Annotated in this window: 166 protein-coding genes (2 of these 166 running past the window's edge); 75 read left to right on the forward strand and 91 right to left on the reverse strand. The window is 71.9% G+C overall.

Translation table 11 applies throughout. The features are described from left to right. A protein-coding gene (locus ACIA6B_RS14175; RefSeq protein ID WP_396773388.1) for a cellulose binding domain-containing protein crosses the window boundary here: on the reverse strand, positions 1-806 show its 5' portion. Its footprint begins 298 nt before the window's first position; 806 of the gene's 1,104 nt are visible here — the first part of the coding sequence; its start codon is at positions 804-806; its stop codon lies off the left edge, out of view. A 123-nt stretch (positions 807-929) separates the two neighbouring features. Here ACIA6B_RS14175 and ACIA6B_RS14180 point away from each other — a divergent pair, with 123 nt between their 5' ends. Both ACIA6B_RS14180 and ACIA6B_RS14185 read left to right on the forward strand, forming a co-directional pair. Next, a complete protein-coding gene (locus ACIA6B_RS14180; protein ID WP_396773390.1) occupies positions 930-1,916 on the forward strand; it encodes a TIGR01777 family oxidoreductase in 987 nt (328 codons plus the stop codon). Positions 1,917-1,972: 56 nt separating this feature from the next. After that, entirely contained in the window at positions 1,973-3,484 is a 1,512-nt protein-coding gene (locus ACIA6B_RS14185; protein WP_396773392.1) for a cellulose binding domain-containing protein, read from the forward strand. A gap of 198 nt (positions 3,485-3,682) precedes the next feature. On the opposite strand, the gene ACIA6B_RS14190 is transcribed toward ACIA6B_RS14185, so the two are convergent. Then, the gene (locus ACIA6B_RS14190) at positions 3,683-6,112 is read right to left on the reverse strand and encodes an ATP-binding protein (protein WP_396773394.1); all 2,430 of its coding nucleotides are present in this window, start codon (positions 6,110-6,112) and stop codon (positions 3,683-3,685) included. 252 nt (positions 6,113-6,364) lie between these two features. Here ACIA6B_RS14190 and ACIA6B_RS14195 point away from each other — a divergent pair, with 252 nt between their 5' ends. Together ACIA6B_RS14195 and ACIA6B_RS14200 are read left to right on the forward strand one after the other, a co-directional pair. Next, entirely contained in the window at positions 6,365-9,121 is a 2,757-nt protein-coding gene (locus tag ACIA6B_RS14195) for a glycosyltransferase (protein ID WP_396773396.1), read from the forward strand. Further along, the gene (locus ACIA6B_RS14200) at positions 9,121-10,575 is read left to right on the forward strand and encodes a radical SAM protein (RefSeq protein ID WP_396773397.1); all 1,455 of its coding nucleotides are present in this window, start codon (positions 9,121-9,123) and stop codon (positions 10,573-10,575) included. The genes ACIA6B_RS14195 and ACIA6B_RS14200 overlap by 1 nt, the downstream gene beginning before the upstream one ends. 4 nt (positions 10,576-10,579) lie before the next feature. Here the strand turns inward: ACIA6B_RS14200 and ACIA6B_RS14205 are convergent, their stop codons facing one another. The 10 genes from ACIA6B_RS14205 to ACIA6B_RS14250 are packed head-to-tail and all read right to left on the reverse strand — an operon-like array spanning position 10,580 to position 21,984. Further along, positions 10,580-11,821: an MFS transporter gene (locus ACIA6B_RS14205; protein ID WP_396773399.1), complete on the reverse strand. Its 1,242-nt coding sequence runs from the start codon at positions 11,819-11,821 to the stop codon at positions 10,580-10,582. Then, positions 11,818-13,581 (reverse strand): carbamoyltransferase, encoded by a 1,764-nt coding sequence (locus ACIA6B_RS14210; RefSeq protein ID WP_396773400.1) that lies wholly within the window; start codon positions 13,579-13,581, stop codon positions 11,818-11,820. The genes ACIA6B_RS14205 and ACIA6B_RS14210 overlap by 4 nt, the downstream gene beginning before the upstream one ends. 37 nt (positions 13,582-13,618) lie before the next feature. Beyond that, positions 13,619-14,977, reverse strand: a complete 1,359-nt coding sequence (locus tag ACIA6B_RS14215) for an acetyl-CoA carboxylase biotin carboxylase subunit family protein (protein WP_396773402.1) — start codon at positions 14,975-14,977, stop codon at positions 13,619-13,621. Beyond that, positions 14,965-15,210: a hypothetical protein gene (locus ACIA6B_RS14220; protein ID WP_396773404.1), complete on the reverse strand. Its 246-nt coding sequence runs from the start codon at positions 15,208-15,210 to the stop codon at positions 14,965-14,967. The genes ACIA6B_RS14215 and ACIA6B_RS14220 overlap by 13 nt, the downstream gene beginning before the upstream one ends. Positions 15,211-15,221: 11 nt before the next feature. After that, positions 15,222-16,148, reverse strand: a complete 927-nt coding sequence (locus ACIA6B_RS14225) for an ornithine carbamoyltransferase (RefSeq protein ID WP_396773406.1) — start codon at positions 16,146-16,148, stop codon at positions 15,222-15,224. Then, positions 16,145-17,203, reverse strand: coding sequence for a hypothetical protein (locus tag ACIA6B_RS14230; RefSeq protein WP_396773408.1), 1,059 nt, complete (start codon positions 17,201-17,203; stop codon positions 16,145-16,147). The genes ACIA6B_RS14225 and ACIA6B_RS14230 overlap by 4 nt, the downstream gene beginning before the upstream one ends. Then, positions 17,200-18,120 carry a diiron oxygenase gene (locus tag ACIA6B_RS14235; protein ID WP_396773410.1) on the reverse strand — a complete coding sequence of 307 codons (921 nt, stop codon included), beginning with the start codon at positions 18,118-18,120 and terminating at the stop codon, positions 17,200-17,202. The genes ACIA6B_RS14230 and ACIA6B_RS14235 overlap by 4 nt, the downstream gene beginning before the upstream one ends. Next, positions 18,117-19,127: a pyridoxal-phosphate dependent enzyme gene (locus ACIA6B_RS14240; RefSeq protein WP_396773411.1), complete on the reverse strand. Its 1,011-nt coding sequence runs from the start codon at positions 19,125-19,127 to the stop codon at positions 18,117-18,119. Before ACIA6B_RS14240 ends, ACIA6B_RS14235 begins: the two co-directional genes overlap by 4 nt. A gap of 4 nt (positions 19,128-19,131) precedes the next feature. Next, the gene (locus ACIA6B_RS14245) at positions 19,132-20,535 is read right to left on the reverse strand and encodes an amino acid permease (protein ID WP_396773413.1); all 1,404 of its coding nucleotides are present in this window, start codon (positions 20,533-20,535) and stop codon (positions 19,132-19,134) included. 3 nt (positions 20,536-20,538) lie between these two features. Further along, positions 20,539-21,984, reverse strand: a complete 1,446-nt coding sequence (locus tag ACIA6B_RS14250; protein WP_396773415.1) for a coproporphyrinogen-III oxidase family protein — start codon at positions 21,982-21,984, stop codon at positions 20,539-20,541. A gap of 473 nt (positions 21,985-22,457) precedes the next feature. On the opposite strand from ACIA6B_RS14250, the gene ACIA6B_RS14255 reads away from it, so the two are divergent. Next, a complete protein-coding gene (locus tag ACIA6B_RS14255; RefSeq protein ID WP_281942434.1) occupies positions 22,458-22,949 on the forward strand; it encodes a YbaK/EbsC family protein in 492 nt (163 codons plus the stop codon). Positions 22,950-22,952: 3 nt separating this feature from the next. Here ACIA6B_RS14255 and ACIA6B_RS14260 read toward each other — a convergent pair whose 3' ends face one another. Then, a complete protein-coding gene (locus tag ACIA6B_RS14260; RefSeq protein WP_396773416.1) occupies positions 22,953-24,167 on the reverse strand; it encodes an MFS transporter in 1,215 nt (404 codons plus the stop codon). Next, positions 24,164-25,120 (reverse strand): GNAT family N-acetyltransferase, encoded by a 957-nt coding sequence (locus tag ACIA6B_RS14265; RefSeq protein ID WP_396773418.1) that lies wholly within the window; start codon positions 25,118-25,120, stop codon positions 24,164-24,166. The genes ACIA6B_RS14260 and ACIA6B_RS14265 overlap by 4 nt, the downstream gene beginning before the upstream one ends. Before the next feature lie 608 nt (positions 25,121-25,728). On the opposite strand from ACIA6B_RS14265, the gene ACIA6B_RS14270 reads away from it, so the two are divergent. Genes ACIA6B_RS14270 through ACIA6B_RS14300 form a run of 7 tightly spaced genes read left to right on the forward strand, consistent with a single transcriptional unit; the run spans position 25,729 to position 34,857 of the window. Next, positions 25,729-26,640: a hypothetical protein gene (locus ACIA6B_RS14270; protein ID WP_396773420.1), complete on the forward strand. Its 912-nt coding sequence runs from the start codon at positions 25,729-25,731 to the stop codon at positions 26,638-26,640. Then, the gene (locus tag ACIA6B_RS14275; RefSeq protein WP_396773422.1) at positions 26,637-27,245 is read left to right on the forward strand and encodes an anthranilate synthase component II; all 609 of its coding nucleotides are present in this window, start codon (positions 26,637-26,639) and stop codon (positions 27,243-27,245) included. The genes ACIA6B_RS14270 and ACIA6B_RS14275 overlap by 4 nt, the downstream gene beginning before the upstream one ends. Next, complete coding sequence (locus ACIA6B_RS14280; RefSeq protein ID WP_396773424.1) at positions 27,238-28,644, forward strand: coproporphyrinogen-III oxidase family protein; 1,407 nt, start codon at positions 27,238-27,240, stop codon at positions 28,642-28,644. The genes ACIA6B_RS14275 and ACIA6B_RS14280 overlap by 8 nt, the downstream gene beginning before the upstream one ends. 7 nt (positions 28,645-28,651) lie before the next feature. Continuing rightward, a complete protein-coding gene (locus ACIA6B_RS14285; RefSeq protein ID WP_396773426.1) occupies positions 28,652-29,974 on the forward strand; it encodes a chorismate-binding protein in 1,323 nt (440 codons plus the stop codon). Between the two features lie 14 nt (positions 29,975-29,988). Further along, on the forward strand, positions 29,989-31,785 hold the full coding sequence (locus ACIA6B_RS14290; RefSeq protein WP_396773427.1) for a carbamoyltransferase: 1,797 nt from the start codon (positions 29,989-29,991) through the stop codon (positions 31,783-31,785). Continuing rightward, positions 31,775-33,574, forward strand: a complete 1,800-nt coding sequence (locus tag ACIA6B_RS14295; protein ID WP_396773429.1) for an anthranilate synthase family protein — start codon at positions 31,775-31,777, stop codon at positions 33,572-33,574. Before ACIA6B_RS14290 ends, ACIA6B_RS14295 begins: the two co-directional genes overlap by 11 nt. After that, a complete protein-coding gene (locus tag ACIA6B_RS14300; protein ID WP_396773430.1) occupies positions 33,559-34,857 on the forward strand; it encodes a hypothetical protein in 1,299 nt (432 codons plus the stop codon). The genes ACIA6B_RS14295 and ACIA6B_RS14300 overlap by 16 nt, the downstream gene beginning before the upstream one ends. On the opposite strand, the gene ACIA6B_RS14305 is transcribed toward ACIA6B_RS14300, so the two are convergent. Genes ACIA6B_RS14305 through ACIA6B_RS14320 form a run of 4 tightly spaced genes read right to left on the reverse strand, consistent with a single transcriptional unit; the run spans position 34,819 to position 43,530 of the window. After that, a complete protein-coding gene (locus tag ACIA6B_RS14305; RefSeq protein ID WP_396773432.1) occupies positions 34,819-36,369 on the reverse strand; it encodes an amino acid adenylation domain-containing protein in 1,551 nt (516 codons plus the stop codon). The genes ACIA6B_RS14300 and ACIA6B_RS14305 overlap by 39 nt on opposite strands. After that, positions 36,366-37,127, reverse strand: a complete 762-nt coding sequence (locus ACIA6B_RS14310) for a hypothetical protein (protein WP_396773433.1) — start codon at positions 37,125-37,127, stop codon at positions 36,366-36,368. The genes ACIA6B_RS14305 and ACIA6B_RS14310 overlap by 4 nt, the downstream gene beginning before the upstream one ends. Before the next feature lie 14 nt (positions 37,128-37,141). Beyond that, the gene (locus ACIA6B_RS14315; RefSeq protein WP_396773435.1) at positions 37,142-40,078 is read right to left on the reverse strand and encodes a type I polyketide synthase; all 2,937 of its coding nucleotides are present in this window, start codon (positions 40,076-40,078) and stop codon (positions 37,142-37,144) included. Beyond that, positions 40,075-43,530, reverse strand: a complete 3,456-nt coding sequence (locus tag ACIA6B_RS14320; protein WP_396773437.1) for an amino acid adenylation domain-containing protein — start codon at positions 43,528-43,530, stop codon at positions 40,075-40,077. The genes ACIA6B_RS14315 and ACIA6B_RS14320 overlap by 4 nt, the downstream gene beginning before the upstream one ends. Positions 43,531-43,826: 296 nt before the next feature. On the opposite strand from ACIA6B_RS14320, the gene ACIA6B_RS14325 reads away from it, so the two are divergent. Beyond that, a complete protein-coding gene (locus tag ACIA6B_RS14325) occupies positions 43,827-45,023 on the forward strand; it encodes an MFS transporter (protein ID WP_396773439.1) in 1,197 nt (398 codons plus the stop codon). 88 nt (positions 45,024-45,111) lie between these two features. After that, a complete protein-coding gene (locus ACIA6B_RS14330) occupies positions 45,112-46,167 on the forward strand; it encodes an alpha/beta fold hydrolase (RefSeq protein WP_396773441.1) in 1,056 nt (351 codons plus the stop codon). 47 nt (positions 46,168-46,214) lie between these two features. Here the strand turns inward: ACIA6B_RS14330 and ACIA6B_RS14335 are convergent, their stop codons facing one another. Continuing rightward, complete coding sequence (locus ACIA6B_RS14335; protein WP_396773443.1) at positions 46,215-46,754, reverse strand: copper resistance protein CopC; 540 nt, start codon at positions 46,752-46,754, stop codon at positions 46,215-46,217. Next, positions 46,751-47,224: a hypothetical protein gene (locus tag ACIA6B_RS14340; protein WP_396773445.1), complete on the reverse strand. Its 474-nt coding sequence runs from the start codon at positions 47,222-47,224 to the stop codon at positions 46,751-46,753. The genes ACIA6B_RS14335 and ACIA6B_RS14340 overlap by 4 nt, the downstream gene beginning before the upstream one ends. 253 nt (positions 47,225-47,477) lie before the next feature. Between ACIA6B_RS14340 and ACIA6B_RS14345 the strand changes: the two genes are divergently transcribed. Next, positions 47,478-48,830, forward strand: coding sequence for an FAD-dependent oxidoreductase (locus ACIA6B_RS14345; protein WP_396773446.1), 1,353 nt, complete (start codon positions 47,478-47,480; stop codon positions 48,828-48,830). A gap of 73 nt (positions 48,831-48,903) precedes the next feature. Here ACIA6B_RS14345 and ACIA6B_RS14350 read toward each other — a convergent pair whose 3' ends face one another. From ACIA6B_RS14350 to ACIA6B_RS14385, 8 genes are all read right to left on the reverse strand, one after another. Further along, complete coding sequence (locus ACIA6B_RS14350; RefSeq protein WP_396773448.1) at positions 48,904-49,752, reverse strand: maleylpyruvate isomerase N-terminal domain-containing protein; 849 nt, start codon at positions 49,750-49,752, stop codon at positions 48,904-48,906. A gap of 220 nt (positions 49,753-49,972) precedes the next feature. After that, a complete protein-coding gene (locus ACIA6B_RS14355) occupies positions 49,973-51,028 on the reverse strand; it encodes an enediyne biosynthesis protein (protein ID WP_396773450.1) in 1,056 nt (351 codons plus the stop codon). Next, positions 51,025-52,995: a CRTAC1 family protein gene (locus ACIA6B_RS14360; RefSeq protein ID WP_396773451.1), complete on the reverse strand. Its 1,971-nt coding sequence runs from the start codon at positions 52,993-52,995 to the stop codon at positions 51,025-51,027. The genes ACIA6B_RS14355 and ACIA6B_RS14360 overlap by 4 nt, the downstream gene beginning before the upstream one ends. Positions 52,996-53,081: 86 nt before the next feature. Next, on the reverse strand, positions 53,082-54,377 hold the full coding sequence (locus ACIA6B_RS14365) for a cytochrome P450 (protein ID WP_396773668.1): 1,296 nt from the start codon (positions 54,375-54,377) through the stop codon (positions 53,082-53,084). A 62-nt stretch (positions 54,378-54,439) separates the two neighbouring features. Further along, the gene (locus ACIA6B_RS14370) at positions 54,440-54,973 is read right to left on the reverse strand and encodes a flavin reductase family protein (RefSeq protein ID WP_396773452.1); all 534 of its coding nucleotides are present in this window, start codon (positions 54,971-54,973) and stop codon (positions 54,440-54,442) included. Continuing rightward, positions 54,970-55,410 (reverse strand): thioesterase family protein, encoded by a 441-nt coding sequence (locus ACIA6B_RS14375; RefSeq protein ID WP_281942478.1) that lies wholly within the window; start codon positions 55,408-55,410, stop codon positions 54,970-54,972. Before ACIA6B_RS14375 ends, ACIA6B_RS14370 begins: the two co-directional genes overlap by 4 nt. 2 nt (positions 55,411-55,412) lie before the next feature. Beyond that, entirely contained in the window at positions 55,413-61,199 is a 5,787-nt protein-coding gene (locus ACIA6B_RS14380; RefSeq protein WP_396773454.1) for an SDR family NAD(P)-dependent oxidoreductase, read from the reverse strand. Then, on the reverse strand, positions 61,196-62,191 hold the full coding sequence (locus ACIA6B_RS14385) for a DUF1702 family protein (RefSeq protein ID WP_396773456.1): 996 nt from the start codon (positions 62,189-62,191) through the stop codon (positions 61,196-61,198). The genes ACIA6B_RS14380 and ACIA6B_RS14385 overlap by 4 nt, the downstream gene beginning before the upstream one ends. Positions 62,192-63,139: 948 nt before the next feature. On the opposite strand from ACIA6B_RS14385, the gene ACIA6B_RS14390 reads away from it, so the two are divergent. From ACIA6B_RS14390 to ACIA6B_RS14405, 4 genes are all read left to right on the forward strand, one after another. Beyond that, positions 63,140-63,967, forward strand: a complete 828-nt coding sequence (locus ACIA6B_RS14390) for a helix-turn-helix domain-containing protein (RefSeq protein WP_396773670.1) — start codon at positions 63,140-63,142, stop codon at positions 63,965-63,967. 966 nt (positions 63,968-64,933) lie between these two features. Next, positions 64,934-66,478, forward strand: a complete 1,545-nt coding sequence (locus ACIA6B_RS14395) for an MFS transporter (protein ID WP_396773458.1) — start codon at positions 64,934-64,936, stop codon at positions 66,476-66,478. Next, entirely contained in the window at positions 66,456-67,106 is a 651-nt protein-coding gene (locus ACIA6B_RS14400) for a MerR family transcriptional regulator (protein WP_396773460.1), read from the forward strand. Before ACIA6B_RS14395 ends, ACIA6B_RS14400 begins: the two co-directional genes overlap by 23 nt. Positions 67,107-67,236: 130 nt before the next feature. Next, positions 67,237-68,112 carry a S41 family peptidase gene (locus ACIA6B_RS14405; RefSeq protein WP_396773462.1) on the forward strand — a complete coding sequence of 292 codons (876 nt, stop codon included), beginning with the start codon at positions 67,237-67,239 and terminating at the stop codon, positions 68,110-68,112. A gap of 239 nt (positions 68,113-68,351) precedes the next feature. On the opposite strand, the gene ACIA6B_RS14410 is transcribed toward ACIA6B_RS14405, so the two are convergent. The 6 genes from ACIA6B_RS14410 to ACIA6B_RS14435 all read right to left on the reverse strand — a co-directional run bounded on the left by ACIA6B_RS14410 (position 68,352) and on the right by ACIA6B_RS14435 (position 76,505). Then, positions 68,352-69,947 (reverse strand): alpha/beta hydrolase, encoded by a 1,596-nt coding sequence (locus ACIA6B_RS14410; RefSeq protein ID WP_396773463.1) that lies wholly within the window; start codon positions 69,945-69,947, stop codon positions 68,352-68,354. 193 nt (positions 69,948-70,140) lie between these two features. After that, entirely contained in the window at positions 70,141-70,857 is a 717-nt protein-coding gene (gene dpgB, locus ACIA6B_RS14415) for an enoyl-CoA-hydratase DpgB (RefSeq protein WP_396773465.1), read from the reverse strand. Then, positions 70,854-72,020, reverse strand: coding sequence for a 3,5-dihydroxyphenylacetyl-CoA synthase DpgA (gene dpgA, locus ACIA6B_RS14420; RefSeq protein ID WP_396773467.1), 1,167 nt, complete (start codon positions 72,018-72,020; stop codon positions 70,854-70,856). Before dpgA ends, dpgB begins: the two co-directional genes overlap by 4 nt. 498 nt (positions 72,021-72,518) lie before the next feature. After that, positions 72,519-73,679, reverse strand: a complete 1,161-nt coding sequence (locus tag ACIA6B_RS14425) for an epoxide hydrolase family protein (RefSeq protein ID WP_396773469.1) — start codon at positions 73,677-73,679, stop codon at positions 72,519-72,521. A 124-nt stretch (positions 73,680-73,803) separates the two neighbouring features. Further along, a complete protein-coding gene (locus ACIA6B_RS14430) occupies positions 73,804-74,985 on the reverse strand; it encodes an acyl-CoA dehydrogenase family protein (protein ID WP_396773470.1) in 1,182 nt (393 codons plus the stop codon). 137 nt (positions 74,986-75,122) lie between these two features. Further along, positions 75,123-76,505 carry an FAD-dependent oxidoreductase gene (locus ACIA6B_RS14435; protein ID WP_396773671.1) on the reverse strand — a complete coding sequence of 461 codons (1,383 nt, stop codon included), beginning with the start codon at positions 76,503-76,505 and terminating at the stop codon, positions 75,123-75,125. Positions 76,506-76,874: 369 nt separating this feature from the next. On the opposite strand from ACIA6B_RS14435, the gene ACIA6B_RS14440 reads away from it, so the two are divergent. Then, the gene (locus ACIA6B_RS14440) at positions 76,875-78,545 is read left to right on the forward strand and encodes a B12-binding domain-containing radical SAM protein (RefSeq protein ID WP_396773472.1); all 1,671 of its coding nucleotides are present in this window, start codon (positions 76,875-76,877) and stop codon (positions 78,543-78,545) included. 534 nt (positions 78,546-79,079) lie between these two features. Beyond that, entirely contained in the window at positions 79,080-80,201 is a 1,122-nt protein-coding gene (locus ACIA6B_RS14445) for a pyridoxal phosphate-dependent aminotransferase (RefSeq protein WP_396773473.1), read from the forward strand. A gap of 74 nt (positions 80,202-80,275) precedes the next feature. Here ACIA6B_RS14445 and ACIA6B_RS14450 read toward each other — a convergent pair whose 3' ends face one another. Continuing rightward, positions 80,276-85,270, reverse strand: coding sequence for an amino acid adenylation domain-containing protein (locus tag ACIA6B_RS14450; RefSeq protein ID WP_396773475.1), 4,995 nt, complete (start codon positions 85,268-85,270; stop codon positions 80,276-80,278). 773 nt (positions 85,271-86,043) lie between these two features. Between ACIA6B_RS14450 and ACIA6B_RS14455 the strand changes: the two genes are divergently transcribed. Then, a complete protein-coding gene (locus ACIA6B_RS14455; RefSeq protein ID WP_396773477.1) occupies positions 86,044-87,765 on the forward strand; it encodes a hypothetical protein in 1,722 nt (573 codons plus the stop codon). Between the two features lie 122 nt (positions 87,766-87,887). On the opposite strand, the gene ACIA6B_RS14460 is transcribed toward ACIA6B_RS14455, so the two are convergent. After that, the gene (locus tag ACIA6B_RS14460; protein ID WP_396773479.1) at positions 87,888-89,642 is read right to left on the reverse strand and encodes a hypothetical protein; all 1,755 of its coding nucleotides are present in this window, start codon (positions 89,640-89,642) and stop codon (positions 87,888-87,890) included. Between the two features lie 685 nt (positions 89,643-90,327). Here ACIA6B_RS14460 and ACIA6B_RS14465 point away from each other — a divergent pair. Beyond that, on the forward strand, positions 90,328-91,863 hold the full coding sequence (locus tag ACIA6B_RS14465; protein ID WP_396773481.1) for an FAD-dependent oxidoreductase: 1,536 nt from the start codon (positions 90,328-90,330) through the stop codon (positions 91,861-91,863). A 129-nt stretch (positions 91,864-91,992) separates the two neighbouring features. Beyond that, positions 91,993-92,790, forward strand: a complete 798-nt coding sequence (locus ACIA6B_RS14470; RefSeq protein WP_396773483.1) for a hypothetical protein — start codon at positions 91,993-91,995, stop codon at positions 92,788-92,790. A 332-nt stretch (positions 92,791-93,122) separates the two neighbouring features. On the opposite strand, the gene ACIA6B_RS14475 is transcribed toward ACIA6B_RS14470, so the two are convergent. Both ACIA6B_RS14475 and ACIA6B_RS14480 read right to left on the reverse strand, forming a co-directional pair. After that, positions 93,123-94,118: a DUF1702 family protein gene (locus tag ACIA6B_RS14475; protein WP_396773485.1), complete on the reverse strand. Its 996-nt coding sequence runs from the start codon at positions 94,116-94,118 to the stop codon at positions 93,123-93,125. A 57-nt stretch (positions 94,119-94,175) separates the two neighbouring features. Then, on the reverse strand, positions 94,176-95,255 hold the full coding sequence (locus ACIA6B_RS14480) for a carboxymuconolactone decarboxylase family protein (protein WP_396773487.1): 1,080 nt from the start codon (positions 95,253-95,255) through the stop codon (positions 94,176-94,178). A gap of 311 nt (positions 95,256-95,566) precedes the next feature. On the opposite strand from ACIA6B_RS14480, the gene ACIA6B_RS14485 reads away from it, so the two are divergent. Then, entirely contained in the window at positions 95,567-96,379 is an 813-nt protein-coding gene (locus ACIA6B_RS14485) for a TIGR03084 family metal-binding protein (protein WP_396773488.1), read from the forward strand. A 353-nt stretch (positions 96,380-96,732) separates the two neighbouring features. Then, positions 96,733-97,629 carry a helix-turn-helix domain-containing protein gene (locus ACIA6B_RS14490; protein ID WP_396773490.1) on the forward strand — a complete coding sequence of 299 codons (897 nt, stop codon included), beginning with the start codon at positions 96,733-96,735 and terminating at the stop codon, positions 97,627-97,629. A 71-nt stretch (positions 97,630-97,700) separates the two neighbouring features. On the opposite strand, the gene ACIA6B_RS14495 is transcribed toward ACIA6B_RS14490, so the two are convergent. Continuing rightward, positions 97,701-98,150, reverse strand: coding sequence for an SCP2 sterol-binding domain-containing protein (locus tag ACIA6B_RS14495; RefSeq protein ID WP_396773491.1), 450 nt, complete (start codon positions 98,148-98,150; stop codon positions 97,701-97,703). Between the two features lie 299 nt (positions 98,151-98,449). Between ACIA6B_RS14495 and ACIA6B_RS14500 the strand changes: the two genes are divergently transcribed. The 7 genes from ACIA6B_RS14500 (at position 98,450) to acs (ending at position 107,651) form a co-directional block, all read left to right on the forward strand. Continuing rightward, a complete protein-coding gene (locus tag ACIA6B_RS14500) occupies positions 98,450-98,980 on the forward strand; it encodes a DUF5987 family protein (protein ID WP_281942715.1) in 531 nt (176 codons plus the stop codon). Continuing rightward, positions 98,977-100,614: an FAD-dependent oxidoreductase gene (locus ACIA6B_RS14505; RefSeq protein ID WP_396773493.1), complete on the forward strand. Its 1,638-nt coding sequence runs from the start codon at positions 98,977-98,979 to the stop codon at positions 100,612-100,614. The genes ACIA6B_RS14500 and ACIA6B_RS14505 overlap by 4 nt, the downstream gene beginning before the upstream one ends. A 70-nt stretch (positions 100,615-100,684) precedes the next feature. After that, positions 100,685-101,773, forward strand: a complete 1,089-nt coding sequence (locus ACIA6B_RS14510; protein ID WP_396773494.1) for a carboxymuconolactone decarboxylase family protein — start codon at positions 100,685-100,687, stop codon at positions 101,771-101,773. 511 nt (positions 101,774-102,284) lie between these two features. Next, positions 102,285-102,722, forward strand: a complete 438-nt coding sequence (locus ACIA6B_RS14515) for an SgcJ/EcaC family oxidoreductase (RefSeq protein ID WP_281942716.1) — start codon at positions 102,285-102,287, stop codon at positions 102,720-102,722. Positions 102,723-102,914: 192 nt separating this feature from the next. Further along, positions 102,915-104,255, forward strand: a complete 1,341-nt coding sequence (locus ACIA6B_RS14520) for an extracellular solute-binding protein (RefSeq protein ID WP_396773496.1) — start codon at positions 102,915-102,917, stop codon at positions 104,253-104,255. A gap of 455 nt (positions 104,256-104,710) precedes the next feature. Continuing rightward, entirely contained in the window at positions 104,711-105,529 is an 819-nt protein-coding gene (locus ACIA6B_RS14525) for a methyltransferase domain-containing protein (protein WP_396773498.1), read from the forward strand. A gap of 142 nt (positions 105,530-105,671) precedes the next feature. Beyond that, positions 105,672-107,651, forward strand: a complete 1,980-nt coding sequence (acs, locus tag ACIA6B_RS14530) for an acetate--CoA ligase (RefSeq protein ID WP_396773499.1) — start codon at positions 105,672-105,674, stop codon at positions 107,649-107,651. A gap of 212 nt (positions 107,652-107,863) precedes the next feature. Here the strand turns inward: acs and dpgD are convergent, their stop codons facing one another. Then, a complete protein-coding gene (gene dpgD / locus ACIA6B_RS14535) occupies positions 107,864-108,655 on the reverse strand; it encodes an enoyl-CoA-hydratase DpgD (RefSeq protein WP_396773501.1) in 792 nt (263 codons plus the stop codon). Continuing rightward, entirely contained in the window at positions 108,652-110,124 is a 1,473-nt protein-coding gene (locus ACIA6B_RS14540; RefSeq protein ID WP_396773503.1) for an FAD-binding oxidoreductase, read from the reverse strand. The genes dpgD and ACIA6B_RS14540 overlap by 4 nt, the downstream gene beginning before the upstream one ends. A gap of 479 nt (positions 110,125-110,603) precedes the next feature. Between ACIA6B_RS14540 and ACIA6B_RS14545 the strand changes: the two genes are divergently transcribed. Beyond that, positions 110,604-112,214: a condensation domain-containing protein gene (locus tag ACIA6B_RS14545; RefSeq protein WP_396773504.1), complete on the forward strand. Its 1,611-nt coding sequence runs from the start codon at positions 110,604-110,606 to the stop codon at positions 112,212-112,214. 258 nt (positions 112,215-112,472) lie between these two features. Here ACIA6B_RS14545 and ACIA6B_RS14550 read toward each other — a convergent pair whose 3' ends face one another. From ACIA6B_RS14550 to ACIA6B_RS14560, 3 genes are all read right to left on the reverse strand, one after another. After that, positions 112,473-113,462, reverse strand: coding sequence for an LLM class F420-dependent oxidoreductase (locus ACIA6B_RS14550; RefSeq protein WP_396773506.1), 990 nt, complete (start codon positions 113,460-113,462; stop codon positions 112,473-112,475). An 84-nt stretch (positions 113,463-113,546) separates the two neighbouring features. Then, positions 113,547-115,097 (reverse strand): 4-hydroxyphenylacetate 3-hydroxylase family protein, encoded by a 1,551-nt coding sequence (locus ACIA6B_RS14555; protein ID WP_396773508.1) that lies wholly within the window; start codon positions 115,095-115,097, stop codon positions 113,547-113,549. 718 nt (positions 115,098-115,815) lie between these two features. Beyond that, positions 115,816-117,108: an MFS transporter gene (locus ACIA6B_RS14560; RefSeq protein WP_396773509.1), complete on the reverse strand. Its 1,293-nt coding sequence runs from the start codon at positions 117,106-117,108 to the stop codon at positions 115,816-115,818. A gap of 584 nt (positions 117,109-117,692) precedes the next feature. Between ACIA6B_RS14560 and ACIA6B_RS14565 the strand changes: the two genes are divergently transcribed. After that, positions 117,693-118,280: a dihydrofolate reductase family protein gene (locus ACIA6B_RS14565; protein ID WP_396773511.1), complete on the forward strand. Its 588-nt coding sequence runs from the start codon at positions 117,693-117,695 to the stop codon at positions 118,278-118,280. 120 nt (positions 118,281-118,400) lie between these two features. Here the strand turns inward: ACIA6B_RS14565 and ACIA6B_RS14570 are convergent, their stop codons facing one another. Then, positions 118,401-119,522 carry an acyltransferase family protein gene (locus tag ACIA6B_RS14570; protein WP_396773512.1) on the reverse strand — a complete coding sequence of 374 codons (1,122 nt, stop codon included), beginning with the start codon at positions 119,520-119,522 and terminating at the stop codon, positions 118,401-118,403. 286 nt (positions 119,523-119,808) lie between these two features. Further along, positions 119,809-121,044 carry an acyl-CoA dehydrogenase family protein gene (locus ACIA6B_RS14575; RefSeq protein WP_396773514.1) on the reverse strand — a complete coding sequence of 412 codons (1,236 nt, stop codon included), beginning with the start codon at positions 121,042-121,044 and terminating at the stop codon, positions 119,809-119,811. 284 nt (positions 121,045-121,328) lie between these two features. Between ACIA6B_RS14575 and ACIA6B_RS14580 the strand changes: the two genes are divergently transcribed. The 15 genes from ACIA6B_RS14580 (at position 121,329) to ACIA6B_RS14650 (ending at position 137,850) form a co-directional block, all read left to right on the forward strand. Further along, entirely contained in the window at positions 121,329-123,107 is a 1,779-nt protein-coding gene (locus tag ACIA6B_RS14580; protein WP_396773515.1) for a non-ribosomal peptide synthetase, read from the forward strand. Further along, positions 123,094-124,464 (forward strand): condensation domain-containing protein, encoded by a 1,371-nt coding sequence (locus ACIA6B_RS14585; protein ID WP_396773517.1) that lies wholly within the window; start codon positions 123,094-123,096, stop codon positions 124,462-124,464. Before ACIA6B_RS14580 ends, ACIA6B_RS14585 begins: the two co-directional genes overlap by 14 nt. 50 nt (positions 124,465-124,514) lie before the next feature. Continuing rightward, the gene (locus ACIA6B_RS14590) at positions 124,515-124,745 is read left to right on the forward strand and encodes an MbtH family protein (RefSeq protein WP_396773519.1); all 231 of its coding nucleotides are present in this window, start codon (positions 124,515-124,517) and stop codon (positions 124,743-124,745) included. 636 nt (positions 124,746-125,381) lie between these two features. Further along, on the forward strand, positions 125,382-128,111 hold the full coding sequence (locus ACIA6B_RS14595; RefSeq protein WP_396773521.1) for a PEP/pyruvate-binding domain-containing protein: 2,730 nt from the start codon (positions 125,382-125,384) through the stop codon (positions 128,109-128,111). After that, positions 128,108-129,010, forward strand: coding sequence for a hypothetical protein (locus ACIA6B_RS14600; protein ID WP_396773523.1), 903 nt, complete (start codon positions 128,108-128,110; stop codon positions 129,008-129,010). Before ACIA6B_RS14595 ends, ACIA6B_RS14600 begins: the two co-directional genes overlap by 4 nt. Then, entirely contained in the window at positions 129,007-129,690 is a 684-nt protein-coding gene (locus tag ACIA6B_RS14605; RefSeq protein WP_396773525.1) for a dTMP kinase, read from the forward strand. Before ACIA6B_RS14600 ends, ACIA6B_RS14605 begins: the two co-directional genes overlap by 4 nt. Then, complete coding sequence (locus tag ACIA6B_RS14610; protein WP_396773526.1) at positions 129,687-130,406, forward strand: DUF6182 family protein; 720 nt, start codon at positions 129,687-129,689, stop codon at positions 130,404-130,406. Before ACIA6B_RS14605 ends, ACIA6B_RS14610 begins: the two co-directional genes overlap by 4 nt. A 28-nt stretch (positions 130,407-130,434) precedes the next feature. Then, positions 130,435-131,298, forward strand: a complete 864-nt coding sequence (locus tag ACIA6B_RS14615; RefSeq protein WP_396773528.1) for an HIT family protein — start codon at positions 130,435-130,437, stop codon at positions 131,296-131,298. Then, positions 131,295-132,473: a hypothetical protein gene (locus ACIA6B_RS14620; protein WP_396773530.1), complete on the forward strand. Its 1,179-nt coding sequence runs from the start codon at positions 131,295-131,297 to the stop codon at positions 132,471-132,473. Before ACIA6B_RS14615 ends, ACIA6B_RS14620 begins: the two co-directional genes overlap by 4 nt. Continuing rightward, a complete protein-coding gene (locus ACIA6B_RS14625; RefSeq protein WP_396773531.1) occupies positions 132,470-133,561 on the forward strand; it encodes an AfsA-related hotdog domain-containing protein in 1,092 nt (363 codons plus the stop codon). The genes ACIA6B_RS14620 and ACIA6B_RS14625 overlap by 4 nt, the downstream gene beginning before the upstream one ends. Then, positions 133,561-134,586, forward strand: a complete 1,026-nt coding sequence (locus ACIA6B_RS14630; RefSeq protein ID WP_396773533.1) for a beta-ketoacyl-ACP synthase III — start codon at positions 133,561-133,563, stop codon at positions 134,584-134,586. Before ACIA6B_RS14625 ends, ACIA6B_RS14630 begins: the two co-directional genes overlap by 1 nt. Before the next feature lie 13 nt (positions 134,587-134,599). After that, positions 134,600-134,839, forward strand: a complete 240-nt coding sequence (locus ACIA6B_RS14635; RefSeq protein WP_396773534.1) for an acyl carrier protein — start codon at positions 134,600-134,602, stop codon at positions 134,837-134,839. Then, positions 134,839-136,074 carry a beta-ketoacyl-[acyl-carrier-protein] synthase family protein gene (locus ACIA6B_RS14640; protein WP_396773536.1) on the forward strand — a complete coding sequence of 412 codons (1,236 nt, stop codon included), beginning with the start codon at positions 134,839-134,841 and terminating at the stop codon, positions 136,072-136,074. Before ACIA6B_RS14635 ends, ACIA6B_RS14640 begins: the two co-directional genes overlap by 1 nt. 53 nt (positions 136,075-136,127) lie before the next feature. Further along, a complete protein-coding gene (locus ACIA6B_RS14645) occupies positions 136,128-136,832 on the forward strand; it encodes an HAD family hydrolase (protein WP_396773537.1) in 705 nt (234 codons plus the stop codon). A 4-nt stretch (positions 136,833-136,836) separates the two neighbouring features. After that, positions 136,837-137,850, forward strand: coding sequence for an aldo/keto reductase (locus ACIA6B_RS14650; protein ID WP_396773539.1), 1,014 nt, complete (start codon positions 136,837-136,839; stop codon positions 137,848-137,850). Between the two features lie 154 nt (positions 137,851-138,004). Here the strand turns inward: ACIA6B_RS14650 and ACIA6B_RS14655 are convergent, their stop codons facing one another. Then, positions 138,005-138,586: a CGNR zinc finger domain-containing protein gene (locus ACIA6B_RS14655; protein ID WP_396773541.1), complete on the reverse strand. Its 582-nt coding sequence runs from the start codon at positions 138,584-138,586 to the stop codon at positions 138,005-138,007. A 136-nt stretch (positions 138,587-138,722) separates the two neighbouring features. On the opposite strand from ACIA6B_RS14655, the gene ACIA6B_RS14660 reads away from it, so the two are divergent. After that, entirely contained in the window at positions 138,723-139,736 is a 1,014-nt protein-coding gene (locus tag ACIA6B_RS14660) for a LacI family DNA-binding transcriptional regulator (protein ID WP_396773543.1), read from the forward strand. Between the two features lie 201 nt (positions 139,737-139,937). Here ACIA6B_RS14660 and ACIA6B_RS14665 read toward each other — a convergent pair whose 3' ends face one another. Continuing rightward, complete coding sequence (locus tag ACIA6B_RS14665) at positions 139,938-141,980, reverse strand: glycosyltransferase family 2 protein (protein ID WP_396773544.1); 2,043 nt, start codon at positions 141,978-141,980, stop codon at positions 139,938-139,940. A 769-nt stretch (positions 141,981-142,749) separates the two neighbouring features. On the opposite strand from ACIA6B_RS14665, the gene ACIA6B_RS14670 reads away from it, so the two are divergent. Further along, positions 142,750-143,403 carry a LuxR C-terminal-related transcriptional regulator gene (locus tag ACIA6B_RS14670; RefSeq protein ID WP_396773546.1) on the forward strand — a complete coding sequence of 218 codons (654 nt, stop codon included), beginning with the start codon at positions 142,750-142,752 and terminating at the stop codon, positions 143,401-143,403. On the opposite strand, the gene ACIA6B_RS14675 is transcribed toward ACIA6B_RS14670, so the two are convergent. Genes ACIA6B_RS14675 through glf form a run of 3 tightly spaced genes read right to left on the reverse strand, consistent with a single transcriptional unit; the run spans position 143,346 to position 146,792 of the window. Continuing rightward, entirely contained in the window at positions 143,346-144,668 is a 1,323-nt protein-coding gene (locus tag ACIA6B_RS14675; RefSeq protein ID WP_396773548.1) for an MFS transporter, read from the reverse strand. The genes ACIA6B_RS14670 and ACIA6B_RS14675 overlap by 58 nt on opposite strands. Next, positions 144,665-145,579, reverse strand: a complete 915-nt coding sequence (locus ACIA6B_RS14680) for a glycosyltransferase family 2 protein (RefSeq protein WP_396773550.1) — start codon at positions 145,577-145,579, stop codon at positions 144,665-144,667. Before ACIA6B_RS14680 ends, ACIA6B_RS14675 begins: the two co-directional genes overlap by 4 nt. Positions 145,580-145,625: 46 nt before the next feature. Continuing rightward, positions 145,626-146,792, reverse strand: a complete 1,167-nt coding sequence (gene glf / locus ACIA6B_RS14685) for a UDP-galactopyranose mutase (RefSeq protein ID WP_396773552.1) — start codon at positions 146,790-146,792, stop codon at positions 145,626-145,628. A 438-nt stretch (positions 146,793-147,230) separates the two neighbouring features. Between glf and ACIA6B_RS14690 the strand changes: the two genes are divergently transcribed. Next, positions 147,231-148,433 carry a GNAT family N-acetyltransferase gene (locus ACIA6B_RS14690; protein WP_396773554.1) on the forward strand — a complete coding sequence of 401 codons (1,203 nt, stop codon included), beginning with the start codon at positions 147,231-147,233 and terminating at the stop codon, positions 148,431-148,433. 154 nt (positions 148,434-148,587) lie between these two features. After that, entirely contained in the window at positions 148,588-148,854 is a 267-nt protein-coding gene (locus ACIA6B_RS14695) for a hypothetical protein (protein ID WP_396773556.1), read from the forward strand. Between the two features lie 88 nt (positions 148,855-148,942). Here the strand turns inward: ACIA6B_RS14695 and ACIA6B_RS14700 are convergent, their stop codons facing one another. The 11 genes from ACIA6B_RS14700 to ACIA6B_RS14750 all read right to left on the reverse strand — a co-directional run bounded on the left by ACIA6B_RS14700 (position 148,943) and on the right by ACIA6B_RS14750 (position 159,855). Beyond that, the gene (locus tag ACIA6B_RS14700; protein ID WP_396773558.1) at positions 148,943-150,424 is read right to left on the reverse strand and encodes a pyridoxal phosphate-dependent decarboxylase family protein; all 1,482 of its coding nucleotides are present in this window, start codon (positions 150,422-150,424) and stop codon (positions 148,943-148,945) included. Positions 150,425-150,532: 108 nt separating this feature from the next. Next, positions 150,533-152,077: an alpha-N-arabinofuranosidase gene (locus ACIA6B_RS14705; protein ID WP_396773560.1), complete on the reverse strand. Its 1,545-nt coding sequence runs from the start codon at positions 152,075-152,077 to the stop codon at positions 150,533-150,535. 174 nt (positions 152,078-152,251) lie between these two features. After that, the gene (locus ACIA6B_RS14710) at positions 152,252-152,977 is read right to left on the reverse strand and encodes a hypothetical protein (RefSeq protein WP_396773561.1); all 726 of its coding nucleotides are present in this window, start codon (positions 152,975-152,977) and stop codon (positions 152,252-152,254) included. After that, positions 152,974-153,855, reverse strand: a complete 882-nt coding sequence (lysX, locus tag ACIA6B_RS14715; RefSeq protein ID WP_396773562.1) for a lysine biosynthesis protein LysX — start codon at positions 153,853-153,855, stop codon at positions 152,974-152,976. Before lysX ends, ACIA6B_RS14710 begins: the two co-directional genes overlap by 4 nt. Before the next feature lie 50 nt (positions 153,856-153,905). Continuing rightward, a complete protein-coding gene (locus ACIA6B_RS14720) occupies positions 153,906-154,922 on the reverse strand; it encodes a BtrH N-terminal domain-containing protein (RefSeq protein ID WP_396773564.1) in 1,017 nt (338 codons plus the stop codon). After that, the gene (locus ACIA6B_RS14725; RefSeq protein WP_396773566.1) at positions 154,919-155,581 is read right to left on the reverse strand and encodes a hypothetical protein; all 663 of its coding nucleotides are present in this window, start codon (positions 155,579-155,581) and stop codon (positions 154,919-154,921) included. Before ACIA6B_RS14725 ends, ACIA6B_RS14720 begins: the two co-directional genes overlap by 4 nt. Before the next feature lie 11 nt (positions 155,582-155,592). Beyond that, positions 155,593-156,432 carry a 2OG-Fe dioxygenase family protein gene (locus tag ACIA6B_RS14730; RefSeq protein ID WP_396773568.1) on the reverse strand — a complete coding sequence of 280 codons (840 nt, stop codon included), beginning with the start codon at positions 156,430-156,432 and terminating at the stop codon, positions 155,593-155,595. Positions 156,433-156,456: 24 nt separating this feature from the next. Then, a complete protein-coding gene (locus ACIA6B_RS14735; protein ID WP_396773570.1) occupies positions 156,457-157,716 on the reverse strand; it encodes a M20/M25/M40 family metallo-hydrolase in 1,260 nt (419 codons plus the stop codon). After that, on the reverse strand, positions 157,713-158,573 hold the full coding sequence (locus ACIA6B_RS14740; protein ID WP_396773571.1) for an acetylglutamate kinase: 861 nt from the start codon (positions 158,571-158,573) through the stop codon (positions 157,713-157,715). Before ACIA6B_RS14740 ends, ACIA6B_RS14735 begins: the two co-directional genes overlap by 4 nt. Before the next feature lie 57 nt (positions 158,574-158,630). After that, complete coding sequence (gene argC, locus ACIA6B_RS14745) at positions 158,631-159,611, reverse strand: N-acetyl-gamma-glutamyl-phosphate reductase (protein ID WP_396773573.1); 981 nt, start codon at positions 159,609-159,611, stop codon at positions 158,631-158,633. Between the two features lie 64 nt (positions 159,612-159,675). Then, a complete protein-coding gene (locus tag ACIA6B_RS14750; protein WP_396773575.1) occupies positions 159,676-159,855 on the reverse strand; it encodes a lysine biosynthesis protein LysW in 180 nt (59 codons plus the stop codon). 96 nt (positions 159,856-159,951) lie between these two features. Between ACIA6B_RS14750 and ACIA6B_RS14755 the strand changes: the two genes are divergently transcribed. From ACIA6B_RS14755 to ACIA6B_RS14765, 3 genes are all read left to right on the forward strand, one after another. Beyond that, positions 159,952-161,463, forward strand: a complete 1,512-nt coding sequence (locus ACIA6B_RS14755) for a DegT/DnrJ/EryC1/StrS family aminotransferase (protein ID WP_396773672.1) — start codon at positions 159,952-159,954, stop codon at positions 161,461-161,463. A 162-nt stretch (positions 161,464-161,625) separates the two neighbouring features. Continuing rightward, entirely contained in the window at positions 161,626-162,396 is a 771-nt protein-coding gene (locus ACIA6B_RS14760; protein WP_396773576.1) for a transketolase, read from the forward strand. Further along, positions 162,393-163,448: a transketolase family protein gene (locus tag ACIA6B_RS14765; RefSeq protein ID WP_396773578.1), complete on the forward strand. Its 1,056-nt coding sequence runs from the start codon at positions 162,393-162,395 to the stop codon at positions 163,446-163,448. The genes ACIA6B_RS14760 and ACIA6B_RS14765 overlap by 4 nt, the downstream gene beginning before the upstream one ends. 55 nt (positions 163,449-163,503) lie before the next feature. On the opposite strand, the gene ACIA6B_RS14770 is transcribed toward ACIA6B_RS14765, so the two are convergent. From ACIA6B_RS14770 to ACIA6B_RS14830, 13 genes are all read right to left on the reverse strand, one after another. Continuing rightward, the gene (locus ACIA6B_RS14770; protein ID WP_396773579.1) at positions 163,504-163,962 is read right to left on the reverse strand and encodes a hypothetical protein; all 459 of its coding nucleotides are present in this window, start codon (positions 163,960-163,962) and stop codon (positions 163,504-163,506) included. A 668-nt stretch (positions 163,963-164,630) separates the two neighbouring features. Further along, the gene (locus tag ACIA6B_RS14775) at positions 164,631-165,713 is read right to left on the reverse strand and encodes a glycosyltransferase family 2 protein (RefSeq protein WP_396773580.1); all 1,083 of its coding nucleotides are present in this window, start codon (positions 165,711-165,713) and stop codon (positions 164,631-164,633) included. A 33-nt stretch (positions 165,714-165,746) separates the two neighbouring features. Continuing rightward, the gene (locus ACIA6B_RS14780; RefSeq protein ID WP_396773581.1) at positions 165,747-166,877 is read right to left on the reverse strand and encodes a hypothetical protein; all 1,131 of its coding nucleotides are present in this window, start codon (positions 166,875-166,877) and stop codon (positions 165,747-165,749) included. Next, positions 166,874-168,856, reverse strand: a complete 1,983-nt coding sequence (locus tag ACIA6B_RS14785) for a glycosyltransferase family 2 protein (RefSeq protein WP_396773583.1) — start codon at positions 168,854-168,856, stop codon at positions 166,874-166,876. The genes ACIA6B_RS14780 and ACIA6B_RS14785 overlap by 4 nt, the downstream gene beginning before the upstream one ends. Continuing rightward, positions 168,846-170,480 (reverse strand): carbamoyltransferase C-terminal domain-containing protein, encoded by a 1,635-nt coding sequence (locus tag ACIA6B_RS14790; protein WP_396773584.1) that lies wholly within the window; start codon positions 170,478-170,480, stop codon positions 168,846-168,848. Before ACIA6B_RS14790 ends, ACIA6B_RS14785 begins: the two co-directional genes overlap by 11 nt. A gap of 12 nt (positions 170,481-170,492) precedes the next feature. Beyond that, positions 170,493-171,272, reverse strand: a complete 780-nt coding sequence (locus ACIA6B_RS14795) for an ABC transporter permease (protein ID WP_396773586.1) — start codon at positions 171,270-171,272, stop codon at positions 170,493-170,495. Between the two features lie 12 nt (positions 171,273-171,284). Continuing rightward, the gene (locus tag ACIA6B_RS14800; RefSeq protein WP_396773588.1) at positions 171,285-172,100 is read right to left on the reverse strand and encodes an ABC transporter permease; all 816 of its coding nucleotides are present in this window, start codon (positions 172,098-172,100) and stop codon (positions 171,285-171,287) included. After that, positions 172,100-173,083 carry an ABC transporter ATP-binding protein gene (locus ACIA6B_RS14805; RefSeq protein ID WP_396773589.1) on the reverse strand — a complete coding sequence of 328 codons (984 nt, stop codon included), beginning with the start codon at positions 173,081-173,083 and terminating at the stop codon, positions 172,100-172,102. Before ACIA6B_RS14805 ends, ACIA6B_RS14800 begins: the two co-directional genes overlap by 1 nt. Next, complete coding sequence (locus ACIA6B_RS14810; RefSeq protein ID WP_396773591.1) at positions 173,070-173,858, reverse strand: aminoglycoside phosphotransferase family protein; 789 nt, start codon at positions 173,856-173,858, stop codon at positions 173,070-173,072. The genes ACIA6B_RS14805 and ACIA6B_RS14810 overlap by 14 nt, the downstream gene beginning before the upstream one ends. Then, positions 173,855-174,856, reverse strand: coding sequence for a Gfo/Idh/MocA family protein (locus ACIA6B_RS14815; protein ID WP_396773593.1), 1,002 nt, complete (start codon positions 174,854-174,856; stop codon positions 173,855-173,857). Before ACIA6B_RS14815 ends, ACIA6B_RS14810 begins: the two co-directional genes overlap by 4 nt. After that, positions 174,853-175,848 carry a Gfo/Idh/MocA family protein gene (locus ACIA6B_RS14820; RefSeq protein WP_396773595.1) on the reverse strand — a complete coding sequence of 332 codons (996 nt, stop codon included), beginning with the start codon at positions 175,846-175,848 and terminating at the stop codon, positions 174,853-174,855. Before ACIA6B_RS14820 ends, ACIA6B_RS14815 begins: the two co-directional genes overlap by 4 nt. Then, positions 175,845-176,630: a sugar phosphate isomerase/epimerase family protein gene (locus tag ACIA6B_RS14825; RefSeq protein WP_396773597.1), complete on the reverse strand. Its 786-nt coding sequence runs from the start codon at positions 176,628-176,630 to the stop codon at positions 175,845-175,847. The genes ACIA6B_RS14820 and ACIA6B_RS14825 overlap by 4 nt, the downstream gene beginning before the upstream one ends. A 20-nt stretch (positions 176,631-176,650) precedes the next feature. Further along, a complete protein-coding gene (locus ACIA6B_RS14830; RefSeq protein ID WP_396773598.1) occupies positions 176,651-177,826 on the reverse strand; it encodes an SPASM domain-containing protein in 1,176 nt (391 codons plus the stop codon). Between the two features lie 415 nt (positions 177,827-178,241). On the opposite strand from ACIA6B_RS14830, the gene ACIA6B_RS14835 reads away from it, so the two are divergent. Further along, positions 178,242-178,544 carry a hypothetical protein gene (locus tag ACIA6B_RS14835; protein WP_396773600.1) on the forward strand — a complete coding sequence of 101 codons (303 nt, stop codon included), beginning with the start codon at positions 178,242-178,244 and terminating at the stop codon, positions 178,542-178,544. Between the two features lie 253 nt (positions 178,545-178,797). On the opposite strand, the gene ACIA6B_RS14840 is transcribed toward ACIA6B_RS14835, so the two are convergent. After that, positions 178,798-180,018: a cytochrome P450 gene (locus tag ACIA6B_RS14840; RefSeq protein ID WP_396773602.1), complete on the reverse strand. Its 1,221-nt coding sequence runs from the start codon at positions 180,016-180,018 to the stop codon at positions 178,798-178,800. A gap of 291 nt (positions 180,019-180,309) precedes the next feature. On the opposite strand from ACIA6B_RS14840, the gene ACIA6B_RS14845 reads away from it, so the two are divergent. From ACIA6B_RS14845 to ACIA6B_RS14860, 4 genes are all read left to right on the forward strand, one after another. Then, positions 180,310-180,888, forward strand: coding sequence for a carboxymuconolactone decarboxylase family protein (locus ACIA6B_RS14845; protein WP_396773603.1), 579 nt, complete (start codon positions 180,310-180,312; stop codon positions 180,886-180,888). Positions 180,889-180,982: 94 nt separating this feature from the next. Next, the gene (locus tag ACIA6B_RS14850) at positions 180,983-182,146 is read left to right on the forward strand and encodes a M20 family metallopeptidase (RefSeq protein WP_396773605.1); all 1,164 of its coding nucleotides are present in this window, start codon (positions 180,983-180,985) and stop codon (positions 182,144-182,146) included. Positions 182,147-182,190: 44 nt separating this feature from the next. Next, the gene (locus ACIA6B_RS14855) at positions 182,191-183,336 is read left to right on the forward strand and encodes a glutamate--cysteine ligase (RefSeq protein WP_396773607.1); all 1,146 of its coding nucleotides are present in this window, start codon (positions 182,191-182,193) and stop codon (positions 183,334-183,336) included. A 119-nt stretch (positions 183,337-183,455) separates the two neighbouring features. Continuing rightward, a complete protein-coding gene (locus ACIA6B_RS14860; protein WP_396773673.1) occupies positions 183,456-184,055 on the forward strand; it encodes a nitroreductase family protein in 600 nt (199 codons plus the stop codon). Here ACIA6B_RS14860 and ACIA6B_RS14865 read toward each other — a convergent pair. The 3 genes from ACIA6B_RS14865 to mtnA form a co-directional block, all read right to left on the reverse strand. Beyond that, entirely contained in the window at positions 184,039-185,583 is a 1,545-nt protein-coding gene (locus ACIA6B_RS14865) for an NAD(P)-binding domain-containing protein (protein WP_396773609.1), read from the reverse strand. The genes ACIA6B_RS14860 and ACIA6B_RS14865 overlap by 17 nt on opposite strands. Before the next feature lie 94 nt (positions 185,584-185,677). Continuing rightward, positions 185,678-187,636: a bifunctional aldolase/short-chain dehydrogenase gene (locus ACIA6B_RS14870; RefSeq protein WP_396773611.1), complete on the reverse strand. Its 1,959-nt coding sequence runs from the start codon at positions 187,634-187,636 to the stop codon at positions 185,678-185,680. A 28-nt stretch (positions 187,637-187,664) separates the two neighbouring features. Next, positions 187,665-188,675, reverse strand: coding sequence for an S-methyl-5-thioribose-1-phosphate isomerase (gene mtnA / locus ACIA6B_RS14875; RefSeq protein ID WP_396773613.1), 1,011 nt, complete (start codon positions 188,673-188,675; stop codon positions 187,665-187,667). Positions 188,676-189,232: 557 nt separating this feature from the next. Here mtnA and ACIA6B_RS14880 point away from each other — a divergent pair. Beyond that, entirely contained in the window at positions 189,233-192,157 is a 2,925-nt protein-coding gene (locus ACIA6B_RS14880) for an ATP-binding protein (protein WP_396773615.1), read from the forward strand. On the opposite strand, the gene ACIA6B_RS14885 is transcribed toward ACIA6B_RS14880, so the two are convergent. From ACIA6B_RS14885 to ACIA6B_RS14895, 3 genes are all read right to left on the reverse strand, one after another. Beyond that, entirely contained in the window at positions 192,144-192,713 is a 570-nt protein-coding gene (locus ACIA6B_RS14885; protein WP_396773616.1) for a flavin reductase family protein, read from the reverse strand. The genes ACIA6B_RS14880 and ACIA6B_RS14885 overlap by 14 nt on opposite strands. Before the next feature lie 128 nt (positions 192,714-192,841). Further along, entirely contained in the window at positions 192,842-194,962 is a 2,121-nt protein-coding gene (locus ACIA6B_RS14890; RefSeq protein WP_396773618.1) for a tetratricopeptide repeat protein, read from the reverse strand. 73 nt (positions 194,963-195,035) lie between these two features. Then, complete coding sequence (locus ACIA6B_RS14895) at positions 195,036-196,226, reverse strand: hypothetical protein (protein ID WP_396773619.1); 1,191 nt, start codon at positions 196,224-196,226, stop codon at positions 195,036-195,038. Positions 196,227-196,556: 330 nt separating this feature from the next. Here ACIA6B_RS14895 and ACIA6B_RS14900 point away from each other — a divergent pair, with 330 nt between their 5' ends. After that, positions 196,557-197,156 carry a flavoprotein gene (locus ACIA6B_RS14900; RefSeq protein ID WP_396773621.1) on the forward strand — a complete coding sequence of 200 codons (600 nt, stop codon included), beginning with the start codon at positions 196,557-196,559 and terminating at the stop codon, positions 197,154-197,156. Between the two features lie 164 nt (positions 197,157-197,320). On the opposite strand, the gene ACIA6B_RS14905 is transcribed toward ACIA6B_RS14900, so the two are convergent. Next, positions 197,321-198,553, reverse strand: a complete 1,233-nt coding sequence (locus ACIA6B_RS14905; RefSeq protein ID WP_396773622.1) for a glycoside hydrolase family protein — start codon at positions 198,551-198,553, stop codon at positions 197,321-197,323. Between the two features lie 619 nt (positions 198,554-199,172). Between ACIA6B_RS14905 and ACIA6B_RS14910 the strand changes: the two genes are divergently transcribed. Beyond that, positions 199,173-201,869 (forward strand): sugar-binding protein, encoded by a 2,697-nt coding sequence (locus ACIA6B_RS14910; RefSeq protein WP_396773626.1) that lies wholly within the window; start codon positions 199,173-199,175, stop codon positions 201,867-201,869. 116 nt (positions 201,870-201,985) lie between these two features. Here the strand turns inward: ACIA6B_RS14910 and ACIA6B_RS14915 are convergent, their stop codons facing one another. Further along, positions 201,986-202,642 carry a response regulator gene (locus ACIA6B_RS14915; RefSeq protein ID WP_396773627.1) on the reverse strand — a complete coding sequence of 219 codons (657 nt, stop codon included), beginning with the start codon at positions 202,640-202,642 and terminating at the stop codon, positions 201,986-201,988. Next, positions 202,639-203,772, reverse strand: a complete 1,134-nt coding sequence (locus ACIA6B_RS14920) for a sensor histidine kinase (protein WP_396773629.1) — start codon at positions 203,770-203,772, stop codon at positions 202,639-202,641. The genes ACIA6B_RS14915 and ACIA6B_RS14920 overlap by 4 nt, the downstream gene beginning before the upstream one ends. Positions 203,773-203,958: 186 nt before the next feature. On the opposite strand from ACIA6B_RS14920, the gene ACIA6B_RS14925 reads away from it, so the two are divergent. Then, a complete protein-coding gene (locus ACIA6B_RS14925) occupies positions 203,959-204,435 on the forward strand; it encodes a DUF6326 family protein (protein ID WP_396773631.1) in 477 nt (158 codons plus the stop codon). Positions 204,436-204,489: 54 nt separating this feature from the next. On the opposite strand, the gene ACIA6B_RS14930 is transcribed toward ACIA6B_RS14925, so the two are convergent. Further along, complete coding sequence (locus ACIA6B_RS14930; protein ID WP_396773632.1) at positions 204,490-204,864, reverse strand: hypothetical protein; 375 nt, start codon at positions 204,862-204,864, stop codon at positions 204,490-204,492. Between the two features lie 334 nt (positions 204,865-205,198). On the opposite strand from ACIA6B_RS14930, the gene ACIA6B_RS14935 reads away from it, so the two are divergent. The 9 genes from ACIA6B_RS14935 (at position 205,199) to ACIA6B_RS14975 (ending at position 220,818) form a co-directional block, all read left to right on the forward strand. Then, entirely contained in the window at positions 205,199-205,711 is a 513-nt protein-coding gene (locus ACIA6B_RS14935) for a hypothetical protein (RefSeq protein ID WP_396773634.1), read from the forward strand. A 264-nt stretch (positions 205,712-205,975) separates the two neighbouring features. Further along, complete coding sequence (locus ACIA6B_RS14940; RefSeq protein ID WP_396773674.1) at positions 205,976-206,518, forward strand: CDP-alcohol phosphatidyltransferase family protein; 543 nt, start codon at positions 205,976-205,978, stop codon at positions 206,516-206,518. Continuing rightward, the gene (locus tag ACIA6B_RS14945; protein ID WP_396773675.1) at positions 206,437-206,811 is read left to right on the forward strand and encodes a CDP-alcohol phosphatidyltransferase family protein; all 375 of its coding nucleotides are present in this window, start codon (positions 206,437-206,439) and stop codon (positions 206,809-206,811) included. The genes ACIA6B_RS14940 and ACIA6B_RS14945 overlap by 82 nt, the downstream gene beginning before the upstream one ends. Before the next feature lie 1,044 nt (positions 206,812-207,855). Continuing rightward, entirely contained in the window at positions 207,856-208,611 is a 756-nt protein-coding gene (locus ACIA6B_RS14950; protein ID WP_396773635.1) for a BTAD domain-containing putative transcriptional regulator, read from the forward strand. A gap of 72 nt (positions 208,612-208,683) precedes the next feature. Continuing rightward, the gene (locus ACIA6B_RS14955) at positions 208,684-209,625 is read left to right on the forward strand and encodes a TauD/TfdA family dioxygenase (protein WP_396773637.1); all 942 of its coding nucleotides are present in this window, start codon (positions 208,684-208,686) and stop codon (positions 209,623-209,625) included. A 13-nt stretch (positions 209,626-209,638) separates the two neighbouring features. Then, positions 209,639-210,154, forward strand: a complete 516-nt coding sequence (locus ACIA6B_RS14960; protein ID WP_396773639.1) for a flavin reductase family protein — start codon at positions 209,639-209,641, stop codon at positions 210,152-210,154. Beyond that, positions 210,147-214,577 (forward strand): amino acid adenylation domain-containing protein, encoded by a 4,431-nt coding sequence (locus ACIA6B_RS14965; RefSeq protein WP_396773640.1) that lies wholly within the window; start codon positions 210,147-210,149, stop codon positions 214,575-214,577. Before ACIA6B_RS14960 ends, ACIA6B_RS14965 begins: the two co-directional genes overlap by 8 nt. 33 nt (positions 214,578-214,610) lie before the next feature. Beyond that, a complete protein-coding gene (locus ACIA6B_RS14970; RefSeq protein WP_396773641.1) occupies positions 214,611-215,660 on the forward strand; it encodes a ketoacyl-ACP synthase III family protein in 1,050 nt (349 codons plus the stop codon). A gap of 10 nt (positions 215,661-215,670) precedes the next feature. After that, the gene (locus ACIA6B_RS14975) at positions 215,671-220,818 is read left to right on the forward strand and encodes a type I polyketide synthase (RefSeq protein ID WP_396773642.1); all 5,148 of its coding nucleotides are present in this window, start codon (positions 215,671-215,673) and stop codon (positions 220,816-220,818) included. Positions 220,819-220,884: 66 nt separating this feature from the next. Here ACIA6B_RS14975 and ACIA6B_RS14980 read toward each other — a convergent pair whose 3' ends face one another. The 5 genes from ACIA6B_RS14980 to ACIA6B_RS15000 form a co-directional block, all read right to left on the reverse strand. Beyond that, on the reverse strand, positions 220,885-222,228 hold the full coding sequence (locus ACIA6B_RS14980) for an NAD(P)/FAD-dependent oxidoreductase (protein WP_396773643.1): 1,344 nt from the start codon (positions 222,226-222,228) through the stop codon (positions 220,885-220,887). Then, positions 222,225-222,503, reverse strand: a complete 279-nt coding sequence (locus ACIA6B_RS14985) for an acyl carrier protein (protein WP_396773644.1) — start codon at positions 222,501-222,503, stop codon at positions 222,225-222,227. The genes ACIA6B_RS14980 and ACIA6B_RS14985 overlap by 4 nt, the downstream gene beginning before the upstream one ends. A gap of 33 nt (positions 222,504-222,536) precedes the next feature. Next, on the reverse strand, positions 222,537-227,474 hold the full coding sequence (locus ACIA6B_RS14990) for an amino acid adenylation domain-containing protein (RefSeq protein ID WP_396773645.1): 4,938 nt from the start codon (positions 227,472-227,474) through the stop codon (positions 222,537-222,539). Between the two features lie 24 nt (positions 227,475-227,498). Then, positions 227,499-228,722, reverse strand: a complete 1,224-nt coding sequence (locus ACIA6B_RS14995) for a cytochrome P450 (protein WP_396773646.1) — start codon at positions 228,720-228,722, stop codon at positions 227,499-227,501. A gap of 100 nt (positions 228,723-228,822) precedes the next feature. Continuing rightward, positions 228,823-230,686, reverse strand: the 3' portion of a protein-coding gene (locus ACIA6B_RS15000) for an MMPL family transporter (RefSeq protein ID WP_396773647.1). It continues 302 nt past the right edge of the window; 1,864 of the gene's 2,166 nt are visible here — the last part of the coding sequence; the start codon falls outside the window, past its right edge; it ends in the stop codon at positions 228,823-228,825.

Here is a 230,686-nt window from a genome sequence, read left to right on the forward strand (position 1 = left end):
TTGCGGTAGCTCACCCGACAGGTCGACGGCGGCGGGGTGGGCGGGGTGTCCGCCGTGGGCAGGGCGACCGAGTTGGACGCGATCGACACGTTGCCCACCGCGTCCCGGGCCCGCACGTAGTACAGGTTGCGCAGCGGCGTCGACGGGGGCAGCGCCGCCGTGTAGGTCGTGCCCGTCACGGTGGCGACGCGCGTCGAGGTGAACCAGCCGTCGAAGCGGTAGACGTCGTATCCGAGCACGCCGACGTCGTCGGTCGACGGTGACCAGGACAGCGCGGCGGTCGTGCCGGTCACCTCGCCGACGGTCAGGTTCCGGGGGGCGCTCGGCGGCGTGGTGTCCGGGCCGGTGTCCGTCACCGGGGTGACCACGGTCACCGTGTCCGACGAGCCGGAGCGGTGTCCGAGGCTGTCCCGGGCGGCCACCCGGAACGAGTACTGGCGGCCCGGCTGGACGTAGCCGGTGATCGTGGTGGTGGTGACGTCCCCGACGCTGGCGCTGTAGAGGACGTCGTCGAACGGCTGGTAGTACGTGATGTCGTAGCCGGCGACGAGGCAGCAGCCGGGCGTGGCGGCGGTCCAGGTGAGGGTGACCGAGCGGGTCGTCACCTCGCTGGCGGTCAGGTTCGTGGGCGGGCTCGGCGGGAAGGGTGTGGTGCTCGGCGTGCTGGGCGCCGCGCCCGGCCGCGCGGACCCGATCGCCGGTGTGGTGCCCACCGTGGCGCCGAGCACCGCGACCACAAGCGCGAGGACGGCCAGCAGAACGGACCGTGGACGGCGGAACGGCGAGGACGAGCAGACGCCTGTCATACCTCGACGGTGCCCGAAGACATCGATGATCGCCAACATGTCCCATACCTCGGTCGATCTTGACCACCCGACCGCCCGGGGATAAGTTGAACACGTTCAAATCAGCTCGGGCGAGGAGGGACCATGAAGGTCGTCATCCCTGGCGGCACCGGGCAGATCGGCGCCGTCCTGGGTCGGGCGCTGACCGCCGACGGCCACGACGTGGTGCTGCTGACCCGCTTGCCGGCGGGCCCGCGTCAGGTCCGGTGGGACGGCGCCACGCTCGGCGACTGGGCCGAGCGGATCGACGGCAGCGACGTGGTCGTCAACCTGGCGGGGCGCAGCGTGAGCTGCCGGTACACCGCCGCGAACCTCGACGCCATGATGAGATCCCGGGTGGAGTCCACGCGGGTGGTCGGCGAGGCCATCGGCCGGGCGGCCCGACCGCCCCGGGTGTGGTTGCAGATGAGCACCGCGACGATCTACGCGCACCGCTTCGACGCCGCCAACGACGAACACGCCGGGCTGATCGGCGGCGACGAACACGACGTGCCCGGATACTGGGCGTACAGCGTCCAGATCGCCCGGAACTGGGAGGCCGCGCAGGAACAGGCGGCGACCCCCCACACGCGCAAGGTCGCCCTGCGGTCGGCCATGGTGATGAGCCCCGACCGTGGTGGCGTGTTCGACGTGCTGAGCTGGCTGGCGCGACTCGGCCTCGGCGGACCGGTCGCCGGCGGCCGGCAGTACGTCTCCTGGATCCACGACCTGGACTTCGTCCGCGCCGTCCGATTCCTGATCGCCCGCGAGGACCTCGCCGGGGCGGTGAACCTGGCCGCGCCGCACCCGTTGCCGCAGCGGGAGTTCATGCGCGCGCTCCGGTCGGCCTGGCGGATGCCCGTCGGCCTGCCCGCCGCCGGATGGATGGCCGAACTCGGCGCGTTCGCGCTGCGGTCGGACACCGAACTGCTGCTGAAGAGCCGGCGGGTCACGCCGGGACGACTCACCGACGCCGGGTTCACGTTCACCCACCCCCACTGGCCGGCCGCCGCCGGGGAGCTGGCACGACGGCGTCGCCGGGGGCAGGTCGAGGCGCCGGCCGACGCCACCGGCCGGTCCCCGGCAGGTTGACTCCTGCCGGGCGTCCTGCCTGTCCCCCCACATCGGACGTTGCTTGACTCGGCGTCATGACACACATTCGGAAAGCGATCACCCGTACGGTGCTCGCCGGAGCGGTGATCGGCGCGACCACGCTCACCGGGCCCCTGGCCGGGCACGCGGCGGCCGGGCCGGGGGCGACCGGGACCCCCAGGACCATCCTCGACGTCATCCCGACGCAGACCGTGGACCGGATGGTCGCCCAGGCCCCGCTCGTCGACGCCGCCAACGTCATCCGCACCGCGGTGGAGCGCACGCCGGCCCGCGGCTACGCCGGCATCGGCCTGGTCGACGACCACGTCACCCTCTGGTGGAAGGGCACGCCACCCGCCGACGTCACGGCAGCCGTCACCGCCGCCCGCCGCACCGCGCCGGTCCAGGTGGCCCGCGCCACCTGGTCCCGCGCCGACCTGCGCGAGGCCGCCGCCCGACTCACCCCGGTGGTGGAGGCCGGCCCGGCGGGCGCCGGCCGCTCGGTGCGACTGCGCACCGACGGCAGCGGCATCGAGATCGCCGTCGACCGCACCCCGGGCGCCGCGCTGCCGAAGCTGCCGGCCACCGGCGTCCGGACCAGCGTGGTCACCCGCGACCGGATGGTGCCCCGGTCGCGGGCCAACGACGCCGCGCCGTTCGACGGCGGCGCGGGCATCGGGTTCACCACCCCCGGGTGCACCGCCGGCTTCGGCGTCCGCAACGCGGACACCAACGCCGGCTACGTCCTCACCGCCGAGCACTGCGGCGCCGTCGGCTCGCCCTGGCACGTCGGCTGGAACACGTCCACCGGCACCGGCACGCTCGTCGGCTACGCGGTCGACAGCAACGACGACCACGACACGATGATCATTTCGACGTCCGCCCCCGGCGACCACATCTACGTCGGCGGCCAGCACGACGAGGTCCGGGCCCGGGTGGCCGGCTGGACCGAGGTCTTCCCCGGCCAACTGCTGTGCCAGTCCGGGTACACCTCCGCCGGCGAACTCGGCGGCCCGGTCTGCAACCTGCGGGTCGAGTTCCACTACGACGACATCGAGGACCTCGTCGAGGCCACCCAGCTCGACGGCGACGAGGCCGCCCGGGGCGGCGACAGCGGCGGTCCGGTCTACGCCGTCAACGCCGACGGCACCGTGCTCGCCGCCGGCACCACCACCCGGTCGGCGGGCCCGGGCTTCGGCTTCCAGGACTTCGCCACCGCCCGCGACGACTACGGCAACCTCGTGCCGGCGACGGCGAGCGCCAGCACCTGCCGGGTCTCCTTCGTCGTCACCAACTCGTGGGGCACCGGATACGCCGCCAGCGTCACCGTCTACAACGACGGCCCGGCCGTCAACGGCTGGTCGCTGGGCTGGACCTTCCCCGGCGGCCAGGTCGTCCAGGGCCACTGGAACGGCGTCTTCCAGCAGACCGGCGCGGCGGTGACCGTCACCAACGAGGGGCACAACGCCGCCATCCCGACCGGGGGCGCCGTGAACGTCGGCTTCACCGCCGACGGCTCCCCCGCCGTGCCGGCACCGTTCACGCTCAACGGCACCACCTGCAACTGACCTCGTCCACCGACCCGGGCCCCGCCGCACCGTCGGCGGGGCCCGGGTGTCGTGCCGGCCCGGCCGTCGTTTCCGGCCCGACCGTCGTTTCCGGCCCGGCCGTCGTTTCCGGCCCGGCCGTCGTTTCCGGCCCGGCCGTCGTTTCCGGCCCGGCCGTCGTTTCCGGCCCGGCCGTCGTGCCGGGCCGGGCCGGTCCGCTCAGGTCGGTCGATTCCGCCGCACCAGGCCCTGGACCAGTTCCCGGCGCAGCGTGGCGCGCAGCGTCCGCACCTCGGGGGCGTCCAGTTCGCCGCACCTGTCGAGCGCCCGCCGACGCAGCCGGCCGGCGTCGTCGCCCAGCTCCGGGTTCGCGTCGGCCAGGGCAGCGAGCGCGTGCAGCGTCTGCGCCTCCCACCACGGGCAGGACAGCGCGGCGTACAGGGCCAACGCCGTCCGCAGCGCGTCGGCCGCCGCCTCCGCCCCGCCCAGCGCCTGAAGCGCGAGTCCGTACCGGTGCACGGCGTTGGCCTCGCTGAACGTCGCGCCGCACCGCCGGAACACCCGGCGGGCACGGTCGTACTGGTCGGCGGCCTCCCGCCACCGACCCATCCCGGCCAGGTCCGCCCCCAGGCTCATCATCGCGCCGGCCCGGGCCACCGCCGCGCCGGTACGGCTGAGACCGTTGCCCCGCCCGTAGCACGCCAGCACCTCGCGATGCACCTCGGCCGCCTCGGCGAACCGGCCGAGCGCGGCCAGCGCGGCGCCCTGCACGCTCGCCGCGCTGTACTCGCCGAGCGCGTACCCGATCTCGCGGAAAAGGCCGACGGCCCGGTGGCTGTGGTCGATGGCCGACCCGCCGTGCCCGGTCCGGACCTGGATCGCCGCGATGTAGGTCAGCGCCCACGCCTCCTCGCGGCGGTCCCCGATCCGGCGGGCCAGATCCAGCGCCGCGCCGAAGGCGGCCAGCCCGTCGGTGTTGCGGTCGCGGCAGAAGTACCGGGCCCACCCCAGGAAGTTCAGGAGCACGGCCTCGTCGTGCGGGCGGCCGGCGGCCTGGGCCGCGGCCAGGCCCAGCGAGAAGATCTCGTCCCAGGAGTGCCGGTGGCTGTTGGCGTCGGAATACCAGTGCAGCGCCCGGGCGACCGCGACCACGTCGGCGTGCCGACCGCGCCGGGACGCGTCGCGCAGCGCCGCCAGCCAGTTGCCGGACTCCCGGTCCAGCCAGTACGCCGCCGCCCGGTCGTCGGCGAACTCCGAGTCGGTCCGGCAGGCGACCGGTTCGAACATCGCACCGGCCTGCCGGGTACGCCACAGCAGCCAGTCGACCATCCGCTCGTGCGCCCTGGTCCGGGAGCCCCGGTGCTCCTCGGCGTCGAGGCGCTCGGAGGCGTAGAGCCGGACCAGGTCATGGAACTGGTAGCGATCCCCCACGGTCAGGAGCACCCCGGCCTCGACCAGCTCCTCCAACGCCGCCGACGCGGTCTCCTCGTCGGTGCCGGCCACGGCGGCGACAAGCGCGGCGGCGAAGTCGGCGCCGGGAATCAGCGAGGCACGTCGGAACACCCGTGCGGTCATCGGGTCCAGTTGCCGGTAGGAGACTTCGAACGCGGACCGGACGTCCAGGTCACCGGCGGTCAGCACGGTCAGCCGCCGACGCTGGTCGTGGAGCAGGTCGACGAGCCGGCCGACCGTCCACTCCGGCCGGCTGGCGAGGCGGTTGCCGGCGATCCGGAGGGCCAGCGGCAGCCGGCCGCAGAGCTTGACGAGTTGATCCACGGCGGCCGGCTCGGCGGCGATCCGGTCGGCGCCGACGATCGCCGTGAGCAGCAGTCGACCGGCCGCCGGGGAGAGCAGGTCGAGCGGCTGCCGGACCGCGCCGGCCAGACCGGTCAGCGGACGCCGGCAGGTGACCAGCACGAGACACCGGTGCCCGGCCGGCAGCAACGGACGCACCTGCGCCTCGTCCGCGGCGTCGTCCAGGACCAGCAGCAGCGGCCGGTCCCGCGAGAGGGTGCGGAACAGTCCACCCCGTTCGGCCGGTGACACCGGTATCCGGCTGTCCGGCACCCCGAGCGACCGCAGCAACCCGGCCAGCGCCTCGGCCGGGTCGACCGGTCCGGCCGGTGGGCCACCCCGCAGGTCGACGAAGAGTTGCCCGCCGGCGAAGGCCGGACCGAGTCGTTGACCGGCCGCGACGGCGAGGCTGGTCTTGCCGATCCCCGGCGGGCCGTGCAGCACCACCACCGACGCGGTGTCCGGTCGCCCGGCGGCGACGTCGGCGGCCCGCGTCGCGAGCCGGTCCAGGATCTCCGCGCGGCCGGCCAGGTCCGGCAGGGGCGCCGGAAGTTCCCCGGGCACGGCCACCGCCGGGTGCTCGTCCGGCCCGACCGGACGATCGGCCGGCTGCCGCTCGGCCCGGGCCAGGGCGACGAAGCGGTCGCGGTCCGCCCCGGCCAGCCGCAGCGCGTCGGCGAGCAGCACCACCGTGCGCCGTTGCGGGTTGCGGACCCGGCCGCGTTCCATCTCACGGATGCCGCGGACGCTGGAGCCGGCCGCCTCGGCCAGCTCCTCCTGGGTCAGCCCCCGCTCCCGACGGAACGCCCTGAGCACCGCCCCGAACCGGTCACGCTGCACCTGACTTGTCGGCACGTTCCCCCCACCACCCGACGCCCCACAGTGACGTAACGCGGATCGATGGTCCCACGACGGTGACCCTCCGCAGGGCACTGTGGACGGACTGTGATCATTGCCATGTCGGGCAGCTCACCATCCGTAGTGCGTCCTAGGAACCTGGTTCACCTGCTGGCAGGGCATCTGTCGGCGGGCCGTCGTAGGCTCGACGGATCGCCACCGCTGCGAGGCGTGATCGCCGTCCGTGCCCTTCGGACCAGGGAGATCCGGATGCACCTGCCCCTCGACACACCACTGTCGAGCGCGCCGAAGACCGCCGTGCTCTGGGGTGTCTCCTTCGACGGCACGCCGATGTCCGGGGTCGTGGTCGAGTTCATCAAGCTCGCCGACGTGTTCCGCCGACGCGGCCACCGCGTGCTGCTGGACGTCGGGTACGACATCAAGGAGGACAAGAACCGCTTCTTCGATCCCTACACCGACGAGACCCGGTGCCTGCCGTCCTGGATCGAGCTGACCCGGGTGGACGGGCTCGCCGACGTCGCCGGCTACGGCCCGGCGTTCGTCCGCGCCACGCTGCACGCGGTACGCCACGGCGAGCCCCTGCCGTCCCGGACCGACGCGGTCAGCGACGCGATCGCCGACCGGATCCTCGCCACCTGGCGTCGCCACGCGGTGACGGCCGTGCTGGTGGAGAACGGCACGCTGCCGGAGAACGTCGCGTACACCCGGGCGCTCTACCGCGCCATCGAACGGTACGGCCGGGAGACCGGCCTGGGCACCTACGTGCTGTGGCGTGACCACGACCTGATGTGGACCAGTGAGCCGGCCACCGGCAAGTACGGCGTTCCGCCCTACCCGCACGCGGTGCGCCCGGTCGACTCGCCGCACATCCGCTACCTCGCCCTGCACGAGCAGGCCCGCCGACGCACCCTGGACTGGTCCCCCGGGCTGCGGGACATCCGCGTGCTGCACAACTCGTTCCGGTTCGGGCCGGCGGAGCCGGCCCCGGTCGACGGCCGGTTCCGGGCGCACCACGGGATCCCCGACGACGCGGCCCTCATCGCGCGCTTCACCCGGCTGGTGCCGCAGAAGCGGATCGACCGCGACATCGACCTGCTCGCCCGGCTGATCCGGTGGTTCGCCGACCGGGGGGTCGAACGGCCGGTCTACCTGTTCGTCGCCGGCGATCCCACCGAACACCCGGCCACCGCCGCGGCGCTGCGGGCGTACGCCGAACACCGGCAGGTCGCCCACCGGGTGGTCTTCGGTGGCCGGCTGGCGCCCCGGGACGTGCCCCCCGGCCCGGACCGCGGCCACACGGTGGCGGACCTGCTCGCGGAGGCCGACCTGACGTCGTTCCTGACCTCGTACGACTACGAGAGCTACGGGAACCCGATCGGTGAGTCGATCGCCTCCGGGGTGCCCTACCTGACCACCCGCTACCAGATGTACGACGCCGTGTACGGCAGCAAGGGGCTGCACGCCCCGGTGCTCGACGTGACAGCCGCCGATGAGGCGCCGATCACCGACGCCTTCGTCGCCGAGGTCGCCGAGCTGCTCACCAATCCGGTCCTGCACCGCCGGGTGGCGGCGTTCAACCACACCCGCGGCAGGCGCTACTTCGCCGCCAACCGGGCCACGGAGCTGGTGGACGAGCTGCTCGGCGCCGCGCCGGCGCCCGCCCGGCGGCCCGGACCGGCGGCCCCCGAGGTGTACGGCCGGGCCGGGCGGGCCGCCGTGCCCGCCCTGACGGCGGAGACCCGGATGACGGTCGTCCTGCCGGTGCTCAACGAGGCGGCCAACCTCGCCGCGGTGCTCGGATCGCTGGCCGGCCAACGCGGGCCCGACGGCCCCCTCGACCGGGCGCTGTTCGACGTGCTGCTGGTCGACAACAACTCGACCGACGACACCGTGGCCCGGGCCCGCCGGCTGGCCGCCGCCCATCCGGGGTTGCGCGTGCACGTCATCGGGGAGTCCGCGCAGGGCGTGTCGTGCGCCCGCAAGGCCGGCATGGACCTCGCCGCCGAGCGGGCCCGCCGACGCGACGCCGCCGACACCGGCCTGCCCCCGTTCTACCTCGTCTCGGCGGACGCCGACTGCCGCGTCGACAGCTACTGGTTGTCGGCGCTGCTGACCGCGATGGACGGCGGCAAGGCCGCGATCGGGGTCTGCGACTACCACTACGACCCGGCGCACTTCACCGACCGGCCGTTGCTCTGGGACGCGATCGACCGGACGCTGCGCTGCCGGGCGGTGACGTTCGGCCTGTTCGGCGGCTTCCCCGACGGCAAGGGATTCGCGGTGGAGCGGCAGGCCTACCAGCGGGTGGGCGGCATCGAGCTGTCCTACCAGGTCAAGGACGGCCGGTTCGTCAACCACCTCTCCGACGACTGGGACTTCGGCATCCTGGTCCGGGCCAGCGGCGACGACATCACGTACGTGCCCCGGTCCCGGGTGGAGATCAACCCTCGCCGGGTCGACCACGCGATCGACGAGGTGATCGCCGGGCGGGCGTACGGCGCCGGCGGCATCATCACCATGCGCGACATCCGCCCGGACGCCGACCACTCCCCGGTCGTCGACCTCACCGAGGACGAGGCGGTCCAGGCGTGGGAGTTCTCGATCAAGGACTTCGTGCCGAAGAACATGATCCTGCCGGTGCTGCTGACCCCGGCCCTGCTCCACGAGCGCGCGGTGATCGAGTTCTTCACGCCCACGCTGGCGGACCGGCTGGCGCGACGCATCGCCGAGATCAAAGCCGAGAGCCGGCTGATCGACTTCGTCCCCATCCACTCCTACAAGTCGCCCAGCTTCCGGCTCTACTTCGAGTTCGCGGCGGAGTTGTTCGCCCGGCTCCGCGCCACGGTCGGGCCGGACATCGGCTATCCGCCGCCGCTGCCGGACTGCCTCCAGGAGATCCGGGAGGAGGGCGATCCCGGGCGGTTCCGTGACTTCGTCCGCCACTACTGCGAGGACCGCGAATCCGGCGCGGCACACGACTACTTCGGCAACGGAGGGGTGTTCTGATGAGCGACGCCTACCAGGACGCGCTGGCCTCGCTGTCCCACCTCGACCCCGACCATCCGCGGCCCGCCGTCGTGGACGTGCTCGCCGCGCCGGAGAACCGCCGGCTGCTCGAGTACGTCGCCCTCGATCCGTTCGGGTCGCACGTCTTCCCCGGCGACATCCCGGACGCCTCCGTGGACTCCTTCCTCGACGACCTGAACGCGCAACTGGCGAGCACCCGGCCCATCCACCTGTGGTCCTACATCCCGACGTGCAGCTACCGGTGCCGGTTCTGCCAGTACCCGGTGGTGCTGGTGAAGGGCGACCCGACGGTCACCCGGGCCAAGGTGGACCGGTGGGTCGACCTCAACATCCGGGAGGCCCAGCTCTGGCTCGACCGGGTGCCGAACCTGCGCGACGCGCCGATCGGCGAGTTCAACGTCTTCGGCGGCACCCCGTCCCTGATGTCGCTCGACGCGGTGGCCCGACTGCTCGACTTCTACCGCGCCAACTTCGCCTTCGCCCCGGACACCGCCATCCGGTTCGAGGGCGACCCGACCACCTTCACCGAGCCACTGTTGGAGTTCCTGCTGGAGCAGGGCTGCCGCAAGCTGTCCTGCGGGGTGCAGTCGTTCGACGACCCGGTGCTGCGGCTGTCCGGGCGCGAGCACGAGGCCGTCGAGTGCCGCGCCTTCCTGGCGAACACCCGCCGGCTCGGCTTCGACTGGGTGACCGTGGACCTGATGTACGGGCTGCTCGACCAGACCGTCGACAGCGTGCGGCGTGACCTCGACACCGTCCGGGAGTACGAGGTCCCCGGCCTGGTCTGCACCAAGCTGCACCTGCGTTCGTACGCCGACACCCGCACCGGGGTCGCCGGTGATCGGCCCGCCGCCTGGCAGTTCGCCGGCTACCGGGACCGGCTCGCCGCCGCCGGCCACCACTGGCCCACGCTCGGCGAGCAGTACCAGATGCGCGACGTGCTGGCCGGCGGGTTGACCGCGGCGGGCTACCGGGAGCACCCGACCATGTACTTCCACCGGGCCGGGCACGCCCCGGAGATGTGGAAGGCCATCATGGTGGACCAGGACCGGCAGGACGCCGAGGTCGCCATCGGCCTGGGCGGCAGCTCCAGTTGCCGACGCTCGGAGGCGATGACCGAGGTCAACGAGCGGCGCTACGTCGAGGCGGTGGAGGCCGGTGTGCTGCCGCTGGCCTCGGTCACCCGGTTCGGCCCACTGGCCACCGAGTCCCGGTCGATCAAGATGGCCCTGTCGACGCTGCAACCGCTGCGGGACGACCTGCACCGGGAACGGTTCGCGGGCCGGTCCCTGTTCGACGAGCCGTGGGGCGGCGCCTTCGCCGCCCTGGAGCGCCGCGGCCTGCTCACCACGGACCGCGACGCCGGCTCCGTCACGCTGACGTCCACCGGCGAGGTCCTGGTGGAAGCCATCATGCACACCGAGTTCGGGTAGCGCCTCACCGGTCCGCGCCTCGACGGCGGAGCCCGACGTGCGACTGGACCAGGTACGTCACGCCGGCCAGGAGGGAGAGCACGCCGGAGAGGACGACGGCCCCCCGGTAGCGGCCGGCGGACATCAGGCTCCCGTACGCGAGGGACGCCGCGGCGCTGCCGGCGAAGATGCCCATCCGCTGGACCCCGTTGACGAACGCGCGGGTGCCCTGCGCGGCCCGGCTGTTGGCGAGGTTGTCGAGGACCGGCATCTGGGCGTAGTGCGCCCCCTGGCGCAGCAGGTACCAGAGCACGAAGAGGCCGGCCGTGCCGGCGGTGGCGCTCAGGATCTGCAGGAACAGCGCCGCGATCATGGCGAAGCCGGCCACCCGGAGGGCGCCGCCACGCTTCATCAGGGGAAACAGCACGAAGATGCCCAGGACGCTGGCCAGGCGGTCCGCGACCAGGAGCCAGCCCAGCGACTCGGTGGCCAGGTGCAGGTAGTTGACGGCCACCAGGTTGATGAAGCGGATGGCGAGGACACCGGCGCCGCCGACGAGGACGGCGAGGACGAACAGCCCGGCGAGGTGACCGGCGTTGGCGCGCAGGGCCGGCAGCACCGGGGGGCGGGGCTCGCCGGGTGCGACGGCCGGCGCGGCGTCGCGGCGCCACATCGCGATGCGGGCCACGCCGATCAGCACCGCCAGAACGGCGGAACACAGCAGGTCGAAGCGGTACCAGCCGGCGGTCTCCGCGCCGACGCGGGCGAGCAGCACGCCGGCCACGTTGCCGACCGCGGAGGCGGTCAGGAAGGCCACGAAGCCGGTACGGAACAGCGCGAAGCGTTCCTGCTCGTCGTGGATGGCCGAGGCGAGCACGGCATTGACGCTGACCAGCATCAGGGCGGAGCAGACGCTGTTGAGACCGAACAGCAGCAGGTGGGCGGAGAGGCTGTCGACGAACGGGATCGCCAGCATCGTGCCGGCGAAACCGAAGCTGCTGAGCAGCATCATCGGTTCCAGGCCGAGCCGGTCGGTGAAGGCGCTCAGCGGCAGCACGATCACCGCCATCACGGTGAAGCCGACCGAGAAGACCTGCCCCGCGCCGGCCGGCGGGATGCCCACCTGCCCCAGGAACAGGGCGTAGTACATGTCGAACAGACTGGTCGCCAGGCCGAAGAAGACCTGGCTGAGCACGAAGCCGGTGCGGACCCGCCGCAGGTGGTGCTCGCGGCGGGTCACGGAACCGGTGTCCGGAAGCAGGGTCACCGAGCAGAGTCTCCCGTCAGCGGGGTGCGCGCCGGGTGCGACGCGCCGAGCTCCCGCCCGGCCTTGGACACCAGGATGCCGTCGAGGTAGAGGTGGTCGAGTTCGGTGCGGACGAAGGTGCAGAGCGCGTGCAGCGGTGTCTCGACGATCGGCTCCCCGGCGTCGTTGTACGACGTGTTCAGCACGATCGGCACCCCGGTCAGCTCGTGGAACGCGGAGATCACCGCGTGGTAGGCCGGGTTGTCGTGCGCCGAGACCGTCTGCAGGCGGGCGGTGCCGTCGACGTGCGTGATGCTGGGGACGCTCTCCCGGCGGGCCGCGACGACCTGCGGGACGAGCAGCATGAAGTTGCTGTCGCCGGTGAAGTCGAACCACTCCCCCGCGTGCTCGGCGAGCGCGGACGGGGCGTACGGGCGGAACGGCTCCCGGTGCTTGACCACGTTGTTCAGGTAGTCGCGCATCGCGGGGTGCCGGGGGTCCGCCAGCATGCTGCGGTTGCCCAGCGCGCGCGGGCCGATCTCGGAACCGCCGTTGAACCACCCCACGACCCGGTGCGCGGCGAGCAGCTCGGCGACGTCACGGGGGCCGGCCTCCCGGGAGGTCAGCTCGACCCCGGTGTGGTCGGCGACCCGGCGCACCGCGTCCAGCACCTCGTCCCGGGAGTACGTCCGGCCGAACGACGCCGTCCGCATCACCGAGGGACGCCGGTTGCCGAGCAGCTCGACGCTGCCGTAGAGGGCCGCGCCGATGGCGACGCCCGAGTCGCCGGCCGCCGGGGGGATGAAGAGGTCACGGAACGGCGACTCGGTGCGTACCCGCTCGTTGGCGACCGAGTTGAGCATGACGCCGCCGGCCATGCAGAGATTGTCCGAGCCGGTCAGCTCGTGCGCCACGCCGGCCAGGTGCAGCATCGCGCGCTCCAGCTCGGCCTGCACGTGGAAGGCGACGTCCTCCGCGAACGGCGACTGCCAGCGCAGCGGGTCGGCCGGGTCGTAGTCGGCGCCCTCCTCGGCGAGCAGCCGCTGCCAGATGTCCTCGAGATCCTTCTGGGCGGAGCGGATGTCGAACCCGTCCAACGTCAGCCATTGCCCCCAGTCGGGACGCGGCCGACCGTAGGGCGCCAGCCCCATGGTCTTGCCCGCCTCGGGGTAGCCTCCGCAGTCGAACACACCGAAGTCGGGGGTGCCGTACCGGGTGACGAAGCCCAGCCGGGCGGTGAAGAAGTCGTAGAACAGGCCGAGGCTCAGGTCGGAGTAGTCGGCCGGGTAGCGGCAGGCGGTCACCGGCGTCAACCGGTCGCCGTCGCCCCGGAAGAGGGTGTGCTTCTCGATGGTGCCGTCCGGGAACCGGGCGCCGGCCTGGTCCACGACGAGCACGGCCGCCTCGTCGTACCCGGACGGGTGGTAGGCGACGGCGGCGTGGGCGCGGTGGTGCCCGGGCAGCGGCAGCGCGCGGACCTTGCTCTTGTCCTTGATGGGCAGCTCGCGCAGGATGCGGTGGACGGCGCCGTCGCCGAGGGGTCGGTTACCGACCACGAGGTCCACGTCGTCGATCCCGGCGCCGACCGCGTCGAGGCAGTAGGCGATCGCCTTCATCGGCAGGGTCTTGGTGATGCGTTCGAAGTGGCCCTGCACGAGGAAGCCCTCGGAGTGCTTGATGCGGTCCAGGCGCTCCTCCTCGACGGCGACGGCGATCTCGCCGTCGCGAACCAGGCAGGCGGAGCGGTCGTGGCTGAGGTTCAGACCGAGCACGAGAGACATCGGACTCCATTTCCAGTGTCGGAGCGGTGCGGGCTGGTCAGGGCGTCGGGCGACAGCGGTCCATCGCTTCGGCGAGGCCGTCGAGGATGCGGACCGCGTCGTCGCGCAGCGTCAGCGGGTCGGTGGTCCGCAGGAAGAGCAGGCCGGCATAGCCCAGCACGCCGGTGTTCGGGTGGTACCGGGGCATCGGGCTGCCCGGCTCCTGGGACTGGCCGCGCACCAACTCGACGCTGGTGGCGGGCGACACGAGCGACGACCAGTCGACCCGGTCGGGGTCGAACGGCGGCAGGACGGGCCAGGGCTTGCCCGCCGAGTCGGACGCGATGACCGAGAGGGACGCGGCGGCGCAGGTCGCGTCCGAGGGCAGGAGCAGCCGCCCCGGCAGCTCGGGCCGGTCGCCGAGCGCGGCGGCGTGCTGGAGCGCGACGAGGTCGACGCCGTAGACCTCGAGCAGCTCCCGGGTGACCGCCGCGCCGCCGGCGCGGGCCGCCGACTCCAGCAGCCGCACCGTGCCGTCGGCCATCAGTTTGAACTCGGTGTGGGTGGCGCAGGTGTCCAGGTCCAGCGCGTCGACGGCGCGGCGGGCGACGTCCGCGATGCGTTGTTGCAGCTCCGGCGCCAGCACGCACGGCGCCTGGTTGCTCAGCTCCACGTACACCGGGATCGTGGGCAGCCGCGCGGTGATCGCCAGTGGGTGGTAGGTGCCGCCGGTCACCAGCCCCTCGACGCTGAGGTAGTCGCCGAAGCCGGGCTCGGTGTACCAGCCGTCCGTGCTCGACTCGATGACCTCCTCGGCCAGGAACCGGGGTCCGCTGGAGCTGCCGTGCTCGTACATGCCCGATCTCCGCGCGGCGTCGACGGCCGCCGCGAGCTCCCGCCACACCGGTTCGACGTCGTCGCCCGGTTGGATCGTGGCCTGCCCGATCGAGCCGGCGCCGAGCACCGACTTGACGATCACCGGGCCGGCCAGCTCGGCGCAGGCCGCGGCCAGGTCGTCGAGCGAGTCGACCGGGCGGAACGCCGGGTTCGGCACCCCGGCCGCCGCCCAGGCGCGGCGCATGAGCAGCTTGTTGCGGGAGGTCGCCGCGCCCGGACCGGGCCCGGGCAGGCCGAGCCGCCGGCAGGCCGCCGCGGTGGGCACCACGCAGTACTCGGAGAAGGTGAGCACGGCGTCGGCGCGTACGGCCGTGGCGTGCGCGACGATCTCGTCGGCCAGCGGGGCGTCCGGCCGGGCGTGGTGGAGCCGGCGGCACAGCCGGAACAGGAGTTCGCGTTGCCAGGGCTGGGGCTCGCCGACCAGCAGCACGTCGACGATGGCCCGGCTGGTCAGCCTCGGCAGCAGGTACTCCAGCGCCGGGCCGCCCTTGCCGTACACCAGCAGGGTCACTGGTTGCATGCGTCATCGCTCCTGTTCGCGGGGGCCGACCGGGAGAAGCCGGTCGGCGTCTGCCAGAGATGGGTACGCAGGGACGTCCGCATGGCCCGCAGTTGTCCGTCGATGGTGTGCAGGTCCTCGCGGCTGGGGCGGCGCGGCGCCGGCCCGAGCAGGGGCAGCAGCACCTCCACCGCTTCCAGCAGGCACAGCACCGCGTCCCGCTCGGCGGAGACCGGCCCGGCGTGCACCGCCACCGTGAGGCGGCTCAGGTGCCCCAGCAGGTCTGGAGGACCGCCGTCGCGCTGTCCAGTTTCATCCGGGCCTGCTGCCACACCAGGCTCCGCGGCGACTCGAGGACGGCCGCGGCCACCTCCTCCCCTCGGTGCGCCGGCAGGTCGTGCAGGAACACCGCCTGCGGCCAGCGGCTCAGGAAGGCCTCGTCGATGTGGAAGGGCCGGAAGGTCTGGCGCCACAGCGGGTCCTCCTTGACGGTTCCGGTGGTCTGCCACCGCGTGGTGTACACGCAGTCGGCGGCGTCCGGCAGGTCGTCTCGTTCGTGGGTCTGGCGCACGCGGGCGCCGGCCACGGCGTCCTCCGCCGCCGCGGCCAGGGTCGCGGCGTCGAGGCCGTAGCCCGGCGGGGTGTAGAGGGTCAGCTCGGCGCCCGGAATCCGGGCCAGCGCGTACGCCAGCGCGGAGGCGGTGTTGTTGCCCTCGCCGACGTACACCACCCGGACGCCGTCCAGCGGGCCGAGGTGCCGGCGCAGCGTGGCCAGGTCGCACACCGCCTGGGTGGGGTGCTCCTCCCGGGCCATCGCGTTGATCAGCGGCAGGTTCCCGGCGTCGCGCATCCGGGCCAGCTCGACGACGCTGCGGGTGCTGCGGATCACCACCCCGTCGAGCATCAGCCCGAGGATCCGCGCGGTGTCCTCGGCGGACTCGCCGGTGTTGGTCTGGAGGCTCTCCGGCCCGTAGGGCAGCACCTGCGCGCCGAGTCGGAGCGCCGCCACGCTGAACGCGGTGCGGGTCCGGGTCGAGGTGCGTTCGAAGAGCGTCGCCACCACCGCGCCGGTCAGGCTCGGCGGCACCGCGGCCGGGTCGTCGGCGACCCGGACGGCGGCGTCGACCAGGTCGGTGAGCTGCGCGGCGGTGAGGTCACGCAGGGAGATCAGGCTGCCCCGACGGCCGGTCATCCGAGGTCCACCGTCGACCCGAGACCGGCACCGACGGCGTGGCGACGCACGGCTTCGATCAGGGCGACGTCGAGCACGCCCATCCCGAAGGGGTTCACCACGGTGAAGGAATCCGTGCGGACGAGCCGGTGCCGGCCGGTGACCAGGCCGCCGATCGTGCCGTCGATCGCCCGGCCGGTGGCCGAACCGGGGCGGGTGACCCGGCCCTGCGCCATCAGCGCGCCGAGCGGGCGCCGGGGATTCTCCGCGACCAGGTCGACGTCGTCGACGTAGAGGGCGCCGGCGGCGAGCAGCGCCTCGACGGTCAGGTCGGCCAGCGACACGTTGACCACCAGTGCGCCGGCGGGTATCCACGCCGGCGGCAGGTAGCCCGCGTCGGCGGTGGTCGTGGCGATCGTCACCTGGCTGGCCGCGACGGCGGAGGCCGCCTCGGCGGCGACGCGTACGTCCAACTCGGGGCGCAGCCGGCGCAGGCGTTCCGCGAGGCCGTGGGCCGCGGCGCCGACGCGGTCGTGGAGGGTGACCCGGGACAGTCGCGGGAGGGTCTCCAGGAGCAGGGCCGCGTGGGTGCCGCCCTGCGCGCCGCAGCCGAGCACGGTCAGGCTCTCCGCGTCCGCGTGCCCGGTGAGGTCCACGGCGAGGGCGGAGACGGCAGCGGTGCGTACGGCGCTGACGATCCCGACCTCCACGACGGCCATTATCCGGGCGGTCTCCGGGTCGAAGCAGAGTCCCACGCCGCCGGCGCGTTCCAGTCCGGCCTCCGGATTGGAGACGCTGGCGTTGATGATCTTCATGCCGTAGGCGCCCGGCACCGCGCCCGGCATCCCGATGGACCGGGTGTACGCGCCGCGGCTGTTGTCCCAGCGCAGGTACGCCTCGCCGGGCAGCACGCACCGTCCCGCGTCGTGGTCGGCGAGGGTACGCCGGACCAGCGCCACCACGTCCAGCGCGTCGAGGCAGCGCAGGACGTCCGCGCGGGACAGCACCGCGACACTGCCCGGCCCGCGGAGCCCGGGCAGCCCGGCCGTGAACCATCGGTCGACGGAGGTGGTCACAGGAGTCCCTCCTCGTGGAAGGCGTCGAGCCCCTCGGGCAGGTCGAGGACCCCGCAGGAGCGAAACAGTCGGACGGACTGGACGGCCTGGTCGCGCGTGGTCCGACGCACCGACTCCGGTGGGTAGACGTCGCGGACCACGTCCTCGACCTGCGTGGGGGTGAGCCCGGCCGCGGCGAGGTTGGCCCGGGCGGGCCGCAGGTCCGGCCGCAGGCTGTGGCCGATCAGCCGGGGCAGACAGCGGGCGGTCTCCCGGCGGGCGGCCGGGTCGAGCCCGGACCACACCTCGCGGAACAGGTGCGAGAAGAAGACGTGGTGCCGCCCCTCGTCCCGGGCGTGGTCGCGGACCGTCTCGCGGACCAGCCCGACCACGTCCGGGTCGTTCGGCAGCTCCGCCAGCAGCGTCGTCACCAACGTCTCGAAGACGACGACCTGGAGCAGGTGCGGCAGCGTCCCACGGTGCGGCATCGCGCCGGCGGAGATGTCGTCGAGGCGGTTCAGGAACGGGGTGAAGTCGTACGGCAGCGCCTCCACCCGGCTCGCGGACTCCAACTGCCGCACCACGTCGAACGAGTAGAGCGCGTGGTACGCCTCGTCGCAGTAGATCTTGAACGCGTCGAGCCGGACGTCCCGGCGCAACGGCGCGTCCACCCGGCCGTTCGCGAGCATCTCCGCGGCCCGGTTGACCACCCTCGTCTCGAAGTGGGCGGTGAACGCGAAGTAGTGGTAGGCGTGCCGGGCCACCAGCGCGGTCCGGGCCTCGTCGGCCAGGCCGTCGAGCAGTTCGTGGTCGAGGTAGGGGATCAGCCTGGCCGGGAAGAGCACCCTGCCGCCGTCCATCTCGTCGGCCAGCACCCGGCGCGGATCCACCCGCACGCCCGCCCGGTCGAACCAGTCCCGCAGCGGATCGGCGTTCACGCGGTGCTCCATTCCACCGGACCGCGCACGACAGCCGGCGGGTCCGTCCGGAACCCGTGCGCCGCCCGCCACTGCGGGGAGTACACCGTGTCCAGGTAGTTGCCGGCGCCGTCGGCGCAGACGCAGACGACGTCGGTCAGCCGGTCCCGCTCGATCAGCCGCAGGGCCGCCGCGACCAGCGCGCCCGAGCTGGCGCCCACTCCGACGCCGGTCTGCTCCAACAGCCAGACGGCGGCGGCGACCGCCTCGGCGGGACGGACCCGTTCGACCGGTCCGTCGGCCGCCGAGACGAAGCCGGAGCACTTGCTGGAGCCGATCCCGGACAACAGTCGCGGACCGTCGGTGTGCCCCACCGCGTGCGAGCCCGGCACGTCGACCCCGACGACCGTCCACTTCGTGGCTCGGGCGGCATAGCTGCGCAGGCCGGAGAGCGTTCCGCCGGTGGAGACGGCGGCCAGGACGACGGTGTCGGCGGGAACCTGCCGGGCCAGCTCCGGCGCGGTGCCCCACTCGTGCGCGGCCGGGTTGGCGGGATTCTCGTACTGGTTGGTCCAGCACAGGGTGGGCCGCTCGGCGAGCATCCGGTCGACCAACGCGAGGCGGCTGAGCAGGTAGCCGCCCCGACCGTCCTCGTCGGTGGCCACCACCACCGAGGCGCCGAAGCGCCGCATCTCGCGTACCGCGTACGCCGGGGTGCGCGGGTCCACGACCGCGGTGAACGGCACGTGCGCGGCGGACGACAGCGCGGCCAGCGCCACCCCGAGGTTGCCCGACGTCGACTCGATGACGCCGGTGACCGGGTCGAGCTGACCGGCCACGGAACCGAACAGGGCGACGGCGGTGCGGTCCTTGATCGATCCGCACGGGTTGAACGACTCGAGCTTGAGCCGCAGCGTCCCCTCCCGGCCGCCGGCCGTCACCGGCACGGAGACCACGGGGGTGTCGCCCACCAGGAGCGGGATCTGTCCGGCCCGTGGGGTCGGGGCGGCGAGGTCGGGACCGGTCATCGGGTCACCGGGCCCCGACGGGCTCGGGGGCGTCCGGATCCGGCGTCCCGGCCGCCCGCCGGCGCCGGGCGTGGACCGCGTACGCCACCGGAACCGCCACCAGCAACGGCACCCCGCTGAGCATCGGCAGGCCGAACGTGTCGCTGAACGCCATGGACCCGAGCACCGCGGCCAGCACGACCATGGCCAGCACCACGGCCACGGCCAGTCCGCGGTCCGCCGGACGTTCCGCGCGCCGGTAGGCGAGGTAGGTGGCGAGGATGAGGATCCAGGTCAGCAACGCACCCGACAGCGAGAACCCGATCAGCGCCAGGAACGCCCGCTCGGGGGCGACCGCGGCGAGCAGGGCCGCCAGCAGCAGCCCGGCCCCGGAGAGCAGCAGCGCGGGCAGCGGCACGCCGCGCCTGTCGACCCGGCCGAACAGCCGGGGCGCCTGGCCGCTGACGGCCAGTCCGTGCAGCGTGCGGCTGGCGACGTAGACGTTGGTGTTCATGGCGGACAACGCCGCGGTCAGCACCACCGCGTTCATCACGTGCACCGCGGCCGGGACCCCGGCGATGTCGAACAGTCGGACGAACGGGCTGGCGTCCACCGAACCACCGGCCGCCGCCTCGTTCCAGGGCACGAGCGAGACGACGACCGCGGTGCCGAGGACGTAGAACAGCAGCAGCCGCAGCACCACACCGCGGGTGGCGGAGACCAGGTCCCGGCCGCCGGCACGTGCCTCGCCGGCGGCCACGGCGAGCGCCTCGGTGCCCATGTAGCTGAAGGTCACCAGCACCATGGCGAGCCAGATGCCGCCCACGCCGTGCGGCGCGAACCCGCCGTGGTCGGTCCAGGCCGACAGGCCGGTCGCCGACCGCCCGCCGAGACCGACGAAGATGGCGACGGCCCCCAGGCCGACGAAGACCACGATCGTGATCACCTTGATCATCGCGAGCCAGTACTCGAACTCGCCGAACACGCCGACGGTGAACGAGTTGACCACCAGCACCAGCGTCGCGAAGAGCACCGCGGGCACCCACAGCGGCAGCCCCGGCCACCACAGCTTCAGGTAGATGCCGACCGCCAGCGCCTCGCTGCCGATGTTGACGACCCCGGCGATCCAGTACCACCAGCGCTGCGCGAACGCGGGGCCCGGGCCCAGGTAGCGCTCGGCCATGCCGCCGAACCCGCCCGCGTCGGGATGCGCGGAGATCATGCGGGTGAGCGCGTACGCGAGGGTGACCGCGACGGCGCCCCCGATGGCGTAGGCCACGGTGACCGCCGGACCGGCGGTCGAGATCGCCTGACCCGAGCCGAGGAAGAGGCCGGTGCCGATCGCGCCGCCGAGGCCGATCATCCTCAACTGACGCCCGGAGAGCTCCCGCCGCAGCGATGCGCCACCGGAGGTCGACTGTGCGGTCATGGCCTAGTGCTCGACAGTCGGCAGCAGGGGGCGACGGCCGGCGGTGGCCACGCCGGCGCCGACCGGGTCACGTTCCAGCGGCGAGAAGTCGTACCTGTCGAGCGGATCCCGCTTGAGGTCGACGATCCGCGAGTTGGCGTCCTGGATCCGGGCCAGGACCTGCGGGCTCACCAGGCGCAACGCGATGCTGTCGGCGACCGGTACGCCCTTGTCGGTCAGCCGGATGGCGTCGTCGTCGATCCGGATCAGGTCGTGCTCCCGGTACGGCGCCAACTCGGCGGCGAAGTGCTCGGCGGGGTCGACGCCGTAGCGGCTGCGGAAGTCGTCGCGCCCGACGCCGCGCGAGCGCAGGTTGAACATGACCGCCCGGCGCATCCGCTCGTCGGTCGACAGGTGCACGCCGTGCCAGACCGAGGGGCGCCCCGCCTCGACCCGCTGCATGTAGCCGTCCATGGTGCAGTCGTTGTAGTACTGCGTGTTCCCGACGTAGCCGAACCCGGAGACGCCGAACGGCAGCAGGTTGGTGTCCTCGATGGAGTCGTACTTGTTCTCCTGCTGGCGGGAGTGGGTGGCCGCCTTCGAGTAGTAGAAGAGCGGACCGCGCCGGAAGCCGAGTCGCCGGGTCAACGCCTCGGTCATGAAGTGCATGCGCAGCCGCTGCCGCAGGTCGGGGAAGATCCCCGGCTCGTTGCGGTAGTGCGCCGAGATCGGATCGGCCTGCTTGAACATCAGCGGGAAGATGTTGAACTTGTCGACGCCGTACCCGATCAGGCTGGTCAGCGTGGTGTACCAGTTCTCCTCGGTCTGGTACGGCAGCCCGAAGATCAGGTCGACCGAGTGGTTGTCCAGGCCCCGCTCGTGCAGCAGGTCGAGCAGCCGGTAGACGTGGGACGCCTCGTGCCCACGGTTGAGCTTGCGCAGCACCCGGTCGTCCATGGACTGCACGCCGAAGACCCACCGGTTCACCCCGGCGTCGCGCAGCGCGTCGAGCCGGTCGGTGTAGTCGGGGGCGTCGATGACCGACGGGTGCAGCTCGAAGGTGATCTCGGCGGTGTCCGGGACGTCGATGTGCTGCCGCAACCGGGCGAAGAGCGCGGTGATCTGCGCGGCGGACAGGTAGGACGGGGTGCCGCCGCCGAAGTAGACAGTTTCCGCGGTGACCCGGTGCGGGAGCATGTCGGTCACGATCTCGAGCTCGCGGTGCAGCGCGGCGAGGTAGCGGGTCACCCGGGGCGAGTCCGGCCGGATCTCCTTGGCGAAGTGGCAGAACGTGCAGCGCTGTTCGCAGAACGGCAGGTGCAGGTAGATGTTCGCGTTCCGGGTCAGGCCGGTGAAGGTTTCGGCCGGGGTGATCTCCCCCATTGCCTTGAGCGGTGGGTAGGTGCCGACCAGATAATAGTTTTCGATCGGTTGCAGAATGCCGATGTCGGTCAGTTGGTCGACCGGCATCGCGGCCAGGCTGCGCTGTGCTTCCGCGCGGATTTCCGAAAAGGGGGGAAAGGATGGGGACATGGGTAGGCCCTCCTGTTGTCCCGGGCGGGCGGAACGGCATGGGTGGCGGCTTCGGTCATGCGGTGGCCGCCACCGCGATGTGGTGGCCGAACCTGCGAAAGAGCAGGAAGAAGCTGTCGCCACGGCGACAGCACAGGGCGACGTCAACAGGTTGACAGTTAACTCAGGTCTGCCGAATGGCGTGGCTCATGCGCGAAAACTCCCCGTGTCAGCGCTGCGTCGAGTTGCCGCGAAGACCTCGCGGCTCACTCCGGTGGCCGGGAAATAGTTAACCCCGCCCCTCGGGTGGTGTCAATGGAACTTCCATGATCCTTTGTCGGCATTGCCTCGCGCTACTGACACTTCCCCACCGAACATACAAGTCGGACATTGTCCGGACCCTCTTGCGCCGGACCGGTAGTGTCGGCGACATGACACATTCCCGCGATGCGGTACCGACGCCGATGCGCATTCTCGACCGGGCCGGGGCCACCTATGCGGTGGCCACGCATCGGGCCATCCGCACCAGCGACGACGTGGCGACGCTGCTCGACTTCCCGGTGACGCGGTCGGTGAAGACCCTGGCCTTCCAGGGCCCACCGGACACCGTGGTGCTGGCGGTGCTGCCCGGGCCGGCCCGGCTCGACTACCGAGGGCTCGCGGAAGCCGTCGGCACGTCACGGTCGCGGCTGCGCCCCGCCGACCCGGCCGTGCTCGACGCGCTCGACATGGAGCCGGGCGGCGCCAGCCCGCTCACCGACGCCGACGGCGTGATCACCGTCTTCGACGTCGCGGTCGCGGGCATGGGCCCCGTCTACTGCGGCAGCGGCCGCAACGACCGCACCCTCCAGGTCGACGGCCGCGACCTGCTCCGGCTCGCCCGCAACCCCCGGGAGGCGCCCATCACCCGCGCCGCGGACTGAGGCTCACCCGGGCCGGGCGAGGGCTGTCCGCCGGGCCATCGCACCACGCAGCGCGAAGGCCGCGGCAGCCGCCGCGAGGCCGGCCACGGCGCAGGCCACCCAGAGCGTCGTCGGCCCGGCCGCCGCCAGCACCGTGGTGCCGGTAAGCGGCCCGACCAGGCTGGAAGCGCCGTACGCCATGCCGAACAGACCGCTGTAGCGCCCCTCCGACCCCGGCGGGGCGAGCTCGGTCACCAGCGTCGGCCCGACCGTGGCCACGCCGATCTCCCCGATCGTCCAGATCAGCACCGCCAACGCGTAGCCGGGCACGTTCCGCGCGGCGGCCAGCAGCCCGAAGCCCACTCCCGTGACGGCCAGGCTGCCGGCGTAGACGGTCGGCCGCGGCCAGTCGGCCAACCGTCCGGCGAGCAGCGGCTGGAGCACCAGGATCACGATCGGATTCACCGCGATGACCAGCCCGTACGCGGTGGGCGGCAGCCCCCGGTCGAGCATGGTCAGCGGCATCGTCACGTACGCCTGCACGAGCAGCACCGCGAACACCAGGAAGGTGCCGGTCACCGCCCACAGCAGCGCGTCGGAGCCCGGGCTCGCCGGGCCGCCCCCACCGCCGTCGCGGGCGCCCCGCCGCCGGTCGGGTGGCAGGAGTCGCGCCGCGACCAGCGCGAAGATCACGCAGCTCGCGGCGTCGACGGCGAACAGCAGCACGAAGCCGCGCGCCGCCATCAGGCCGCCGGCCAGTCCGGCCACCGCGCTGCCCAGGTTGACCGCCCAGAAGATCAGGCCGAAGGCGCGCGCCCGGTGCTCGCCGGGGACCGTGGCGACGACGAGCGCGGCGAGGGCCGGCCGGTAGAGGTCCACGGTGAGGCCGTAGAGCACCACGGCGCCGACCAGCACCGGCACGGTGCCGGCCCAGGGGATCAGCATCGCCGTCACCGCGGTGGCCAGCAGGCCGGCGACGAGCGTGCGCCGCCCGCCCCAGCGGTCCGCCAGCCAGCCACCGAGCGGCTGGGACACCACGGCCCCGGCGCCGAAGCTCGCCAGCACCAGGCCGACCGTGCCGGGCGACAGGCGCCACTGACCCGACAGGTACAGCGCGAGGAACGGTTGGATCAGGTAGCCGAGCCGGTTCACCAGGCTGCCCGCCCAGAGCACCCAGAAGGCACGCGGCAGCCGGCGCCGCCCGGTGGCGGGGCTGCTCTCCTCGACCAGGTCCGTCATCGCCGCACGGTCACCCGGTCACCGCCGGCGGACTCGAGTTCACCGATCACCCGGTCGAAGAAGGCGCGCAGCTTGGCGCGCATCGGCGCGAACCCGGCCGGATCGGCGCCGGACACGCCGCGGATGTGGTTGGCCAGCAGGTGGTAGGTGTTCGCGCCGACGTCGAGCTTCTTGACCTCGTTGCCGCGGCCGAGGCTGAAGACGGCGACGCCCTGGCCCTCGCCCCACCGGAAGATCTCGTAGAACGCCGCGCGGTAGACGTTCTGACCGGGCGTCACCAGGGCGGGGTCGATGCCCTGGGCGAGGATGGTCAGCTCGGTGCCGGTCGGGTCGAGGAAGCAGAGCACGGCCTGGACGGTCGCGCCGTCGGCCCGCGACTGCCGCAGGAAGAGCCGCATGCGGTCGCGCAGCGGCGAGTCGAGGCCCAGTTCGAGGGCGGTGGACGACAGGTGGTTGAAGCGGTGTCCGTACTTCGCCAGGTTGAGCGCGTGCAACCGGTCGAAGTCCTTGAGCGCCGCGGGGTCGGCCGCCGCCCCGGCGCCGTCGAGGACGCGGTGGTCGTACTCGGCGTCCGCGCGGCGCACCAACCGGCGCAGGTCCCGGTAGCGGGAGTTGCCCAGTTGGGCCCGCAGGTCGTCGTCGACGCCGGCGCGCACCCGGTACTGGGCCTCCATGAACCAGGGCAGATCGAGGAAGCCGTCGCGGGCGAGCGCCGTGGTGTCGTCGGTGGTGCGGATCTGCGGGTAGAGCAACCAGTCCGCGCCGGCCTGCCGGGCGCGGTCCCGATCGGTCCTCCGACGTTCGTCACCGGGCGGCGGGATGTGCATCTCGTAGAAGTGCCCGGCCGGCACGAAAGCCGTGCCGGAATTGCAGTCGTCGTCCTGCATCCCGACATCGGCGGTGACGGCCCACCAGTGGATTATCTTGTGCAGCGGCACGGCCGGCTCGGCCACGCCGTACATTCTGCAGAACATTTCCTGGAAAGCCGACCCGGCCGTTTCCCACATGGTCAGAGAACCCTTTCTCCGTACACTTTCCACGGAGCCCCCGTCGCGCGCTCCGTGCCCATGATGTCAAACCACCCTCCGGTCCGCGCACCCCGCGCGCCGGGTGTTTCATCCGCTCTTGCGGCTTTTCGGCTCACCGGTTGGGGTTTGCCGATCACGCTGACGGACCTGCCCGAGCCTCGACTTCGAGCGTGCTGAACTGGCGAAACCGCGATCGCATAGATCAACGACTAACTGCTGCCCGACTGCCGGGTGGACGCCGCTGCCGTCGCGTGTCAGGATGGGCGAGCCGTCGCGGCGTTGACCGGAGTGGGACACGACGACGTTCCCCACGGTTTCGCAGAGCCAGATTACTCGTTCTGGCGGCCAGCCCTGCCGCCGAACGCGACAGTCACCACGGGGAGGGCGTCATCGTCATTCGACGTGTCCGCGGAATTCGGTACGACGAGGTCCAGGCCTACCAGCCGGCGGCCCGGGATGTCATCACGCAGGCCGAGGTCGACGCCGCCGTCGCACACATCACGAGGGAGCCGGGCGCCGAGTGCCTGCGCGTCGTGGTCTTCGGCGCCGCCGAGCTGGCGCCCGAGGGCGAACGGTCGCTGCGGGCCCTGACCGCCGGCCCCCAGTACCCGGCCACCGGCCGGCCCGGCATCGAGGTCACCGCGATCGTTCCGCTGCCCGGCGCGGAGGTGGAGGTGGTCGCGCTCGACGCCGGCACCCGCCTGGTCCGCACCCACGAGGACGGGGCCGAGGTCCGACGACTGGTGCACGTCGCCGCGCCCGGTCGCGACGGGTCCACCTTCGAGCAGGCGCTGGCGGCGCTGCGCGGGCTGGAGGAGGCGCTGTCGCGGGCCGGCATGGCGCCCGACCACATCGACCGGACCTGGTATTTCCTCGCCGACATCGAGGAGACCTACGGCGAACTGAACAAGGCCCGGGACGCCACGTTCGACAGGTGGAAACTCACCACCTACCCGGCGAGCACCGGCATCGGCGCCGGGCTGCCCCCCGGGCAGGCGGTGGCCGTGATGGCCGAGGCGGTCGCACGCGACGGCGTGGCGGCGGCGACGCCGTTCGGCACCGACCTCCAGTGCGCGCCCTACGACTACGGTCCCCGCTTCGTGCGCGCCAACCGGTCGCGTCGCAACGGTTGCCAGGTGGTGCACGTCTCCGGGATCTCCAGCATCGACAAGCAGGGCGTCTCCCTGCCGCAGCACGACGTGCGGGCCGCGGTGGACTACGCGATGGCCAGCTTCACCGACCTGCTGGCCGGCGCCGACCTGTCCCCCGCGGACCTGGTGAGCTGCTACGTCTACTGCAAGGACGCGGAGGCGCGGAGCGCCTTCGAGGCACACTGCTCGGACGCCGGCCTCACCCTGCCGCACCTGTCGAACACCGTGGACGTCTGCCGCCCGGAACTGCGCTTCGAGATCGAGGGCCGGGCGGTACGGCGGGAACCGGCATGAGCCGCCGCGTCGTCGTGCTGGACAACTTCGACTCGTTCACCTACAACCTGGTGCAGTACCTGGCGGTCGCCGGCGCGCGACCGACGGTCCTGCGCAACACCGCGGAACTCACCGAGATCGCCGCGCGGCGCCCCACCCATCTGGTGCTGTCGCCCGGTCCGGGCTCCGTCGACAATCCCGGTTCCTACGGCGTCTGTCTCGCCGCCCTCGCCCACTACACCGGTCGGATCCCGGTGCTGGGCGTCTGTCTCGGGCACCAGGCCATCGGCCGGTTCTTCGGGGCGCGTACCACGCGACTCGCGACCGTGCGGCACGGCCACGTGTCAACGATCCGGCTGCGCCGAACCAGCCGGCTCTTCGCCGGGGTGCCCAGTGGCTTCCCCGCCATGCGCTACCACAGCCTGGCGATCGCCCCGGCCACCCTGCCGGACGACCTGAGGCTCGTCGCCAGCGCCGACGACGACGAGTGCGTGATGGCCGTCGAGCACGCCAGGCAGCCGGTGTACGGCGTCCAGTTCCATCCGGAGTCGATCGGCACGCCGGCCGGGCAACTGATCATCGAGAACTTCCTGTCCGTGACAGGTTCGAGGAGCGACCGTGGCTGAGGAATTCATCTTCGATCTGACAGACGCCGGCCGGTCGGAGGTCGTCGACCAACTCATCGAGGCCGCCGAGCACATCCCGGGGCTGGTGTTCACCTATCCGCCGATCTCCCTCTGGGAGCCGCGGGACGCCACCGCCTCGGACCCGGACACGCTCTGGGCCGGCAGCGACACGTTCTCGCACAACCTCTACATCCACATTCCGTTCTGCCGCCAGAAGTGCAGCTTCTGCTACTACAGCGTGGCGGTCGTGCAGAACGACACCCAGGTCATCTGGGACTACCTGCACTGCCTCGAGAAGGAGGCCCTCCAGTACCTGCCGATGATGCGGACCAAGAAGATCGAGACGGTGTTCATCGGGGGCGGCACGCCCAGCCGGCTCAACCCCGAGCAGATCGACTTCCTCTTCGAGCGCGTCATCCGACGCTTCGACCTGTCCGAGTGCCGGGAGATCACCTACGAGTGCTCGCCGGACTCGGCCACCGAGGACCGCATCGCGACCATGGCGGCCAACGGGACGAACCGTCTCTCCATGGGGGTGCAGTCGCTCGACCCGGAGATCCTGCGCAAGTCCCGCCGCGCCGACACCCCGTCCAGTGTGGTGCGCACCTATTACCACATGGCCGACAGCGGGGTGCCCAACGTCAACATCGACCTCATCGCCGGCATCGAGCGCGAGGCGTTCGACAACATGCAGCGGACCATGGACGCGGTCACCGCGCTGGAGCCGATGCCCACCCAGATCACCCTCTTCACGCTCTCCGTGCGCAAGGGCGCGATCAACGACACCACGCTGCGCGAGGAGGACCACGCCAAGCTCTTCCGGCGCAGTCTCGCCCTGTTCCGGTACGCCAAGCGCCGGATGACGGCGAACGGCTACTGGCAGTACTCCCGCAACCTCTTCCCGCGCGACAACTGGATCTTCCACTACCAGGACAACCACTGGGGCAACAACGGCTACGTCCTCGGGCTCGGCGCCAGCTCCTACAGCCACTCGCACGGCTACACGTACGGCAACGCGTTCACCTTCCGCGAGTACATGCGCCGGATCCAGGCGGGCGGGTCGGCGGTGGAGAAGGCATTCCCGCTCTCGGAGGACGAGTCACTGCGCCGGCACCTGGTGCTGGCGATGAAGCACCGCGAGCTGGACGTCGCCCGGTTCAACTCGTTCTATCCGGCGGGCTCCGAGCCGCTCCGGCAGTTCCGGCCGGTCTTCGACGCGCTCGCCGCGCTCGGCATCGTCACGGTGGAGGACGGGCGGATCGCGTACACGGAGGACTATGCCGACCTCAGCGACCGCTACACCCGGTTGTTCTACTCCAGCGGCGTCAGCGACGCGGTCCGGCGCGGCGTCGGGCAGCTCACCGGCGCCGGCAGCAACGCCTTCAACTTCACGCTCTAGGACGCCGATGTCGGCGCCCACGTCCACCGCCACGACCGCCCGCGTCTCCTTCGACGGCGACCCGCACGATCTCGTCGAGCCGCTGACGGAGCGGTTCGGATCGCTGTTCTGCTACCGCCTGCCCGGACGGGAGCGGCGCACCCTGTTCGCGTCGCTGTCGGACGTGTGGCGGGTCACGGCCGACGGGATCGAGCGGGACGGCGAACGATTCGACGGCGACGTCGCCGCCCTGCTCGACCAGCTGCTGACCGAGGCGCGGCACGGCCCGGGCCCCGACGTCGCGTTCGCGTTCTCCTACGACCTGTCGCTGCGGCTGCGGGCCGAGGCCGGCATCCCGGGCGGTCCGGCACCGGCCACGGCCCCCGGGCGGCTGCTCGGCTTCGCCGGCCCGCTACGGCGCGCGGTGGTCCACGACCCGGCCACCGGCACCCTGAGCTGCGCCGCGGAGGACCGGGCGGACGTGGTGGCGGCCTGCGCCCGGACCACCGCCCGGACCGCGCCGCCGCTCACCGCGCCGCTGACCGAGGTCGTCGCCGACATCGACCCGGTCCGGTACGCGGGGCAGCTCGCCCGGGCCCGCGAGCACCTGCTGGCCGGCGACGTCTACCAGGTCGTGCTCTCGGTGCCGGTCCGGGTACGCCCCCGCACCTCGCTGCCGCGCTACTACGCCGACGTCGCCGCCCGGTACGCGACGGCCGACTACTCCTACTGGTTCGACCTGGCCGGGACCACGGTGTTCGGCAACTGCTCCCTGCCGCACGTGCTGGCCCGCGACGGCCGGGTGAGCAGCCGGGTCTTCGCCGGCACCCAGCCGGCGGCGCGGACCGACCGGGAGCGACAGGATCGGGGCGCGCTGCTGCGCGGCGACCCGAAGTACTTCGCCGAGCACATCATGCTCGTCGACCTCGAACGCAACGACCTCGGCTCGTACTGCGAGCCCGGCACGGTGGTGGTCGACCGGTTGTGCGAACCGCTGGTGATCGGACCCACCACGTATCTGGCCAGCGACGTCTCCGGCCGCTACGACCCGGCGTGCGGCCTCGGCCGGGTCCTGCTGGCCAGTTTTCCGCGCGGGGTCGTGGTCGGCGCGCCCAAGCTGCGCGCCCAGGAGGTGCTGGCCGAGATCGAGGGCGAGCCGCGCGGGTTCTTCGCCGGCGCGGTGGGGCTCTACGACGCGACCGGCGACGCGTTGACCTCCAACACGATCGTCACCTGCGCCGAGCAGGACGGGCCGGACGTCCTGCTGCGCTGCGGCGGCGGCGTGGTGGCCGGCTCGGAGGTCGCGCAGGAGCTGGCGGAGTTGGAACTCAAGCTGCGGTATCTGCGATAGCGGGGTGAGTTGGCATGATCGTCGTCGGGTTCAACGGTTTCACACGGTCCGCGGAGCTGTTCGGCCGCCTGTACCGGCGCTCGGGCCTGGACCGGTACCGGGTGCTGGGGCACGACGCGGCCGTCGCCGTGGTGGTCGACGGCGAGCTGGTCGCGGCCGTGGAGGAGGAGCGGCTCAGCCGGGTCAAGAAGACCTCGGACCTGCCGGTCAACGCGCTGCGCTGGGCGCTGCGGGAGGCCGGCGTCGAGCTGGCCGACGTGGACCGCTTCGCCTTCCCGTGGAGTTTCACCGCGGAGGTCTGGGCGACCGAGCGGGCCGCGATCCTCCGGTCGGCCGCCGCCGAGCAGGAGCGGGCCGACCGCCTGGCCCGGCTGGAGGAGTTGCGCACGACGCTGCTGACGCCGGAGGCGATCAGGGCGGACTTCGCCGCGCGGACCGGCTTCACCATCCCGCCCGACCGGCTCCGGCTCGTCCCGCACCACCTCGCCCACCTGTCGTGCGGCTACCACACCGCCGGCTGGCGGGACGCCGCGTTCGTGGTCAGCGACGGGCGCGCGGAGCGCTACTCGTCGATCATGGGAGAGATCCGGGACGGCGAGGTGACGATCCTGGCGGACGCCACCGTCGACATCGCCAACAGTCTGGCGCTGCTCTACAGCAAGGTCACCCGCTATCTCGGCTTCGTGCCGAACAACGACGAGTACAAGGTCATGGGGCTCAGCGGCTTCCATCCGCCGCTCGGCGCGGACAATCCGCTGCTGCGCGAGGTGGTCACGCTGGAGGACACCGGCGGCTACCGGCTGCGGGTCGGCAACCCGCTGCTGGACACCCAGGCGTACTACCCCTTCTTCGATCAGATCTTCGCGTGTGCGGGCGACCGCACCGACTGGGACTTCCGGTGCCGGGTGGCCCGCGCGGTCCAGGACACGGTCGAGGTGGTCACCCGGCACCAGGTAGCGGCGCTCGAACGACGGACCTCCGCGCGGCATCTGATCATCGAGGGCGGCCTGGCGCTGAACTGCGTGAACAACACCAAGCTGCTGGAGGGCTCCCGGTTCGAGGACGCCTCGGTCAGCTTCGGCGCCAGCGACCCCGGCGTGACGATCGGCGCGGCGGTGTACGCGTCGCGGGAGCTGGGTCGTCCGGTGCGCCCGTCACCCGTTCCCTACCTGGGGCCGAGGTACACCGACGACGACGTCCGCGCGGCCCTCGCCGCGGTGGGCGACCGGGTCGAGTGGCGTGAGCTGGCCGAGGGCGAGCTGTTCACCGAGGTGGCCAAGCTGCTCGTCGACCCGGTGGTGATCGGCTGGTTCCAGGGCGCCGTGGAGTACGGCCCGCGCGCCCTCGGCAATCGCAGCATCCTGGCCAACCCCGCGTTTCCCGATATTCAGGACGTCATCAACATCCGTGTGAAGCGGCGGGAGCCGTTCCGACCGTTCGCGCCGGTGCTGCCCGCGGCCTCGGCGCCGCGCGTCCTGGAATTGGGCAAGAAGCGGGCCTCCCCCTACATGACATTCGTCTTCCCGGTCCGGCCGGAATACCGGACGCTCGTTCCGGGCGCCGTGCACGTGGACGGCACGGCGCGCGCCCAGACCGTCGACGAGGCGGACAATCCGCTGCTGGCGGGCCTGCTGCACGCCTTCGAGCAGGTCACCGGCGTGCCGTGTCTGATCAACACTTCCTTCAACGTCGCGGGGCAGCCAATCGTCGGGTCACCGGCCGATGCGCTAAGCTGCTTCCTCGATACGGAAATCGATTACCTGGTGTTACACCACTTTCTGATCAGCAAGGTGGCTTCCGGTGAGTCCTGACTTTGTCGGCCCTTATTGCCTCATTCATTCCGAGGGCAAGGTCACCTACGCCCGCGGCGAGGCCGTGCGCTCCTGGTCACTCGCCGAGGTGCCCCGCCCGGCCACGCACCCGGTGTTGACCATGGTGCCCTACGCGCAACTGCGCGAGCGCGGCTACGTCTGCCACGACGACAACGAGCCGCTCATCTCCCTGGTGCCCAGCGAGTTCCGTGAGGTCGAGCTGGAGTCGTTCGCCGACGCGCACGCCGACGTCCGGGTGGTCTCCGATCCCGTGCACACCCCCGGTGACGAGGAGTTCGCCGCCCGGATCGACCGGGTGATCAAGGAGGAGATCCAGCGCGGCGAGGGCTCCAACTTCCTCATCTCGCGGCGCTGCGACGTGACCATCGGCGACTTCGGGCCCGACGTCGCGCACACGATCTTCGCCCGGCTCGCCCGCAACGAGATCGGGGCGTACCTGACGTTCTGCTTCTTCGACGGGGAGCGCTACTTCATCGGGTCCTCGCCCGAGCGGCACCTGACCTACCGTCGTGGCACGGTCACGATGAACCCGATCTGCGGCACGCTGCCGCGGGCGGCGCTGCAGAAGCGGGCCGACCTCATCGAGTTCCTCTCCGACCGCAAGGAGGTGAACGAGCTCTTCCAGGTCGTCGACGAGGAGCTCAAGATGATGTCGCGGATCTGCGGCGAGGGCGGCGTCGTGCACGGGCCCTACCTGAAGGAGATGAGCGCGCTCGTCCACACCGAGTACGTGCTCGAGGGCAGCGCCACCATGAGTCCGCTCGACGCGTTCCGCGAGTCGATGTTCGCGGCGACCATGGTCGGCAGCCCGCTGGAGAACGCCGCCCGGGTCATCCACCGCCACGAGTCCGAGTCCCGCGGCTACTACTCGTCGGCCCTGATGATCCGTGGTCTCGAGGACGACGGCCAGGAGTGGCTGGACAGCGCCATCACGATCCGGACGATGGCGGTGGACACCGACGGCCACGCCGTGATCCGCAGCGGCGCCAGCGTGGTGCGCGACTCCGTCCCCGCGAAGGAGTGCCGTGAGGTCCGCACCAAGGCCGAGGGGCTGCTGAAGGCGATCACCACTGCGGAGCCGCCCGGCCCCTTCCTCGATCGGTTCGTGGACGACAAGGTCATGGAGGTGCTCAACAGCCGCAACCGCTACCTGTCGCGCTTCTGGATCAACAGGCAGTTCGACGACCGGTACGCCGCGCCGGAACTCATCGGCCGGTCGGTGCTGATCGTCGACAACGAGGACCAGTTCACCGAGATGCTCAAGCACATCCTGGAGCACCTCGGGCTCAAGGTCACCATGCGCGACTACCGGGAGTCCGGCATCGGCCTGACCGGTTACGACCTGGTGCTGGTCGGGCCCGGCCCCGGTGACCCGAACCAGCTCGACGACCCGAAGATCGCCCAACTGCACCGCATCGTGGGCGAGCTGATGGCGGCCGGCACGCCGTTCCTCGCGGTCTGCCTCGGTCACCAGATCCTCTGCCGGCTGCTCGGCATGACCGTGCACCCGGTGGACCCGCCGTTGCAGGGCGTGCAGGAGACCGTCGACCTGTTCGGGCGGGCCGAGCCGGTCGGCTTCTACAACACGTTCTTCGCCGACGCCCCGGCCGAGGCCCCCGCGGGGGTGACCATCGCGGTGGAGCCCGACGGCCGGGTCGTGGCGCTGCGCTCCGAGGGCTTCACCAGCTTCCAGTTCCACGTCGAGTCCGTCCTCACCACCAACTGCATCACCATCCTCCGGGAGGCGCTGTTGTGGCTGTTGACCTGAGCCTGCCGTTGTCGGCGGGTTACGGCGATCTGACGCTGCTGGTCTGTGGGTTGTCCACGGACGGCACACGCGAGCGGTACCTCTTCGTCGACCTGGGCGCCCGCACGGTGCGGGAGACCACGATCGACATCGGTGACCTGCGCGCCCGCCAACTGGCGGTGCTGCGGGACCGGCTCGGCGACGGTCCGGTGCCGTACGGGCTGGGTCGGCTCGAAGATCTCCTCTCGTACTTCCTGCACCCGCACAGCTTCGTGCAGACCGCGGACGGCGAGGTCGTCGTCTCCTTCAAGCAGGCGCCCTACCTGCGCCGGCTCGGCCGCGACGGCGACGCGCGCCTCTGGCCGCCGGCGACCGAGCTGGACTTCGCCGCGATGCAGAGCTCCACCAAGTGCGAGGTGGAGCCGGGCGTGATCGGGTTCGCGATGACCGACGCCGAGGACCGCCTGCGCCGCTACCACGACCCGGAGCAGCCGTTGCGTAGCAGCGCCTGGCGCTACGACCTGCGCACCGGCGCGGCGAGCCGGCTGGGCGACCTGCCCGAGTTCGCCTGCGACACCATCCACGAGCTGGATGCCTCGCCGAACGGGTTCATGGTCGGCGTCGACATGGACCTGTCGGTGCGCCCCGGTCCCGACGGCCGGGTGCGGGGCACCGACGGCGGGAGCTTCGACGTCGCGCGGTACGCGGCCAACGAGTTCCCCACCGGTCGGTTCGTGGTGGCGGACGAGAAGCTGACCCGCGCCTCGGTGCACACCACCGGCGCGAGCTGCTCCGCGCACGTCGACGTCGACCTGGACGACCCGAACGTCTTCTACGTCTCCTGCAACAACATCTCGAAGTGGCAGAACAACGTCGTCGTGCACGGGCCGGGCGTGCTGGAGCGGTGGCGGTACCAGGACGGCGCGGCGGTCCGGGAGGCGGCCCACACCGGGCCGACCTTCCTGCGCATCACCTCGCAGCAACTGTTCCACCGTGACGGCCGACAGCTGATCGCGGTCACCGGCTTCCCGAACCGGCTGTTCGTCCTCGACCCCGCCGACATGTCCACGGTGTTCGACCTGGAACTGTTCGCGCACGAGCCCGTCCAGCCGCCGTTCGTCTGCGCGAAGAACAGCCAGTCGCCGCTCTACCTCGCGGTCGAGCCCGGCGGCCGGTACGTCTTCATGACCGGCGCCTCGACCCTCTTCGTCGTGGACCTGGACGAGGGCCGGGTCGTCGAGCAGGTGCCGTTCTGCGAGCCCGGCTCACTGATGGCCACCGCCCACATCGGTTTCGTGCGCTGACGGACGCCGGCGCCGTGGTGGTTCCGGCAGGGCCCGTCGATCCAGCTTGCCGTTCGCGGTGAGCGGGAAGGCGTCCAGGCGCACCACCCGGGCCGGCACCATCGACGCGGGCAGCCGCTCGGCGAGATGGTTGCGCAGGTCCCGCTCGCCGGGGCCGTCCGGCGGCCCCACCACGTAGCCGACCAGACGGTCGGCGCGTCCCTCGTCCCGGCGCAGCACGACCACGGCGCCGGTCACCGCCGGATGCCGACGCAGTGTCTCCTCGATCTCGCCCGGCTCGATCCGCTGCCCGCGCAGCTTGATCTGGTGGTCGAGCCGGCCGAGGAACTCCAGCATCCCGCCGGGCAGCCAGCGCACGAGATCGCCGGTCCGGTACAACCGGGCGCCGTCGCCGAACGGGTCCGCCGGGAACCGTTCCGCGGTGAGACCCGGCTGGCCGAGGTATCCCCGGGCCAGGGCGTGGTCCCCGCCCAGGTGCAGCTCCCCCGGCACGCCCTCGGGCACCAGGTTCCCGTCCGCGTCGAGGACCCGCACCACGACGTTCGCGATCGGCCGGCCGATCGGCACCGAAGCGCCGTCCTCCACCGGGCGGCACGGCCACCAGGTCACGTCGATCGACGCCTCGGTCGGCCCGTACAGGTTGTCGATGCGGGCCCGGCTCCGCGCCCGGAACCGGCGCACCGCGGCCGGCGGGAGGGCCTCACCGCTACAGACGACCAGCCGCAACGCGTCGCACCCGTCCCAGCCGGGCTCGTCGAGCACCGACTCCAGCATGGAGGGTACGAAGTGGACGACGGTGATCCGCTCCCGCCGCAGGACGGCCATCAGGTATTCCGGGTCGCGCTGCCCGCCGGGCCGGGCCATGACCAGACGGGCGCCCTGCGCGAGCGGCCAGAACAGCTCCCACACCGACACGTCGAACGTGGCGGGGGTCTTCTGCAGGACGGCGTCGGCGCTGGTCAGGGCGTACTCGCTCTGCATCCATCGCAGCCGGTTGACGATGCCGCGGTGCGGCACGGCGACGGCCTTGGGGCGCCCGGTGGAGCCGGAGGTGAACAGGACGTAGGCCAGCCCCAGGTCCGAGCGGAGCGGCGCCGGCGGCGCCGGGACGCCCGCGCGCAGCTCGGTCGCCGAGACCGCGAGCACCGGGCGGCTGCCGGCGACGGCCTCGGCCGCGGCCTTCAGCTCGGGTTCGGTCAGCACGAGGACCACGCCGGCGTCGTCCAGCATGCCGGCGAGGCGGGGCGCGGGGTCGCCCGGTTCCAGAGGAAGGTACGCGGCGCCGCTGAGCAGCACCCCGAGCAGCAGCACCGGGAAGCGGGCCGAGCGTTCGGCGTGGACCGCCACCACGGCGTCCGGTTCCACCCCCGCCGCGGTGAGCAGCCCGGCCACCACGCCGGCCTGCCGGACGAGTTCCTCGTACGTCAGCGACTCACGCTCGTCCACGACGGCACACGCCCCGGGTGTCCGGGCGGCCTGCGCCAGCACCAGTCCGGGCAGGAACGCCGTCACCGGGCCACTGCCGTCGGTTCGGCCAGCGCGGTCAGGGCGGCCCGGGTGGCGGGCGCGGTCGGCATCTCGTCGGCGGTCAGGTCGAGCCGGCGCGTCTCGACGCCGGGATGCTCGCCCGGGTAGTCCCGGCTGGCCAGCACCACGTCGGCGGGCCGGGGCGGCACCGGGTCCGCGGACGCCGAGAGCAGCACGTGCAGCCAGGCCACGTACCTGTCGACGAGTTGTTCACGGGTGTCCTGGCGTTCGTCGTCCGGCAGGTCGTTCGCCCGGGCGAACGCGTCGAGGTCGTCGCCCAACGTGCGCGTGATCACCGCGAGGGCCCGGGCCGGGTCGGCGTCGAGCGGCACCGCGGCCGGCTCGCCCTCCCGCAGGGTGGCGCGGAAGGCGCGGAAGTCGTGCTCCACGGCGCCCCGGCCCTGCCAGGTGGGCTCGACCAGGACGAGCGGCACGCCGGTCCGCTCGGCGACGCGGACGGCCGTCGGCGCGGCGCTGCAGTATCCCACGATCAGGGCCGGGCGTACGGGCAGCCGACGCACGGCCGCGGCGTACTCCTCGGCGAGGTCGGTGGTGGCCCGGAACCCGGGCTCGCCCAGGAGCGTCTCGACCGGGTCGGCCCGGTACACCGGCCGGTCGTGGGGCGCCGAGGCCAGCAGCTCACCGAGCCCGGCCCCGGCGGAGATGCGGATGAAGTCGATGACGACGAGCGGTGCGCCCGGACCGTCCACGAGGACTTCCAGGGTGGGCGCCGGTGCGGTCACTGTCTCTCCCGGTGTCACTGGTTCGCGCCGGCCGGCAGGCGGTCGAGCGCCGCCCGGGTCAGCCCGCGCACGGTAGGGTCCTGCGCCAGGATGCGCAGCGGCACGCGCACGCCGCACCGCTGTCGCAGCCGGCTGAGCATCCGCACGGCGACCAGCGACTCCCCACCCAACGCGAAGAAGTCGGAGTCGGGTGCCACGTCGGTCGCCCCGAGCAGGTCCCGCCACGCCGCGATGATCTCCCGTTCCACGGTGGCGGCGGGCGTCTCGGGTTCGTCCGGCTCGGCGGTCGGCTCCGGAGCCGCGGTGCCCGCCGCCGTCTTCTCCCCCGCCGCCGGCTCGGTGAGGTCGACCCAGTGCCGGACGCGTTCGAAGGGGTACGTCGGCAGCGGCACCCGCCGGGCGTCCGGGTCGAGCCGGAACGGGGCCCAGTCCGGCTCGACGCCGGCGGTCCAGGCCGTCCCGAGCGCCCGCAGCAGCACCGGCAGCGCGGCGGTGCCCGGCTCGGCCGGCATCGTGGGCGCCACCGGCACCCGTCCGCCGCCCGCCGCCCGGATCAGCGCCGTCAGCGCCCGGCCCGGCCCGACCTCGAGGACGACCGGGTGGCGCGTGGTCAGCAGCTCGGCGGCGGCCTCCCGGAACCGCACCGGCTCGCGCAACTGCCGCACCCAGTGCTCCGCCGGACGGGTCGCGCCCTCGACCACCGGCCGGCCGGTCAGCCCGCAGTGGACGGTGGTGGTGACCGGGTGGTGCGGCACCGCGCCGACGACCGCCCGGAAGTCGTCGAGGACGGGGTCGAGCAGGCTGGAGTGGAAGCCGTGCGCGGCGGGCACCGGGCGCACCCGGAGGCCGGCGGCGGCGCACCTGTCGGTCAGCTCCCGCACCCCGGCCGGCGAGCCGGAGACGACGGTGACGCCGGGCGCGTTGTCGGCGGCCACCTGCACATCCGGCGGCAGCAGCGCGGCCACCCGGTCCCGGTCGGCCAGCACGGCGGCCATCCGACCGGGCGGGGTGCGCTCCACCAGCCGCCCGCGTTCCGTGAGCAGCGCCAGGGCGTCGGTCAGGCGCAGGCCACCGGCCAGGCAGAACGCGGCGTACTCGCCGACGCTGTGCCCGATCATCCGCTGCGGTCGCAGGCCCCAGTCGAGGAGTTGGGCGCCGAGCGCGTACTCCACCAGGAACAGGGCGGGCTGGGCGACCGAGGGACGGGCCGTCCGGTCGGCGGCGTACGGGTCCAGGAGCGCGGCGCGCACCGGATCGGCGGTGCCCGCGGGCAGCGCGTCCAGCCCGGCGTCGAGCCGCTCGCGGACGCCGGGCAGCCGGGCGTGGAGGTCGGCGGCCATCCCGGGGAACTGGCTGCCCTGCCCCGGGAAGGCGAACGTGAGCGTCGCCCGGCGGGGCACGACCACGGGCTCCGGATCGGTGTCGAGCTGCCGCAGCAGGTCGGCGCGGTCGGTGGCGACGATCGCCCGCCGGACCGGCCAGGCGGTACGGCCGACGCGGCTGGTGTGCGCGACGTCGGCGAGTTCCCACCCGGGCGCCGCCGTCAGGTGGTCGGCGAGCCGCCGCGCCGCCGTCCGCACCGCCTGCGGGGTACGCCCGCTCAGCACGACGAGGTCGGCGTCCGGCGCGGACCTGGACGGGCCCGGGTTCGGGGGCGCCTGCTGGAGGACCACGTGGGCGTTGGTGCCGCCGATGCCGAACGAGCTGACGCAGCCCCGGCGCGGCCCGCCCCGCGCCGGCCAGGGCTCGGCCGTCGGGTTGACGCGCAGGCCGGCGTCGGCGAACGGGATGTCGGGGTGGGGCCGGTCGTGGTGCACGGTGGGCGGCACGACGCCGTGGCGCAGGGCCAACAGCATCTTGATCATCCCGGTGATCCCGGCGGCGGCGTCCAGGTGGCCGAGGTTCGGCTTCACCGACCCCAGCAGGCGTCCGCCCGCCGGCCCGCCCGGCCCCAACGCCGCGCCGAGGCCGGCGACCTCGATGGCGTCGCCCATCTCGGTGCCCGTGCCGTGCGCCTCCACCACGTCGACGTCCGCCGGGTCGAGACCGGCCCGGGCCAGGGCCATGCCGATCACCTCGGCCTGACCGGCGACCGCGGGCGCGGTGTAGCCGACCTTCGCGGCCCCGTCGTTGTTGACCGCGGAGCCGAGCACCAGCCCCAGGATCGGATCGCCGTCGGCCAGCGCGTCGGCGAGGCGGCGCAGCACGACGATCCCGGCGCCGTTGCCGGCCACCGTGCCGGCGGCGTCGCGGGAGAAGGCCCGGCAGTGCCCGTCCGGCGCGCCGATGCCGTTCGGCTCGTAGCGGTAGCCGCGCTGCTGCGGGGTGCTGACCGTCGCGCCCCCGGCCAGGACCAGGTCGGTGTCCCCGCTGTGCAGGCTCTCGCAGGCCAGGTGCACCGCGACGAGCGAGGTCGAGCAGGCCGTCTGGACGCCGATCGCCGCGCCGCGCAGGCCGAGACGGTACGCGATCCGGGTCGCGGCGTGGTCCTTCTCGTTGCCGATGATCATCGGGAGCGCACCCAGTTCGGCGAGCAGGTCCGGTCGCCCGAGCAGATGGTTCGTCAGGTAGGTGTTGACGCCGGTGCCGACGAAGACGCCGATGCGGCCCGGTTCCCGGCCGGGCGGGTGGCCCGCGTACTCCAGCGCCTCCCACGCGCACTCCAGCAGCAGCCGGTGCTGGGGATCGGTGATCATCGCCTCCCGGGGTGGGAGGCCGAAGAAGGCGGCGTCGAAGTCCTCGATGCCGTCGAGCACGCCACGCACCGGCACGTAGTCCTCGTCGTCGCGCTCCGATGCGGGGACGCCGGCGGCGGCGAGCTGCTCCGGCGTGAACCGGGTGAGCAGCTCCCGGCCCTCGACCAACGCGTCCCACAGTTCGTCCAGCGAGGCGACGCCGGGAAAGCGGCCGGCGACGCCCACCACGGCGACCGGTCCGCGTCCGGCGCTCACCGCGTCGCCGCCGTGGTCGCCGGTCCCGCGCCGCGCAGCCAGCCGGCGAGCGAGTCCACGGTGGGGTGGCGGTAGAGGTCCAGCAGGACGATCGACCGGTCGGGCAGTCTGTCCCGCAGCAGCCGGTGCACCCTGGCCAACTGCAACGAGTCGCCGCCCACCTCGAAGAACGGCTCGTCGAAGTCGAAGTCGTCGTCGCCGAGCACGGTGGCCCAGACCTCGGCGATCAGCGATTCGAGATCCTCCGCCGGTGCGCCGGGCGGTGTCGGGGCGCGGTGCGGCGTCGGGGCCGCCGTGGACGTCTGCTCCTCGACCCGGCGCAGGATCGCCCGGGCGTCGACCTTTCCGTTGCCGGTGAGGGGAAGCGCGTCGAGCAGCACCCAGCGTTTCGGCACCGCGTACGCCGGCAGGCTCCGCGACACCGACACGCGCACCTCCTCGACGAGACCGGCCTCCGGCGGGGCGACCAGCGCCGCCACCAGGAAGCGGCCGTTCTCCGCGTCGCCGGCCACCACGACCGCCGCGTCGGACACCCGTGGGTGCGCCGACAGCCGGTGGGTCACCTCGTCCTGCTCGACCCGGTGGCCGTCCAGTTTGACCTGCTGGTCCCGGCGGCCCAGGAAGCGTAGTCGGCCCTGCTCGTCCCAGCGTACGAGGTCGCCGGTCCGGTAGCAGCGGGTGCCGTCGCCGAGCCGCCGGAACGCCGCCGCGGTCCGCTGCGGGTCGTCCAGGTAGTCCAGGGCCAGCCCGGCGCCGACGGCGCACAGCTCGCCCACCGCGCCGGGTGGCAGCAGCTCGCCGTCGTCGTCGAGGACCAGGACGCCGGTGCCGCCCACGGGCCGCCCGATCGGGACGTCGTCCGGCAGCTCGCACGGGTCGTCGACGTGGTGCACGGTGGTGAAGACGGTGTTCTCGGTGGGGCCGTAGCCGTTGGTGACCCGTAGCCCCGGACAGGCCCGCAGCACGGCCGCGACCTGCCCGGCCGGCACCACGTCGCCGCCGGCGAGCAGTTGCCGGAGCCCGCCGAAGGCCGCCGGGTCGTAGTCGGCGAGCACCCGGAACAGGCCGGCGGTCAGCCAGGCGACGGTGACCTCCCGCTCGGCGAGGAAACGGGCCAGCTCACCGGGGTGTGGCACCGGGCCCGGGAAGATCTCGACCCGGCCGCCGGTGAGCAGCGGGACGAACAGTTCCATCGTGGACGCGTCGAAGGCCAGCGGTGCGAGCCGCAGGAAGCCGTCCCCGGGCTCGGACCGGAACACGTCGGGGTCGTGCACGAGGCGCAGCACCGCGGCGTGGGTGATCCGGGCGGCCTTGGGCTCGCCCGTCGACCCGGAGGTGAACGCCAGGTAGGCGACCCGCTGCGGATCGGTCGGCGCGGCCACGGGAGGGACGGCGGCGCCGGCGGGCCGGGACGGCCCGTCGAGGGCCGGGCCGACCCCGGCGAGCCGGGCGACCCGCGGATCACCCACGACGGCGGCGGGGCGGCACCGGGCCAGCTGCGCCGCCACCCGCTCGTCCGGGGCGTCGGCGTCGAGGCCGGTGTACGCCGCCCCCAGCCGCAGCGTCGCCAGCACGGCCACCACCTCGGCGGTGCCGGGCGGGGTCGCCACCACCACCGTCGAACCGGCCGTCACCCCGGCCTCGGCGAGGTCCGCGGAGAACCGCTCGGCCAGGTCGAACAGCTCGGCGTACGTGGTGCTGCCCTCGGAGCCGCGCACGGCGATCGCCCCCGGTCGCCGGCGGACCTGCTCCGCGAACGCCTGCCACAGCCCGGTCGCCGGGCCGGTGTCCGGGCCGCGGCCCCACTCGTCGAGCCGGGCGCGCTGCCGCTCGGACATTCCGCGGACCGTCCGTAGTGGCAGGTCGCGGGCCTGCGCCAGCGCCACCAGGGTCGCCTCGAACGCCTCGGCCAGCTCTGCCGCGCCGGCCGGGGAGAGCGCCGCCAGCCGGTGCTCCAGCGCGAACCGGGGCCGCTCCCCCCAGGTCTGGAGGTAGAGCATCGCGTCGAAGACCGAACCCCCGTCGTGCCCCTCGTGGACGGTCGCCGTCCCGGCGGGGGTCGGCAGCTCGGCGGGGATCAGCTCGTCGTGGGCGGCGAATCCGATCTGGACCAGCGGGTTGCGGTCGATCGCCCCGGCCGCGCCCAGCTCGGACACGAGCGTTTCGAACGGCAGCTCGGCGGCGGCGACCGCGTCGGCGAGGGCGTCGGCCACGGCGGGGGCCAGCGCGCTCGCGGGCGCGTCGTCGTCCCACCGGCAGCGCACCGGCACGACGCGGGTCGCGAGGCCGACCACCTCGCCCAGCTCGGCGGTCGGGCGGCCGGCGGCCGGCACCCCGACGAGCAGGTCGTCGACCCCGCACCGGCGGCCCGTGACCAGCGCCCACGCGGCCAGCAGCACCGCGGGCCGGGTCACGCCGGCGGCGCGCGCCAGGTCGTCGCACGCGGCGGTGGCCCCGGCCCCGAGCGTGAAGGTCAGCCGCGAGCCCGGTCGGCCCGGCCGGCCGGTGGCGCCGGGCCGGCCGGGCAACTCCACCACCCGCGGCGCCCCGGCCAACTGACCGGCCCGGTGCCGGCGCAGCTCGTCGGCGGGGCGGGCGCGTTCGAGCAGGACGTCAGGGGGGACGCCCGGCTCGGCCGGTGGCAGGGTGCCGCCGAGGTAGGCCGCGGCCAGTTCCCGCAGGAGCAGCCCGACCGCCCAACCGTCGAGCAGGGCGTGGTGGGCCAGCAGCGAGACGACGTGGCTCCCGCCGCCGGGCAGCTCGGTCAGCAGCCACTCGGCGGGCGGCCGGCGGAACGGGTCCAGCCCGGGCGCCAGCTCGGCGAGGTGGGCGTGGGCAGCCGCGACCGGGTCACCGTCCGGGGTGTAGTGCCCCTGTTCCCGCAGCACCGGGCGCCACCGGCGCAGGACGCGGCGCCCGGGTTGGTCGGCGTCGGCGTCGGCGTCGGCGTCGGCGTCGAACACGGTGCGCAGCGTCTCGTGGCGGGCGGTCAACGCGTCCAGGCAGTCGCGCAGGTGGCGGGCGCGGGCGGGACCCGGGCAGCGGAGGCTGAACAACAGGCGGTAACCGACGCCCGGCCACTGCTGCTCGTGCACCAGCATCGCGTGCTGCGCGGGCAGCAGGGGACGCCGGTCCGCCGCCGGGCGCTCCCGCCGCCCACCGCGCTCCAGCGGCCCGCTGCGGCCGAGCGCGGAGACGAGCGGCTCGGGACGCAACAGGTCGGCGAGGTCGATCCGCAGGCCGAGCTCGCGCTCGGCCCGGGCGACCAGCCGCATCGCCCGCAGCGACGTGCCGCCCAAGGCGGCGAAGGATTCCCTCGAATCAGCGGGAAACCGATTCTCGGAAATGCCGAGAACGTCGCGTGACAAATCGAGGAGGGCAGGGGAAAATGCATTTTCCAAGACGTCAGAACCCCCGTTTTGACGACGCCTGCGCGAGTGCGGGCCTCCCATTGAGAGGCCCGCACCGGACCGTAGCACGCGACCGCAGCGCCGAGCAATCCACGCGGGTCAGCGTCCGCGGCGCGGGCGCGGAGTGCTGTTAGAATCGCTCGCGTCAATGCGCGTGTTCAGGTGTCCCGTCCCCGGGCACAGAAAGATCAATGAGCCGGGATTCGCCATCTCGCACGCGGAACACGCAGCTCAAACGGGGGAACGACATGGCGTCACCGCAGTCCACTCTGTCCGGCGCCGGAGGCGGCGGGGCGCCGCGGGGGCGCCTGGGAGCCGCGCTCGGCGCCCTCCTCCCGGTGAGCGGCCCCGCCCGCTGGCTCGCGGTCGCCCAGTTGGCCGGCAGTGTCGGCGCCGGGCTCTACCTGGCCGGAGCGCCGGTCTACTTCCTCCGCGCCGGTGACCTGACCGTCGGCCAGGTGGGAGCCGGGCTCTCCGCCGCCGCCCTCGCCGGCATCGCGGCGAGCGTCCCGGCCGGCCGGCTGGCGGACCGCTACGGCGCCCGCCGGATGTCCGTCGTGTTCGTGCTGCTCCAGGCGCTGTTCGTGCTCCTGCTGTTGGCGGCCGACCGGTTCTGGCTCTTCGTGCCGCTGGTCGCGCTGGTCGCCGTCGCCGAGCAGTCCTGGGACGTCAGCCGCGACGGCATGATCGCCGCCGCGGTCACCGGAAGCGACCGGGTGCGTGTCTCGGCGTACCTGCGGAGCGTGTTCAACGCCGGCTTCGCGCTCGGCACGCTGGCCGCCGGCCTGGTGCTCGCCGTCGACTCGCGGGCGGCGTACCTCGGCATGCTGGCGGCCGTGGCCGCGTGCTGGGTCGCGGTCGCCGGCCTCTACCTGCTGCTGCCGGCCTGGCCGCGGCCCGCCCCGACGGACGGCGCCCGGGAGCGCGTCCGACCCCTCGCCGACCTGCCCTACCTACTGGTGGCGCAGGTGAGCTGCCTCACCCGGATCGGTGAGACGATCCTGCTGGTCGGGCTGCCCCTCTGGATCGTCTCCGCCACCGACGCGCCCCGCCCGCTCGCGGCGTGGCTGACCGGCATCAACACCGTGCTGGTCGTGCTGCTCCAGGTGCGGGTGTCGCGGGCCGGCGACACCATTCCGTCCGCCGCCCGCCTCCAGCGGTTCGCGTTCCTGCTGCTCGCCGCCGCCTGCCCGGTGGCCGCGCTGACCGGCCGGCTGCCGGCGGCGCCCGCGATCGCGGTGCTGGTGCTGGTCGCGGTCCTGCTGACCTTCGCCGAGCTCGGCGGCGAGACGGCGCGGTGGACCATGCAGTTCGGTCTCGCCCCGGAGCGGGCGCAGGCCCGCTACGCCGGGGTGTTCCGGCTCGGCCAGGCGGTCCCGGCGGTGGCGGGCCCGGCCCTGGTGACCGGCCTGACCGGCGGTCTGGGCGCCGCCGGCTGGCTGGTCCTCGCCCTGATCCCGCTGGCCGGCGCCGCGCTCAGCGGCCCGGTCGTGGCCTGGGCCCGCCGCACCCGCCCGGAGCCGGCCCCCTCCTGACCCGTCGGGCCACGTCGCGCGGCCCGACCCCAGCAACGCCGCGGACCGCCGGTCCGCGCCAGTCGACCGCCAACGGGGGGACACCGGAATGACACCGACGACCACGGCCGTCCGGGACGGCCGACCACGAGACGCCATCGAACTGGTGCTGCTGCGCATCTGGCGCGACCACCTGCGCAACCCCGCTCTCGGCGTCGACGACGACTACTTCTCCCACGGCGGCACCTCACTCCAGGCGGTGCGCACCCTGTCGGAGATCCGGCGACGCACCGGGGTGTCGCTGCCGCTGCCCGTCATGGCGCGGGCCAGCAGCGTCACCGCGATGGCCCGGCTGCTGCGCGACGGGTTCACGGACACGCCCACCCCCGTCGTGCCGATCCGACCCGGTGATCCCGGCGGCCCGGTGGTCGCCTGTGTGCACCCGCTCGGCGGCAGCGTGTTGTGGTACAGGCACCTCGCCGACGCGCTGCCGGCGGGCCACACCTGCGTCGGGTTGCAGGCGCGGGCCCTCGACCCGCGGATGCAGCCGGACCACACCATCGGCGAGATGGCCGCCGCCTACCGCGCGGAACTGGCCCGCGCCTACCGCCCGGAGCAACTCGTCCTGGTCGGCTACTCGTTCGGCGGGCTGGTCGCGTACGAGATGGCGAGCCGGATGGCGGACGACGGCGAGCGACCCGCCGCGGTGGTGCTGCTGGACACCGCCGTGACCCGCCGCGCGCAACCACCGGCCTCCCGCGCCCGGCTGCTCTGGTCCCTGGTCAACCACAATCTCGGCCTCGACCTGCCGGCGGACGAGCTGGCCGGGCTCTCCCCCGAGGCGATGTGCACGCGCATCCTCGACGAGGGAACCGCCCGGGGTGTCCTGCCGCCCGGCTTCGGCGCCGACCGCCTGCGCCGCCTCGTGGAGATCTATCCCATCAACGCCGAGGCGGAACGCGTCTACCGGCTGCCGTCCTACCCCGGCTCACTGGAGCTGGTCCGCCCGCAGGAGCCACGCGTGGACGAGGAGAGCCTGGAGATCTGGTCGGAACGGTGCGGGGGCGGCGTGCGCGTGCACCGGGTGCCCGGTTCGCATCTGGATCTGCTCGACCCGGCCCACGCCCCGGCGGTCGCCGAGGTGATCGCCGGGCTGGGAACCTGACCGGCCGCTGTCCCGAGACCGCCCGACCCGAGGGCCGGGCGGCCGGATCAGCGCACCCGTGGCCGAAGCAGCAGGACCGACACCAGGCCGGCCACCAGCACCAGGTCGATCAGCACGAGCACCAGGGTGCTGGTGTCCCGCTCCAGGTGGTGTTCGTGCGCCGGGGCGGCGACCTCGACCGGTCCCGTGGGGGTCCCGGTCCCCTGGCCGACAGAGAAGGTGGCGATGCCGGCGACGGGCGTGCCGTCGTCGAGTTCGACGTGGTAGCCGACCTGGTAGGGGCCGGGGCGGCCGGCCGAGACCGGGACGCTGATCCGGTTGCCGTTGAGGATCGGATCGCCGGTGGAGACCTTGTCCCCGCTGGGGCCGAGCACCGTGAGGTGCATGACGCGCGGGTGCGGGGCGGCGTCGAACCGTAGCGCCACCTGGGTGGGCGAGACGGCGACCGACGCGCCGTCGACCGGCTCGACGGCCTCCAGCCGGGCCGGCGCCGCCCGGCCGAAGACGAGGTAGACCACCAGCAGCGCCAGCCCGACGCCGGCAGCGCCGAGGAGCAGCCGGCGACGGGTCGGTGACACGGACGTCATGCCGGCAGTGGACGGCAGCTGCAGATCATGTCCCGCGACTCGGCCCGCGACGGCCGCAGGTGGTAGTACATGGCGACGACCATCGGCAGGAACACCACAGTGTTGTAGAACAGGTGCAGCTCGACGCGGGGCAGCACCAGTTGCAGGATGCTGGTCGGCACCGTGCGACCGGCCAGGAAGTGCCCGCTCTGCGCCTGGACCAGCAGCAGGAAGTGCTCGATGTGGTGCCAGAACTGGATGGCGAGCGCCACCGTCCACCAGGTCCGGCTGCGGCCGACGAACCCGGGGCGCAGCAGGAACAGGAAGACCAGCATCACGATCGCGTACCCGTAGTGCAGCCACTCGGACTTGATGAGCCACGGGAACGGCATCCCGAGCACGCCGCGCGCCTGCGCGGGCGTCCAGCCCAGCACCCAGATCTGGTACGCCTGGGTGAGGTGCTCGGCCCAGTGCGCCAGGACGATCACCATGAAAATCGACAGAGCGGCTCGGTGGTGGCGGCCGTTGAGCCCCCAGGGGCGGCCGGTTCTGGTGTCCGGCGAAGACTCCACGAGGTTGGACACGGCGACTCCCAATGTCAACGAACACGAATCGCTCCATTGTGTAACCCGAACCCTACGGATAGCTATCTTCAGATGTGCTGCCTTGCCCGTGGGCGCACGCCGTCGAGGTGCGCACGTCGAGAGGCGAGGCGCCCGTCCGGCCCCGCCTAGCATTCCGGTCATGGTCTCCGCAGGCGACGCCGTGGTGCTCGGCGGCAGCATGGCCGGCCTGATCGCCGCCCGGGTGCTCAGCGAGGCGTACGACACCGTCACCATCGTCGACCGCGACCCGCTGCCCGAGGAGGCGGCGGCCCGGCGCGGGGTGCCGCAGTCCCGCCAACTGCACGTGCTGCTGGCGCGCGGCCGACGGGCCCTCGACGAACTCTTCGAGGGGCTCAGCGACGAGCTGTCCGCCGCCGGCGCGCCCCTGGTCGACCTGCACGACCAGGTGCACTGGTGCAACGACGGCCACCCGATGCGGCGTGCCGCCTCCGACCTGGTCGGCGTGGGCGTCAGCCGCCCGTTGCTGGAGAGCACGGTGCGCGCCCGGGTACGGAACCTGGGCAACGTCCGGTTCTGCCCGCCCGCCGAGGCGAGCGCGCTGCTGAGCACCGAGGACCGCAGCCGGATCATCGGGGTGCTCGTGACGCCGCGCGTCGGGGCCGCGTACCCGATCCACGCCGACCTGGTGGTCGACGCCTGCGGCCGGGCCTCCCGCAGCCCGGTGTGGCTGGCCGAACTCGGCTACCCGACCCCGCCGGAGCAGCGGGTCCCGGTGGACGTCACCTACGTCACCCGCGTCTACCGGCGCGAACCCCGGCACCTCGACGGACTGCTCGGCGCGCTCACCAACGCCGTGCCGGGTCGCCCCCGCACCGGCATCGTCGCCGCGCAGGAGGACGGCCGGTTCGCGGTGGCGCTCAGCGGGATGCTCGGTGAGCAGCCGCCGTCGGACCACGAGGGTTTCACCCGGTTCGCCGAGTCACTGGGCATGCCGGTGATCAGCCGCTTCGTGCGCGACGCCGTCCCGGTGGGCGGCCCCGCCCAGATGCGCTATCCGGCGAGCGTGCGCCGACGCTACGAGCGGCTGCGCCGCTTCCCGCTCGGCTACCTGGTGGTCGGCGACGCCGTGTGCAGCTTCAACCCGGTGTACGGCCAGGGCATGACGGTCGCCGCCACCGAGGGCCTGCTGCTCCGCTCGCTCCTGCCCGGCGGCCCGGACCGGCTGGCCCGGCGCTTCTTCCGCGGCGCGGGCAAGCTGATCGACGGGCCGTGGTCCATCGCGGTCGGCACGGACCTGCGGTTCCCGCAGGTGCCGGGCCCACGCTCGGCGCGGGTCCGGCTGGTCAACTGGTACGTGCACCGGCTGCACGCGGCGGCCCGGACCGACGCGGTGCTGGGCGAGGCGTTCCTGCGCGTGCTCAACCTCGTGGACCCGCCGACCCGGCTGCTCCGGCCCGCGATCGCGCGCCGGGTCCTGCGTGGTGGCGGCGCCGACCCGGTGCCGTCGGCGGGTGTCGCGGGCGGCCGGTGACCGTCGCGGGTCGTCGGGCTCGGCACGGCGTCGACGCCCCACGCCGCCGGGTCACCGGCGGCCCGCGCGCCCGTCAGCTCGGGCAGCGGACCTTGCGCATGAACGCGAGCATCAGCCACGGCCTGGGGCCGCCGACCCGGACGCTGCGGGAGAGCATCGCCCGCACGGGTGAGACCCGGCCGAAGAGCATCAGGTTGAGGACCACCGGGTCGTAGCTGACCCGGACGTCCGGGCGGGTGCCCGGATCGGCGACGCTCACCACGTTCCGGTCGAGCAGCAGGGTCACCGGGCGCGCGTGGCGCGACTCGAAGGCGACCGCCACGCGCACGTCGGGCAGCGGTTTCGGGGTGTCGAGCAGGTGACCGTACCCGTCGCGGACCAGCCCGACGAAGAACACCTCGAAGAACGCCGCCGCCTCGCCGGGCGGGATCTCGTGCGGGAGACCGGCGGCCCGGGCGATGTCCCAGCCGTGGATGTTGAACTCGTTGACGATGTGGGCGAAGAGCCCCGCCATGGTGAGCGTCGAACTGCCCAGCCAGGGCAGCGGCGCCGACGGGTCGACGTCGCGCGTGGCGTCGAGCATCGCCGCGCAGTTCGCGCGGATGCGGGCCGCCAGCGCCCCCGGGTCACGCTCCTCGCACAGGCGCATCACCTCGACGTTGAGCAGTGCGAGATCGTCGACGTTGGTGCGCTGCCACTGCTCGTACAGGCCGGGGTGCGGAAACGCCGGCTCGGGGTAGGCCCGGGTGATGACGGCGTCGAGGTCGGTCACCGTGACCAGGTGGACCGCGGTGTCGACGACCGACCACTCCCGGGTCGCCCGCACGTCCGCCGGGGCCTTCTCGACCAGGGCGGCGAACCGCTCGCCGGCGGCGGTGACGTCGTCGCGGATCGACTCCCACTGCTGGGTGGACACTTCCATGCCGGTGCCTCCGTCCGGTTGGCGAGCATCGTGGGAAGCCCGCGGTGACCGAACATCACGGGTACCCAGAGTGCACAGTAGACGACGGAGGGAGCATCCGGGGGGAGCTGTCCGCAATGCGTTGACGAGCACCTGTCGGTGAAGCGACCGGACCGCCCTCCCCACTGCGGTGCCCCGCAGGGTGGAGGACGGTCCGGTCGGTGTCGCGCCGGGTGGCGGGTCAGCGGGCGATCGGCAGCTCGACCGCCGCGGGCGGCGGCACCGGCTGCACCGGGGTGCGCTCGCCACGCCGCTCCATCAGCCACTTGCCCCACCAGAACAGACCCCGGGCCAGGCAGACGATGGTGACCGCGAAGAACAGCGTGTAGACCACGTTGAAGACCATCAGGACGCCGTACACCATGGCCACCGAGGAGCCGAACATGAACTGGTTCCGCGCCTTCGACGGCGTGGTGCCCGGGTCGGTGATCATGTAGTTGGTGAACAGCACGAACGCCACCCCGGTCATGATGCTCAGCGCCGACCAGAGCTGCACGTCCCAGACGTAGTGCCGGATCAGCGCCTGGATGACGAAGCCACCGACCCAGCCCACGATCAGCGCGACCTTCTTGGTGAGCATCGCGTTGAGGATGGTGCCGGCGGTGAGGACCACCATCGGGATGAACATCCGGAACACGTCCGGCACGTTCTCCGTGAAGTGGTACGGCGGGGCCACGTTGACCCACGCGAACGTGAGCAGCGCGATCGTGATGCCGAAGTTCGACGGGTTCATGAAGTGCCGCATGCGCCCGTTGATCGGCGCCTGCAGCACCGCCTTCTGACCGATGGCCACCACCACCGCGAAGGCGATCGGCCAGAACATGTCGTTGGCGTAGAGCAGCATGTTCACCGCGAGCGCGGTGATGTGGGTGGGCAGCAGGAACGTGTAGACACCCCACGCGCCGTTGCCGCTGTAGGCCGGCCGGCGGCCCAGGGACCGGGCCGCGACCGCCTCGATCACCAGCTCCACGGTGTACCCGAGCGCCAGGACGAACAGCGGCCAGGTCCAGGGCTGCTCGAAGCCGAGGATCGTGTAACCGAGGATGTTGAGGATGGACATGGAGATGGCGAAGTTCCGCAGCGCGAGGTAGCGCGGGTCACGCTTGTCCACCCGGGGTACGGGCGGCCGGGTGTCGACGCCCCGGTGGGCCCCGGCCGGGCCGGCGCCGTTGCGGGCCGCGTCGACGGCCTCGACCGTGGTGGTCGCGCCTTCCGGGGCGCGTTTGACGTCCGTCATGGCTTGGTCAGCTCCTGGGCTCGGTCGGTGAGCATGAGGTCGTGCCACCCGGCGGCGAGGGACAGCGTCTGCTGGTGCCGGGCGCCGGAGAGATCGCGCCAGCTCAGCTCGACGGTGACGGGTGCGGCGCCCTGGGCGCCCAACCCGACGAACACGTCGAAGCTGCGCTTGCCCGAGTGCCCGCCCCCGCCGTCGAGCTGGGCGAGCTGGGTGCGGCCGTCGGCCGTGGTCACCCGCGCCTGCGCGCCGTACGCCGGGGTGCCGGCGTCGCCGGACTGGCCGGCGCCGAGCGCGGGCCGGTGCAGCCGCAGCCCGAGGAAGGCGCCGATCTCCGTCTTGGTGTTCTTGTAGAAGGCCGGTGGCCCCCACTGCCGCGCCACCGCGAAGTCCTGGCGGCCGTCGCCGTCGGTGTCGCCCACGGCGACCCCGCGCGTCGGGGTCCGGTCGTCGAGCCCGAGTTGCGGGCTCAGGTCGACGTAGCGGCCGTTGCCCTCCGGCGCCCAGAACGCCAGCGCGTTGGAGCCGGCGATGTCGTCGCCGGGCTGGGCGTTGGGCCACATGTCGGGCTCGCGCAGCATCAGGTCGTTGCTGGCGGCCAGCTCCTGGAGCCAGTTGAACCGGTTGATCGTGCCCTTGACGAAGCCGCAGGACTGCACCACGACGAGTCGGCCGCTGTTGTCGAAGTCGGCCATCTTCGCGTCCCAGCCCCAGCCGACCCAGGCGAGGTTCTTCGACGCGGCCTCGTTCTCGAAGGGCGCGATGCCCTTGCTCATCCGCTCGCGCGCCTCCTGCGGGGTCTTCGCGGTGTTCAGCCAGACGAAGTTGCTCTCCTCCAGCCCCCACGACTCGGTGATGTTGCTGACGAAGGCGTCGAACCGGCCGGTGCCGGACAGGTCGGCGAAGTCGACCGACATCCCCTTGAACGAGTCGTGCCCCATCACCAGCGACTTCGGGTCCAGCGGGCCGCGCCGGCCCTCGGCCAGCTTGAACCTGATCCGGCCGGGCGTCGACACGTTGTGGAAGAACCGGTCGTTGCCGAAGTCGTTGGCGAGGTACAGCTCGGGCAGCAGGTCACCGTCGAGGTCGGCGGAGGCCGAGGCGAGCGTCCACCCCGTCGCGTACCGGGGGTCGATCGCGCTCTGCACCTCGTAGGTGGCGGTCGGCTCGGCGCCGCTGGTGGCCCCGGTCCAGCGCAGGATGTGCGCCCCGCCCGCGTTCTGCGCGCGGGACATGGAGTGGTTCATCTGCACGTTGGGCAGGCCCTGCGGGTCGAGCACCTGCGAGTCCGGGAAGTAGTTGAAGATGCCGATGTCGGGTCGGCCGTCGCCGTCGAAGTCGGCGACCGCGGTCGCGTTGGTGTTCCACAGCGGCCCGCGGTACAGGCCGTCGGTGGTCTTCTGCTGCGGGATCAGCTCGACCGGGTGGTACGACGCCAGGCTCAGGCCCCGCGCGTCGCTCTTCTGCAGGAACAGCACGGGCGTCCGACCCCAGTAGTTGACCAGCAGGTCGGTGCGGCCGTCGACGTTGAAGTCGCCCGGCACGCATCCCATCGGCGCGATCGCCGGACCCATCGGCAGCGGCGCCGGTTGCACCACGAACGGCGCGTACGTGGCGCCGCCGCCGGGCGCGGGGGTGACGACGACGCTGTCGCTGCGCGGGTCGACGAGGCACAGATCGTTGGCGCCGCCCTGCCCGTCGAGGTCGTTGAGCGCCACACCGGCGCCGACCGACGAGATCCAGGAGCGGATGTGCTTGTACTTCGGGTTCACGGTGCGGACCGTGCGCTGCGGCAGGCCCGGCGGGAACGCGATGGGCAGTTCGGTGAACGCGAACCGCGACGCCATCGCCTCCCGGTCCGCCGCGGACGCGGACGGCAGTCGCGAGATCGTGAACAGCCCCGCGACGAGCACCAGAACGAAGATGGCGGGAATGAGCCGGCGCAGCGGACCCACTGGTTTCGGTGGCAACGCTCCCCCTCGGGGTGACGCCCGTCGAGGACGGGCTCCTGTGTGGTGCGGTCACGGGTGACGGCGGTCCGTCACCCGGTTGTCCGTCAGTCGGCCGAACTGATGGTCATCGGCATGCCACCGCGCATGCGCAGCGACAACATCGGCTCCGGCACGACCTCGTGGGTGGCGACCTTGGTGAGCCGCAGCTCCCGGACCAGCATCGAGAGCACGAAGGCGGCTTCCATCAGGCCGAGATGGTTGCCGACGCAGAACCGCGGTCCCGCGCCGAACGGGATGTAGGCGTACCGCGGGCGGTCGGTGGACCGGACCGGGTCGAAGCGCTCCGGGTCGAACTCCTCGGGACGGTCCCAGAAGGCCCGGTGCCGGTGCAGCGTGTAGGGACAGATCAGCACGTCGACGCCGGCCGGCACGTGGTACCCGCCGACCACGTCCTCGGCGAGCGTCTTGCGCGGCAGGATCCACACCGGCGGGTACAGCCGCACGACCTCGTCGATGACCATCGCGGTGTACCGCAGCCGGCCCAGGTCCTCGAAGGTCGGCAGCCGGTCCCCGAGCACCGTGGTGGCCTCCTCCCGCAGCCGCTCGCGTACCTCGGGGTGCTTGTCGACCAGGTAGAGCGCCCAGCTCAGCGTGCTGGCGGTGGTCTCGTGCCCGGCCAGCAGCAGCGTCACGAGTTCGTCCCGCAGCCGCTGCCGGCCGACCCGCGGGTCGGGCTCGGCCCGGGCCGACACGATGAGCCGCGACAGCACGTCGTCGCGGTCGCCGGAGTGGTCCCCGCGCTCGTCGACGAGTTGGTCGACGATCGTCTGCAGCCGACGACGGGCGCGCCGGAACCGCAGCTGACGCGGCAGCGGCACCCAGGGCGGCACGGCGCTCAACGTCGCCAGCTCGAACATGGCCTGGTCCTGCACCGCCGTGAAGTCACGGCCGATCGACGGGAACCGGCCGAGGTCGGTGTCGAGCAGGGTCCGCCCGAGCACCCCGAGCGTCAGGCCGGTCATCTCGTGGAACACGTCCACCGGGCCCCGGCGGCCGAGCGTCCGGAGCCGGCCGACGAGGGCCGCCGCCTCCTCGGCGACGATGCCGGCCTGCGCGGCGATGCGTCGGCTCTGGAACGCCGGCTGCACCACCTTGCGCTGTTTGCGCCACAGCTCACCCTCGCTGGTGAGCAGTCCGTCGCCCAGCGCCCGGCGGGCGTGCACCAGACCGATGCCCTTGTGGTAGTTGGCGGCGTTGTCCGCGAGCACGTGCTTGGCGTGGCCGGGGTGGTTGAAGAAGTAGAGCGTCTTCGGTCCGACCGGCAGCCGGGCGGCGTCGCCCCAGCGGGCCGCCGCGGTGGTCATCATGCCGAGGCGGTCCCGGTTCATCATGATCAACATGTTGACCGCGGCGGCGCGCGACGGCCCGTTCAGCGACGGCGACGCCGGACGTACGACCGCGGTCACGACGTCACCACCGCGGACGGCGCCATCTCGAGCCGGCGGAACCGGCCACCGAGGAAGACCAGGGCGTCGCCGTCGCCGTACCGGCGCATGCCCCGCGGGCGGCCCAGGAAGATCGTGTGGTCTCCCCCGTCGTACGACCGCCAGAGCTCGCACTCGAAGTGGGCGACGGCCCCGGCGAGCAACGGCGCGTCCGTCCGCCCGCCCGGCCGCCAGTCGGCGAACTCGAACTGTTCCGGGCCCAGTGGTCGACGCCGGTCCGCGTAGTAGCGCGCCACGGCCTCCTGGTCGGGGGCCAGCACGGAGATGCCGAAGGTGCCGGCGCGGCTGAGCGCCTGGTGCATGAGCGCGTCCCGGTCGACGCAGACCAGCACCAGCGGCGGATCGAGCGAGACGGCGCTGAACGAGTTCGCGGTCATGGCGTGCGGCTCGTCCCCACCGACACTGACCACCGTGACGCCGGTGGCGAAGGTTCCGTAGACGCGACGCATGTGCGCCGAGTCGGTCACCTCTTCGGTGTCGAAGGTCGTCATCGCCGGGCTCCGACGGCGAGGTACGGCTCGAGGGCGTCCTCGAGCGCCTCCGGAACCCGGGTGGGCACGGTCCGGTTGTTCGGGCCACGCATGCAGGCGACGCGCTGGATTCCCCGGGCGGCGAGGACCTCGCCGGCCGGGCCGAGGCGCACGTAGTCGAAGCCGAACTCGAGTTGCGTCTGCGCCCGCTCGATCAGCCGCATCCGGACGGCGATCTCGTCGAACGCGGTGAGTTCGGAGAAGAACTCGCACTCCACCTTGAGCGTGAAGAGCTTGAGGTCGGCCTGCAGGTCGGCGAGGACGGCCGGCGCACGGTCCTTGAGGAACATCTCCCGGCACCGGCCCTGCCACCGCAGGTAGTTGACGTAGTAGACGTTGCCGACGATGTTCGTCTCCTCGAACCCGACGGTGTGCCGCAGCTCGTAGTAGCTCTCCATGGTCATCCCTTCGCACCAGCCAGAACAGTGATCACCACTTGCCCCTCGCCGCCGCGCAGACTGGTGACGAAGGAGGCGGCCCGAGCCCCGCCGGCGCTGAAGAGCACCCAGCCGGGACGTTCCTCGTCGGCCACGACGAGCGGTCCGTGCATCGGCAGTCCGGCCTTCTGCATCGCCTCCACCACGGTCCAGACGCGGGTCGCGGCGGTGTCCGGGGTCTCACCGGGGTTTCCGGCCAGCAGTTCCGCCACCCCGGCGTGCGGGCCGAGCAATCCCTGCCACTCCTCGGGGCCGCGCGGCGCCACGCTCTCGACGTCGCAGCCGAGCACGCCCTCCGCGGCGACGGCCAGCGTGATCCCGGCGCCGTGGGCGATCGAGATGGTGCGCTCCCCCGGGACCTCGGGTCGCCCGTCGGGCCGGTACGTGATCTCGACCGGTCGTCCGAGCGCGTGCCCGGCGGCCACCGCGCTGGTCCGGCGACGGGCGGCGGTCCGCTCGGCCGGGTCCGCCGGCGCGGGCGGGTCGGGCTCGATCGCCACCGCGACGTCGGGCATCCCCAGGTCGCCGAGCCCACGCTCCAGGTAGGAGCCGAGCAGCGGGGGCACCCAGGGGCCCGATCCGTCCTGTTTCCGGACCGCGCGCAGCCGCAGTCCCTCCCACCGCTCGAGGGTGGTCCCGGCCTCGTCGCGCAGGGCGATGTCGTAGATGTACGTGTCGCCGTCGCGCTCCCGTTCGGTGGCGCAGTAGCGCAGCTCGCGAGCCTGGAAGACCTTCGCGCCGCCGGGGTGGATCCGTTCCACGCCGGCGGGCAGCAACGTGGCGTCCGGCACGCACACCTGGTTGCCGTGCATGAGCGCGTCGCGGACGCCCGGGTCACCCAGCAACAGCGTCGGGGAGACGTACGGGGCGAACCACGTGGTCGACTCGTCGGCCGCCACGATCGCGTCCACGTGACGGGCGGCGGCCCGGTGGTACTGCCGGAGCCGCTGGAACCGGGCGCCCTGGAAGAGGATCTCGCCGTACAGGTCGTCGGACGGCGTGATCGAGGCCGGGGCCAACCCGTCCGGCACCTGGTCCGGCGGCCCGTCCGGGGCGGCCTCGCCGCTCAGGCGCAGTCGCGCGGTGAAGTGGTCGGCGGCGAAGCCGGTCTCCTCGCTGCGGATCGCGACCTCGACGGTGTCGTCGTCCGTCACCAGCGCGGCCACCTGGATCTTCGTGTGCCCGTGCGGCGAGACGATGATGGGTCGCAGGAACTCCGCCCGTTCGATGACCGGGACCGCGTCGACGCCCGAGACGGCCGTGGCCACCTGCGCCATGGCCTCCATCCCGAACACGGCCGGGAACAGCAGGTTGCCGTCGAGATCGTGGTCCGCGAGGTAGCGGTCGGCGCCCACGTTCAGCTCCGTCTCGACCACCAGTTCGACCTGGTGGTAGCGGATCAGCACGCGGTCGACGAACCGCAGCAGCGGCAGCGACGGCAGGTCGTAGCGAACCGTGTGGACGCTCTCGGTGCGCCCGCTGATCACCACCACGCCCGGCGTCGCCGGGTCGGCGACCAGCCGCCGCAGGATCGCGATGCCCTGGTCGGGAGTGATGGGCATGACGCCCTCACGGCTGAGCGACTCGACGACCGACAGTCGCTCGCCCATGCCGACGCCCGACCAGACCGACCACTCCAGGCACATGGTGCGGCAGTCGGGGTACGCCCGGGCGAACGCCGTGGTCTCCTCGGCCAGCCAGTCGTTGGCGGTGGCGTAGTGCGCCTCGCCGCGCAGTCCCGCCCGGCCGATGATGCTGCCGAGCGTCACGAGCAACCGGAGCCGGGCCGGGTCGACCGCGTCGAGCACCGCCCGCAGACCGTCGACCTTCGGCGCCAGTGCGGCGCGGAACGCGGCCGGGTCGAGGCTCGGCAGTGCGGCCGGCTCGTTGCGGCCCGCGCCGTGCAGGACCGCGGTGACCGGGCCGAGTTCGGCGGCCAGGTCCCGCACCGCCTGACCGACGGCGTCGGCGTCGGTGACGTCGGCGCGGGCGTACCGCACGGTGACGCCGGCCTCCGCGATCCGGGCCAGGTTGGCCGCCAGCTCGCTGTCCTCGGCGGGGTCGGAGCGGCCCAGCAGCGCCAGCCGGGCGCCGCTGTCGCTGGCCAGGGCCAGGGCGCACTCTGCGGTGATGCCCTTGCCCCCACCGGTGACCAGCAGCACGTCGTCCGCGCCGAGCGGGGCCACCGGGGTGCCCGGCCGCACCGGCATCGCGCGCAGGGTCGGGACCCGCCGGACGCCGTCGTCGTAATGCACCTCGCTGAAGGAGGTGGTGGCGGCGACCTCCTTCACCACCAGCTCGACCGCGCCCTCGGTGGCGGCGGGCAGGTGCACGACGGTGACCAGCACGGTCGGCGCCTCGAGGTGCAACGTCCGGGCGATCGCCGCCGCGCCGCGACCGTGTCCGACCAGGACGAAGCGGGTGCTGCCGGCGGTGAGCGCCTGCTGGGCGCCCCGCAGCGCGGACTCCAGTTGCTCCTCCGTGCAGTCCGGCGGCAGGCAGACCAGGACCCCGCTGCCGAGCCCGGACTGTTCGAGCGTGCTCGCGAGCTCCGCGGCGAACGGGTGGTCCGCGTCGGCGTGCAGGTGCCACGGACCGTTCTTCGCGGTGGCGTCGGCGGGCACCGCCGGCAGCGGCACCTCGTCGAGGTCGACCCGCCAGGGCCGGGCCCAGGCGGCCACGCCGGACACCACCGGGGTGGCGGCGGCATCGCTGTCCCGGGCCGTCTTCGCGAGGTTCTCCATCGTCTCGGCCAGCTCACGGATGGTGGCGGTGGCGAAGTTGATCGGCATCTGGGCCGGCGGCACGTCCAGACGCTGGGCGAGCTGGTTCACCACCTGGCCGACCGTGATGGAGCTGAGGTGCAGGTCGTCGAGGAGCCGGCTGTCCGGTCCGACGAGTTCGAGCGGCAGCTCGGCGCGGTCCGCGGTGAGCCGCCGCAGCAGGTCCTGGGTGGATTCCCCGTCCGGCCCGGCGGAGTCGGCGACCACTGACGGCGCCGCCACGGCGGGCCCACGCTCGATCGCCGGGTCGAGTTCCGGCGCCCGCTCGCACGGGCTGGTCAGGAACGAGAACGTGGCGCCCACTTCCAGCGGTCGCACGAGCCGGCCGTCGAACAGCGCCGCCGGGGCGGGCGCGGCGCCGGTGACGTACGCGGCGCCGGCGACCCGGAGCAGACTCGCGAGCGATTCGCTGTCGGTGTCCAGCGCGACCACCGGAACATCCGTGACCGTGCCGGCCAGCCCGGTGAGCACCTGCCCCGGCCCGACCTCGACGAACAGGTCGGTGTTCTTGGCGGCCAGCGCGACGGCCTGGTTGAACAGGACCGGGTCGGTGATCTGGCGGCGGAGCAGGGCCCGCACGTCGGTCCGGGCGGGGAGCACGTCACCGGTGACGGTGGAGACGACCCGGGCTCCCACCCGGTGGAACGTCTCGTCCGCGAGGGTGTCGGCGAAGGCGTCGGCGGCCGGAGCCACCAGCGGGGAGTGGAACGCGTGCGAGACGCGCAGCCGCGTCGCGCTCAGCCCGGCCGCCTGGGCGTTGCGGCAGACCGCCTCGACCGCGTCGACCGATCCGGAGACGACGGTGTGCTCGGGCCCGTTGTAGGCGGACACGACGACCGGCAGGTCCCCGATGATCGTGTCGAGCATCTCGGGAGGCGCCCCGATGTCCGCCATCGTGCCGGCCTGGCTGTGCCCGGCCATGGTCCGGCCCCGCAGGCCGGCCACCCGCAGCAGGGTCTCCTCGTTCATCGCGCCGGCCCACTGGAGGGCCACGATCTCACCGAGGCTGTGCCCGATCGCGGTCGACGCCTCGATGCCGAGCAGCGCCAGGGCGTGCTGCCCGGCGACGGACCCGGTGACGATGCGCGGCTGGGCGACCTCGGTCGCGACGACGTCGCTACCGGTCGGCAACGCGGCGCGCAGGTAGACGTCCTCGACCTCGGCGAACCGCCGGCGCAGCGCGCCGCCGCTCACGCCGCGTCCGGAACCCTGCCCCGGGAAGAGGAAGCTGATCCGGGCCGGGCCGCTGACGTGTCCGAGCAGGAACCGGCCGTCCGGGCGGATCAGCTTCGCCTCGCCGGACTCGACGGCCTCGCGGGCCGCGGTGAGCAGCCGCTCGGCCTCCTCCGGCGACGAGGCGACGATCGCCGCGCGGAACGGCCGGCCGCGCAGGTCGCGGTGCAGCGTGGCGGCGAGGTCACCGAGCTGCGCGTACGAGATCGCCGGGACGAAGGCGCTCAGCTCGGCGAGCCGCTCGGCGAGTTCCTCCGCCGAGGTGGCGTCGACCAGCAGCAGCTCGGCGTCCTGGACCGAGGTGGCGAGGGCCCGCACCCGGCGGTCCGGCACCGACCGGCGTGGCCCGTGCCGTTCGAGCACGACGTGCGTGTTGATGCCCCCGAAGCCCATCGCGGTGATCCCGGCCCGCACCTCCACCTCGGCCGGCCACGGCTCGGCCTTGCGCAGCGTGCGCAGCCGGGCCCCGTCGGCGGTGAGGATCTCGTGCGGGTCGACGGAGCCGACGCTCGGGGGAAGCACCTCGTGGTGCACGGCCATCGCGGCGCGGATGAACCCGGCCACCCCGGCGGCTGCCTTGGTGTGCCCGATCATGCCCTTGACCGAGCCGATCACGGCGGGCGGCGCCTCCGGGTTCGCCGCCTCCCGGGCACTGGACAGCGCCGTCAGCTCGGTGGCGTCCCCCACCTTGGTGCCGGTGCCGTGTCCCTCGAAGAGCCCGACGGTGTCGACGCCGAAGCCGGCCCGGGCGTACGCGCGGCGCAGCGCGAGCCGGTAGCCGTCGACCTCGGGCCTGGTGATGCCGCCGTGGCCGTCGGAGGAGATTCCCCACCCGGCGACCGAGGCGTAGATCCGGTGACCGGCCTCGACGGCCCGGTCGGTGCGCATCAGCACCACCATGCCGCAGCCCTCACCGGGCCAGAACCCGTTGGAGGTCCGGTCGTAGACCCGCATCTCACCGGTGGCCAGCGCGCCGGTCTTGGCGAAGCCGATGACCTCGAACGGGTCGATGGACAGGTCGACACCGCCGGCGATGGCGACGTCCAGGTCCCCGTCGAGCAGCGCCCGGCACGCGGTCACCACGGACAGCAGCGACGAGGAGCAGGCCCCGTCGACGGTGTAGCCGCCGCCCTTGAGGTCGAAGTAGTTGCAGATGCGGCCGGCGATGGTGTTCGACAGCGCGCCGGCGAGGGTGTCCTCGTCCAGCGGCGGGAACGGGCTCTTGTACGCCGCCTCGTAGCTGGCGAGGAAGGTGGAGATCCGTTCGTCGTCCCAGCCCTCCGCCCGCAGCGCCGCCGCCACGGTCCGCCGCACGTACGGCCAGCGCAGGCGCATCTGGTTGGCGCGGGAGAACTCACCGGTCAGGGTGTTGCCGACGACCACGCCGGTACGCTCCTGCGGCAGGCCCTCACCCATCGGGAACCCGGCGTCGGCGAGCGCCGTCGCGGCGGTGTCCAGGGCCAGCCAGTGCGCCAGATCCGTGGACCGGTAGGTGCTGCCGGCGACCTTGTAGGCGACCCGGTCGAACTCGTAGCCCTCCAGGACGGCGGCGTTGCGCGCGTAGAAGCGGTCCGGGGCGGCCGGGTCGGCGTCCCAGTAGTCGTCATGGTTCATGCGGACGTCGGGGAGCCGCCGGAACGCCCGGCGACCCGCGACGGCGTTCTCCCACAGCTCCTGCGGCGAACGGGCGTCGGGGTAGTGGCACGCCATCCCGACCACGGCAATACTGGTCATTGCTCACTCGGCTTTCGTGTCGCTACCAACGGAATGAAGGCGCTCTTGATGCGCTGGCGCCAGACTTCGTAGGCGGGCAGGACGTCGTCGGTGGGTAGCCCGACCCGCGCCTCATCGGTCACTCGTGTGGCCTCGTCCACCGACATTCCACACAGGACGCCGGTGGCCAGTTCGTTGTGCGGCATCACCAGGCCGGCGCGGACGCGGGCCGCGGCGCCGAACGCGGCGCCCTGCGCGAGTTCCAGCCGGTACTCCCCCGCGGTGCGGGCGAGCCAGTTCAGTTCCTGCTCGCTCCCGCCACCGGCGTAGCAGACGGCGAGCCCGGCGCCGGCGTACAGGTCGGAGCGGCGGTGCGCGGGGAACGCGTCGAGGAGGCGGACGAGTTGCTGGGCGTCCGTTCCGGCCACGAACCAGCAGGCCCGCCCGATGCCCTGGTCGATCGCCCGCAGGGAGTAGTCCCGGGAGTAGTCCCGTGGACCGTCGGTGGGCCACGGAAACGCCGACGGAGCGTCCCGCCGGCGAACGTAGCGGTCGGTCTTAAAGTAAGCCTGGTGGAACCCGTACCCGTCGAGGACGAGCCAGCGCAGCAGGGGATCCGGGGCGTGCAGGCGCGACCACAAGGGACGCGGCAGGCGGGCCATCGCCCAGCCCACCCCGACGTACGCCATGTAGACGTGCTCGTCGTGGTCGGCGAGGAAGCGGGCGACGTGCCGCGACCGCCCGGGCAGGGCGTCGCGGATCGCGAACGCCATCGCCGCGCCCTCGTAGGCGAAGCCCCGGAACGCGGCCGGCGACGACTCGACCACCGGCGCCGCCTCCGGCGGGCCGTCCGCCTCCGCGGCGGCGGCGAAGCCGTGCAGGAACGAGCTGCCGACCGTTTCGAGGCGGTCGCAGGCCTGCTCGTCCTTGAGGTGGAATCCTCGCGTACTGAGTTTTGTCTGCCCCACATCGGGGGTCAGAATGCGGCGTCGAAGCTTGTTCCAAGCAGTCATCATCTTCTCCGGTCTGCCCACTTGAGCCTCATTGTTACGCATCCGTGGGCAGAAAATTCTCCTGCCTTGCGGTCGTTCGCATTCGCCACGGCGATCGCGCCGGTAAACCGCAATAAAATCGACTCCACGCACCACAAAAACGGGAACTGGAGAGTACGCATTACGGTTTACCGCAGATCAGCGCAATGCAGGAGACGGATGCGGAGGCTCCGCCGATACCACGATGACCGTCGTCGGCCCCCGCCCGGAAGCGGCATCCGGAACTTGGCGGGGGAGCGTGCCGTGGATTCCGACGGAGCGGCAGCACACCGGGTACGCACGAATGGTTCTGCGGGCACCCACCATCGCGGCCAATCAAGGAATGGACTTTCCGCAAATCTACGCAGCGGCCAGTGGACCGTCATCTTCAAACTTGCCTATCCGGCACTCCCCCGCAATTACGGGATGACCAGCGGAGACACCCGACGACAGGCGGGGACGGAAGGCTTACTAGACGCACCGGACAGATCCGGCCATTCCCGAACATCCACCCCTCGACAAGGCGGCACCAAGTGCGGCGCTTCGGGGAAAATGGACCCGGCCAATTATGGCGACTGGAGATTCGTACTATCAGCAGCGGAGTGTGCTGCTATCCGCCCGCCGCCATCCGCCAATGCGGCTCTGACGTGCGAGGACAGCACTTCTGTGCATGCCACTCCATGACTGCGCTCCGTGCTCGCGTCGTCATTGACGGTGTTGCCATCGCCCGATGGCTCGGCTAACCTCGACGCCAGCAATACCGCCGATCTCAGGGGGTGGGAATAGGTTAATTTCATGGATAGCCCGCATAAATGCCAGCGGCGGTGACCACCGCCAATATTCGCCACACCAAAGCAGACCGGGCTCACGGGGACCGTCCGCTAGGCAGTGTCAACACGATGAGATTTGCAGGTCATTGGGGGAACCGCTGTGGAAGATCCAATCGAGAAGGCTGTGCGGCGAGCGATCGCCGCCATGCACGAAAAGCTAGGCGAGCAGCTCACCGTCGACGACATGGCCCGCGCTGCCATGTTCAGCAAGTTTCACTTCACGAGGGTCTTCCAGCGCGCCACCGGCGTGACACCGGGCCGCTTCCTCTCCGCCCTGCGTCTGCAGCGCGCCAAGCACCTGCTCGTCTCCACCTCATTGAGTGTCGCCGATATCAGCATGCGTGTCGGGTACAACAGCGTCGGGACTTTCAGCTCCCGGTTCACCCGGAGCGTGGGAATGCCACCCACGACATACCGCCGACTGGCCGGCTTCGCCCCGCAGATCGCGACCGACCCCGATTATCGGATGGGGCACTCGCACAACGCCCGGGTACAGGGTCGCGCCTGGGCCCCGGAATCGCATGTGGACAGTCCGGTGTTCCTGGGCCTGTTCCCGGACCGCATCCCGGAAGGGCAGCCGGTCCGCTGCACGGTCCTGTCCCGCCCGGGCGCATACCAGCTCGACGGCGTACCCCCGGGTAACTGGTTTCTCCTCGCCCAGTCGGTCAACGGGGAACTGGACGCCGACACGGTCGCCGACGACGGGGACCAGACCGTCTGCGTCGCCACCGTCGGCCCCCTGCACATGCGCGGCGACGGCGTGGTGCACGCCGACCTCGACCTCCAGCCGGTCCGCGCGATGGATCCTCCGGTCCTGCTGGCGCTGCTCGACCAGCGCAAGTTCGCGCTGGCCCGGGTGGCCGAGGAGCGGATGGGCGCGGTGTCGTCGATCGGCGCCGCGGTCACGGCGGGCCGCTCCGCGGCGTGAGCGGTCCGCTCTGATTCCGGTCCGACGAAGTCGACGGCCCGGCCCGGCCAGGTGAGGCGGGCTGGCCACGGAACGACCCGGGTGACGGGCGACCGGATCGCCGCGCCCCGACTCCCACCGCGGCCGCCCGCCCTTCACCGTCGCCGCCGCGCCCGCCGCGCCCGTCGGGCCGGCCGCGTCGGCCGGCGTGACCGACATGCCGCCCCCGAGCCTCGGGCCGTGGCCCACGAGGCCGTCGCGCCGGCGCCGCGACGGCCGCCCCCCGCGCGACCCGTCCGGAACGCGGCGGCCACGCCGCCGCGCATTCCGTGCGGATGGCGGACGCGACGGCGGGACACCGGCTGTCGCGCGACGCGGTGCTGGCCGCGTACTGAACGCCCACCGGCACGCCCTCGCGCGCCGCGCGTGCTCCCGGCCCGACGAGGTCGCGCCGGCGCTCGACCGTCCACCGGTCGCGGCGGGTCGATAGGCGACCCGGACCCACCTCCCCGGCGGGTCTCGCGCCAGGCGCAGGGCGCGGGCATCTCCCGCGCGTCCAGAACTCCCGCCTGACAAAAAGGCGTGTCATCCACGGTCGTCAATGGGAAGCAACCACGGAGGTGCACCCGGTCCGGGCCTCCCAGACGATTGATCCGCAATTCCTGATCCCACCGACAGGGGGGCGACGCCGTGACACCCGGCAGACCGGCGACGTAACCATCGCCGACGCCTCGGCCGGCAGGGACGCCGCCACGGCCGGCGCGTCGGACCGGGGAACCGGGTCGCCCAGGCGCCACCGGTCGGCGCGCGGACCCGGGTCGACGTGACGTACGCGGGCGACGGCCCGTGGGCGCGCGGGCCGGGACCGCCCTCCCCGATGTCCACGGCCGCCGGCCGGGCGCCGTACCCACGGACCCGTCGCCGAGCGGCGCGTCGAGGAGCGACAACCCCTCGGCACCGTGGCCGGGAACCGATCCGAGGAGTGACATGCCCCACCGACCGGCGCACCGCAACCCGTGGTCCGTCCTTGCCGTGCTGTGTCTGGCGAACTTCCTCATCCTGCTGGACACCACGATCGTCAACACCGCGGCGCCGCACATCATGGCGGAACTGCGCACCCCGGTGGACGGCGCGCTGTGGGTGCTCAACGGATACCTGCTGGCCTTCGCCTCGCTGCTGATCACATTCGGCCGGCTGGGCGACCGGGTCGGCCCGCGCCGGGTCTTCGTCATCGGCCTGGCCGTGTTCACCGTCGCATCGGTGTGGTGCGCGTCGTCCCGGCACACCGGCGAGCTGGTCGCCGCCCGGGTGTTGCAGGGGGTCGGCGCCGCGGCGTTGCTGCCCCAGGCCCTGGTCCTGATCTCCGCCGTCTTTCCCCCCCAGCGCCGCGGCGCCGCCTTCGGCATCTTCACCGCGGTGGCCGGCGTCGCCGCGGTCAGCGGCCCCACCCTGGGCGGTCTGCTCGTCACGGAGGCCGGCTGGCAGTCGATCTTCTACCTCAACGTGCCGGTGGGTCTGGCCGGGCTGCTGCTCGCGGTGCGGTACCTGCCCCGCCTGCGGCCCGACCGGGCGCACCGCTTCGACGCGGTGGGCGTCGCGCTCGCCACCGGGGGCCTGTTGGCCATCGTGTTCGGCCTGATCGAAGGGCAGCGGTACGCGTGGGGCCGGGTGCTGGGACCGGTCGGCATCCCGCACGTCCTGGTCGCCGGCGTGGTGCTGCTCGCGCTGTTCGTCCGGTGGGAGCGGCGGGCCGCCGAGCCGCTGCTGCCGCTGGACCTCTTCGGTGACCGGAACTTCACCATCGCCACGGTGCTGACGGCCATCAGCTCCCTCGCCCTGTACGGCTTCCTGTTCGTCTTCGTGCTGGAGACCCAGAACATGCTCGGCATGAGCCCGCTCGCCTCCGGCCTCGCCGCACTGCCGTGGACACTCACGCTCAGCGCCGTCGCGCCGGTCGCCGGCCGGCTCGCCGACCGGGTGGGCGGCCGGATCCTCCTCGTCGTCGGCCTCGCCCTACAGGCCGTCGGCGTGCTCGGCGTCGCGCTGCTGCCCGGCCCCTCGTCGTCGTGGCGCACCTTCGCCGGGCCGCTCGTCGCGATCGGCGTCGGCATGGGCCTGTCCATCGCGCCCACCACGACCGAGGCGATGCGTCGCATCACCCCGCGACGCGCGGGGGCGGCCTCCGGCCTGCTCAACACCGCCCGCCAGGCCGGCGCCGCGCTCGGCGCCGCGCTGATCGGCGCCGTGCTGCAGAACCGCCTGCCCGACTCCACGCACCGCGCCGCGTTCCACGACGGCTTCGCCACGGCCAGCCGGCCGGCGCTCTCGGTGGTCGCCGGCGTGCTGTTCGCCGGCGCCGGGCTAGCCGCGGCCATGCGGCGCCACCCACGGGCGCCGACGCCTATCGATTCGTGGGAGCAAGTTGCACCAAACGCAACATCGAAGGTGACGAACATGCAGCCCGACCCTTACTCTGGTCTGGCCGGTGCTGTCGACAGCGGGGAACCTGATGCGTATCTCAGATCTCAGTAGGCAGACAGGCGTACCGATCGCAACGATAAAGTTCTACCTCCGGGAGCGCCTGCTCCCGCCCGGCACCCCGACCGGCCGCAACCAGGCGGCGTACGGCGAAGCGCATCTGCGACGGCTGCGGCTCATCCGGGCCCTGACCAACATCGGTCAGCTGGAACTCACCTCGGTGCGGGAGCTGCTGACCGCGATCGAGAACGACAAGGTGCCGCTGCCCGCGCTGTACTCGCTCGTCGACCGCGCCCTGTTCCCGCAGGAGCCGGCGCTGCACAGCGTGGACGGCGCGAAACAGGTGCGTGCCGACGTCGACCGTTTCGTCAAGGAACTCGGCTGGTCGCTCGACCTGGACGCGCCCAGCCGGGACCGTCTCGCGCTCGTGGTGCTCACCCTGCAACGGCTGGGCTGCGAATGCGGGATGGAATACTTTCTCCCGTACGCGGAGGCGGCCGAGAAACTCGCGGTCCAGGATCTCGACCTGCTGCCCGCCGACGGGGTGGGCGCCGACCGGGCCGCCGTGGTGGTGCGGGGGGTCCTGCTCGACGTGGCGCTGTCGGCGTTGCGGCGGATGGCCCAGGAGCACCACGCGACACTGCGCTTCGGCCCGAAGACGGCCGACGCCCGGCCCGCGTAGCGCCCGGCCCTCGACCCGCGGTCACGCGCAGGCGCGCGCCGCGGTGCGCCGCCCGGCCGACGATCCGGGCCGGCCGGCTGCGGCCGACGACGCCCGGCGACGGCCCCCACCTCGACGAATGTGAGTTCTCATGATCGTCACCCATCCCGACACGGTGCGCGTGCACCCGGTCGAGCGGGCGATCGAGCTGCTGCGGGAGCGTTACGTCTTCCCGGAGCGGGCCGAGGCGGCAGCCGCGACACTGCGGCAGCGGCTGACGGCCGGCGCCTATGACGGCCTGGACGACTCGACGCTCGCCGAACGCCTCACCGAGGACCTGCTCGACGTGTGCCCGGACACGCACCTGTGGGTCCGGGTGCGCGACGAGCGCCGCGCTCCCGCCGGCGCCAGCGTCCGCCGGGTCGAGATCCTCGACGGCAACATCGGCTACCTGGACGTACGCCGCATGAGCGGCTCCCCGAACGGCGCCCGGGCGATCATCGGCGCGATGGAGCTGGTGTCCCGCACCGACGCGCTCATCCTCGACCTGCGGGAGAACGGCGGCGGCTCACCGGACGGCGTCGTGCTGTGGAGCAGCTACCTCCTGCCGGCCGGGCCGACGCACCTGAACAGCATCTACGACCGGGTCACCGACCGGACGCGACAGTTGTGGAGCCTGGCGTGGCTGCCCGGCGAGCGGTACCTCGACCGTCCGCTCTCCGTGTTGACCAGCGACCGGACGTTCTCCGGCGCCGAGGATCTCAGCCTGAACCTGAAGGTGCGTGGTCGGGCCCGGTTGGTCGGCGGGACGACGCGTGGCGGAGCGAACCTCGCCACCGTCCACGAGCTGACGCCGACGCTGGAGATCGCGGTGCCGCACGCCTACTCGATCAACCCGATCACGGGCGGCAACTGGGAGGGCACCGGTGTCGAGCCCGATCTCGCGGTGCCGGCGGCGAGCGCGTTCGACGTGGCGTACGCGGAGCTGCTCGACGCGCCGGGGGAACCGGGACGGCGCGGGCACTGAGCGGCGGCCCCGGGGAGTCAAGCCACCGGCCGCTCCCCGGGGCCGCGTCGCCACCGGTCCCGCGGTTCACGCCTCCAGATCAGCCAGCGGGGTCGGCAGTGCGCCGTCGGCGGCCCGGGGGCAGCCCTCGACCGGCCCCTCAGCGGCGGCCCGGCGCGAGGGCCGGTCCACCCTCGTCCGCGTCGACGGCCACGCCGCGGCCCGTCACCCGGAGCCACGCGGCGTCGACCGGTGACACCTCAGCGTCGTACGCCGTGCCCCGGCGCCCACGCCGCGGCGGTGTCGACCAGTCGGGACAACGTCCGCGACGACGTGGCCGTCGGGTCGGGCGGGGGCAGGGCGTCGCAGGTCGCGTCGGGTCGGTCGCCAGCCTTGCGCTGCGGCAGCCGGCCCGTCCTGAGGTAGTCGGCGATGACGCCGGTGACGCACGGATTGCCGCTGAACGAGAGGACGTGCGTGGTCTGGCCGACCTCGGCCAGCAGCGATCCGTTCGGGAAGCGGCGCCGGGCCTCGATGCTGCCCTCGAACGGCGTGGCCGCGTCCAGCGTGCCGCCGACGAACAGCACGCTCCGCACCTTCGAGCCGTCGACCTCGACCGGCGTGGAGACCGTGCCGGGCCAGAAGAGGCACGGCGCGTTGCCCCAGGCGTTGTACCAGGTGGCGAACGGTGCGCCGCGGAACGTACGCCAGTTGTCGCGCCGCCAGGTGGCCCAGCTCCGCGGCCACCGGGTGTCGGTGCACTGGACCGCGTTGAAGACCGCGAAGACGTTGTCGTCGGCCGGGCGGAAGGAACTCTCGTACGCCCCGACCAGCGCCTCGGCGTCGGGGTCGTCGACGGCGCTGACGAACAACTCGGCCAGGGTCGGCCAGATCGCCTGGAAGTAGCCGGCGTAGATGAAGATGTCGGTGAACTCGGCCGGGCCGACGACGCCGCCGGCCGGCGCCGTCCGCAGCTTGTGCTGCGTGGCGTACCAGCGCTTCCTGACCTGGTCGGCGGTCCTGCCGAGGTGGTAGACGTGGTCGAACGCCGCCACCCACGCGAACCACATGCGCAGGCTGCGTTCGAAGTTCACGTCCTGGGCCAGGGCCGCCTGGTACCAGACCTTGCGCGGGTCGATGTTGCTGTCGAGCACCATGCGGCGCACCGTCTTCGGGTACACCGTTCCGTACACCTGGCCGAGGTAGGTGCCGTACGAGATGCCGTACAGGTTGACCTGGCCGACGCCGAGCGCCCTGCGGATCGACTCCACGTCCCGGACCGTGTCGAGCGTGGTCATGTGGTCCAGCAACTCGCCGCCGGCCGCCCGGCATGCCTCGGCGTAGTTCCTCGACCGACGGAGCCAGGTCTGCTCGACGCCCGGGCGCCGGGGGACGTACTCCGGGCGCGGCCCGTGGAGGTAGTCCTCGTCACAGGACAACGCCGGAACACTGGCGCCGACGCCACGCGGGTCGAAGCCGATCCAGTCGTAGGCGCCGCCGACGCCGGCGGGCACGCAGACCGCGGCCGACGTGCACAGCCCGGCGTTGCCGGGCCCGCCCGGCAGGGCGATGATGACGCCCTGGTAGTCCTCGGCGGACACCGTCGCCCGGATCCGGGAGACCGCGATCTGGATCTTCCTGCCGGTCGGCTTGTGGTAGTCCAGCGGCACGTCGAGCAGGCCGCACTCGGCGCCGCCATCGTTCGGCTCGGGCGTCCCGCAGGGCTGCCAGGTGATCCTCGCGGTCGTCGCCGACTCCACCGCGGGCGCCGCCGAGGCGCCGCCCCCCGCAGGCGTGACCGCCACGATCACCGCGGTGACGACGAGGGCGACGCCCTTCGCGATCTTCCGATCCACAATTCCCCCTCATCGCGGGACTCGTCTCTCCGCTCGGGAGGAGTCCACTGTAGATGGACCGGCGGGCCGGCAATTCTCGCAGAGTGCGGCGTCAGCATCCGCAGGCGGCTCACGCGGTGGGTGGGGCCGGCGCCGCGCACGGGCTCCGGCCCCACTCGCACCCCGGCTCCCCTCCGTCGCGGGGGCGGATCCGCTACCGTGCCCCGGGGCCGGCCGACCGCCGCAGGGCTCGGTCGCAGGCCGCGAGGTGACGGCCGAGGGCATCCTCGAAGCTGGTGGTCGGCGCGTCGAACATCAGTTGTCGGCGGACGGCCACCTCTCTGCCGGAGAGACCGCTCACCATCTCGGCCGCGGCGGTCAGGGCCATGGTCGGGTCGTTTGTCACCTCGTCGACAATGCCCAGGTCGACGCTCTCGGTCGCGTCCAGGTGGGCGCCGAAGAGAATCGCCCGGCGCAGCCGGGTCCCGCCGGCCTGCTGGGCGAGTCGGAAGATCGCCATGCCGGGCCAGGTGGCTTCGCCGTCAACGTACAGGGACAGCCGGACGTCGGGCGTGGCGATGCGGTAGTCCGCCGCCAGCAGGGCGTCCAGGGCGAGTCCCCCGCAGTCGCCGGAGGCGACCGCGACAGTCGTGACGGTGAGCCGCTCGAGCCGGCGCAACGACCGCTCCCACTTGCTGACCAGCGCCACCTCCAGGCCGTGCGTCCAGTCCTTGCCGGGGGTACCGGTCAGGTGCACCGCGAGCATGGTGGTGGCCTTGGTCGACTCGGCCACCGTGCAGGCGGCGTCCACGGCGGCGACGGACTCCATCGTCAGGGGTTTCGAGCCGTCGATGCGAAGCTCGACATCGCCTCGCGTGCCGTCGGCGTCGCCGCGCTCGCCCCGGCCGGTCCGGACGGTTGCCGCGCTCACCACTGGATCAACGCTGTCTCGATCGTGGAACCAGGACCCATGGTCATCAGCACTCCATAATCGCCCGGGGCCGTCACTCTCTCCTGCTGGAGCCGTTCGTACGAGAAGATGAACGAGCCGCTTGATACGTTGCCGTAGTCACGAAGCACGCTTGTGGTGTGCCGCACCTCGTGACGGTTCAGTCCGAGATTCACCGTCACCGCGTCGACGACCTTCTTGCCGCCCGCGTGCACGAGCCAGTGCCCGATGTCGCTACGACGCAGGCCGGTGTTCGCCAGCAGCCGGTCCGTGACGATTTCCGCGTGTGCGCCGACGACGTAGGGAATCTGCGGGTCCAGGAAGAAGCTGAACCGGTTCTGGACGCTGTCCCAGTCGTAGCGCATGGCGTCGATCGCCTCGGGGATGATGCAACTGGCGAACTTGAGGATGCGAGGACCGCCGGCGGCGCCCGAGGAGTCGCCGCCGGTGGCGTCCAGGAAGTCGCCGGCGGGGCGGCCGACAAGGGCCAGCGCGGCGGCGCCGTCGCCGAACAGGCTGTTCACCACCGCGGTGCGCATGGTCGAGTCCATCACGTACGCGGCGGAACACGCCTCGGTGCACAACACCACGGCGAGTTCGCCCGGATTGGCCACGGACCAGCTCGACACGACGTTCAGCGCGTTGAGCCCCGCGTTGCAGCCCATCCCCACGATGTCGCTCCGGCTGCAGTGCCGGTCGATGCCCAGCTCACGGATGAGCAGGGCACTGAGGCCCGGCGTGAGGAATCCGGTGGACGTCACGCAGCAGAGGTGGCGGACGTCGGAGAGCGACGCCCCGGCATCGTCCAGGCATGCCTGCAGGGCACGCCGCCCCATGTCCACGGCCAGCCTCTTGTGCCGGTCGAGCAGGTCCGCCTGGGTCTCCGCGGACGGCAGGCCGTCGTCTCCCGGCAACGGCAGGTCGAGGAAACGCCGGCGGATCGCGCTGTTGAGGAAGACCGACCGGATCTTCGGATCGGAGATCGCGAAGGTGTCCAGCAGGTCCTGCTGGGAGAAGGGTGTGGCGGACGAGGCCGTGCCCACCCCGACAATTGTCGACTGGCAGGGGCTGGACTGGAAAATGGGAGACTCTGCTGCCAGTGTCCGAGCGTACGGCCTCTGGGTGTTGGCGATGTCAACGGTCACGCGCAGATCTTCCTTCCGCATCTCAGCAAGCCCGGCTTTGTGGCCAGGCGCATTATGCTCGTACATCCACGATGCGGTCCCAGGTTCGGACGCCGCATCTTGGAGGTTGCGCGGGGTCGGCTCGAATGAGTCACGCGCGCACCTCATCAACAGCTAAGACTCTATCGCCCGACGGATACCCGATCACATCCCATAGTGCGCCCTCGAATGCGACCGGCGTAGTCAGGAAATGCGTTTCCGAGGTCCGCCGGAATCGCCGAGGGGTTCGGACCGGGTATTGCCGGAACCCTTTCCGAACCCCGGTCGGGCGCGTGGGCGCCGCATCGGCGACGCCGGATCCGTCAGGTGCGCGGACCCGCCGGCGCACGATCCGGGGCACACGCGCCGAAGCGGCCACCGCGTCCCCTCGTCCTTCGTCGACGTGGTCGTCGTGGAAGGACCGACGCGATGGCCGCCTCTCAGCCCGCCGGTCCGCCCGGTCACGGGCGGACCGGGCGGTCAGCGTGCGAGCGAGCGGACGAACGTGCGGACGTCGTCGACCAGCAGCTGGGGCTGCTCCAGGGCGGCGAAGTGCCCGCCCCGGTCGAACTCGGTCCACCGGGTGAGGGTCGGCAGGATCTGGTCGGCGAACCGGCGCACCGGCCGCACCGCGTCCTTGGGGAACGACGCGACGCCCACCGGCATCGTCAGCGGCCACGGCCCGGCCCAGGTCCGGACGAAGTCGGCGTCCATCCGGCTGGACTCGTAGTAGAGCTGGGCGCTGGACCCGGCCGTCGCCGTGAACCAGTAGATCGAGACCGCGGTGAGGATGTCGTCGCGGCTCACGGCGTCCTCCGGCACCTTCGCCGAGTCGGTCCATTCCTTGTACTTCTCGGCGATCCAGGCGAGCTGCCCCACCGGCGAGTCGGTCAGCGCGTAGGCGAGCGTCTGCGGCCGGGTCGACTGGATCCGCTGCCAACCGGTCCCGTCCTGCATGAACGTGCCGGTGAACTGGAGGCGGGCCAGGTCGGCCTCGCCCAGCCCCTCCATCGCCGCGGGGTCTGGCGGCGGGAACGCCACGCACATGTTGAGGTGGATGCCGATGACGTGCTCGGGATCGGCCAGCCCCAGTCGCAGCGAGATCGGCATCCCCCAGTCACCGCCCTGCACGGCATACCGCTCGTAGCCCAGGCGGCTCATCAGCACCTTCCACGCGCCGGCCACCCGACCGGTGTCCCAGCCCACCTGACCCGTCGGGCCGGAGAACGCGTAACCGGGGATCGACGGGATCACCAGGTGGAAGGCGTCGGCGGCGTCACCGCCGTGCGCGACCGGGTCACTGAGCGGCCCGATGACGTCCAGGAACTCGGCCACCGTGCCCGGCCAGCCGTGGGTCAGGATCAGCGGCGTGGCGCCCTCCTCGGGCGAGCGGACGTGCAGGAAGTGCACGTTCACCCCGTCGATCTCGGTGACGAACTGCGGGTACGCGTTCAGGCGCGCCTCGGCCGCCCGCCAGTCGTAGCTGTTCCGCCAGTGGTCGGCCAGCTCCTTGACGTACTCCAGCGGCGCGCCGCGATCCCAGCCCACCCCCGGCATCTCGTCCGGCCAGCGCGTGTGGTCGAGCCGCCGGTGCAGATCGTCGAGATCGGACTGCGGCACGTCGATACGGAACGGACGCATCTAACAACCTCCCTGTGTCGGTCGAGAGCCGCCAGGAGCGGCGCTGGGCTCAGATCGAGGACGGCGGCGCGCCGGAGCCCGAGGCGCTGACGAGAGCGCCCCGGGCGGCCGACGGACACGCCGATCAGATGAACGGGGTGTTCGGGCCCAGACCGCAGACGATCCGGCCGTAGAGCTCCAGGTTGGTGCTCGGGTGCAGGATGGCGTGCAGGTTGAGCGTCTGCACGTCCCGCTGGATGCGCTGGATCGGCACGTCGCGGTAGATCGACGAGCCGCCGCTGGCGCCGACGAGGATGTCGACCGCCTCCTTGGCCCGCTGGCATGCCGCACCCAGGTCGAGCCGGACGCGGGCCCGCTCCTCGAGCGTCCACTGCTCCCCCGCGGCCCCCTTGGTGTCGAGCATGCGGGCCGCCCGGTGGGCGTGGAACCCGACCTCGTCGATCTTGGTGACCGCCTCGGCGATCTCCAGGTGGGTGACCGGCGCCTCGCTCTGGTTCTCGTATGCGGTGTAGGTGATCTTCCGGCCGGGCAGCCGCTCCAGGAACACGTCCTTGGCGCCCATCGCGAGGCCGAGCGCGGGCGCGCTGATCGTCGCGCACGCGGTCGGCATGAACGGCGCCTTGAAGATCGGCGAGTCCGCGTTCAGCTTGGACAGGTGCTGGCCCTGGAGCACCGGCCCCATCTGGAGCACCCGCTCCGTCGGGATGAAGAGGTCCTTCGCGATCGTGGTGACGCTGCCGGAGCCGCGCATGCCCGAGGTGTGCCAGTCGTCGACGACCTGGAGGTCGGAGTTCCGGATGAGCGTCATGACCGGCGCCATCCCGCCGTCCTCGGTCGGCGTGACCGCCGCGTTCGTGTTCCACGTGCTCTGCTGCACGCCGCTGTTGAACGACCACTTGCCGTTGACGATGTAGCCGCCGTCCGTCGGCACGGCCACCGCGCCGGGGCTGAGGATGCCGCTGATCCGGACGTCGGGCGTCGCGAACACCTCGTCCTGCACCTCGTCCGGGAACAGCCCCATCATCCAGGTGCTGATCGCCCACACCGAGGCCGTCCAGGCGGTCGAGCCGTCGCCCCGCCCGAGCTGGGCGATCACGTCGACGACGGTCTCCATGTCGGACTCGAAGCCGCCGTAGCGGGTCGGCACCCGCATCTTGAGCAGGTCGGCGCTGGTCAGCGCTTCGATGACATCGGGATGGAGCCGCCGGTTCTCGTCCATCCAGGGCGCCTTCTCCCGCAGGAGCGGAACGAGCTCGGACGCGCGATGCACCAGCTCGGTCTTGCCCGGTGCGTGAACAGTCACCATCGTGTTCCTCCTAAACGGACGTCCGCTGACGCGGGGTCGCCTCGCAACGGGCGACGCGGGGTGGAGCTGAGCAGGTGGTTCGCTCGGAAGGGCGAAGCAGAAGATCGTGGCGTACTCGCGGACGGCACGTCCCGGCGCTAGTCGCGGCCGGCGCCGAGCGGCGCCGCTGCCGGGACCCGGTTCGGCCGGCGACCGGCCTGCCGCAGCACACGGAGCATCCGGCCCGGGCGGAGCAGGGACGTCGGCTCGTCGATGAGGCCGGCCACCCGCATGAGGGCGTTGGTGAGACTCGGGTCGTGCACGGCGGCCCGCTGGACCTTCGCCACGTAGGCGTTGATCATGCGGATCTTGGCGGTCCGCCGGCCTTCCACGCCCGCGTAGCCGAGGTCCGCGGTCGCCGCGAACTCCCAGGGCGAGTCGATCTGACGGGAGATCTCCTGGAAGAACTCGAGCGGATCCGGCACGCGCGTGCTGCTGAGCTTGTCCGCCAGGACGCGGGACTCGACCGCGGCGATGGCCATGCCCTGGGCATAGATGGGATTGAAACTGCAGACCGCGTCGCCGATGACCAGGAACCCGGCCGGGAATCGCGTCAGCCGCTCGAAGCGGCGGCGAACGCTCGCCGGGAAGCGGAACATCACCGGGTCGTTGAGCGGCTCGGCCTCGCGGACGGACTCGTAGATCTCCGGCACCGGAACCGACCGGACGAACTCGAGAAACTTGTCCGGGTCGGTGGGCGGGTGGTCGCCGAGAACACCGGTGAGCGACAGCTCGACCCGTCCGTCGTCGCCGGGCAGCCGGTAGTAGAACGCGCCGCGCGGATGCGTGGGTGTCGCCGCCGCGATGACGGCGATGTCGCTGCCGAACGGGTCGTTACGGACCCGGTAGTGGCGGGTGGTGTAGGCGAGGTCGACCTTCACCCGGTCCTCCTCCGGCCGGGAGTAGCCGAGCTCCTCCAGCCAGGTGGGCGTCCTCGACCCCCGCCCGGTGGCGTCGATCACCAGGTCGGCACGGAGCACCTCGGGGTCCGAACCGCCGTCGCGACGCTGCACCCGCGCGCCGACGATCCGGCTCTTGTCGGGCGTCGCCTCCAGGCCGACGATGTCGTACCCCTCCAGGAAACGGATGTTGCTGACCTTCTCCACCCGGTTACGCACCTGGTGCTCGATGACCGGGCGGGTGCACGGCACCGAAAGCAGGCCGGTATTCGCCTGGCGGAGCTGCATTCCGTTGAAGTACCAGCGAATCGCGCCGCTGAAGTCACCGGGCTGGACGCCGGCGGCTTCCATGTCGGCCGTCAGCCCGGGAAACTGCTTCTCCAGGATCTGTTGACCGCGGGCGACCAGACCATGGGCGTGCCGACCGTGCGGAACGCCCTTCCGGTAACCCGCCACTCCGGCCAGTTCGTCGCGGTCCACGACGAGCACTTCGGGATACACCTCGGCGAGCACATTGGCGGCGAGCAGGCCGGCCAGGCTGCCGCCGAGTACCACCGCGCGGCCGACAGGCTGTTCAGGCATCGCGATCTTCCTCCTCTGCGAACCAGAAACGGGCGCCTTCCCCATGCCGTCAGCCGCGGTGTCGGACGAGCGAAGCCGCTGCCCGCTGCGTGAGCCCGGCAGGGCCGACTGGGTGTCAGAGCCATCTTCGGCGTTACCGGCACCGATGGCGTCTTTCTCATTGCGGAGCCCGCCGGGGCGGAAGGACGCCCAGGTGAGCCGGGATGCGTGCACCCCAGCAAGCTGCGAGATGCCGCCTCCCTGGTCGCTCTGAAGAATGGGGGCTTGAATACTTTCGGCCGGACCGTCCCGCGTCGAGAGACGTGACGCTTTTCATCGAGATATTCGGGACAGGGCCACAGGACCTGTGAATAGTCGGAGGTGGTGGCCATGAAGATGAGCCTCAAGCCCATTCAGGAAATCGTGGGGGCCGATCCTCGCTACCGCTGGGACTATCTCGGCGCCTCGGTGCCGAAACCATCGAAGAAGCTTCGATCGGTATGGTATTTCGGTCTGCCGCTCACCTCCGCGCATCGCGATGCCCACGACGCCGGCAACGCCATGCTCGACGGAAGGTCCGAGGAGGAACGGCACCTCAACGAGGGGTCCGTGTACCCGCACGCCGCCCTGGTCGAGATGATCACGTATCAGGACAGGTGCTTCCCGGACCTCCCGTGGCGCTACATCGACATGAGCCACCTGGACTGGCAGCACGTCCGGACCGCCATCAACGAGGACCCGCCCGACGTCGCCGCCTTCACGGTCTACACGGCCACCACGCTGTGGGCCATGATCGTCGCGGCGGAGATCAAGCGGGTCAACCCCAAGGCCGTCATCGTCTTCGGCAACGACCACGCCGGCATCCTCTACCAGGAGACACTGACCGGGAAGTACGGCAGCCGCCTGGTGGACTTCATCAGCACCGGCAACAACGGTCCGTTCACCATGATGGGCCTGTTGACCCACCTGCAGGGCGGGCTGGAGCTGAGCCAGGTCCCCTCCGTGGCGTACCGGTCAGCCGGTGGTGAGGTCGTCAACCAGGACGCCGGCACGTTCCCGCTGGACCGTCGGATCCTGCCCGACTACCGACTCATCATCGACCAGCTCGAGAAGCACTACGACCGCGCGTTCAACGTCTGGTACTCCCAGCACTACGACCTCAAGCGGATGGTCACGGTGCCGCTGGACGGCGGGTGCACCTGGGGAAAGCGGCCGGGCCGCCGGTGCAAGCACTGCTCGATCCAGGGCCTGACGCCGAAGACGACCGATGTCGCGTCCGCGATCCCGGTGCTGGAGAACATCGTCGGGGACATCGGCGCGAACGTGTACGCCGCCGGCGACTCGACGCTCGGCTTCTCGCGTGAGCAGTGGGAGGGAAACATCTCCTACCTCAACGACATGGCCGAGGCCTGCGCCAAGTCACCGATCCTGCAGAAGCACCGGTTCATGCTGGCCTACGGTCTGGTCTACGAGTTCCTCGAGTCGGCGGAGCTGTGCAAGGGGTTCGTGCGCACCTGGAACGTCGGGCTGGAGGCGTTCGACCCGAAGTTGCTCAAGGCCGACTCCAAGGGGATCAACAAGGGGCCGGAGCGGATCGGGGAGGCGCTGGAGCTCGCCCGCGACCTCGACTACAAGCTGTACGCGTCGGGCATCATGGGCCTGCCGGGCACGACGATGAAGAACCTCAAGACCGAGGTGAACAGCTGGCTGTCGATGGCCGACGAGTACCGCGACCTGATCACCAGCATCTCCGTCGCGGCGCCCGGGATCATTCCCGGCTCGCGCATGTACTGGGACACCTACAACGAGTCCCCCCAGGTTCGGGCCTGGCACGGTGAGATCCTTCCCGCGCGACGGATGACCGCCCTCTACATCCGCGAGAACACCGAGGTGGAGCTCGAGGACGTGGAAGCGGCGATCACCGACCTCCGGAACGGGATCCTCCAGATCAACGGCCCGATGGAGCACATGAAGTTCGGCTACTACATGCTGGGCGGCCGAGACGAGGACGAGGCGGCCGAGTACCGCCTCCTCGAGGAGATCTGCGCGCAGCTCGACTAGTCACCGGTGCCACCCCCTCCCGTCGAGATGGTCCACGAGCCGCGTCGTCGTCCCGGGCTGCTGCCCCGGACGGCCCGGCTCGTGGCCGGATCCGCCGCGCGGTCGGCCCCGCGGCCGGCGACCGTGGCGTGGCCGTCCGCCCGCCCGGCGCCGCGATCCGCGCGCCCCGCCCGCGATCCGGCCGTCCCGACCGAGCCGCGGCCACCGCGGCGGCGCGTGCGCCCCCTCGCCGGGCCCGCGCCGGACCGCCCCACGACTCCGCGCGTCGCGGCGCACGACGGCCGGCGACACGGGCCGGGACCGCCGTGGCAGGCTCGGGGACACACATCGATCGACATCTTCGTGATCCCCCCGTGGGACCGGCCCCTCGAACCGATCACGCGCGGCGGCGGCTCGACCGCGCAGACCGTCGGGGTTCCACCCCGGCGACCCGTCAATCCCGGAAGGAAGCAGCTCATGTCGGTGACGTCAGATCTGGAGAACATATTCAGGTCGCCAGCGAACATTCCCGCTGGCGAGTCGGTGATCCGTGGAATGACCCGCGCGTGCCAGGCAGCGGACGCGGTGAACCTGGCCCAGGGCATCCCGAGCTATCCGCTTCCGTTGAGCCTTCAGGAGGCCGCCGTGGCGGCCATCCGCTCGAACGACAACCAGTACACGTCGCCGCGCGGCAGCGAGCAGTTCCTCCGGGCCATCAGTGACTTCGAGCAGCGGCGCTGGGAGATGCCGACGCCCTACGACCCGGAGACGCAGATCTGCGTCACGTGCGGGGCGACCGAGGGCATGCTGGCCACGCTGCTCGCCGTGGCGGAGAAGGGCTCCAACGTCATCATCGTCGAGCCGGCCTACGAGTCCTACGCGGTCAACCTGCGGCTCATCGACGTGGAAGCCCGCTACGTCCAGCTGAAGGGGCCGGACTGGGTGCTGGACCCGGCCGAGATCGCCGCCGTCGCCGACCGGAACACCCGCGCGATCATCATCAACTCACCGCACAACCCGACCGGGCGCGTCTTCACCGGGGAGGAGATCCAGGGCCTGGCCGACGTCTGCCTGCGGCTCGGCATCATCGTCATCCACGACGCGATCTACGACGAGCTCTACTTCACGAACGAGCGGCCGCCCAGGATCTCCGACGTCCCCGGGATGGACCAGCAGTCGATCACGATCAACGCGCTCTCCAAAATGTTCTCCGTGACCGGCTGGCGGGTCGGCTGGGTGACCGGGCCGCAGCGCCTCATGGAGCGGGTGGCCCGCGTGCACGACTTCCTCACCATCGCGGCGCCGACCCCGTTCCAGGCGGCCGGCGCCGCGGCCCTCTCGCTGCCGAACAGCTACTTCGAGGAGCTGCGGGAGGTCTACGGCAAGCGGCGCGACATCCTCGTCACCGGTCTCGAGAAGTGCAACATCGAGTTCCAGCGGCCGGCCGGCGCCTACTACGTCATGTGTGACGCCACCTCGTTCGCGCGCCCCGGCGAGGGGGAAGCGGAGCTGACCCAACGCCTGCTGCGCGAAGGCGGCGTCGGCGTCGTGCCCGGCCTCTGCTTCTACGGCTCGGACCGCAGCGGCCCGCCGCAGATCCGGATCGCGTTCGCCAAGGGCGAGGACACCGTCGCCGAAGGCGTCCGCCGCCTCTACAACTACCTCAGCGCGAACTGACGTAACCCGCCGGCGCACCCCCACAACGCACCGGGCCTGGTGGAATCTCCACCAGGCCCGGTGCCTTTCCGCGTTCAGACCGCGTTGACGGGGGCGCTGGGCTCCGGCGCGTCGGCCGACGACACGTAGCTGGTGACGCCCTTGACGGAGGGGTTGGCGAGGAACGCCTTCAGCCCGATCTTGATGTCGAGCTGGTCCTCCAGCCGGGCCAGCAGGATGGCGGCGAGCAGGGAGTGGCCGCCCAGGTCGAAGAAGTTGTCGTCGACCCCGACCCGGTCGACGCCCAGGGACTGGGCGAACAGGTCGCACAGCACCGACTCGCGCGCCGTGCCCGGCGCCTGGCCGCTGGCCACCGCGCTGTAGTCCGGCACCGGCAACGCACGCCGGTCCAGCTTCCCGTTCACCGTCAACGGCAACGCGTCCATCACCACCACCGCCGACGGGACCATGAACTCCGGCAGCGTGCGCGCGATCTCCTGCCGGGCCGCCGCCGGGTCCACCCGACCACCGGGCGTCGGGACCACGTACGCCACGAGCCGCCGGTCACCGGGACGGTCCTCCCGGGCCACCACCGCGGCCTGGCCCACCTCCGGCTGCGCGACGAGCACCGCCTCGATCTCGCCCGGCTCGACCCGGAAGCCGCGGATCTTCACCTGCAGGTCGACGCGCCCCACGAACACCAGCAGACCGTCGGCGTTCCACCGGACCAGGTCGCCGGTGCGGTACATCCGCTCGCCCGTCTCGAACGGGCACGCCACGAACCGCTCGGCGGTCAACCCGCGTCGGTTCATGTACCCGCGCGCCATGCCCGCGCCGGCGATGTACAGCTCACCCGTCACGCCCACCGGCACCGGCCGCAGGCTGTTGTCGAGCACGTACAGCCGCATGTTGGCCATCGGGCCGCCGATCGGCACCGGCTGCGCCGCCTGCTCGTCCGAGAACTCGGTCATCGCGTGCAACGTCGTGAACGTGGTCGACTCGCTCGGCCCGTACCCGTTCACCATGAGCACGCCCGGACACCGCTCGACCACCCGCCGCACCGCGGTGCCGGACACCGCGTCGCCGCCGACCACCACCATCCGCAGCCCGGCGAGCGCCGACGGCTGCTCCGCCGCCACCGCGTCGAACAGCGCCGACGTGAGCCACATGGCCGTCGGGGCCGCCCACTGGATCACCTCCGCCAGGCGGGAGATGCTCATCTCCTCCGGCGGCGCCGCCACGTGCGTGCCGCCGCGCAGCAGCGCGATCCACAGCTCGTACGTCGAGATGTCGTACGAGTGCGGCGAGTGCACCAGCATCCGCTCGTGCACGCCCTCCGGCCACCCCGGATCCCGCACCATGTCCACCACGTCCTGGTGGGTCACCGCGACGCCCTTGGGCACCCCGGTCGACCCGGACGTGAAGATCACGTACGCCAACTGGTCCGGGTGGATCTCCGCGCCTCGGAAGTCCGCCCGCGACCCGGTGGCGGCGTCCCCGGCGGTCGCCAACAGGATCGGCGCCCCGTCCGGGCGCACCCGCTCGGCCAGGTCCGTCAGCTCCTCGTCGCACAGCACCGCCACGCTGCCCACGTCGCCGGCCACGAACGCGATCCGCGACTCCGGCCAGCTCACGTTGACGGGCACGTACACGCCGCCCGCCTTCAGAACCGCCAGCAGCGCCACCCACAGCTGCGACGACCGCCGCATCACGACGAGGACCCGCGACTCGGCGGTGACGCCCGCGTCCACGAGCAACGCCGCCAGCCGGCTGGACCGCTCGTCCAGCTCCCGGAAGGTCAGGCTCGTCCGGCTGTCGACCACCGCGACCGCGTCGGGGTTCCGGGCCACCTGCGCCGCGAAGACCCCCGGCACCGTCGCCGCCTCCACCTCGAGGGCGGTGTCGTTCCACCGGTGCAGCACCAGCTCCCGCTCGGCCGGCGTCAGCAGGTCCAGCTCGCTGATCCGCCGGGTGGGGTCGGCGGCGGCCTGGTCCAGCAGTCGCGCCAATCGGCCACCGAGGGCGTGCACCGTCGACTCGTCGAACAGGTCCCGGGCGTACTCGAACGAGTAGCGGATCCCGGCCGGCGAACCGTCGGCTTCGTACTCCGGGCGGAAGAACATGCTGAGGTCGAACTTGGCCGTCTCACCGGCCAGCGACTCGGCCCGCGCCTCCAGGCCCGGCACCTGCCACTGCTGGCTGGTGTCGTCGTCGATGGTGAGCATCACCTGGAACAGCGGGTGCCGCGAGGCGGACCGGACCGGGTTGAGCTCCTCCACGAGGCGCTCGAACGGCACGTCCTGGTTGGCGAACGCGGTCAGGTCCAGCTCCCGCACCCGGCCCAGCAACTCGCCGAAGTTCGGGTCCCCGGACAGGTCCACCCGCAGCACCAGCGTGTTGCCGAAGAACCCGACCAGATCGTGGAGCGCCTCGTCGGTGCGACCGGCCACCATCGTGCCGATCGGGATGTCGGTGCCCGCCCCGGAACGCGACAGCAGCATGGCCAGCCCGGCCTGCAACACCATGAACACCGTCACCCGGTTGGCGCGCGCCACCTCCTCGAGACCGCGGTGCAACCCGGCGTCCAGCTCCAGCTCGACCAGGCCGCCACGATGCGACGGCTGCGGCGGGCGCAGCCGGTCGGCCGGCAGGTCGAGCTGGTCGGGCAACCCGGCCAGCGCGGAGCGCCAGAAATCGAGCTGCCGCGCCAGCACGCCGTCGGAGTGGCGGTCCTCGCCGAGCAGCCGGCGCTGCCACAGCGTGTAGTCGGCGTACTGCACCGGCAGCGGCGCCCACTCCGGCGCCCGCCCCGCCAGCCGCGCCCGGTACGCCTCGCTCAGGTCCCGTACCAGCACCTCGGCCGACCAGGCGTCGCTGGCGGTGTGGTGCATCACCAGCACCAGCACGTGCTCGGTGGGCCCGGTCCGGAACAGCCACGCGCGCACCGGCAGCTCGCCGGCCAGGTCGAAGACGTACCGCACGGCCTGCTCCAGCAGGCCCGGCAGGCTGGCCTCGTCGGCCACCGCCATGGTCACCTGCGGCACCGCGACCGCGGCGTCCACCACCCGCTGGTACGGCTGGCCGTCGGCGACCGCGAAGACGGTACGCAGCGCCTCGTGTCGGCCCACCACGTCGCGCAGCGCGGCCATCAGCGTCTCCGCGTCCAGCCCGCCCCGCAGCCGCCACGCGAACGGCACGTTGAACAACGGGCTCGGGCCGTCGTACTCGTTCATGAACCACAACCGCTGCTGCGCGAACGACAACGGCAGCCGCTCCGGCCGGTCCACCACCCGGGTCAACGGCGTGCGCGCGCCGGTCGCCTCCCCGAGCGACCGGGCCAGCGACCGGACCGTCGGATTCTCGAACACCGTCCGGATGTCCAGCTCCACGCCGAGCGCCGAGCGCACCCGGCTGATCAACCGCGTCACCATCAGCGAGTGACCGCCCAGGTCGAAGAAGTTGTCCTCGACGCCGACCCGGTCGACGCCCAGCACCTGCGCGAACAGCTCACCCAGCACCGCCTCCTGCGGGGTGGTGGGTTCCTGACCACCGGCGGCGGCGCCGAAGTCGGGCGCCGGCAGGGACAGCCGGTCCAGCTTCCCGCTCACCGTCAGCGGCAGCGTGTCCAACGCCATCACCGCGGCCGGCACCATGTAACCCGGCAGCTTGCGGGCGGCCTCCTGCCGCAGTGCCGCCGGATCCACCTGAGCGCCGGGCCGGGGCACCACGTAGCCGACCAGCCGCGGGTCGCCGGGGCGGTCCTCCCGCATCACCACCACCGCGCGGCCCACTCCGGGCTGCGCGGCGAGCACCGCCTCGATCTCACCCGGCTCGATCCGCAATCCCCGGATCTTCACCTGGTCGTCGGCGCGGCCGAGGAACTCCAGTTCGCCGTCACCGGCCCACCGGACCAGGTCACCGGTGCGGTACATCCGCTCCCCCGTGCCGAACGGGCACGCCACGAACCGGTCCGCCGTCAACGCCGGCCGGTTCAGGTAGCCCCGCGCCAGCCCCGCGCCGGCGAGGTACAGCTCGCCGGTTCCCCCCATCGGGACCGGCCGCAACCGGTCGTCCAGCACGTACACCTGCGCGCCCGGCAGCGGCCGGCCGATCGGCACCGGGCGGTCGTCCCGCTCGGGCCCGGCCGCCAGGTCCCCGGTGGTGGCGGTGGCGTACACCGTGGCCTCGGTCGGGCCGTACGCGTTGATCACCTGGGCGCCGGGCACCGCCGCCCGCACGGCCCGCAGCACCGGCCCGGTCAGCGCCTCGCCCGCCAGCACGACCGTCTGCGCGGTCGCGGACGTCTCCGCGGCGGCGAGCACCCCCGCCATCGCCGACGGGGCGGTGCTGATCAGGCTGCCCGACCAGCCGCCCCGCGCGAGCACCAGCACATCCTGCACCACCTCGATACACCCGCCGCAGGCCAGCGGTCCGAACACTTCGAACACCGACACGTCGAAGCTCAACGACGTCGACGCCAGCACCCGGCGGAACCGGTCCGCGCCGAACGTCGACGCCGCCCACGACACGAACCACGCCGCGGAGTGGTGCTCCACCGTGACGCCCTTGGGCCGGCCCGTCGAGCCCGACGTGTAGATCACGTACGCCGGGTGCCCGGGCAACAGCGGCGCGACGCGGTCCGCGTCGGACACCGCGGTGTCGGGCAGCGCGGCCACCTCGGCCTGCACCGCCGGGTCGTCCAGCATGATCGTCAGCCCGTCGCGCACGCCCGGCTGTCCGCCGTCCGACGCCGCGCCCGGCGTGGTGGTGGCCAGGGCGCGCGAGGTGAGGATGGCGGCGGGGGCGGCGTCGGCGAGCATGAACGCGATCCGGTCGGCGGGGTTGGCCGGGTCGATCGGCAGGTAGGCCGCGCCGGACTTGAGCACCCCCAGGACCGCGACGATCATCTCCGCGGACCGTTCGGTCGCCACCGCAACCAGCCGGCCCGGCCCGGCGCCGCGTGCGGCGAGGTACCGGGCCAGCCGGTTCGACCTCGCGTCCAGCTCCGCATAGGACAGCGACACGTTCCCGGACACCACCGCCACCGCGGTGGGGGTCCGGGCTGCCTGCGCCGCGAACAACTCACCCAAGAGCTCCTCCGCCGGAGCAGCAGAATCCGGCGTTTCCTGATCACTGACGCGCGTTGTCACGGCTGCTCCACTCACGCTCGACTTTGATTGGACTGTTGAGCCATATGGCGGTCCGATGCTCTGCTCCGCACCTGAGGCAAGCGGCGCTGGTTCTCGTTATCACGAGAACCAGGTAAAAGACATCGCTCGCTCACACCGGTCGATGACCCAGGATCACACTCTGTTTCCGGCGGCGCATCTCCGGGAGTGCTCGCCCGTCGTTTTGTCCGCAGCGAGCCACATCCTGGCAGGTCCGGCGGTCAGTGCCGCGGTATGCGCACCGCCCTGCGACATGTCATCAACGATGCGCCCCGGCCAGCCGTCGGAGGCGCATGTCGCCATTGCCGTCGACAATAGAAGACACGCGTGAGCGGTGTCGTGACACCGGCACTCAAATGGTGTTCCGAGAGACGCGGCGACTCGCAGTGCTTTATTTCCGGCTCGAATCGTCGGGCCGACGCGGCTGCCGCTGAATACGACGGTGAACCGGGACCGGCGGCGTCGCTGTGCGCCACGTCGGCGGCGGGACCCGCGACCGCCCGCCGGGGTGGACGACGGGGACGGCCGGCGCCGCCCGGACCGGCCCGGACGTCCACCGGCCCACCGGCGTCGCGGACGTGGAATTCCGTGCCCGCGTTGTCTATGGTGCGGGAGGTGATTGATCGTCGTAACTGCCCGGGACTGGAGTCGCCGGTGCCGAACAGCCTGCGCCGTGTCGTCGGCAGCCACGTCCGATGAGGACCCACGTCTACCGCGCCGGCACGGTGGCCGTCCTGGCCGCCGTGGCGGTGGCGACCAGCGCCGCCCCGGCCTGGGCGCACGAGCACGACGCTCCGGCCGGCCCGGCCCCGACCGGTGGCCTCGCGGTCGTCGTCCACTGCCTGAGCCTGCTGGCCACCACGGCCGCCGTGGCGACGGCCTGGGGCGGCGGCCGGGCGGAGCGGTCGCGGACCTCCGTCGCCGCGGTCGTCGCCGCCGTCGCGGACCTCGGCGCGATCGAGGCGTGCGGCACCGCGGTGGCGCCCTCGGTCCTCCTCGCGCTCGCGACGTTGACACTGCCCTGGCTGGTGACCCGCCCCCGGGCGGCGCTCGCGCTCGGCACGGTCGTCGGCGCGGGTCGCGTCCTGCAGGCCGTGCCGGACGGGTCCCCGGCCCGGGCACTGACCGTCGCCGGGCTCCTGGCCGCGATGTGCTGTGTGGGCGCGATCTCCGCGATGCTCGCCGGTCGCCGTGGCGCCGGCCCGGTCGCGTTGGGTCCGGTGGCCACCGGGGCGGCGTTGGTCACCGCCGGCGTCGCCACGGCGTCCTGCGTGCGCGGCGGGGTGCGGCTGGACGCGACGCTGCTGTGGTTCATGTTCGGCTGGCTCAGCGTCGCGTACTTCGGGCTCGCCGCCGTGGCGGTGACGGTCGGGCCCGCGTCGCGCCGGCTCCAGGCGGTGACGGCGGCGGTCGCGCTGGTGGCGGGCGTCGGGCTGGTCGGTGTCCCCCTGCCGCCCGCGCCGGCCGACGTGGGGATCCCGATGGTGCGGCAGGTCGACGTCGCCGGACACCGGTTGCCCGTGCTCGTCACCCCGCATCGCCCGGGCTGGAACCTCGTCCACGTCGGCGCCGACGACGTGCGGGTCGGCCTCGACCCGGGCCGGCTGGCCGCGGCGGGCGCCCGGCCCGGCACGACCGGATCGTGGGGGCTGGTCCGGCTGCCGGCCGGCCGCAGCCGGCTCTGGCTCGCCCATGGCGGCGTCACTGCCTCCCTCGCCGTCGACACGGGCCGGGCCGGCCCCGGTCCGGACGTGACCACCCCGGACGGCCCCGAGTGCGCCAGCGCGAGCCTGGGAGCCGTGCTCGCCGGCGCCGGGGGACCCCTGGCGGACTGTCCGGCCCAGGAGCTGACCGCCGAGGACGCCGACGCGCTGCGGGCGATGGTGTCCTTCATCGCGGGACGCGGCGTCACCACGATCTCCGTCCGGTCCGACGACTCGCCCCGGGGCGTCGCGGCCCGGCAGCTCGTCGAGGCCGCCGGCGCCGCCGCGAAGCTCCGCGTCACCGACCCCGGCGACCACCCGCTGCTGGTGGTGTCCGGATGGGCGGCGGCCGAGACGACGCTCCGTGAGGTGGCGGCCGACCGGTTGCCCGCGCAGGGCAGCTACCTGGCGCCGTGGCTGCTCACCGGGCCGCTGCTGGCCATCCCGAGCGGTCCGCTGCTGCCGCTGCGCTTCGATGTGCGCGACGACGCCCCGACGGCGTACCTGACCGAGCTCTCCGAGCTGTTCCCGCTCGAACCGCCGACCGGAGTCGGGTACCTGACGTGGATGCGCCGACGCGCCGTGCCCGCCGGGCCGCTGCGCCTCTACGCGGCGAGCCAACTGTTCGTTCCGGGCGCCGGTGGCCACGACCACCAGAGCACCACCTGGGTGCCCCACGGCACCGTCACGGCGGTGAGCGGCCGGTTGCCCTGACCGACCACCCGGGCACCCCGCCCCCGCCCGGCGGGCTCCCGTGGCAGCACCCGGACAGCGGACGAGGCGCAGCGGTCGCTGCGCCTCGTCCGGTTCACCGTCTGTCCGGCGTTGCTACCCGGTCAGCGGAGGACCTTGTCGCTGACCACGAAGAGCACGCCGTGCGGGCGGGCCACGCCGACGCTGCCGTGCGGCCAGTCCTGGCGGTTGAAGCTCACGCACGACTGGTGCGTCCGCTCGTCCCGGAACGCCGTGTCCGGGGACAGGACGCCGGCGCGGTCGAGGTTGAACATGCAGATGCGGTGGTCACCGTCGAGGCCGGTCTTGGCGACGAAGTAGTTCGAGGTGGCGACCCGCTCGATGTGGTCGGCCTCCCGGTAGAAGCCGTTGCGGTCCCGGGTGAACATGTCCTGGCTGCCCCAGTGCGGCCCGACGCCGATGTTCGGCGTCACCTTGTCGGCGACCGGCACGACACTGGTCAGGGCGGGACAGTCGGACTCCGCCCCGCCGGCGGCGACCTCCTCGATCGTGTCGATGTTGCACGCCGGGTTGGCGCCGGACGCAAGGAGCTTCTGGATGTCCAGCACGAAGACCATGCCGCTGGTGACGTCGCGCGGCAACCGCGGGTCGGTGCCCATGACCGTGTGGATCAGGAACCGGTCGTCCGGGGTGACCTGCAACCAGCTACCGCCGGCGTTCGACCCGGTGAGCACCCCGGTCGGGTCGAACCTGCGGTACGCCGCCGTGTCGTCGAAGATCTCCCGCCACTTCGGCGAGCGACTGGTGATGTCGGGGGTGTAGAAGATCGAACCACCGGCCATCGTGGAGGCGAAGGCGCCCCGGTGCCGACGCTGGTTGGTGAGCGCGTTCTCCATCACCATGCGGTTCTCGTTGACCGCGATCGAGTCGTCCACGCGCGGCCCGTCCGGCAGGTACGACACCGAGCGCAGCTTCGGATTGTTCCGGTTGGTGATGTCCAGGACCCGGATGCTGGTCCGCAGCAGGAGCGGGTCGGTCTCCACGTCGGAGGGCTCAAGGAAGCTCCTGAGCTCGGCGAAGTCGCTCGCGACAAGCACGTTGAGGTCCTCGCGGACCTGGAGCCCGTGCGGGTTGGCGCACGTCGCCGGCGTGATGCTCGGCCGGTTGTGGCAGACCGCCGGGTCCTCGCCGTTCGGCAGCGCCATCGGGATCTCGGCCAGCGTGCGCCCGTCGGCCGACATCCGGACCACCTGGCCGGGCGAGCCGTTGGCGCCGTTGCCGACGCGGACCTGGCCGTTGGTGTAGCGGCAGGGCCCGGCGATGTCGGGGCCACCGAGATAGGTGGCGTAGGCGGTGCCGTCGCGCAGGGACCAGAACGCGTCCGGCGCGGAGCCGCACGGCGTGTCGACGGGAAGGTTCACACCGGTGAGGCGAAGCACCGGCAGGCTCCGCGAGTCGAACACGTAGGCGGTGTCGCTCAGGATGCTCGCGGCGAAGATCCGCTGGCCCTTGTGCCAGATGTACTGCATGTGGTGCGGCTCGTTCTGACGTTGCGGACTCAACGTCACCGTGTTGACCACCTGCCCGTACGTCCGCGAGCCCTGCGTCGCGTCGATGACGGCGATGAAGTCCTTGGCCGCCGGGTTCGACGCGTCCGCCGCGCCGGCCCAGGCCAGCAGCCACTCACGGGGACCGCCGCGGAACGCCGCCGCGGTGAGGTGGTTGGTGGCGGTGTACGTCCGGTGATCCGAGCCCTGCACGCTCGAGGACACCTGCGTGACGGCGAAGGCCGTGCTGCCGGGCGCCGCGACCAGGCCCGTGCTGGCCACCAGGACCAGCGCCGCCGCGAGGCCGGCGACACGAGGGATGTGCAGTCTCGGCACGTGCTGTCTCCACATGGCTTGCTCCTGTCAGGACAAGTCGGCGGTGAATGGGATCGGGTGGTCACGTGACCGGCCGGAATGCCGGCGATGCGCAGCGGCCGGTCCGGCGTTCGGGCGGGTCAGGGCGAACTGCTCGGGCAGGTGGTGCCGTCGAATGCTCAGGTCGGGGCGTCGAAGGTGGCCTGTCCGACGCCGACATCCGGCGGCGGCGAAACTGGGTGCACGTTCCCGTCCAGGGTGATCGCAGTCCGATGGGACGACATTCGACGGGACGCGCTGCGTCGTCCCGTGCGGCGCATAGAGCGTAGACGATATTATCATCGCCGAAAGTTGAGTCAAGGGAATGACGATTGCCGACAGAACGGGGAGATCAATCGCCCAGGTCGTCAGTCGTCGGCCATTCCGAACTGGCCATTGACCACCAAGCGGTGGCAAAACGTTCGCGGCAGACGCGGATCGCGACCGTCACCGCTGTCGTGCTCGTCGGGCCGGTCGCCGCGGGCCGGACCCAGCACCCGCACCGCACCGCACCAGGCGGTTTGCGTCGCCGCCGGTGAGCCGGGCCGGCCACGCGGCGTCGCCGGGGCGTTCGGCCAGCCGGAGCACCCGGAACGTGGGCCTCGCCGGATTGGCGAACATCCGTAGCCGGACAAGCCAGTCCGAGGTACGCGAATCTGGGCCAGGTCGGAATCGGGCGCGAATGTCCGCCATCGCCATCGCCATCGTCAATGGGAGATGCGCCGACGCGGCGTCGCGGCGCACCCGCTCGAATGTCATTCCGGACGACGCGGTTAACCCGGAAGGCCCCTTTTCCTGGCTGGAATGGTCAGGTAGGGCGACCGCCACCGAATTCGACGGCGAACGCGACACCGGCCACCGGAGCCCCGCCGTGCGTCGCCCACCCGGATACGCGGGCATCGAGCGCGGCGCTTCCGCCTCGGCCCGGTTCGACCTCCGGATCGGGGCGACAGCCGGACGCAGGTCGGGCACGAGCAGAGTTGGTCGGGCCGGTGACCGGCCCGACGATGGAGTGGTGACCTATGACGCCATTGTGGTGGGGGCGCGTTGTGCGGGTGCCACAACGGCGCTCCTGCTCGCCCGAGCGGGACACCGGGTGCTCCTGCTGGAACGTGCCAAATACCCGAGTGACACGCTGTCCACCTTGTACATCCACCAGTCCGGGGTCGAACGGCTCGCCCGCTGGGGCCTGCTCGACCGGATACGGCAGACCGGCTGCCCACCGCTGACCACCGTCAGTTACCGCGTGGCCGACGTCTACCTGCGCGGGCCGGCACCGACGCTACCGGGTGTGGTCGGCGCCTTCGCTCCCCGTCGATATGTCCTCGACCCCATCCTCGCCGAAGCCGCCGCGGAAGCCGGCGTCGAGGTCCGGGAACAGACGCTGGTGACCGGCCTCACCACCGAGGACGGCCGGGTGACCGGCGTCCGGCTGCGCACCGCGAACGGCGCCGAGACGACCGAACGGGCCAACCTGGTCATCGGCGCCGACGGGATGCGCTCCACCGTCGCCAAGTTCGTCGACGCGCCCCTCTACGCCGAACATCCCAACCTCACCTGTGTCTACTTCACCTACTGGTCCGGGATTCCGGCCCACTTCGAGATCTACGAACGCACCGGCGGCTGGGTCGCCGCGGTCGGCACCCACGACGACCTCACCCTGATCGCCTCCTACCTGCCCCAGGAGCAGTTCGCGCAGGTACGGCGCGATCCCAAGGCCGCCTACCTGGCCAACATCCAGGCCACGGCGCCGCCCCTCTGGGAGCGGCTCACCGAGGCGACCATGGCCGAGCGCCTCTACGGAACCGGCGACCAACGCAACTTCTTCCGCCAGGCGCACGGCCCCGGTTGGGCCCTCGTCGGCGACGCCGGCCACCACAAGGACTCCATCAACGCGCACGGCATCACCGACGCGTTCCACCAGTCGGAACTCCTCGCCGCCGAACTCACCAGCGGCGACGACCCGACGGCCACGATCAACGACCCGGTCCGCCAGCAGGCCGCCCTGGCCCGCTTCGCCAGCGCCCGGGACACGCAGATGAAACCGACGTACCACACCAACCTCGTCACCGCCCGCCTCGATCCCGACCCCCACCTGCTCAGCCTCCTGCGCGCCGTCCAGGACTCACCGGAACTCACCGAGCGCTACTTCAGCGTGGTCGCGGGCATCCTCTCGCCGGAGGACCTGTTCACCAGGGATCTGCTCGCCCGGCTGTGAGCCGCGGGCACAGACCCGAGACCGCGGTTGTCCGACCAGAAACCGCAGTCTGTCCGACCAGAATCAGCGCGCCGGCGCCCGACGACGGCCCGTGAGCGGCGCGCGATGACCCGAGCGGATAAGGATGACATGACCCGTTCAGACCTCGACGAACCGGTGCTGCGACGGCTCAGTCCCGGCGACGCCGATCCCATCCTGGTAGCCGACTTCCAGGCGCTGTCCATGGCGCCGCGTCTGAGCGAGATGCTCAGCGAGCGCCTGCCGGGCCGGCCGGTGTTCCAGATCGACCCCATCGGCGCGCTCAGCGGCAAGCGCCTCTACATTCCGCTGCCGGAGCTGGCCGAGGCCTGCGCGGACGAGTTCCTGAAGTCCGGCGCGGACCAGGGCCGGGTGTACGTGATCGGGCACTGCAGCTCCTCGGCGGTGGCCCTGCGCGTCGCGGGCCTGTTGGCGGCCACCCGGCCGGTGACCGCCCTCCTGGTGCAGCCGGGATGGCCCGACGACGAGCTCGTGCGGGAGAAGTTCGACGAGTACCTCGGGAAGTTCGGTCCGGCCACCCGCTCGTGCCCGGATCTGGACGGGGACCCGTCTGCGGTCGTCGGCGCGATGGAGCAGGTCTTCCAGGACGAGGTGACCGCATTGGCGGCCGGCCGGGGGCTCGGCGGCACCATGGGCGCCTTCTCCGACCTGATCGTGTGGTACCGCGGCTGGCTCGCCTTCCTGCTGGCCGGCCGCAACGACACGTCCAGCACGGAAGCCGTCGGTCGGGCGACGGTGACGGCGCTGACCGACTCCCCCTCGACGGTCGAGGTGAAGGGCCTCAGCCGGGACGCCTACCAGGTGGTGGAGCTGCCGACGACCCAGCCGGCCGGTCCGATCAAGCCCGAGCTGACCGAGTTCATCGCGACGCAGGTCGAGCCGCGCTGACCAGCGCCGCCCGGGGCGACCCCGGGTGGGGACCCGCTCGACACCACGACCTGTGCCGGCCACCGGCCGGCACAGGTCGTCGCGTGTCCCGCCCTCCGACGGATTCCGGCCGGTCACCATTTCGACTGCGAGGTCGCCGCGTGGGCCAGCTCCGCCACGGTTTCGCGGAAATCCGTCGGGAGAATGCCACAGCCGCGCTGACATGGAAGGGCCGAACGCGGTCGTCGTCAATTCGATCGACCGCGCCCAGCCCTGCTTCTCAATGGTGCGGTGTCCGATGTCACGGACACATCTTCACCGGTGCGGAGCGCGTTTCCGGCGCCCCGCGCGGCTCAGCGCGCGCCGTGCGCGGTCGACGCCGCGACGGCGGTACGGATCCGTTGACGCCACTGCTCGTACGCGGGTCCGGCGTCGGCGTCCCGTTCGGCCACGGCGACGTCGTCGGCGAGCGCCGCGGCCTTCTCGACGGTGAGCCCGGCCAGCGCGGCGACCGCGGCCTCGGTGTGCGGCGGCACGGTGCCCGAGTAGTGGCGCGCCTTGGCGGCGAACACCGAGCCCTGCGCCACCTCGGTCCACTGCAGCCCGGCCAGTCGTCGTAGCGTCGCCAGGTCGGTTGCCTCGCAGCCGCCGGCGAACGTCGACGCCAGGCCGACTCCGCTCCACAGGTCGGGCTGCCGTTCGGTGGCGAAGCGCCCGACCGCCGTGGCCACGTCGGTGACCCGTCCGTCGTGGATGAACCACAGCGCCCGGCCGATGCCCTGGTCCACGGCGCGGTGGAAGTAGTCCGGACGACCCTGGAACGGATACGACGGCGGCACCCGCTGCTCGTCGACCCACCGCGCGGTCTTGAAGTAGGCCAGGTCGAAGCCGTATCCGTCGACCGCGAGCCAGCTCATCGTCGGGTGGTACGGCGTGCCGTCGAGGTCGGGGACGATCCGCTTCCACAGCGTCCGCGGCAGCTTCGCCATCGCGAAGCCGATGCCGATGTAGGCCAGGAAGATGTGCGGCTGGCCCGGCCCGAGCAGCAGGTCACGGGTGCGGTGCCCGCGTCCCCCGCGCATCGCGTCGAGGACGGTGAACGCCATCGTCGCGCCCTCGTAGGCGAACCCCCGTTGTTCCGCCTCGACGAGGCTGAGCCGCCGCTCCACCTCCCACTGGTCGCGGGCGTCGATCCCCCACTCGAAGCCGCAGATCACCGCTTGCGGGATCGCTTCGAGGCGGCTCGCCGCCGTCGAGGACGCGCCCGGAAACCCGCGGCGTTCGAACGTCACCTCGCGGAGCGGGGGTGTCAACACCAACCGGCGTAGCGATCCAAGCGTGGTCGGCATGCGCCCTCCCATACATCATCATCTCGGTACAGACTTTGGGTGTTCGACACGAAAGAGCTACTCCGGAAGTGCGTTGCTCCCGGCGGTCACCTGCCCCGCGCCCACCTGCCTGGCGGCTGCGTAACTCGCCCACGCGACGACCTCCACCAGCGCGGCGTCGCCCGGCTCCCGGGCCCGGAACTCGGCGATCACGTCCTCGTCGACCTGGTACGACGCGAAGGCGGTCAGCAGCGCGAGCCGACCGGCGGCGCGGTCCGTCCCGGGCAGCTCGACGACCAGCCGCTCGCACCACTCCCGGCTGAGCCCGGGATCCTCGCCCCGCCAGGTCGACAGGCGCTCGCCGACCAGGTGCCGCACGTCCGGGGACAGCGCCCGCGCGCCGACGGCGTCCAGCGCCGCGAAGGAACGCGCCACCGCCGCGGCCACCGCCGGGTGTCCCTCGGCCCAGGCCGCGTCCGCCGGCAGCGGGGCGTCGTGCAGCAGCGCCAGCGCCCGGCCCGACAGGCGGGTCTCGCGCAACAGCGGACTCAGGACCTGACTCAGCCCGTGCTTGAACCGGCGGCGGGCGTTCGGCCCGAACCGGCGAGGGACGAGGAAGCCCGGCAGGAACACGTTCACCACCCGGGTCAGGTAGTGGAACGTGACCGCGACACCGACGAGTTCCGGTCGGTCGGCCGGGGCGAACGGCGGCTGCCGCACGGCCGGCTCGTCCGGCCGGTGCGCGACCCGCGCCCAGCCGGCCACGGCACGCAGTCCCGGGTCCGGGACCTCACCCGCGCGGTCGGCGACGATCGCCTCCGCGGTCTGTTCGCAGGACAGGTCGTACAGCCCGATGCTGTGCATGTCGACGCAGTACGGGCAGGTGTTGGCCACCGACACCGCCGCCGCGACGACCTCCTTGCGGGCGCGGTCGACCCGACCGGTGGCGGTGAGCGTCTCGCGGGTGAGCATCCAGTAGGCGGCCAGCGCCGCCGGCGACGGGGACTGCGCGAGGATCGGCGGAATGACCACCCGCATCTCGTCCGCGGCCTGCGAGTAGACCTCGGCGACAAGGCCGGTGGCGGCCGTGGGCGGCACCGGGCTGATGTACTTGACCTGCCGCTGGAGTACGGAGGAGATGACCCGCCTGGCAACCATGACCGGGTCTCACGAACTCGGTGCGGTGAGGCGCCGCGGCGGGGTCGGGACAGGCGGTTCCGATCGGAAAAGCGGATAGGTGACCATGTCCTCAGCATGGGCGCGCCGTATGCGCCACCACGTCTCCGGAAATGCGCAGCGGTCGAGGAATTGCGCAACCGGGGAGACTCCGCGTTCCGGTGACGGGGACGTCCGCAACGACGGAGATGAATGCCGACCGGGCTCGGGCATGCTGAAATGGACCGCGCCGAGTCCAGGCCCGAAATTATTGGTGACGCCGAGGGCGCGGGCTATCCAGAAAGGACTGTCTGTTGCCCGACCATGAGCAGATCATCTCCGCGCTGGTCGCCGACGGCGACGATGTCGACCGCCTGGTGGCGAACCTGACGCCGGATCAGTGGGCCCTGCCCACCCCCGCCGACGGATGGACGATCAGACACCAGATCGCCCACCTCACGGCCACGTTCCATCTGGCGGGCACCGCCGCGTCCGACCCGGAGGGCTTCGGCAGGATCGCCGCGAAGCTGACGCCGGATTTCGACGCCAACGTGCGGGGCGCCATGCAGCGCTTCCTCGACGACCCGCCCGAGGTGCTGCTGGGGCAGTGGCGTGCCGTGCGGGCCGCCGCCGAGAAGGCGCTCGCCGCCGCGCCGCCGGAACAGCCGGTGCCCTGGCTGGTCCGGCCGCTGCCGCCGGGCGTCCTCGCCGCCGCCGGCATGATGGAGTTGTTCGGGCACGGCCAGGACATCGCCGACGCGCTGGGGGTGCGGCGCACGTACACCGACCGCCTGCGGGTCCTGGTGGCGTTCGCGGTGCGGGTCTGGGACTTCGGTTACCTCGCACGCGACCTGACCCCGCCCGACGTGGAGTTCGGCTTCGACCTCACCGCGCCCTCGGGCGCGCACTGGCGGTTCGGTCCGGACGACGCCGCCCAGCGGATCACCGGCCCCGCGGTCGACTTCTGCCTGCTGGTGACGCGTCGCCGGCACCGCGCCGACCTCGCCGTGACCGCGACCGGGCCGGACGCCGAGGCATGGCTGGACATCGCGCAGGCGTACCGCGGGCCGGCCGGCTCGGGACGCCGGCCGGGCCAGTTCGACCACCTCCCGGCCACCGCCGGCTGATCACCGACGACGTTTCCGTCCGGCCCCGGGACCCGGGGCCGGTCGACCCGTACGGCATTGTCGTATGCCTATACCGAAAGCTCTCGACGACCGCATCCGCGTGTCGATTGTGGGCCATACCGCCGGAAAGCGGTCACGCGGTTACAGGGCACGTGAAAGCAATCCTAAAGATGCGGCCCGGCCGATTGACTCAGAGACTCAGTGGTGGGGCGGCAGGCAGCCGTGGGAGATCGCCACCGAACGGTGGCGGTCTCTTTTCTGAAGCCCCGCGAACCATTTTTGCGCTCATCATGTCGATGCGGCCGTGCAGCACGCTACCCCGGGCGGGATCCCTGGGGAACCGGGGAGGCGACATGGACAAGGCAATCGAGCAGGCGGTCCACCGGGTCATCAGGTTGATGCGGGAGCGCCTCGGCGAGCCGCTCACGATCGACGACCTGGCCCGCACCGCGATGTTCAGCAAGTTCCACTTCTCGCGGATCTTCCAGCGGGCCACCGGCCTGTCCCCGCGGAAGTTCCTCTCGGCGATGCGGCTCCAGGAGGCCAAGCAGCTCCTCGTGTCGACCTCCCTGAACGTCGTCGACATCAGCCACCGGGTCGGCTACAACAGCGTCGGCACGTTCAGCACCCGGTTCACCAGCAGCGTCGGGGTGTCACCGACGACCTACCGGCGGTACGGCGGTCTCGTACCGCGGATCGCCGTCGACGACCGGTCCGACGGGACGCGTAGCCCGTCGGCGACCGTGGGCGGCACCGTCTCCTCCGCTCCGGACATCCCGCTCGGCCACACGTTCATCGGTCTGTTCCCGCAACAGATCCCGCAGGGGCGGCCGGTGAGCTGCACCGTGCTCGAACGACCGGGGCCCTACCTGCTGGACAAGGTGCCGCCGGGTTCCTGGTTCCTCCTGGTGCACGCCCTGCCGCCCGGCGTGGTCAACGAGCCCGCCGCCCGGGGCGTGCGGCCGTACGTGCTACGGCACGGGCCGATCCGGGTCCACGACGACGGCGAGGTCGCCCTGCCCGACCTGGCGCTGCGTCCGCTCCGGCTGCTCGACCCGCCGGTTCTGCTGGCGTTGCAGGACGTCCGGTCGACGGCCCGGCGCATCGTCGAGGCGCGCTCCCGGCAGGGGCACGGATTCGGCCTGTCGACCCCTGGCGAACCCACCACCGACAGGCCGGAACACGGCGGTGTCGGCGCACACCTCGGCCCGGTCACCCGCGCGCCGAGCGACGCCGCCCGCGCCGCCTGACGCCCGACACCGCGACGCCGTCGGCGCCCCGGATCCCACCGGAGGCGCCGACGGCGACGGAGCGTCGGGCGTCAGGGCTTCGGCACGTCGAACAGGGTCGGGAACTTGGCGGTCAGCGCGAGGTCACCGCTGGTCTTCAGCTTGCCGCGCATGACCAGCGCCACCGCGTGCGTGTTTCCGGTGACCAGGTTCAGAAAGTCCACCGCACCGAGCGCCAGGGTCAGCCTGGGTTCCGCGTGGGGCGCCGGCGACAATACGCACGCACCATTCGCGATCACCATTTCATACGTGTCCGTACCGCCGTCGGGCCGGTCGCCGATGACCCAGTGAATCACCGCGTCGAGGGTGCGCGCCCGATCGGCCCGGAACACCCCGGGCATGCTGCTGAACAACTCGTCGAGGACGGCGGTGCGCCGCTCGCTGTGCATCATCTGACGCAACTCGGCGGTCGGGGTCTTCTTGACCAGCCGGGCGAACTCGCGCGGATCCATCGTGGCCGGATCGGCGTCATTTACAGCCATAGGAACCCCTCAATGGGAGACGATGAGCGCACTGGTGCTGCTGCCGATTGTTGTGCAACGGTCATGAATGATCCGACTTCGAGGTTGCGTGACCACGGCTAACACCGGCGACGCAACGCGGGAGATGCATCAGCCCGTTTATCCGCGCCACTATGGGTCCATCGCGAACGGAACCGCCCACTCTGGTCCACGCCCACCGGCCGCCAGAGACTGCGTGCAATCCCGTCCAAACGGCAGCACGACCTACTGGGAGAGACGCCGTGCAACCCGAAACCCTAGACGCCGATCCGGCGCGCACAATGACAATCGAGGCGTTCGCCGACACGATCGTCCCCGGCGAGAAACGTTCGCCCGACGACCGCGCCATCGCCGGCGCCGCCACCGGCGGCGGCGCTGTGGCATCGGGCGCGATCGACCTACTGGAACAGCCCGGCGGTGGCCTGGCGCCCGCCCTGGACTCGCTCGCCATTTCCCTCAACGACCACGCCATCGAGTACGCGCAGAAGCGCGACCTCGTGCTCGACGACGACGTGCCGCCGTTCGTGGCGTTGTCCTTCGCCGACCGCACGGAACTCGTCCAGCTCCTCACCGCCCCGGAGCACCCGGAGCGACAGATGTGGGTGTCCCTCGCGCTGTTCAGCAACATGGCGTTCGACAGCGCCGCGCACCTGGGCACGCTGGACGCGATGGCCGCCGGCCATCCGGGTCTGCTGAGCATCGGCTACTTCCGGCCGGACACCGACGGTGTGTGGCGCTTTCCCCAGTTCTCCTACGGCCGGCAACTGGCCGACATCCATCCGAACACCACCACGACGGGCAGCCCAGCGTGACCGCTATCGAGTCAACCGACGTCCTCGTGATCGGCAGCGGCTTCGGCGGCGCGATCGCGGCCTACCATCTCGCGGCCGGCGGCGCGCGCGTCACCGTTCTGGAGCGCGGCCCCTGGCTCACCGCCGAGGAGTTCGACCACGACTTCCTACTCGGCTCGTCCTACACGCGCATCTTCGACTTCGTGGTCGGCGACGGCATGAGCGTGCTCAGCGGCAACTGCGTCGGCGGCGGCAGCGTCGTCTACTTCGCCACCATGCCGCGGGCGCCCCGGTTCGTCTTCGAACGCCGGGGCAGCATCGGCCGGCGGATGTGGCCGGCCGCCATCAGCCGGGACACGCTTGAGCCGTGGTACGACCGGGTCGCCGAGGCCCTGCCGGTGCGGCTCACCCCCTGGGACCAGGTGCCGTTCGCCGGTGGGCTCTTCGCGGCGGCCTGCGCCCACGCCGGCCGTACCGCGAATCCGGCGCCGTCCGCGATCGACCTCGACCTGTGCACCAACTGCAACTGGATGATGGCCGGGTGCCGGTTCGACGCGAAGCGTTCGCTGCTGTTGAACTACCTCCCCGCCGCGCTCGCGCACGGCGCCGAGATCCGACCCATGCACGAGGTCCAGTACCTGTCCCGCAACGACGACGGCGGCTACCGGGTGCACTACCGGATCGTGGACGACCTCGACTACCGGGTCCTGCACGACGAGGGCGCCATCGACGCGAAGATCGTCGTGCTGGCCGCCGGCGCGGGCGCCACGCCGGTCATCCTCCAGCGCTCCGAGCCGCGACTGGGCCCGATGCCGCACGCGGTGGGCCGCTACTTCTCCGGCAACGGCGAGCGACTCAACACCGCCGTCTTCGACGAGGACCGGGTGCGCGAGGTGCTCGGCCTCAGCCGGGACGGCGGCCAGGCCTACGCCGCCTACCAGATCGGCCGGGGGCCCACCGTCGCGAGCTGGGACCAGCTCGACGGCAGCCTCCCGGAGTACGAACGCTTCTCCCTCGAACAGCTCTACTTCCCGCCGGGGCTCGGCACGATCCTGGCCCAGGCGCCGGACGCGACCGGCCCGACCTGGTTCGGCGTGGAGAAGAAGGAGATGATGCAGCGCTGGCAGTCGTGGCTCACCATCTTCACCATGTCCGAGGACGACAACGAGGGTGTCTTCGGGCCGCCGCCCGAGACCGGCAACTCGCACCGGCTCTCGCAGCAGATGCTCGGCAACGGGCCGCTCCGCTACCACCCGACCGCCAACACCTGGCGGGGCTGGTCGCTGTCCGACGCCGCGGTCAAGGACACCCTGGAACGCGACGGGCTCGCCCGCGTCATGCCCTGGACGAACGATCTGGTGGGTGCGTACACCGTGCACCCGCTGGCCTCCTGCCGGATCGGCGACGACCCGGCGACCTCCGCCCTGGACGACGGTCACCAACTGCGCAACCATCCGGGGATCTTCGTCACCGACGGCTCCGCCGTGCCCGGCGCGCTGACGGTGAATCCGGCGATGACCATCGCGGCCCTGGCCGAGCGGGCCATGCCCGGCATCGTCCGGGCCGCGCAGGAGCGCGGTGTTTCGGTACGCTACGGTGCGCCGTCGCCCGAGGGCGAGACCGCCAGCCGGCGGGCGGTCCCCCGCGCCGCGTAGCTGAGAGGGTGCCGGCGCACCGTGCGCCGGCACCTTGCCGCGACCCATACCACGTGGAAAGAAGTCCGTTGTGGTAACGCTCTTCGCCCGGGCCACCCGGCGGGTGTCGGTGACGCACATCCGCCACGTCGCCCCGGTTTCACTCCGCGCCGCGACCGGCCTGACCGCCCGGGTGTACCGGCAGATGGAAGCCGACTTCGGCATGGTCGCGCCACCGGTGATGCTGCACGCCGCCGCACCCGACACGCTCGCCGCCTGCTGGTCGATCCTGCGTGAGACGATGCTCGCCCCGGGTCTGGTCGACCGGTCCGTCAAGGAGGCGGTGGCCGCCGCGGTGTCGCTGGCCAACGAGTGCCCGTACTGCGTCGAGGTCCACGGTGCCGCCCTGGCCGGGCTGCTCCGTGGACCCGACGCGTGGGCCGTCGCCGGGGACCGGTTCGACGACCTCGGCGACCCGCACGTACGGGAGTTGGCGCGCTGGGCCCGGGCCAGCGGGAACCCGTCGGCGCAGGCACGGCATCCGGCGCCGTTCCCACCCGGGCAGGCGCCGGAGCTGATCGGCGTCGCGGTCACGTTCCACTACATCAACCGGATGGTGAACGTCTTCCTGCAGGACTCCCCGATGCCGCCGGCTCCCGCCCCGGTGCTGCGGGTGGTCCGGCGGGTCACCGCCCGGCTCATGCGGGGCATGGCGAGCCGGCGCTCCGACCCCGGTCGGTCCGCCGACCTCCTGCCCGACGCGCCGCTCCCGGCCGACCTCGCCTGGGCCGCCGGGCCCACACACATCGCCGGCGCGGTGGCCCGGGTCGCCGCCGCGATCGACGCCGGTGGGGCGCGGAGCGTGCCGGAGCGGGTCCGCCGGTTCGTGTCGGCTCAGCTGGCCAGCCGGACACCCGAGCCCGCCGGGCTCGGCGGTGACGCGCCGTGGAAGTCGGCGGTGGCCGAACTCCCGGAGCGCGACCGGCCCGCCGCGCGGCTGGCGATGCTGGTCGCGCTCGCCTCCTACCGGGTCACCGACGCGGTCATCGAGGACTTCCGCGCGCAGGGCCACGACGACCGGGCGATCATCGAGCTGACCTCCTGGGCGAGCTTCGCGGCAGCCCGGCAGATCGGCGCCGAACTGCACCGCGACCTCGCCTCCGGCCCGAGCCCGCGGTGACCCGCCGGGCGGCCGGTCCCCCGTCACCGGCCGGTCCCGGCCCGGTGCGGGGCCCCGGCCCGCGGCCCTGATCGCACCATCACGCCGGGTCGCCGCCGGTGGTCGGCCCCGGCCTCGCACGCGCCGCTCCCGGCCCGCGAGGCCCCGGTGGTCCCGGTCGACGCCGGGCAGCCGGACCGTGGCCGGAATGCGGCGCGACGGAACACCCGGACCCGGGCGGGTCCGCCGGTGCGGACATTCGCCGTCACTGCCGTTCGATCAGGAACGCGCCGCCATCTCGACGGTCGGCGCAGAAGTCGCATTGCCATCCGCTCCCGACGCGATTCGGATCGCCCGGTCCGTGCCGATGACCAGCGCCATCGGGCGCGGCAACACCGAAGATGCAGCGATGTGGTCGCGGTGCGATTGTCGTTACGTCGGCAGCCGCCCTCCGCGCCCGAATACGCCGACGCCCATCCCTCACGCCACGGCCGAAACGGGCCGCCACCGGCCTCATGGAAGCGAGAACCGCATGACGACGAATTCCGCACCGACCGGCGCCAAGACCGCGGACCAGGACGCGGACCAGGCCGAAATCGCCGCCCTCCCCGCCCGCATGATCAAGACGTGGGCGGCGCATGACGCCGACGGTTTCGCCGATCTGTTCGTCGAGGACGGCACGCTCATCCTGCCCGGCGTGTACAAGAAGGGCCGCGCGGAGATCCTGGAGTTCATGGCGGCCGGTTTCGCGGGCCCCTACAAGGGCACCCGGGTGACCGGTCAGCCCATCGACATGAAGCCGCTCGGCCCCGGCGCGGTCGCCCTGATCAGTCAGGGCGGCGTCATTCCGGCCGGCGAGACGGAACTCCCGGACACGGCCGCGATCCGCGCCTCGTGGATTGTCGTGAAGCGCGACGGCCAGTGGCGTCTCGCCGTCTACCAGAACTGCCCGCGCAACCGTCCGGAGTAGCACGACCGAGCCCGGGTGTCGCGGCTGCCGGCGCGGTACGTCCCTCGGCCGACCGCTGCCGTCCGGCGCCCCGCCCGGGCTCCCCGCAAAGTCGAAGTTGCGGCCCGTGCCACGCCGCTGGGACGCTGACCCGAGCCAACTTCTCGTCACCATAGAAATTGACCCACAACGATAATGACGGAGGGTTGACATATGGCCACGAAGACCGGTATCAGCGTGTGGTTGAGCGATCCCGCCAGTTACCGGATGGCGGATCAGCCGGACATCGCGGTGGCCGCTGCCCGCGAGTTCAACGAGAAGCACCCGGAATATCTGGTCGAAATCAAGCCCCACGACTTCTACACGATGCCCGAGGCCGTGACCCGGGCCGTGGAGGAGGGTAATCCGCCCGATGTCGCGGAATTCCACTTCACGCTGACGCGGACCATGATGGACACCCTCAAGAGTGACGGCACGCCGTTGTTCACGTCCATCGACAAGGCCATCGCGGGGCGGACCGAGATCCTCGGCGAACCGGTCATGTTCGACGACATGCTGCCCACGGCGCGGGAGTTCTTCCGCTACGCCGGCGAGCTGGTCTCCGTGCCCCGGACGGCGTCCACCCTGGTGCTCTACGCCAACATGAGCATCCTCAACCGCGCCGGCGTGACCAAGCCCCCGCGCACCTGGCGCGAGGTGGAGGCCGCGTGCGAGGCGGTGGCGAAACTCCCGGACGGGCCCTCGCACGGCATCGCCTGGCCGAACTGCTACTGGTTCTTCCTCCAGTCCGTCGCCCAGCAGGGCGGTCTGATCGCCGACCACGACAACGGCCGCTCGGCGCGGCCGGAGAAGGTGAACCTCGCCTCGGACGAGATGATGGCCTACGTCGAGTGGTGGCGACGCCTCCACCGGAACGGCCACTATCTGTACACCGGGACGGCAGGTGACTTCCTCGGTTGCTTCAAGGCGTTCGAGAACCAGGAGATCGCGCTGCTCATCACGTCGTCCGTCGACGCCACCCACCTGATCCAGCGAGGTGAGCGGCACGGGTTCACGGTCGCGGCCGGCCGCATGCCGTACAACGACGAGGTCCCGTTCGCGGGCAACAGCCTCGGCGGGTTCTCGCTCTTCCTCGCCTCGGGTCTCAGCAAGGAGAAGCAGGACGGCGCGCTGGCCTTCATGCAGTACCTGAACAGCCCGCGCTACGTCGCGGAATGGGCCAAGCTGCACTGGCGCATCCCCATCACCAAGCCGGCGCTCGACGCCCTCGCCGCCGAGGACTGGTTCGCCCGCAACCCCAACCTGCTACCGGCCAGTGAGCAGGCGGCGGAGACGGACGGCTCGCCGGCGTCGCTCGGGCCCCTCATGGGCGACCACGCCGCGATCGTCGCCAAGCTGGTCTCCGCGATGCAGGACGTCCTGGTCGACGACGCCGACCCGGCCGTCGCGTTCGCCAAGGCGAACGAGGAGGCTCAGCAGATTCTCGAGGCCTACCACGCGTACGTCGACGGGCCGCCGCGCCGGACCCCGCGCGACTACACCGTCAGCATCTGATTTCGCGCCAGCGTCGTAGCCGCCGGACAGCATCGCAGACACGTCGCCACCGTCCAGAAGTCTGGACGGTGGCGACGGTGCTTTCACCGATCGACCGGTTACCGGAGCCGGCCGGCCGGTGACCGCGCTGTCACCCGGCCACCGGCCGCGCCGCTCGACAATTCCCGCACGGTCGGAGATGCCCGCCGGCGATGTTGCGGCTGGACTGAGATAGCACGTCGAAACCGTGAAAGGAGCTTCCACAATGACGACGTCGCCGGGGAGCCTCTCCGCCTGGGCGCGACCGACAGTCGCACCGCCCTGAGTGACCCCGGGGACACGGACACCACAGTGGATGGTGCCCGGCCGGCCCCTGACGCGTCGGTGTGCCGAGCGGGGCACGTCGACATCCGAGCAACGCAACCACACCCACCCGGCCGCGCCGCGGCCTCGACCAACGAGGGAAGTCAGCATCGATGATTCTCGAGGACCAGTACTTTCTTGGCTACCGGAGCGCGGAGCACGATCGCCTGCGGGCACAGGCGGAGGACTTCCGGTCCGAGGCGGCATGGTTGTTCGACCAGGTCGGTCCGCTCGACGGTAAGCACGTCGTGGAACTCGGCGTGGGACCCCGTGGCTGCCTGGACGAGTTGGCCCGACGGGTGGGACCGACCGGGTCCGTCATCGGCGTCGAGCGCGACGCGGAGTCGGTCGAGCTCGCACGCAAGTTCGTGGTGGACCGCACGCTGGACAACGTCGAGGTGCGGCACGGCGACGCCCGTGCGACGGGACTCCCCGGCGACAGCTTCGACCTCGTCACCGAGCGACTGATCCTGCACAACGTGCCTCGGCCCGAGGAGATCGTCACCGAGGCGGTACGGCTCGCCCGACCGGGCGGCTGGGTCGCGTTCCACGAGGGCGACCGGGTGGGGCAGGTGTGCGACCCGCCCGCCGAGTCGTGGACCCGGCTCATGGAGGTCTCCCAGCGGTACGCCGACCTCAACAAGATCAATCTGTTCGTGGGCAGGCGGATGCCCAACCTGCTCCGCCAGGCCGGCCTCGTCGACGTTCAGGTGCGGCCCGTCGTCTACATCGACCACGAGCCCGGACACGAGCGGCGGATGGTCCTCGCCGACTTCGCCGAGAACCTGCGGGACCGGCTCATCGCGAGTGAGCTCATCACCAGGGAAGAGTTCGACGAGCTGCACACGGCGTTGAGCAGTCACCTCGCCGATCCCGGCACCAGCGTGATCTCGCACCTGTACGTGCAGGCCTGGGGCCGCAAGCCCGAGTGACCGCGTCCTGGTCCAGCGGAAGCCGGCCCGCCCCGGCCCCGCTGGACCATCCCGCGCGTCCCCCGCACGGTGGAAGATGACCACCGGCGATGTTGCGGCTGGACTGGGGTGGCGCGCCGATGCCCCGAGAGGAGCTGCCACCATGACCACGCCGCTGGAGAATCTCTCCACCGAGACGCGAACCTTCGCCCCACCACCTGACCTGGCCGCCCGAGCCAACGTCACGGCGGACACCTACGACGACGCCGCCGCCGACCCGCCGGCGTTCTGGGCCCGGCAGGCGGAGCGGCTCACCTGGGCGCGGGAATGGGAGCAGGTCCTCGACTGGAGCAACCCGCCGTTCGCCAAGTGGTTCGTCGGCGGTGCGCTCAACATCGCCTACAACTGCGTGGACCGGCACGTCGAGGCGGGCCGGGGCGACAAGGTCGCCATCCACTGGGTGGGCGAGCCCGGCGACACCCGAACGATCACCTACGCGGACCTGCTCAAGAGCGTCAGCCAGGCGGCGAACACGCTGACCGAACTCGGTGTGACGGCCGGCGACCGGGTCGCCATCTACCTGCCGATGATCCCGGAGGCCGTGGTCGCGATGCTGGCCTGCGCCCGCGTCGGCGCCCCCCACAGCGTCGTCTTCGGGGGCTACTCGGTGGACGCGCTGGCCACCCGGATCGAGGACGCGGGCGCGAAGGTGGTCATCACCGCGGACGGTGGTTACCGGCGTGGGGAGCCGTCGGCGCTCAAGCCCATCGTCGACGACGCCGTGGCCCGGTGCGCCAGCGTCGAGCACGTGCTCGTCGTCCGCCGGACCGGGGAGGACGTCACCTGGGGCGAGAAGGACCTGTGGTGGCACGAGACGGTCGAGCAGGCCGACGACAGGCACGAGCCGCAGGCGTTCGACTCCGAGCACCCGCTGTTCATCCTCTACACCTCGGGCACCACCGGTAAGCCGAAGGGCATCCTGCACACCAGCGGTGGTTACCTGACCCAGGTCTCGTACACCCACTGGGCCGTCTTCGACCTCAAGGCCGACACCGACGTGCACTGGTGCGCCGCCGACATCGGCTGGATCACCGGCCACTCGCACATGGTCTACGGTCCACTGTCGAACGGCGCCACCGAGGTCATGTACGAGGGCACCCCGGACACCCCGCACCCGGGCCGGTTCTGGGAGATCGTCGACCGGTACAAGGTCAGCGTCCTCTACACCGCGCCCACCCTGATCCGCACCATGATGAAGTGGGGCAGCGATATCCCGGCCAAGTACGACCTGTCGTCGCTGCGCATCCTCGGCAGCGTCGGCGAGCCGATCAACCCCGAGGCGTGGATGTGGTACCGCGAGCACATCGGGCACGACCGGATTCCCATTGTGGACACGTGGTGGCAGACCGAGACCGGCGGGATGATGATTTCGCCGCTGCCCGGCGTGACCGCCACGAAACCCGGCTCGGCGATGGGTCCGCTGCCGGGCATCTCCGCCGACGTGGTCAACGACGACGCCGAGTCGGTGCCGAACGGTGGGGGCGGCTTCCTGGTGCTCCGCAAGCCGTGGCCGGCGATGCTGCGGACGATCTGGGGCGACGACAAACGCTTCGTCGACACCTACTGGTCCCAGTTCGGCGCCGGCGCCAACGCCGGTGACGAGTGGGTCTACTTCGCCGGTGACGGCGCGAAGCGCGACGAGGACGGCGCCCTGTGGCTGCTCGGCCGGGTCGACGACATCATGGTCATCTCCGGCCACAACATCTCCACCACCGAGGTCGAATCCGCGCTGGTGTCGCACCCGGCGGTCGCGGAGGCGGCCGTGGTGGGCGCGGCCGATCCCACCACCGGCCAGGCCATCGCCGCCTTCGTCATCGCCCGCAGCACCGTGGAGACCGCCGGCGGGAGTGGTGACCAGCTCAAGGCCGACCTGCGCAACCATGTCGCCAGGACGCTCAGCCCGATCGCGAAGCCCCGTTCGATCATCTTCGTGGGCGAGCTGCCCAAGACCCGTTCCGGCAAGATCATGCGACGCCTGCTGAAGGACGTCGCCGAGAATCGCACCCTGGGCGATGTCAGCACGCTGATGGACTCGACGGTCATGGACATGATCCGGGCGGGGTCCGGAACCGCCGAGGACTGAGCCGGAAGCCCCGTACCACGCGCCGTCGAGGCGCTCCGCGCCACCGGCGCCGGCGGTATCGCCGGCGCCGGTGTGCCGCGTGGACCTCGGCCGGCCGGGAGCGCGGCGGAAGCCGCAAGGCGCCGGCCGCCGGAACCGGAACGATCTCCGTCCCGTCCAGGATCCTGGACGGGACGGAGATCGCGGACCGGGCGGGAGTCCGGTCCGAACGCTCAGCGCCCCCGCCAGACCGGGTCCCGCCGCTCGGTGAAGGCGAGCGGGCCCTCGGTCGCGTCGGCACTGTGCATGCGCTGCTCCTCCCAGGCGTAGCGGGTGGCGAAGGCGTCGGGGAGGCTCCGGGTCGCGGCGGTGGCCGCGGCCTCCTTGATCGCCCGCACCGACAGCGGGGCACAGCGCAGGATGTCCTCGACCCAGCTCGCCACGCTCGCGTCGAGTTCGGCGGCCGGCACCACCTCGTTGACCAGTCCGAGCTGGTAGGCGCGGGCGGCGTCGAACCGGCGACCGGTGATCAGGTGCCCGACCGCGACCCGGTAGGGCACCTGCCGGGTCAGCCGGAAGACTCCGCCCGCCCCGGGGATCAGACCGAACCTGGCCTCGGTGAGCCCGAAGACCGACCGGTCCGAGGCGATGATGACGTCACAGGCCAGGGCCAGCTCGCAACCACCGCCGAGGGCGTACCCGTCGACCCGGGCGATCAGCGGTTTGGCGAGGCCGAACCGCTCGGTCAGCCGGGGCCAGCCCGGCTTGCCCCGGCTGCCGAAGGTGGACGGGGTGGCCCGGCCCTGCTCGGTCAGGGCCACCAGTTCCTTGAGGTCCTGACCGACCGAGAAGGCGCGCTCACCCGCTCCGGTGAGCACGCCGACCCAGATGTCGTCATCGGCTTCGAAATCGTCCCAGATCTCGGCGAGTTCCTCATGTGTCCGCAGGTCCATGGCGTTCAACACATGTGGCCGGTCCAGGGTGACGTAGGCGACCCGATCCTGTTTCCGGTACCGAACGGTCACCTCGGCACAATCGACAGAGCGTGGTGGAACACGTTCCGCGGGTCGTACCGCTTCTTGATCTGCTGGAGACGCGGGTAGTTGGACTTGTAGTAGAGCTCCGCCCACGACGTCCCGGACGTGTTCCAGGCCGGATCGGCGAGATCGGCGTCGATGTAGTTGATGTAGCTGCCGCCGTTGATCGCGTTCGGCACCGGCACCCCGCCCGTCTCCGAGAAGACGTCCCGGTAGAACTCGCGAATCCACTTGATGTTCTTCGCGTCGTCGGCGGGCGAGGTCCACCGGCCACCGGTGAAGTACACCCGCAGGACGCAGTCGCGGTCCGCCGTCGCGGTCGCGTCCGAGGCCACCGCGTTGATTCTGCCGCCGTACCCGGACATGGTGAGCGCGGCGCCCGCGTTCGTCGGCTCCGGGTCGGTCAGCCGACGGTAGATGGTCGCGAGCTGGCTGTCCGAGAATCCCTTGCGCAGATTGGCGGCCTTGTCCTTGGAACGCGAATCCGGCTCGCTCTGCCAGTTCCGGTCGTCCAGGTACGGCGCGAACTCGGTGGTGTCCGACGCGGGCTGCACGCCCACCCCGGACATGACCGCCTCGACGTGTGCGTCGACGAGGGCCTGCGCATTCGGCACCCCGCTGTCGACACCCACGATGAAACCGACCGGCCCGGCCGACTTGTGGAAGGTGAAGAACCCACCCCACAGATTCGCGTTCGGCGAGTCGGGGGCGCTGTTCTGCTCGTACCAGTTGGTGTAGTTCCGGAAGAACTTCAGGAACGAGGTGCGGTCCAACTGGTCCCAGGACATCACGACCGCTCGCCGGATCATGGTCGCGGGCGCCCGGGGCAGCAGGTCGGCGGGATCGGTGGAATCCGTGCCCGGACGTCGCATCCAGTAGCGCGTCACGACGCCGAAGTTGCCGCCCCCGCCACCGGTGTGCGCCCACCACAGGTCCCGGTTGGGGTCTCCCTCGTCACGCGTCGCGACGACGATCCGGGGCTTGCCCGACTTGTCGACGGTCACGACCTCCACGGCGTACAGGTAGTCGGCCGCGAGACCGTACCGGCGCGACAGGAAGCCGTAGCCGCCGCCGGCGATGTGGCCGCCGACGCCCACGCCCGGGCAGATTCCGCCCGGGATGGTGACGGCCCACCCCTTGACCAGGGTGTCGTACACCTTGCCGAGCGTCGCGCCGCTCTCGATGGCGAACGCCCGCCGCTTGGGGTCGTAGTAGATATCCGACATCTGCGAGAGGTCGATCAGTTCCTGAATGTCAGGAGAAGAGGTGAGATTCTCGAAGGAATGGCCGCCGCTGCGAACCGCGAATCGCTTGTTCGCGGCGACCGCAGCGCCGACGACCTCGGCGACCTGCTTCGCGTTGTAGACCAGGTGCACATTCTGCGGGCTGCCCTCGAAACGCCTGTTCCAGGGCGTGATGAGGCTCGGATAACGCGGGTCGTTGGTCCCGACCACCACCGCGTCGGGCGACGCGCACTGCGCACTCGCTGACGATCCTGCGTGGATACCCGGCGGCGCCGCACTCGCGCTGTTCCCGGTCAGCCCAACGGTGATCCCCCCGGCAACCGCACCTGCTAGCAGCCCACGGCGACTTAAATCCGCCATTTTTTGTTCCCCCCATCGTCACAGTGACGGGGTATATGAGAACAGCGAGGTCACGCAGGGGTCTACTTCAAAATTGCTCTATGCGGCGATTCAGCTAGCTCTTTTGGAGGTGTATCGCGAAGGGCCGGCCTGCGACAGTGACATGCACAGGTGGCTTCTGACGTGTGCCCCGACGCCCAATTAAGGCCGAATGCGAAGGAGTCGGGCGGCTGTGACACCGAGCATCAATGACCGGGTGACGCCCGACCAGCCGTCGCGCCCCGACACCCACCACCCGGCGCCGGCGTGACCACCAGTTCGTTGAACGCTAATCCACCCTCTAAGGAGCGGGCATGACGCAGCGAGAAGACCTGCGAAGCGACCCCAACGGGGCACTCTCAACGGACGAGCACCCGCGCGGCGAGACAGAGAGCACCATCGCGCGGATATTCGGCGAGATGCTCGGCATTTCCAGCCTGCCGCGCATGGCGTCCTTCTTCGATCTGGGCCTTGACTCCGTAGCGGTGACCGTCGCGTGCGCCCGGTTGGAACAGGCGACCGGGATCCGGGTCCGGTTCACCCAGCTCTTCCGGACCCCGACCGTCGCGCAGCTCGCGACGTGGATCGACGCCCACGACAGCGGGAACGGCGCGCCCCGCACCTCGGTCGCGCCACCGGCCGAGCGCAACGCCGAGCTCGTGGCGATCACCCCCATGCAGGCGCACACCGTGCCGATGGACATCGTGCCGCGGTTCGCCTGGTGGTTCGAGGGCCAGATCGACGACGTGGCGCTCGCCGCCGCGGCCACCGACGTGCACCGCCGTCACCAGGCCCTGCACGCCAAGTACCTCTACGAGCCGGATCTCGGCCTGGCCGAGGTGCCGGCCGATCCGGGCCAGGCGCGGTTCCAGCGGCTGCCGGAGCAGGACGACGACGGCGCGGCGGGCGACGCGCTCTGGGAGGCGCTGGAGCAGCCGCTGCACATCGACCAGGGTGAGGTCTGGCGGTGCGTGATCGTGCACAGCGGGCAGAGCGATCGCACCCTGTTCGGGGTGGCCGCACACCACGCCGCGTTCGACGGCCGTTCGCTGGAGATCATGACGGCGGAGCTGTCGGCGGCCTACTCCGCCCGCACGGCCGGAAGGGCGCCGCAGTGGCCCGGCAGAACCGCGACGCTCGCCGAGATGGCCGCGGACTACCGCCACCAGCTCAGGACGCAGGACGCCGAGGCCCAGCGCCGATACTGGCTCAACGAGCTCCGCGACCTTCCGCCGTGCCGCCTCCCCGGCCGCAAGGACGGGCCGACGGAGCCGAGCGGACCCGCGGCCGACTTCTCCTTCACCGTGTCGAAGACGCGGCTGCGGGCCTGGGACGACTACGCCAGCGCCAACGGCATGCCGCCGTCGGTGGGGATGGTGGCGGTGTACGTCCAGTCCCTCATCCGGGCGGGCGCCCCGCACGACCTCGGCCTGATGGTGTCGATCGGGAACAAGGCCGGCGCGATGATCGACGCGACGATCACCACCCGGGTCGGCAACATCCTGCTGCGGCCGAACGGGCCGTACCGGTCGGGCCCGCACCTCCTCGCCCGCATCCGTGACTCGTACCTCCAGGGCATGGCCGCGCGCGACGTCCTGCTGGACATGAAGCAGATGGCCAGCATCCTGGGCGCGTTCGGCGGGCTGGAGGCCATGTTCATCGGCAAGCCGGCCGTGGTCTACAACTCCGTGCCGACGCTCAGCCTGGGTAACGTCCCCGGCGTGATGGATTCCCGGAACGACGACTGGACGGCGTCCGTGCACGACTTCGTGCTCGAGGTCCTGCCCGTCCCGGACGGCCTGGAGATGCACCTGGTGGTGCGGACCGACCTCTACGAGGGCAGCCTCGCCAACGAGCTCGGCAAGCACTTCGCCGACATCATCGACAACGGGCCGAAGCAGCTCGAGGTGGAGACCGCGGGCTGACCGACGTCCCGAGGCCGGGCGCCACGTGCCGGTGGCCGCTCGACGACGAGGTCTCCGGTGGCGGGTCATCAACGACGATGCACCCCGCCACCGGAGACCTCGTGGCGTGTACGGGGGCGACGAACGGCACGACCTGGCGCACGGCCCCCGGGTGCGACCGACCGGACCCGCGCCTCCCGCGCCCCGGACCCGGCGGTGCCGCCGGCAGGCCCGAAGGGCTCCACCGGCGGCACCAACGACCTGCCGTGGGGACGACGTCTAACCGATCAACTCCGGTATCACCTTGCCGGCGAACAGGTCCATGCTCGTCCGGTCGTAGGCGGCGTCCGCGAAGTAGGCGATCACGTAGCCGACCCCGGCGTCGGCAGCCTCGCGCAACCGCTCGACGATCTGCTCGGGCGTCCCGACCAGGCCACGGCGGAACTCGCCGAGCCAGGCTTCGAGCGCCTCGGGCGGCATCAGCGGCTCGTAGTGGGACCTCCTGCGCGCCATGCGGTCAGCGACGTCCTTCTCGGTCTCGCCGATGGTCACGAGGTAGTAGGCCGAGCGGGTGATCGCGTCGAAGTCGGTGCCCACGTCCTTGCAGTGCTGGGCGAGGACCCGGGACTTGTGCGCGAACTCGTCCAGGCTCAACGGCCCGAAGTTCGTGTACTGCGCGTACTTCGCCGCGGTCCGCAGCGTCTTCTTCTCGCCGGAGCCGCCGATCAACAACGGGATCCCACCGGGCTGCAGCGGAAGCGGATTGCTGACCGCACCATCGAGCTGGTAGTGGCGTCCCGCCAGCGTGGCCGTGCCGGTCGTCCACAGCTGCCGCATGATCTGCGCGCCCTCGTCGAGCATGCCGAGCCGATCGGCGACGCTGGGGAAATCGTAGCCGTAGCCACGCCATTCGTCCTCGAACCAGCCCGCGCCGAGGCCGACGTCCAACCGGCCGCCGCTCATCACGTCGACGCAGGCCGCCATCTTGGCCAGGTACGCCGGATTCCGGAAACCCATGCACGTGCACAACTGCCCGAGCCGCACCCGGGAGGTGCAGACCGCGAACGCGGCCATCATCGACCACGCTTCGAACGCCGACTCGTTGCTCGGCGCCGGAATGGTGAGAAAGTGGTCGCTGACCCAGATCGAATCGTACGGCCCGGCGTCGGCGGCCTGGGCGATGTCACGAATCGTGGACCACTGCTCGGCCACCGGGATGTTGACGAGGTCGAGACTGTAGCCCTGCGGCAAGTGCACACCAAATCGCATGTTCAGACCCTTTCTATCGACATACCCGGATGCTTTGCCGGCGCGCCGTGGCACCCCCGGTGCGCCGGGGCGCCACGGCCGCGCTCACCCGTTGAGCGTCCGGTCCCGCACCTCGTGGAGATCGTCGAACGACGACAGGTCGGGCACCGTCCAACCGTTCAGGTCGTACTCGGAGAGGCACTCCTGCGCGAATGCCTTGTAGTCGTCGATCTCACCGCTCGCGAGCTGCGCCGAGAGCATCTCGACCCGGGTGTTCTCGTGATTGCCCGCGTAGTTGCGCTCGTAGAGCTCGTGCCGCCCGCCGAACTCGGTGCCGACGGCGTCCCACAGCAGTTTCATGACCTTCATGCGCTCGACCGCGTCGCTGCCGTCGGAGCCGCGGAGGTACTGGTCCAGGTACGGCCGGATCTCCGGGTTCTTGAAGTCCTCGGCGCTGGAGTTGATGTAGATCAACCCGCTGGCGACGTCCTGCTGGACGATCTCCTTGATCCTCGGGTAACCGATCTGCATGAACCACCGGTATGCCATCCCGTACCGCGGGTTGGGCAGGACCGCGCCGTTGTGCCAGGGCACCGGGTTGCGGGCCGCCGCGTCCGAGAACGCCCAGAACAGGTTGCGCCAGGCCAGCACCTCGCCGATCCGGGTCTGCACGCCACGGAAGTCCTTGGCGCCGGTGAGTTCCACCGCCCGCGCGAGCAGGCCGGCGATGAACTCGAGTTTCACCGCCAGGCGGGTGCAGCCCTGGAACGTGAACCGCTCGGAGAACCCCGACCGGCTGGGGAACAGTTGGACCTTTCCCAGATGGCCGTAGATGAACACGTTCTCCCACGGGATGAGCACCTTGTCCATCACGAGAATGGTGTCGTTCTCGTCCAGCCGGGAGGAGAGCGGGTAGTCGAACGGGCTGCCCATCAGTGCCGCGCTGGCCGTGTAGGACGGACGGCAGATCAGCTTCAGCCCGGGCGCCCCCATCGGAACGGTCGCCACGAGCGCGAACTTCTTGTCCTTGATCGGCAGGCCGTAGTGCGCGATGAAGTTGTAGTGCGTCAGCGCCGAGCCGGTGGCGACCACCTTGGCGCCGCTCACGACGAGCCCGGCGTCGGTCTCCTTCTCCACGTGCACGAAGACGTCACCGACCTCGTCCGGGGAGCGGTTCCGGTCGACCGGCGGATGCGCGATCGCGTGGTTCCAGTAGAGGACCTTCTCCTGGGACTCCGCGTACCACCGCCGCGCGTTCTCGTCGAACGGCTTGTAGAAGTCGGCGTTCGCACCGAGCGTGCCGAGGAAGGCCGCCTTGTAGTCGGGGCTGCGCCCCATCCAGCCGTAGCTCATCCGGGCCCAGGCAGCGATGGCCTGCTGGTGCTCGACCAGGTCCTCCGCCGAGCGGGGGGTGGTGAAGAACTTGTGGGTGAAGCCGTCACTGCCCGTGTCGGTGGGCGAGGTGAGCACGTCCCGCTTATCCGGGTCGTGCAACGCGTCGTAGAGCCGCGCGGTCATCCGTACCGGGTTGTAGAACGCAGGATGACTGGTCATGTCCTTCACGCGATCACCGTAAAGATACAGACAGCGGTCGTCACGCAGCGATTCGATGTATTCGGCGCCGGTCATCGGCCGCGTTTTCCGCGGTTCATGCATCTTCTCTTGATCCGCCATTTCGTTCCTCCGAACAGGCGATCGACGACTGAGCATCAGGGCGTGAGGAAACTGCATGCTGGGCGCGTTTTACGCTCGAACGGGCGCTCCTCGGATCCGCAGGCGAGACGGCAGGAACCGGCTCTCTCGCACCAGTGGGGAGCCGGCCGCGCGGTCAGACGTCGGAAATGACGGCCACACCGCCGATTCTTCGCGAACTTTCGGGTAAGCGCATCTTCTGTGTTGCAGAGTGCTCCCCGAAGCGCTGGCCACCGGAAAAATTCCGGTCGGCAGCGGAGAAGTAATCCGCGACCCCGTCACCGGGTATGCTGCGCTGATTCGGGTCAGGAACGCCCGGCCGAGGGCGCGCACCCGCAAACCTCGTCCACCATGGTGATGCCCCGGGGCGCAGCCTCGCACACACGGCCGCCGTCATCGCGCACGGGACAATGCGCGGTCGTCCGGTCGTCCGGCCCGGCGTGCTCGGGAGCGTCCACCACGCCGCACCGGCGCCGCGGCGGTCAGCGGCGCCGGGCTCGCCCTGCCGGTTTCCGGGCTCGCGCGGTTGGATTCGGGTCAGCCGCCACCTCGGCGATCGGCTGGTCTGTTTCGCGGACGACCCGGGCGTCCCGCACGGGACTCCCGGGTCGAACCGCCACCTCTTCTCCAGGGACCGTGATCAGGTCGCTGGACCGTGCCCTTCTGGCCGGATCAGATCACCTCAGTCGGCGACGGCCGGCGCCACCTCCGGAGCAGCCGGCGCGGCCTTCTCCTCCGACGGCTTGTCCTCAGACTCGGGCCTGGTCCGCTCGCCCCACCGCGCCACGGCGGGCGCCAACAGGCCCACCAGGGCGAAGAACACGCCGATGCCGACCAGGCCAGGCCGGCCGAGGGACAGGATGAAGCTGAGGAACAGCAGCGGGGCGAACGCCTCGCCGATGCCGGAGCCGATCCCGAGGAAGCCCATGTACTGCCCCTGTGCGTGCGCCGGCGGCAGGCCGAAGTTGAGGGCGAAGGAGCCCGCCATGTACCACAGCTCGCCGTAGGTGTGCACGAGGACGGCCGCGACCAGCAAAAGCACCGCGGCCCAGCCGGGAAGCCCGCTCGCGAAGCCCATCCCGGCGCAGCTGAACAGGAGGAGCGCTCCGGCACGCCGGATCGCGACGCCACCCTGCCGGACCGTCTTCACCTTGTTGCCGACGCGAACCATGAACAAGACGATCAACGTGTTGTTGATGATGTAGAAGACCGCAACCGTCCAGGTCGGAGCATTGGTGGCATCGACCACCCACAGCGGCAGCAGCATATTGATCATGAAGAGCTGGAGGTTCATGGCACCGGCGATAGCCGTCCACGCCACGAAGGGCCGGTCGGACAGCACACCCCAGCGGGACGCGGTTTCCGGCTTCGGCAACGGCTCGTAATCCGGCAGCCGCATGAAGACCAGCAAGGCCCCCAGGAAGCTGAGCGCGTCGAGGGCGATCATCAGGTGGTACGCGGTCGGCGTACCGATCTGGATCACGACGGCACACCCGGCGGTGCCCAGGCCCATGGCGACGAACTGGATCGCGTGCACCTGGGCGCGGAAGCCGACCGCCTCGTCGCCCGCCACCCGACGCAGCAGCGATTCGGACGCCGCCACGGACGCCTTCAACGCCAGCATGTCGAGGGTGGCGGCGATGACAAGTTGGGCGAAATTGTCGATGAAGATGAATGTGGTAGCCGTCAGGGCCTGGATCACCAGCATGACCTTGACGGTCTTCACCGGGCTCCACCGGTCGGCCAGGTTGCCGACCGGGACACCGCTGACCAGGCTGATGGCGACGCCGATGGTGAGGGCGAGACCCACCTGCGAGGCGGGCAGCCCCACGATTCGGGTGAAATACAGGCTCATACTGACGACCAGCAGCCCGAACCCGAACATGTTGATAAAGGTGCCCAGCGCGTAAAACCGCTTCGGCCCAGCCTCTGGAACAAGGGAGCGAAGCTCCTTGATCGGGTTAAACCTCGGCATGCAGTACCACCATCTCTCGCCGTCCGCCAGCGGATGCTACCTATTGGAACCAGACCTTACTACCTTTTAGGCACGGAACCTCCGGCACAACTTCCAGATTGCTCTCCCCAACAGACGAAACGCTCTCCGGTTTGCCTCTCGTCTATTGCGCGTCGACCTCCCCACGCAAGCCGCTGACCTGGAAGAAGACAATGGAGGACGGTGGGATTCCCACCCATCCGACGCCTCTCCCCTTTGCCGCGAGCCCGACTCGACCTCATCGCGACCGTCCGGTGCGGCGGCGGGTCGGGCCGCGCCACTCACCACTGCGCGAGTCGGGCCGGGCTGACACACCCCCCAAAATCCGACAAAGAACCTAAGTTTCTGCATACACTCATCCCGCCCAAGTAGTAAATATGGGAGGGCAACTCCGGCATGTCCACCGCGCCTCAGCAATGGGGCCGGCAGAGGGGCGCGACCGGAGGTCCCGAGTGGACCCCGAGTGTCGGCGCACCCATGACGAGGGTTCGCGCCAGGCGTGCACCAGGTGGACGCCGCGCCGACGGAGGTCCGGGTGGTGGCAACCGATCATCGAGAGGTGGAGCATGGCAAAGCTGATCTACGTGACGAACGTGTCGCTCGACGGCTACATCGAGGACGAGCGCGGCGACTTCAACCTGTTTCCGGTCGATGACGAGGTGTTCGTGTGCTACACCGACATCGTGCGGTCGGCAGGCACCTTCCTCTACGGACGGCGGCAGTACGAGGCGATGGCCGTCTGGGAGACCAATGACGCGCTGGCCGCGCAGTCCGACCTCACCGCCGACTTCGCCAACGCCTGGCAGGCGGCGAGCAAGGTCGTCTACTCCGGGAGCCTCTCCTCGGCGTCAACCGCCGACACCACTGTCGAACGCCGTTTCGACCCCGGCGCGGTCAAGGAGATGAAGGCCGCCGCCGACAGCGACCTCACCATCGGAGGCGCCAATCTCGCGACGCAGGCCTTCCGGGCCGGGCTGGTCGACGAGTGCCAGCTGTTCGTCCTGCCCGTCGCCGTCGGTGGGGGCAAGCCGGGACTGCCGACCGGGATGCGGACCGACCTCGATCTCGTCGACGAACGCCGGTTCCGCAACGGCGTCGTGCACCTGCGCTACCGCCCTCGCGAACAGGAAGCGACAGCCCGATCCGCACGGTGACCCGCCGGCACGGCACCCGGACGTACGGTCGGGGTCGACGCGGACGCCCTCAGCGTCACCCTCGTCGACCCCGACCTCCCCGCCGGCCCGCTCCAAGGACCGGCGGCCACAGACAGGCGATCAGTGGACCGCGGCCGGAGCCTCCGTTGGTCGGGTCCGTCCCGGCCGGCCCCACCGCCGCATCACCGGACGCTCCACCAGGGAGTACAGCAGCCAGGCGACGAGCACACAGGCCAGATAGGAGCCGATGAGGAACGCGATCGCGGGCACCGTGGCGAACGGTCGCGAGGTGAACATCCCGCCCAGGCCCCACTGGTGGTTGAACGCGGCCTGAAGGGAGAAGAACACCGTGATGTGGACGAGGTAGAAGGCGTACGAGATCTCGCCCAGGAAGACCATGACGCGGCGGTTGAACAGCGTCCGGCGCCCGGCGAGGTCCGCCGCGGCCGTGCCGGTGATCGCCAGCGCGAGCGGGATGAGGAACGCCGTCTGGTACCCCTCCTCGAACAACTTGAGCGGCAGGGTCGCCACGTACGCCGCCGCCACCACCGCCGCGATGATCGACGGCCGGATGTTCGGCCAGCGGCCCGTGATCAGGATCCTGGCCATGACCATCCCGACCACGAACTCGAACATCCGGGTGACCGGGAAGTAGTAGATGAACCACAGCTGGGGCCAGGAGAGCGAGGCGGAGATGGGAGTCGCCGGGCTGTCGGGCAGGACCAGCCGCGAGAGCACCGGCATGAGCAGGGCGGCCAGGGCGGCCAGCCCGGCGTACAGCCACAGCCGGCTGGGCCGGATCCGGTTGATCAGGATCAGCAGGAGCGGGAAGCACAGGTAGAACAGCAGCTCCACCGACAACGTCCAGGTCGGCGGGTTCACCGCGAGGAGCTGGTAGTCGAAGCTCGGCACCCACGCCTGCATGAGCGGGAGGTTGGCCAGCGCCTCGGGCCACAGGATGGTGCGCCCGGCCACGAACATCAGGACCAGCAGAATGGCGTAGACCACGAGGTGGTTCGGGAAGATCTTGAAAAACCGACGTCGGTAGTAGTTCTTCAGGCCGTCGCGCGGCTTGCCCGACCAGGTGAGGATGAAGCCGCTCAGCACGAAGAAGAACATGACGCTCAGCGGGCCCAGGTTGCGGGAGAACTCGTTGTAGGCGTTCTGCACGCCCTGGTCGGAGAAGAGCGGCTGGAACATCGCGTGGTGGATGAACACCAGGGTCGCGGCCACGGTCCGCATCGCCGTCAGGGAGGGGAGTCTGATGCCCGGAGGTGTCGGGGAATCCGTCGCCCCGTCCACCCTTTCTTGCACTGTCATCGGCGGCTGTCCTTTCGCTCCGGCCGAGGATCCCACGCGTCCGCCGCGACCACGTCTTCGTAAATGCGTTCATGTCAGCGCGCAGGCGAGGCCGGGGCGGGCGGGTCGACGATCGTGACGTGGATCGATGCCGGTCGTCCGGTCGGCGCGGCACGCGCCGAGCCCGCGAGTCACGCCCGGACGACCGGCCCGTCGTCCCTCCGCGAGGTCAGCGCATCCGCACCCGGGTGAGTTCCCGCACGGCCACCGTCGGCAGCAGGACGGAGATGCCCCCGTGACTGTGCAACATGGACATGTCGCGCCAGACGCGTTCGAGCCGCTCGCCGTGCCGGACCGAACTCGCGCCCGCGGTCGGCATCAGGTAGTTCGCCACCGCGTCCCAGCAGAGCTGGATCACGTGTCGGCAGATCGCCGAGATCCGCAGGTCCTCCTCCCGGGTGACCGCCGCGGGGCCACGGACACAGTTGTCGTGCCACTGCTGGACGCCGTTCAGCAACGCGGCCTCGGCGGTGCCGATCATGCCGACGGCGTCGCCGTACCAGAACTGGTAGTCGGGGTCGTGGTGCCGGGCCACGATCGGCGGGACCAGGGTCGTCCGCTCCCGTAGCAGGATCTCGTAGATGTCGAGCGCGCCCCGCGCGATGCCCACCGCCAGGGCCGCGTTGCCCAGATTCGTGAAGGAGAGCGGCCCGCCGCCGTACTCCGGATTTCCGTGCAGGTCCCGACCCGGCGTGCCACCGGAGACGTTGGCCTCCATGATCTGCACGCCGGGCAGGGCTAGGTGCTCCGGAACGTGGGCGTTCTCCATGGTGATGCTGTGTGACCCACTGCCGCGCAGGCCCAACTGCCGGCCCCAGTCGTCCAACCGCGTCCACTGGCTGCGTGGCGCGAGGAAGAACAGGGGTTTCGGCGACGCCCCGTTCACACCGGCGATCAGGGCGTGTCCGAGGAAGTGCGTCGCGTAGGGCGACCCGGAGCAGTAGGACCACTTGCCGCTGATCGTCCAGCCGCCGTCCGCGGCGCGTTCGGCGGACCCGCTGGGAACGGCGGTGCCGGGGCAGATGAAGTCGCCGACGCCGAACACCTCCGATTGCGCCTGTTCACCGAACATCGTGGCGACAACCTGCGTGTGCATGGCGCCGAGGGTGAACATCCAGCCGGTCGACGGGCATCCCCGCAGCAGCGTCGTGGAGACGCGTACGAAAGTGTCGAGGCCGAATTCGTAGCCGCCGTACCGACGGGGCTGGAGAATTCGGTAGAAGCCGTTCCGGGCGAATTTCTCGTGGATGTCCTCGGCGTAGAAACTGCGTTCCTCGACCTCTGCCTGGCGGTCGACGAGCTCGGGGATCATCGCCTCGGCCCGCGCCACCATCTGGGCCGGGGTGAGGTCCGGCTCGACCGGGGCAGGAAGGTCGTGTTCGGCGGTGCCGCTGATTCGTGTCACGGTGCACGATCCTTTCGGCTGCTGACGGCTCTCCCGGTCAGATGCAGCGTGTCGGAGTCCAGTCCGCAGACGATCCTTATCGCCGAGATGGGGCTGATGCCACTTCGACGGCCTCGTCGAGTGTCCCAACCCGGTGGGCCTGCCACATCTTTACGATTGCTGATCGACATCGACGCGCGTCGAAGGTTTGTAGCGCAGTCCTGAAGGCGAAATCGATCAGCGCCGGCGGTACGTTCCCTCTTGTCAGGTCGGGTCTGCGAACGAGTGGACGGAGATGAGGCGGCATGGGTTCCAGGTCCATCCAGGAGCAGTTCGCCAGGCAGGTGGCCCGGACACCCGACGCGCCGGCGCTGACCGGAGGGAGCGTCCGGCTGACCTATCGCCAGCTCGACGAGCGCGCCAACCAGTTGGCGCATCGGCTGATCAGCCTCGGCGTGCGGCCCGGCGAGCCGGTCGGGGTGCTGATCACCCGCTCACCCGAGCTGATCGTGGCGACCCTGGGTGTGCTCAAGGCCGGCGCGGTCTACCTGCCGTTGCACCACTCCCATCCGCTGGAGGCCAAGCAGCGGGTCATGGACAACGCCGGTCGGCCGGTGCTGCTGGCCGACGAGGAGACCCAGCGCGCCGGCCTGCCGGTCGGCCGGCGGACCGTGCTCGTCGACCCGGCCCCGGCGCGGCCGGACCAGCCGGTCGCCGCGCCGGACATCGAGGTACGACCCGACGACGTCGCGTGCGTCATCCACACCTCCGGGTCGTCGGGGCTGCCGCGGGGCGTCTGCGTGACCCACCGGGGCGTGCTGAGCGTCGCCCTGGACTCGTGCTGGGACAACAGTCCCCAGGACCGGGTGCTCATGGTGGCGCCGTACGCGGCGGCGGTGTCGACGTACGAGATGTGGGTACCCCTGCTGCGCGGCGGTCACCTGGTCCTGGCTCCGCACGGTCGCCTGGACCTCGGCACGCTCCGGCGGCTGATCCGGGACCACGAGATCACCTCCGTCCAGCTCACCAGCGGCCTGTTCCGGGTGGTCGCCGACCAGGCGCCGGACTGCCTCGCCACCGTCGGTGAGGTCTCGACCGGTGGGGACGTCATCTCGCCGGGCGCCGTCGAGCGGGTGCTGAAGGCATGCCCCGGCATCACGGTGCGACCCACCTACGGGGCGACCGAGGTCACGCTGTTCGCCACCACCACCACGGTGACCGCGCCGTTCGTTCCCGCGACGCGGGTGCCGGTCGGCCGGTCGCTCGACAACGGCGAGCTGTACGTGCTCGACGAGCGGCTCCGGCCGGTCGGACCCGGCCAGGTCGGGGAGCTGTACGTCGCGAGCGAACGCCTGGCGCGCGGCTACCTCGGCCGACCGGGACTGACCGCGGAGCGCTTCGTGGCGAACCGGTTCGGCGGCGCCGGGACGCGCATGTACCGGACCGGCGACCTGGTCCGGTGGGCCACCGCCGACATGATCGAGTTCGTCGGCCGGGCGAACGACCAGGTGAAGATCCGCGGATTCCGGGTCGGCACCGCCGAGGTCGAGGCAGCGCTCACCGCCTACCCGGAGATCTCCGAGGCGATCGTCGTGGCCCGGCCGACCGACGACGGCGACCACCGCCTCGTCGGATACGTCGTCGGCGAGACCGACGCGGTGGACCTCGCGGCGCTCCGCAGGCACGCGGAGAAGGTGCTGCCCGACTACTCGATCCCCGCCGCGTTCGTGGTGCTCGACTCGCTTCCGCTCACGCCGAACGGCAAGGTGGACCGTCGGGCGCTGCCCGAACCGGTGCTCGCCGGTTCGTCGACCCACACGTCCCCCGGCACCCCGCAGCAGGAGATCCTGTGCGCCGCCTTCGCCAGCGCCCTGGGCGTCGCGGAGGTGGGACTCGACGACAGCTTCTTCGAGCTCGGCGGGCAGTCGCTGAGCGGGATCCGGCTGGTGCAGACGGTCAACGAGGCGCTCGGTGTGGAGCTCACTCTTGACGACCTGTTCGAGCTGCCCACCGTCACCGAGCTGGACCAGTACCTCCTGGAACAAGCGGAACCAGTTGATAGGAGCCGGGATGAGCCCCACTAGGACCACAGGCGTCGACGCGCCGGAGACGATCCCGCTGTCGCTGAATCACCAGTTCGTCGACGTGTTCGACCACGGTGACGACGACGGCCCGTTCGGTCCCCGGTACCACGTGGTGGACGCGTGGCGCGTGACGGGCGGACCGTTCGACGTGGCCGCGCTGCGCGACGCGCTGCAGGACGTCGTCACACGGCACGAGGCGCTCCGGACCCGGATCGTCGGTACGACGGGGAACCGGCACCAGGAGATCTCGCCGCCCGGTCCGGTGCGCGTGGAGCTCCGCGACCTCCCGGAGACGCCGGAGGCGGCGCGCGCGGCGCGCGCCGACCAGCTGCGGCAGGAGGTCGAGGACGAGACGATCGGCGTGGACGAGACGCCCGCCCTGCGGGTGGTGCTGGGCAGGTTCGACGACCGGGACACGGTTCTGGTCGTGATGATCCACCACATCGTCTCGGACGGCATGTCCATGGAGGTGGTCATCCGCGACCTGGTCAACCGGTACGTCGCGAGGACGGGTCAGGCCGTCCCGGACCTGCCGGCGGCACCGCAGTTCCGCGAGTTCGCCGACTGGCAGCGGACCGGGGCCGGGGCGGGCACGGAGGCGAAGCGCGAATACTGGCGCCGCAAGCTTGACGGCGGCCTGTTCACGGCGCTCCCCACGGACATCCCGCGATCCGCGAACCTGCCCGAGTCGACCGCGGCGCACTGGTTCCGGATCCCGGACGACGTGTTCTCGACCATCGACCGGCTGGCCAGAGCCCACCGCGCCACGCGGTTCATGGTCCTGGTCGCGATGTACAAGCTGCTCGTGCACCGGCGGACCGGCGCCACGGACGTCGTCATCGCGACGTTCACGCCGGGGCGTGGCGGGCAGCTGTTCGAGAACACCGTGGGCCCGCTCTTCAACTTCCTGCCGCTTCGCACCGACCTTGCCGGCTGCGCGTCGTTCGGGGACCTGCTCAAGCGCACCCGGACCACCTGCCTCGAAGCGTTCTCGCACGAGATGCCGACGCTGGAGATCTTCGGGCAGGCGCCGGAGCTGATGCGGACGGCCGCCTCCGACGACCACGCGGCGGCGGTGTTCCAGGCGGTGCCCGACCAGCGGCAGTACATCGAGGTGCCGGGAGAGGTGAAGTTCGGCCGGATCCCGCGGGCGACGGGCCTGCAGCCGCGGAAGTCCGCCGTGCCGGACGGGGCGCTGTGGACCCTGACCAGGGAACCGTCGGGTGACGCCTCGGTGTGCCTCTCCTTCAAGCGCAACCTGTTCCGGGAGGAGACCATCGCCTCGATGGCCGCGGACTTCGCGGAGATCGCCCGGACGTTCAGTGCCTCGCCGGACGCGCCGCTGGGGCTGGCCTGACAAGGTCCTTTCCACCACCGCGATTCCACCAGTCACCCGGAAGGAATGCCATGACGAACCCCTTCGAGAACGAGGACGCCACCTACCTGGTGCTGGTCAACGAGGAGAACCAGCACTCGCTGTGGCCGGCGGAGGTCGACGTGCCCGAGGGCTGGCGCACCGTGGTCGAGGCCAGCTCGCGTCAGGAGTGCCTGGCGTACGTGGAGGAGAACTGGACGGACATGCGCCCGGCCAGCCTCGTCGCGGCCACCGAGGCGGCCGGCTCCGCATCGGGGCGGTGAGCCACCCGCGCCATCCCTCTCCACCGCCGGACGTCTGACCGTCTCGCCACCCCCGCCCGCCTCGCCCGTCGGCATCGGTCTCGGCCATCGCGCCGAGCACGATGCCGACGTCGGCGTCGGCGTCGTCCCGCCCGGCCTTCTGCGCGCCGGCTCGGGGACGCCCACGGATCACCGGCGACGCCCGAAAACCCGCCTGGTCGGCCACCTGGTTTTCGCTGCGATTATCGCGCGTCGGAGCACGTCAGCGACGTATAGCCGGGCCGGAAACCTGAGCGCAATCGAAATATTCGGCGGAACGTTCCGTTCGAACGCCCGGTTCGTCGCTGCTGCCCGACATTGCCCTGCCGTTTCTCCGCCCACCTCCGCAAACAGCGGGAATGCGGCGCGCGCCAATGAGCTGCGCCCACCCGGCGGACCGGGCGCGCCACCGGGTCCCACGTCATCGCGTTTTGTCGGACCTGTCTGACAGCCCACACACAACGATCCGCACGGTCTTCCGTTTCGGGCCTTGAATCAGAGATCCCTGTCGTGCATGATCTCCGCGAATGTGCGACGCGCCCGTCCCGGCGGACAGTCGGGCTAATTCCGCATGCGTGAGGAAGGCCCAGCAGTGTGTGGTTAGTCAAAAGCGGACCGATGATTCTCGACCCGGAGCTGGTCGGCCACAAGTTCGCCAGACAGGCCGAACTGGCCCGTGACGGATTTGCCGTACCGCCGTTACGGTGCGTGCCTGCGACCGTGTTCGACCAGGTCGTCGGCCCTCTCCTCACCGATATCGACGCCGATACGGCCGGGTCGGCCCAGGCGCTGCTCAGCCACGCGGAAGCGCTTCGGCAGAGAGTCCGGTACCTGACAATTCCATCAGAACTCCTCGATGAAATAGGCGCGCACTTCGACGAGATCGCCGGACCGGAAGGACTGGTGGCGGTGCGTGCGTGCGCGGTTCCCCGGCCCAATCAGCGGGAGTCGGGCGAGGATTCGGCGGAGGATCCGTTCGCCGGGCTCAGTGACAGTTTCCTGTACGTTGGACGGGCCGGTCTCGCCGAACGACTCGTCGCCTGCTGGGCGTCGGCGTTCAACCCGGAAGCGGTGCTCTACCGCGCCCGCCGGGGCCACGCCCCGTTCGCCGCGCGAATCGCGGTCGGGATTCAACGAATGGCCATGGGCACCCGGTCATTCGTCGCGTTCACCCGCGATCCGCGCGACGGCGCGGCCCGCCTGGTGATCGCCGCCGCCTATGGCATTGGCGAGGGGGTGGTTCAGGAAAAGGCCGATGTCGACCACTATTTCGTGGACCCGGCGACCGGCGCGGTCGAGCCCCACGTGACGGTCAAGACCCGGGCCGTCGGGTGGGATCCGGCCCACCCCGACCAGGGGCCGGTCGACCTGCCGGTGCCCCCGGAACTGGCCACCGAGCCGGTGCTCACCGACGCCGACCTGGTGGCGATCGCGGACCTGGCGGCGCGGGTCGAGGCCCGTTTCTCCGCACCCCAGGACATCGAGGGCACGATCACCGAGGACGGCGCGATCCACCTGGTCCAGGCGCGCCCGGTCGCCACACCGGCCCGTCCCCCGGCCGAGGTGGGGAGCCCGGCCCTGCTCTGGGACAACAACAACGTCACCGAGAGCTTCCCGGGCATCAGCTGCGCCCTGACGTACTCGGTGGCCCGGGAGCTTTACGAGGTGGGGTTCACCGACCTCTACCGGCGGATGGGCGTGCCCGCCCGCACGCTGCGACGCGAGCGGCCGACGTTGCGTCGGATGATCGGGCACCTGGACGGCCGGATCTACTACCAGCTCGACTGCTGGTACCACCTGCACGGCCTGATCCGGTGCTTCCGCCCGCTCTGGTCCACCTGGGAACGGTCCCTCGGCCTGGCCGCGACCGGCGGCGCCGGGCGGGACGGGACGGCGGCCCGGCAGGACGGCGAACCCGGTGGGCGACGCGGCTCCCGCCTCACCGACGTACTCGACGTGCTGGAGATCCTCGCCCGGCTGGTCGCGCACCCGTGGCGGGTCCGCCGCTTCCTCCGCTGGTGGGACGGGTACCACGCGGGCCTCGCCGACGTGGCGGCCCGGCGTCCGCACGAGATGGTCGACGCCTACCGGGCGCTGTGGGCGCAGGTGGCCCGGCGGTGGGGGGTCACCCTGGTCAACGGGATCTTCCTGTTCACCGCCACCCGGGCGACCGACGGGCTGCTGCGCCGATGGGTGCCGGGGGCGGACCGCAGCCTGCTCAACGGGCTGCTGTGCGGCGGTCCGGAAAACCGCTCCACCGCCGCGCTGCACTCGGCGATCGCGCTGGCCGCGACCGCCGCCGAGGACCCGGACACGCGGGCGGCGCTGCGGTCCGGCGCGGACCCGCGGCAGATCTGGGACGACCTGGTCGCCGGCCGGCACGGCGCCCGCTTCCTGGCGGCGCTGCGGGAACACCTCCGTGACCACGGTGACCGGGGCATGCACGACCTCAAGCTGGAGACGCCCGCCCCGCGGGACGAGCCGTGGACCGTCCTCCAGCCGGTGCGGGCCTACCTGGCGCGGGGACTCACCGTGTCGGCCAGCCGCGCCACCGGGCGCCAGGCGCACGACCAGGCCGTACGCGAGTTGCGCGAGCGGTGCCGCAACCCGGTGAAACGGGCCGTGCTGCGCGGGCTGGGCCGGACGATGCGTACGCTGATCAATGTTCGGGAGAACACCCGGTTCTGCCGCAGCCAGCTCTTCGGCGACTCCCGGGTGCTGCTCACCCGCCTCGGTGCGGAGCTGGCCGCGCGGGGCCGCCTGGACCGGCCGGGCGACGTCGTCGACCTCACCGTCGACGAGGTGCTGGGCGCCTTCGACGGCACCCTGGCCGGGGCCGACCTGCGCGGGCTGGCGGCGGTCCGGGCCGCCGAGCGGGCCCGCTGGACGGACACCGACCCGCTGCCCACCCGGCTGCGCACCGATCCCGACCTGCCGCTCGCGGTGGCCCTGGCCGGGGCACGCGTCACCGGCAGGGCCGCCGCACCCGGGCCGGGCGCACCCGTCGGACCGGACGCCGCCGTCCTCACCGGCTTGGCCTCCAGCTCGGGCGTCGTCCGCGGCCCGGCCAAGGTCGTGCTCGATCCGTCGATCGACGCCGAGCAGTGCCGCGACCACGTCCTGGTCGCCCGGGAGACCGATCCCGGCTGGCTCTACCTGATGCTCTCGGCGCGGGCGCTGGTGGTGGAACGGGGCACCCTGCTGTCGCACACCGCCATCACCGGACGGATGCTCGGCATCCCCACCGTGGTCGCGGTGGACCGGGCCACCGACCGGATCACCGACGGCAGTCTCATCGAGGTGGACGGCACGGCCGGCACGGTGCGGATGCTGGACGGAGTCCGATGACCGGCCGCTGGGGCCGGTACGTGGCCGCCGCGTACCCGCCGGCGGTGCACGTGCCGTTCATGCTCTCCTGGGCGATCGGCCTGACCGCCCTCTTCGCGGCGGTCAGCGGGATGCCGCGCTGGCGGCCCGACGGCGGGCTCGCCGTCACCGCGGTCACGCTTGTGGTCGGCATGCTGCTGCTGCGGGCCATGGACGACATCCGGGACCACGAGTACGACCGCCGGCACAACCCGCACCGGCCGTTGCCCGCCGGGGTGGTGCGGGAACGGGACCTGATGGTGCTGGTCGTCCTCGGCGCCGCCGCCCTGCTGCTGCTCAACGCCGGCCGGGGCGTGGTCCTGGCGGCGCTGGCCGGGCAACTCGGCTACACGGCCGTGGTGATCACCCTGGACCGGGTGTACGGCTGGCCCGCCGGTGACCGGCTGGCCCTGCACCTCGCCGTGAACCTGCCGATCCAGCCACTGCTCAGCATCTACGTGTACGCCGCCTTCCTGCACGCCGAGGGGCGGCGGCCGGACCTGGGCGGGGTGCTCGCCATCGTCGCGGTCACGCTCAGCGGGGTGTGCCTGGAGTTCGGTCGCAAGGCCACCCGCCGACCCCGACCCGGCGAGCGCACGTACAGCACGGTCCTCGGCCCGTGGGGGACCACGGCCGTCGCGCTCGGCGCCGCCGTGCTCGCCACCGGCATCGTGCTGGGACTGCTGCGGCCGTGGCAGTCCGGCGCCGGGCACGCCTGGGGCTGGTTGGCGCTGGCGCCGCTGGCGTGGTCGGTGGCCGCGGCGTCCCGGTTCGTCACCGGCGCGCCCCGCTGGCCGGTGGGCCTCACCATCGCCTACATCCCGGTGACGTACGCGAGTTACCTCGCGGTCGGGTGGCTGACGAAGGGAGCACCGGCGTGAGCCGCTCCGACGGCACCGGGTTCTGGGCCCTGCTCGGGCCGGACCTCGCCGGCAAGTCGACGGTGTTGCGCCGGCTGCACGACGAGCACGGCTGGCGGGTCGTCTCCTACGACGACCGGTATCTCGGGCCGTACCCGCTGATCCATCAGCTACGCCGCAGCTGGATCACCGACGCGTTCGGGTGGGCCGGGGAGCGCTACTCCCCCGAACTCGTGGTGTCGGTGCTGACCCCGATCGTGCTGCACCTGCGGGAGGAGCTGGCGCGGGCCGCCGGCGCGGACCGGGTCATCATCGACTCGTACTACTACAAGCTCCTGGTCAAGTGTCGCCTGCTCGGGGTGGAGCACACCCCCACGTTCGACTACTGGCGCTCGTTCCCGCAGCCCGGCCGGGTGCTCTACCTGGACGTGCCGGCGGAGACGGCCTGGGCGCGCAGCGGCGACGGCGCGCGGGTCAACCGGTTCGAGCACTACGGACCGACCGTCGACCGAGCCGATTTCGTCAGGTTGCAGACGGACCTGCGCGCGGCGCTGCTGGCCGAGGTCCGCGACCTGCCGGTGCGGATCGTCGACGGCGCGGCGCCACTGGACGAGGTGGTCGCGGCGGTGTTGACGACGACCAGTGAGTCCACTGTGGATGCCTTGGCGCACCCGGCGGCGTCCCCGGCGGTGGACCGGTGAGCGCCCCGGTGGACCTCGACGGCGCACCGTTCCAGAGCCGGCTGGCCGAACTCCTCACCGCACGCGCCGCCTGGGTGGGCGCCGAGCCGCACCGCGCCGCCGACGAAACCGGGGGCTGCACCGTGCTGGTGCTGCTGCGCAGCGTCGACCTCGACGACCTGGTACGCGGCGCCCGGCGCTTCGCCGCCGGACTGTCCGACGGGGAGGCGGACGCCTGGCGTCGGTCCTGGACCCGGACCCGCTTCCTGTTCGGCAACTCCGCCAACCTCACCGCCCGCAACCCGGCCCGGGTCGTCGCCCCGACGGGCAGCGCGGCCTGGTTGGGTCCCTTCCCGGCGGGCCGGTTACCGGGGCTGAGCCGCCTGCTCAAGCCGGTGACCGGGGTGCTGCCGGCCCTGCCGGCGGAACTCGACCTCCCGCCGGTCGCGCCGGTCGCCGGGCCGGCGTCGGCCCGCCCCGGCGCTCCCCGTGAACTGCACGTGGCCGTCCGGGCGCTGAGTCTGGCCGAGTACCTCGTGCACCTGCACCACACCCTGGCCGAATCGGTCCTGCGCGGCAGCCTGCGCGCCGACGAGCCACTCCGCCTGATCCACCGGACCGACCTCGACGCCCGACTGGTCCGCACCGAGCCCGGCTACGCGCGGGTCCACCACGCGCACGGCGACTCCCCGGCACTTCGCCTGTTCACCTGGCTCTCCCCCGAGCCGGGGCGATAGGGCGCCCGACCGAATGAAGAGGACCCACATGGACACACCGGACTTCACCGCGGCCGACCTGTCCCGCCTGGCGTTGTCCGCGCGGTTGCAGGCCCTGTCCGAGGCGCTGCGCCTGGCGGTCGCCGCCCCCGACGGGGAGGAGCCGCTGGCCCCGAGGCTGTGGAGCCTGCTCGGCGCCGAGGTCCCGGAGCTGCACGACGCGATCGTCGGCTACCTGCGCGACACCGGCGGATCCTGGCGGGACGTGGCCGACCTGAGCGGCCTGACCGACGAGCAGGCCCGGGAACGCTGGGCCGACGCCGCGACCCCGCACCTCACCGATCCGGCCGCGACCGCAGCCGAACTCGACGCCTGGTACAGCCGGCACGCCCAGCTGGAGCCGCTGGCCCGGGTCCGCGACCCGTTCACCCGGCTGCTCAGCGGGCGCACGCCCGAGGAACGCCAGTGCCTCGTCTGCGCCAAGTACGCCGGCCTGCCGGTGCCCGCCTGGGCCGGCTTCCCGGTGCCGCCCGGCGGGCACCTCGTGGACGACGGCGTCTGGCGGGTGGGCCACGGGCCCACGCCGTACTGGCCGGTCGGCACCCTGCTCATCGAGTCCCACCGGCACTTCCTCGACTACGCCGACTTCACCGACGAGGAGGCGGCCGGCATCGGCGCGCTGGTCCGGCGGTTCACCGGCCCGCTCAAGGAGGTGACCGGGGCGCCGCGGATCCACATCTTCTCCTGCATGGAGGGCACCGAACACTTCCACCTGTGGCTGGTGCCCCGCACCGTCGGCGGCGTGGCCGGCCGTACCTTCATCGCGGACCCGGGCTACTGCACGCCGGTGGAGGCCGAGGAGGTGATCGGTCGCCTCCGGACGGCGCTGGCGGAGTCGGCGGCGGTCCGATGACCCACCCGCTCCCGCCCGGCGCCGGATCGCGGATCCTGCTGGCGCCGGTCACGGTCAGCCCCACCAAGCCGTTGACGCCGACCCACCTGAAGTACCTGCTCTCCCTGGACGTGATCGTCCGGGTCAGCGCGGTCCTCGCCGACGTGACCGTCGCCTACCGGCACGGGGCGTACGCGGGCAGCCAGCAGGTGGCGGGGTTCTGGGACCACCTCGACCGGCACCACCCCGCGACGGCGTACGCCGGACTGGACGAGGTGGAGATCGGCGAGCTGTACGTCGCGTACCACCGGACCCCGCGGTTGCCGTTCGCCGCGATCGAACCGACGGTCCGGCGGGCCGAGGCCGGTTGGCTCCACCCGGCCAGCGCCCGGCTCCTGGACATCTGGCGGGGCCACTACGAGCTGCTGGGGATGTTCGACCCGGACCTCGGCCGGCACGGGCCCGAGCTGATGGCCGAGGCGGACCTGCTGGACCTGCTCGTCCGCCGGAACCTCTGCATCGACGGCCGGCCGGTGGGCGCTCCGGTGTACCTGGACGCGACCGCGGCGGGCCACCCGCTGCGGGTCGTCCTCGCCGCGGACGGACAACCCAACTACCTGCTCTATCTGCTCCGGGAGCTGGTGCCGCTGCTGGCCGACCACGACCTGGTGGTGCTGGCCCACGACGAGCAGCTGCGCGCCGACTACCAGACGGTGGGCCACGTCCTCACCGCGCTCGGCGCCCGGGTGGTCCGGTTCGAGGTGCCCCGGGTGCCGATCGACGGCGTCACCACGTCCACCCGTTTCGGCGGCTGGCAGGGGTACACCCTGGACGCCATCGCCGACCGGTTCGTCGACGACCACGGCGTCGACGCGTTCCGGCTCGGCCTGCGGCTGTACCTGATCGCCGGCCTCGGGCGCACCGCCCGGGAGAGCTACTCCGCGCACCAACTCAGCCGGTGGATCCGGCGCGCCCGGCGACTGCTCGACGTGCACGCCGGTGCGGGCGACCACGACGCCGGGGAGCGGTTCCCGGCCGAGCTGTGGGGCACGCTTGTCGCCGGGCGCGGCTACGCGGACCCGTACCGGGTGGCCACCATGCTGATGAGCCGGCAACCCACCGTGCCGGTGGGCGCGCTGCTGGACGTGGTGACCGGCCCGGCCCGCAGCCGGGCGACCGTGGGCGGTGCGCGGTGACCGGGACCGCCGGGGCGACCGCCGCCGGCGAGCGGGAGCTGCGGGCCGCCGCGGAGTCGCTGGACTTCGCGCGTACCGTCGACCGGTCCGTGGTGCACCGGCGGAACCTGACCGAGGTGTTCCTGACCGACGTCCGACCGGTCGGCCCGCACGGTTTCGTCGCCGCCGCGCTGCTGCCGGCCGTCCACCCGCACTACACCGGGCACACCGGGGCGGCCAACCGGCGGCTCGATCCGCTGCTGCTCGTCGAGTGCTGCCGGCAGGCCGAGACGTACGCCGCCCACGTGCTCTTCGACGTCGAGCCGCACGCGGCCTTCGTGCTGCGGGGCTGGTCCGCCGAGCTGTTGCGGCCCGGGTTCGCGGCGGTGGTCCGGGACGCGACGCCCGGCCCGACCGAGCTGCGGATGACGGTGACCACAGGTGTCCCCCGTCGGGTGGGGGGCCGGGTGCGGGGGCTGGACTACGAGTTCACCCTCCGGGTCGCCGGTCACCGGATCGGCGTGGTGCGCCTGGCGGTCGGCTACCTGGCCCCGCAGGCGTACACAATGGTCCGGTCCCGGGGGCGCGGCGGCCCGCCGCCGACGTCGTCCCGGCTGGGCCCGGCGGCCGACGCCGGCGGACTGACGGCGCCGGACCGCGTCGGCCGTCGCCGCGCCACCGACACCGTGCTGCTCGACGTGCGGACCGCCGCGCGGGCGGTCACCGCCGGCCTGCGGGTGCCGGTGGAGAACATCAGCTTCTTCGACCACGACCACGACCACGTGCCGGGGATGGTGCTCCTGGAGGCCGCGCGGCAGGTGGCCACGGTGGCCACGGCGCACTGGGGTGGCGGCGCCCCGCACCGCACCGTGATGTCCCGGATGACCGCGTCGTTCGCGGCCTACGCGGAACTCGACCAGCCGGTGACGCTGACAGCGGTACCGGCGGACGCGGCCGGGCCGGCGACGGAACCGGACCGGGCCGGCGGGTCGCCCCGACCGGTCGACGTGACGTTCCACCAGGGCGGCGCCGAGATCGCGCGGATGGGCCTCACCGTGGCGCCCGACGCCGACGGCACCTCGACCACGGACCGGGAGCGGGTGGCCTGATGGGGCGAGCGGCGGTGGTCGCCGGGCTGGGCGGCTGGGTGCCCCCGAGGGTCGTCACCAACGGGGAGCTCGCGGCGCGACTGGACGTCGACGAGGACTGGATCGTCACCCGTACCGGCGTCCGGCAACGCCACGTCATCGCGCCCGGCGAGGCCACCAGCGACCTCGCGGTAGAGGCGGGCCGCCGGGCCCTGGCGTCGGCCGGCGCCACCGGCGCCGACGTGGTCGTGGTCGCGACCAGCACCCCGGACCGGCCCTGCCCGGCGACCGCACCCGAGGTGGCCAGTCGACTCGGCCTGGGCGGCGTACCGGCGTTCGACGTCGCGGCGGTCTGCGCGGGGTTCGTCTACGCCCTGGCGACCGGGGCGGGCCTGATCGCCGCCGGCACCGCGTCGAGTGTGCTGGTCATCGGCGCGGACACGTTCTCCACCATCCTCGACCCGGACGACCGGACGACCCGGGCCGTCTTCGGGGACGGGGCGGGCGCGGTGCTGCTGCGCGGCGGCACCGCCGACGAGCCGGGCGCCCTGCACGGGTTGAGCCTGGGCAGCGACGGCAGCCGCAGCGACCTCATCGAGGTACGCGCGGGAGGATCGCGCCAACGGTCCACCGGGCTGCCGGTCAAGCCGGAGGACACCTACTTCGAGATGCAGGGGCGGGCGGCCTTCGCCGAGGCGGTACGCCACATGTCGGCCTCGATCGAACGGACCACCGCACTCGGCGGCTGGGCGACGGCCGACGTCGACCGGTTCGTGCTGCACCAGGCCAACCTGCGGATCATCGCCGCCGTCGCCACCCGGCTCGGGCGGTCGGTCGACCGGTTCGTCACCAACATCGACCGGGTGGGCAACACGGTGGCCGCGTCCATCCCCCTGGCCCTGGCCGACGGTGTCGCGGCCGGCGCGGTACGCCCCGGGCACCGGGTGGTGCTCGCCAGCTTCGGGGGCGGACTCACCTGGGGGTCGGTGGCGCTCGTCTGGCCGCAGTGCCGGGCGGTGCCACCTCACGGAACTGACCACAGCTAGCGGGAGCACACGGATGAAGGCAATCGAAGACCGGATCATCGACGTTCTGGCGACCCAGTTGAAGCTGGTGCCGGACGGCATCGAGGCGGACATGACGTTCGAGTCGCTCGACATCGACTCGCTGGTGATCGTGGAACTCGGGCTGTTGCTCGACGGCGTGTTCGACATCGCCATCGACGACGGCGAACTCACCAACGAGATGACCATCCGGGACGCGGCGCGGCTGGTCGAGACCAAACAGGCGGTCGCCTGATGGCCGAGCACCCGGACGCCTTCGGCGTGGCGGTCACCGGGCTCGGCCTGGTGACGCCGGCCGGCATCGGCGTGGCGGCGAACTGGGAGCGGATCCGGTCGGGTCTGAGCTGCGCGCGGGCCGACGACACCCTCCGTGGCACGCCGACCGCCCTGAGCTGCCGGGTGCCCGGATTCGCGCCGGAGGCCGCGCTCGGCGGCTTCGCGGCCTGGCAGCTGGAACGGTTCGCGCAGCTGGCGATCGTGGCCGCCCGGGCCGCCGCCGAGGACGCCGGCTGGCAGCCCGGCGGTTGGGACGGCGCCCGGGTCGGCGTGGTCCTCGGCAACTCGCTCGGCGGGGCCGCCGCGCTGGAGCGGCAGCACACCGCGCTGACCGCGGGCGGGCCACGGAGGGTGTCCCCCTTCCTGATTCCGATGTACATGGTCAACATGGCCGCCGGGTACGTCGCGCTGGACCTGGACGCCCGCGGTCCCAGCCTGGTCACCGCCACCGCCTGCGCGTCGGGGACGACGGCGGTCGGCGTGGCGCGGGACCTGCTCCGCGCCGGGGCCTGCGACATCGTGCTCGCCGGCGGCACCGAGTCGGCACTGACCCCGCTGGTCGTCGCCGGGCTCGCCCGGATGGGCGCGCTGTCGCGGCGGGCGGACGCGCCGGCCGAGGCGTCCCGGCCGTTCGACGCCGACCGGGACGGGTTCGTGGTCGCGGAGGGCGCGGGCGTGCTCGTCCTGGAACGGATCGAGGACGCCCGCGCCCGGGGCGCCCGGCCCCGGGCGGTGGTGCGCGGCTACGGGTCCGCGACCGACGCCCACCACGCCACCGCGCCGGATCCGCGGGGACGCGGGATCGAGCAGGCGTTGCGGGCCGCGCTGGCCGACGCCGGGCTCGGCCCCACCGACGTCGACCACGTCAACGCCCACGGCACCTCGACCCCCCTCAACGACGTCACCGAGGGCCGGATGCTGCACCGGGTGCTGGGTGACCGGCCGCTGGTGACCTCCACCAAGGGGGTGACCGGACACACCCTGGCGGCGGCCGGCGCGATCGAGGCCGGGTACACCGCGCTCGCCATCGCACACGGCAGCGTGCCACCCACCGCGAACCTCGGCCGGCTGGATCCGGAACTCGACATCGACGTGGTCAGCGGCGCGCCGCGACCGGCCCGGATCGACGTGGCGGTGAGCACGTCGCTGGGCTTCGGCGGGCACAACGCCGCACTCGTGCTGACCGCGGCGTGACCGCCGCCCGACCGCACCACCCCGACCCATCGGACCGACCGTCTGGAGAAGAAGTGAGCAAACTGGACAAGATCCGCCTCGTCGCGCTCGACAGCGACGGAGTGGTGCTGAACGACACCTACAGCCCGGTGATCGAGAGCTTCGTGACCATGCACGGCGGGTCGTACACCGCCCACGTCGAACGGCACGTCTGGGGTTCGCCGCAACTGGCCGCCGGCCAGAACATGGCCCTGGCCTGCAAGCTGCCCTGGACGGCGAAGGAGACCATCGCGGCGTTCTTCGCGCACCGGGAGGAGTACCTGAGGACGCACCCGGTCGAGGTGACCGAGGGCGCCGAGGAGCTGCTCGCCACGCTGCGGGAGGTCGACGTGCGGGTGGTGTGCTACGGCGGCCGGAACCGCGAGTACACGTTCGACAGGTACCTCGGCCACCTCGCCGGCTACTTCGACGCGGAGATCCCGTACGTCGACGTGAACGACGTCCGGCCCGGCACCAAGGAGATCGTCCGGGACATCTTCGGCTACGAGTTCGACGAGGTCGTCTTCGTCGACGACATCAACCGGGTGGCCGAGGTCACCAGGGCGCTGGGCGCCGGCTTCATCGGCGTGCCGGCCAGCATGCCGCACAACTTCCAGCGGGAGGAGATGGTGGCCACCGGGGTGCGACACCTGGTCGACGACATCCGGAAGATCGACGTCGACCTGCTCCGCACCGTCGACCAGGAACTCGCCGCCGGCACGCACTGGTCGGGCCGATGACCCGATGACGGCACGGACGCTGCGGCCGGTCGCCCTGGGCGCCGCCGGCCCGCCGGTCGGCGCCCAGGGACTCGGTTGCATGGGCATGAGCGAGTTCTACGGCCCGAGCGACGTCGAGGAGTCGCGGCGGACCCTCGACCGGGCGCTGGAGTTCGGGGTGACGCTCTTCGACACCGCCGACGCGTACGGGTACGGCCGGAACGAGGAGCTGCTCGGGCCGTTCGTCCGGGCCAACCGGGACCGGGTCGTCATCGCCACCAAGTTCGGCCTGGTCCGGAGCGTGGACGATCCTCGGCACCGGGGCATCGACAACTCGCCCGGGTATCTCCGCCGCGCCGTGGAGGCGAGCCTGCGCCGTCTCGGTGTCGACGTCATCGACCTCTACCACGTGCACCGGGTCGCCCCGGCGACGCCGGTCGAGGAGACCGTCGGCGCCCTGGCCGAGCTGGTCGCCCAGGGCAAGGTCCGGCACCTGGGGCTCTCCGAGGTCACCGGGGCACAGCTCCGGGCCGCGCACGCGGTGCACCCGATCGCCGCCGTGCAGTCGGAATGGTCGATCTTCTCCCGGGACGTGGAGACGACGGTCGTCCCGACGGCGGCGGAACTCGGCGTGGCGCTGGTGCCGTACGCGCCGCTGGGCCGCGGCTTCCTGGCCGGCGCCGTCACCGGTGTCGACCGGCTCGCCGCGGACGACTCCCGTCGGCACATGCCCCGCTTCACCGGTGAGCGGGCCCGGCACAACGCCGCGCTGCTCAGCCCGGTCCACCGGATCGCCGCCGCCCGCTGCGTCACGGCGGCACAGGTCGCGTTGGCCTGGGTGCACCAGCGGGCGGCCGTGCACGGCCTGCCGGTGGTGCCGATCCCCGGGACCCGGAACCCGGTCCGGCTCGCGGAGAACGTGGCCGCGGCCGGTCTCGTGCTCACCGGGGCGGAACTGGCCGAGCTGGAGCCGATCGCCGCCCGGGTGGCCGGTTCCCGGGACGCCGGGCTGACCATGGCGGCGGTCCGCCGGGACTGACCCTTGGCAAGCCCGGCCGGCGACGGTCCGCGCTGAGCCGATCATCCGCGAGCGCGGCACGCGCGTCGTGGCGCGGGGTGATGAACGGGGCACGCCGCCGTCGCGCGCGCACCTGTCGCATCCGATCCGCTCGGCTGCGGACCGCCGTCGCCGGTCAGTCGTCCCGGTCGGTCCCGTCCGTAGCCGAGCGACGGTTTCGACGTACCGCATGGGCGCGACGCATCTTGACGTAGTTGCCGCAGCCCGCCATGGAGCACCAGCGGCGCGCCTGATTGCGCGACGCGTCGTAGTAGGCCCATCGACAGGTGTCCCGGTGGCATACCTTGAGCCGAATCCAGGCCCCGTCCTCGGCGCACTCTCGGATCGCCTCCACGAGCCCGGCCAGCGCGATGTCGAGCGGTCGGTTCCCGGCCGCGCGTAGACGCGGACCACCGTCCGCGAACGTGAGCCGTACCGGCACGGCGGCCAGGTTGTCGTCGAGGCGCCTCAAGGCGGCCCGGTCCGTGGCATGCCCGCCGTGACCGAGCAACACCTCGCGCAGTCCTTCCCGGAATGCCACGGCCGTCCTCAGATCAGCCGGCCGCAAGCACACGCCGGCCGACAGCAGACCGTGTTCGCACAGCCAGTCGCTCAGCGCCTCGGGCCCGGTGAGGCGCTCCTGGTCGACCTGCGGTTCATACGTGTTCACGAAGTCGCGCAGAAGCAGAGCCGAGGACGACACCTGGCCATTACTCACCGTAGCCCCCTTCACGTGCCCACCAGCGTAACGCCTTGACTGGTGGTTATCTATCTGCGAAGCTCCATTTGACACCATCGAACGGTCATCGCCGGTGTCACCGCCCATCTCCGTCGCTCGCAGGCAGGAGGACGCCGTGGCGGCCACGAGGCTCAAGGAAGTGGCAGCGTTCGCCCGGGTGTCCGTGAAGACCGTCTCCAACGTCATCAACGACTACCCGCACGTCAGCGCCGACGTCCGCCGGCGTGTCCAAGACGCCATCAAGGAACTCAACTACCGGCCCAACCTGGCGGCCCGGGCGCTCCGCAGTGGCCGCACCGGGCTGGTCGCGCTACTCGCACGTGACCTCGACACGACGTGCCTGCCCGGGCTGACCGGCCACGTCATCCGCGCCGCGAGCGCCCACGGACTCCGCGTCGCGGTCAATCCGTTCGGTCCGGGAACGCGGGCGACCATCCCGCCCGGTTACGCCGACGTCTCACTGCGCGTCGACGCCGCCCTGGTGGACGCGGACCTGATCTCGCACGCCAGGCTGGCGACGAATCTCACCGCCGGCACACCGGTCGTCGTGCTCGGCGAAACCTCCCATGCCCACTACGACCATGTCCACCCGGACGCGGCGCAGGCGGCGCGGGACGCCGTCAACCACCTCGTGCACACGGGCCGGCGACACATCGCCGCGATCGGCGCCCGCTCCGACACCGACCGCCGGGCACCGCACCCCTACACCCTCGGCTATGAGCAGGCGGTTCACCGTGCCGGGCTGCGCCCGGCGATCGGGTTCCTCCAAACCACCACGGACACCCGCCACGAAGACGGCTACCGCGCCGCCCGGAACCTGTTCGCGCAGGAGCAGCGACCCGACGGCATCTTCTGCTATGACGACCGGATCGCCATCGGGGCCATCCGCGCCGCCATCGACATCGGCCTGAGAGTGCCGCAGGACGTCGCAGTCGTCGGCGTCGGTGACACCGAGGAGGGCCGCTACTCTCGTCCGACGCTGACCAGCGTCTGCGTCGATGTGGCATTCGTCGCCAGGGAGGCGCTCGACCTGATCGCCACCCGGCTCGGGTTCGGAGCCGGGCCTCCCGTCCGGCTCGTCGCACCGCACGCCGTGCTGCCCCGGGAGAGCACCGGCCCGACCGGCTGACCCCGGCACGGCGACGGCTGCGCGATTCGGAGCCACAAGCCCACAAGCCAGAAGCCGCTCGGCCGGGACCGAGACCGTTGCCGTCCGGGCACCCGCGATTCGCTCCGACCGGGTGGGTGGCCGGACGCGAGGACGACGGCTCGCGCACCGAGAGGCATGGCAGCCGGACGGCTGCCATACTTGCCGCGGGCTGCCCCGCCCTCAGTCGGGCGTGGGGCCGTTCCGGTGGCGGCGGATGACGTCACGGAAGTAGCCGATCAGTTCATCCAGGTGGCCTTCGAAGCTGAACTCCTGCCGGTGCCGTGTCATGTTGGCGGTCAGCTCCCGCATCCGCGGCCGGTCGCTCAACGTCCTGGCGAGCTCTGGCATGTCCCGGAAGGGCAGACCGACGTCGAGTCGTCGGGCGAGTTGCTCGATGGCGGTGACGGAACCGGCGCTCGCGTTGTCGTAGAGGATCCAGGGCAGACCGGCACAGGCGTACGTGGCCAGCCGACCTGGGTAGTTGAGGTCGCTCCAGGTGGCCGCCCGGAGGTCACCGCCGTTCGTGCTCACGAACGGATGCAGCCAACCGGCGTCGTACTGCGACAGCTCCGACACCCAACGGTCCGGCCCGATCGTCTCGTGGAGATGGACGTGCCCGGTCTCGACGCCCCTGGGGATGGTGCCGTAGGCGAGCCCGTGATTGATGTCGCCGTAGATGTGGACGTGGATGCCCGCCTTGACGATCTCCTGCCAATCGTCGAGACCCATCCAGCGCCCCGCGCAGACGGTGTGGATCAGCCCGTCGCGGTCGGACAGCTTCTCGCGGAACTCGTCGGTGAAGTAGGCGACCGGCGGTAGGTCGCCGTCCATGATGAGCGCGTCGAGGGCCACCTCGCCGACGGCCTGGCCGAGCCATCGCCGGCACTCGTCGTTGATGAAGACGCGGCCGGCGCTGGAACGGAGCAGACGAACCAGTCGCGGCCACATACCGTGCGTGTACGCGTAGCCCGGCCCTTCCTTGAAGTGGAGAACCAGCGGAGCGTCCAGTCCGGCGTCGAGCACCTGCTCGGCGAGGGGCAGAGCCTGCCAGTTCAGGCCCGCGTAGACGATGTCCGGTGCGAAGGCGCGGGCCTGCGTCAGCCAGTCGTCGTGATCCAGGTCGCGGATGGCACCCCACGGGAAGGGACCCGCCGACGTCCACACCTCCGGCTCCGGCAACCACAGTCCGGCGAGGTGGTGGCCGGCGTGCTCCAGGGACAGTATCCGCTCGGGATTGAAGCCCAGTTCACCGACGAACAGGATCCGTAGTGGGTCGGATCGCGCGTACGTGGCGGCAGGGACGTGGGTCCGCTGTAGCCGGGCGAGGCTCTCGGCACGGGCCCGCTCGTCGATCGGGAAGCCGCTGGCCGGCCGCCAGTTCAGGTATTGACCGGCGGGAATCTCGTAGTGGGCCCGGTACATGGAGAGCCCTCCGACCATCCGCATCTGGCCGTTCGGCGTGCCGCCGATGATGCGATGGCGCTGTTTCGGATGCTGCACCCACTGGCACGTCACCCTGCCGGCGTATCCGAACCGGGCCCCCTTGGCGAGCAGCGCCCGCCACTGGTCGGCCTCCAACGTGTCGGACACGACCGTCGTCCGCTCCGCCCACGGGCAGCCGCGATCATGGCCACGGCGGTGCATGACCTGCACCAGAGCCAGCATGTTCCCGCTCTTGAGGTGGTCGAGGTAGGAGGGGGGCTTCGGCGCGGCGAGCACCTCGGCCTCACGGCCGACCACGTCGTCGCCCTGCAAGGTGGCTGCGTGCAACCAACTCGGGTCGTCGTAGAAGATGGCGCCGATGCCCGTCTGCACCCCGCCGTACGCCAGGTACAGGTCCGGGTCGGCGTCCAGCATTCGGACCAACACGTCGAGGTGATCGACGAAATAGACATCATCCGAGGGCAGGTAGGCCAGGTACTCGCCGTGGGCCTGCTGTACGGCGAGGTTCAGACACGCGCCGAGCCCGAGGTTGTGGTCGTTGCGCAGGTAACGCACCCGCGCGTCGGCGAGATAGGGCTCAAGCAGCCTCGCCGTGCCGTCCGGCGAGGCATCGTCAATGACGATGAGCTCCCATTCTTCGAAGGTCTGGGCGAGAAGACTCTCCAGCGCCCGCAGGATGAACATCTCCTGCTTGAAGGTGGGCATCACGACGGAAACGCGTGGGCCACGATCCGGCACAGTGAACCCCCGGCAGCTGTCGACCGGCAACGCGAGGTCCACCGGAAATGGATAGTGTGGTGACACGCGAACACGTACGGCCGACCACGTTCGTGGGGCGTCGACACCTCGAGCGGACGGCGACGACGTGAACAGGCACCGCCTTTCGCCGTGACGGGTCGGGCGCTGTGCCGTCGTGGATTCTACCGGATTCGGATGTGCGGACGCAGCCATCGGATCTCCGGCGCCCGACCGCGGATGCCACAGCGGCTCGGTGGCCGCCGGCCGGGATGGGCCCTCGGGTCGTCTTTCGCTAAGTCTGACAAGGCACAGGCGGGTAGCGCTCACGGTGTGCGACTAGCAATCCTCACCCACCGTCGATCGACGACCCGCATGTCCCCGAGGTCAATTGCGCTTCGTGAAGCCAGGCCCGGATAAGCACCCTCCGTAACTATTGATCCGCCGCCTCGCCAGGGTTGCCGCAGTCCACGTCCTGCGGTATAACGTTGGAAACACCTAATTCGAGCGAGTCTGTCGGGGGCGATCGTGGCAGGTGTGTCAGGACATCATGTTGCTCCGGGCGACGTCCAGCTGCAAATCACCACCCTGGGTCCTTGCCGGCTCAGATTGCGTCGAGCTTGCCGACGCTTCCGTCGCATGCGCGCGTCGACGCCGAACTGACGAGATTCGGGGCGTCTCTCCCGCCCCGCAGGCCGTGGGCTCACCGATTTCGCCTCGAAGTTCCGAAGGCGTTCCACGCAAGTATCTGTTCCCTATTAGTTTTCTACGCGGGCCGGCATGATTCGTCAGTGAACAGCAAAACGGGGGTGTCATGACCATCAGCGTCATTGTTTGCGCGGAGCGCGCAGTCGTTCGTGAGGGACTGCGCACAATGCTGGCCGAATCATCACGGGTATCGGTGTCAGGAATCGCGGCGGATCTGCACAGCGGCATGAATTCCTGGGTGGCCACGGGATCGGATCTCGTGATCGCCGATCTGGCGTTGGGATGCGGCGAGATGGTCGAGGCGATTCGCCCGCTGCGCACCGATGACACGACTCGCCTACCGATCATCGTCGTGTGTCACGACAAGCACCCGGCAACCACGAGCGCTCTGCTCGAATCGGGAGTGAGCGGGGTGATCGCGGGCGATGCCGACTCCGAGGAGATCGTCCGCGCGGCGGAGGCGGGGGCAAAAGGGGATCTCTACCTGGCACCCAGCCTGGCGGGCGAACTCATCGACTGGCTCCGGGCCCAGACAAGCGGCGTCGACCGAAGTCTGCAGCCGTGGACGGAGAGTCTCACGCCTCGCGAGCGCGAGGTGCTGGTGGCCCTGGCCCACGGCAAGTCACTGGACGACACGGCGCGCTCCCTGTACATCAGCATGTCGACGGTGCGTACTCATATCTACCGGATCCGCCACAAGGTTCACGCGCGTGATCGCGCCGAACTCGTGTCGTTCGCCTTCCGCGCCGGAATAGTGTGATCAACGGCGCCGGCCCGCCGTCGGCCGAGCGCCACCATGATCGAGAAGGCCAGGACACCGCACGCGCCGCCCCACACCGACACGCCGTAGCCGGCGTTGCCGTTCCATCGGTCGACCGTGGCACCTGCCAGCAGGTGCCCGATCGCCGTTCCGGTGACCAGCGCCGACCCGGTCCAGGCCACCGCTTCGGTGAGCCGCTGCGGCGGTGTCATCGAGTTGGCGAGGGTGCCGGCCGTGATGATCGTCGGGGCGACCGCGAGCCCGGCGAGGAAGCCGACAGCCAGTCGATAGGTGGTGGTCTCGGTGAACATCATCAGAGCGACCGCGATGGTCAGCATGCCCAGGGCACCATGCAGCAGCCGTCCCGTCGACAGGCGCGCACCCAGTCGACCGACGACGATTCCCCCGACCATCGAGCCGATCGCGGCGAGCGCCAGGACGAGGCCGCCCGACTGTGGCCGGCCAGAGTCGATCGCCACGGCGATGGTCGCCACCTCGAAAGACCCCAGCCACACGCCGGCGAACAGGAACACCGGCAGGATCTCCGGTATCCGGGGCGGGACCAGGGTGCCTTCCCGCGCCCGTCGGTCCCCGCTCGCACGGGTCGCCGGCGGCTCCGTCCCGCGCTGAAGCGCCAGGGACACCGCGCTGATCGTCACCGTCACCGACGCGATCACCAACGGTGCTGCGGGGAGGAACAACGCCGCCAACGCGGTCGCCAGGGGGGCACCGCACGCGATGAGTCCGGCATCGATCGTCGACTCCATCGCGTAGGCGGTCCGGAGCGCCGGCGTCCCCCGCAGCAGCGCCGACCAGCGGACCCGGACCATCGACGGAACGGTCGGATTGGTGGCGCCGCCCACGGCACTCAGCGCGATCTGCAGGCCCACCGGCGCGTCGTGCAGGACCGCGACGACCAGGCAGAGCATGGCCGGCAGATGGACCGAGGACAGCCACAGCAGCAGGAGGCGCTGGCCGCGCCGGTCGGCGAGCTTGGACAACTGCGGCGCGAAGACGGCGCTCGCCAGCGCGTGCGCCCCGGTCAGTGCCGTGGCGACGGAGTAGGAACCGCCGCCCGCACTGACCAACAGGATGATGCCGAGGTACACCATGGCGATGTCGAGACGGGCCAGCATGCCCGTCGTGACCATGGCCACCGTCCCGGGTGACCGGAGGATCGCGACGTACGGACCGAGCGCGGTCCGGAACAGGCGGGACAACCACGCGCGCCCTGGTGCCTGGGCACCGGTCGGCAACGGGGTCACGCGTGCCCCTCCAGCAAACCACCCGGCTCATCGTCCCCCCGCGCACCGGGGAACACCGTCCGCGGGTTGGTGAACAAGCCCTCCCAGAAGCCGCGGCCCAGATGCCACACGAACAGGTCCTTGCGGCGCGCGTGTCTCGCCTGCGACCAGATCCCCGTCCAGAACCCACCCGCCGCACGTTCGCGACCCCGATCCGACGCCAACGTCCGGTTCTTCAGGATCCAGATCCGGTTGCGGACGTCGAAGCGCAGGCGTGGTCCGAGGTCCCGCCACTCTGCCTTGTCCGGGTGGACGACCACACTCGTCGTGCTGGCCAGGCCACCACCCAGTCGTTGCAGGCGGGAGGTGTACTCGGAGTCGTCCCACCAGATGAAGAAATCCGCGATCGGCAGGAAGGTCCGCCTCGCCACGTCCAGATTGATGAGGACGCCGACGAACGTCGAATGGGCTGCGGGATACGTGTCCGCCGGAGTCGGAAGGCCGCGGTTCTCCTGGGCGGGGATGCGGAGCGGGACGTGACTGGCGATAGGGTTCCCCTCCGGGCTGAGCACCGTCGAGGCGACGAATGCCGGCTTCCTCGTGGCATCGGCGTTCATGGCCCTCAGCAGGGGCGCGAGGGCATCGCGTCGCGGTTCGGCGTCGTCATCCATCAGCCATGCGAAGCGGTGGCCACGCTTCATCAACTCCTCGACGCCGAGGGAGAAGCCGCCTGCTCCACCCAGGTTCTTCCGGGACCGGAGCAGGGTCACCGACGGAAACTCGCGGCGTACCATCCGCACCGCGCCGTCGGTCGAGTTGTTGTCCACCACCAGGATCTCATCCAGTGGCTCGCTCTGGGCAAGTAGCGCCGACAGGCAGTTCCTGAGCAGTTCGCACCGGTTGTGCGAGACCACGAGCGCCGCAGCCGTCATGGCTTCTCCTGAACGGACGAGGGATCGACCGGCCATGCCGGAAGGTTCATCGTGTCGGCAGGGCGATGTGACCCGCCGGCGCGAACGTGCTCACCAGGTTGAGCGCCGAGGCGATCGCCATGTGCATGTCCAGATACTTGTAGGTCCCGAGCCGTCCGCCGAAGTGGACGCCGCGTTCGCGCTTCGCCCGCTCACGGTACGCGACCAGGGACCGTCGGTCGATCGAGGAGTTCACCGGGTAGTAGGGCTCATCAGCTCCACCGGCGAACCGCGAGTATTCCCGGGCTATCACGGTGCGGTCATCCGGGTGGTCGCGTTCGGGATGGAAATGCCGGAACTCGATGATCCTCGTGTAGGGCACCGTGAGGTCGGCGAAGTTCATCACGGACGTGCCCTGGTAGTCAGCCGTCGGGACCACCTCCTGCTCGAAGTCGAGCGTGCGCCAGCCGAGCGCACCCTCGACGTCGTCGAAGTAACGGTCGAGTGGTCCGGTGTAGACAATGGGAACGCGGCCCACCGTGTCGGACTTGCTGACCGGAGCGCCGGCATCCAGGAAGTCGTTGCCGAGCAGGATCTCGACCCGGTCGTTGTCTGCCATCCGCTCGAGCCATCGCGTGTACCCGTCCTTCGGCAGCCCTTCGTAGGTGTCGTTGAAGTAGCGGTTGTCGTAGTTGTACCGCACCGGAAGCCGGGCAATGACGTCTGCGGGCAGGTTCGTCGGGTCGGTCTCCCACTGCTTGGCGGTGTACCCGCGGATGAAGGCGTCGTAGAGCTGGCGCCCGATGAGGGCGATCGCCTTCTGCTCCAGGTTGGTCGAGCCGGCGATGTCATGCCCGTCGGTCTGCCGGCGGACCCAGTCCGCGGCCTCTGCCGGGGACATCGCGGATCGTGTGAACTGGTTGATCGTCGCCAGGTTGATCGGCATGGGATAGATCTCGTCCCCGTGTCTTGTGAACACGCGGTGCACGTAGTTGGTGAACGACGTGAACCGGTTGACGTAGTCCCACACCATCTCGTTGGAGGTGTGGAACAGGTGTGCCCCGTAGCGGTGCACCTCGATGCCCGTCTCGGGATCGAACTCACTGTAGGCGTTTCCGCCGATGTGATCCCGCGCCTCCAAGACGAGCACCCGCATGCCGAGTTGTGTGCTGCACCGCTCGGCGACAGTCAGGCCGAACAGTCCCGCCCCGACGACGACTAGGTCAACGTTCATTCGCGCTCCAGGTTCGTGGGCGATGCGAGCACCGTCACCGGTGGAACGGCGCCGGCGCGGACGCCCGTCGGCGCGGCAGGGCTGTGCCGTCGACTGCCGGCGTCGTCCTGGCGGACATCGACGCCCCTCGCGCCCGATCGCACGGCGCCGAGCCGGTCCGTCACTGGGACTTCGGCGTGGTCCCGGTAGGGTACGGCAGCCTGTCGCGCCATTTCGTCAGCCCTCGGTCCCGGAAACGGTGGCCGCCGTCAACAGCGCGATTAGCGGCGATGAAACGACTCGGTGAGGCAGTCGGCCGGCGGGTCATCTCCCGGATGGATGTCCTCGACGTGGTGGGAGAGGAACATGCCTGTAGACCGAACGGGGCGCTGTTCCTCCCGGAAGCGGTCGGAAGTGCCCGCGTCCACATGAGGTCCTGGCCGCTGAATCGAGACCGTGATGAAGATCGAGTACCGGGTCCTGACCGACACCCAGGAGATGGGCGAGGCATGCCAGGTCTTCTGGCGCGCGATGGTGGGTCTGCCACCGTTGGGCGACATCGATCCCGTACCGGGTTTGGAGCCGGGTCGGTTCATCGGAGCCTTCCACGACGGCCGTGTCGTCGGCTGCCTCGACTCCTACCGGAGTTGGTTGACGGTGCCCGGCGGTGCGCGGATCCCCAGCTCGGCGATGACCCACCTGGGTGTGCTGCCGACCCACACCCGTCAGGGGATCATGCGGGAACTGGCCGTCCGTCAGTTCACCGACTCCCTCCGACGCGGAGAGATCGTCGGCGCCATGTGCCCGGCAGAAGCTCATCTCCACGAGAAGTTCGGGTGGGCGCCGGCCACCAGCGCCGTCTCGGCTCGGCTGCACCGGTCGGGAGCCCGGCTCAGGGCGCCGGACCACGGCCGCCACGAGATTCGGCTGGTCGATCAGCCGGACGCCCGCAACGTGCTGTCCGCGATCTACGAGCCGATCCGGTGGAACGGCTCGATCAAGAGACCCGACGGATGGTGGCTGCTGCACCACCTGGCGCAGGCCGCCGAGCCGATCAAGCCGTACCGCGCCGTGCACGGCCGCCCCGGTGCGGAGGACGGCTTCGTCGACTACCGGCCCACCAACCCGGACGAGTGGATGCACGGCTACGAGCGGAGAATCGTCGTCGACGACTTCGTCGCCCTCTCCCGGGACGCTTACCACGGCCTGCTCCAGCATCTTCTGAGTCTCGACCTCGTCAACCTGATCGACTTCCACTCGTTGCCCGCGGACGACCCGCTCCCGGAGCTTTTCACGGACCGTCGCGTGGTGCGCGACGTCCAGTTGCGGGACGAACTGTGGATCCGCCTGCTGGACGTCGCGGCGGCGCTGAGCGCGCGGACCTTCCGTCCCACCGGCTCGGTGGTGCTCGAGGTCCTCGATCCGCTCTTCGACTTCAACAACGGTTGCTACGACGTCAGCGGCGACGGCGTGGTGCGGACCACCGCACCGCCAGGAATCAGGGTCGACGTGGCCGGCCTCGCGAGCGCGTACCTGGGCGGGACCAAGTGGTGGCAACTCGTCGCGTCGCGGCGTGCCGAGGAGCTGATCCCCGGGGCGGTCGAAGCCGCGGACGACCTGTTCGCGGTCGCGACCCTGCCCTACTGCGGCACGTCCTTCTAGCGCCCGAACGTTCCGCTGGGCCGGCGCCACCGCGGTCAAAGCCCCGGGGGTCGTCGCCACCGAACGGTGGCGGCCCGGGAGCCGGGCGCCCGACCGCCCAGACCGCTCTCCAGCGTACGGCCAATCGAACCCGAAACGATCGAAGGGTGTTGGGATGGGCTTCCGATTCTCGTTGATTCTCGGTCGGGCAGTGACCGACGAGGAGGTGACGGCGCTGCGCAACGCGGGATGCGGGCAGGCGGTGTTCCGCACCGACGCGCTTCCGATGGACGCGAGTGTCACCGTGGCCCGACTCGACTTCGACGACACCGTGGCGCCCTCGCTGTCAGCGGCGATCGAGGCGGGCCTCGAAGCTGTCGAACGGGTGCCGGACCTCACGGTGCCGGGTCTCCGCGTGTCGCAGCACCCCTGCACCGGCTGACGGCCGACGCCGGGCCCGAGCTGGCGCGGGACGCCGGCAGAAACCGGCGGCGGAGGAGGGTTCGATCGTCGAGACCGGGTCGTGCCGCTCAGTGAAAGGCTGAGGCCGGCACCTCGACCGACCCGATGCCCTGCTCCTGGACCCGCGCGCCGAACTCCCGAACGGCGTCGAGCAGCACCCGTATGTCGTCCAGGGTCGTGCCGTGGTGCAGCACACTGGCCCTCAGGACGAATCGGCCGTTGACGACGGTACTCGTCAGGAAGGCCCGGCCGTCGCTCTGCACGAGCACCTCGACCGCACGGTTGAGAGCGTCCAGGTCGGCGTCATCCCGGCTCCCGACGCCCACGTACCGGAAACACACGACAGCCAACTGCACCGGCACGGCCAGTTCCAGGTCCGGAGCGGCGTCGACCAGCTCTGCCATCTGCCGGGCCAGGCCCACGTGGCGGACGACGAGGTCCGTGACGCCGCCTCGGCCGGCGTGCGCCAGCGTCATCCAGAGCTTCAACGCCCGGAACCCGCGAGTCTGTTGGAAACCGTACTCCGCGTAGGAGGGTGGACCACCGATCCCCTTGCCCACCTCCACGAACAGGTACGGTGGGACCAGGCTGAACGTCCGGCGCAGCAGTTCCTTGTCGCGTACGAGCACGCAGCCGCACTCGACCGGGACCGACAGCCACTTGTGCGGGTCGACCGTCAGCGAGTCAGCGCGGGACAGACCGGCATAGGCGTCACGGAGGTCGGGATGCAGGCCTCCGAGCGCCCCGTACGCGCCATCGACGTGCAGCCACAGTCCGTGCCGGGCGCACACGTCGGCGACGGACTCGAAGGGATCGACCGCGCCGGTGCTGGTGGTGCCGGCGGTGGCCACGACACAGAAGGGCCGCATCCCCGCGGTCCGGTCCGCTGCCACCATCTGCGCCAGCCGTACGGGGTCGAGCCGGTGTCGCTCGTCGGTGGGGACCTGACGGATCGAGCGAGACCCGAGGCCCAACAGCTCGACGGCCTTGCGGACCGAGCTGTGCGCCTCATCGCTGGCATAGACCACGGGTCGACCGTCCGGGGCCCCACCCACCCCGTCGGCGCGGACGTCCCAGCCGTCCGTCTCGGCCAACCACTGCCTCGCCGCGGCGAGCCCGGTGAGCGTAGCCATGGAGCCACCGCTGACCAGGATTCCCATCGCCTCTGACGGATAGCCGACCAGCTCGGCGAGCCACCGCACCGCCGCAGACTCCAGGTACAGGGAGGCGATGTCACCGACGTCGCAACTGGGGCCCTGGGCCGCCGCCAGCAGTTCGGCGATGATGCCGATCGGTGCCGGTGGCGAGTTGACCCAACCGAAGAAGCGTTGGTGACCGTTGCCCATGGCGTACGGGAGGATGTTCTCGGCGAAGTCCTCGATGAGCGACGCCGGGGCGACGCCGTGTTCGGAAAGCACCTGATCGGTCAGGTGCCGTCGTTGCCGCGGAGACATCGGTCGGAAGACCGGCGTGTCGGGAAGGCCGGCCAGGTAGTCGGCGACCAGGTCGACCGAGACATGGGCCAGACGTCGGAACTCGTCGGGGTCCATGCCAGGAGCGAGCGGTTCCATCGTTCGCCTCCCGTGGCTGTCACCTGTGATCGGGGAATCGCCGGCCGTGCGGTGCCGGCTGGGCGGGAACATGGTCGGGCCGGCAGCTCACCGTGGGTCGACGGTGGCGAGCACGGCCGTGGGAACGAGGCGCAGCATCGTCCAGGAGACGGGAGGCAGTTGGGCCTCCAGCCGCCCGTCGACGATCTTGTGCGCATCGCTGTCGACCGGTACGCACCGGTTCGGCGCCGTCTCGGTGTTGGTGTTGGAGAGCGCCCCACCGCCGAGGGTCACGTGCGCTACGACGGACATCTCAGGCAGCGCGCCGAGCGTCGCCCGCAACGTGGCCGGCTGGTCCTGGCGGTTCACCACGAAGACCGCGACCTCGCCCCGCTCGGGTTCGCGGGTGGCCAGGACGTCGACCGCCGGAATGTCACCGTAGGTCGGCGAGTGCAGCGTGCCCACCCGCGGTTCGACGCGCAGCACGTCGCCACGGGCGTACCGCGCCATCTGCGCGAACGGGTGGAAGATCGTCTGACGCCACGCGGCGGTGCCCGGCTCGGCCCGGATCGGAGCGATCACGTTCACCAGCTCGGACAGGCAGGCGACCGTGACCCGGTCGCTGTGCCGCAGCAGGCTCATCAGCATGCCCGCGAACGCCACGGCGTCCTCGACGGTGTACGTGTCCTCGATCAGACGGGGTGCCACCTCCCACTCCAGGCTGCGGTCCGCGTAGTGATCGTCGATGTTGAAACGGCTCTCGTACCACAGGTTCCACTCGTCGAAGGCGACGTTCAGCTTCTTCTTCGACCGCTGTTTGGCGCCCACATGGTCGGACGTGGCGATCGCCGCCTCGATCAGGTTCTCCATCACCAGTCCCGAGGCGAGGTAACCGGCCTGGTCACCCTCGATCGGCTCGAAGTACGCGTGCACCGAGACGTAGTCCACATACTCGTAGGCGTGCTCCAGCACGGTGGCCTGCCAACTACCCATCGTCGGCAGGAACCGCCAGGCGCTGGCGCATGACACCACCTCGATGGAGGGGTCGATGCGTTTCATCGCCTTGGCCGTCTCGGCGGCGGCGAGCCCGTACTCGACCGCCGACTTCTGCGCGACCTGCCAGGGGCCGTCCTGTTCGTTGCCCAACGACCACAGCTTGATGCCGTACGGGTCCCGGGCGCCGTGGGCGATCCTCATGTCCGAGTACTTGGTACCGCCGGCGAAGTTGGTGTACTCGATGAGGTTGCAGGCGTCCGCGACGCCCCGCGTGCCGAGGTTCACCACCATCATCGGCTCGACGTCGGCACGTCGGGCCCAGGTCATGAACTCGTTGAGCCCGAACGTGTTGGGCTCAAGCTGTCGCCAGGCCAGCTCCAGGCGCGTCGGACGGGTCGCCACCGGTCCGACCCCGTCCTCCCACTCGTAGCTCGACACGAAGTTCCCCCCGGGATAGCGGGCCACCGTCACGCCGAGTTCCCGGGTCAGTTCGAGGACGTCGGCCCGCAGGCCCGTGCCGTCGGCCGTGGGGTGGCCCGGCTCGAAGACTCCGCCATAGACGCACCGGCCCATGTGCTCGACCAGGGTGCCGAAGATCCGGGGCGGCACAGGCGCGACGACGAAGCTCGGCTCCAGGGTGACGTCGCAGACGGTCATGACGGCTTCCTCCGGGGGTGCGGGCGAGCTGCTGGCCGTCCTGATTGTTTCCCGAGCCGTGCTCGCCGTCGTCCGTCCGACGATTACCGACGCTCCCCCGCCATGGCCACCCGAGCGTGCGTCGGTAAGCGAGCTGATGACACGTGGCCGCACGTGACCCTCACGTCGACGCTGTCAGATCCGTAGCCGCCGCCGGTCGAGATCTTCGTAGAAGGGCAGGTGATGCTCGTAGAAGATGCGCAGCAACGCGTCGGTGTCGATCGTCCGGGGATATCTGGCGTGGCCGCGTCGGACCGTCGAGCTGACGCTGACGTCGGTGTGCCACCGGGCGGACTGACTCCACTCCGGCCGCTCGCCCGGCTCCCAGCGCAGCAGGTCGGCCCGGAACGGCAGGTCCACCGCGGCGCAGTACGCCCGCACCGTGCGCTCGGGCCGATCGACGAAGTCGTCCGAGTGCAGGACCACCGGGTCGCCTCCGGCCTCGCGCACCGCCCGGTGGATGCGGTACAGGTACTCGATGCCGACCTCGTGCACGGCCATGTCCGCCTTGAGGGCGGCGAAGGAGGGGATGATCTCCCGCGGGTCCCGCAGCAGGAATGTGTGCCGTGCGTGCCGGAGAAAGTCGCGGCGTTCGAAGATGCAGTCGTACCGGCAGTCCGTGGTGTCCTTGAAGAACACCGTCCGCTCGCCGGAGAGGGTGAGCAGCGCATCGACGAGGTCGTCCGCCGAGGAGACCACCCGGTCACCGACCCGGGTGCTGCCGTCGTTCGAGATGTTGCAGAACGGCTCGTGCAGGGACAGCACATCCGGGTGCTCCAGCATCATCCGGAAGAACGCGGTGGAGCGCGAACGCGGTGCGCTCCAGAGCGCGAGCAGGCGGGGCGGGTCTCCGGTCGTCACGCCCGTGCGGCCGCTTCCGCCGCCTCCAGCTCGGCCACCGCCCAGTCGACGATGAAGCCGGCGACGTCCGCGCCGGTGGCGTCGATCGCGCCGTGGAACTCGGGTGTGTGGTTGACCTCGTTGGCGTACAGCCGGTCCTGCTTGTCGACAAGGAGGTCGACGCCGAGGAAGCCGCCCCCGACCGCGTGCGCCGTCGCGACGGCGAGCGCGCTCAGTTCGGCGGTGACCGGGCACGGGGTCGCCGCGCCGCCGATGGCGGTGTTCGTTCTCCAGTCGTCGACCGCGTTCTTGTAGATGGCGCAGACCACGCGGTCTCCGGCGACGTACACCTTGATGTCCCGGCCGGGCTTGTCGATGTGTTCCTGAAGATAGAACACGTGCTGCTGCGGGCCCGGCAGGGCTGCTCGGTGCTCGATGATGGCGCGGCCCTGTTCCCGGTCGTGGACGCGCACGGTCAGGTGCCCCCAGGATCCCGTCACCGGCTTCGCGACGACCGGGAACCCGATCTCGGACATGGCGTCCAGCGCCGACGCGGCGCCCCATGCGACCGCCGCCTCGGGGACGGGCAGCCCCGCGCCGCGCAGCGCCAGCGTGGTGCGGAGCTTGTCCCCGCAGACGTCGAGCACCGCCGGCCGGTTGAGGGTGGGGACGCCGAGGGCGTGCAGGGTGGCCGCGACGGAGACGGCACGGCTGTGGCTCACCTCCCGCATCAACGCGGCTCGATAGGGAGGCCGGTCGCCCTTGAGCAGCACGGTGAGCTTGCGTGGATCGACGTGCTCGTGGCGCACCCCACGTCGCTCCAGCGCTTGGAGGATGAGGCGCTCCTCGAGGCGGACCCGGGAGGCGATCATGGCTATCGGCAGGTTCCTTCTGTCCACTTCGGTCCCTTCGGGAGGCTCACGGTCACGGCCGGTCGTCGGTGGGCCACTCACCCGGAGACCGCGTCGGCGGCCCGGTCGAGCCGGGCGAGTGCGACCTCCAGGCGGCGTACCAGCTCGGCGCTGTGCCAGCGAAGCTCGTCGAAACGGCGCCGTTGCCAGACCCGCGCGTGCGCGCCGGTCATCCGCACCGCGGTCCAGCCGTGGGCGACGGCGTCCACGGCGGCGGCGGCCTCGGCCAGTTCGAGGACGGCCCACCGGACCCCCGCACGCCGGAGGAATTCCGCGTGCAGGCCGGCCTGCGCCTGGATGTTCCAGCTGATCACGTACAGCTCACTCAGCGCATCGGCGGCGGCCCCGGTGCCCGGTCGGAGGGAGCAGAGCTCGTCGAGGTAACGGCGTAGTCCGGCGAGGCCGGTCTGCACGTCCGCCGTTGTCTCCTGCCGGTACCGCCTGACGTTCTCCCGGATCACGTGCCCGAGCCACCGCCGGTCGGGCTCCGGGACGGGCCCCCGCATGACGGCACGCAGCCAGCGCCGGCCGCTGGGGCTGGCACTGAAGAAGACGTCCGCGTCGTCGGCCGGGTTGAGGGAGCCCCAGCTGGCGAGGAAGTCGGCGGTCGGGATCGGCCCCTGGAAGGCCGGCGGCTGCGCGTCGGAGACGAACACCTCCGTAGCGGTGATCCCATACACCACCAGCAGATGTGCCGCGTGCACGTCGCGGTAGGCGGGACGGAACGGCAGATGGAAGTTGTCCACCGCGACGATGGGCAGCACTCCCACGGCCAACGCGTCCCGGAGTTGCTCCAGTCCACCGTCCCCGCCGTGGTGCCAGCGGGACTCGAACGGGTGGAAGAGCGCGAGCCGCTTGGCGAGCGAGTCCGGCTCCGCCAGGAAGTAGTACTCCTCCGGGCTCCAGGCACCGGGCCGGCGGCGGAACTCCCATGGCGCGCCGAGGACCGTGACCGGATCGTACCCACCGTGCAGCAACACCGTGGCCAGGGTGGCGTGCAGGCAACTGCCGAGGTCACGCGTCCAGAGCTGGACCGACCGCGCGTTCGTGGTCATCTCGCGCTCCCGTCCGCGGCGCGCGCGTCCGCCGAGGTCAGCAGCGTGACGGCGAAGACGTGCAACGCGACCAGTCGCGGCAGACGCAGCGCGTGGGCGTTGCCCCGACGCGGCACGCCCACCCGGCACGACCACATCGTGGTGGGCAGGTTCGGCTGGACATGGTGCGGGTAGTGCATGCCACCGGTGCGAAAGGCGGGCTTCTCCCCGAAGACCGGGGTGCCGTCCAGGAAGTCCGAGACGCCCAGCGGCAACGGGTCGGCGTGGCCGTCGTCGTAGAACACCCAGAGCGTGTCCTCGCTGCGTCGTTCGGAGGCGGCCAGGAGGTATACCCACTCGTACCGACCGGAGGGCAGGTCGATGACCTGCCCCTCGCACCGCACGTTGTCGCCGTCGACGTGACCGCGCGGCCACCGGAAAGGCACGCCGTCCACCGTGATCAGCGCACCCGGCTCGGGAAGCTCCTCGGCGGGGAAGGAGTTCCCCCAGACGTTCAGCCGGCCGTGATCCGTGTCGGCGATGCCGGTCGTCCCCCGATTGTTGAGCAGGTCGTCGACATTCAGTACGCAGAACTCCGGAACCGGCGCCGCCGCGGGGATTCTCCGGGCGACCCGGTCGCCCCCGCGGGCGGGAACCAGCCCGTCTGCCACATGTCGCATCCGTTCCTCCGTCAGTTCAGCCAGCGGTGCGTACGCCCCGCCGGGCCGGCCGGATCGCGAACCGGGTCGAAATCAACGATCAACGTGTCGCGCCAACCCGACCCGTGTGGATCGGCCGAGCGGATCTCGCTCACGGCGTGCTCCGTCGTCGTGTCGTGCAGGACGAGGGTCTCCAACGGTTCGGTCATGGTGGTCGCGTACTCCGCCACCGGTGCGCCGCGCCGGTACACCCGGTTCTCTCCGCCCACACACCGGTGGCGTCCGACCAGGTGGATCGACACATATTCGTGACCGTCCGAGTGCCGCCCCTCCGGCGCCGGTTCGGAGCCCGCGTCCCGGTCGCCGACCACCCGGATGAAGTGCACGCCGAGTTCCCAGTCCCGGGCGCCGGCCACCTCGTTCACCAGCGCCACGGACTCGCGCAGGACCTCGACGAACCGGGAGCAGGCAAGCGCGTCGGCGGTGAGCGGCTCGAACACCCGCACCTGATCTCCGAACACCGGGTTTATCGCCCGGCTCTGGAAGAACTCCGTGCCGTGCAGGGGCTCCAGGCGCCCGTCGCGGTGGGCCAGGAGCCTGCCGTACCGGCGACGGCGAACGCACCGCGCCTGCCCGAGGTACCTGTCCGTCACCAGGTTGTCCCAGCACGACGCGAACCGTCGCCAGTCGGGACCGTCGGCCGACGCGCGCAGGCGGCCGTGCGCCCAGCCGTGTTCCGTCAGATGGTCGGCGCACGGCGGGCCCAGGGCCGGCCCGCTCCCGCCGCCCGTGTCACGTCCGGCCGTTCCGGTCCGATCCGGCGTTCGGGCGGTGGTATGGCGCACCTGGTCGATCTGGTGGGAGCTGTCCATCGGTGGCTTCCCCTCGGCGAAGCATCAGGAACGGGTGTCGGTCGGCCCCGGTGGGACCGACGTCCGGCGGGCGGTGGGCTCGGGACGGTCACCGCCGTTCCGGACGGTGGCGCGGGCGTCGGTCGGGGCGCGGTTGCCGGCGGCTCCGGCGGGGGGCGGGGCCAACTGCCGCGCGATCCGGGGCAGGGCGAACGTCAGCACGTCGATGGCCCGGTGCACCTCGTCGATGGAGACGTGTTCGTCGGCGGTGTGATCCAGGTGCGCGTCGCCGGGCCCGTAGGCGGCCATCGGCACGCCCCACCGGTCGACGGTGTTCATGTCGGAGGTACCGGCCTTGCGTTTCCGGACGGGCCGCGCGCCGTGGACGGCGATCGCGGCGGAGAGCTGACTCACCACCGGGTCGGCCTGTGGCCGGGTCACCCCGGGCACCTGCTCGTCGAACCAGATCCGGTCGTGGGGAAGACCGCGCGCGAAGTGTTCCAGCGCCGCGAAGTCGAACCCGGGCGGCACCCGGCAGGTGAGGAACGCCTCGGCCCGGGTCAGGTCGCCGTGCAGTCGGGTGACGGCGCCGGTGGCGGCGCCGAACGCGACCGGGTCCTGCGCCGGCGACAGTTCGCGGAGGTAGTCACACACCTGCTGGACGAAACGCACGGCGCACATCGCGGCGGTCGGCTCCGGGCTGCTGGTGTGCAGCGGTGGCCGGCGCACCTCGTAACCGATGCCGGTACGCCCCTTGTAGCCCAGGCAGACGCCGTCCCAGCCGCTGGGCTCGCCGATGACCACCGCGGCCGGAGCCGGCACCGTGGCCAGCACGTGCCGCGCGCCGCGCGAGCCGGGCACCTCCTCGCCGACCGCGCCGACCACGTGCACGCGTACGTCGCTGCTGCGCGCCGCAGCACAGATCATGGTGACGATCGCGCCCTTGGCGTCCACGGAACCGCGGCCGTAGAGCAGGTCGCCGGTCCGGCGCACCGGGACCTCCCCCGGGACCGTGTCGATGTGTCCGAGCAGCATCACGGTGGACCCGCCGTCCGGGCCGATCACACCATGGACGTTGCCCACGTCGTCGACGTACGCGTCGAAGCCGAGCCCGGCCATCTGCTCGGCCAGGAAGGTCGCGACGGGGAGTTCCTCGCCCGAGACCGAGGGGATGGCGAGCACCCTGCTCAACAACCAGCCGGGGTAGTCCTCGGGCAGCGTCGCGGGCCCGACCGACGCGGCCGGACGTGTCGACGGCGTCGCCGTCCGTGGGGGCACCGGCAGGGCGACCCGCTGGTCGCTCATGCCACGCTCCCCTCACACACCCAGGTCCCGCCGCCGGAGAGGGCGTGCCGGATCGGCCGGTGGTGGTTCCCGCCGCCGATGGCGACCCGTCCCACCGTCCGACTGGCCCGTAACGCCGCCCGCACCTTGTGCCGCATCCGTCCGCGTACGAGATCGCCGGCCAGATGGTGCGGACCCACCTCACGGAGTCGGCTCGACGGTTCGTCGAGGTCCGCCAGCACCCCGCACACGCGGGTGAGGAGCACCAGCGCGGACGCGTCCAGGGCCTCGGCCAGTCCGGCGGCCACCCCGTCGGCGTCCGCGTTGAGAAGGTTCCCCTCGGCGTCGCTGACCGGCGGAGAGACCACCGGGACGACGTCGTGTTCCAGCACCAGGCGCACGAGCGTGGGGTCGATGTGCTCGATGCGCCCGGACCGGTCGTCGCGGATCAGCACCGTCCGCCCGTCCCGCACCGACCGGATGACCGGCTTGCGCGAGGCGGTGATCAGAGCGCCGTCGGCGCCGCACAGGCCAACCCCCCGCACCCCCCGCGCGCGCAACCCGCTGAGCAACTCCGGCTTCACCCGCCCGAGCAGCGCCAGGGTGAGGACGGTGAGCATGGCCGGAGTGGTGCGCCGGCTACGCGTGCCGTCCGGCGAGGTGATCACCTCGCGCGCGACGCCGAGTTGGTCGGCCAGTTCGTCGGCGGCGATACCACCGCCGTGTACCAGCACCGTCGGCCGACCGGCGGCGACCAGCTCGGTCACCTCGTCCAGCACCGGTGCCGAATCCACGTCACCGCCCACCTTGACCACGATCACCCCGTCCCGGCACAGGTGGCTGAGCGCCGCCGGGGATCCCGCCGCGTGTCGGGCCATGTCCCACCACCTCTTCGTCACTGCGCTGTCGACGCCCCCACCGGCGGTGAGGGGCGCTCAGGCGGGGTGCAGGCCGGGAAAGCCGAGGCCCGCCGTCTCGGGCAGCCCACGGGCAACGTTGAGGCTCTGCACCCCACCGCCGGCCGCTCCCTTCACCAGGTTGTCCAGTGCGGCCACGAGTACGATCCGTCGGCCGTCGTCGTCCACCGCGCATCCGATGTCCACGAAGTTGCTGCCCGACAGGAACTGCGGATCGGGCAGCCGGTGCACTCCCCGCCCACGGGTCACGAGCCGCACGAACGGGCTGTCCCGGTAGGCGTCCCGCAGCACCCGCAGCACGTCCGGACGGGTGGCCGGCCGCGGCGGCGTGACGTGGCAGAGGACCTGAACGCCGCGTACCGCCGGAACGGCCGTCACCGTCATCCGCGCTCGTACCCCGGCCAGCGCGGCGATCTCCGCCTCGTGCCGGTGGCCCGCGGGACGGTAGACGCGGAACGCACGTGCCCGCTCGGCGTGGTGCGACGCCGGCCCGGGTTCGGCTCCGGAGCCCGACGAACCGGCCAGGGCGTCCACCACGACGTCGCCGTGCACCAGGCCGGCCCGTTGCAACGGGGCCAGGGCCAGCACGGCGGCGGTGGCCATGCAGCCGGGCACGCTGATCCGGCGGGCGCCCGCGAGGTCGTCGGCGAACAGCTCGGGCAGCCCCGTCCGGTATGCCTCACCCGACGCCGACCGAGCGCCGGCGCGAAAATCCGGGCTCAGATCGATGATCGTCTCGGCTCGTTCACCGACCATGGGCTCCGCCTCCACGGCGGCTCCCGCGGGCAGGGCGAGGAACGCGGTGTCCACCGGCTCCAGCTCGGCTGGGGGGTGAAAGACCATCCCGAGATGGTGGAGGTTGGGGTGCACCTCCCCGACCGGCCGACCCGCGTGGCGGCGTGAGAGAGCCTGCGCCAACTCCAGTTCCGGATGATCCTGGACCAGTCGCAACAGCTCACCGCCGGCGTAGCCAGCCGCACCGAGGACGCTGACCTTCATCGGAGCCTCCTCTCACCTCATCGTCGACCACCGGCTGCGCGGCCGGAGGTGGCGAGTACCGCCCCTACTCGCCCCAGTCCTCTTCCGGCTCGGGCGCACGGGCGAGCAGCACCGGGTTCGTCGCCACCACCTCGAGTTCGCCGGAGCAGTGCTGACAAACGACGATCTCGGCCACAAGCAGGCCCCCCGACACGTCCACCCGGCCCCGGCACTCGGGGCACTGCGCGCTCAGCGCCGTGGTCATGGGTTGCCTCCTACGATTCGCATGTCTACTGTCTGCACCAACACACTGCAAAAGCTAACACACACTCTACGAACACCACACCCCGCAGAGGTCAAGATGAATCGGCAATCTCACCTGACTGATGCCGTCAAAGTGATCGAAAACGGGCCGGACATCGAGGGCGACCGGGCAGTCGAACCGCTTCCTGCGGGCTCCGACACGACAAGAGTCCACAAGAGTCTGCACCCTCGGAGAACGTCCGTTCCCGCGCCTTCCCCGTCACCGCTGCCTGACGCCGCCGGCACCTCGACCGACAGGCCGCCCGGTGGAACCACTCTCGCCCTGTTCGGCGGGACCCGGGCGGTCCCTCCGGGCATCCCGGGCGGCACGTGGCCGATCGTCACCGCCGACGACGAGCAGGCCGTACTTCGCGTACTGCGCAGCGGCAAGCTGAACGCCGCCACCCCCGGAGAGCCGGAGATCGGTCGCCTCGAACGGGCCTGGGCGGACGCCACCGCGACCCGGCACTGCGTGGCCGTGGCCTCGGGTACCGCCGCGTTGGAGCTGGTGCTGCGGGCCTGTGGGATCGGTCCCGACCACACCGTGGTCGTCCCGGCCCTGACCATGAACGCGACAGCCCACGCCGTGCACACGGTCGGAGGCACCGCGGTGTTCGCGGACGTGGACCCGGAGACCTACACGATGGACCCGCGGTCCGCCGCCTCGGCCGCGGGGCCACGCACGGCCGCGTTGCTCCCCGTGCACCTGCACGGGCTGCCCGCGGACATGCCGGCGCTGAACCAGCTGGCCGCCCGGCTCGGCGTCCCCGTCGTCGAGGACGCCGCCCAGGCGCACGGCGCACAGCTCGACGGTCGCCGTGTCGGCGCACTGGGCACCGCCGGTTGCTTCAGCCTGCACCCGCACAAGAACCTGCCCACCTGCGGTGAAGGTGGGCTCGTCACGACCGGGGACGACGCGCTCCACGAGCAACTGGTCCGCCTGCGCAACTTCGGTGAGCGGACGCCGTCCGGGGCGCGGACCTACATCGCTCACCAGGTCGCGTCGAACTCCCGGATGGCACCACTCGCCGCTGCTTTCACCCTCTCGCAGCTCACCCGCTTCGCGGACAACGCGCGCCGCCGCGAGCCGGCGATCCGCCACTTTCTCGACCGGCTGGCGCAACTGCCCGGACTGCGGGTTCCGGTCGTCCCGCCCGGACGCACCCACGCCTGGCACATTCTGCGCCTGATGCCGGAACCGGACGACCTCGGACTGTCGCCGCGGTACCGAGCCGCCCTGCGCGCCGTCCTGCACCGCGTGCTTCGAGCCGAGGGAGTGCCCGTCTCCCAGTACCAGGTCGTCCCGCTCCCGGCGCACCCGGCGTTCCGGCCGGCAGAGCTGCCCGAGTCGACCGTCCTGGCGCAGGTGGCCGAGCGTTTCCCGGTCACGGTGGCCGTCGTCGAGGGATCGCTGTGCCTGCAGCGCCGGCACCTGGACCCGGCCGCCGCGCCACTGCTGCAGCGGTACGCCGACGCCTTCGAGAAGACGTGGGAGCACCTCGACGTGATCCGGCGGATGACCCGCTCCCACCCTGCTCCGGACTGGCGGCAGGTGCTGCGCCGGGACTGAGCCGGTTCGTCCGATCGCCATCCGACACCGAAGCGAGGAGCCAGATTGGCCGCCGAGACCAGCACCGGCCCGTCGCACACCGCCGGGGGGGCCGACGCCCCCCGCCCGGCGTCGACAGCGCACGTACCGGCGACGACCGTGGCACAGCGGGATTCCGCGGCAATGGCCCGACGGATCCGCCAGGACGTGATCCGGATGGCCGGCAGTCCCGAGGGTGCGCACGTCGGTGGGAGCCTGTCCTGCGCGGACCTGCTCGCCGTGCTGTACGCCGACTTGCTACGTCCGGGCGACTCCTTCGTCCTCAGCAAGGGTCATGCGGCGCCGGCCCTGTACAGCGTCCTGGCCCAGCTCGGTCGCATTCCCGCCGAGGAACTGGCGGATTTCGCCCGCCCCCACAGCCGGCTCTTCGGGCACCCGCCCGCTGACCTGCCCGGCGTCGAGTTCGCGACCGGCTCGTTGGGCCACGGACTCGGACTGTCCATCGGGCTGGCCCTGGCCGAGCGGCTGCACGGCGGCGACCGGCACGTCTACACACTGCTGGGCGACGGCGAACTGCAGGAGGGCAGCATCTGGGAGGCCGCGCTGCTGGCGGGACACCAACGACTCTCCGGACTCGTCGCGGTGATCGACCGCAACGGGCTCCAGATCACCGGGCGAACCGAGGACTGCGTCGGGTTGGAGCCGCTCGACGCCAAGTTCGCGGCCTTCGGGTGGGAGGTGCGCGTCGTCGACGGGCACGACATCGCCGCCCTGCGCCACGCGTTGCCGCCGTCCGCGAACCGCCCGGTCGCGGTCATCGCCCGGACGGTGAAGGGTCGGGGCGTGCCGTTCCTCGAACATCGGGCCGCCGGACACTACGCCAAGCTCAAGCCGGTCCTGGTGCAACGGGCCATGGCCGCGCTGCAACGCTCGACCTCGGAAGGCAACTCGTGAACAGAACCTCGCCGACGCATCTGCGTCCCGTCCCGGCAACCGCGGACGACCCACCCGCGATCGTCGGGCTGTCCCCGGAGCCCGGCGGAGGAGCGGTCCTCGGTCCGGACCCCCGCGCCGCGTACCGCGAGGCCCTGTTGACGCTGGCGAGCGCCGACGAGCGGGTGATCTGTCTCGACTCCGACACCGGCGGCCTGGAGAACAGCTTCGGCAAGCGGTTCCCGGAGCGCTATGTCAACGTCGGCATCGCCGAGGCGAACCTGATGACCGTGGCGGCCGGGCTGGCGCGACGCGGCTTCATCCCGTACGTGCACACCATGGCCGCCTTCGCCAGCCTGCGTGCCGGGGAGTTCCTCAAGCTGGACGTCGTGGGTCCCCAACTGCCGGTGCGGGTGATCGCGACGCACGGCGGCCTCGCGGCGGCGCACTTCGGCACGACCCATTTCGCCTTGGAGGATCTGGCCGTGATCCGCGCCCTGGCCGATCTGACGCTCGTCGTGCCGGGGGACGCTCGTGAGATCGGCACCGTCGTTCAGCAGATGCACCACCTGCCGGGACCCAGCTATCTGCGGTTGGGCCGTTCGGCCACGCCGGTGGTACCGGGTCGGGTGCCCGACCTTCGGCTCGGCCGGATCCGACCGCTGCGGCAGGGTGCGGACGTCACACTCGTCGCGGCCGGTCCGTTGCCGCTGCTCTTCGCGCTGGACGCGGCCCGGGGACTGGCCGACGACGGCATCGATTCGCAGGTGCTGGACCTGCACACGCTGCACCCGCTGGACCGCGACGGGCTTCTCTCCGGTTGCCGGGGCCGCGCCGGAGTGGTCACCGTGGAAGAACACCGCCCGCAGGGTGGACTCGGCGACGCGGTGGCGGATGTGGTGTCCGCCGAGCTGGGGCTGCCCGTGCGCCGGGTAGCCGTGACCGGCCGACCGGGGAACCGGGTGGACGATCAGCGCGGCATGCTGGAGGCACACGGCGTCAGCGCCCGAGCGGTGGCGGAGGTCGCACGGGAACTGCACTCGCGCGCCGTCCGTGCCGGCGACCGGACCTGACGGACGGAGCACCGCGCGGCGTGCGTCCCGTCCCACCGCAGCGCGCGGGCGCTCGTCACCGCGCAGACGTCTCCAGCACGCCGCTGCGCCGAAGCCGGTCCACCCACGCCTGTGCCGTGTAGCGCGGGACGTCGAAGTGTTCGGCCAGTTTCCCCACGCTGCCGGTTCGGCGGAACTCGCCGGCCACCAGATCGGCCTGCGGCATCCGTCGATAGGGGCGGTCAGGTTTCGCGCGGCGGGCCCGGCCGCCGTCGCCTCCGGGCGGCGGCCCGGTGGGCAGGGTCGCCGCCACCACACTGCACAGCGACTGCGCCAGCATGTCGAAGTCGATCGACCGGGCGACCTCGTTCACCCCCTCCGGGGCGACGACCGACAGCTCCACAATCTGCGCTTCCCGCTCGGAATCGATCCGGACCCGTGCCGTGATGATCGGCGGCGGCCCGTCGCCGTCCAGGACTTCCGCCACAATCTGGACCCGGTAGCACGTGCCGGCGCGATCCCGATCAATGTTCATGTGAGTCGCCTGATTCCTGTCGGCCGCCCCGGCTGCTTCAGCAAGCAGCTCACGCCAGGTCGGAGGCGGTGAAATCACTATACAAGGCCCGTCCGGCGGCGCCGCCCGCGATCTCGCCACCCGGACAGGTGCGCGGGAGCTGGCCCGGACCTCACCGGAGGGACACGCGCCCGACGGCGAGAGGCACCGTAAGTCAACATAGACTATCGGCGGGGCGAGGACCGGCTCCGTACGCCTGCACCCGGACCCTGTCCGGCCGGGGCGGCACTCCACGGGTCAGCGGGAAGACGTGCGCGTCGCGCCGTCGAGGCGGGCCACCTGGTCACGGGGTTCGTCGTGGCCGATGCGCGACGGCAGCACGAGAGAGCGGGTTCGTCGAGACGGCTGGGCACGGCACTCCGGCGGCCGGGCGGCCCGGGAGAGGCTGGCGTAACGGTCTGCGACACCGGCGTCCGCATGACGCCGGGCACGAGCGTCGTCACCGGAGGCCCGTGCCGGCCAACGGCCGCCGGCCGCGGTGTCACCCCTGGACGGCTATGGCCACCTCCGGCGCCGCCCGCTGGAGCGGATGACGCGCGTCGTCCGGGTCGCGTGGCGCGACGAGGACGCCAGCGAGGCGCACGGTCGTCCGCCACGGTAGGCGACGAAGGCTCCCGGACGACGGTCGGTCACGGTTGGCCGAGGTGACCCAACGTCGCCCCGTCGTCGTCGCTGTGCGGCACGAACTTGTCCTGCGGGTGGTAGTCGAAGCGGGTGAGAGTCAACGTGGGGGCACCGGCTCGAATGGCACCCACCGCTACCCCGAGGTCGTAGCTCCAGTCCAGGACGACCGCGCCGACGTCAAGCAGGTCCGCGCGGCCCTTGAGGTTGCGCCGGCGGGCCAGTTCCCGGATCGCGCACAGCACGACGGGCAACGCCGCCAGCGCTGCCGTGGCGACACCGCGCCGTCGCGTCGGCACCAGGGCGCCCACGGCCCCGCCCAGAGCGCCCAGCACGACCGGGTTGGGATGGAATATCACATATTGCCCATGTTCCTGACACAGCCAGTTGTCGGCTCGCCCGTAGGTGAAGAGTTTGGCCAGCGAGCGTCGTACGGCCAGGCCCGACGAGCGCGCGTGCAGGGCCAGGCCGTCCGGCGCCGTCGAGGTGACGTAGCCGGCTTCGTAGAGGCGGATACCGAGGTCTACGTCCTCGCCGCCCACCACGGTGAGGGGCCGCTCGCTGAAGCCGCCCTGCGCGAGGAAGACGTCGCGCCGCACGGACAGGTTGGAGGTGGTGCCCCACAGAACCTGCGCATGGGTGCGTGGGGCGTCGAACGCCTCGTACACCATTGATCGTTCGGTGAGGCGGGCGCTGAACGTCGTGCCTCCGTAGAAGCGGGTCGGACCGGCCACCGCAGCCACGTTGTCACCGGCCTTCAGGTGCGCCTCCCAGTGCGCGCGCAACAAGCTGTCGGTCGCCACGCAGTCCGAGTCGATGAAGAGCACCAGGTCGTGTCGGGCCCGCCGGGCCCCCAGGTTCCGCTTGCGGCCCACCGCTCGGGGACCGCTGACGTAGTCGGCGCCGAAGTCGACGCAGAGAGCCTTGATGGCGGTGGACTCGGCCGGGGGCGAGTCGTCGACGACGATGACCTCGACGTCGAACTCGGCTGCTTCCGCGCAGTCGCGCAGGCTGCGCAGCAGCTTGGCGACCAGTTCCGAACGTCCGCGCGTCGGCGTGACCACGGTGATTCCGAGGGCGTTGGAGGACATCAGGATCCCTTCTTGATGGACGTGCGTCAGGTCTCAGTGACGGCCGGGACGGTCGAGCAGGTAGGGGGCCGGGGCTTCGAAGCCGTCGGCGCCCGCGCGGGTTCCGGCGCTGAGCACCACGGCCAGGTGGCGGCGCAGTCCCGGCCACAGGGTCTCCGGCGCCCGCTTCTCGACGACGCCGCCGGCCCAGGACTCGAACGTCTCGCGGACGAGCGGTTCGGCCAGTACCGAACCGATCTCCGGGTCGGAGGCCGAGGGCGTGGTGAGCCGGTAGGCGACGCCCAGCAGCGCGGCGGTGCACCACAGTTGGAAGAGAATGTCGCCGAGATACTCGGTGAGACGCGGCGAACGCTCCGCGTGGGGGGCGAGTTGGGCGGCCAGCCGGTCCAGGCGGACGCCGCACTCCGCCATCACCTCGACCGCCGGACGAATGCTGACCCGCCCGTCAGGCTGCCGGAGGTACGCCACCGCGTGCCGGTGCGGTCCGGGCCCCAGGTAGGGGACCACGGGCGGGTCCACCGGTGGCCGCTGCCACTCCACCGGCCCGGTGGCCCGATCGAAGCACATCGCCCGCCGGCCGTCCGGCGTGCGGTTCCCCTCGATGCTCGGGAACGGCAGGTGGTCGCTGAGGTTGGGCACCGTGACGAGGCGTGGGACGGCGACCCCCTCGAGATAACGCTTGAGCAGGAGGTCGTTGTGGTCGCTCAGCTCAGCGTGCCGGTCGATGTAGGCGCCGAAGCCGACGGCGAGGGATCGGGGCATGACGGCCGCGACGGTGGGCACGTAGTCGCCGATGACCGGCGCCCACGGTGAACTGCGCATGGTGGCGAGGCGACCCGAGAACGACACCCGAGACGTACAGGCGGTATGCAGCGAGACGACCGCCTCGGGTTGAGCCGCGAGGGCGCCACGGAGGTGGTCGAGGAAGCCGTCGCACAGGTCGACGTCGTCCTCGAGAACGAGATGATGGGTGCAGTCCTCGGCGGCGGCGAGCCAGGCCAGTCTGCCCGCCCGAACCGAGCTGGGTGGTCCCGTGGGGTCCGGGTCGAGGACCAGCCGAAGCCCGAGCTCCGGGTACTTGGCGCAGAGCGCCTCCGCGTGTGCCTGCCGCTTCGGATGCGCCATCACCACGGCCGAGAGCGCGATCGTGCCGCTGGTCGTCATCGGTGACCTCCTGTGGTCAGTTCTGGCTGTCGTGGTGCGACGTCAGGCGCCGCGGCGGTGGGCGCGCCGCGGAAGAACCGGACGAGATCGGGTACCTGGGTGTCGAAGGCGAGTTGCTCGCGTCGCACGCGCATGTTCGTCGTGAGCTGCCGCAGGCCGCTCTCGTCGCGCAGCCGGTCGGCCAGGTCGGCCGCGGTCCGGAAGGGTATGCCGACGTCCAGACGCTCGGCGAGAGACCTGATCGACGTGCGGGCGAGCCCACCGTCTCGGAAGATCCACGGCAGACCGGCGACGGCGTAGGTCCCCAGCCGGGCCGGCAGGTTGAGATCCGACCAGCTTGCGGCCCGGATGTCGCCGTGGTTGGCCGGCTCGTGCCCGTGCAGCCACGCGGCGTCGTACCGGGACAGCTCGCGTACCCACTGCTGCGGCTCGACGGTGTCGTGCAGGTGCAGCATCCCGGACCCGTGGTGACGCCGTACCAGATCCTCGTACCAGGTGTGGAAGTGCGAGCCGTAGAGGTGCAGATGGATGCCGGCGCGTAACACGTCTTCGAGTTCCGCCACGCCGGTCGGGCGGCCGGCACAGACGGTGTGTGGTTCCGAGCCCCACTCGGCCGGTCGGGCCGCCCATTCGCGCGTCATCCAGGCGCGGCGGGGAAGATCGCCGTCGAGCAGGAGAACGGGTTTGCGGCCGACGGCGTGCGGCACGTAGCTGGCGAACCACTCGAGATTCTCCTGGCTGATGAAGATCTGCCCGTCGCAGGCCTCGAGGATGCGGACCAGTCGGTCCCAGATGCCCAGCCGTAGGCAGTGAAACGCCGATTCCTTGAAGTGGAAGAACAGCGGGATGCCGAGGTCGGCCCGGACCACCTCGTCCACCAGCGGGACGGCGGCGGTGTTGAGCAGCGCGTAGATCGCGTCGGGTCTCAGCTCGCGTACCCGTTGGCGCCAGTGCCGGTCGTACGGCACGTGCCGCACCCACCCGACCGGCAGTCGTCCTGTGGCGTCCCACGTCTCGGGCGCGGGCGTCCAGAGGCCGTGCAGTTCGTGGCCGTCGTCGGCGAGCGCGCGGATCCGGTCCGGATGGAAGCCCAGCTCGCCGACGAGCAGGATCCGCAGACCGTCCGGGGCCGGGGCGCCTGGATCGTCCGTGACGTCGGCGTAGCGGGCGCTCTCGTCCATCCGTGGTCCCCGCCGGGGCTGCCAGTTGACGGTTTGCCGGCCGACGCCGTAGAACTCGCGGTAGGCGGCCAGTCCACGGCCTGACGTCGGCGCCCCCGGCACCCGGTCGGTCCGCTGTTCGTGGGTCTCGCCGATGATCTTGTGTCGTTGGTCGGGGTGGTCGGTCCACTCACAGGTGACCCGACCGCAACAGACGAACGTCGCGCCCTCGGCGAGCAGCCGGCTCCACCGGTCCATCTCGAGCGTGTCCGACTCGATCTCGGACCGGGTCGGCCACCGGCCGACCGACCCCGGCAGCCGCCGGTGCATGACCTGCACCAGCGCGAGCGGGTTCGCCGGCCACCCCGGCGCGCCCGCGGCGGTCAGCGGCTCGTCGCCCAGCAGGGTGAGGCCCCGACTCCCCGCCCAGTGGCGGTGCGTCTGCGCACCACCATAAGCCAGGCACGCCTGCGGATGCTGGTCGAGTGAGTCGCTGAGCAGCGCCAGATGATCGGGAAAGTAGACGTCGTCGGACGGCAGGTAGGCGAGGTAGTCGCCCCGCGCCAGGTCGGTGGCGACATTCAGGGCGTGGCCCAGCCCGCGGTTCTCGTCAAGCCGGTGGTAGCTGATCCGCCCGTCCCGGGATTCGTCGGCGAACACCTGGCGCGTGTCGTCCGGCGAGCCGTCGTCGACGACGATCAGCTCCCAGTCCTGGAGCGTCTGCGCCCGCAGGCTCGCCAGGGCCCGCCGGACGACCCAACCGTGCCGGTAGGTCGGCATGAGCACCGAGACGCGGGGCCGGGAGGCGTCAGCCGGCATGGCGCGAGGTGTCCTGGCGCGAGATGAACAGGTCGTCGTTGAGCACCAGGAAGTCCAGGCCCAGCGTGGCGGCGCAGCGCAGCGCCTGATCCGCGGTCTCGACCACCGGTTGTCCGGGACCGTTGAAAGAGGTGTTGATGAGCACCGATGGGTGGCCCGCGCCGCCAAGTCCGGTGAGCACCGCGTCCACGAACGGCTCGTCGTCGGGACCGAGCCGCTGCGGCCGTGTCGTGTGGTCCACGTGGGTGACCCCGGGCAGGACCTCCGCGCCTTCCGGGGTCAGTTCGGCGGCGCCCACCATGTAGCGCTCGAGGTCCCCGGCCGACTTCCACAGGCCGGTGTCGGCATTGCTCACCGGCCCGAAGGGACGCCAGCGCTCCCGGCGCTTCACCGCGTTGACGCGGTCCTGCATGTCGGCCGGGACGGGCGAGGCGAGGATGGAGCGGTGGCAGAGGGCGCGCGGGCCGACCTCGCTCCGACCTCGGCACACCGCCCCGACCTTGCCCTGCAGCAGCAGGCCGACGACCAGATCGGGATCGGCGGCCGTCCGGTGAGCCTGCCACTGCCCGACGTCGGAGGGGTGGCCGGGAAGATCCCCGGAATACGGCGAGAGTGGCTCGCGATCCGGCCGCCGGGCCAGCGCCCACGCGGCGCCGACGGCCACCCCGGCGTCGTGCGGCACGGGAGGAACGAACAGGGGTCCGGGCAGCCGGCCGTTGGCCGCGCAGTTGAGCCCCACGCCACCAGCGATGCAGAGATTGCGTTCGCCGGTCGATCTCCGCGCCAGGTCGGCCAGATCGGCGATCGCCCGCTCCACCACTGACTGCGCGGCCCAGGCGACTCGGACGGCGAGATCGTCCCGGGCAAGGTCGGGCACCGCCGTGCGGCACCGGTCGAGACCGGAGAAACGCCTGATCTCCTGTCGCCAGAAGTCCCGGATCTCCGCGTAGTCCCAGTCGGGATGGTTTCCCACGAGCGACCACAGGCCGTCGTCCGGCGTGAGCTTGATCCAGTCGGGCGGTTCGATGCCACGGCTGCGACCGTAGGCCGCCAGGCCCATCGTCTTCCCCGCGTCGAGGCGGCTGAGTCCCAGCCACTTGCTGGTCTCCTCGTACAGATAACCCAGACTGTGTACGCGGGGCCAGCAGGCCACCCGGGTCGGGGGAACACCCCGGCGGGCGTGGAAGACGGAGATCGACTCGTCCTCGCCGTTGCCATCGACGACCAGAACCGCGGCACTGTCGAAGGAACTCGCCTGGAACGCCGACTCCGCGTGCGCGCGGTGGTGCGGCACGAACTGCAGATCGGGAAGGGCCGAGGCGCGGAAGCCGAGGCCGGTCAGGAACTCGCCCGCCGACGTGAAGCCCCAGGGCTTCCCCTGGCGCTCCGACATCCGGGGCTCGTCCCAGCCGACGGCGACCGCATCGACGTCGTCGACGGTGATACCGGCGAGATCGAGGCACCGGTCAAGGGCCAGGAGCGGGGCCTGGGCCGGAGCGTGCCGGACCCGGCTCAGACGTTCCTCCTCCATGAACGCGAGCACGCGACCGCGTTCGTCCACCACGCAGGCGCTCGGATCGTGCGAGGCGGCCGAGCCGGCGTTCAACCCAACGATGTACGTCATGTCGGACTCCGTTCAGTAGAGATCCACGTCCCCTTTGTTCCTGATCAGGTGCTCCACCCACCGCAGACTGAGCAAGCCGGCGGCGCACCAGGCGACAGCGTGGGTGGCGAGCGGGACGAGTTCGGGCAGCATCTCCGCTACCGACGGGGCCCGGAGGGCGGCGAGGGACATCGCCTCCGTGGCGGCGCCGAAGGGCAGCAGGTGCGCCGGGACCCGCAGCACAGCCGGTAACGCGGTGAGGGGGTAGTAGAAGCCGCCCAGCAAGGTGATGACGGGAAAGATCAGGTTGGCCAGGCTGGCCGTCTTCTTCACCAGGACAGCCAGCGCGGAGAGCGCGGCACCGAAGCCCCACGCCGCCAACAGGTACAGCAGAACCGTCATCGCCAGTGCCGGGTATCCGGGGTCGAGCCGGATGTCCAGCACGGTGATGTTGAAGGTGATGGCGACGGCGCCGATCAACGCGGCCTCGGCGAAACCGGCCAGCAGGTAGCCCGTGATCCAGACCAGACGGGGCACCGGTGTCTGCAACAGGAACGTCAGCGTCCCGGCGATCCGCTCGCGCTCGATGACCACACCGAGGAAGAAGACCGAGTTGTACGCCAGGACGGCCGCCGTCAGGCCCACCGCGGCGTAGCTGGCCAGGTCGGGTCGGTTCGCGCCGTAGATCAGGTAGGCCAGAACCAGCTCCGAGAGCGGCATCAGCATGAGTACGACGAAATAACTGCTGCCGTTGCCGAGCCGGACGCGCTCGCGCAGTTTCGTGTCGGCCGCCACCAGTGACGGTGCCACCATGACAAGCCTCCATCAGTAGAGGTCGACCAGACCGGTGCGCTGCGCGTGGCGCTCGGCCAGACGCAGGGCGAGCCGGCCCGCCGCGGCACAGAGCACGGCCAGAGCGACGGCGGTGAGCATCGACGGGAGGAGATCGGTGAGGTCGGCGCGGGTCGACGTGGCGGCTCGTAGCGCGTCGAGAGCGTGGCTCATGGGCACGCACCGGGCGAGCGCCGCCAACGGTCCGGGCAGGTCGGACGACGGTACCAACGCGCCGCTGAGCACCCAGATGGGAAAGTTCAGCAGCGTGGCGACGTTGTGTGCGTTGCGTGTGAACAGGAACAACGCCGACATCGCGTAGCCGGCGCAGACGCAGACGGCCATGAGGACGGCGAACGCCGTCACCGCGAGCGGCAGGCGTCCGGTCGGCAGGCGTACGCCGGTCACCGCCGCGAGCGTTCCCAGCGCGGCCAGTGACGGCGCGAGGCGCGCCACCGCGCCGATGCCGTAGCCGATGACGATGGCGCTGCGGCTGGCCTTCGTGCCCAGGAGGGCCTGCAGGGTGCCCTCGGCGCGTTCGTGTTCGAGGGCGAAACCGGCCGACCAGACCGTGCCGTTCCAGACGACGACCGCGAGCATGCCGACCGCCAGGAAGTCGAGGAGGTCGGTGCCACCGAGACTGCCGCGGTCGGCGGCGGCGTAGGCGAAGTACATGGTGGGAGCCAGCAGGATCGGATACAGCGTCTCCTGGACGATGGCGATCCGGTAGCGGTAGGAGCGGCGTACGTGATTGGCCGCCGTCGCCATCGCCACCCGGACGAGATCCCGGGCGTCGCGCGCCGCGGTCATCAGGCGCCCACCAGAGCGAAGAAGGTCGCCTCCAGGTCGGGCGGGATGACCCGGATCTCCTCGACCCGGAGCCCGAGCGCGACGAGCGCGGCGGTGGTGTCCTGGACGCCCGTGCCGGCGCCCCGGTGCGTCAACGTCAGCCGTACCCGACCGTCACCGGCGTCGCTCGCTTCGATGCTCGTCACGTCCAGCACCGACCGCACCCGGTCGGTCACCTCGGCCGGCGAACCGCCGTCGACCACCGCGCTGACCCGGTGCCGCAGGTCGGCCTGCACGGCGAGTTCCTCGGGCGTGCCGGCGGCCGCGACGGCGCCGCGGCGCATGACAGCTATCTCGTCGCAGAGGCGTTCCGCCTCGAACAGGTCGTGGGTGGTGAGCAGCACCGTGTGCCGGGGCACCAGGCTGTGCACGAGCGCACGCATCTGGGCGGCGGCCACCGGGTCGAGTCCCAGGGACGGCTCGTCGAGGATGAGGATCGGCGGCTCGTGCAGCAACGCCCGGGCCAGGTGCAGGCGTTGCTTCATCCCCCGCGAGCACGCCTCTACGCGCTCGTCGAGAAAGGTGAGGTCGAGCTGCTCCGTCAACGCGGCGACACGATCGTGCAGCCGGCGTCCGGAGACTCCCACCAGGCTGCCGAAGAATCTGAGGTTCTCCCGCCCCGTCAGCCGTTGGTAGAAGCCGCGGTCGCCGCCCAGCACCACACCCAGCAGGGCACGGACCCGCTTGGCCTCCCGGACGACATCGTGGCCGGCCACCCGCACGGACCCGCTGGTCGGAAGCAGCAGGGTCGAGAGGATCTTGACGGTCGTCGTCTTGCCGGCGCCGTTACGCCCGACTATGCCGAAGGTCGTGCCGGCCCTGACCCGCAGATCGATGCCGGTCAGCGCCTCCCGGGTCACCCGGGGCGCACGCCAACCCACCCGCCGCTCGAAGACGCGGCGTAGCTGATGAATCTCGATGGCATCCGTCTCACCGGGCCGCATGGGCGATCACCTCGCGATGACGGCGCACCCACGAGAGCTGCCGTCGCAGATCGTCGGTCACCCCGGCGGCGGCCAGCCGGACGAAGACCGCCTCGCCGCGCGCAGCGCGCGCCTCGATGCCCAGTAACGTGGTGCGGATCCGCAGGGCGACCAGACCGGCGAACGCGTCGGCGTCCGTCGTGCGGGGACCGTAGGCGAGCACCATCGCGCGCATCCGCTCGAGCCGATCGGGCGCCGTCGTGAAGCCGCGTTGCCGGCACCCCCGGTCGTCGTCGAGCGGGGCGAACTGCCAGACCGCGTGCGCCAGGTCCCAGTCCGGGATCTCGGGTCCGGCGAGATCCCAGTCGATCAGCCCCACTGGGCGACCGTCGCGGAGCACGGTGTTCCTCGGGGCCACGTCGTTGTGACAGATCGTCAGCCGGGAACCGCCGGTAACCCGCTCGCTGGTCCACGCCACGGTCCGCCGACTGACGAAGTCGTTCCCCGTCTCGTGCAGCTCGGCGAGCAGGTGCGCCACGCCGGGCAACGCCGCGTCCGGCATGTCGGCCAGGTGGGTGTCGGCGAAGACCGTGCCCGCCATGAAGGAGAGCACCTCGTGCTCGCCGTCGGTGCCGAGGAAACGCGGCGCACCGCCGAAGCCGCGTTCCTCGAGATGGTTGAGGTACGCGTGCACGGCCGGCCCGGAGCTGGGACGCCGGACCCGGTCACCGGTGCGCACGACGCTGTTGATCGCACCGGAGAGGATCTCCGAGTCGTTCTGGGCCGACGCCGTCATCGCTCGGCTCCGCCAAGGGCGTCCCAGACCAGATTGATGTTGTGCGCGACGGACCGGATCCGGGCCCGCTCCCGCTCGGCCTCTGGGGCCGTCGCGCCCTCGCCGACCAACCGCATGAACGTGCCGGCCATCGCCCGGTACGCGTCGGCGGAGGCGACCCGGTGGTGCTCGCGTGCCGCGCCTTGCCGGTCGACGAGGATCTCGGTGGGTTCCGCTCCGGGGTTGTAGGGGTGTTCCAGGCGGACCGTGCGCGACGGCGTCCGAATCTCCAGGGGCGTCGTCGTCCAGTCGAGTAGGAAGTCACTGTCGAGCACGGCGAGCCGGTCGTCTCGGAAGGTGAGGTACGCGACGGTGAGCGTGTCCACACCCGTCTCGGGATGCCGGGCGACGACCTGGGCGGTCGCCGTCGTCGCCTCGCCCAGTAACTCGGTGGCGGCGGCGACGGTGTAGCAGCCGACGTCCAGGAAAGCTCCACCCCCGAGTTCGCCGTGGAGCCGGATGTCGGCGTCCGCGGTCATGCGGTAGCCGATGTGCGAGCGGACGACGACCGGGGCGTCGCCGGCGTCGAGGACCGCGCTCAGCGTCGCCCACTGGGGGTGATGCCGGAACATGTAGCCCTCCATGAGCACGAGGCCGTCACGCTCGGCGAGTTCGGTGAGCGTTTCGGCGTCACGCCGGCTTCGGGTCAGCGGCTTCTCGCACAGGGTGTGGCGACCGGCCACGAGTGCCGCCCGGACCCAGTCGGTGTGCAGCGCGTTGGGCAGCGCCACGTAGATCGCTTCGAGGCGGTCGTCGGCGAGCAGTTCCTCGTAGCTCCCGTACGCGGCGGGGATGTCGAGCTTGTCGGCGACCTCCCGCCCACGGTCGCCATCCCGGCTGCCGATCGCGGCGACGCTGCCACCCGCGGCGCGGATGGCGGGGATGACGTACTCCGTGGCGATCCGGGAGGTGCCGATGACCCCCCACGAGAGCTCGGTCGGTCGTCGCGGTGTGTTCATCGGGGTCCCCCGTCGCCGTGGTGGTCTGACGCCGCGGCGTAGAGCTGGTCGAGGACGTCGAGCACTCGCAGTCCGCTCTGCACGCTCAGCCTTTCGTCCGCGCCCGCGCCCACGTCGAGCAGGTGCCGGTACATCTGCTCGTAGCTGTTGACGCCGACGCGGCCGGGCAGCGTCGTCCACCCGGCACCCGTGTTGATCTCGCAGGCGTTCTCATCTCCCAGAAGTCTCAGCGAGCCGGTTTCGCCGTGGACCTCGAGCACCGGACGGGCGGAGATCGCGCACCACGCCGTCGTCACCGTCGTCAGCGCCCCGTTGGCATGCCGAAGGACGGCGTGGCCGACATCCTCCACCTCGTCGCTGCGGCGGGAGGAGACGCGGGCCGTCGCATCGTCGATCTCGGAGTGGCAGAGGGCCGGGGCGAGGTAGATCCAGTGGTAGGCGTTGTCGCGTAGACACCCACCGTGGCGCTGCGCCGAGCGTCGCCAGTGCGGATCGATTCCGGAGCCGACGAAGTGCCCCCCGTCCGGACGCTCCAGCCGGGTCAGGCGGACGGCGCCGATCGCTCCCTCGCGCACCGCAGCGACCGCCGCCTGGACGTCGGTGCGGAAGAAGTAGTTGTGCACCATCGACACGCGGCCGGCGGTTTCCGCGTCGCCGAGGATCTGCCGAGCCTCCGCGGCGGTGGCGGCCAGCGGCTTCTCGGCCAGCACGGTGTAGCCGGCCGCCGCCAGTCGGCCCGCCGTCACGCCGTTCGCATCGGGAGGCAACGCGCTGACGACGAGATCCAGTGACGGCGCCGTACGGAGGAAATCGTCGACGGACGCGGCGACGAGGCGGACCTCGGGCATGGCCGTCGCGGTCTTGCGGCGCTCCTCGGAGCTGTCCACCACCGCCTCGACGGCGATGCGCGGCGCGAGCGCGCGCAGGGCGGGCAGGTGGGCGAGTTCGACGATCGATCCGAAGCCGACGATGCCGACGCGGAGTCGGGTCACTGATCGGCTCCCGCCGACGGGTGACCGGCGTAGGCGCGTAGCCGATGGACGTCAGCCAGCACGGCGCCTTCCGGATCTTCCGCGGGATTGTCGCGTTCCACGACGGCCCACGCCAACGGACCGGCGGCGGTGGCCGCGGACCACGCGCGTTCGAGGTCGACCTCCCCCTCGCCCAGGCCGTAGGACTTCGTCGCCGCGTCGCCCGCTCGCAGTCCGTCCTTGAAGTGCACGAAGTCGCACCGGCCGGTCAGCGCCGCGAACAGCGCGTCGAAGTCGGCGCCCGCCCGGTTCGCCCAGTAGACGTCGACGACGAATGCCACGTCCTCCGGCGTCGTCCGCTCGGCTATCACCTGGATCGGAAGGCGCCCGTCAGGGAACGGCGCGCACTCCTCCTCGTGGTTGTGGACCAGGAACGTGGCGCCGGCCTGCCGGGCCGAGGCAGACCAGTTCCGTATCGTTTCGATACTGCTGTCGCATTCGGCCGGTGACGAGACGGGTACGCCGGAGCAGATGAGGCGCGGCACCTCGAGTTCCCGCACCTTTGCCAGCAGCGCGTCGTCGAGCTCCGACCAGAAGACGTGCAGTCCGATGATCTCCAGTCCGGCATCCGAGCAGGCGGTACGGAGACGGTGCGGATCGTCGATCAGGTTTGTCATCACCTCGACGCCCGTCGCTCCTGCCGACCGCACGTACTCAAGGCTCTTCGGCAGGTCCCGCACCGGGAGACTGCCCATGATGCCGTATCCCCTGGTACCCATTTGCACACCGACCTGGCAGGTCACTCCACTACTCCCTTCGTAGGTCAGAAACAGAATTGTTGGAGCGGCAGCAGGTCGCCTTGACGTTCCACCACGAGGTCACCGTCGAGCTCCGACGACACCACTCGGGAGACATAGTCCGGGTGCAGCCTGTCCTCGAAGTCGACATATCTGTTCTTGAAGCACCAGCGACACGGGGAGAACCGGTCGGAGATTTCCGCCGCAGCATGCTCGTTGCGCAGCCTGACCCATTCGTCGCCGTTCCAGATCTCCTCGAAGGACTGCTCCTGGAGCGAGCCGAGGGTGTATTTCTGGTTACCGATCAGGTGGTCGCAGAAACCGACCCGGCCGGCGTAGTCCACATATGCGTAGGACCAGGGATGCATACAGGGATGGGTCTTCACCATCCCCGGGATGGCGAGGTTGCTGTCGGGCGCCGCCCCCAGGCGCAGGACGACCCCCTCGTCCCGGGCCCGCGCGGTCGCCGCGAGGTAGGCGTTCTTGGTCGCCTCCAGGTCGTGACGCAGGTGGCCGGGATCGTCGGCCGGCGCCTGGAGCGGGAAGAAGGTGACGTGACGGACGCCCACCCCGGCGGCCATGGACACGATCGCGGGCAGGTCGTGCAGGTTGTCCCGGCTGACGATCGTGATGAACTCGAGGTTCCGCTCCGGCGCTCCGTACGCCTCGCGCATCTCCACGAGCGTGGCGGCGGTCTGGAGGAGCTTCTGCACCCGGCCACCGCCGCGGAGCAGGCGGAACAGGTCGGAATCGGCCGCGTCGCAGGACAGCGAGATGGTGGCATGCGCCCGCATCAGCTTCTCCCACGTCGGGATGCGGTTGACCTGCCCGTTCGTCACGAGCCGAAGCTGCGGCCGGTAACTGACCGCCACGTCGACCAGCTCCGAGAAGTACGGCAGCATGGTGCTCTCGCCCCAGCCGCGAAGGTCCACCACGTTGGCGTACGGGAACAGCTCCTCGGCGAGCTGATGGTAGCGGTCGATTGACAGGTTGTATTCGGGTCGGTATTTCTCGCCCGAGCGGCACATGGGGCACTTGAGGTTGCAGTTCTGCGTGAGTTCGACGAACAGCGTCACAGGGCGACTGGCGAGCCGGGGCTCACGTCGGGCGAACTCCTCGCGGTTGAGGCGTTGGTTCTCCCGGCGCAGATCGGTGAGCTGCGGAGTGGTGTCCTGACCCTGCACGTCAACGGATGTGTCCATGACGATTCCTCTGCTCGGAGTGCTCGGTGGACGCGAAAAATGGCCGGCATCAATCGAGATAATTTGCGCCGCTCAAGCTGCGTGCGGGGTCAATAATTCCGCACCGGCGGACTGCGAACGTCAGCCGTCGCACTCTCGTCGAATGGCGCCCATGGCCCGATCGTGGCATGGCCGTTATGCGCTGTCAAGGCGACAACGGAGGAGCAGATGATCACGTGCGCCAATGTCATCGAGATGGTGACACGGGGGTAATCGTGGCTTTGACAATTCGGCGGTCTCGGCTGGTCGAGAGGTTCCGGAAAATGTCCGATCGACCACACGGGCGCTGGAGCGGCGCGCCGTGTTAGGTTGGACAACCATCAGTCGACCGCCGCTTTCCGCTTCCTTGAATTCAGTCGGCGGCACCGCACTGTGGATGCGCGAGTACGTCCGCAGCCATCTCTTCGACAGCACGGGGTTTGGCATGCAGCACGAGGAACAAGCCGGCACCGCACCCACCGTCGGCCTGCGGCAGGCCGCCGCCTACGACGCGATGGAAGCGATGGGAGCCGCAGTTGAGCAGGTCGCCCGCGCCCAGCGCGATGGCCCCGAAACCGTGATCCTGCTGGGAGATGCGCTGGACAACGTGCGCGCCGCCGCGAACTCGCTGCGGTTCGCCCTGGCGGACGCCCGCCGTCTCGAGCAGCAGGATCCGTCCGCCACCGGGACAGGTCGTTGACGTTGCTCACGGGCCGGACCGGCCGTGCGCGCACGAGACGGCGTGCCGATGACGACCGCACGGGTACCCCGGCGGGATGCGCGCCGGCCACGACGCCACGGCGGCGCAGGTCGCGACGGCCCGGGTGCACCCGTGTCCGGCCCTCCCCACCGCACCCGTCGGCGCTGACGGGCGCGGTGGGCGAACCCGACCGACGGCCTGCTCGCGACGGATCGACTCCTCGCTGCCGGGCACGGCGGCCGACAGCCGCTGGTCACCAGGTCACGGGCAGCTTCGACACGCCGTAGACGGCCGCCTCACGCTGGAAGGGAAGCTGGTCGAGCGGCACGGCCAGCCGCAGGTCCGGAATCCGGCGCAGCAGCGTCTCGATGACCGCCTCCATCTGGATCTTGACCACGTGCTGCCCGAGACACCTGTGCAGTCCGTGGCCGAACGACACGTTGCCGGCGTGGGTCCGGCGCATGTCGAGCGAGTCCGGGTCGTCGTACCACTGCGGATCGAAGTTCGCCGTCGGCAGGTAGACCAGCACCGCCTCGCCGGCCTTGATCTCCTGTCCCCCGATCCGGGTGTCGCCGACCGCGATCCGGGGCAGCCCGGTGTGGAAGTTGGTGCTGTACCGGAGCAGCTCGCCCAGGCCGCCCGCGATCAGGCTCGGGTCCTCGCGCAGCAACGCCAACTGGTCCGGGTTGAAGAACAGCGCGGCCAGGCCGAGGGAGACGCCGTGCACCGCCGGCTCGTACCCGGCGACGATCAGCACGCGGGCCATGCCGATGATGTCGGCGCGGGTGAGCGCGCCGTTCGCCTCCTGCTCGGTGATGAGGCGGCTGAGCACGTCGTCGCCGGGATTCGCGGCCTTGGCCTCGAGGACCTCGACGATGACGTCGGTCAGCTCGTCGCTGGCCCCGTCGAGCTTGTCCTGCCCGACGTAGTGGTCGGCGAACGTCGAGGCGACCCGCAGGAAGAGGTCCTTCTCGTACGGGATGTCGAGGATCAGGCACATCACCTGCGCCGCCAGCGGCTCGGCCAGTTCGGCGACCAGGTCGGCGGGGGGCGACTTCGCCAGCAGGTCGTCCACCAGCCGGTCGACGATCTGCTGGATCCCCGGCCGCCACCGGGCCGACGAGCGCTGCGTGAAGTCGGCGTTGACCATGGCCCGCTGCCGGGTGTGCTCCGGCGGGTCCATCCGGGCGAACGTCGGGTTGTCCTCGGTGAGCGTCTCCGACCCGGCGCTCAACAGCGGGAAGCCCGGCCGGCGGTTGTCCGCGCTGAGGCGCTCGTCGGCGAGTGCGGCACGCACGTCGTTGCGTCGCGTGATGAACCAGACCTTGCTGCCGTCCCACATGGTGACCTGGCTGACCGGGTTCTCGTCGCGGAGCGTCTGGTACCGCACCGGCGGGTGGAACGGTGACCTGCCGTCGCGCTCGGCCCGGTAGTCGTAGATGTCGGTCACGTCGGTTCCTCTGCCCTCGCTCATGCCCCGCTCCATTCGCCCGCCTCCCCGCAGCCGCAAGGCGCGTCGCTGTACACCTGTTCGATCAGCCTCACCGTCGGCACCTTTCGTCCGCATCTCCACCGTTGCGGCGCGTCCGGCGCGGCGCGGGCGACCCGGTCCGGGCCCGACACAGAGCACGATCCTTGGGATGCGGCCGTCGTCCATATGGGATGGTGGGCGCGCGGCGTCCGAACACGCCGTCCGGTCCGGGCCTCCGCGACGGCAGGAGCATGACCCGGCCGGCGCCACGGTCACGACTGGAGGCAGCACAGCATGGCGCACATCGATCTCGGGATCGACGAGAAGCAGTTTCCCGGCATTTCCGGTCCCATGCGGTACCGCCCGGAGACGGCGAAGCCGCTCAACGAACTGGCCGAGGTGCTCCTGCGCGCCCCGCACACGCTCCCGGCCGGGGAACGCGAACTGATCGCCGCGTACGTCTCGGGGCGCAACGAGTGCCGGTTCTGCTGCGCGTCGCACTCGGCGTTCGCCGCCGCGCAGCTCGACGACGGCATGACCCTCGTCGACCAGGTCCGCGCGGACCTCGACAGCGCGCCGATCTCGGCGAAACTGCGGGCGCTGCTGCGCATCGCCGGCGCGGTCCAGATCAGTGGCCGCCACGTCACCCCCGAACTCGTCGCCGATGCCCGCACCCAGGGCGCCACCGACCTGGAGATCCACGACACCGTCCTGATCGCGGCCGCGTTCTGCATGTACAACCGCTACGTCGACGGCCTCGGCACCTTCGCGCCCGAGGGGCCGGACGCCTACGCCGAAACCGCCCGCCGGATCATCGACGTGGGCTACGGATCGTCCGCTCCGCTGCGGTCGACCACCGCGCCGACGAGCTAAGCACGGACGAGGAAGACCCACATCCGGTCCCCCTGCGACGGTGAAATAGGCGGGCATCATATCGAACCCGTCAACCATGCAGTTGGAGGGACCAATGGGCCGAAAACGCTCGCTACTCGGCGCCGCGCAGCAGTACCAGGCGGACATGGTCGACCGGCTGGGCACGCTCGTCTCCTGCGAATCGGCGCCGGGCTCGCTGCCCCACCTCGCCCGCTGTGCCGACCTGCTCGCCCGCTGGGGCGAGCAGGTCCTCGGCCGGCCCGCCCAGCGGGTCGAGATCGACGGCCTGCCGCACCTGCTGTGGCCGGCCGTCGATCAGCGCGTGCTGCTCCTCGGCCACTTCGACACCGTCTTCCCGGTCGGCACCGTCCGGTCCCGGCCGTTCACCGTCCGGGGGGACGTCGCGACCGGCCCCGGCGTGTTGGACATGAAGGCCGGCATCGTGCAGATGTTCACGGCGCTGCGCCTGATCGAGGACCCGTCGGCGGTGGGTGTGCTGCTCACCTGCGACGAGGAGACGGGTTCCGGCACGTCCCGGCCGCTCATCGAGCGGGAGGCACGGCGGTCGGGCGCGGTCCTGGTCTGCGAGGCGGCCACCCCCGAGGGGCACCTGAAGGTGGCCCGCAAGGGCGGCTCGGTCTACCGCGTCACCGTCTCCGGCCGGGCCGCCCACGCCGGCGTCGAACCGCAGCGCGGGGTCAACGCCACGGTCGAGGTCGCCCACCAGGTCCTCACGCTGGGCCGCATCGGCACGGCGGACAGCGACGGCACGTCCGTCACGCCGACGCTGCTCTCCGCCGGCACCACCACGAACACGGTGCCCGACTCCGCCTGCCTCGCGGTCGACGTGCGGGCCTGGACCCGGCACGAACTCGAACGCGTGGACCACGCCATCCGCGGACTCGCGCCGGTCCTGCCCGAGGCGACGCTCGACGTGCAGGGCGGGATCAACCGCTATCCGATGTCCCCGGAACTCGCCCGCCCGCTGCTGGAACTGGCCCGGTCGGTGGCCCCGCAGATCGGCGTCCCGAGCCCCGACGGCGCGTACGCCAACGGCGCGTCCGACGGGAACTTCACCGCCGCGATCGGGGTGCCGACCCTCGACGGCCTGGGTGCGGTCGGCGGCGGGGCGCACGCCGACGACGAGTACGTCTGCCTGGACCGGATGCCCGAGCGGACGGCGCTGCTGGCCGGTCTCGTCGACACGCTGTCCATCGTGGAGCGACTCGTGCCGTCACCGGGGGACGACATCCCGTAACCTGCTCTACGTCGGCGAACGACCGGCAGCGAGGGGTCGGCGGCGTGGTGACTACGGAACAGGGCGGGCCAACCTCCGTACCCCGGCTCGGTGTCGAGGAGGAGTTCCTCGTCGTCGACGCCGCGCACCGCGGGGTCGTGCCGGAGGCGGCCACCGTCGTCGACCGCGCCCGGCCGGCCCTCGGCCCCCGGGTCGACGGTGAGATCACCAAGTTGCAGGTCGAGACCCGGACGGACCCGTGCCGGAGCCTCGACGTGCTGCACGCGCAACTCGTCGACGGACGGGCCGCGATCCAGTCCGCGGCCCGGTCCGCCGGCCTGCGGGTGCTCGCCAGCGGCTCGCCGGTGCTCGGGCGCGCGGTGCCGCCACCCGTCACCGAGGGACCCCGCCAGGACCGGGGCACCGCCACCTTCCGGGGGCTGCACGACGAGCTGGCCATCTGCGCCCTGCACGTGCACGTGGAGCAACCCGACCGGGACCGCGCCGTGCTGATCGGCAACCACCTGCGCCCGCACCTGCCGGCGCTGCTCACCCTCACCGCCAACTCGCCCTACTGGTCCGAGCGGGACACCGGCTACGCGAGTTGGCGCACCATCACCTGGGGGCGCTGGCCGGTGGCCGGCCCACCGCCGTACCTCACCTCCGCGAAGCAGTACGACGACCACGTGGACGCGCTGCTCGAAGCCGGCGCGCTCGTCGACCACGGCACCGTCTTTTGGGATCTCCGCCTGTCGACGAGGCACCCCACGATCGAGGTGCGGGTGGCCGACGTCCCGCTCACCGCGCCCGAGTCCGCGGCGTTCGCCGCCCTGGTGCGGGCGTTGACGGTCGTCGCCGGGGAGGCCGTCGACCGGGGTGACGAAGGGCCGCGCCCGGCCCCCGAGCTGATGCGACTGGCGTACTGGCGGGCCGCCCGGGACGGGATGGGCGGCCAGGGCATCGACGTCGCCACCGGTCGCCCCCTGCCGGCGGCGACGCTCGCCGAGCGGCTGGTGGAGCGCGCCCGGCCGGCGCTCGACGAGGCGGGCGACCGCGAGCGGGTGGAGGGCTGGCTGGCCGGGCTCGCCCACGGCGGCGACGGCGCGACCCGCCAGCGGGACGCCCGGGCGTCGCGCGGGCGCCTGACCGACGTGGTCGACACGATCGCCAGGCACACCGCGCCCGAGCGCGAGGAGCGCACCTCTGAGTAACGACACGGCGACCACCGCCGGGACATGCTGGACGCACCTGATCAGGGAGGTTCCAGGTGAACGACACCAGCCTGCTGCCCACGGTCCCCGTCCGGCACCGTCGCCGTCCGCCGGCGGACATGGTGCGTGAGGCGGAGGCGTTCGCCGATCGGATGGCCCAACGCCGCTCGGTGCGCGACTTCGCCGGTGACCCGGTGCCCGCCGGGGTGGTCGAGGCGGCGATCCGGGCCGCCTCGACCGCGCCCAGTGGCGCCAACGTCCAGCCGTGGCGCTTCGTCGTCCTGACGGATCCGGTCCGCAAGCGCCGGCTGCGCGAGGCCGCCGAGGCCGAGGAGCGGGCCTTCTACGACCGCCGCGCCTCACCGGAGTGGCTGGCGGCGATCGCCGGGATCGGCACCGACTGGCGCAAGCCGTTCCTGGAGAACGCACCGGTCGTCATCGTCGTGTTCGAGGTCCATCAGGGACCGAACAGCCCGAAGCCGTACTACGTCAAGGAGTCCGTCGGCATGGCGGTCGGCGTGCTGATCACCGCGCTGCACCACGCCGGTCTGGCCACCCTGACCCACACGCCCAGCCCGATGCGGTTCCTCAACGAGGTGTGCGAGCGTCCGCCGGAGGAGCGTCCGTACGTGGTGATGCCCGTCGGGTACCCCGCCCCGGACGCCCGCGTCCCCGACCTGACCCGCAAGCCGCTCGACGAGGTCATGGTCTGTCGGTGAGGTCCTCGGTCAGGAAGTCGACCAACGGCCCGACGTGCCGGTCCGGGCGTCGCCACTCGGCCAGCAGGTCCTCCAGCAGATGCTGCTCGGCGAGCAGTTCGGCGCCGCGGTAGCGGCGGATCACCGGGTGGATGAAGGCGCTCTCCCGGGCCCGGTCGGGCGTCGGGTGCCGGTCGATGGCGAAGACGTCGCCGTAGTCGTCGCGGCCCCACCGCAGCGCGAGCGTGTACCAGTGCGGGGCGGTCCCGAAGCGTTCGACGGCGTAGTCCTCCGGCAGGTCCTCGTAGTGGTGGAAGTCGCCGGTCACCTCGTCGCGGACGAAGGCGTCACAGAGGTACTCGAACTGCGTCCACAGCGCCGAGGACCAGTTGACCCGGTCGAGCATCAGCTTGGTCAGCGACGCGGCGTCCGCCGGCGTCGTCGCGTACGGCAGCGGCACGTCGTCGTACCGCTCCCGCAGCATCCGGGTGAACGTCCGGAGGTTGTACCGGAATCCGTCGATGAACGGCGAGGACGCGTGTTTGACGTCCCGGTCCTGGGCGATGGTGCCGGCGAAGTACAGGCCGTCGACGTTGCGCGACTGCCAGTCCGGGCGCAACCCGGGCATCCGACCGTCGCGCACCATCTCGGGACGGCACGACTCGTCGAACATCGACGTGTCCATCCGAAAACCGGTGCACCTGAGCACGGTGTGGTAGTCCAGCTCGGCGGTCTCCCCCTCGGCGTGGGTGTACGTGATCGACACCCGGAACCGCCCGTCGACGGGCCGGATCTCGTCGATCGTGCAGTCCAGCACCGAGTGCAGCGTCTTGAACTGGTAGCTGTCCAGGATCGCGCCGTACTGGCCCCGGACGTCGCCCGGGTGCTTGGTGTTCCACGCCAGTCGCAGTGGCTGCCGGCTGGCGAGGTGCACCATCGAGGCCCGGCCGAGAATCGCCGACGCGGTCTCGAAGGCGGAGTTGCCCTTGCCGATGATCAGCACGCGTTGGCCGTCGTACGCGGTGGGATCGACGACCATGTCCTCGTACCCGACGGCGTGTTCGATCCCCTTGATCGCCGGCACGAACGGCCGGCCCCAGCCGGTCGCGACGATCAGGCAGCCCGCGCGCACCTCGCCCCGGTCGGTGCGCACGATGAAGCCGTCGCCGGTGCGGGTGATCCCTTCGACGGTCGTGCCGTAGCGGACGTTGAGCTGATGCACCCGCTGGAACTCGGCGAGGTAGCGCACCAGGTCGTCGGCCGCCGGCAGGTACTCCTCGCTGAACCGCGGGAAGAGCAGGTCCGGCGCGTCGTTGAGCAGCGAGTTCCAGTCCCAGCGCAGGCGGATCTCGGGGTCGGTGCTGTCGGTGTGCACCTTGTTCAGGGAGATGAGGCGACGGTGCCGCGGGAACCGTCGGAAGAACCCGCCGGGGGCGTCACCCCGTTCCAGCGTCAGGTAGTCGGCGCCCTGCCGCTGGAGGTAGTAGCTCAGTTGCAGGCCGGCGGGCCCCGCCCCGACGATCACGTACCGGTGTTCGCTGCTGACCATGCTGCGCCCTTCGACGGAGAGGTGATTCCATCGACCATGGAATGTGGAGCGAGGCGTGTCAATGCCGGGCCGGCCCCGCCCCGGCGCCGGGATCTCAGATCACCCGCTCGTTCCCACCGTCCACACTGATCTGCGCCCCGGTGGTGGCCGCGAACGGCTCCCCGCAGAGGGTGGCGGCCAGCTCCCCCACCCGGGCGCTGGTGATCTCGGCGCCGAGCAGGTTCCGCCGCTTGTACTCCGCCACGGTCAGCCCGTAGTGCCGGGCCCGGGCGTCGAGCACCTCCGGGCTCCACAGCCCGGTGTCGAAGACCGCGTCGGGGTGCAACACGTTCACCCGGATGCCGTCGCCCGCCCATTCCAGCGCCGCCACCCGCGCCACCTGTGTCACCGCCGCCTTCGAGGCGGAGTAGGCGACCGCGCCGGGGCCGGGGGCGAGGGCGTTGCGGGAGGCGATCACCACCACCCGGCCGCCTCGGGGCGCGAGCGCGAGCAGCGGGTGGGCCCGGCCGAGCAGGTGGGCCACGGACTCCGCGTTGACCGCCATGGTGCGCTGCCACCCGGCCGGGTCCGGGTCGGCGATCGCCCGGCTCGGCGGGAAGATCCCGGCCGCCGCGACGACGATGTCCACCCCGCCGAAGCGGTCGACGGCGGCGTCCAGGGCGGCGTCCACGGCCGCGGCGTCGGTGACGTCGACGGTCAGGCCGAGGCGGGCCGGCCCGTCGGACGCGCCGACCGACGGGTCCCGGTCCAGGGCCACCACGCAGGCCCCGCGCGCCAGCAGCGCCTCGGCGCAGGCCCGGCCGATGCCGGAAGCCGCTCCGGTCACCACCGCCACCTCGCCGGCGAACTCCGGCGTCGGTCCGCCCCGCCGCAGCTTCGCCTGCTCCAACTCCCAGTACTCCACGTCGAAGATGTCCTCCGCCGGCAGCGCCCGGTAACCGCTGACCGCCTCGGCGGCCTCGATCACGTCGACCGTGTGCCGGTAGATGTCCCGGGCCATCAGCGTCTCGGCCGCCGACCGGCCGGTGGTGAGCATCCCCAGCTCCGGGTCGAGGATCACCCGTGGCGCCGGGTCGAGCATGGTCAGCGTGGTGCGGGCCCGGGAGCGGTGCTGCTCGACGTACCGGCGGTAGGCGTCGGCGTAGCCGGCCGGGTCGGCGCCGACCAGCGGGATCCGTTTGGTGCGCAGCACGTGGTCCGGGGTGACCGGGCCCCGGGTGGCGACCGCCGCCAGGTCGGGCCGGTCCAGGAAGGCCCGCACGGCCGGGTCCTCGTGGCGGCTGAGCAGCATCGGGGCATTCGCCGTGGCGGAGACGTCGCGGCGCAGCCGGGCCAGCCGGACCCGGTCCACCGGCGGGGGCGGGACCGGCGCGACCGGGGGTCGGGGCAGCCCGACCCGCTCCTCCGCCAGGCTGATCAGGTCGATGTGCCGGCGGTACGCCTCCTCGGCGTCCGCGCCGAAGGTGAAGAGCCCGTGGTGGAGCAGCACCATGCCGACCGTCCCGGCGTGCGCGCGGGCCGGGTAGAGGTCCGCGCACCGCCGGGCCAGGTCGAACCCCGGCATCACGTACGGCACCACGACGACGCTGTCGCCGTAGAGTTCCTCGACCAGCCGCGCGCCGTCCGGCTGGTTGGTGAGGGCGAGCAGCGCGTCGGCGTGGCTGTGCAGCACGACCGGGTGCGGCAACAGCGCGTGCAGCAGCGTCTCCACGCTCGGGTCCGGCGCCCGCGCGTCGAGCCGGGCACAGCGCAACTCGTTCATCATCTCGCTGTCGCCGAGGCGCTCCAGCCGCAGCAGCGCCCGCAGCCGCTCCAGCCGCAGCGCGGTGAACCCGGACTCGTCCATCGTCGCCAGATCGGAGCCGCTGCCCTTGACGTGCAGCACCGCCACCGGTTCCCCGGTGAGGTCGGTGACCGTCGTCTTGACCGAGGTGTTCCCCCCGCCGTGCAGCACCAGGCCGGTGTCGGCCCCGAGCAGCCGGGACGCGTACACGAGTCGCGCGATCGGGGCGGAGCCGTCCGGGGCGTCGGCGGCGGACCAGCGGTTACGCATCGGGGTGTGCACTCCTCGGGTCGGTGGGTCAGCTCCGGCCGATGGGGTCGTCGGGGCGACCGCCGGCGGCCGGCAGGATCACCCGACGCTCGGTGACGATGGCGGTGACCAGGTCCGCCGGGGTCACGTCGAAGGCGTAGTTGAGCGTGCCGGTGCCCTTCGGGGCCAGCGCCACCGCCCCCAGGGCGGTGATCTCCTCGGGGTCGCGGACCTCGATGTGCACGTCCCGGCCGGAGGGCGTGGCGAGGTCCACCGTGGACTCCGGGGCGGCGACCACCATCGGCACCCCGGCCCGGGCCGCCGCCAGCGCCAGCGGGTACGTGCCCACCTTGTTGATCACGTCGCCGTTGGCGGTGATCCGGTCCGCGCCCACCACCACCGCGTCGACCCGGCCCTGGGCGAGCACCGACGCGGCGGCCGAGTCCACCACCAGGGTGTGCGCCGCGCCCATCTGGGCCAGCTCCCACACGGTCAGCCGGGCGCCCTGGAGCAGCGGGCGGGTCTCCGAGGCGTACACGTGGGTGAGCGCGCCGTGTTCCTGGAGGGACCGGACGACCCCGAGGGCGGTGCCCCACTCGACGGTGGCCAGCGCGCCGGCGTTGCAGTGCGTCTGGACGGCCACCTGCGGTCCGACGGTCTCGACCAACCAGCGGGCGCCGCGTTCGCTGAGTTCCCGGCAGCAGCGGACGTCCTCCGCCAGCACGGTCAGGGCCTCGGCGAGGGCCGCCTCGGCGCCCTCGGCGTCGAGGCGGGCGCGGACCCGGTCCACGCCCCAGGCGAGGTTGACCGCGGTGGGACGGGCGGCGCGGAGCGCGTCGACGGCCTGGCGCAGCTCGGTCGGGTCCGGGTGTCGGCGGGCGGCGAGCGCCACGCCGAGCGCCCCGGCGACGCCGATCGCGGGCGCGCCCCGGATCGCCAGGGACCGGATCGCGGCGATCAGGTCCTCGACGGTGTCGATCTCCAGGAACTCGACCTCGTGCGGCAGCCGGGTCTGGTCGATCGCGACGATCCGGTCGTCCCGCCAGTCGATGGTCCGCATCCGTACCCCTCACCGCCCGGTTGCCGATCATACGTCGAACACAGCAGGAGAGTTCCCCACGAATCGAGAGCTGTCAACAGCTTGTGCCGGACCCCGCACGGAGCGATGTTCCCGTCGGCCCGCGACCGCGACCTCCTCGGGGCCCCGGCCGGGGCCCCGGCCGGACAGCTTTGCGGAAATGGTTCCCGCCCCGGCGAATCGCGCTGTTCGCCGCCATACGGCGACACTCCCTTCAAAAGCACCGGCAGCGGCCATTCATCGCGCAATCCGCTTTGTTCGACGATCCGCCGTAGCGCCGCGACAGCACATCAGCAAAAACCGCCAAAGTAGATCATAAGCGGGAAATTGCGTGACCCAGCGCACTTCTGCGAACACGCCTGGTGTACCAACTGGAAGATCCAGAGCAAAATACAAGACTGTAAATTCGTTGCGATCCTTCTTAGGCTGACCGTTCCCGGAGCCGCCGGTCCCGATTCCTACGACCCCGGTCGGATATGTGTCCCGACGCTTCGAGGGTGACCAGGCGTTCCGTTCTTGTTCCGAGACAGGGAGGTGCCATGCTCGCCGGGAGTAATTGTTCGCTGCCCGTCCTGGTCGCCCGCGACCACCAGCGGGACCTGCTGCACGCGGCGGTGGACCGGGCCCGGCAGGGGCACGGCGGCTGCGTCTTCCTGGTCGGCGAGGACGGCACGGGCAAGACCCGGCTGGTCCTGGAGGCCGCCCGTCGGGCCTGGCAGTCCGGCATGTCGGTGCTGCCGGGGCGGGCGGGCAGCACGGGACCCGTCGTGCCGCTGCGCCCCCTCACCGAGGCCCTGGCGCACCTGTCCCGCAGCGAACCCATCCTGGAGCATCCCCGGCTGCGCCCCTACCGGTCCGCCCTGGGCGGGCTGCTCCCCGAGTACCGCTCCCCCGACACCGCTCCGGCGCCGCCCTCGCCGGTGCTCCTCGGCGAGGCGGTGCTGCGGCTGCTGTCGGTCGCGGGCGCCGAGCGCGGCTGCCTGTTGGCGCTCGAGGACCTGCACGACAGCGACCGCGAGACGCTGACGGTGGTGGAGTACCTGGCCGACAACCTCGTCCACCAGGGCACCCTGCTGCTCGCGACCGTGCGGCAGGGCCCGGGGCCGGCATGGGACCTGACCCAGTCGCTCGGCCGGCGGTGCCGCGGCGCGGTCCTGCCGCTGGACCCGCTGGACCCGCCGGCGGTCCGCCTGCTCGCGGCGTCCCGGCTGCGGCTCTTCCCCCACCAGGTGCCGGAGGCGGTCGTGACCCGGCTCTACCGGGACAGCGCCGGCAACCCGTTCCTCGCCACCGAACTGCTCCAGGCCATGGTGGACAGCGGCGCCCTCGTCGTGCACCCGGGTGGGTGCCGGCTGGTCGACGAGGTCCCCACCGCTGTGCCGTCGAGCGTCCGGCACACCGTCGCCGGCCAGGCGACCCGGCTCGGGCCCGCCGGCCACCGCCTGCTCACCGCCGCGGCCGTGATCGGCGAACGGTTCCCCGTCTCGGTGCTCGGGCAGACCCTGCGGCTGGACCAGGACGATCTGCTCCGGCACGTGCGCGCGGCGGTCACCGCCGGGCTGGTCGTGCCCGGCCCCGACGACCACGACTGGTACGCCTTCCGCAACCCGACCATCACCCTGGCGCTGCTCGACCTGCTCACCCCGGCCGATCGGGCCGTCCTGGCGCAACGGGTGACCGAGGCGGTGCACGAGCTGCACCCGGAGCTGACGGGGGGATGGTGCGCGTTCGCCGCCCGCCTGGCCGGTCGGGGCGGCGACCCGGCGCGGGCGGCCCGGCTGCTGACCCTCGCCGGCCGCCGGTCGCTCGCCACGGGCCGGCTGCACGCGGCCGTCGAGACCCTGGAACAGGCGTGGCGACTCGCCGAGACCGCCCCGGACGCCCCGCTGCGTGCCGAGGTGCTGCACGAGCTGCTCTGCGCGCTGGTGGAGACGGGCGACGCCGAACGCGGGCTGCGGCTCCTCGACAACCTCGACGACCTCTGCCACCCGGGCGTTGCGCCCGAACGGCTGGCCGACGTGCACGTGCAGCTCGCCCGGCTGGCCGGCCTCGCCGGGCGGCGGGCCGACGCGGTCGTGCAACTGGAGACGGCCCGGGCGGTGCTCGGCCCGGACGCCCCCGGACCGCGGACCGCGTACCTGGACGCGGTCGCGGCCCACCTCGCGATCGGCGTGCCCGACCAGGCGGTCCGGCTCGCCGAGCGGGCGGTGGCGGAGGCCGAGCACGCCGGACTGCCGGCGGTGGCCTGTCTCGGCTGGCAGGTCCGCGGCCTGCTGGCCCGCCGGCGGGAGACCGACGAGGCGCAGACGTGCTTCTTCCGGATCCGGCAGCTGGCCGACCGCCACCACCTGCCGCTGTGGCGGGCCCGGGCCACCCTGCTGCTCGCCGAGCACCAGTGGTTGCTTACCGGTGACGCCGACGCCCTGCGCCACAGCGCGGAACGCAACGGACGGCGCGGCTCCTCGGCGCTGCGCCACACCGGGCACACCCTGCTCGCCTGGCACCACGCCCTACGGGGCCGGTACGACGAGGCGGAGCGCCTGGTCGCCGCGAGCGTGGCGGAGGCGGGGCGGCTGGGATTGCGCGACGTGCTGGTCCGGTCGTCGCTGGTCCGCGCGATCTGCGCCGGGCACCGGGGCCGGCGGCCGGAGCTGGACGAGGCGCTCGTCGAGCTGCGGCGCCACGGGGACACCGGCTCGCCGTACCTGGCGCTGGCGCACGGGATGGCGTACGCGGTCTGCGCGCTGCTGGAGGAGGACCCGGACCGGGCGCGCGACGAGCTGGCCCGCGCGGCCCGGTACGACGCGGAACGGCCGGCGCCCTATCCGCTGGCCGGCGAGCACGGGCTGGGGTTGCTGCTGGACGTGTTGGGCGGTGCGGCGAGCTGGTGTCGCGGACGCCCGACGAGCGGCGGCGACGCGGGTCGCCTGCACTGGAACCGGCAGTTCGGGTCGCTCGCCGAGGCCGTGCTGCTGGGCCGGCAGGGCCGGCGCGAGGAGGCCGCGGCGGCGGTGGCGGCGGTGCGCCGGGACCCGCACGCGCACCCGATCGCCGTCCACCTCGGCCTGCGCCTCGTCGCCGGGGCGGCCCGGACGGACCGCTGGGGAGAGCCGGTCGCCTGGCTGCGCCAGGCCGAGGAGCACTTCCGCCAGGCCGGGCTCGGGGCGCCCGCCCGGGCCTGCCGGGCCGAGCTGCGCCGGTGCGGCGTGGTGGTGCCGCACCGCCGCGACACCAGCCGGGTGCCGCCGCCGCTGCGGCTCAGGGGAGTGACCGAGCGGGAGTACGAGGTCCTCGAACTCATGGCGGACTGGTCCGACAACCGCAGCATCGCCAACGAGCTCTTCATCTCCCCGCGCACCGTGGAGAAGCACGTGGCCAGCCTGATCGCCAAGACCGAGCAGACGAACCGGGCGGCGCTCAACCGGTACGCCGCCCGGTTCCGCGAGCGGGTCAATCCGGACTGACCGCCCGGTACCGTCCGCCGAAGAAGACGGCCGGCTCCCCGCCCGCGCGGCTCTCGCACCAGTACGGCGCGCCCAGCACCAGCGCGTGGTCGGCGACCCCGATCACCTGGCTCACGGTGCAGACCGCGACCGCGAGCGCGCCGTCGAGCAGCGGCAACCCGTCCCGGTCGCGGTACGGCACCCCGGCGAAGCGGTCCGGCGCCCGGCCGGCGAACTGGTCGGCCAGGTGGCACTGCCGCCGGCTCAGCAGGTTCACCGCGAAGACGCCCTCGGCGGTGAGCGCGGCCAGCGTGCGGCTGGCCCGCCCGAGCGAGACGAGCAGCAGGGGCGGGCTCAGCGACACGGAGGTGAACGCGTTGACCGTGCAGCCGACCGGCTGCCCGTCGGTGTGACTGGTGACCACCGCGACGCCGGTGGCCCAGTTGCGCATGAACTCGCGCAGCAGCGGACCGCTGACGCCGCCGGGCCGGGCCGGGTCGCCGGCCCGGTTGCCGGCGGGCGCCGGCGGGTCGGCGGCCGGTCCACCGGCGGGCGCGGGCGGGGCCGCGGCGCCCACCGGGGAACGGTCGGCGGCCCCGACGGGCCGGGAGCGGTCGGCGGCCCCGACGGGCGGGTGGGACGCGTCGGGCTGCGCCCCGGCGCGCGGCCCGACCGCTGTCGAGTCCCTGATCGAGGCCGTGGTGGTCATCGCGCCCCGGCCAGGTCCAGCCGCTCGGCCGCGCCGGCCGTCTCGTCGGCCCGGGCGGCCTCGGTGTCCCCGAGCTCCGCGTGACACCGGGCCCGCTGGCTCAGCAGCTCGCCCCGGTCGGCTCCGGGCAGCTCCAACGCGCGGCTGTAGTCGGCCACCGCGTCGGCCCAGCGACCCGACGCCTGGTGGACGAAGCCCCGGTTGTACCACAGGTCCGGGTTGTCGGGCTCGACCGCCAGCGCCGCGGTCAGGTCCGCGACCGCGGTGGCGTGGTCCCCGCCGTCGAAGGCGAGGGCGGCCCGGCTGGCCAGCGCGGCGACCAGTTCCGGGTCGGCCCGCAGCGCCGCGTCGAAGTGCCGCCGCGCCTGCGCCCCGTCCCCGTCGGCCAGCGCGAGCACGCCGCGCAACTGCCGCAGACGGGGCTCGTCGGGGTGCCGCAGCAGTCCTTCGTCCAGGTGCGGGCGGGCGTCGTCGAGCAGCCCGTCGTCGAGCAGCAGGCTGACGAGGTTCACCCGGGCGTCCACCTGGTCCGGCTCCAGCTCGACGACGTAACCGAAGTCGGCCACCGCGCCGGCCAGGTCGCCCAGCTCGGTCCGGATGTCCGCCCGGTTGTAGTACAGCTCGTAGAACGGCGGCGACAGGCTGATCGCGGTGTCGCAGTCGGCGACGGCGCCGACCAGGTCGCCCAGCCGTCGCCGCACGTCGGCCCGGTCGAAGTAGTAGTCGGCGTAGTTCGGGTCCAGCTCGATCACCTTGGTCAGGTCGGCCAGCGCCTCGTCCAGCCGGCCGAGCGCGAGGTACGCCTTGCCCCGGTTGTGCACCAGCACCGACCGGTGCAGCCGGTGCTTGTCGCCGGGCAGCTCCTGGTCGAGCCGGCGCAGCCCCTCGTCGACCAGCCGCAGCGCCGCCGGCAGCCGACCCAACCGCATCTCGATCAGCGCCAGACCGTTGTTCTGGAACACCGAGTGGAAGGCCCGCTTCTCCAGGTCGGGCAGGAGCGAGGCGATCGCGATGGAGTTGTTGATGTAGCCCCGGGCCAGATGGTGGTCCCGCAGCTCGTCGGGGTGGAAGCGGGTGTAGAGCATCGCCAGCGCGTACCCGGTGGACATCTGCAACTCCGGGTCGGCGTACCGGCTGCGCAGGTCCAGGTAGGTCGGTTCCGCCTCCACGGTGCGCCCGAGCACCACCATCGCCGAGCTGGCCCGGGTGCTCAGCAGCCAGAACCGTTGCATCTGGGTCTCCGGGTCCACGATCGCCCGGCCGCGGGTCCCGTAGTCGATCACGGCGTGGTAGTAGCCCATCGCGCCGCAGTGCCGGGCCGCCTCGTAGAGCGCGTCCGCGCCGGCGCCGGCCGGATCACTGCCGCGCTCCAGGTGCCACGGGATCGCGCCCAGCTCCAGGCTCCACTCGCCGCGCTCGCGCAGCAGTGCCGCACGCGCGTCGTGCAGCCGTACCCGGCGGTCCGCGTCCGTCTGCTCGTACGCGGCCAGCTCCGCCGGGTCGGTGGAGGTGCCGTCCGCGTCGACGTACGCCTGCGCCAGCTCCTCCCGGTCGCGGCCGGCGGCGGCGCCCGGTCGGGGCAGGTCCGGCAGCCGGGTCGCGTACCGTTCGAGCGCGGCGGACAGCTCGGGTTCCAGGGGACCGCCGTCGGTGCCGATGGTCACCTGCACCCGGTCCGGCCGGACCCGACGCAGGAAGATGGCGAGGAACTCCTGGTCCGTGGGGTCCGCCTGGCCCACCCGGTCGAACGCCACCCGTAGCGGCAGCCGGCCGGTGGCGGCGGCGTGGCCGGCGACGAACTCGGTCGCTCCGTGCGCCAGCCGCCGGGTCCGGTTGGCCGGGTAGATCCGGGTCCGCTCCTCGGGGACGGCGAGGGAGGTGAGGGTCTCGGGCGCGGCGTCGATCGCGCCCCGCAGCTCCGGCGCGGCGGAGAGGATCTCGGTCAGGTGCCGGCGGACCAGGTCGGGCCGGCGCTCGTAGGTCTCCGGCACGATCAGGCGCAGCAGGCTGCCCAGCCCGGTGTACGGACCACGCAGGCCCCGGTGCGCGTCGACCGCGAGATCGGCCCGCTCGCCGTCGGCCGGCGACGGCCCAACCCGCCATTGGTGTGCAGTCATGCCTTGCTCCTCGGTTGGGGTGGGTCCGGCGGCTCGGTGGCCGTCGTGGACGGTCGTGGTGGGCGGGCGGCGGTCAGCCGGCCGGAGCGGGGCTCGGGCGCTTCGCCCGCCGGCGTTGGAGCCGTCCGGCCAGCAGCGGCAGCAGCACCAGCTCGAACGTGACCAACAGGAGGGACGCGACCGAGTCCCAGAAGCCGGGCCCGGTGGGCGAGCCGTTGACGAGGGCGCTGAGCACCCGGGTGCCGAACTCCCAGATCAGCGGCGCGGTCCAGAGCGCGACGGTGACCAGCAGCACCCCAACACCGGCGCAGGTGACAAGCGCGAACCAGGGGGCGAGCCGCCGGTCCCGCGGCGACCAGTCGCCGTCGGTCCAGTCGGCGCGGCGTACCCAGGGCAACCAGCCGAACCGGTCGCGCAGGTACGCCCGGCTCACCTCGTCCAGGTTGGTGCAGCCCAGGGCCGTGGTGGCGACGTAGTACATGTCGGTGCGCAGGAAGACGTAGAACTGCCAGGACATCCGCAGCAACACGGTGTACGCCACCGCGAGCGCGAGCCGTCCCGGCCAGGACAGGCCGTCGGACAGGTCGGCCGCGGCGGCGAGCACGAGCGCGCCGAAGAGCACCGCGTCGGCCAGCAGGCCGGCCGTCATCGGCAGGTAACGCCGCCGCGCCGGCACGGTGAGCAGCGCGTCCAGCTCGGTCTCGACCACCACGTAGTAGAGCCGGCGGCCGATCCGCATCCGGGTGGGCAGGCCGAGCCGGCGGGCCGCGAGCAGGTGGTAGAACTCGTGCCAGAGGATGGCCGGCGACTGGCAGAGGGCCAGGCCCACCTGTACGCCGAGCAGGGAGGGCACGAAGAAGACGTGGTCGGCCTGGGGGCGCAGCTCCGGTCGGTTCACCATGGCGACGACGGCGGCGCCCGTCACCAGCAGGTAGACGACCCAGGCCAGCGGGGAGAAGGCGAGCCGGCCGAGCCGCTGGAAACGCACCTTCGGCCGCGTGGCCAGCGGTTCCCCCTCGGCCCGGACGAACCTCAGCTCGCGCATCGCGGCCACGAAGTCGGCCATGTCGACGGTCTCGCCGTAGGTGCGCCGGTACCACTGCTCGGCCTCGTCGACCGGCATGCCTCCGGCCAGTCGGCGCAGCAGCGCGACGCCGTCCTCGGGCAGCATGGCGAAGGAGGCGGCGTCGACGCGGCCGACCGTGATGCCGTCCCGCTCCGGCACGTACGTGAGCGGGTGGAACTCCAAGCGGGTGGGTGACATCGGCCCTCCATCGCGGTGACGGCCGGCGACGGCCGCCCCGGCGCCACAGGCGTCGGGGCGGCCGGACCGGTCAGCAGCAGTCCGTGCAGTACAGCGGCGCAGACGTGGTGAGCTTGATGGAACCGGTCTTGCGGATCGTGATCTTCTTCATGACGTTCACCTCCTCGGACGGGCGTCGGGTGGCTGGCCGGCCGGGGCCTGGGGAAGAACCTGCCACCCGGCCGGTCCGGACGGCATGGGGAACGGCCCCCAAACTCCCGGCGGGCGGGGGCGCGAAGACGGGGCCGCTCCCCCATGTCCGGGACCGGGTCGGCACGCCACGCTGTCGCCATGCGAGATGACGCACTGTCGGTGATCGTCAGCGGCTCGAGCGCCGCGATGGCGACCTCGGGTTACCTGTCCTGGCTGCGCCAGGAGATCGACCTGCCATTGCGGGTGCTGCTCACGGCGAGCGCCGAACGTTTCGTGCCGCCCCAGGTGGCCGCCTGGTACGCCGACGAGGTCTGGACCAGCGCCGATCCGGGGCTGAATCCGACCGAGTTCGCGAAGCGTTCCGTCGGCCTGGTGGTGCTGCCGGCGACGGCCAACATGCTCGCCGCGACGGCCCTCGGCCTGGCCGGCACGCCGGCGCAGACCGCGTTGCTGGCCAGCGACCGCCCGTCGCTCTTCTTCCCCAGCATGAACCGCTCCATGTGGGTCAAGCGGGTCACCCAGCGACACGTCGAGGCGTTGCGCGACGAGGGGCACACGGTGGTGGAGCCGCAGGATCGCGTGATCTTCGAACTGTGGCAGCGGGAGAACGCGATCGGCATCGCCATGCCGCCGCCGGACACCGTCGCCGAGCTGATCGCGAGCTGGCTGGAGACCACCCTCGCCGCCGAGGGCGAGGAAGCCACCGGGACCGAGCAGACCGCCGACCCGCTGGCCTGAGCCCGCCCGTCACGGGCAGCGACGCTCGCGCCTCACGACACCCGGCCCGCTCGCGCGCACGCCGCCCGGCATCGCCGCCCGGCATCACCCCGCGGGACCTGAGCGCCGGTCACGGCCGCCGCCCAGGTCCCGAGGAGCAGGTCGCCCTCATCGTTGCGGGCTGCTCACGACCCGCGGTACGCGTCCCCGGCCGGAGTCAGGACGCCGTCCTCGCGATACAGCCCGAGTGCCGCCGCCTCCCCCGAGGCGGGCAGCGCGAACAACGCGTAGCGCTCCACGTACGGGGTCGCCTGGAGCCGGGCGGTGGCCTCGCGGACGAACTCGCTCAACTGCCCGGCGCTCGGGTAGCGCGGATGACCGGTGAAGTTGGTCAGGCTGAACTCGGTGACCCACACGGGCAGCCCGTAGCGCTCGCGCACCGCCTGCACGTAGTTCATCAGGTGTTGCGGGGCGGCGGGGCCGAAGTCCGAGCCGTACCAGTGCAGGGCGATGAAGTCCACCCGCATGCCGCGCTGACGCGCCCCGCTCAGGAAGCGGTCCAGCCATCCGCCGGGGACCTCGCCGCCGAAGGCGACGGCGGGACTGCCCAGGCGCATGCCGGTCCGTTCGAGCCGCGGCCACAGCGCCAGCGCCTGCTCGACGCTCATGTTCGCCTGTTGCGGCAGGTCGGGCTCGTTGAAACCGAGCAGCGTGGTGCCGGAGCGCCGCGCGCTGTCGAGGTCGCCGTCGTTGACCGCGCCGGCTCCCCAGATCATCGGTACGAACTCCGCCTGCGCCGGGACGTCGTCCGGGTTCGCGGACCAGTCGTAGTACCAGTCGGCCCCCACCGCGTGGACGCCGTCGGCGACCCGGGGGAAGGCCCACGTGCTCACGCCCTTCTTTCCCGCCGCGCCGGCCGGACGCGGTGCGCCCGGCACGCTCCACCGCTGGTTCGGGCCGCCGGTGCAGGTCCACAGCCGCAGGTGCGTGCCGTCGGCGTCGCCGGGGGCGTCGAGGCACTTGCCGGAGCCGGTGTTGACCAGTTGCCCGTCGGTGAACCGCCACTGCTGCGCGCCGGTGCCGTTGCAGTCGAACAACTGGATGCGCGTGCCGTCCGCCCGGTCGCCGCCCGCCACGTCGAGGCACTTTCCCAGCGCCCGCACCGACCCCGAACCGTCGTGGAACCAGTCCTGAGCCACCGTGCCGTTGCAGTCCGCGAGCTGGATCGGCGTGCCGTTGGCGCTCTGGGTCCACGCCACGTCGACGCATCTGCCACCGGCGCCGACGATGGTCGGGTGGGCACTGGCCCGCGCGGTGGGCACCACGGCCAGACCCGCGCCGAGCACGGCCCCGACCGCGCCGAGGACCACCACGGCGCGCACCGCCCGGTGCGCGCCGCCCCGCTGCCACATCTGCATTCGACCCCTCCACCACTCGCCGGACCCGCCCTACGACAGGCGGGACTGCGCCTACGACGGTCGGGGACGACCTTCGGTTCACCGGTCACGCGATCCGATCGGACCGCGACGCCGACAGGTGACCGCACCGAACACCCCCGAGGAGTCGCCGGGCGGCACGCTACCGCCAGTCGTGTTCGCGGGGCGTCAACCGATCAATCATGGTTACTTCATACGGCGAACGAACTAAGCAGTCAAGTGGCCGAACGGTTGATGCGGCCCGTATCCGAAGCGCCCTTGGCAGCGAAAACGTCGCCGATGCCAGGTTCGGGGCACCTGAGCTTGGCGTCACGGACCGCGTCTCACAATCCGCGACTGAGCGGCAACTTGTTTTCTTCTGGAAATTAAGAAAGTCCTTGCAAAGCATTGACGCGCCGACGCGCCGGTCCCTAGCGTCTCCGGCGAAGGCCTTCCAGTGTGTACGGACCGCCGTGCTGCTGGCATTCCGTCCCATGCCTCCACTCCGGCCTGCCGCCGTTGGCGGGCCCACCTACCGTCCACCGGCGACCCCGACGTCGGCGCAGCCGCGCCCGACGTCGTCGGCCGCTGCGCGGACCTCGCCGCACGCGAAAGGATCTGCATGCGCATCAAGGCGTTCCTGCTACCCACGGCGCTCGCCCTGGCCCTGTCCGGGACACCGGTCGTCGCCCACGCCGCACCCGCCACCGCCCGCCCGACCGACGCGGTCGACCTGGACGTGCTCTTCGTCAGCGCGCACCCCGACGACGAGGCCGGCAGCCTCGCCACCCTCGGCCAGTGGAAGGAGAAGTACGGCACCAAGGCCGGCGTCGTCACCATCACCCGCGGCGAGGGCGGGGGTAACGCCGTCGGCCTGGAGGAGGGACCACCGCTGGGCATCATCCGGGAGCGCGAGGAGCGCACCGCGATCGGCAAGGCCGGGGTGGAGAACCTCTACAACCTCGACCGCGTCGACTTCTGGTACACGGCCTCGGCACCCCTGTCGGAACAGATCTGGGGCCACGACGAGACCCTGGGCCAGATCGTCCGGGTGATCCGGCAGACCCGGCCCGAGATCCTGATGACGATGAACCCGTCCCCCACCCCCGGCAACCACGGCAACCACCAGCAGGCCGCCCGGTTCGCCGCCGAGGCGTTCCACGCCGCCGCCGACCCCAGGGCCTTCCCCGAGCAGCTCACCCGGGAGGGGCTCACGCCGTTCCGGGCGGCCAAGCTGCTGCGTACCGGCGGCACCGGCACCTCGACGGCCGGGCCGCGGTGCGCCTCCAGCTTCGTGCCGACCGTCCCGACCGACCAGGTGTTCGGCGTCTGGGAGGGCGCTCGCGCCGCGGACGGCCGGACCTGGGCCGAGATCGAGGTCGACGCCCGCCGGGAGTACGTCACCCAGGGCTGGGCGGGCACCGCCGCCGCCCCCACCGACCCCGCCGCGATCCGCTGCGACTTCTACACCCTGGTCGACAGCCGCGTCCCGTACGACCCGTCGGACACCTCGCCGGAGGCGATCCTGCGCGGGTCGGTGCTGCCCCCGGCCACCGGCGGGCTGCCCCGCGGCACCGAGTTCCAGTTGACCGCCGACCGGTTCGACCTCGCCCCCGGGCAGCGCGTCACGGTCACCGCCCACGTCCGGGCGCCCCGCAACCGGGCGCTGACCGCGCCCCGAGTCGCGCTGCGGCTGCCCGAGGGCTGGACCGCCGGCGGCTCCGGCACGATCCGCGGCGCGGTACCGGCCGGCAAGGAGCGCACGGCCACCTTCACCGTGACCGTCCCCGCCGGCGCCGGCACCAACGCCCAGCACCTGCTCGGCGCGTCGCTCACCACCGGCCAGGGCGCCGGCCGAACCGACCGCGCCGTCCGGGTGGTCGCCGACGTGCGCGGCACCCTGGAGCCGCTGCCCGAGGTCGGGCTGTTCCGGAGCTGGGCCGGCGACAGCGGCTACCCGCAACTGGACACCCTGATCAAGCCGGTGCTGACCATCGGCTCGGGTAAGAGCCGGACCGTCCGGATCGACCTGCGCAACCACGGCACGACGACGCAGAGCGGCACCGTGGCCCTCGGCCTGCCGGCCGGCTTCACGGCGGACGCGGCGACGAAGAGCTACCCCGGCCTGGCGCCGGGCGCCACCGGCGCGGTCACCTTCACCGTCACCAACAGCGACACCGGCCTGCCGACCGCCAACGAGGGCGGCGACGGCGGCGACTACGGATTCACCATCACCACCACCAGCGGCACCGGCAGCACGGTGGAGACCGGCGCGCTGGAGATCGTGCCGACCAGCGTGGTCCCGCGCGCCGGGCAGAACCACGCCGTCGACGGCGTGGCCGGCCCCGGCGAGTACCCGGGCGAGGAGCTGGACCTGTCCCGCGTCTGGGAGGGCCAGGCCACCACGCCGCAGGACGCCTCGGCCACCGGGCGGATCGCCTGGACCGACGACGCCCTCCTCGTCTTCGTGCGGGTCACCGATGACGTCCTCGGCAAGAAGGTGGTGCCCCAGGACTGCAAGCGGCAGCGGCGTACCGACAGCGTCGAGATCATCGTCGACCCCGAGGGGAACTCGACGGACACCTCCACCGTGTTCAAGGCGGGCATCTTCCCGGTCACCGACGACCCCGCCAACGGCGACCCGCCGTGCTGGCAGCGGGACGCCGACAACCGGCAGGGACCGGGCGCCACGACCGCCCCCGGCATGACCGTGGTCAGCACGGTCACCGCCCCGTACACCGGTTACACCATCGAGGCCCGCATCCCGTTCGCGGTGCTGCCCGACGCGATCGACCCGACGCACATGGGCTTCAACGTGCTGGTCTACGACTCGGACACCCAGGACCTCAGCTCCCAGTCCCGGCTCGGCTGGTCCACGTTCACCGGCGTCCGCGCCGACCCGTACCGGTACGGGCTGGTCACCCTGCCCGGCCTCACGCCGGTGGACCGGCAGCCCACCGCCCCGGTCTTCCCGGACACCGCCGCGCGCAGCGTGCACAGCGCGCAGACCATCGCGCAGTCGGCGGTGGACGGCGTCGCGCCGGCCGCCGTGGCCCGGCTGCCCGAACGGGCGCTGCGGCTGACCGGCCAACGACAGGTGGCCGGCGGCGTGCGGGTGACCGTCCGGGCCGACCGCGCCGGCACGGCGTACCTGCACACCTACGACGGCGACCGGTCGCTCGGCGAGCGTACGGTGCGGCTCCGTCCCGGACGCCCGGTCACCGTCCTGGTGCCGGTGACCGGTGGCAAGCCCACCTCCGTCCTGGCCGCCTTCGAAAGCGGCGGTGCGGCGCTCGCCCGCCAGGTCCCGTTGAGTTGATCTGATCCGCGTGCCGGAACCCCCGCCGACCGGCGGGGGTTCCGGTCCCGTCCGAGGTGGGTTCCTCGCCCGGCCCCCGGCGCTCCCGCTCTCGGGTTCGCGCACGCGGGCGCCGATCAGGCGCCGACGCGGCGTGTCTCGTAGGCCCACATGACGATCTCGACGCGGTTGCGGGCGTTAAGCTTGCGCATCAGGGCGGCGATGTGGGTCTTGACGGTACTGAGGCTGATGGCCAGCTCGTCGCCGATCTCGCTGTTGGTCCGCCCGCGAGCGGCAGCCAGCAGAACCTGCTCCTCGCGAGCGGTCAGCGGCTCGACCGGCTCGGGCGGCACCGGGCGCGGACGGCTGTTCGCGAAGGAGGACAGCAGTCTCGCGGTGACGTTCGGGGCGATCAGGGCGTCGCCGCGGGCGGCGGCGTGGACGGCCTGGGCGAGCATCTCGGCGCCGGCGTCCTTGAGGAGGAAGCCTCGGGCGCCTGCCTTCAGCGCGCCGTAGACGTACTCGTCGAGGTCGAAGGTGGTGATGACGACGACGGGCAGCGGATCGGCGACGTCGGCGCCGGCGAGTCGGCGGGTGGCCTCGATCCCGTCGACCTCGGGCATGCGGATGTCCAGCAGGCACACATCGGGGCGCAGCGAGCGGGCCAGGGCGATCGCCCGGCGGCCGTCGGCGGCCTCACCGACGACGGTGATGCCCGGCTGGGCGTCCAGGATCATGCAGAGCCCGGCCCGGACGATGTCCTGGTCGTCAGCGACCAGCACGCGGACGGTCATGACGCCCGCGCCGTCCGGGGCAGCGAGGCGTCGACGCTCCAGCCGCCGTCCGGGTCGGGTCCCGCCCGGAGGGCGCCGCCGAGCAGGCTCGCCCGCTCGGCCATGCCGCGCAGCCCGTAGCCGGCGTGCGGGGAACTGGTCGTGGTCGCCGTACCGTCGTCATGCACCCGCAGGTGCACCTGGCCGCGGGATGCGGTGACGTCGACGGTGACCCCGGTGGCGCCGGAGGCGTGGCGGGTCGCGTTGGTGACCGCCTCGGCGGCGATCAGGTAGACCGCGGCGCCGACCGCCGGCTCCACGGTCTCGACGTCGCCGGAGACCCGCACGCGGACGCCCAACACCTCGCCGCCGGGACGAGCGAGTCGTTCGACGTCCGCAAGCCCTCGCCGGGGGGCGAGCTCGGCGTCCGTTCCGTCGCGCAGCACCCCCACGAGGGCCCGCATCTCCCGGAGCGTCCGGGACGCCTCCTCCTCGATCGTGACCAGGGTGGCCAACGCGCGCTTCGGATCCGCGGCGGACAACGCGCGACCCGCCTGCGCCTGGACGGCGATGGCCAGGACCCGGTGGCCGACCGTGTCGTGCAGCTCGCGGGCGAGTTCGTTGCGCTGACGGAGGCGCACCTGCTCGATGTCGCGGTCGTGGCTTCTGGCGCGGTAGCGCACCGCCGCGCCGAGGGCGGCCGAGAACAGGAAGAACCCGTAACCGGCGATCTTCTCCGCGGGTGTGGTCGGGTCCACGACGAGGGTGACGGGCAGCCAGACGAGGATGATGCCGAGTCCGAGTGCGGCCTCTCGACCTGCCCCCCAGCGCAGCAGGGCGTAGGGCAGCACCAGCAGCCCCGCGATGCCCAGCAGACCGGTGGCGTCGATGACCGCGATCCTCGCGACGTCGAACGCGAGAACGGTTCCGAAGGCGACGGCGACCGCGGCCAGCGGTCGCGTGCGTCGCCAGAGCAGGCACGCAGCGACCACGACGCTGACACCGACCAGCAGCGGCGCCCAGGCCCGGTCGTCGCGCAGCAGCATCTCGACGAGCGAGATCGCGACGAGAGCCGAGGACAACGCCCAGTCCCGCCAGACCCGCGCCGGCGGGCGCGCGGGGCGCGGCTCAGCCCAGATCCCAGCAACCATGCTTCCCCCTCCCGGACAACGTAGGAGGGTCACCGCTCGGGCGAATCAGCCGAAAGTACGGCGGCTCTGCCGTGCCGGGGACCGGGACAGCGCGAGCCCGCGAGCCGATGTGGCGGCCGTCAGCGCTGCTCATAGTGAAGACGTCGAGTGAGCCGACCCGGCTGACACCAGCACCCAGGAGACGTGATGATCAGAACCGACAGGCCAGCCGACGCGCTCCGGGAGCCGCGCCTCCCGGTCCAGGCGAAGCTCGCCGCGGCCTGGACCAGCTTCATGTTCCTCTACATCTACGTCGACTACCTCGCCCTGTACAAGCCCGGCTTCATCGAGGACATCCGGGGCGGCGTCGTGCACGAGTTCGACACCGGCCCCACCTTCGTCGCCCTCGCGCTCACACTCGTGGCCGTCCCGATCCTCATGATCCTGCTCTCCACGTCCCTCCCCGCCCGGGTCAACCGCGCCGTCAACCTCGTCGTGGCGACGCTCTACGTCCCCGTCTCGGTATACAACGCGGCCGGCGAGTCCTGGACGTACCTCTCCTTCTACGGCCTCTCCATCGGGCTCGAACTCCTGCTCCTGGCCGTCATCCTGCGCGCCGCGTGGACCTGGCCGCGGGGAACTCGGGTAACCGCCGGCCGCGACCTCGCCGAGACCCGACCGTGACGGAGAACCCGTGGTCGCCCGGTAGCTCCCCGGCCCGGAACACGAGCCGGGGAGCTACCAGGGGGGACAGCCAATGGACACCTCCGGGCTCACCGCGAGCACCGTCCCCGCACCGTTGCGGATGGTCGCCCTCGCGGTGGCGAAGGCGATGATGTCCTCGGTCCAGAACGAGTGCCCGGCGATGGTGCCGTCGGGGGCCACGGTCTGGGTACGGCTCTCGGACTCCAGGTCGGACATCTGCCAGACCTCGACCGTGATGGTCACCGTCGTCCCGGGCGTCAACCCGTAGCCGTCCCCGTACCCCCAGATCTCCAGCTCGTTACACCCTCCCCCCGCCACCGCGACAGGCGCCGCAGCCGCCACCGCGACCGTGCCGGGCGCGATCGCCAGGAGGGCCGCGCCGGCCAGCGCAGTCGTGGCACGTCCCACCCGCGTCCTCAACGCGTCCATCATGTGCCCTCTCTCTCGACCGACAGTCGTGCGCGCGAGGCGAGGGTATGGGCGACATCTATAGCCGGCCTATGTCGACGGACCCGACCCGCCCGCTCCCCCACGGGCCGCGTCAGGTCCCCGCGCGTCACGCGCCCGTGCCCGACAATGGTCCTCACGACCGTCCCGGTGCTCGCGACGCCCCGCGCGCGATCTGCTCCCCGGGAGTCCATTCGTGGCGGCGCCGGTCCGTCACTGAAGCCAGGGTGGTGCCGACCTCCATGGAGTCCCGACCGCTACGCCGCGACATCCCTGAGTCAGCGTGATTCCCGAGGTGCTGGGCACCGTGGGAGTCGGCTTCGTCTCGGCCTTCCTTCCCGTCGTGCCCGCCGAGCCGTACCTCGTCGGGCTGGTCGCCACGACGACGACCAACCCCGCGCTGCTGGCTGCCGCGGCGGCCCTCGGTCAGAGCGTGGGCAAGCTGACGATCTTCCTGACCGCCCGCGGGACACTGCGGTCACCGATGCTGCGTCACTGGCTCGCCAGGAAGCGGGCCCTCGTGGCCCGGCGCGGCGACTCCGCGAGCCGGCACCCCGGCCGGTTGCGTCGGATGGCGGACAGGCTGGTCACGGTGGTTTCGGGTGATCGTCACCGGATCACCGGCCCGCTCCTGCTGTTCGTGAGCGCCTTCACCGGCGCACCACCGCTCATCGTGATGACCTTCACCGCTGCCGCCGGCAAGATGCGTACGGCGGTCTTCGCCTCCGCCTGCCTCCTCGGCCGCACGGCCCGCATGATGGTCGTGGCACTGCTCCCCGCTCTCGCCGGCCTGTCGCTCCATCTCTGACGGTTCGGGTCGCCGCCTGCCGGCCGCCTTCGACGCTGGTCCACGTCCCGCCCGGCAGGCACGACATCCGTCCGCTGATCGGACCGACGCCGCCCCGGCTGGCCGCCAAGAAAAGCTTGCAGGTGTCCCCGTCGACCCAGGCGTCGGCCGATATGCTCGTTAGCCCGAGAGGAGATCTTTATGATCACCACGGACGGACAGCCGACCCGGTCGCCGGTGGCGCTCGATGCCAGCCACGGATGGGCTCGCGACGTCCCGACCTCGATCATCAATGTCCCCAACACGATCACCGTGGTCCGCACCGTGGTTGCCGTCCTCCTGGCCGTCACCGCGATCTTCTCCGGGAGTGGGCCGCTGCTCGCCTGGGCGGTCGGCACCTACTGGTGCGGCGACATCCTGGACGGTTGGGCGGCCAGGAGGCTGGGGCAGGAGACACGGTTCGGCGCCGTTCTCGACATCGCCTGTGACCGGTTGTGCTGCGCGCTCTGCCTCGCGGGCCTGATGCTCCGCTTTCCGGAGATGACCGCGCCCCTCGCGCTCTTCGCCGCGCAGTTCCTCGTCCTCGATCTCGTGCTCAGCCTGTCGTTCCTCCGGTGGCCGGTGCTGAGCCCCAACTACTTCCACCTGGTGCACCGTGGGGTCTACCGGTGGAACTGGTCGCCGGTGGCCAAGGCGGCGAACACCGGCGGCCTGGTGGTGCTCGCCGTGGTCACGCCGTCGCCGGTCTGGCCGGCGCTTCTCGCCGTCGCTGTCGTCCTGGTGAAGGCGGCCTCGCTCGTGGTCGTCCGACGGCTGCCGCGCCCCTAGACGCCCCGGGCCGGAACCCACCGCCCGGACGAGAGCCCCGCTCACGCTGGCCCGCGACCGTCGCCTACCGGGTCGGGGACGTCGCCGACGGCCGGACCGCCCGCCGGATGAGCCAGGAGACCCGGCACGGCGCCGTCTTCGACATCGTCGCCGATCGAGTGTCGAGCGTGGCTGTCATCCTCGCGCCGACCGAGGCGCGGCCATCAATGGCAGTCCCCTCCTGCCATTTCTCGTGCAGTTCGACGTGCTGGACCGCGTGCGCGGTCTCCGATTCTTGCACCGGCCGATCCTGAGTATCGACTACTTTTACCTCGTCCGCCGGGGCGGCTACCGGTGGAACTGGTCGCCGATGGCCAAGGCCGTCAATACGCGGGCCTGGTTCTGCTCATCGCCTTCGTGCCGTCGCCGGCCTACGCCACCGTTTTCGTCATCGCCGTGATCATGGTGAAAGTCAGATCATTGCGCACACTCCACCGCCTTGCCGCCACATCTTCCGAGGTGAGCGCGGCGGCTCGACGCGCTGTCCGAAATAGGCTACATGACGGATAAATAAATTTCGACGTCTGCTGATTGACGACTACGCAGCGGTGGCAATATTCAGCACAAATCCGTCATAACCTGCCTCCGGAAACGCGCTCGTAACCCTGTGATGACGGAGCGTTCCGGAGCGGTCGAGCCGCGCCGCCGCCGGAATCCGCCCGACTCGGCCCACCCCCGGGGGCGGTGCTGATCGGACGACCGTGACCTGCGCCGGAACCGTTCGGCAGCAGGCTGCGGTCGTGGTATCGGGACCACCAACAGCCCGTTGATCGGCGGCGGGTGCGACCCCGGCCAACTAACACAGGTCGCGGGAGCCTGCCAAGTGCACGCGATCGGTGCCGGGCGCAATCCTCCGCTCGGATTGCCTCTCCGGTGAGGCGATGTGTACCTTCCGTGTAAGCGGTGATTGACTGGTAGATCGCAGGCAGACAAGACACCTGTTTGTGGTTGCGGCCGACGGCGGATCGTTCTGCGGAGCGCCTTAAAGATCTGCTCCGGAGATGCCCTGTCCGACCGGCTCGTGACCTACCACGGCAGTCAACGGGGGACGTCGTGCATTTGTATTCTTGTCCGGACAGTCGGCTCCTCAGGCCCACGTTGGGAACTCCCCGCGGGTGCACCTCGTCCGGCCCCTCTCCTCGCGCGATAGCCGCGCCGCCGTCCCGGTCCAGGCCGGGGTGGAGCGCGCCGGACGGTCGCGCCGCCCTCGCCGGCTCGCCGGCGGTGACGAGCGTCGTCCGCTCAGGAACTGCCTCCCACCAAGCTCCCGCGCCGCGGGGTCGAACGAAAGGCAGACGATGCAGTTCCGCATCCTAGGACCGGTCGGCCTCTGGACCGACGACGACGAGGTGCCGCTCCACGGCATGAAGCAGCGCACCCTGATGGCCGCGCTCATGCTGTCCCGCGGGCGGGCGCTCTCCGACCACCAGATCGGCGAGCTGCTGTGGGGCGCGGATCCGCCCGAGACGTTCCAGGCCCAGATCTACACCTACGCGTCCCGGCTGCGACGCCTGCTGCGTGACTCCATCCAGATCGTGCGGCGGGGGGCCAGCTACACGCTGCACATGCCGGGCACCCGCTTCGACTACGAGGAGTTCACCGACCTGTCGGCGAAGGGAACCGCCGCGCTGCGGGAGGACCGGCCACAGGAGGCGGGCGAGATGCTGCGCCAGGCGCTGGACCTGTGGCGCGGGCCGGCGATGACCGACGTCACGGAGCAGCTCTCCGACCGGGAGCGCCCGGCCATGGAAGAGGCCCGGCTCACCGTCCTGGAGAACCGGATCGACGCCGACCTGGCCAACGACCGCCACGAAGAGGTCACCGCCGAACTGCTCGGCCTGGTGCGGCAGTACCCGCTGCGGGAACGGCTCAGGGCCCAGTTGATGCTGGCGCACTACCAGTCCGACCGGCGGGCCGACGCGTTCGCCGTGTTCCACGAGGGACGCCAGTGCCTCGACGACGAACTGGGCGTCCAGCCGGGAGCGGCCATGCAGTACACGTACCAGGCGATCCTGACCGGCAAGCGGAGCGTGGGCAGCGCGGCGGACCGATAGGTCGGATACCGACGAAATATAGGGCTGCGGCAGAGGGTCGGCACTGACCGACTCGCCTGGAAGGACCCGCAGATGGCCGTCGACAGCACCTGGACTCCGTTGGAGATCTCCCCGCACGACGTCGGCTGCGAGGCCGAGCCCCGCGCCCTGATCGACTACGTGCGGGGAGAACCCGATCTCACCGGTCTGCTGGCTCGCGAGAAGGCCGTGGTGTTCCGCGGCTTCCGGGCCACGACGGACGAGCTGCCCGGTGTGATCGACGCGCTGCTGCCGGACCGGCTCGCCTACGTCCACGGCAACTCGCCGCGCACGAAGGTGGGCCAGAACGTCTACACCTCGACCGAGTACCCGCCGGAATTCACCATCTCGATGCACAACGAGCTGTCGTACGGGCACACCTGGCCGTCCCGCCTCCTCTTCTTCTGCCAGCAGGCTCCCGAGACCGGCGGCGCCACCCCGGTGGTCGACGGCGAGCGCTGGCTCGAGTCGCTCGACGACGACGTCCGCGACGCCTTCGCCGACGGGGTCCGGTACACGCAGAACCTGCACAGCGGCCGCGGTCTCGGCAAGAGCTGGCAGGAGACGTTCGAGACCGACGACCGCGACGCCATCGAGGGCTTCCTCGGCGACTCCGCGGCGGAGTGGGAGTGGCGCAAGGACGGCTCCCTGCGGGTGATCCAGCGCCGGCCGGCCACCACGGAGCACCCGATCACGGGCACGCGCGTCTGGTTCAACCAGGCCGACCAGTGGCACGCGGCCGGGCTCGGCTCGGAGACCGCCGCGGCGCTGGCGAGGGTCGTCCCGGCCGACGAGCTGCCGCAGTCGGTCACGTTCGCCGACGGTTCGCCGATCCCCGACCCGTACGTCGAGCAGATCCGCGACCGTGGCCTGGAACTGGCCGTCGACGTCGACTGGCACGCCGGTGACGTCCTGCTCATCGACAACGTGTTGGTCGGGCACGGTCGCCGCCCGTTCACCGGCAAGCGGCGGGTCCTCGTCGCGATGTCCCGCTGAGCGGGGGGCCGTCATGACCGCGAACCTGCACGACCAACGCATCGGATCGTCCCTGCGGCGTAGCGCCAGGCGGTTCGCGACCGGCGTCACGGTCGCCGCCGTCCGCCACGGCGCGGACTCGCATGCCCTGACCGCCAACTCCTTCCTGACCCTGTCGCTCGAACCGCCGCTGGTCGGCCTCTCGGTCACCGCGTACGGCCGGATGCGCGCCCTGATCGAGCCCGGTGACCTGCTCGGGATCAGCGTCCTCCGCGAGAGCCAGCACGAGTACGCGCAGCACTTCGCGGCCCGTGAGCGGGGCGTCCTCCCGCCGCACCTGCCGCCGTTGACGACGACCGAGCCGGCCCCGCTGGTGCCCGGCTGCGTGGCCTGGTTCCAGTGCCGGATCGCGCAGATCCACCCGGTCGGCGACCACGACCTGCTCGTCGCCGACGTGCTCGAGTGCGACGTCGCCGATGGTGACGACCCACCCCTGATCTTCCTGGACGGCGGGTACCGGACGGCCGGAACCGAGGTGCGCCATGACTGACCAGCTTTCCCACCGGATCCCGCTCTCCGCGGCGCAGCAGGGCGTCTGGTTCGCCCACCGGCTGGACCCGACCGGCCAGCAGATGAACTGCGCCGAATACCTGGACATCGTCGGGCCTGTCGACGCCGGGCTGATGCGTCACGCCTGGCGGCAGGTCGCCGGCGAGGCCGACGCGGTGCGTACGGCCGCGATCGTCGAGAACGACGGCGACCTGCTCCAGATCATCGCGAGCGAGCCACTGTCCGAACTGGAGTGCCACGACGTGAGCGGGGCCGCGGACCCGGCCGCCGCGGCGCGTCGCTGGGCCACCGCCGACCTCACCCGGGCGGTCCAGCCGGCGGCGGGCGGCCTCGTCTCGGCCGCGCTGCTCACGCTTGCCGAGGACCGTCACTGGTTCTACTACCGCCTGCACCACGCCGTCATCGACGGCTACGGCGTGCTCCTGCTCGGGCGGCGGCTGGCCGAGGTCTACACCGCTCTCGCGGCGGGTCCCGAGCGGCGGGCCGAGGCGTCCGGCCCGCCGCTGGGGTCGATCGAGCTGCTGGTCGGCCAGGACCGCGCGTACCGCGACTCGGCGGCGTTCGCCCGCGACCGCGACTACTGGGTGGGCCGCCTCGGTGACCAGCCGGAGGTGATGCGGATGCCCGGGCGACCAGCCGCTCCCGCGCGACCGCTACGGCTGAGCAGCCCCGACCGGCTGGGCGACGGGGACGTCGCGGCGCTCTCCGAGGTGGCCCGCCGCAACGGCACGACCTGGCAGGTGGTCCTGCTGACCGCGATCGCCGGGTACGTGCACCGCGTCACCGACCGCCGGGACGTGATCCTGGGCCTGCCGGTGGCCGGACGGCGAACCGCGGCGGCACGCCTGGTTCCGGGGATGGCCACCAACTCCGTGGCGCTGCGCGTCGACGTCGACCCCGCGAAGAGCCTGACCGAGCTGATCCCGGCGATGGCGGCCGAGGTGGGCGGGGCGCTACGACACGAGCGCTACCGCGCCGAGGATCTCCGCCGGGCGCTGGGTCTCACCGGCAGCGCCAACCCCTTCCTCGGCCCGATGGTCAACTTCATGCCCTACGAGCAGGAGCTGAGCTTCGGCGCGGCGACCGCGACCTTCCACAATCTGGCCTCGGGCCCGATCGTCGACTATTCGATCTCCATCTCCGGCACGCCCGGCGGGCCGATGCCGCTGATGTTCGAGGCGAACCCCGAGCACCACGACGAGCAGGGGCTGCTCGCGCACAAGAACCGGGCGCTCGCCTTCATCCGGGCCGTCCTGACCGCTCCGGACACGGCGGTCGGCCGGCTCGAGGTGCTGACGCCGGACGAGCGCGCGGCCGTGCTGGCCGCCTCCCAGGCGCCGGAACGCTGCGACTTGAGCGGCCGGATCACCGTCGAGAAGCTGGTGGAGCGGCAGGCGTCCGCCACGCCCGACGCGGTCGCGTTGGTGCACGGCGACGAAGAGGTGACCTACACCGACCTGGCGGCGCGGGCCGCGGCCGTGGCCCGCTGCCTCGCGGCCCGGGCGGTCGGACCGGAGGACTTCGTCGCGCTGGCGATTCCCCGCTCCCCCGGGCTGATCGTCGCCATGCTGGGCGTGCTGCGGAGCGGCGCGGCCTACGCCCCGATCGACGTCGCCTATCCCGAGAGCCGGATCCGGTTCATGCTCGAAGACCTTCGTCCGCGGTACGTGCTGGTCACCGAGGAGACGGCCGGCTCGGTACCGGACGGCGCGGAGCCGATCCTGCTCAGCGAGGCCGAGGCGTTCGCCGGGGACGCCGCGCCGGCGGGCGCGGAGGCCGACCATCCGGCGTACGTCATCTACACCTCCGGATCGACGGGCACGCCCAAGGGGGTGGTCGTGTCGCGTCGGGCCATGCTGAACTTCGTCCTCGACCACGCCGACCGGTTCGGCTTCGACGCCGGCAGCCGCTCGTTGCAGTTCGCCTCGCCCAGCTTCGACGTCGCCACCGGGGACATCTGGCCGGTGCTCGTGCGCGGCGGACGGCTGGTGCTGCCGCAGCCCGACCAGGCCGCCGACGCCGAGCCGCTCGTCGGCCTGCTGCGGCGACAGCGGATCACCCATGCCGCGATCCCGCCGGTGATGCTGGCCCAGCTACGCGGCGACGACCTGCCCGAACTCGTCTCACTGATCACCGGTGGAGAAACCCCCAGTGACGATCTGGTCCGCCGCTGGGCCGCCGGCCGCCGGATGGCCAATGTGTACGGCGTGACCGAGGCCGCCGTGGCCAGCACCGTCAGCCCGCCGCTCGACACGGTGCAGACGCCCGCGCCGATCGGTCACCCGATTCGGGGCACCCAGGCACTGGTCCTCGACTCGCAGCTCACCCTCACCGCGCCGGGCGTCGCGGGCGAGCTCTTCCTGGGCGGGGCCGGGCTGGCTCGCGGCTATCTCGGCCGGCCGATGCTGACCGCCGAGCGCTTCGTGCCCAACCCGTACGGGCCGGCGGGATCGCGGCTGTACCGCACCGGGGACGTGGTGCGCCGGCGCGCCGACGACCTGCTGGAGTTCTCCGGGCGTACCGACGACCAGGTGAAGATTCGCGGTTTCCGGGTGGAACCGGGCGAGGTCGAGGCGGCGCTGGCGGCTCATCCCGCCGTCGCCGCGGTGGCGGTCGTGCTCCGCGAGGACCAGCCGGGGCACCGGATGCTCGTCGGCTACGTCCGGTCGGCCGACGGCGCGCAGGTGACCGGCGCGCAGCTGCGCCGCTTCGCCGGTGACCGGCTGCCGGAGCACATGGTCCCGGCCGCGGTGGTCCTGTTGGACGAGTTGCCGGTGACTCCCCACGGCAAAGTGGACCGCAGGGCGCTCGCGGCACCGGTGTTCCAGGCCGGCGGCGGAGACCGGCCGGACCCCACCTCCGTCGAGGGCGTGCTGTGCGAACTGTTCGCCGAGGCGCTCGGGCAGCGCGAGGTCGGCGTCGACGACTCCTTCTTCGAGCTCGGCGGCGACAGCATCCGCGTGTTCCCGCTGGTGGCCAACGCGGCGGAACGCGGCCTGGAGTTCAGCGCCCGCGACGTCTTCCAGCACGCCACCGTGGCACGCCTCGCCCGGGCCGTGCGGCGGATCGACCCGGAACCGGAGGCTCCGGCCGGTCCGGCGGAGCCTGACCTGCCCTGGCTGGACGCCGGCCGGCGGGCGGCGCTGGCCGACGCGTATCCGGGAATGACGGCGGTCCTGCCGGTCTCGCCGCTCCAGGAGGGCCTGCTCTTCCAGCATCTGGTGGCCCAGGGCGGCCGGGACGCCTACACCTCCCAGGTCCGCTTCCACCTGACCGGGCGGGTCGACCCCGACCGGCTGCGATCGGCCGCGGACGCGCTGCTGGACCGCCACGAGAACCTGCGGGCGGCGTTCCGCTACGACGACGGCTTCGCCGGGCCGGTCCAGGTCATCACCGGCGTACGCGAGGCGGGCTGGGCCCACACCGACCTGTCCGGGGCAGCGGACCCGGAGGCCGAGGCGGACCGGCTGGCCGCGGCGGAGCGGGAACGCGGCTTCGACCTGACCCGCCCGCCGCTGCTGCGCCTGCACCTGATCCGGCTCGGCGACCGGCACCTGCTCACGCTCACCGCCCACCACGTGCTGTGGGACGGCTGGTCGACCGCGATCCTGGTGCGGGAGCTGTTCACCGCGTACGCCGGGGGGACGCTCGGCCCGGTCACGCCGTACCGGGACTATCTGCGCCACCTCGCGGGCACCGACGCGGAGGTCTCGCGCCGGGCGTGGCGCGCGGCGCTGGACGGCCTGACCGCGGCGACCCTCATCGCGCCGGGTTCCCCGCCGGCCGCCGGCCCGCAGACCCAACTGCGCCGGGACCTGGACGAGTCGCTGAGCGCCACGCTCACCGACCGCGCCCACGGCCTGGGCGTCACGCTGAACACGATCGTCGAGGTCGCCTGGGCGACCGTCCTGTCCCAGCTCACCGGGCGCGACGACGTGGTGTTCGGCGCCTCCGTCTCGGGCCGGCCACCGCGGTTGCCGGGCGTCGAGAACATCGTCGGGCTGCTCACCAACACCGTTCCGGTACGCGTGCGCCTGCGCGCCGGCGAGCCGGCCGGCGCCCTGCTCCAACGCGTCCAGAACGAGCAGGCCGACCTGATCGCCCACCACCACCTGGGACTGGGCGAGATCCAGCGGCAGAGTCCGCTCAGCGGTGAGCTGTTCGACACCGCGATCACCTTCGTCAACTACTCGTTCGACCCCGCCGTGTGGGACGCCGCGCTCGACGAGCCGCGGCTGACGGGCGTCGAGGTGGTGGACGACACCCACTACCCGGTACGGCTCGTCGTCGTGCCGGGCGAGCGGATCCACCTGCGGCTCGGCCACCGGCCCGGACTGTTCCGTCCGCGGGCGGCCGAGCAACTGCTGGACCGCCTGGTGCGCGCGCTGCGCGACGCGGCCTGAGCACCGCGGACAACGGAAAGGAGCGCGGCGGTCGTGCGAACGCCGGACATCTTCATCAAGGGGCTCGGGACCTACGTGCCCCCGACCGTACCCATCGAGCAGGCGGTCGCCGACGGGCGGTACCCGGCCGAGGAGGTCGGCCTGCACCAGCTCGCCGGCGCCGCCGTGGCCGGGGACGTGCCCGCGCCCGAGATGGCGCTGCACGCCGCCCGCGAGGCGCTCGGGCGCGGCGGGCACTCCCCCACCGACGTCAGCCTCCTGCTCTACGCCGACTCCTGGTACCAGGGGCCGGACGGCTGGCAGCCGCAGTACCACCTGCAGCGGCACCTGCTCGGCGGCGACCTGCTCGCGATGGAGGTGCGGCAGGGCTGCAACGGCATGTTCGGCGCCCTGCAACTCGGCGCCGGATTCCTCGGCGACGGCGCCGACCGGGCCCGGGCGGCGCTGCTCGTGGCGGCGGACAACTTCGGCACCCCGCTGATCGACAGGTGGCGGATGGGGCCCGGCTACGTCGCGGGTGACGCGGCGAGCGCGGTGCTGCTCAGCACCGAGCCCTCGTTCGCCCGGCTGCTCTCGGTCTGCTGCGCCGCCGTGCCCGGGGCCGAGAAGATGCACCGTGGCAACGAGCCGCTCTTCCCGCCGGGCCCGACCGTCGGGCGGTCCCTCGACTTCGCCGCCCGCAACGCCGACTTCAAGCGGGAGGTGCTGGCCGACGGCACCGGCACCGCGGCCCTGGTCGGCATCCACCGCCAGACGCTCGCCGTGGTCGACCGGACGCTCGACGAGGCGGGCATCGACATCGGCGACGTGACGCGGGTGGCGTACATGAACTACTCCCGGGAGATCGTCGAACAGCGCTGCATGGCCGCGCTCGGCCTGGCGATGTCCCGCTCCACCTGGGACCACGGCCGCACCCTCGGCCACCTGGGCGCCAGCGACCAGATCGTGGCCCTGGACCACCTCCTCGCCACCGGCGCCCTCGAACCCGGGGATCACCTGCTCATGCTCGGCGTCGGGCCGGGCGTGACGGTGTCCAGCGCCGTGGTGCGGATCGATCATCCCGCTCCCTGGTTCGAACAGTGAGGAGACACTGATGGGGACATCCGACATCGCGCCGATCGCTGTCATCGGCGCCGGCTGCCGGTTCGCCGGCGACGTCCACAGCGTCGACGACTTCTGGCGGCTGCTGGTCGACGGCCGGGACGGCATCGGCGACCCGCCCACCGAACGCTGGGCGGCGTATCAGGACGTCGGCCCGGACCACGCCACCGCCGCCCGCCAAGCCGCCGTTCCGGGCGGCTTTCTGCGTGACATCGACGGCTTCGACGCGGCGTTCTTCGGGCTCTCGCCGCGCGAGGCCGAGCTCATGGACCCACAGCAGCGGCTCCTGCTGGAGGTGACCTGGGAGGCGCTGGAACACGCCGGCATCCCGCCGCACGAGCTGGCCGGCGGAGACACCGGCGTCTTCGTCGGCGTGGGCTCCGACGACTACGGCCGCCGGCTGCTGGAGGACCTGCCGTCCATCGAGGCGTGGACGGGCATCGGCAGCGCCATGTGCGCGGCGGCGAACCGCATCTCGTACGCGCTCGACCTGCACGGGCCCAGCGTCGCCGTGGACACCGCGTGCTCGGCCTCGCTGGTCGCCACCCACCTGGCCGCCCAAGCGCTGCGCGACGACGAATGCCGGATCGCCCTGGTCGGCGGCGTCAACCTGATCGTCTCTCCCGGCCTGACGCTCACCTTGCAGGCCGCCGGTGCGACCGCGCCGGACGGGCGTTGCAAGCCGTTCGACGCCGAGGCCAACGGGTACGGACGGGGTGAGGGCGGGGGCGTCCTGGTCCTCAAGCGGCTCGACGACGCGGAACGCGACGGCGACCGGATCCTGGCGGTGGTCCGGGGCAGCGCGGTCCACCAGGACGGCCGCACCGGCGGAATCATGGCGCCCAACGGCGACGCCCAGCGCCGGCTGCTGGCCGAGGCGTGCCGCCGCGCCGGGGTGGACCCCGCGTCGGTCGACTACGTCGAGGCCCACGGCACCGGCACCCGGCTGGGCGACCCGCTGGAGGCGGGCGCGATGAGCGCCGTCTACGGCAGCGGCCGGCCGGCCGGGCAGCCCTGCCTGATCGGCTCGGTCAAACCCAACATCGGCCACCTGGAGGCCGGCGCGGGCATCGCCAGCCTGATCAAGGCGACGCTGGCGCTGCACCACGGGACGCTGCCGCCGAGCCTCAACTTCCACGAGCCCAATCCCCTGATCGACTGGAGCGGCTCCGGGCTGCGCGTGGTCACCGAGCCCACGCCGTGGCCGGACCATGATGGGCCGCGCAGGTGCGGCGTCTCCGGCTTCGGATACGGGGGCACGATCGGGCACGTCGTGCTGGAGCAGGCGCCGGTCGACGCCGCGGCGCGGACGGACGCCCCGGCCCCGGGCGCCCCGGACGCGACCGGGCCGCGGCTGTATCCGCTGTCGGCCGGTTCACCACAGGCGCTGGCGCAGCGCGCGACGGCGCTCGCCGACCAGCTCACCCGCGACGAGACGCTCCCGCTCGACGCGGTCGGCCGGACCCTTGCCGTACGCCGCTCGCACCTGGCGCACCGGGCGGCGATCGTGGCCACCGGCCGCGACGAGCTCGTCGAACGGCTGCGACTGATCGCCGAGGGTCAGCAGGACCGGGATGCCGTCCTCGGGTCGCCCGCCGACGATGCGGGACGCGGCCTGGTCATGGTCTTCTCCGGCCACGGCGCGCAGTGGGCCGGGATGGGCCGCGACCTGCTGGTCAGTGAGACCGCCTTCGCCGAGGTCATCGACCGGCTGGAGCCGATCTTCCGGGCGGAGATCGGCTTCTCGCCGCGGCAGGTGCTGCTCGACGGTGACCTGGAGAGCGTGGACCGGATCCAGACGATGATCTTCGCGGTCCAGGTCGGCCTGGCGGCGGTCTGGCGTTCCTACGGGGTACGCCCGGACGCCGTCATCGGCCACTCGGTCGGTGAGCTGGCGGCTGCCGTCACCAGCGGTGCGCTCAGCCTCGACGACGGCGCGCGGCTCAGCTGCCGGCGCTCCACGCTGCTGCGCCGCATCGCCGGTCAGGGCGCGATGGCCATGGTCGCCCTGCCGTTCGCCGAGGTCGAGGAACGCCTGCGCGGACGCGACGACGTGGCCGCCGGCATCGCGGCGTCACCGTTCTCCACCGTCGTGTCCGGTGCGCCGGAGGCCGTCGAGGAGCTGATCGAGCGGTGGGGCGCCGATGACGTCACCGTCCGGCGGGTCGCCTCGGACGTCGCGTTCCACAGCCCGCAGACCGACCCGTTGCTCGCCGATCTCGCCGCCGCCGCGCACGACCTGGACACCGGCAAGCCCCGGCTGCCCATGTACAGCACGGCGCTGACCGACAGCCGCGGCGCCGGGACGCTGGACGGCGCGTACTGGGCCACCAACCTGCGTCAGCCCGTACGCCTGACCGACGCGGTCCGGGCCGCCGTCGAGGACGGCTACCGGGCCTTCCTGGAGGTCTCGGCGCACCCGGTGGTCGCCCACTCGATCCGCGAGACGCTCGGCGAGACCGCCGCCCCGGACGCGTTCGTCGGCACCACCCTGCGGCGCAACCAGCCCGAGCAGGCCACCCTGCTGGCCGCGGCCGGTCTGGCGCACTGCCACGGCATCGCGCTCGACTGGGATCGCCGGCAGCCGACAGGTGGCCACGTCGACCTGCCCGGCATGCCGTGGCAGCACCGGCCCCACTGGCACGACACCGCCGTCTCCGGCCCGGGCGGCCGGCGCCCGCACGACCCGGCGTCGCACACGCTGCTGGGCGCCGCGTCCACGGTGGCGGGTCCGTCCGAGATCGAGGTCTGGCGTACCGACCTCGACCGGGAGAGCCGGCCCTATCCCGGCAGCCACACCATCGGCGGCGTCGAGATCGCGCCGGCGGCCGTCTACCTGACCACGTTCCTGGGCGCGGGCGGCGCGGACCGCACCGTGCTGACCGAGGTGTCCCTGCGGCTGCCACTGGTGGCTCAGGAACGCCGCGAGGTGCAGGTGGTCCGGGACGGATCCGGCCTGCGGCTGGTGTCCCGGTCACCGGGCGAGGACGGCGTCTGGCTCGTGCACGCGACGGCGACCGCCGGCCTCGACGACGGGGCCCCGCCCGCGGCGCTGCCGCGGACGCGCTGGCGGGCGGCAGCGCCGGGCGGCGTCCGGGAGTACCTGGCCGGGGTCGGCGTGCCGACGATGGCCTTCGACTGGGACGTCGAGGAGCTGCTACGCGGCGATGACGCGCTGCGGGCCCGGGTCACCGTCGCCGACACGAGTTCGTGGGCCGGGGTGCTCGACGCGGCGTTCTCCGTCGCGCCGACCGCCCTGCCCGGCGAGCCCGTGCTGCGCATGGTGGCCGGCGCCGACCGGGTCCGGGTGACGGGCACGCCGCCGGCCGTCGCCGACATCCACGTGGTGCGCGACCCGTCCGCGCCGAACCGCCTCGACGTGCGTGTCAAGGGCGCGGGCACGGACGGTCGCGCCGAGATCACCGGACTCGCCTACGCCGCCGTCGACGACGACACGCTGGCCGCCGCCGCGCCCGGGGAACTGGTCCACGAGCTGCGCTGGCGCGAGCTCACGGCGGACGAGGACGCCGGCCCCGTGCCCGCCCTGGTGCTGGTCGGCGACCCGGATCGCACCGGCGCACTGGCCGGCCCGCTGCGCGCGGCGGGCGTCACGGTCGACGTCGCCGACACGGCACCGGAGGACGCCGTGCTGCCGGGCGGCAAGTCGGCGGACGTGGTCCTGGTGGCCGGTCCCGTCCCGGGCGCCGCCGCCGATCTGCCGAACGAGGCGGCCCGCGCCACGTGGGAGCTGCTCGGCACCGCACAGCGGCTGCTGGCGCGGGACCGGCGCGTCCGGTGCCTCACCACCGGGGTGCTGGAGAGCGGGTCGCCGGCCGCGCTGGCCCAGTCGCCGGTATGGGGGCTCGGCCGGGTGCTCGCCGGCGAGTACGGCGAGCAGTGGGCCGGCATCGTCGACCTGCCCGCCGGCGACCCCGCCGCGGAGATCGCCACGCTGCTCGCCGTGCTGCGCGGAAGGCGGCGCGAGGACGTCGTGACCGTACGCGACGGCGTCGCGCGGGCCGCCCGCCTGGTGCGCACGGACCGCGAGCCGGCCGGCGGGCCGCTCGCCTGCCGGGCCGACGGCACCTATCTGGTCACCGGCGGCCTCGGCGTGCTCGGCCTGGACGTCGCCCGGTGGCTGGCCGAGCGGGGCGCGCGGCGCATCGTGCTGGCGGGACGGACCGGGTTGCCCGCCCGGGCCGACTGGGACACGACGACGGACACGGAGACGGCGCGGCGGATCCGCGGCGTACGAGACCTGGAAGGGTCGGGTGTCACCGTCAGGGTGATCGGCCTGGACGTCGGCGACGCCGCCGCGGTGGCGCGGGTCCTCGCCCCCGACGCGCTCGGCATGCCCCCGATCTGCGGCGTCGTCCACGCCGCGGGCGTCCTCGACAACCGGATGGCGCACTCGGTCGACGAGCCGTCGCTGCGCACCGTGCTGCGCCCGAAGGTGGACGGCGCCTGGGCGCTGCACCGGACGTTCCCGCCGGGCAGCCTCGACTTCTTCGTGCTGTTCTCGTCGTGCGGCCAGCTGCTCGGCCTGCCGGGCCAGGCGTCGTACGGCGCCGCCAACGCGTTCCTGGACGCGCTCGCCACCCACCGCGGCGACGTGCTCAGCTTCGGCTGGACGTCGTGGCGCGGCCAGGGCATGGCCGTCAACGAGACCGTCGACCGGGAGTTGCGGTCCCGCGGCACCGCGCCCATCTCCGCCGCCGAGGCGTTCGCCGCGTGGGACCACGCGCAGCAGCGCGGCCCGGGCCACTACCCGGTCCTGCGGATGCTGCCGGGCGCGGAGGTGACCGAGCCGATCGCGCTGCTGAGCGAGGTGGCCGTCGCCGAGGCGGCCGGTCCGGCCGCGGAGGAGGACCTCGGTCTCGCCGGTCTCGACGCCGGCGAGCTGCGCGAGCGTCTCCTGGGCGAGGTGAGCAGCGACATCGCCGCCGAGATGCGGATGCCGGTGGACTCGCTCGACCCCCGGCGCTCGCTCCTGGAACAGGGCCTCGACTCGGTGATGACCATCGTCATCCGGCGGCGCCTGGAGAAGCGGTTCGGTCAGCCGCTGCCGACCGCCCTGCTCTGGCAGAAGCCGAGCATCTCGGGGATCGCCGATCACCTGGCGACGCGACTCGCCGCCTGATCTGCGCGGCCTACGCACCGAAAAGGCCGGGCCGGGAAGAAATCCCGGCCCGGCCCGCCGCGTGGGTCAGAAGCTCGGCGCCGCGGTCGGCGCCTTCAGCGTGCCGAGGTACTTGTGCCACAGGTGGTCGGGGTTGCCCTCCACGGTGGCCAGCACCTCGCGCATGGCGGCCAGCGCCTTGGGCTCCTCGCCGTCGTAGACGTCGCCCTGCAACATCTTCAGCACGTCGAGACGGTAGCGCGGGTCCTGGACGAACGCGGTGAAGAGCACGTTCAGCCGGTAGTAGATGGAGATGAACTCGTACCAGTACTTCACGGCGCGGCGCAGCTTGTTCTCGTACGTGGCGAACCGCTCCTTGCCGAAGTCACCCGCCTGGTGCGCGGCGATGATGTCCTGCGCCGCGATGCGGGCGCTGTTCAACGCCACGCTGACGCCGCTGGAGAAGATCGGATCGACGAACCGGGCCGCGTCGCCGACCAGCACGTACCGGTCGCCGCAGATCTGCTTCATGGAGTAGCTGTAGTCGCCCTCGGTCTTGAACGGCCGGACCTGCTGCGCGTTCTTCAGCGCGTCGTGCAGGTCGGGCCGGCTGGCCACCATGTCCCAGAAGAAGCCGTCCTGGTCGCCGCCGAACTCGCGGAAGCGACTCTTCTGGCTGACCACGCCGACGCTGGTGACCTTGTCGGTGATCGGGATCTGCCAGACCCAGCTGTCCTTGACCTGGAGGAAGTGCACGAAGATGTGGTCCGCCTGCGCCTCGGTGGGCGCGAGGGCCCGGCGGTCCAGCCCCTCGAACCAGCTGTGCACGGCGTACTGGTCGAAGACCGGATCCGCGACCTTCGTGCGCAGTTGTCGGCCGAGCATCGTCTGCCGGCCCGACGCGTCGACCACCATCCGGGCGGTGTACGTCAACCGGCGCGGGCCGGCGCTGCACTCGACCGAGACCAGCTCCGGGTCGTCGAAGTCCACCCGGTGCACCCGGATGCCGTTGAAGACGGTCGCGCCGCTCTCCTGCGCGTGCTTGAGCAGAATGGCGTCGAACCGCCCCCGGTCGACGTGGAACGTGTAGTCGCGGTCCACGCCCGGCTGGTTGCGCTCGACGAACTGGACGTCGGCGGTCCAGCCGTGGCTGAGCCCGTCGTGTCCGAGCAACGGGATGTATCCCGAGAGCCCGGACGTCCACGAGGCGCCGTACTTCTTCGGGAAGTCCGCCTCGTCGATCCGGCCGATCGCGCCGATCTCGACGAGCACCGGCGTGGTGGCGGGCACGAGCGACTCGCCGACATGCTCGCGCGGGAAGACGGCGCCCTCGATGACGGCGACCGAGATGCCGGCCTGAGCCAGGTAGGAGGCCATCGTGGAGCCCGCGGGCCCGCCGCCGACGACCACGACGTCGTAGTCGGCGGTCACCGCCGGCCTCCCGTCGCCGGAACCGGGTCGGCCTCGTCGAGCAACGCGGCGATCGAGCGTACGTCCGCGAAGTTCGCGGCGTCGATCTTTTCGAGCGGCACGAGCAGGCCGAGACGGTCCCGGATGAAGGTCATGAGGACCGCGATCCGCAGCGAGTCGAGCACCCCGGACGTCATCAGCGGAGTGGTCTCGGTGATCGGGCCGTCGTCCACGGCGTCGGGGAACTGTTCCCGCAGGAACGCGAGGATCGCCGACTGATAGGTGTTCTCGGACATCAGAAGCCTTTCTTTGCTGGGGGTACGGTCCGGTTACGCGTCGGAACTGCTGGCCACGACCTCCTCATCGGACATGCCGTCGATCTCCGCGATGACGGCCTGCTCGACCGCCGCGGCGATCTCGGCGACCGTGTCCCCGTCGAAGATCGTGCGCATCGACAGGGGAACGTCGAACGCCGCCTGGATCGCGGCGATGACCCGGATCGCGAGGATCGAGTTGCCGCCCGCGGCGAAGAAGTGGGTGCCGGCGTCGACCGGCACGCCGAGGTGCTCGGCGAAGATCTCGGCGATGCGCTCCTGCACGACGCCGCTGACCGAGGCGCTCGGCGCCGCCTCGCCCGGCGCGGTCGCCGGTGGCAGCGCGCCGCGGTCCAGCTTGCCGTTGGCGGTCAGCGGCAGCGCGGCCAGCGGCACGAAGGCGGCGGGCACGAGGTAGGCGGGCAACCGCTCGGCGCAGAAGGCCGCGAGGTCCGCCGGGACGGCCGCGGGATCGGCCGGGACGACATACGCGACGAGCGCGGCGGCCTCGCCGGTCCCGTTCACCACGACGGCAGCGGTGCGTACCGCCGGGTGCTCGCGCAGCACCGCGGCCACCTCGCCCGGTTCGATCCGGTACCCGCGCACCTTGACCTGCTCGTCGCGCCGGCCGAGGAACTCGATCGTGCCGCTGGGCAGCAACCGGACCAGGTCGCCGGTGCGGTAGAGCCGCGAGCCGGGCGGCCCGGACGGGTCCGGCAGGAACCGCTCGGCGGTCGCCGCCGGCCGCCCGGCGTAGCCGCGGGCCACGCCGGCGCCGCCGACGTGCAGCTCACCGACCACCCCGATCGGCTGTGGCGCCAGCCGTTCGTCGAGCACGTGCAGGGTGACGCCGGGGAGCGGGCGGCCGATCGGCACGCGGTCCCCGCGCACGGGCGCGGTGACCGGATGGATGCTGGCACCGACGGTGGTCTCGGTCGGGCCGTACTCGTTGATCAGATTCTCCGGGCCCAGCGCGGCGGCCCACGCGTCGGCGAGCGGGACCGGCAACTCCTCGCCGGCGACCACGATCGTCGCGGCCAGCGCCGACATCTGCCCGGCGTCGAGCTGGTGGCGGAGGATGTCGAGGTACCCGGGGGTCAGCTTGATGAAGGAGAACGCCCCCGCGGCCACCAGCCGGCCGCCCAGCTCGGTCAGGTCGAGGTCCGGCGGCAGCAGCCGGACGGCCTGCCCGGCCAGCAGCGGCGCCCACAGGTTCGGCACCACCAGGTCGAAGGCGACCGAGAGGAACACCGGCGCGCCGCCCGTGCCGCGGGACGCGAGGTCCTGCACCGCCCAGTTGACGTGCCCGGCCAGGCCGGAGTGGGTGACCTGGACCCCCTTGGGCGAACCGGTCGACCCGGAGGTGTAGATGACGTAGGCGAGCGCCTCGACAGCCGGGTCCCGCTCCGGGCGCCGCGCGTCGGCGGCGTCGATCACTGCGGCGTCCCGGTCCACCGCGACCACGGCGACGTCGTCCAGGCCGTCGCCGATCCGGTCCAGGTGGGACTGCGCGGTGACCAGCACCCGGGCGCCCGCGTCGGCGAGCACCAGCCCGGCCCGGGCCGCCGGCGTCTCCGGGTCGAGCGGCAGGTACGCCGCGCCGGCCTTCCAGATCCCCAGCAGCGCCACCGGCAGCGCCGGCCCACGGTCGAGCAGGACACCCACTGTGGACTCCGGCCCGACGCCCCGGGATCGCAGGTGGTGCGCGAACCGGTTGGCGGCCGCGTCCAGCTCCGCGTACGTCAGCTCGTCCTGATCGGTGACGACCGCGACGGCCCGGGGGGTGGCCGCCGCCTGCCGCTCGAAGCCGTCGAGCACCGTGACGTCGCCGGTGCGCGCCGGAACCGACCGGTACCCGGCCAGCAGTTCCCGCTCGCCGGCCGGCAGGAAGTCCAGCTCCGACAGGCGACCGGCGGGGTGTGCGCAGATCGTGGACACCAGTTCGGTCAGGTGCCCGGCCATCCGCTCGATCGTCGCCCGCTCGAACAGCGACGTGGCGTACTCCAGCAGGCCGACCATCGCGCCGTCCGGCTGCGGCCGGACGTAGAGCGTGAGGTCGGTCTTGGCGACCCGGGAGGCGTGCACCAGCGTGTCCAGGTCCGCCTCGTCCTCGGGGGCGCCCGAGAGTTCGGCGCCGTGGAAGTCGAACGCCACCTGGTACAGCGGGGTACGGGACGGGTCGCGCGGCGGCGCGAGGTCGGCGACCAGCTCGTCGAAGGGCAGGCTCTGGTGCGACAGCGCCTGCTTGCAGACGTCCCGCACCCGCTCCAGCGCCTCGGCGACCGTCATCGCGCCGTCGAGCCGGCAGCGCAGCACCACGCTGTTCAGGAAGAACCCGACCACGTTCTCGGTCTCCGGCCGGCTGCGCCCGGCGACCGGCGCGCCCACCACGACGTCCCATTGGCCGGTGTAGCGGGCCAGCAGCACGGCGAAGGCGGTCAGCATGGTCATGAACGCCGTGGCGTCGCTGTCGCGGCCCAGCTCGGTCATCGACCGGGCGAGCGGCTCGGGGATCGCGAACGGGACGACGGCCCCGGCGCTGTCCCGGACGGCCGGGCGGAGCCGGTCGGCGCGCAGCTCGGTGGCGGCGGCCCCGGCCAGGTCCGCCCGCCAGTGGTCCAGGTCCGCGCGGCGAGCCGGCGCGTCGGCGGCGGCGCGTTCCCAGGCGGCGAAGTCGGCGTACTGGATCGGCGGCTCGGGCAGCTCGGCGCCGCGGCCGGCCAGCAGCTCGTCGAACTCGCGGGTCAGGATCGCGGACGACCACCCGTCGCTCGCGATGTGGTGCACGAGCAACACGAGGGTCCGTGCGCCCTCCGGGACGGTCTGCGGGTCGGTGTGCAGCAGCGCCCGCACGAGGTGGCCACGTTCCAGGTCGAAGCCCGCACCGGTGGCGTCGGCGAGAACGTCGCCGAGCTCCGCGCGGGGCACGGCGACGGTCCGCAGCGGAACCGGGCGCGGCTCCTGCACGTACTGCCTCGGCTCGCCGTCGACGACGGCGTACCGGGTGCGCAGCGACTCGTGCCGGGCGGCCAGCGCATCGAGCGCCTGCCGCACCGCCGACTCGGGTACGCCGGCCGGGACCGTCAGGAAGACACCCGAGACCCACTCCCGGCTGCCCGGGTCGAGGCGGTCCAGCAGCCAGATCCGTTGCTGGCCGGCGGAGAGCGGCAGGCCGCCCTCGCGCGGCGCCCGCTCGATCCGGTGGTGGTCGTGGCGGGCGGCCTCCACCAGCTCGGCGTGCCGGGTCACGGTCGCCGGCGACAGCAACGCGTCCAGCGCGATCGTGCGACCGTACGCCGCACGCAGGCGGTTGGCGAGCTGCACCAGTTGGAGGGAGGAGCCGCCCAGCCGGAAGAAGTCGTCCTCGCGCCCGACCCGGTCGACGCCCAGCACCTCGCGCCACAGGCCGGCGATCCGCGACTCCTCCGGCGACGCGGGCGCGCCGGAGGGCTCCGCGGACCCGGCGCCGGGTGCGGGCAGCGCCCTGCGGTCGACCTTGCCGCTCGACGTGCTCGGCAGGGCGTCCATCGGCACGATCGCGGCCGGCAGGTGGGTGGCGGGCAGTCGGGTCGCCAGGAAGTCCGACAGCGTCGTCAGGTCGGCGCCGGGCGCGGCGACCGGGTAGGCCGCGAGCCGCATCGCGCCACTCGGCGCCCGGTACGCCGCAACCGCCGCCGCCCGTACCCCTGGATGGTCCAGCATCGCGGCCTCGACCTCGCCGGGTTCGATCCGCACACCGTTGATCTTGAGCTGGTCGTCGACGCGCCCGGTGAACTCGAGAGCGCCGTCCGCGCGGCGGCGCACCCGGTCACCGGTGCGGTAGAGCCGGGCGCCGTCGCCGGCGGGGTCGGGCACGAAACGCTCGGCGGTCAGCGCCGGGTCGTTGAGGTATCCGTGCGCCAGGCCGACGCCACCGAGGAACAGCTCGCCCTCGTCGCCGTCCAGGACGGTGCGGATGCCCTCGATGGCCCGCCCGATCGCCACCGGCCCGGACCGCTGCAGCGGGTCCACCTCCTGCGCCACGGCTTCGATCGAGCATTCCGTCGGTCCGTACGTGTTCCAGACGGTGACCGGCTCGGTGTTGTCCTCGACCTCCGCCAGGAAGTCCTGCACCAACTCGGCCGTCAGCTGCTCGCCGCCGCTGGACAGCAGCCGCAGGGCGGTGCAGCGGTCCCAGCCCGTCTCGTGCACGAGCGCGCGCAGCAGGGACGGCACCACCTGGAGCACGGTGACGCCGTGCTCGGCGACCAGGCGCACGAGCGACGCGGGGTCGCGCTCCGCGCCGTCGGGCGCCACCACCACCGTGCCGCCGGCGCGCAGGGCCGCGAAGATCTCCCAGCCCGCCGCGTCGAAGGTGACAGGCGTCTTGAAGAGCACCCGGTCGGCGGCGCCGAGCCCGTGACAGCGGACCCGCCAGGCGAGCTGGTTGTCGAACCCGGCATGCGGGATCACCACGCCCTTCGGGCGGCCGGTGGATCCCGAGGTGAAGAGGACGTAGGCGGCCGAGTCCCGGTCGATCGGACGGCGGGCGGGTTCGGCCGGCCGGTGCGCGGACGTGGCGAGGGCGTCGTCGAGCACGACGGCGCGGGCCCCGGCGGCCACCACGGGCGCCTGCGTGTCCGCCTCGGTCAGGGCGAGCCGGGCGCCGCTGCCGGCCAGCACGCCGCGGAGGCGCTGGGCCGGATGGTCGGGCGCGAGCGGGAGATAGGCCCCGCCGGCCCGCCAGATCGCGAGCAGGGCGATCACCAGTTCCGCGCGGCGGCGCAGGAGCACACCGACCGGGTCACCGGGCCGCAGCCCCTGCTCCAGCAGGAGTCCCGCCAGGCGGTCGGCGCTGCTGTCGAGTTCGGCGTAGGTGACCTCCCGGTCGCCGTCGGCCACCGCCACCGCGGCGGGTCGCCTGGCGGCGTGCCGGGTCACCAGCGTCGAGGTCGGTACGGCTTCGGTTGTCATGTCGATCTCCTCGCGTGGTCGCGGTCAGCCGAGGGGGGTGAACGTGATCGGCAGCCGCTGCAGGAACCGGAAGTTGACGCTCTCCAGCCAGTCCGGCTCGGCGTCGACGGTGTGCAGGTCGCCGGCGCGGCGCAGCAGGGCGGCGATGCCGATCTCGATTTCGGTCACGGCCAGGGCGGCGCCGAGGCAGTAGTGGATCCCGTGCCCGAAGGACAGCTGGTCGGCCGCGTGGCGGGTCACGTCGAGCCGGTCCGGGTCGGGGTAGCGCCCAGGATCCCGGTTGCCCGCGCCGAGCACGAGCGTGACCGTGTCGCCCCGCCTGATGTGCCGGCCGCCGATCTCCAGGTCGTCGAGCGCCATCCGGGAGGTGAACTGCACCGAGCCGTCGTAACGGAGGAACTCGTACGCGGCGCCGTTCGCCAGCTCCGGCCGGGCACGCAGCAGCGACTGCTGGTCCGGTTGCTGGATGAGGGCCAGCACCGCGTTGCCGATCACGTGCGTGGTGGTGGCCTGCCCGGCGTCGATGAGCAGCAGGAAGTTGGCGAAGACCTCGTCGTCGGTGTAGTCCGCCTCGTCGAGCTGTCCCGCGATCATCCGGCTGAACAGGTCCTCGGCGGCGCCGGCCCGGCGCGCCGCGGTCTGCCGGTCGAAGACGGCCCGCAGGTCGTTGATGCGCGGCACGGCCCTGCGCGACTGCGTGAAGAACTCGTGCAGCAGGCCGGGCCAGTCGCTCAGCAGGTGCAGCGCGTCGTCCGGCACCCCGGCCAGCCTGCCGACGACGCGGCGGGTGAGCGGCTCCGAGAAGTCGCGGATGACGTCCATCCGCCCGCTGCCGGCCACCTGGTCGAGCAGGTCGTCGGCGATCTCCTGGACGAGTGGTCGCAGCTCGCGGATGAAGCGCGGGGTCAGGCCCGGCTTGATGAGCCGCCGCAGCCGGGTGTGCCGAGGCGGCTCGTTGAACAGCATCATGTCGGCGAGCGCCGTCTTGAGCGGCTTCATCTCGGTACGCGCGCTGGCCGGCAGTTGCTCGTAGAACGACTCGACGCGCGCGCCCGTGAGCCGCTCGTCCTTGGAAAGCTGGACGATCTCTGCGTAGCCGAGGACCAGCCAGGTCCGCATCCACTCGTCCCACAGCACGACGCCGTCGGTCCGCATCGCGCGATACAGCGCGTACGGGTCGAGTTTCCATTGCGGGTCGTAGAGGGCCAGCAGGCTCGGCGGCCGCGTCCCGGCGGAGGTGTCAGTCACCTCTCCAAGCGTCCGGGGCGGACTATATTTCTCCGGTACCGAAGCTATCGCGCCCCCGCGACGGTGGTCGCGGGGGCGCGGGTCGGCTCAGTGTCCGGGGTCAGTGGGCGTGCGCGTAGACCTCCGGCTCGGCCTGGTCGGTCTTCAACTCCCGTTCCCGGGAAAGGCTTCGGCGCGACCAGGCGCGGTCACCCAGCAGCGCCAGCGCGGCCGGCAGCAGCACACCACGCACCAGCGTCGCGTCGATCAGGATCGCCACCGCCATACCGACGCCCAGCATCTTGTACTCGATGGCGGAGAGCGTCACGAAGACCGAGAAGACGCCGATCATGATGGCGGCGGCGCTGGTCACCACGCCGGCGCTCGCACCGACACCGCCCACGATCGCCGTGCGGGGGTCGGCACCGGCCGCCCGGCGCTCACGGACCCGGCTGAGGATGAAGATGTGGTAGTCCATGCTCAGCCCGAACAGCAGCACGAAGATGAAGAGCGGCAGCCAGTCGGTGATGCCGCCGTACGCCGTGAAGCCCAGCAGGCCGCTCAGATGCCCGTCCTGGAACACCCAGGTGAGCACGCCGTACGCCGCGCCGATCGAGAGCAGGTTGAGCACGATCGAGGCGACCGGCAGCCACCAGGACCGGAACGCGAGGCTCAGCAGGACGAACGCGAGCAGCAGCACGAAGGCGAACACGTAGCTCATGCGTTGCCGCACCTGCCGGGTGAAGTCGTACGCGAACGCCGTCTTGCCGGCCACCGCGAACCTCGCGCCGGGCACCGTGCCGAACGTCGCGGGCAGCACCTCCTGCCGCAGTTCGCGCAGCGCCTGATTGGAGCGCTCGTCGGTTCCGTTGCCGTCGAGCGGGACCCGGACCACAAGCGCGTCACCCACCCGCATCACCGACACCGGCTCGTGCAGCAGTCCGCCGCTGGCGCCGATCCGCCGGCGCAGCTCGTCGGTCGCGGCCGTCATCCGCGGGCTCGCCGCGTCGGCTCCCCAGACGACCACCTGCTCCGGTGCGGCCGCTCCGGGGAACGCGGCCTGCATCCGGGCCGCGCCGTCGACGGCGGGCACACTGCGCGGCAGGCTGTTCGTCGGCCCGGCGTCCTGGAGCCGCATGTCGAGCGCCGGCACCATCAGGCCCACCAGCACGAGGACCGCGACCGTGCCCCAGAGCAGCGGGCGGCGCACGACGTTACGGGACACGGTCGTCCAGAAGCGTGACTCCCGCGCGACCGTGCGCCGGCGGCCGAGCCACGGCACCCGCGCCCGGTCCACACGATGGCCGAGGATGGCCAGCAGTGCGGGCAGCGCGGTCACCGAGCCGATGACGGCGAGACCGACCACGGTGATCGTGCCCACGGTGAGGCCGCGGAAGTTGTCGAGGCCGGTCATCCAGAGGCCGCCGACACAGAGCATGACGGTCAGCCCGGAGATGACCACGACCCGTCCCGAGGTGCGGGCGGCGATCTCCAGCGCGGCGCCGGTCTCCCGGCCGGCGGCCCGCTCCTCCCGTTCCCGGCGCAGGTAGAACAACGAGTAGTCGACGCTCACGGCCACGCCGATCAGCAGGATCATCGACGAGGTGGCGCTGTTGATCGGGACCACCAGGTCGACCACCGACAGCACGCTCATGGCGGCGGCCACGGTGGTCGCGGCGAGCAGCAGCGGGATGCCGGCGGCGATCAGCGACCCGAACACCACCAGCAGGATCAGGATCGTCAGCGGCAGCGACGTGGTCTCGGCGGTCTGGAAATCCTTCTTGATGGCGTCGTCCACCGTGGCGGAGAGACTCCGGTCGCCCGCCTGGTCGATCCGCACACCGGGGTGCGTGGCCGCGACGGCGCCGACCGCGTCGGTCGCCTTCTGGTAGTTGTCGAGCATCGCGTCGTCGGGCCCGGCGACGACGAAGGTGACCAGCCCGGACCGGCCGTCCGCGGACACCTGTCCGGGTGCGGCCGGGTCC

The sequence above is a fragment of the Micromonospora sp. NPDC051141 genome, assembly GCF_044455765.1.
Classification (GTDB): Bacteria; Actinomycetota; Actinomycetes; order Mycobacteriales; family Micromonosporaceae; genus Micromonospora.

Coding starts and splice junctions, on each gene's coding strand:
- ACIA6B_RS14275 (WP_396773422.1), top strand. CDS start 26,637: ATGAGCCGCCGCGTCGTCGTGCTGGACAACTTCGACTCGTTCACCTAC.
- ACIA6B_RS14195 (WP_396773396.1), top strand. CDS start 6,365: ATGCACCTGCCCCTCGACACACCACTGTCGAGCGCGCCGAAGACCGCC.
- ACIA6B_RS14920 (WP_396773629.1), bottom strand. CDS start 203,772: ATGGTTGCTGGGATCTGGGCTGAGCCGCGCCCCGCGCGCCCGCCGGCG.
- ACIA6B_RS14565 (WP_396773511.1), top strand. CDS start 117,693: ATGGCAAAGCTGATCTACGTGACGAACGTGTCGCTCGACGGCTACATC.
- ACIA6B_RS14380 (WP_396773454.1), bottom strand. CDS start 61,199: ATGACCAGTATTGCCGTGGTCGGGATGGCGTGCCACTACCCCGACGCC.
- ACIA6B_RS14345 (WP_396773446.1), top strand. CDS start 47,478: ATGGTCTCCGCAGGCGACGCCGTGGTGCTCGGCGGCAGCATGGCCGGC.
- ACIA6B_RS14870 (WP_396773611.1), bottom strand. CDS start 187,636: ATGCGTAACCGCTGGTCCGCCGCCGACGCCCCGGACGGCTCCGCCCCG.
- ACIA6B_RS14965 (WP_396773640.1), top strand. CDS start 210,147: ATGACTGACCAGCTTTCCCACCGGATCCCGCTCTCCGCGGCGCAGCAG.
- ACIA6B_RS14545 (WP_396773504.1), top strand. CDS start 110,604: ATGACGCAGCGAGAAGACCTGCGAAGCGACCCCAACGGGGCACTCTCA.
- ACIA6B_RS14815 (WP_396773593.1), bottom strand. CDS start 174,856: ATGAACACACCGCGACGACCGACCGAGCTCTCGTGGGGGGTCATCGGC.
- ACIA6B_RS14215 (WP_396773402.1), bottom strand. CDS start 14,977: ATGCAACCAGTGACCCTGCTGGTGTACGGCAAGGGCGGCCCGGCGCTG.
- ACIA6B_RS14550 (WP_396773506.1), bottom strand. CDS start 113,462: ATGCGATTTGGTGTGCACTTGCCGCAGGGCTACAGTCTCGACCTCGTC.
- ACIA6B_RS14375 (WP_281942478.1), bottom strand. CDS start 55,410: ATGGAGAGCTACTACGAGCTGCGGCACACCGTCGGGTTCGAGGAGACG.
- ACIA6B_RS14830 (WP_396773598.1), bottom strand. CDS start 177,826: ATGGACACATCCGTTGACGTGCAGGGTCAGGACACCACTCCGCAGCTC.
- ACIA6B_RS14845 (WP_396773603.1), top strand. CDS start 180,310: ATGGCGCACATCGATCTCGGGATCGACGAGAAGCAGTTTCCCGGCATT.
- ACIA6B_RS14435 (WP_396773671.1), bottom strand. CDS start 76,505: ATGCCTGAACAGCCTGTCGGCCGCGCGGTGGTACTCGGCGGCAGCCTG.
- ACIA6B_RS14245 (WP_396773413.1), bottom strand. CDS start 20,535: ATGACCGCACAGTCGACCTCCGGTGGCGCATCGCTGCGGCGGGAGCTC.
- ACIA6B_RS14690 (WP_396773554.1), top strand. CDS start 147,231: ATGAAGATCGAGTACCGGGTCCTGACCGACACCCAGGAGATGGGCGAG.
- ACIA6B_RS14670 (WP_396773546.1), top strand. CDS start 142,750: ATGACCATCAGCGTCATTGTTTGCGCGGAGCGCGCAGTCGTTCGTGAG.
- ACIA6B_RS14570 (WP_396773512.1), bottom strand. CDS start 119,522: ATGCGGACCGTGGCCGCGACCCTGGTGTTCATCCACCACGCGATGTTC.
- ACIA6B_RS14960 (WP_396773639.1), top strand. CDS start 209,639: ATGACCGCGAACCTGCACGACCAACGCATCGGATCGTCCCTGCGGCGT.
- ACIA6B_RS14760 (WP_396773576.1), top strand. CDS start 161,626: ATGGCCCGACGGATCCGCCAGGACGTGATCCGGATGGCCGGCAGTCCC.
- ACIA6B_RS14975 (WP_396773642.1), top strand. CDS start 215,671: ATGGGGACATCCGACATCGCGCCGATCGCTGTCATCGGCGCCGGCTGC.
- ACIA6B_RS14680 (WP_396773550.1), bottom strand. CDS start 145,579: ATGACGGCTGCGGCGCTCGTGGTCTCGCACAACCGGTGCGAACTGCTC.
- ACIA6B_RS14840 (WP_396773602.1), bottom strand. CDS start 180,018: ATGAGCGAGGGCAGAGGAACCGACGTGACCGACATCTACGACTACCGG.
- ACIA6B_RS14800 (WP_396773588.1), bottom strand. CDS start 172,100: ATGACCGCGGCGCGCGACGCCCGGGATCTCGTCCGGGTGGCGATGGCG.
- ACIA6B_RS14775 (WP_396773580.1), bottom strand. CDS start 165,713: ATGTCCTCCAACGCCCTCGGAATCACCGTGGTCACGCCGACGCGCGGA.
- ACIA6B_RS14705 (WP_396773560.1), bottom strand. CDS start 152,077: ATGACCGTCTGCGACGTCACCCTGGAGCCGAGCTTCGTCGTCGCGCCT.
- ACIA6B_RS14400 (WP_396773460.1), top strand. CDS start 66,456: ATGCGTATCTCAGATCTCAGTAGGCAGACAGGCGTACCGATCGCAACG.
- ACIA6B_RS14630 (WP_396773533.1), top strand. CDS start 133,561: ATGGGGCGAGCGGCGGTGGTCGCCGGGCTGGGCGGCTGGGTGCCCCCG.
- ACIA6B_RS14860 (WP_396773673.1), top strand. CDS start 183,456: ATGGTGCGTGAGGCGGAGGCGTTCGCCGATCGGATGGCCCAACGCCGC.
- ACIA6B_RS14260 (WP_396773416.1), bottom strand. CDS start 24,167: ATGACGGACCTGGTCGAGGAGAGCAGCCCCGCCACCGGGCGGCGCCGG.
- ACIA6B_RS14905 (WP_396773622.1), bottom strand. CDS start 198,553: ATGCAGATGTGGCAGCGGGGCGGCGCGCACCGGGCGGTGCGCGCCGTG.
- ACIA6B_RS14985 (WP_396773644.1), bottom strand. CDS start 222,503: ATGTCCGAGAACACCTATCAGTCGGCGATCCTCGCGTTCCTGCGGGAA.
- mtnA (WP_396773613.1), bottom strand. CDS start 188,675: ATGCGGACCATCGACTGGCGGGACGACCGGATCGTCGCGATCGACCAG.
- ACIA6B_RS14480 (WP_396773487.1), bottom strand. CDS start 95,255: ATGGTTGCCAGGCGGGTCATCTCCTCCGTACTCCAGCGGCAGGTCAAG.
- ACIA6B_RS14240 (WP_396773411.1), bottom strand. CDS start 19,127: ATGACCGGTCCCGACCTCGCCGCCCCGACCCCACGGGCCGGACAGATC.
- ACIA6B_RS14915 (WP_396773627.1), bottom strand. CDS start 202,642: ATGACCGTCCGCGTGCTGGTCGCTGACGACCAGGACATCGTCCGGGCC.
- ACIA6B_RS14335 (WP_396773443.1), bottom strand. CDS start 46,754: ATGACGTCCGTGTCACCGACCCGTCGCCGGCTGCTCCTCGGCGCTGCC.
- ACIA6B_RS14730 (WP_396773568.1), bottom strand. CDS start 156,432: ATGGACAGCTCCCACCAGATCGACCAGGTGCGCCATACCACCGCCCGA.
- ACIA6B_RS14595 (WP_396773521.1), top strand. CDS start 125,382: ATGATTCTCGACCCGGAGCTGGTCGGCCACAAGTTCGCCAGACAGGCC.
- ACIA6B_RS14560 (WP_396773509.1), bottom strand. CDS start 117,108: ATGCCGAGGTTTAACCCGATCAAGGAGCTTCGCTCCCTTGTTCCAGAG.
- ACIA6B_RS14805 (WP_396773589.1), bottom strand. CDS start 173,083: ATGCGGCCCGGTGAGACGGATGCCATCGAGATTCATCAGCTACGCCGC.
- ACIA6B_RS14330 (WP_396773441.1), top strand. CDS start 45,112: ATGACACCGACGACCACGGCCGTCCGGGACGGCCGACCACGAGACGCC.
- ACIA6B_RS14880 (WP_396773615.1), top strand. CDS start 189,233: ATGCTCGCCGGGAGTAATTGTTCGCTGCCCGTCCTGGTCGCCCGCGAC.
- ACIA6B_RS14950 (WP_396773635.1), top strand. CDS start 207,856: ATGCAGTTCCGCATCCTAGGACCGGTCGGCCTCTGGACCGACGACGAC.
- ACIA6B_RS14285 (WP_396773426.1), top strand. CDS start 28,652: ATGTCGGCGCCCACGTCCACCGCCACGACCGCCCGCGTCTCCTTCGAC.
- ACIA6B_RS14445 (WP_396773473.1), top strand. CDS start 79,080: ATGACCCGCGCGTGCCAGGCAGCGGACGCGGTGAACCTGGCCCAGGGC.
- ACIA6B_RS14555 (WP_396773508.1), bottom strand. CDS start 115,097: ATGCATGAACCGCGGAAAACGCGGCCGATGACCGGCGCCGAATACATC.
- ACIA6B_RS14255 (WP_281942434.1), top strand. CDS start 22,458: ATGACACATTCCCGCGATGCGGTACCGACGCCGATGCGCATTCTCGAC.
- ACIA6B_RS14425 (WP_396773469.1), bottom strand. CDS start 73,679: ATGCGTCCGTTCCGTATCGACGTGCCGCAGTCCGATCTCGACGATCTG.
- ACIA6B_RS14720 (WP_396773564.1), bottom strand. CDS start 154,922: ATGACCACGAACGCGCGGTCGGTCCAGCTCTGGACGCGTGACCTCGGC.
- ACIA6B_RS14635 (WP_396773534.1), top strand. CDS start 134,600: ATGAAGGCAATCGAAGACCGGATCATCGACGTTCTGGCGACCCAGTTG.
- ACIA6B_RS14495 (WP_396773491.1), bottom strand. CDS start 98,150: ATGGCTGTAAATGACGCCGATCCGGCCACGATGGATCCGCGCGAGTTC.
- ACIA6B_RS14460 (WP_396773479.1), bottom strand. CDS start 89,642: ATGTGGAGACAGCACGTGCCGAGACTGCACATCCCTCGTGTCGCCGGC.
- ACIA6B_RS14210 (WP_396773400.1), bottom strand. CDS start 13,581: ATGTCTCTCGTGCTCGGTCTGAACCTCAGCCACGACCGCTCCGCCTGC.
- acs (WP_396773499.1), top strand. CDS start 105,672: ATGACCACGCCGCTGGAGAATCTCTCCACCGAGACGCGAACCTTCGCC.
- ACIA6B_RS14490 (WP_396773490.1), top strand. CDS start 96,733: ATGGACAAGGCAATCGAGCAGGCGGTCCACCGGGTCATCAGGTTGATG.
- ACIA6B_RS14365 (WP_396773668.1), bottom strand. CDS start 54,377: ATGTTGATCATGATGAACCGGGACCGCCTCGGCATGATGACCACCGCG.
- ACIA6B_RS14430 (WP_396773470.1), bottom strand. CDS start 74,985: ATGGTGACTGTTCACGCACCGGGCAAGACCGAGCTGGTGCATCGCGCG.
- ACIA6B_RS14725 (WP_396773566.1), bottom strand. CDS start 155,581: ATGCGACATGTGGCAGACGGGCTGGTTCCCGCCCGCGGGGGCGACCGG.
- ACIA6B_RS14455 (WP_396773477.1), top strand. CDS start 86,044: ATGAGGACCCACGTCTACCGCGCCGGCACGGTGGCCGTCCTGGCCGCC.
- ACIA6B_RS14810 (WP_396773591.1), bottom strand. CDS start 173,858: ATGACGGCGTCGGCCCAGAACGACTCGGAGATCCTCTCCGGTGCGATC.
- ACIA6B_RS14590 (WP_396773519.1), top strand. CDS start 124,515: ATGACGAACCCCTTCGAGAACGAGGACGCCACCTACCTGGTGCTGGTC.
- ACIA6B_RS14615 (WP_396773528.1), top strand. CDS start 130,435: ATGGACACACCGGACTTCACCGCGGCCGACCTGTCCCGCCTGGCGTTG.
- ACIA6B_RS14925 (WP_396773631.1), top strand. CDS start 203,959: ATGATCAGAACCGACAGGCCAGCCGACGCGCTCCGGGAGCCGCGCCTC.
- ACIA6B_RS14910 (WP_396773626.1), top strand. CDS start 199,173: ATGCGCATCAAGGCGTTCCTGCTACCCACGGCGCTCGCCCTGGCCCTG.
- ACIA6B_RS14900 (WP_396773621.1), top strand. CDS start 196,557: ATGCGAGATGACGCACTGTCGGTGATCGTCAGCGGCTCGAGCGCCGCG.
- ACIA6B_RS14290 (WP_396773427.1), top strand. CDS start 29,989: ATGATCGTCGTCGGGTTCAACGGTTTCACACGGTCCGCGGAGCTGTTC.
- ACIA6B_RS14640 (WP_396773536.1), top strand. CDS start 134,839: ATGGCCGAGCACCCGGACGCCTTCGGCGTGGCGGTCACCGGGCTCGGC.
- ACIA6B_RS14770 (WP_396773579.1), bottom strand. CDS start 163,962: ATGAACATTGATCGGGATCGCGCCGGCACGTGCTACCGGGTCCAGATT.
- ACIA6B_RS14955 (WP_396773637.1), top strand. CDS start 208,684: ATGGCCGTCGACAGCACCTGGACTCCGTTGGAGATCTCCCCGCACGAC.
- ACIA6B_RS14370 (WP_396773452.1), bottom strand. CDS start 54,973: ATGACGACCTTCGACACCGAAGAGGTGACCGACTCGGCGCACATGCGT.
- ACIA6B_RS14250 (WP_396773415.1), bottom strand. CDS start 21,984: ATGCCGGTCGACCAACTGACCGACATCGGCATTCTGCAACCGATCGAA.
- ACIA6B_RS14790 (WP_396773584.1), bottom strand. CDS start 170,480: ATGACGTACATCGTTGGGTTGAACGCCGGCTCGGCCGCCTCGCACGAT.
- ACIA6B_RS14650 (WP_396773539.1), top strand. CDS start 136,837: ATGACGGCACGGACGCTGCGGCCGGTCGCCCTGGGCGCCGCCGGCCCG.
- ACIA6B_RS14990 (WP_396773645.1), bottom strand. CDS start 227,474: ATGACAACCGAAGCCGTACCGACCTCGACGCTGGTGACCCGGCACGCC.
- ACIA6B_RS14385 (WP_396773456.1), bottom strand. CDS start 62,191: ATGACTGCTTGGAACAAGCTTCGACGCCGCATTCTGACCCCCGATGTG.
- ACIA6B_RS14180 (WP_396773390.1), top strand. CDS start 930: ATGAAGGTCGTCATCCCTGGCGGCACCGGGCAGATCGGCGCCGTCCTG.
- ACIA6B_RS14835 (WP_396773600.1), top strand. CDS start 178,242: ATGCGCGAGTACGTCCGCAGCCATCTCTTCGACAGCACGGGGTTTGGC.
- ACIA6B_RS14395 (WP_396773458.1), top strand. CDS start 64,934: ATGCCCCACCGACCGGCGCACCGCAACCCGTGGTCCGTCCTTGCCGTG.
- ACIA6B_RS14440 (WP_396773472.1), top strand. CDS start 76,875: ATGAAGATGAGCCTCAAGCCCATTCAGGAAATCGTGGGGGCCGATCCT.
- ACIA6B_RS14750 (WP_396773575.1), bottom strand. CDS start 159,855: ATGACCACGGCGCTGAGCGCGCAGTGCCCCGAGTGCCGGGGCCGGGTG.
- ACIA6B_RS14405 (WP_396773462.1), top strand. CDS start 67,237: ATGATCGTCACCCATCCCGACACGGTGCGCGTGCACCCGGTCGAGCGG.
- ACIA6B_RS14520 (WP_396773496.1), top strand. CDS start 102,915: ATGGCCACGAAGACCGGTATCAGCGTGTGGTTGAGCGATCCCGCCAGT.
- ACIA6B_RS14695 (WP_396773556.1), top strand. CDS start 148,588: ATGGGCTTCCGATTCTCGTTGATTCTCGGTCGGGCAGTGACCGACGAG.
- ACIA6B_RS14895 (WP_396773619.1), bottom strand. CDS start 196,226: ATGTCACCCACCCGCTTGGAGTTCCACCCGCTCACGTACGTGCCGGAG.
- ACIA6B_RS14600 (WP_396773523.1), top strand. CDS start 128,108: ATGACCGGCCGCTGGGGCCGGTACGTGGCCGCCGCGTACCCGCCGGCG.
- ACIA6B_RS14225 (WP_396773406.1), bottom strand. CDS start 16,148: ATGACCGGCCGTCGGGGCAGCCTGATCTCCCTGCGTGACCTCACCGCC.
- ACIA6B_RS14470 (WP_396773483.1), top strand. CDS start 91,993: ATGACCCGTTCAGACCTCGACGAACCGGTGCTGCGACGGCTCAGTCCC.
- ACIA6B_RS14515 (WP_281942716.1), top strand. CDS start 102,285: ATGACGACGAATTCCGCACCGACCGGCGCCAAGACCGCGGACCAGGAC.
- ACIA6B_RS14850 (WP_396773605.1), top strand. CDS start 180,983: ATGGGCCGAAAACGCTCGCTACTCGGCGCCGCGCAGCAGTACCAGGCG.
- ACIA6B_RS14735 (WP_396773570.1), bottom strand. CDS start 157,716: ATGAGCGACCAGCGGGTCGCCCTGCCGGTGCCCCCACGGACGGCGACG.
- ACIA6B_RS14865 (WP_396773609.1), bottom strand. CDS start 185,583: ATGGTCAGCAGCGAACACCGGTACGTGATCGTCGGGGCGGGGCCCGCC.
- ACIA6B_RS14200 (WP_396773397.1), top strand. CDS start 9,121: ATGAGCGACGCCTACCAGGACGCGCTGGCCTCGCTGTCCCACCTCGAC.
- ACIA6B_RS14350 (WP_396773448.1), bottom strand. CDS start 49,752: ATGGAAGTGTCCACCCAGCAGTGGGAGTCGATCCGCGACGACGTCACC.
- ACIA6B_RS14320 (WP_396773437.1), bottom strand. CDS start 43,530: ATGGGAGGCCCGCACTCGCGCAGGCGTCGTCAAAACGGGGGTTCTGAC.
- ACIA6B_RS14580 (WP_396773515.1), top strand. CDS start 121,329: ATGGGTTCCAGGTCCATCCAGGAGCAGTTCGCCAGGCAGGTGGCCCGG.
- glf (WP_396773552.1), bottom strand. CDS start 146,792: ATGAACGTTGACCTAGTCGTCGTCGGGGCGGGACTGTTCGGCCTGACT.
- ACIA6B_RS14475 (WP_396773485.1), bottom strand. CDS start 94,118: ATGCCGACCACGCTTGGATCGCTACGCCGGTTGGTGTTGACACCCCCG.
- ACIA6B_RS14740 (WP_396773571.1), bottom strand. CDS start 158,573: ATGGCCCGACACGCGGCGGGATCCCCGGCGGCGCTCAGCCACCTGTGC.
- ACIA6B_RS14890 (WP_396773618.1), bottom strand. CDS start 194,962: ATGACTGCACACCAATGGCGGGTTGGGCCGTCGCCGGCCGACGGCGAG.
- ACIA6B_RS14795 (WP_396773586.1), bottom strand. CDS start 171,272: ATGGTGGCACCGTCACTGGTGGCGGCCGACACGAAACTGCGCGAGCGC.
- ACIA6B_RS14525 (WP_396773498.1), top strand. CDS start 104,711: ATGATTCTCGAGGACCAGTACTTTCTTGGCTACCGGAGCGCGGAGCAC.
- ACIA6B_RS14185 (WP_396773392.1), top strand. CDS start 1,973: ATGACACACATTCGGAAAGCGATCACCCGTACGGTGCTCGCCGGAGCG.
- ACIA6B_RS14785 (WP_396773583.1), bottom strand. CDS start 168,856: ATGCCGGCTGACGCCTCCCGGCCCCGCGTCTCGGTGCTCATGCCGACC.
- ACIA6B_RS14780 (WP_396773581.1), bottom strand. CDS start 166,877: ATGACGACCAGCGGCACGATCGCGCTCTCGGCCGTGGTGATGGCGCAT.
- ACIA6B_RS14500 (WP_281942715.1), top strand. CDS start 98,450: ATGACAATCGAGGCGTTCGCCGACACGATCGTCCCCGGCGAGAAACGT.
- ACIA6B_RS14355 (WP_396773450.1), bottom strand. CDS start 51,028: ATGACGGACGTCAAACGCGCCCCGGAAGGCGCGACCACCACGGTCGAG.
- ACIA6B_RS14700 (WP_396773558.1), bottom strand. CDS start 150,424: ATGGACCCCGACGAGTTCCGACGTCTGGCCCATGTCTCGGTCGACCTG.
- ACIA6B_RS14620 (WP_396773530.1), top strand. CDS start 131,295: ATGACCCACCCGCTCCCGCCCGGCGCCGGATCGCGGATCCTGCTGGCG.
- ACIA6B_RS14755 (WP_396773672.1), top strand. CDS start 159,952: ATGAATCGGCAATCTCACCTGACTGATGCCGTCAAAGTGATCGAAAAC.
- argC (WP_396773573.1), bottom strand. CDS start 159,611: ATGAAGGTCAGCGTCCTCGGTGCGGCTGGCTACGCCGGCGGTGAGCTG.
- ACIA6B_RS14585 (WP_396773517.1), top strand. CDS start 123,094: ATGAGCCCCACTAGGACCACAGGCGTCGACGCGCCGGAGACGATCCCG.
- ACIA6B_RS14340 (WP_396773445.1), bottom strand. CDS start 47,224: ATGGTGATCGTCCTGGCGCACTGGGCCGAGCACCTCACCCAGGCGTAC.
- ACIA6B_RS14465 (WP_396773481.1), top strand. CDS start 90,328: ATGTCCGCCATCGCCATCGCCATCGTCAATGGGAGATGCGCCGACGCG.